This window comes from Phenylobacterium sp. GW821-FHT12F10 (assembly GCF_058806695.1).
In genome coordinates, this window is sequence record NZ_JBXAPY010000002.1 from 57,672 (window position 1) to 282,011 (window position 224,340).

The following is a 224,340-nucleotide window of genomic DNA, read 5'->3' on the forward strand; positions in this document are numbered from 1 at the left end:
CGCCGTCCTCACCGCCGCCCGTGGAGTTCCCCTGCCGTGACCCAAGCCCCCTGCGAAGTCTCCTGGTTCTCGGCCCTCTGCGACGACGACTACGAGTTCCTCGGCGTGCCCGATCCGGCCCTGGCCTCGAGCTGGGAGCACTGCCGCAACATCGCCCTGACGGCGGAAAAGGGCGGCTTCGACAACATCCTGCTGCCGTCGGGCTACGGCCTGGGGATCGACACCCTGGCCTTCGCCGCCGGGATCGCGCCCATGCTCAAGCGCATGCGCCTGCTGGCCGCCATCCGCTGCGGCGAGATGTGGCCGCCGCAACTGGCCCGCCAGCTGGCCACCATCGACCAGATGCTGAACGGCCGCCTGACCATCAACATCATCTCCAGCGACATGCCCGGCGAGACCCTGGCCAGCGCCCCGCGCTACGCCCGCACCGTCGAGACCATGCAGATCCTGCGGACCCTGCTGAACGGCGAGGCGCTCGATTTCGACGGCGAGTTCTACAAGCTGAAGGTGGAGCCGCCGCGCATCCGCACGGTGTCGGGCAAGGCCCCGCAGTTCTATTTCGGCGGCCTGTCGGAGGACGCCCGCGAGGCCGCCGCTAAGGGCTGCGACGTCTATCTGATGTGGCCCGACAAGCAGGAGGCGGTGAAGGAGATCCTCGCCGACATGACCGCGCGCGCGACGAAACACGGCCGCAAGCTGAAGTTCGGCTACCGCGTCCACGTGGTGGTCCGCGAGACCGAGGCCGAGGCCCGCGCCGCCGCCGAGCGCCTGCTCTCCCACCTCGACGCCCCGGCCGGCGACGCCATCCGCGCCAAGTCCCTGGACAGCCAGTCGGTGGGGGTCCGCCGCCAGGCCGAGCTGCGCGAGAGCGCGTCGGACGACGGCTATGCCGAGGCCAACCTCTGGACCGGCATCGGCCGGGCCCGCTCGGGCTGCGGCGCGGCCATCGTCGGCGATCCCGACCAGGTGCTGGCCAAGCTGCAGGCCTACCAGGCCATGGGCATCGACGCCTTCATCCTCTCGGGCTATCCGCACGCCGCCGAGGCCGACCTCTTCGCCCGCCACGTCCTGCCGAAGCTGAACCACGGGCCCCTGCTGCCGTGACCCCCCAGGGCGAGCCCGAGCAGCACGAGTTCGCCTTCGCCTCCTTCGACTCGCTGGAGGGGGTGCCGGTCCTCGCCCCGGCCCCGGCCGGGACGCCCGCCTATCAGCGGCTCTACCAGGCGGTCCGCCGCATCCTGCCCGGCGGGCTGATCGCCATCCTGGTGGCGCTCTCGGCCACCTGGCTGGCCGACCACTACGGCGCGCCGGTGATGCTGTTCGCCCTGCTCATCGGCATGGCGGTGAACTTCGTCGGCCAGGACCCCCGCTGCCGCCCGGGCATCGACTTCATGGCCCGCACGGTGCTGCGGCTCGGCGTCGCCCTGCTGGGCGCCCGCATCACCCTCGACCAGGTCAGCTCGCTCGGCGGCAAGGTGCTGGTGATCGCCGCCGGCGGCGTGATCCTCACCATCCTGGCCGGCTGGGCCCTGTCGCGGGCGCTGAAGCTGAAGTCCGACTTCGGCATCCTCACCGGCGGGGCCGTCGCCATCTGCGGCGCCTCGGCGGCGCTCGCCCTTTCCTCGGTCCTGCCCCAGACCCCGACGCGGGAGCGCGACACCACCCTGACGGTGGTGGGGGTCACCACCCTGTCGACCATCGCCATGGTCATCTATCCGGTGATCGCCGCGGCGCTGGGGCTCACCCACACCCAGACCGGGGTCTTCCTGGGCGCCACCATCCACGACGTGGCCCAGGTGGTGGGCGCCGGCTACGGGGTCTCCAAGGAGACCGGCGACACCGCCACCATCGTCAAGCTGTTCCGCGTGGCCCTGCTGCTGCCCACCATCCTGGTGGTGGCCCTGATGTTCCGCTCCAAGATGACCGCCGGCCCCTCCGGCAAGCGTCCGCCCCTGGTGCCGATGTTCCTGATCGGCTTCGCGATCCTGGTGGCGATCAATTCCTCCGGCGCGGTGGCCGCCGGGATCATGGAGCAGACCAGCGCCGCCTCCCGCTGGTGCCTGGTGACCGCCATCGCCGCCCTGGGCGCCAAGACCTCGCTCGGCGAGCTGGTCTATGTCGGCTGGAAGCCGGTCCTGCTGATCGTCGCCGAGACCGCCGTGGTGCTGGCCTGGGTGCTGGCGATGCTGCTCCTGGGGTAGGTGGGCGGTCCCCTACGTCCATCATGATCGTCATCCTCGGGCTTGTCCCGAGGATCCATGATCTCCGACTCTCCGCAATCGCGCGGCGCGCGCCACGGCAGCTTGCTGAACCCCGGAGATCATGGATGGTCGGGACAAGCCCGACCATGACGATCAGAGGATAGTGGCTTCCCCTAGGCGAAGTCCCGCGCCAGCTCCGCCCGCGTCGCCGGGCTCAGCAGGGCCAGGTGGCCGTAGCTCTCGTGGTCGCAGCCGATGGCCACGGTCACCGCGGGATCGCGGAACTGGGCCACGTGCTCGGGCTTCAGGGGAAAGCGCAGGAAGTGGACCGAGGAGGTCTTGCCGTCCTCCCGGGTGCGTTCCACGTCGCCCTCGGGAACCCCCATCATCCGGTCCTCGCCCACAGCCACGAAGAAGTGGTCCTCCACCCCGCCCAGCCGGGCCAGGGTCGCGGCGCGCCGCACCTCGTCCTCGATCTCGAACATCACCGTGGCCACCAGCTCCGACCCTTGCGGGATCAGGGGATTATAGGCCGCCAGCTCGTCGGCCAGCTGGGCCTCGCCCCCCTTCTCGATCAGCAGCATCTCCTGGACCTGGAACAGCATGGTGTCGAAGCACTCGAAATAGAATGAGCAGATGGGACCCAGGTCGATGCGGCGCAGGCGCTTGGTGGGCAGCAGGGCCTTGCGCCGTTCGGCGCGAACCTTGGCGAACTCGGCGTCCGGGAGCAGGTCGGCCTTGGTGATCTGGCGCAGGTTGGCGGGCATGGCGGCGGACTTTCAGAGGGCGTAGGCGCGGGCGAGGATCTCGATGGGGTGGGACTGGCGCGGCTGCGGGGAGCTCGCCTCCGTCTCGGCGACCAGCATCTGGCCGATGTGCTTGCAGGCCAGCGGGCAGTCGGAACAGAGCTCGGCGTTGGCCTTCTGCGCCACCTGCTTGGTGGTGGGCTTGCCCACCTTCAGGGCGGCGGGCCGGGTCTGCTTCATGATCCCGAAGGTGCCGCCATGGCCCGAGCAGCGCTCGATGACGTCCACCTGGGTGTCGGGGATCAGCCGCAGCATGTCGGCCGACTTCTGGCCCATGTTCTGGGCCCGGGCGTGGCAGGCGTGGTGCACGCTGACCCCGCCGGGCACGGGGGTCAGGCCGGGCGCCAGGCCCTCGGTGCGGGCGATGTCGACGACATATTCGCTGATGTCGCGGGTGGCGGCGGCCAGGCGGCCTACGGCGTGGTTCTCGGGCAGCATCAGCGGCCATTCGAACTTCATCATCAGGCCGCAGGAGGCGGTCAGCGCCACCACGTCGTAGCCGTCGGCGATCCAGGGCTCGAAGGCCTTGGCGATCCGCTCGGCCCGGCCGGCCACGTCCTTCAGGTCGCCGGACTCCAGCTGCGGCATGCCGCAGCATTCCGGATAGATCAGCTTGGTCTCCACCCCCTGCAGGGCCAGCACCTTGGCGGCGGCGACGGCGGTGTCGGGCTGGTTGTAGTCCACGAAGCAGGTGGCGTAGATCACCGCCTTGCGCAGGCCGAAGGCCGGCCCCTTCGGGTTGGCGGGGACGGGCGCCTTCAACAGGTCGGTGGCGGTCTTGGCGTGATATTTCGGTAGCTCGGCCTCGGCGTCGATCTCCGCGATGGCGTCCAGCAGCTTGCGCAGGGGGGTGTTCTTCCGCGCCGTGGCCCAGTTGGCCAGGCCGGCCACCGGCTTGGCCAGCTTGCCGTTGCGGTCGGTCTGGCCGAGCTGGTCGCGGATGAAGTCCTTTTCGCCCGCCCGCCGCTTGGCCGCCCGGTAGCGCAGGATCAGGTGGGGGATGTCGATGTCGAATTCGTGCGGCGGCACGTAGGGGCACTTGGTCAGGAAGCACATGTCGCAGAGCGTGCAGGCCTCATCGACCTTGGCGTAGTCGGCCTTGGGCACGCTATCGAGCTCGCCGGTGGGCGCCTCGTCGATCATGTCGAACAGCCGCGGGAAGCTGTCGCACAGGTTGAAGCAGCGCCGGCAGGTGTGACAGACGTCGAACTGCCGCTCCATCTCCTTCTCGACGGCGGCCAGGTCGTAATAGGCCTCGTCGCGCCAGGCGATGGGATGACGGAAGGGCGCGTCCAGGCTCCCCTCCCGCGCGGTCGTCTTCGGGCTCTCGTCCACCAGGGACCTCCGGCATTGGGGTCCTTCTTCCCTTGCGGGAGAAGGTGTCGGGCGAAGGCCCGACGGATGAGGGGGCACGCGCCGCTCTCAGCCCTTCACGTCATCCCGGCCGCAGCGAAGCGGAGAGCCGGGACCCGGGGGCGGCGCGTGTGGCCCCTGGGTCCCGGATCGGCCTGCCGGCCGTCCGGGATGACGCGAGGATGGGCGAGACCGCGCCCCAGTCCTGAGGGGTTAGCCCAGGGTTTCCAGCGCCCGCTGGAAGCGGCCGGCGTGGGACTTCTCGGCCTTGGCCAGGGTCTCGAACCAGTCGGCGATCTCGTCGAAGCCCTCGTCGCGGGCGGTCCGCGCCATGCCCGGATACATGTCGGTGTATTCGTGGGTCTCGCCGGCGATGGAGGCCTTGAGGTTCAGCTCGGTGCCGCCGATCGGCAGGCCGGTGGCGGGGTCGCCCACGCCTTCCATGAACTCGAGATGCCCGTGGGCGTGGCCGGTCTCGCCCTCGGCGGTGGAGCGGAACACCGCGGCCACGTCGTTATAGCCTTCGATGTCGGCCTTCTGGGCGAAATAGAGGTAGCGCCGGTTGGCCTGGCTTTCGCCGGCGAAGGCGTCCTTGAGGTTCTGCAGAGTCTTGCTGGTGGCGAGGGTCATCTGGTCATCTCCCGTGAGGCTAAGGATCCCCCGACGTCGAGGTCGGGTCTTGCTCAAGGTCAAGTATGGCCGCTTTTCCGCATAGAACTAATCGAATTAATCTATCCGCAGCATAGAGCGCGTCGATGGAATGCCCCTTGTCGCAGTGCGGGCTTCCATTTGTGATCAATGATAAGTTATCTTGATTCCGATCAAGGCGGCCCCCGCGCGGGGCGCGAACCTTGGCGACGAGGAAACAAACGGAACGCCCGCGGACGTCCCGATCAACAGCGACCCTTTTGCGCAACGAGAGCCGAGCCATGTCCGAAGCCGCCACCCTGACCCGCGCCACCCAGAAGACCGAGCATTTCGACGTCCTGATCGTCGGCGCCGGCATCTCCGGGGTCGGCGGCGCCTATCACCTGGCCAAGGAGCGGCCGGGGACCAGCTTCGTGGTGCTGGACAACCAGGACAAGTTCGGCGGCACCTGGACCACCCACACCTATCCCGGCATCCGCTCCGACAGCGACCTCTACACCTTCGGCTACCACTTCAAGCCCTGGGTCGGCGCCCCCATCGCCACGGCCGAGGAGATCCTCCGCTACATGGGCGAGGTGATCGACGAGAACGATCTGGCCCGCCACATCCGCTACAAGCACCGCATCCTCAGCGCCGTCTGGTCCAGCCAGGACAACCTCTGGACCCTGGAGGCCGAGCGCACCGACACCGGCGAGCGCCTGCGCTTCACCACCAACTTCCTGTGGATGTGCCAGGGCTATTTCCGCCATTCCAAGGGCTACACCCCCGAGTGGGAGGGCATGACCGACTACAAGGGCCAGATCGTCCATCCCCAGACCTGGCCGGAGACCCTCGACTACAAGGGCAAGAAGGTCCTGGTGATCGGCTCGGGCGCCACGGCGGCCACCCTGGTTCCGGCCATCGCCGGCGACTGCGAGCACGTCACCCTGCTGCAGCGCTCGCCCACCTATTTCATCCCCGGCCGCAACGCCAACGAGCTGGCCGACACCCTGCGCGAGCTGAAGATCGACGAGAAGTGGATCCACGAGATCGTCCGCCGCAAGATCGTCCATGACGGCGACGCCTTCGCCCGCCGGGCGGTGGAGGACACCGAGGCGGTCACCGCCGAGCTGCTGGGGGGCGTGCGCGCCTTCCTCGGCGAGGACTTCGACGTGGCCAAGCACTTCACCCCCCGCTACCGCCCCTGGCGCCAGCGCATCGCCTTCATCCCGGACGGCGACCTGTTCCAGGGCATCCGCTCGGGCAAGGCCTCCATCGTCACCGACGAGATCGACCGCTTCACCGAGAAGGGCATCCTGCTGAAGTCGGGCCAGGAGCTGGAGGCCGACATCATCGTCACCGCCACCGGCTTCGAGCTCTGCGTGCTCGGCGACATCGACTTCACCATCGACGGCAAGAAGCTGAACTTCGCCGACACCGTCACCTATCGCGGCATGATGTTCACCGGCGTCCCCAACATGGTCTGGGTGTTCGGCTACTTCCGCGCCTCCTGGACCCTGCGGGCCGACATGGTGGCCGAGTTCGTCCTGCGCCTGCTCAAGCACATGGACGAGAAGGGCGCCAAGAAGGTCGAGGTCGCCCTGCGTCCGGAAGACAAGGACATGCCGCTGCTGCCCTGGATCGACCCGGAGAACTTCAACCCCGGCTACCTGATGCGCGGCATGCACCTGCTGCCCAAGAGCGGCGACAAGCCCGAATGGCGCCACAGCCAGGACTACCTCACCGAAAAAGAGCAGTTCCCGGCCATCGACCTCGACGACAAGGCCTTCGTCTACAAGTAGGGCCTGAGCCAAGATCCTCCCCCAGCGCGCAGCGCGACCTGGGGGAGGTGGCGCGCGCAGATATGCGCGTGACGGAGGGGGCGGTTCGCAGGGCCCCTCCAAACAAGAGTCAAAGTCCCCCTCAGCCAGCCCTTCGGGCTGTCAGCTCCCCCAGAGGGGGAGCATCTTTTAACCCGAGTTGCGCAAGCCCGCCGCCACGCCATTGATCGTCAGGTGGATGCCCTCGCGCACCTCGGGCGTGTCCTCGCCCGACCGCCGCCGGCGGATCAGTTCGATCTGCAGGTGGTTGAGCGGGTCGATATAGGGCAGGCGCGAGCGGATGATGGCCGCCAGGTCCGGGTTGTTCTCCAGCAGGGACGACTGGCCGGTGATGGAGAGCAGGGCCGCCGTGGTGCGCTCCCACTCGGCGCCGATCTGGCCGAAGATGGCCTCGGCCAGGCCGCGGTCCTCCACCAGGCCGGAATAGCGCCGGGCGATGGCGATGTCGGCCTTGGCCAGCACCATCTCCATATTGGCCAGGGTCGTGGAGAAGAAGGGCCAGTTGCGGTGCAGCTCCTGAAGCTGCTCCGGCGGGATACCCGCGGCCGCCACCGCCGAGCCGAAACCGTACCAGCCGGGCAGCATCACCCGGGCCTGCGACCAGGAGAACACCCAGGGGATCGCCCGCAGCCCCTCGATGGTGCGGGTGGCCTGGCGCGAGGTGGGGCGGCTGCCGATGTTCAGGTCGGCGATCTCGGCGATCGGGGTGGCGGCGAAGAAGTAGTCGGCGAAGCCCGGGGTCTCGTAGACCAGGGCCCGGTAGGCATGGAAGCTCGCCTCGGATAGCCGCCCCATGATCGCGCCATAGGCCTCGCGGGTGGAGACATCGCGCTTGCGCATCGAGGCCAGCACCACCCCGGCGGTCAGGGTCTCCAGGCTTTGACGGGCCAGTTCCGGGTCGGCGTACTTGTTGGCCACCACCTCCCCCTGCTCGGTGATGCGGATGTGGCCGTTCACCGTGCCCGCCGGCTGGGCGAGGATGGCGTCGAAGCTGGAGCCGCCGCCGCGCCCCACCGTGCCGCCGCGGCCGTGGAACAGCTGCAGGGACAGGCCAGCGGCCTTGGTGGCCGCCACCAGGGCCGTCGAGGTCTGGTGCAGGGTCCAGGTGGAGGTGAGGTAGCTGCCGTCCTTGTTGCTGTCCGAATAGCCGATCATCACCTCCTGCCGGCCCTTGCCAGCCAGCAGGGCGCGCACCAGGGGCAGGGCGAGATAGCGGGTCATGGTGCCCGGCGCGTCGCGCAGGTCGGCGATGGTCTCGAACAGCGGCTCGGCGAAGATCCGCGTGCCGGCCGGATCGCTGGGCATGTAGAGCCCCACCTCCTTCAGCAGCAGATAGACCTCCAGCAGGTCGGAGACCGAGGTGGTGTTGGAGACGATATAGGCCTTGATCGCCTCGGGCCCGTAGAGCCGGACCGCCTCGGCGGCGGCCTGCAGCACGCCATACTCCTTGGCGGTCTCCTCGCTGTAGGCGGCGTAGGGCGAGTGCAGCAGCCGCCCGTGGGAAAGCTCGGCCACCAGCAGGTCGCAGCGCTCGGCCTCGGGCAGGGCCTCGTAGTCGGGGCAGACCCCGGCCACCTTCAAGAGCTCGGCGGCCACCCGGGCGTGGACCGCCGAGTTCTGGCGCATGTCGAGGGTCGCCAGGTGGAAACCGAAACAGTCCACCGCGCGGATCAGGTCGGGAAGGGCGCCCTCGGCGAACACCTCGCCGTGCTGGGCGATCAGGGCGTCCTGCAGGACCTGCAGGTCGGCCTTCAGTTCGTCGGGGCTCGTATAGGGCGGGCTGCGGAAGGGCGAGACCCGCACCGCGCCCCCGGTCAGCGCCGGATAGGCCGCCGCCAGCCGGGCGTAGACCCCGGTCAGGGCCCGCCGATACGGCTCGTCGGCCCGGTTGGGCGAGGTGTCGGGCGAGCGGTCGGCCAGGGCCTGCAGGTCCGGCGGGGTCTGGGCCAGGGTCGCGGAGATGGAGAGCTCGGCCCCAAGCGCGTTGATCCGCGTCAGGTGGGAGTCCAGCGCCGCGCGCGCCTGCCGGGCGAAGGCGTGCCGCATGATGTCGGCGGTGACGAAGGGGTTGCCGTCGCGGTCGCCCCCGACCCAGGACCCGACCCTCAGGAAGCTCGGGAGGTGGGTGTCGGGGGTCAGGTTCCGCCAGTGGGCGTAGAGCCTGGGCAGTTCGGTCAGGAAGCTGCGCTCGAAATAGGAGACCGCGTTCTCGATCTCGTCGGCCACCCCCAGCTTCACGCCGCGCAGCAGGCGGGTGCGCCAGATGATGGCGATCTGCCGGACCAGCTCCCGCTCGTGCGCCGCCCGAGCGTCGATGTCGGGCGTGTCGTGGGCCTCCAGCGCCTCCATGATGGCGCCGGCGCGGTCCAGCAGGCTCTTGCGGCGCACCTCGCTGGGGTGGGCGGTGATCACCGGGGCGATGACGGCGTCGGCCAGCAGCTCGGCCACCTGGTCCGGCCCGATCCCGGCCTCGGCCAGGCTGCGCAGGGCGCCGGCCAGGGTGTCGGGGCGGCCATCGCCCTCCCGGCCGCGACGCCGCTGGATCTGGTCCTCGGCGATATTGGTGATCTGCAGGAAGCAGGCGAAGGAGTGGGCGAAGCGCACCGCGTCGGGCAGGGACAGCTGGCTCAGCCGGGTCTCGACGCCCTGGGGGTCGGCGTCCGGGCCGTCGCGGTGCAGGGCCACCGAGGCCTGGCGGATCTGCTCGATCTCCTCGAACACCGCCAGCCCGTCCTCCGAGCGGATGACGTCCCCCAGGATGCGTCCCAGAAAACGCACCGTGGCGCGGAGCTGGACCGGCAGGGAGTGGGGCATGGGCGACCTCTCGACAAACGCTCTATGACACCGGTGTCAAATATCCGGCGTCTCCCTTGGGGTCCACTTCATCAAGCGCCCAGTCTCAACGCCCGGGCTGGTAGGTCCGCTCCGTGTGACCCACCAGCTGGTCGGGATAAAAATAGACCTCCCGCAGGTCGCCGGCGGCGTAGCGTCCGGCCTGGTCGTTGAAGTGCGGCGACCTCGGATCGCCGCTCTCGCCCCCGGCGGTCACCGCCCGGGCCGTCACCCGGTCGCCGAACTCCACCACGGCGACGAAGCTGTTGCCGCTGGTCCCGTAGTACTTCTTGGTCCCCGGCTTGCGCCCGGCGCCGAAGGAGGCCAGCGACCCCCACTGGGCCGAGGCGAAGGGAACGGGGATGCTGGGGGCCGCGTCGTTGAAGGGCTGGACCAGGTCGCCGGTCAGGCGCTGGAACCGGTTGATCTGGCCCCAGGGCGTCCGCCAGGCCCCGAAGTCGGCGGCCAGCCGGTCGGAGGCGGCGGCCAGGGCGATGAGCTTCTGCTGCGCCGTGGTGCGGCCGGCCATGTCCTCATAGACCGAACGCCCGGCGGCCCGGGCGGCGGCGGCCACCTCACCCCAGAGCTGCTCGCCCCAGAACACCGCCAGCGAGGTGGCTTCGGAGTCGGCCGACCAGCGGTGGTCCCAGCCCCGCAGCAGGGCGATCTGGTCGGCCAGCCGGGTCTTCAGCGGGTCGCCGGCGGGGGTCGCGTCATAGGCCGCCAGCAGGGGCGGGATCAGCTGGTCGAAGGCGGTCAGGCGCGGGTCGTAGGCGGCCGCGATCAGGGTCGGCAGGGTGAAGTCCTTGCGGTCCTTCAGCACCAGGTCGGCATGGATCCCGCGCGGGTTCTCGCCGGCTGAGTCCATGTAGCGCGGATAGTCGGCCTTATTCGGGCTGTAGGGGCCGGCGGCCGAATAGGGCCAGTTGTTGGTGTTGGCGATCCAGCCATTGGGCGGGTTCAACAGGTGCGGCGCCTCGTCCAGCGCGTGCAGCCCCTTCCAGTCGGTGGCGGGGTCGGAGCCGTCCACCGGCTTGGTGTAGTCGAACCGGTCGTCGCGTCTCGGAATGAACTGCGGGTGCAGATAGGCCACCTCGCCCTTGGCGTCGGCGAACAGCGTGTTGTTGGAGGAGTTGGCCTGCAGCTCCATGACCTTCATGTAGCTGGCGTAGTCGACGGCCTTGGTGCGCAGGAACGACTGGCTCAGCGCCGCCACCGGCCGGTGCATCAGGGCCACGCTGATCCACTTGCCGCCGGCCTCGCGGACGATGGGGCCGTGGCGGGTGCGGTAGACGGTGAAGGTCTTGCTCTTCATCGCCCCGCCGGCGGCGCGGTAGGGGACGCTGATGAGCGAGGTCGCCACCGGGCGGTCCTCGGCGCCATAGCGGTAGGTCAGCCGGTCGCCCGAGCCCGCGATGGTCTCGGCGAACTCGTCGATGACGTCGACCCCGCTGGAGGTGTGCATCCAGCCGGCCTTGGCGTTGAAGCCCTGGTAGATGAAGAACTGGCCCCAGGTCGCCGCGCCATAGACGTTCAGCCCCTCGTCGCTGCTCACCTGCTGCTCGGAGCGGAAGAAGAAGCTGGTGTGGGGATTGATCAGCAGGAGGGCGTGCTTGGCCGCCGTGTTGGAGGGGGCGATGGCGAAGCCATTGGAGCCCGAGGGCTCCTTGAACTGGGCCAGGGCGAACTGCTCGTCGGCCATCGAGGTCCGCCGACCGCCATAGAAGGCCTCGAGCTGGGGCAGGGAGATGCTCTCGATGTCGCCGCCGATGCTGCCCTCGGTGAAGGAGAGCGCCATCCACGGCTCGAAGCGCTTGATCACCCGCGGCGTCACGGCCGGATGGGTGGCCAGGTAATAGTTCAGCCCGTCGGCCCAGGCGGTCATCAGGGACTGTAGCCAGGCGGGGCTTTGCGCGTACTGGGCCTTAAGCTGGACGGGATCGATGAACAGCTTCATCCGCAGGTCCTGCCAGATGGCCGTCTCGCCCTCGGCCTCGGCCAGGCGGCCCATGGCGTTGATGTAGTTGGTCTCCACCCGGTTGAAGTCGTCCTCGGCCTGGGCGTAGACCATGCCGAACACCGCATCGGCGTCGGTCTTGCCGTGGACGTGGGCGATGCCCCAGTCGTCGCGGATGATGCTCACGTCCTGGGCCTGCCGGGCCCAGCGCGAGACCTCGGTCTCGGCGGCGGCGGCCGGGCTGGCCAGGGCGATCAGCACGGCGATCAGGGCGAAGGCGCGGGGAAGGACTTGCATCCCGCAACGCTAGGGTCAGGCCGCGGTCACCGCAACGACCCAGCCGGGGAATCCGGCCGCGGTCGTCACGGCGCTAGCCGATCAGGCGCCGCACGGCGGCGTCGAGCACGTCCTTCGCCTTCGCCGGGGCCAGGCCCTGCTCCCGGCGCAGCCGCGACCAGGCCTCGAAGCTCAACATCAGGTCCAGGGCCTCGAGGGTGAGGGGATCGACCTGCCCGTCCACCACCCGCTCGAGGATCTCCCGCAGGGCCTTCACCAGCCGGCTGGCGTCGTCCCCCAGGAACCGCGAGCGGTGGCGGAAGGTGTCGGAGGCGCGGCGGAAGGGGCCGATCTTCTCGAAGACCATGCTGCGGCGCTCCACCAGCTCCAGCACCCGGCCGCGCCAGTCTGGCGCCTTGAAGGGCTGGTCGGCGATGGCGCGGACCTCGGCCTCGATGACCTCGGACATCTCGCGATAGAGGCCGTCCATGTCGCTGAAGTGCCGGAATACGGTGCGCAGGCCGACGTCGGCCCGGGCCGCCACCTGCTCGGCGCTGGGCGCCACCTCGCCGGACTGGACGATCTCCAGCATGGCCGCGACGATGCGGGCGCGGTTGTCCTCGCCGCGCCGGCGACGGCCGTCAGAGGACGCGCCGGCCTCGGGTTCGACGAGGCTGAGCTTGGGTCGGGATGTCACGCGGCTACACACTCACCAGGGCATCGAAGGCCGCTGAATAGAGCCCGTCGCGGCCGCGCGCCAGGGGTCAGGCGAACAGGGCCATGCATCCGGTGGGCTGGAGGGCGGAATCGACCTTGCTCCGGGCGTCCGCCTCCAGGCCTGCCCGCGACTGGCGCAGCCACTGCAGGCACTTGGCCTGGTAGGGGAAGGGCTGCTGGCTCCAGGCCTGACCGTCCACCGTCGCGGCGACCTCGCTGGCGCCGTCCATCACCGCCCGGGCGTTGGCCAGCATGACCGGCGGATAGACCCGGCCGATCTCGGTCAGCAGGGTGGTCAGGGTCGGGGGCAGGGCGTCCATGGAGAGCCAGCCCTCGTCCCGGGCCTCGACGCCGGACTGATCCTCCATCATCCCGACCCAGGCCGTCACCCGCGGCGCGACCTTCAGGGTCAGGGCCATGGGGGTGGGGTCGAACTCGGCGAGCTGGGTGAGCTGGCCGAACACCGCGAAGTCGCAGGCCGCCGGCCGGTCGCCCAGCAGGTAGGGCTGGCGGGTCAGGTGGGCGTCGAAGGCCCGCAGGAACCGCTCATAGGCCGCCTCGATCACCGGTCCGGTGACGGGGTTGGAGCCGACATAGCGCAGGCGGCCGATCTGCCGCTCGGCGAACATCGCGCCGCGGGCCGCCAGCTCCTCGTCGGGGACGCAGTAGCCGCGCCAGCAGGGCAGGATGGCCGAGGCCTTGGCGATGTCAGCGTCATAGGCCCAGCGGTAGTGGAACATGGCCTTGGTGAGCCACTCGTCGGCATAGTCCTCGATCAGCTCGTCGAGGAAGGCCAGGGCGGGATCGGACGGGATCACGCTGCGGCCGTCGTGTTCGCGCTCCAGCCGCCGAATGATCGGGGTGGAGTCGGTGACCGCCTGCAGCGTCCCGCCCACGTCGGGCAGGTAGAAGGTGGGCAGCAGGGCCACCTTGGGCTGGGGCAGCCCCGCCAGGGCCGGGCCGCTGGCGGGCAGGAAGCGGTAGGGGATGCGCCGGTAGCGTAGCACCGCCAGCATCTTGCGGGTGTAAGGCGAGCCGGGCGCGCCGGAGAGGGCGACGAGGTCGGTCATGTCGGGTCTCCTTACCGGAAGGTCTTGAGCCGGTTGGAATAGCTGATCTCCGTCGAGCCGGCCGGCAGGCTCACCAGGTCGCCGTCGTGGCCGACGCGGATCTCGCCCTTGAAGATCTCCCGCGACTTGCCGAGGAACGGCGCCTCCAGGGCCCGCATGGGCAGGGGCGGAATGATGTGGGTGAAGAGCAGGGACTTCACCCCGGCCCGCTGGGCGACGCCCGCCGCCTGCTCCGGCGTCGTGTGATAGGTGAGGATGTCGTTGAAGATGGCCGCCAGGTTGCCGCGGTGGTTGGCCAGGGCCGCCTTGCGCTGCAGGGCCACAAGGTTCGGCGCCAGACCCTCGTGCACCAGCAGGTCGGCCCCCTTGGCGGCCGCCTCCAGACGCGGCGAGGCGGTGGTGTCGCCGCTGATCACCGCGCGGCGGCCCTTGTAGATGAACAGGTAGCCCACCGCCGGATCCACCGGATTGTGATGCACCGGGAAGGCGATGACCTTCAGGTCCGGCTCGTCGATCAGGGTGACGTTGGGCAGGTCCGCGCCGGCGGCGAAGGGATGGGGCGCGCCGCCGAAGCCGCTGGGCGGGATCACCTTGGTCCCGTGGTGGGCGATGCGGTAGCCGCTGTCGAGCTCGTAGGCCGACTGGAAGCCCGCCACCACCTGGTCGACCCCGGTGGGGCCGTAGATCGGCAGGGGGCTGGTGTTGGCGCCGCTGGCCCAGCGCTGCAGCATCAGCTCTCCCAGGCCGTCGATATGGTCGGAGTGGAAGTGGGTGATGAAGACGCCGTCCACCCGGGCGGGCGGCAGATTCATCAGGGAGAGGTTCTTGGTGCTGCCGGCGCCGGAATCGACCACGAACAGCTTCTTCCCCGCCAGCACCACCGTGCAGGGACCGGCCCGCGTCGGGTCGGGCATGGGGGAGCCGGAGCCGCAGAGCCCGACGTGCAGGCCGTCGGTCAGGCCCGCATAGGGATCGGCGCCCATGGCCTGCATATAGATCCGCGACATGGCCGCCGTGGCCAGCTTGCCTCGCGCCAGCCAGGCGCCCGCCAGGCCCAGGATGATCACGCCCACCAGCACCAGGACGACCGTCCGCAATCCGCGCATGCCTGTTCTTCCCTTGTCCCATGTCCCCGGCTTGACCCCGGGATATATTGGCACGCATATTGCCACTAGTTTCAGTCAAGGGCCAGGGGCAACTGGCGCCGGAGGATGCGATGCAGGTTCTGAGGACGCCGGACGAACGATTCACCGGCCTGGCCGACTGGCCTTTCGCCCCCCGCTACGCCCAGATCACCGACGCCGACGGCACCGATCTGCGTCTGCACTATGTGGACGAGGGGCCCCGCGACGGGGCCGTCGTCCTGCTGATGCACGGCGAGCCGTCCTGGGCCTATCTCTACCGCAAGATCATCGCCGCCCTCGTCGCCAAGGGGCGCCGGGTGATCGCGCCCGACCTGATCGGCTTTGGCCGCTCCGACAAGCCGGCCCTGCGCACCGACTACACCTATGAGCGCCACGTGGCCTGGATGAGCCAGTGGCTCCTGGGCCTGGACCTGAAGGACGTCACCCTGTTCTGCCAGGACTGGGGCGGCCTGATCGGTCTGCGCCTCGTGGCGGCCTTCCCCGAGCGCTTCGCCGGCCTGGTGATCGCCAACACCGGCCTGCCGGTGGGCTCGGGCATGACCGAGGGCTTCAAGGCCTGGCTGGAGTTCAGCCAGAACATCCCTGAGATGCCCATCGGCATGATCGTCAACATGGGGACCGGCCGCGACCTGACCCTGGCCGAGATCGCCGCCTATGACGCCCCCTTCCCGGACGAGACCTACAAGGAGGGCGCGCGCCAGTTCCCGACCCTGGTGCCGGTGACCCCCGAGCACGGCTCGGTGGCGGAGAACAAGGCCGCCTGGCAGGTGCTTGAGACCTTCGACAAGCCCGTGATCACCGCCTTCAGCGACGGCGACGCCGTCAGCCGCGGCGGCGACGTCGCCTTCCAGACCCGCATCCCCGGCGCCAAGGGCCAGCCCCACGTCACCACCCAGGGCGGCCACTTCCTGCAGGAAGACTGCCCCGAGGCGATCACCGCCATCCTCGACACTCTCATCCGCGCCCGGAGCTAGGCCCATGAACGTCGTCAACGCCGTCCTGCCGCCGATGGAGCAGGCCATGGAATTCTTCGGGGCGCCCGAGGACGGTCCCTTCGTCATGGTCAACCTGCTGAAGTTCAAGCCCAAGGCCGAGTACGCCGACGGCAGCGACGCCCATCTCACGGGCCGCGAGGCCTATGCCCGCTACGGGGTCGAGGTCACGAAGCTGGTGGAGGCCCTGGGCGGGGCCATGCGCTACAGCGGCGAGGTCACCGGCCTGATGATCGGCGAGGTCGAGGATCTCTGGGACATGGTGGCGCTCGCCGAATACCCGTCCCTGGCGGCCTTCCGCGAGATGGCGATGTCGCCGGCCATGCACGCCATCGAGCACCACCGCACGGCGGGCCTCGCCGGCCAGCTCAACATCAAGACCAGGCCGCTTGGGGGCTGAGGCCGCCGGCGCCTCAGTTGTCCCAGAGGATGTATTCGTCCCCCGGCTTCTGCGGCACGCCGCCCGGCTTGTCGACCATCACCGCCCCCTGCAGCAGGGAGGGCCACATGGGCTTGGCGTTCTGGGCGTCCTGGGCCTTGAGCAGGGCCAGCATCGCCTTCACCCGGTCCGGCTGGGCCTGGGCCAGGTCGTGCCGCTCGGTGGGGTCGGCGGCCAGGTCGTAGAGCCAGACCTTCTTGCGGGCCTCGTTGCTCTGCAGCTTCCAGTCGCCGTCCAGCACCACCTTGTACTGGCCCGAGCGCCAGAACATCGTCGGGTGCGGCCGGCCCGTGGACTGGCGCTTCAGATAGGGCAGCAGGTCGACCCCGTCGATCACCCGGTCCTTGGGCAGGGGCGCGCCGGCGGCGGCCGCGGCGGTGGCGAAGATGTCGATATGCCCCACCGGATAGGGATAGCGCGAGCCAGCCTGGATCGCGCCCGGCCAGCGCATGAAGAAGGGCGCGTGGATGCCGCCCTCGAAGAAGGTCGACTTGAAGCCGCGATAGGGGCGGTTGATGTCGGGCAGGCCGATATAGCCGGCGCCGCCGTTGTCGCTGGTGAAGATCACCAGGGTGTTCTGGTCCAGGCCCTCGTCCTTCAGGGTCTGCAGGATGCGCCCGACATTGCGGTCCAGGTTGCGCACCATGGCGCCATAGACCCGCAGGCGGTGGTCCTTGATCTGGGGCAGGGCGTCGTAGTCGGCCTTGGTGGCCTGCAACGGCGTGTGGATGGCGTTGGGGGCGAAGTACATGAAGAACGGCCGGTTCCTGTTGGCCTTGATCGACGCCACCGCCTCATCGGTGAGGTAGTCGGTCATGTAGCCCTTGGGGGCGAACATCGGCGAGCCGTTGAACTGCACCTGGTAGGGGAGGTTGGGCCAAAGGAAGCGGTCGATGGGATCCCAGGGCTGCTTGGAATTGACCACGTCGGGGGCCTTCTCCGGCAGGTACATCGAGCCGCCGGCGATGAAGCCCAGGCTCTCGTCGAAGCCCTGGGCCTCGGGGCGCGAACCGGCCGCCCCCCCCAGGTGCCACTTGCCGAAGTGCAGGGTGTGGTAGCCGCGGGTCTTCAGCACCTCGGCGATGGTGAGTTCGCCGGCGGGCACGCTCAGGGTGTTGACCGCGGTCGGGGTGGGATCGGCGCTGCCCGGAGGCATGTCCTTGACCCGGTCATGGAAGAACCTGGGCTTGAAGATCGCCCCGGGCTCGGCCTCGGTGCCCACCATCTTCTCGAAGGCGACGGGGGCTGGGGTGAACTCGAAGCCGAAGCGGGTGGGATAGCGGCCGGTCATGATCGCCGCCCGCGACGGGGCGCAGGTGGCGTTGCCGGCATAGCCGTTGGCGAAGGCCACCCCGTCGCGGCCGATGGAGTCGATATTGGGGGTCGGGACCTGACCGCCGGCCACGCCGCCGCCGTTGAAGGTGATGTCGTTGAAGCCCATGTCGTCGGCCAGGATGAAGACCACGTTGGGCGGCCGCGCCCCCGGGGCCGGGGCGGCCGGGCCCTGGGCCCAGGTCACCGGATGGTTGGGCTCGATGTGCGGCAGCCGCGAATGGGCGATCATGGCGAAGATGGTGGCCCGGTTCGTCGCCGCCAGCGCCACGGCGCCGGCCACCACGACGAGCGCCAGGCCGACCCAGATCCGGAGCTTCATGTCATCCCCCCGCGCCGCGCGATCGGCGGACATATATTGGCATCTAGAGTGTCATTAGATGCGCGGGCGGGCAAGCGTCCTCGCGTCAGCCCTCGCCGGCGGCCCGCTTCACGGTCCGGAATCCCAGGTGCGAGGAGCCGGTGTCGGGGGGTCCCGGCTGCCGGGCCGAGGGGCGGTAGCGGAAGCAGTAGTCGTCCGCGCAGAGATAGGAGCCCCCCTTGATGACATGTTTGGGCGCCGTGGCCCGGGGCTCGGCCGGGTCGTAGGCCATCTCCTGTCCGGGCCCGTGCGGATCGTGGCCGCTGTCCGTCAGGCCGGGCTTGTAGAAGTCCTTCGTCCACTCCCAGACATTGCCGGCCATATCGTGGAGCCCGTAGCCGTTGGCCGGGAAGCAGCCCACCGGGGCGGGCCTGGCCTGATAGCCATCGGCGCCGGTGTCGACGGCGGGGAAGACGCCCTGCCAGTAGTTGGCCCGGGGCTTGGTCTGGCTGGAGGGCGTGTCGCCCCACTCGTAGCGGGCGCCTTCCAAGCCGCCGCGGGCGGCGAACTCCCACTCGGCCTCGGTGGGCAGGTCCCGGCCGCGCCAGCGGGCGTAGGCGAGGGCGTCCTCATAGGCGATCTGCACGGCGGGCAGGCGGTCTTGGCCGGCGATGGCGCTCTTGGGGCCGGTGGGATGGCGCCACTGGGCGCCGTCGACGATCTGCCACCAGGCCGCCGGATTGGTCAGCTTGGGATCGGCCAGCGCCCCCTTGAAGACGATGGCCGAGGGCTTCAGCAGGGCCGGGTCGACGCCCGGATAGAACCGCGGATCGGGCTGGCGCTCGGCCAGGGTCACATAGCCGGTGGCCTTCACGAACGCCGCGAAGGCGCCGTTGGTGACCTCGGTGCGGTCGATGGAGAAGGGCCCCACGCTCACCGTGCGCGGCGGCCCCTCCTCCGGGCGCAGGGGATCCTCGCCCATGGTGAACCGGCCGCCGGCCAGGGCCACCTCGCCGGTGGGCTGGACCGCGCAGGGGGCCGGCTTCGGGCCGGTCGCTGCGATCCCATCGGGGGTGCAGGCGGCCAGGAGCAGCATCAGGGGGAGGGCGGGCGCGATCCGGATCATCGGCCGACACTCCCTCATTGCGACAATCTGCGCCAGCCGTCAGCCGCCACCGGACTTGATCCCGATCAAGGTGGCGGCCTCCGTCCAAGCTTAGCAAGGGGGCGCCGTGAAGGCCGATTCCAGCGACGGGACGTCCGCCCCCCGGGCCCCCTGCTGGACGGGCGCCCCGGAGAGAGATCTCCGGGGCGCTCTCTCCGTCCCCCCGGACCCGCAGAGGGCGAACACCATGCCGACGTCCCCCCAAGACCCCTCCCGCACCGCCGTCTGGCGCAGGCTTCGGATCGCGGCCCTGTCGCTTTCGGTGCTCACCGCCGGTTGCGCCACCTCGGCCCCGGACGGGGTCGCCCCCGGCTCTGCGGCGGAGCGGGGCCGCGACCTGGCCGAGCTACGCTGCGGCGGATGTCACGGCCTGGGCCTCTATGGCGAGAGCCCGCGGTCGCCCTCCACCCCCTTCCGCGACATGCGCCGCCGGATGACCGCGCTCACCTTCCAGCAGCGCATGACCGACATCGCCGAGGGGCGGCACTACGACATGCCGCGCATCGGTCTGAGCGCCAGCGAGACCGAGGACATCGCCGCCTATATCGAGAGCCTCGAGAAGCCCTGACCCTCGCCCCCGGGGGCGGAAGCCGCCGCGATAGGCGCCCATGACCGGCTCTGCCTAAGAGAAGGGCGCCTGGCCGCCTGCGCGCCCTCCCGACGTATTACGATTTGATCGGATCGTAATACCGCCGGCACATCGGGGCATGAACGTCGAAAGCCTTCCCCTGGCGCGATTGAGCCTGAGCATGCCCGCCGAACTGGTGGCGCAGCTCGACGCCATGGTCACGGAGCGCGGCCTGCCCAGCCGCTCCCAGATGATCGCCGAACTGATCCGTCACGAGCTGGCCGAGCACGGCGAGGAGCGCGTCGGGGTGGTCCTGGCCGGGACCATCACCCTCATCTACCGCACCGAGAGCGGCCGGGTCCGCCAGGCGCTGGCCCAGGCCCAGCAGGCCTATCTGGAGGAGGTGATCTCTTCCCAGCACGTCTTCCTGGAGGACGACCAGTCCCTGGAGGTGCTGCTGGTCCAGGGCCCCTCGGAGCACCTGCGCGACCTCTGCGACGAGCTGCGCAAGATCCGCGGCGTGCAGCAGATCAAGCTGGTGACCACCACCGCCCTGCTGCCGCCCCTGCACGCCCTGCTCGATCCGAAGGACGCGTCATGACCGACACCGCCAACCCCTATGCCGCCCAGGCCCACGCCCGGGCCATGGCCGGAACCCGGGTGGAGTCCATGCCGACCCTGCCGGCCTCGGCGGCTCCGGACCTACCGCCGGGCGTCCCTGCGGAGGCGATGATCTGGGAGGAGACGATCGCGCCGGGGGGTTACGCCGCCAAGCAGATCGGCCGCGGCGCACGCCTGAGACTGGTCGACCTGGCCGGCGACGCCTGCGCCTCCATGCTGGTGTTCAACGCCGAACGGCCCGTTGAGCGACTGAACGTGGCCGACACCCTCAAGGTCCAGTGGAACGCCTATCTGGGCGCGGGCAAGCTGGTGCTGTCGGACATGGGCAAGGTGATGTTGAGCGTCCTGGCCGACGAGGCCGGAACCCACGACGCCTTCTGCGGCGCCTCCAACCTGGCGACCAACGCCGCCAAATACGGGACCGGCGACAACTGGGGTCCCCACCCCAACGCCCGGGACCGCTTCAGCCTGGCGCTCGCCAAGTTCGGCCTGGGCCGCCGCGACATCCATCCCTGCATCAACTGGTTCAAGGGGGTGAAGGTGGAGGACGACGGGTCCCTGGCCCCCCAGCATGGCCCCTTCGCCCCCGGCCGCAGCCTGACCCTGCGGGCCGAGATGGACCTCATCGTGGTGCTCGCCAACTGTCCCCACGTGCTGGACGCGCGCCCCGGCTACAGCGTCACCCCGCTGCGGCTCAGCGCCTGGCGGGGGCCGGTGACGCCTGCCGAGGATCCCCTGCGCAACGCCACGCCGGAGGGTCTGCGGGCCTTCCTCAACGTCGAAGCCGAGTACAGCCGATGAGCGACCCCCTGAGCGGCCTGGCCGGACCCATCGTCCGCGACGACGTCGTGCCCGCCCGCGCCCCCTGGGACGCGGTGGTGCGCAAGGGCCAGACCCTGCGCATCGTCGACCTGGAGGGCAACCAGGCCGTGGACTTCCTGATGTATGCGCTCGCCGACGACGCCGAGCGCTATTCGGCCCAGGACACCATCGCCGCCCAGGGCAATATCTTCCTGCGGACGGGGTCGGTGCTGCGCTCCAACGAGGGGCGCCCCATGGCCACCGTCACCGGCACCTCGGTGGCCTATCACGACACCATCGGCGGGGCCTGCTCGTGTGAGAGCAACACCCTGCGCTACGGCCACCACACCAAGAGCCAGCACGCCTGCGTCGAGAACTTCCTGCAGGCCAACGCCAAGCACGGGCGCGGCAAGCGCGACATGGTCTCCAACATCAACTGGTTCATGAACGTGCCGGTGGAGGCCGACGGGGCGCTGGGCATCGTCGACGGGATCTCGGCGCCCGGCCTCTATGTGGACCTTCGGGCGGAGATGGACCTGGTGGCCATCGTCTCCAACTGTCCGCAGATCAACAATCCCTGCAACGGCTTCAATCCGACGCCCGTGCGCATGATCATCGCGGGGTAGGACCAGTGTTCACCAAGGTCCTCATCGCCAACCGGGGCGCCATCGCATGCCGGATCATCCGTACCCTGAAGACCATGGGGGTTGGCTCCGTCGCGGTGTTTTCCGACGCCGACGCGGGCAGTCTGCATGTGTCCCAGGCCGACGAGGCCGTGCGCATCGGGCCCGCGCCGGCCGCTCAGTCCTATCTCGACATCGACGCCATCCTGGCCGCGGCCAAGGCCACCGGCGCCCAGGCGATCCACCCTGGCTACGGCTTCCTGAGCGAGAACACCGTCTTTGCGGAGCGCTGCGAGGCCGCCGGCATCGCCTTCATCGGCCCGACCCCGGCCAACATCCTGGCCTTCGGTCTCAAGCACACGGCCCGCGACCTGGCCCAGGCCCAGGGCGTGCCCCTGGCGCCGGGCACCGACCTGCTGACCGACGCCGAGGCGGCGCGGATCGCCGCCGAGCGGATCGGCTTCCCGGTGATCCTCAAGGCCACCGCCGGTGGCGGCGGCATCGGCATGCGGGTCTGCGAGACCCCTGAGGCGGTGGCCGAGGCCTTCGCCGCCGTGGCCCGCCTGGCCGGCTCCAACTTCTCCGACGCCGGGGTCTTCCTGGAGCGCTATGTCCGCAAGGCGCGCCACATCGAGGTCCAGGTGTTCGGCGACGGGGCCGGCAAGGTCGTGGCGCTGGGCGAACGCGACTGCTCCCTGCAGCGCCGCAACCAGAAGGTCATCGAGGAGACGCCGGCGCTGCACCTGCCGGCGGCCACCCGCGCGGCCCTCATGGCGGCGGCCGTGCGGCTCTGCGAGGCCGCCGATTACCGCTCGGCCGGCACGGTGGAGTTCCTCTACGACGCCGAGCGCGACGACTTCTTCTTCCTCGAAGTGAACACCCGCCTACAGGTGGAGCACGGGGTCACCGAGCAGGTCACCGGCGTCGACCTGGTGGAATGGATGATCCGTGGCGCGGCCGGCGACTATGGCTTCCTGGGCGCCTTCGACGGGACCGCCAAGGGCGCCTCGATCCAGGCCCGGCTCTATGCCGAGGACCCGGGTCAGGACTATCGCCCCTCGTCCGGCGTGCTTACCCAGGCGAGCTTCCCGGAAGGCGTCCGCGTCGACACCTGGGTCACCGACGGCTCGGAGGTCAGCGCCCACTACGACCCCCTGCTGGCCAAGCTGATCGTCACCGCCCCCGACCGCCCCGCCGCCGTCCGGGCGCTTCAGGCGGCGCTGGACCGCACCGCCCTCTACGGCCTGGAGACCAATCTCGAATGGCTGCGCCAGGTGGCGCGCAGCGAGGCCTTCGTCAGCGGCCAGGTCTCCACCCGCGCCCTGGCCGAGTTCGCCTTCGCGCCCTGCACCATCCGGGTGCTCAGCGGCGGGCCGGCCACCACGGTCCAGGACTATCCCGGGCGCCTCGGCTACTGGGATGTCGGCGTGCCGCCCTCGGGTCCGATGGACGCGCTGGCCTTCCGGCTGGGCAATAGGCTGTTGGGCAATCCGGAGGGCGCGGCGGGCCTGGAGATCACCGCGCTGGGCCCCAGCCTGATCTTCAACCATGACGCCGTGGTCTGCCTCACCGGCGCCGAGCTGGAGGCCAGCCTCGACGGCGAGCCGGTGGCCACCTACGCGCCGATCGCCATCGCCGCGGGCCAGACCCTGAAGATCGCCCGGGTCAGGGGCGCGGGCCTGCGCGCCTACCTCCTGGTGCGCGGCGGGCTGGATATCCCGGCCTATCTCGGCAGCCGCTCGAGCTTCACCCTCGGCGGCTTCGGCGGCCATGCGGGACGCACCCTGGCGGCCGGCGACGTGCTGCACATCGGCCAGGCCGCCGCCGGCGAGGTCGCAGCCCCCCTGGCCCCGGCCCTGCGGCCGGAGCTCTCCAAGGTCTGGGTCCTGCGGGTCCTGGCCGGACCCCACGGCGCCCCGGACTTCTTCACGCCGGGCGACATCGCCATGGTCCGCGCCGCCGAGTGGAAGGTCCACTACAACTCCAACCGCACCGGCGTGCGCCTGATCGGGCCCAAGCCCCACTGGGCGCGGCGCGACGGCGGGGAGGCTGGCCTGCACCCCTCCAACATCCACGACAACGCCTACGCCATCGGCGCCATCGATTTCACCGGCGACATGCCGATCATCCTGGGGCCTGACGGGCCGTCGCTGGGGGGCTTCGTCTGCCCCTTCGTGGTGATCCAGGCCGACCTCTGGAAGGTGGGCCAACTCGCGCCCGGCGACACCGTCATGTTCGATGTGGTGGACGACGCCGCGGCCACCGCCGCCGAGCTGGACCAGGACCGCCTGGTGGCGCGCCTCGAACCCGCCCCGCCCCCCGTCGCGGCGGCGGTCCGCGACCTGGCGCAACTCACCGATCCGGTCCTCGGCGAGATCGAGGCCATCGATCACCGGCCCCGGGTGGTCTATCGCCGCCAGGGCGACCGCCATCTGCTGGTGGAATACGGCCCCATCGTCCTGGACTTGGAGCTGCGCCTGCGCATCCACGCCCTGATGCTGGAGCTGCAGGCCCAGGCCCTGGAGGGCGTCATCGACATCACCCCGGGCATCCGCTCCCTGCAGGTCCACTATGACAGCCGCGTCCTGCCCCAGGCGCGCCTGCTGGCCCTGCTGATGGAGATGGAGGAGCGCCTGGGCGGCCTCGACGACTTCGAGATCCCCAGCCGGGTGGTGCACCTGCCGTTGTCCTGGAAGGACCCGGCGATCTACCAGACCATCGACAAGTACATGGCCTCGGTGCGCGACGACGCCCCCTGGTGCCCCGACAACATCGAGTTCATCCGCCGCATCAACGGCCTGGAGAGCGAGGACGATGTCCACCGGATCGTCTTCGACGCCCGCTACCTGGTGATGGGCCTGGGCGACGTCTATCTGGGGGCGCCCGTCGCCACCCCGGTGGACCCGCGCCATCGCCTGGTGACCACCAAGTACAACCCCGCCCGCACCTGGACCCCGCCCAACGTCGTGGGCATCGGCGGGGCCTATATGTGCATCTACGGCATGGAGGGGCCGGGGGGTTACCAGCTGTTCGGCCGCACCATCCAGGTCTGGAACACCTACCGCCAGACCCAGGCCTTCACCGAGGGCAAGCCCTGGCTGCTGCGCTTCTTCGACCAGATCCGCTTCTTCCCGGTGACCCACGAGGAGCTGACCGAGTGGCGCCGTGACTTCCCCCTCGGCCGCCGCGAGATCCGCATCGATGAGGAGACCTTCAAGCTCTCCGACTACCGCAGGATGATGGCCGACGAGGCCGAGAGCATCGCCACCTTCCAGGCGACCCGCCAGGCCGCCTTCGAGGCCGAGCGGCATGACTGGGAGCTGAGGGGCGAGTTCGCCCGGGTCGAGGCGCTCTCCGGCGAGGCCATCGACGAGACCCCGGCCGCCGCCTTCGAGGCGCCCGGCGGCTCGGAATTCGTCGAGGCGCCCCTGGGGGGCAGCGTCTGGAAGATGCTCGTCGAGGTGGGCGACCGCGTGGAGAAGGGCGCGATCATCGCGGTGATCGAGGCCATGAAGACCGAGTGCGACGTGGCCAGCCCCAGCGCCGGCGTGGTCCGCCAGGTCTACGCCCAGGAGCGCCAACCCATCGCGCCCGGCGCCCCGATGATCGCCCTCGAACCGGCCTGAGGAGAGACCGCCATGCCCCGTCCCTCCGCCGCCGCCATCGCCGCCCAGGTCTCCGGCGGCCAGCGCTCCGCCGAGAGCGTCGTCGCCGAGGCCCTGGACGCCATCGCCGCCTATGACGAGGTCCAGGCCCATGCCTGGATCATGCGGCCCGATCCGCAGGCGGTCCTGGCCCAGGCCCGCGCCGTGGACGCCCGGGTCGCCGCGGGCGAACAGCTCCCGCTCGCCGGCGTCCCCTTTGCGGTGAAGGACAATATCGACGTGGCGGGCCTGCCCACCACGGCGGCCTGTCCGGCCTACGCCTACGCGCCCGAGGAAACCGCCACGGTGGTGGCCCGGCTGCTGGCGGCCGGCGCGATCCTGATGGGCAAGACCAACCTGGATCAGTTCGCCACCGGCCTGGTGGGCGCCCGCAGCCCCTACGGCGCGCCGGGCTGCGTCTACAACCGCACCTATGTCAGCGGCGGGTCGAGTTCGGGCTCCGCGGTGGCCGTCGCCGCCGGCCTGGTGGCCTTCGCGCTCGGCACCGACACCGCCGGGTCGGGCCGGGTGCCGGCGGCCTTCAACGGCCTGATCGGCTTCAAGCCCACCAAGGGTCGCTGGAGCAGCTCCGGGGTGGTCCCGGCCTGCCGCTCCCTGGACTGCGTGACCGTGCTGGCCAACGATGTCGCCGACGCCGCCCTGGTGGACTCGGTGGTCGCCGCCTTCGACCCCACCGACGCCTATTCGCGCCACGCCGCCCCCGCGCCCGCCCTGCTTGGGCCGCGTTTCCGCTTCGGCGTGCCCAAGGCCGACCAGCTGATCTTCATGGGCGACGACCAGGCCCAGGCCCTCTACGCCAAGGCCGTCGCCCGGCTCAGCGCCACCGGCGGCGTCCCCGTCGAGATCGACATCGAGCCCCTGCTGGAGGCGGCCAAGCTGCTCTACAGCGGCCCCTGGGTCGCCGAGCGCACCGCGGCCATCGAGCCTCTGCTGCGCCAGACCCCGGCGGCGGTCCATCCCGTGGTCCGCGCCATCCTGCAGGGCGGCTTCGGGGTGACCGGGGTCGAGACCTTCCGCGGCCTCTATGCCCTGGCCGACCACGCCCGCGCGGCGGAGGCGATCTGGCCCCAGGTCGACATCCTGCTGCTGCCCACCACGCCGACCATCTACCGTCTGCGCGAGGTCACCGCCGAGCCCTTCGCCCTCAACGGCGCGCTGGGCCTCTACACCAACTTCGTCAACCTGCTGGACATGAGCGCCATCGCCGTTCCGGCCGGGTTCCGCGACAACGACACCGGCTTCGGCGTCACCCTGATCGGCCAGGCCTGGGCGGACCATGTCCTCCTCGATCTCGCCCGCCGCTACGAGGAGATCTCCCCCATGCCCGACGCGCCTGCCCTCGACACCGCCGGCAAGCCCCAGACCGTGAAGCTGGCCGTGGTCGGCGCCCACCTGGCCGGCATGCCCCTGCACTGGCAGCTCACCTCCCGCGACGCCCGCCTGGTCGCCCGCACCAGGACCGCGCCCGCCTACAAGCTGTTCGCCATGACCAACACCACCCCCTTCAAGCCGGCCCTGATCCATGTGGGCGAGGGCGGCGGGGCCATCGAGGTGGAGGTCTATGAGCTGGGGGTCGAGGCCTTCGGCAGCTTCGTCGTCGAGGTGCCCGCGCCCCTGGCCATCGGCACAGTCACCCTGGAGGGCGGCGGCTCGGTGAAGGGCTTCGTCGCCGAACCCCGCGCCATGGTTGGCGCCCAGGACATCACCGCCCTCGGCGGCTGGCGGCCCTACATCGCCCAGTTGCCGGCCTAGCCGCCGGGCACGGAGGATTCTAGAAGGGAGTCGACGCTTCCTCTCTCCTCGACAAGGCCCGCATGCTGAGCTGGATCTATTCGACCCTGGGCCACGCCTGGGGGCCTTTGCGCCTCTTCGATTCGTTCTTCTTCCTGGCCGGCACGGGCTTCGCCGCCAGCGCCCTGGTCACCTGGGTGATCCTGCCGCGCCTGTGGTCGCGCCTGCCCACCGACCGAGGCCGGGCCTTCGCCGTCAACGCCGAGATGAGCGTCGGCAAGCCCATCAGCGCGGGCCTGATCTTCGTCAGTGTCTTCGTCGCGGCCTGCCTGATCTTCGTGCCGTTCGGGGCGCGCTGCCTGCTGACCCTGCCCCTGATGGCAGCCGCCATGCTGGTGGGCTATTTCGACGACCGGCGAGGCGGGTTCTCGGAGTACCAGCTGGCCCTCATGGACCTGGCCATCGCCGTCGGCGCGGCCATGGTGATCTGCGGCTTTGAGCCCACCACCATCTGGCTGCCGGGCTGGAAGGGCGTGCTGACCCTCGGCCCCTGGCTCTCCATCCCGCTGGCCACCGGCCTCATCTGGCTCTCCATCAACGCCACCAACTGCTCCGACGGGGTCGACGGGGTCTCGGGCAGCCTGACCGGCACCGCCATCCTGCTGCTGGGGGGGCTGCTCTATGCGGTGATCGGCAACGAGGTGGTGGCCGGCCACCTCAACATCCCCGTCAGCCGCGAGGGCGCGAACTGGGCGATCATGGCCTTCCTGATGGTGGGCTGCGTGGCGGGCTACCTCTGGTACAACGCCGCCCCCAGCCTGGTGCTGATGGGGGACGCCGGCTCCCGGCCGCTCGGCCTGCTGATCGGCATGCTGGTGGTGGCCACCAACAATCCGCTGTTCCTGCTGCTGGTGGGTTCGGTGATCCTGATGAACGGCGCCACCGGCCTGGTGAAGGTGGCCCTGCTGCGCTTCTTCGGCCTGAAGATCCTGGCCGGCGTCCGCTTCCCCCTGCACGACCACTGCCGCAAGGAGCTGGGCTGGTCCAACACCCAGGTGCTGGTGCGCTTCATGCTGGTGCACCTGGGCCTCTCGGCCCTGCTGGTCATTCTGGCCCTGAAGGTCCGCTGAGCCCCGCCAGCACCGGCGGCACGGCGCGGCTCTTCTTGTCGTCCAGCGGGAAGTCGTAGACCGCCGTCGAGCCGTAGCGGTGCGGCGCCTGGGGATCGTGCCGGCGCTTGTCGAAGGCCACCACCCGGGTGCCCAGCTTGAAGGCCTCCTTGATGTCGTGGGTGACCATCAGGATGGTGAGCTTGTGCTCGGCCCACAGCTCGGTGATGAGGCCGTGCATGTCCAGCCGCACCCCCGGATCCAGGGCCCCGAAGGGCTCGTCCAGCAGCAGGATCCGCGGCCGGGTGATGAGCGCCTGGGCCAGGGCCAGGCGCTGCTGCATGCCCCCCGACAGGGCGCGCGGATAGGTCTTGAGATTGTGCTCCAGCCCCACCCGCGCCAGCAGGGCCTTGGCCGCCTCGCGCGCCTGCTTCCGGGCCTTGCCCCCCAGCCGGCCGCGCAGGGGCGACCCCAGGCAGTCTAGGCCGAAGGTGACATTGTCCAGGGCGTTCATGTGCGGGAAGACCGAGTAGCGCTGGAACACCACCCCCCGGTCGGGGCCGGGCTCCGGCGACAGGGGCTCGCCGTCCAGCAGGATCGATCCCCGGGTCGGCGCCTCCTGGCCGAGCGCCAGGCGCAGGAAGGTGGACTTGCCCGCCCCCGAGGGCCCGATGATGGAGACGAAGGCGCCGTCGGCCACCTCCAGACTCACCTTCTCCAGGACGATCTTGGACCCGTACTCGACCCAGACATTGCGGAAGGCGAGCACGCTCATCGGACGTTCCGCGGCGGGTGGGCCCAGGCGAAGCTGGTGCGGCTCCAGGCCTGCAGGGCCAGGTCCATGATCACCGCCAGCAGCGAGATCCAGACCACGTAAGGCAGGATGATATCCATCGCCAGGTAGCGCCGGACCAGGAAGATCCGGTAGCCAAGGCCGACGTCCGAGGCGATGGCCTCGGCCGAGATCAGATAGACCCAGGCCGGGCACAGCGAGAGCCGCAGGGAATCGATCAGGCGGGGCAGGGCCTGGGGCAGGGCGACGCGGAGCAGGGTCAGCCAGGTCGAGGCGCCCAGGGTCTGGGCCTTGACGATCTGCTCCTCGGGGATGGCCGCCACGTGGCCGGCCAGGTCGCGGACCATGACCGGGGTGATGCCCACGAAGATCAGCACGATCTTCGAGGTCTCCCCCAGGCCGAAGACGATGAACAGGATGGGCAGGACCGCGATGGGCGGGATCACCGAGATGGTCGCCACCAGGGGGCCGAGGCTGGCGCGCACATAGGGCAGCAAGCCGATGGTCAGGCCCAGCACCAGGGTGGTCGCCGCCGCCAGGCCGACGGCGATCCCCAGCCGCCGGAGGCTGGCGCGAGTGTCCGACAGCAGGGGCACCTCGCCGGTGCGGGGGTCGGGCTCGAAGGCCATGGTCTGGATGCCGGCGGCCATGGCGGCGGGGATCGGGGTGATCTTGTCGCGGGGGTTCTCGGTGTGCCGCGCGGCGGCCACCACCAGGTAGAGCAGGACCAGGACCAGGATCGGCAGCAGGCCCAGGAGGAGGCGACCCCCGACACGCGGCCGCGCGTTCAGCAGACGGCGCATCGGAAATCGCCTCCTTGGGTAAGGGGTTACTGAGCGGGGCCTAGAGCTTGCCGTCGGCGGCGGCCTGCACCCAGGTCGGGTCGTAGCGCAGCTTCACGTTCTTCGGGTCGCCCAGGATCTTGCCGCCCGGGAACTCGATGCCGATGTCGTCCACCGACTTGGCGCCTTGGCCGAACAGGCCGTTCTCGAAGCTGAACTTGCGCACCTTGTCGTTGGCGGTGACCAGGTCGGGGCTGACCGTGGCCGCCAGGGCCGCCTTGGGATCGTAATAGAGGTAGGTGGTCTTCAGCTGGCTCTCATAGCCGGCCAGGTCGGTGCCGGAGATCTTTGCCATGGCCTCGCGGGCGGCCTTACCGGCGGCGTCCTGCTGGTTCATCAGCATGGTGGTCTCGTACCAGATGCCGGCCAGGGCCTTGGCCAGGTTCGGATTGGCCTTGGCCACCTCGGTGGAGATGATCATGCCGTCGAGGATTTCGCCGGGGATCTTGGAGCTATCGAACACCTCCTTGGCGCCCGGCAGCTTCTTGATTTCCGACAGCTGCGGGTTCCACGGCACCACCGCCTTGGTCTCCGGGGCCGAGAAGGCCGCCACGATGTCGGCGTCGGAGGTGTTGACCACCTTCACGTCGGTCATCTTCAGGCCGGCGCTCTCCAGCCCGCGGGCCAGCAGGTAGTGGGAGACCGAGTTCTCGACCAGGTTGACCGGCCGGCCCTTGAGGTCGGCCAGCGTCGCGCCGCCCTTCAGGATGATGCCGTCGTTACCGTTGGAATAGTCGCCGATCATGATGAAGGTGGTGTCCTTCCCGGCGGCGGCCGGGATGGTCAGGGCGTCCATATTGGTGGAGGTCACCGCGTCCAGCTTGCCGGCGGTGAACTGGTTGAGGCTTTCGACATAGTCGTTGATCTGCACCAGCTTGATCTTGACGCCGTACTTGTCGGACCACTTCTTCACGATCCCGGCCTGCTCGGCGTAGGGCCAGGGCATCCAGCCGGCATAGATGGTCCAGCCGACGGTGTACTCCTTGCCGGCCGGGGCGGCGGCCGCCTCGGTCTTGGTTTCCGTCTTCGGACTGCAGGCGGCGAGCGCCAGGCCGACAAGGGCCGCCGTTGCGGCGACTTTCACTCCGGTAAGCCACTTGGTCATATCGATCCCCTGTTCCGCAGACCGGCCCTCGCCCGTCTTTCGAGCGATATTACTGAGTGGGCAGATCGTAATAATCCACGGCTCCGGCGCGCCCGGCGCGGAGAGGGACGCAGGCGCCGCAAAACGAGGCAGAGAGGCGCCCGGATGAGCGTCCAGGCGTCAATCCGCGGGCCTGCCACAGGCCTTTGACCTCCGGCGTGGGTGAATGCGAACCGATCGATTGGTAATACGCGCGACGCCTGGGAGACGGCCCGTGACACGCAATTTCCAGACTGTGCCGGTGGTGGACATCGCCGGCCTCGGCTCCGCCCGGGCGGCGGACCGCCAGGCCGTGGCCGAGGCGCTCGGCCAGGCGGCGCGGGAGGCGGGCTTCCTCTATGTCACCGGCCACGGCTTCGATCCGGCCCTGATCGCCGACCTGCTGGCCGCCGCCCAGGCCTATTTCGCCCGGCCCCTGACCGACAAGATGGCCGCCTATATCGGCCGCTCCAGCAACCACTCCGGCTATGTGCCCGAGGGCGAGGAGGTGTTTCCGGGCGGCAAGATCGACCGCAAGGAGGCCTATGACATCGGCCTGGACCTCCCGGCCGGCGACGACCGCGCCCCGCTGATGGGCCCCAACCTGTGGCCCGACGATCCGGTCTTCAAGGCCGCGGCCACCGCCTACTATGCGGCCATCTCGGCCCTGGCGCGCAGGCTGTTCGGCGGCTTCGCCCTGGCGCTCGGCCTGCCCCAGGATCATTTCGAGCCCCACCTGACCTGTCCCCCCAGCCAGCTCCGCGTCATCCACTATCCCTTCGATCCCCAAGCCGAGCCCGACCAGCAGGGGATCGGCGCCCACACCGACTATGAGTTCTTCACCCTGCTGCACGGCGCCGCGCCCGGGCTGGAGGTGATGAACGGGGAGGGCGCCTGGATCGACTGCCCGCCGATCCCCGGCGCCTTCGTGGTCAATATCGGAGACATGCTGGAGGCCTGGACCAATGGCGAGTTCGTCGCCACCTCCCACCGGGTCCGCAAGGTCGGCGAGGAGCGCTACAGCTTCCCCTTCTTCGCCACCTGCGACTACTGGACCGTGGTGGAGCCCCACCCCGCCTTCGTCAGCGCCGATCGCCCGGCCCGCTATCCCCGCCTCATCTCCGGCGACCACCTGATGGCCCAGACCATCGCGACGTTCGGGTATCTGAAGGACCGCCGAGAGGGCGCCGTGGCGAGCCCGGCCTTCGGAAAGCAAGCGAAGGTCTAGCCGCCCCACCTCCGCTCCCCCTTGGGGGAGAGGGTAGGGTGAGGGGGCGCGCAGCAAGGCTGCGCGTCACGACGCCGGAGCAACAACGGAAGAGCAGAAGGGGCCCTCACCCGACCTCTCCCGCAAGGGAGAGGAGAAGAGCCTGGCGCCCGGCTTCGGCGCGTTGCGGCCATATCCTGCTCAGGCTTTAGGCAGGCGCCCGGAGGAAGGCCGCGCACCGGCGCCAAGCCATATCCACCATCCGTCCCAGGCCTACCCTCGAACCTCGTCCGGAGGTTGCCATGACTCCTCGAAAAGCCAACAGCCCCAAGATCCCCCAGCCCGCCGCGGCCGTCCCCTGGATCGTCCTGCTGCGCTCGGCCCTGTTCCAGGCCATGACCGTGCGGGCCGATCGGCTGGGCTAGCGCGCCCCGGCCCGGCGCCGTGCGGTCGCCGGCTCGGCCGTTCCGTGGGCGTGAAGGGGCGGCAGCAGGGAGCGGGTGGTCACCAGCTTGAGCTGCTGCACGGCGCGCACCCGCCGCAGCCTGTCGCAGAGCTGGTGCAGCCGTTCGGCCGAGCCCTGGACCAGCAGCACCTCCAGCGAGCGGTCCTCCTCCAGGAAGACGTGCTGGGAGGAGATCACCTCCGGCAGGTATTCGCTCTGCACGCGGGCCAGGGCGTGGCGCACCCGGCCGCTCTCGGCGCGATAGATCAGGGTGATGGTCCCGGCCAGGACCCCGTCGGCCAGGCCGCCGTCCGGATCGGCAAGCTCGTGGCGGATCAGCTCGGCGATCATCTGGGAGCGGCTGGGCAGGCCGCGCCGCGACACCAGGGCGTCCAGTTGCGCCAGCAGCTTGCTGGGCAGGCTGATGCCGATGCGGGCGAGCTGGGGAAGGAGATCGGAGTCCAAGGCGTAATCCAAACATGACAGGCGGCCCCCGACAGTCGCACGGGCGGTGCGCGGCGGGCAACGCGGCAGACCCGATTTCACGGACTCTCAGCGCTCCGCCTCAGGACGGAGCAGGCGCCGGGACGTCGCAGTCGATCAGGCTCCAGTCCGCCGGATCGACCCCGCCGATGTCCTGGCCTTCCAGCCAGGGATAGGAGGACAGGGTCACCCGCCGTCCGGCGCCCGCCATCTCGCCGTGGCAGATGCGCATGGAAAGCGCGGCGATGGCCGCCTCGCGCTGTCCCGCCGCCAGGGCCTCGGTGACGATGGCCGCCAGGGATTCGCCCTTCGGCAGCGGCGCCTCCCGGTCGAGGATCTCGGTGAAGTGGCCGCCGGCGATCACCAACAGCCCTGCCCCGCCGCGCGCCTTCCGATAGGCCGCCAGGGGCAAGGCGCTGCCCGGCTCGCGCCGCCAGATCTCCTGGTAGGCCGAATGGATGCCGTCCTCGATCATCACCTCGCCCCGCACGGCGAAGGTGGCCTCGTCCGGCGAGTCGCTGGGGGGCTGGTAGTCGAGATCGCGCCGCCACAGGCAGACGTTTCCCGTCGCGCTCAGCTCGCCGGCGAAGCCCTGCACGGCCGCCAACTGGATCAGCTCGGCGTCGGTATAGTCGGCGAACCCCGTCGCTCCGGGACGGCTGGGGCGGTCGGCCTTGACCCGGATATCGGCGTACCAGGAGCGGGCCTGCAGCCACAGCACGCGGGTGGTCTCGTCGCGGTAGCCCTTGGGCGTGGTGATCACCTCGCGGCGCCACAGGCCGGTGAGTTCGGGGGGGACGAAGGCGGTCATGGTCAGGCCTCCAGGGGCCGGTGGCGGCCCATCAGCTTGGGCAGGTCGCCGATGGCCGCCAGCAGGCTGAAGGCGGAAAAGCCCAGGGCCATGAAGATCACCGCCCCGACGCACATGGTGGGCTCATAGCCCGATCTCAGACTGGTGAAGATGCGGATCGGCAGGGTCTGCACCGAGAAGCCGGCCACCATGTAGGCGATCAGATACTCGTTCAGGCTCAGCACAAAGACATAGACCAGGGCGCAGAGGATGTAGGGGGTCATGGCCGGGCGGACCACCATGCGGAAGGCCTCGGCGTCCCCGGCGCCCATGGTCTGGGCCGCCTCGATCAGGGCGCGCTCGATGGACTGGAAGCCCACCGACAGCATGGCCACCGGAATCCCCAGCAGGATCACCGAGTGGCTCAGCACCACGTTCTCGATCCGCCCCACATGGCCCACCACGCCCCAGAAGGCCGAGAACATCAGGGCGGTCACCACGCCCGGCAGCAGGAACAGGCAGGAGCCCACCCCCGCCAGGGCCTTGGCGGCCTTGGAATTGTAGCGCCAGACCGCGTAGGCGATCGGCAGGGCCACGGCCACGGCGATGAAGGCCGCCAGCACGCTGATGGAGAGCGAGGTCTCCAGGGACTTCATCCAGGCCGTGTCGGCGAAGAAGGCCTTGTACCATTTCAGGGACAGCGCGGTGGGCGGGAAGCTCATCCGCCGGGTCTCGTTGAAGGAGACCCCGATCACCACCACCAGGGGGGCGGCGATGAAGGCCGCCACCAGGGTCAGGAATCCCCGCCGCAGCAGGGTGCTCAGCAGGCCGCCGTTCATGAGGCCGGGCTCCCGCCCCGGGTGAGCAGGCGCACCAGGCCCAGCAGGCCCGCCATCAGCGACACCAGGGCCACGGCCTGGGCGGCGGCCAGCGGCATGTTGCCGGTGGTCATGGCGGCGTTGGAGATGACGATCCCCACCGTCCACTGCTGCGGCCGACCGAGCACCAGCGGGGTCAGGTAGGAGCCGACGGTGAAGATCACCACCAGCAGGCCCGCCGAGAGCAGCGGCCCCTTCACCATCGGCGCCACCACCGTCAGGAAGGCCCGCGCCGGCGAGGCGCCCATGGTGGTGGCCGCCGCCGGGATGTCGTCGTCCAGCTGCGACATGGCCGGATAGAGGAACAGGATGATGTAGGGCAGGACCAGATAGACCAGGCAGACCATCACCGCGGCGAAGTTGGGATAGAGCGAGTGGGGGGAGGCCATCACCCCCAGGGCCACCAGGGCCTTCACCAGGCCGCCGCTGCCCGACAGCAGAACCTGGAAGGAAAAGACGATCAGCACCTCCGACAGCGACAGGGTCGAGAGCAGGCCCACCAGCCAGGCGATCTGGGCCCGGCGCTTCATGCGGCTGATGAAGTAGGCGACGGGGAAGGCCAGGGCCACGCTGATCACTGCGGTGGTCAGCGCCAGGCTGAAGGAGAATAGGGCCACCCTCAGGAACTGCGGCGTCATCAGCTGGGCGTACTGGGTCAACTCCAGGCCGGGCGACCACAGGCCGCCGGTTCCGCGATGGGCGAAGCTGAGCTGCAGCAGCAGGAACAGCGGGATCAGGCATAGGGTGATCAGGAACAGGGTCGGCAGGGACAGCAGGCCCGCCAGCACCAGCCGGTCGCGGTCGGCCGGCGCATCCTCGGCCTTCAGGGGCAGGGCCAGGTCGGTCATGCGGCCAGGACGCGGCACTGGTTCCGGGGCAGGCGCAGGTGGGCGACGTCCCCGGTCCCGGCGCCGATCCAGTCGCGCGGCTGCACCACGCTCAGCACGTCGCGGCCGTCGCAGTCGAGGTGGACCTCGACGCTGGAGCCCATGTCGCGGATGAAGGTGATGCGCCCCGACACGGTGTTGTCTCCGGCTGAGTTGGCGGCGGTGAGCTGGATGTCCTCGGGCCGGATCGACAGGGTCGCCTGGGTCGCGAGCGTCGGCGCCGGCATCGGCGCGACCTTCAGGATATTGGCCCCGAACCGGACGGTGTCGGCGTCCAGCACCTCCACCGGCAGCAGGTTGGACAGGCCCACGAAATTGGCCACGAAGCGGTTGGCCGGGGCGCGGTAGATCGACAGCGGGCTGCCGTACTGCTGGATCCTGCCGTCCCCCATGACGGCGATGGAGTCGGCCATGGACATGGCCTCGCGCTGGTCGTGGGTCACCAGGATGGTGGTGATCTTCAGGCGCTTCTGCAGGAGGCGCAGCTCGATCTGCATCTCCTCGCGCAGCTTGGCGTCCAGCGCCGAGAAGGGCTCGTCCAGCAGGAAGACCGGCGGCTCCTGGGCGAGCGCCCGGGCGATGGCCACCCGCTGGCGCTGGCCGCCGGAGAGCTGGCTCACCGCCCGCTTCTCCATGCCCGGCAGGCGAACCAGGGTCAGCAGCTCCTCGACCCGGGCCCGGCGCTGGCGGGCGTCCTGGCCCTGCAGGCGCAGGCTGAAGGCGATGTTCTCCCCCACCGACAGGTGTGGGAAGAGGGCCAGCGACTGGAAGACCATGCCGAACTTGCGGACATTGGCGGGCTGGCGGGTGATGTCGCGGCCGTTCAGGGCGATGGCGCCCTCGCCCGGGCTTTCCAGCCCCGCCACCATCCGCATCAGGGTGGTCTTGCCGCAGCCCGAGGGGCCGAGGAAGCAGACGAACTCCCCCTGGGGGATGGACATCGACACGTTGTCGACCGCGACGTGGGCCCCGAAGGCCTTGGTGACGTTGCTGATCTCAAGCCCGAACATGGGTGCGGCTCCTCAGCTCGAGATCATCTTGTTGAAGTTGGTGGCCATGAAATCGAGGTGGTCGGCGCGGGCCTGGGTGTTGATGTTGATCGGCGGGATGTCGCTGGAGACCCGGTTGAACTCCTCGGGCGTCAGATTCATCAGCTCGCGCTTGATCAGGGGCGGGGCGTTGACCTTCCTCGCGATCAGCTGCTGGGCCTCCGGCGAGCACATGAAGTTTATGAAGGCGTCGGCCTGGGCGACCTTGGTGGAGGCCATCGGCTGGCACCAGCAGCCGAAGTCGATCACCGCGCCCTCCTTGGGGAAGATGATGGAGAGCGGGGTGCCGCTGGACTTCAGGGTGGCGGCGACGTCGGCGTAATAGACCCCGCCCTTCACCTCGCCGTTCTCCAGGGCGGTCTGCATGGTGCCCTCGGAGTCCCACCACAGCTTGGTGTTGGGCTTCAGCTCGGCGATCTTGTCGATCACCTTCAGGATACCGGCCTCGGTGTTGAGGATCTCCCCGCCGCCGAAATAGGTGGCCGCGGCGATGTCGAAGATCGGGCTGGTGCCGGCTCCGGCCAGGCCCCAGGCGTCGCGGTAGATCGGGTCCCACAGGGTGGTCCAGCTGGTGGGGGTCGTCTTGATCTGGTCGGGGTTGATCACCAGGGCCAGGAACCAGCCCAGGGCGCCGACCCCGTCGATGCCCTTGGGACCGGTGGAGACGTACTGCGGCGGCAGGTTGCCGAGATTGGTCAGGGGCTTGGGGTCGCGGATGCGCCAGAGGTTGGCGTTGCGGCCGCGGTTGATGTCCACCGCCGTGGAGATGCAGAGGTCCATGGGGGCGATGCCGGCCTTGTTGGCCTCGATCAGCTGCAGCAGGAACTGCAGGCCCGCGGGCTGGGGGATCGACTCCACCTTGATGCCGGTGGCCTTCTCGAACACCGGATAGACGTGGGCGGACATCGCCTCCTCGAAGTTGCCGCCATAGCTGGACACCTTCAGGCTGTCGCCGCCGCCGCCAGAGGCCTTTGGGGAGCAGGCCGCCAGGCTGAGGCCCGCGGCGCCCATCAGCAGGCCTCGTCGGTTCAGGACACCCGATCGTCGGCCCGCGGCCCCGTCTTCGTCTCTGTCCATAGCCACGCTCCATCCGTACCCCCTGACAGTCGATCCGCGCCGGAGGGCTGGCAAAGCCTGCCGGACCTGACCGCCGGCCCCCGTCCCGATTGCCCTGAACCCGTGCAAGGAAGGGGCGCCTTGCGACTACGTTTCGAGCAATTCGTACTACTGAGCAGGCGCCGGGCCACAGACTCCCGTTCGATGGACAGGCGGGGGCGGCGCCTGTGCGGGAAGCGCGGAATGATGGCCTCGACACCTGTTCAGCCGAGGCCCGGACCCATGCCCTTCGACACCGAAATCGACGCCGCCGACCGGCCCCTGCTGATCGACAACACCTGGCGCGCCGGCGGGGACGGGGAGTGGCTGCCGATCCTCAACCCGGTGGACGAGGGCGTGCTCGGCCGCTTCGCCGTGGCCACCGCCGACGACCTCGACGCGGCCCTGGCCAGCGCCCAGCGCGCCTTCCTGTCCTGGCGCGATGTGGGCCCGCTCGCCCGCGCCAATGTGCTCCACGCCGCCGCCGCCCTGATCCTGGAGCGGGCCGACGCCCTGGCCCGGGCCCTGACCCGCGAGCAGGGCAAGCCGCTCGCCCAGGCCCGCGCCGAGATCGAGGGGTGCGCGCGCGCCTTCGACTGGGCCGCCGAGGAGGGGCGCCGCACCTATGGCCGGGTCATCCCCGCCAATACCCCGGGCCTGGTCTGGACCACGGGCCGCTTCCCGGTCGGCCCGGTGGCCGCCTTCACCCCCTGGAACTTCCCCGCCTCCCAGGCCGCCGCCAAGATCGGCAGCGCCATCGCCGCGGGCTGCTCCATCATCCTCAAGGGTCCCGAGGACGCCCCCAGCGGCTGCGTGGGCCTGGCCCAGGCCCTGGTGGACGCGGGCCTACCCCCGGGTGTCTTCAACCTGGTCTTCGGCCGCCCGCCGGAGATCTCACAACGCCTGATCATGTCGCCGATCATCCGCAAGATCTCCTTCACCGGCTCGGTCCCGGTGGGCAAGCACCTGGCGGGTCTGGCCGCGGCCCAGATGAAGCCCTGCACCATGGAGCTGGGCGGCCACGCCCCGGTGCTGGTGTTCGGCGACGTCGACCCCGTGGCCGCCGCCAGGACCCTCGTGGCCGGCAAGTTCCGCAACGCCGGTCAGGTCTGCATCTCCCCCACCCGCTTCATGATCCACGAGTCGATCTACGAGCCCTTCGTCGAGGCCTTCGTCGAGGGCGCCAAGGCCCTGGTGGTGGGGAACGGGCTGGACCCGGCCACCGAGATGGGGCCCCTGGCCAACGACCGCCGCCTGGCTTCGGTGGAGGCCCTGGTGGCCGACGCCGTGGCGGCCGGCGCCGTCCTGCGCACCGGCGGCGAGCGGATCGGGAACACCGGCTATTTCTACAGGCCCACCGTGCTCACCGACGTGCCGGAGACCGCCCGCATCCTGCACGACGAGCCCTTCGGGCCCCTGGCCGTCCTGGCGCCCTTCGCCGACCGGGAAGAGGCCATGGACCGCGCCAATTCCACCCCCTTCGGCCTGGCCGCCTACGCCTTCACCCACAGCCAGTCCGACGCCGCCTTCGTCGCCCGCCGGTTCGAGAGCGGCATGGTGGGGATCAACACCTTCATGATCGGCGGCGCCGAGGCGCCCTTCGGCGGGATCAAGGAAAGCGGCTACGGCCGCGAGGGCGGCATGGAGGGGATCGACGCCTATCTCACCACCAAGGTGGTGGCCCACATGCCGGCCTAGACGCGAGACAGATCGCCGACCGGCGGTTTATGAATGACCCCCAGGCCCGGGGGGCGCGCGTGGACCACGAGAGCATCAACACCGTCGATCTCGCCATGGAGACGGCCGGCGAGACGGACGCCGCCGCCGGCGCCCTGCTGGAGGTTCAGGCCCGGCTGACGCGGGCCCAGCTCCGCCAGATCGGCCTGCAGATCCACAACGACCGCCTGCTGCTGGCCATGCGCATCCTGATGGCCGCCGCCGCCGCCGCGGCCGCCTTGGCGGTCGGGGTCTGGCTGTGGCTGGCGGCCCACGACCACGGCCTGGTGGTCGAGGAGTTCTCGGCCCCCAGCGATCTCGCCGCGCAGGGCCTGAGCGGACGAACCGTCGCCGCCCGTGTCCTGGACCGGCTGATCACGCTCCAGGAGGCGACGGTCTCGCTGAGGGCCCCCGACAGCTATGCGACCAACTGGGGCAAGGACCTGTCGCTGCAGATCGGCGGCAGCGGCGTCTCCGTCGACCAACTGGACCGCGCGGTGCGGGACGCCCTGGGCGATCGCACCCACATCACCGGCGAGGTCTACCGTCCGGCGCCCGGCAAGGTGACGGTGGCGGTTCGCGCGGGATCCCGCGCCGCGGTCAGCCTCACTGGCCGCGCCGATGAGATCGAAAGCCTGATCACCCAGGCGGCCGAGGCGGTCTACGCCCAGACCCAGCCCTTCCGGTACGCCAATCACCTGAGGAACACCGGCCGCTACGACGCGGCCATCGCCCTCTTCCGGCACATGTCGAGTCGCGGGTCGGCCCACGACCGGGCCTGGGCCGAGGCGGGCCTGGCCTACACCTATCTGCTGGTGGGCGACGCGCGGGCGGCCACCGAGGCCGGGGAGAAGGCGACGCGGCTCGATCCCGACCTACCGGCGGCCTGGCTGAACCGGGCCGCCGCCGACTATGCCCGCGGCGACAGCGAGGCCTTCCTGGCCAACAATCGAAGGGCCCTGGCCGCCCTGCAGGGCAAGCCCAGGTCCATCGAGCCCTCGGTGGTGGCGGCCCTGCGCGCCTCCCTCGCCGAGAACATCGCCGCCGACCTCGGCGACTTCGCCGGCGCGGCCCGTCACGCCAAGGCGCTCGGCGAGCTGTCCGAGGGCCTGACCATCGTCGGCGGCGAGGCGCCCTTCCTGCGCGCGGGGGACCTGGCGGCGTCCGGCGACCTGGCCGGCGCGCGCGCCATCCTCGCCGACTATCCGGAGGCGGCCGACGCCTGGATCGTGGTGCAGCCCTATCTGTGGACCCCGCACCTGCCCGGCGTGATGATCGCCGAGGCGGGCGGCGACTGGGCCGCGGCCCTGCCGGGCCTGAAGGCGGCCGTGGCCGCGGCGGAGGCCGGCGGTCCGATGAGCCAGATGAAGGCGCGGGTCTATCTGCGGCCCTGGCTGGCCTACGCCCTGGCGAAGACCGGCGACCTGGCGGGCGCCCAGACCCTGGTGGCGCAGTTCCCGGCCGCCTGCGTGCTGTGCGCTCGGATGACCGGGCGGGTCGCCGATCTGGCGGGCGACCCCCGGGGCGCGGGGCAGGCCTTCGCGCGGGCCGCCAGTCTGGCGCCCTCCTCGCCCTTCGCCAATATCGATTGGGCGGCCATGCTGCTCCGCCGGGGGGACCCCGCGGGCGCGGCGGTGAAGGCCCGGGCGGCGGTGGCGGCGGGTCCGCGCGCCGCCGCGGCCCTATCCCTGCTGGCCCAGGCCCTGGACGCGCAGGGCCGTCCGGCCGAGGCCGCCGCCGCCCGGCGGCGCCTCAGCAGTCTCTAGTCCTCCGACTCGCCGCCCTCGTCCTCGTCCCCCTGTTCGCCAGCCTCGGCGTGGGCGGTGGGGGTGAAGGCGTTGGGGTCGATGCGGGTCGCGCCATAGGCGGCCGCGCCCATCATCACGGCGACGAGCGGAATGGCGAGGGGCAGGGGCGGCGCCGCATCCGTGGCGCCAGGGTGCCGGTCGGCCCGTTTCGATCCGGTGATGAAGGCGCCGATCAGATTCTCTCGGCTCAGCAGCGACATGATCAGGACGGAGGCCACGTGAACGCCCGCGAGGGCCAGCAGGCCGTAGCCCAGGGCGCCGTGCAGATCCTCGCCGGCCTCGCCCCCCATCGCCGCGCCCGTCATCACCGTCGCCGCGGCGAGTCCCAGCAGGCCCAGGATGGCGATCCCGCCCAGCGGATTGTGGCCAAGGGACGCCGTTGGCTTGCCCCTCATCAGCTCCCGCAGATGTCGCCCGATCTCGGAGGGACGAAGGAAGCTGGCGAACCGGGCATGTTGGCCGCCGACGAACCCCCAGACCAGGCGGAAGGCGATCAGCACCGCCGCGACCCGACCGGCGACGCTGTGCCAGGCGGAGAGAGGCCCTTCGTCCTCCGCGGAGATCAGGGCGACGGCGACCGCCGCCACCAGGGCCCAGTGGAACAGTCGCACCGGCAGGTCCCAGACGCGGACAGTGTTCGGGCGGGGCTCGGGGGGATGGGGCATGGGGTTCTCCTTGCCCAGCACCCTGCTCGCCGCGGCTGACGAGAACCTGACGGCCTGTCGCCTCAGTCCGGGGCGGACGCCGGATCATCTCGCGGCGGGAAGCTGCAGGCGAACAGGGCGCCGCCATCGGGCAGGCTGCGGGCCGAGATCGCGCCGCCATGGGCCTCGACGATGCTGCGGACGATCCCGAGCCCCAGGCCGGCGCCGCCTTCCCGCGCCCGATCCTGGCGCCAGAACCGCCCGAAGATCTTCTCCACATCGCCCGGGGGCAGCCCCTCGCCATGGTCGCGCACGGCGAACTGAGGACCGGGCCCGAGGATCACCTCGATGGGGCCCCGGGCATGATGGATCGCGTTCTCGATCAGATTCCTCAGCGCGCGGCCGATCGCCTCGGGATGTCCCTGGATCGGGGCGGCGCCCTCATCGACCAGGCGCAGGTCATGGCCGGCGGCGAAGGCCTGGGGCGCCAGCTGGGTCACCACCTCGCTCGCCACCCCGCGCAGATCGATCGCCTCGGCGTCATGGAGACTCAGGGCGTCGGCCTGGGCGAGGTCGAGCATCTGGTTCACCAGACGGGTCATCGCCTGGACCTCCTCGCCGAGCCGGGTCTTGGTCGCGTCGTCGGGCAGGGCGTCTATGCGGAGCCTGAGCACCGACAGGGGGGTGCGAAGCTCGTGCGCCGCGTCGGCGGTGAAGGTCTTCAACAGCGTCATGGCCTTCTGCAGCCGATCGAGGGCGCGATTGACGGCGCGAACCAGGGCTTCGACCTCGCGGGAGGCGGCCGGCGGGGTGAGCCGGGTCTCCATCCGGCTGGGGTCCAGGGCGTCGACCTCGGCCGCGGCCTGGGACAGGGGGGCGAGCATGCGCCGCACCACCTGGACGTTGAAGATCAACAACAGGAGCGACAGGGGGATGAGGGGCAGGGCCACGTGCTGCAGCAACTCCCGCCCGATCACGGGCCAGTAGAGCCTGCGCCCGACCGCGTCGGCCGAGATCAGGATCCAGTAGGTTCCCGCGCCCGATGTGAAGCGGCGCAGGCCGGTGACACGCACCCCGTCGCCGACGCTCTCGCGCCGTGTCCAGTCGAGGGTCGCCGGGGTCGGCCAGAACGCCGCGGAGACCGCGGGCGCGGCGTCATTGAGGCGGGCGACGGGCGCGAGGCTGTCGTCGATGACGACGACGCCCCATGCCGAGACGCCCACCGGGGCCGCGAGACGGGCGAGTTCCGACGCCGCCAGGGCGGAGCGCGGACTGGAGCTGATGGCCCGGTCGATGCGGTGGGCCTGCTGCTCGACGAAATCCTCGGCCAGGGCCTGGTCGTCCGTGGCGTAGATCGGGACGACGATGGCGATGTCGATGAGCGCGAAGGCCAGGGCCAGGACCACCAGGCGCGCGGCGATCTGGGCAAAGAGGCTGCGCTGGATCGGCGGCGCCTCAGCCACGGGCCCGCGCCTCCCGGACGGCCTCAAGCAGGGCGTATCCCACCCCGTGGGCTGTCCGCAGGATGACGTCGGCGCCGGCCGCGGCCAGGCGCTTGCGCAGCCGGGAGACGGCGACCTCCAGGGCGTTCGGCGTCACCTCGGCGTCCATGGCGTAGAGCTGGTCCTCCAGGCTGGACTTGGGGACGACCTGGCCGGCCCGGCGCAGCAGGTGCTCCAGCAGGCCCAGTTCCCGCGGCGAGATGACGACGGGCGCTCCCCCCACCGTCAGAGATCGGGTGGCGGTGTCCATGGCCACGTTTCCGGCTTGCAGCACCACGCCCAAGCAGGCGCCCGGCCGGCGCAACAGGGCCCGGCAGCGGGCGGCGAGTTCGGCCATCTCGAAGGGCTTCACCAGGTAGTCGTCGGCCCCGACGTCCAGGCCCGCGATCCGGTCGCCAAGCCCGCCCCGGGCCGTGATGATGAGGATGGGGGTTGCGTCCCGGGCGCGCCGCAGCCGCCTGACCAGATCGAGCCCGTCTCCGTCCGGCAGGCCCAGGTCCAGCAGGATCAGGTCGTAGGTGGTCAGTTCGCGCGCCTCGAAGGCGGCCTCCAGGGTCTCGCGCCAGTCCACCACGAACCCGTCGCGAACCAGACCCTCGACGATGAGGCTCCCCAGCCGCGCGTTGTCCTCAATCAGCAGCAGTCGCATGGCGGACGTCAGTTCCTTCGGGCGCTCGTTTGAAGCCGGTCACCATGGCCAGGACGAGGTTTTCCCGGTGACGCCAGCTCTCGACCAAGGCCGCCAGGACATGCAGGCTCGCCATGATCAGGATCACATTGGCCGCCGTTTCGTGGAGCGCCTCGACCCAGGGCTCGCCCCAGAAGGCGTCGAGGCCCATCATCCAGCCCGTCACGCCGCAGACGCTCACCAGGCCGATCAGGGCGATCATCACAAGGGCGCCGGCGGGATTGTGCCCGATATAGCGAGGCTCACGCCCCTGGGTGAGGGCTCGGAGATAGCCCAGCGCCCGGCGCGGGCCAGGCACGAAGTCGCCGAAGCGCGCGTGGCGCGACCCGATGAAGCCCCAGACCAGGCGCACCGCGACGGCGGCCAGCACCACGTAGCCCACATAGCGATGGACGGGCTTGATCTCCCTCAGGACGGTGAGGTTGGCGATGCACCCCAGGGCCACCGTCCAGTGGAAGAGCCGGACCACCGGATCCCAGACCTTGACGCGCCCGGGGCGCGCCGAGGCCGTGACGGGAGAGAGGGGTTGGCTTGGGGAGGTCATCGAGCCTAGTCGTCCTCGTTGTTCTGGACGACGGCGCCGGTGACGGGGTTGAAATAGACCTCGGCCTTCTTGCCGGCCTTGTTCACGGCGTAGATCTCGTAGCAGCTGCCGCTGACCTGGAAGACCTTGATCTTGGTGTAGCCCAGGGTCGCGATCTTGGCCTTCATCTGGGCCTCGGTGAGCCACTTGGCCTTGGGGGCCGTGGTGCAGGCCGGGCTGGCGGCCGCCGCGCCGGCGACGGACAGGGCGATCGCCGCGGCCGCGGCGGACATCAGGACTTTGCGCATGGTCATTTCCTTGGGGTTGGTCGGGCGAGGCCCAATGACGCCGACCCTAGGCGGCGGAGCTGACGGGAACCTGACGGCTGAGATTTCCGGCGGGCGGGGCGATCCGTCAGGTTCTCGTCAGCCGCGCGGACCAGGGTCGCGCCCGCGCATTCCGCGCCCCCTATCGGAGATGACCATGTCCCTCACCAAGGCCCTCGCGAGCGCGGCCCTGCTGTTCTCGATCTGCGCCGGATCGGCCTCCGCCGCCGACGCTCTCGCCCCCCAGACCCGGGCCAATCTCGAAACCGCCATGCAGGGCGAGGCCTTCGCCAACCTGAAGTATCTGCGCTATGCCGAGGTGGCGCGGGAGGCCGGCGACGAGGCCCTGGCCGCGCTGTTCACCCAGTCAGCCAATGTGGAGGCCAATGAGCACTTCGCCCGCGAGGCCGACGCCCTGCGCCTCGACGGCACCAACGCGGCCAATCTGGCCGACGCCATGGCGGGCGAGACCTACGAGAACAGCACCATGTACGTGACCTTCGCCAACCAGGCCGAGGCCGCCGGGGACCTGAAGACCGCGGCCCTGTTTCGGCAGATCGCCGTCGACGAGGGTGACCACTACGCCCGCTACAAGGCCGCCGCCGACCGGCTCCGCCAGAAGTAGGCGGAGCTAGCGGGCGGCCTCGGTCTTGGGCGGGCTCGGGAACTCGTTCACGGCCTTGCGCTTGAACGGGTTTTCCTTGTGGATCGGGAAGTCGATCTTCAGCTCCCCCAGGCAGATCTTCTTGCGCAGGTGCTTGGCGCCGTTGACGCTGAAGCCCGCCAGGTGGTCGCCCGCCACGATGCGGTTGTACTTGGCCGGGACCTCGTCGGTGACGAACTGGGGCAGGGGCTCGATCAACGTGTGATAGTCCACGGCGAAGAACAGCGGCATGGAGTAGCGCTCCTTTCCGGTGTTCACCACACGGTGCTGGGTGGCCTTGAAGCGGCCGTTGGTCCAGCCCTCGATCAGGTCGCCGATATTGACCGTGAAGGTGCCGGGGATCGGCGGGGCGGCCACCCATTCGTCGGCGGCGTTCATCACCTGCAGGCCGGGACCGGCGGTGTGCAGGATGGTGAAGCACTCAAAGTCGGAGTGGGCGCCGATGCCCAGGTTGTCGTTGTCCATCGGCCGATCGTTGGGCGGATAGTGCAGCAGGCGCAGCTGGGACGGGGCCTTGCGGGTCAGCTTCTCGAAGAAGTCCTCGGGCAGGTCCAGGGCGATGCTGAAGGCCTTGAACAGCTGGCGGCCGACCTCGGTCACCGCGTCGTAATAGGCCATCACCTCCTGCTCGAAGCCGGGGATCCAGTCGGGCCACTGGTTGGGCACCAGCATCAGGTTGCCGGCCACGAAGTCGGGGTCGTCCTGGGCGATCGGCAGGGCCACGTCGAAGGCCGCGTGCAGGCGCGGCTTGGTGAGGTAGTCGTGGTCGGGATTGGGCTCCACCAGGCGGTAGAGCTCGGGATCCCCGTCGTCGTCCTTGTCGCCGTCCGGCACCCAGCCGCGGGTGCCCGGCGAGTTGCTGATGTGGACGGTCTGCTTGAGGTCCTTGGGGGAGGCGTGGAACTGGCGCGACAGCTCGTAGGTGCGCGCGATCAGCGCCTCGGGGACGCCGTGGTTCTTGATGTAGAAGAAGCCGTCGGCCTCGCAGGCCCGGCGGATCTGCGCCACGCAGGCCTCCAGGGCGGCGCGATCGGTTCCGCGCAGGGGGGAGATATCGATCACCGGGATGTCGGTGACGGAGACCCGCTTGGCGCCCATCTCGGCGGTGTCGGGCTCCGGATCGCGGATCGCCGTCGTCGTCTGGGTCATGCCGAGCCTCCAGGTCACTCTGTCGAGGACACCCTGACGGGGGGCGGGTTCTCTGTAACCGGAAGACTGGCGCAAAGGCTGGCTGGTGCGCGAAAGTAACACGATTTGCTCAGGTCGTACTCAGCGGGCGCCATCGCCTTGCTCAGGAAATCCAAGCGTTACAAGCAGAAACCCCGACCCAGGCCTTGGCCTGAGTCGGGGCGGCAGAGCTTCGAGCCGGCTTGAGAGGGCCTAGAACGAGCGCTCGAAGCGGAGGCCGACCCGCCGGGGCGGCAGCACGGTGTAGAAGAAGCCGCGCTGATAGACGGCGGCGCCGGTGTCGTCGCTGACGACCTGGTTGTAGGCCGGGGTGTTGCGCACGCCCGTGCGGACGAAGGTGTCGAACAGGTTGTCGGCGTAGAGGGTCGCCTTCCACATGTCGGCCACGTACTCGATCGACAGGTTGTGCACGGCGTAGGCGGGCAGGGTGACGCCGCCGCCCTTGCCGCCGGCCCGGGTCAGGACGTCGCCGGCCGCGGTGACCCCGTAGCCGAAGGCGAGATCGCCGTCGAACATCGGGATCTCGTAGCGGGCATAGATGCTGCCCTGGTCCTTGGGCGACCCCGGCAGGCGGTCGCCCGCCTCGCCCGCGGCGTACCGAAGGGTGCCCTGGAAGCCGGGCGGGGTGATGTAGGGGATCAGGTTCGGGGTCCCCTCCACGAACTCCGTCTGGTTGTGCATGTAGCTGCCGCGCAGGGAGAAGCCCTCGAAGAGGTCGGCGGCGAAGTTGATCTCCACCCCCTTGGACTCCGCGTCCCCGCCATTGATGGTGATGGGCTGCAGGCCGTTCTGGGTGGCGGAGTCCACCTGCGGGCTCTTCCACTGGATGTAGTAGAGGGCCGCGTTCAGGGTCAGCCGCTTGTCGAACCACTGGCTGTGGACGCCGAGCTCATAGTTGACCGTCTTGTCGGGCTGGAACTCCATCTCGTTGGGCAGGGCGCAGACGATCTGGTTGACCGGCAGGGGATTGGGGCAGGCGCCCACCCCGTTGTCGCTGCCGATGCGATAGCCTTCGCTGACCGTCAGGTAGGTCATCACGTCATCGCTGAACTTGTACGAGGTGTTGAACTTGAAGAGCCAACCCTTGTCCTTCTGGCCGACGTCGGAATAGCTCACCACCAGGGCGTCGACAGGGGTCCGGCCGTTGACGGTGGTCTCCCACAGGGGCAGGTCGGTGCCGCTCTGAACCGCCAGGTCATAGGTGTAGTAGCGGGCGCCGCCGGTGATCTGCCAGGCCGGGGTGATCTGGTAGCTGAGCTCGCCGAAGCCGGCCGATTCCGTCAGCTTGCTCTTGGTGACGCTGTAGTACTCGACGGAGTCCGGGCGCAGCGGGCCGGTGGCGAACACCGACTTCAGATAGGCGTCATAGTGGGGCGTGAACTCCTTGGACGAGGAGTCGATGTCCTTCTTGTTGTAGAAGGCGCCGATGATCCAGCTCAGGGCGGAGTCGCCCTTGGAGACCAGGCGCAGCTCCTGGGTGAAGCCCTTGTCCTCGCGGTCCTCCTGGGTGAAGGCCGAGAAGGTCGGGAAGGCCTCGTAGCTGTATTCCAGGCTGATCAGCAGGTCGGTCTGGTCGCGATGGCCGAGCGCCTTGAACTTGGAGGCGCCGGTGGCCGAGGTCAGCTCGGCGAAGCCCAGGTCGAAGCTCGCCTCCAGGGCCAGCAGTTGGTTGGTCATCTCGTTGGGCTCTTCCACCCGGGTGAGGGAAGACCACTTGTCGATCTTGACCGGGAAGCTGGTGACGCCGCTGCCGCTGATCTGGCGGCCGCCCACCTTGGCGTTCTGGTAGTAGTAGGTGAGGTTCAGATCCACCGCGTCGGTGGGCTTCCAGCGGAAGCCCAGGCGGCCCGACAGGGTCTCCTCGGTGTTGACGTCCTTCTTGCGGTGCAGGTTGGCGCGGACCGCCGTCGGGTTGGTGAAGTCCGGATCAGGGTCGGAAACCCCCACCTCGTTCACCAGGAAGGGCTGGTCGATGAAGCCCTCATCGTTGAGCCAGTCCACCGAGGCGCGGATGGCGAAGGTGTCGCCGATCGGGGCGTTCACCGTGAAGCCGACGTCGGTGCTGGGGTTCTTGCCGTGGGTGTAGCCATAGGCGTCGCCGCGGACGCTGCCGTCCCAGGAGCCCAAGTGGGGCCGGGTCGGGATGTAGCGGATGGCGCCGCCCAGGGTGCCGGCGCCGTAGAGGGTGCCCTGCGGACCCAGCAGGAATTCGACCCGCTCGATGTCGTTGAGCTTCAGGTCCACGAACAGCGGGATGTCGCCGATATAGGTGGCGACGGTGCCGCCCCCGTCGTTGTTGCCGTCGTTGGACCCAAGCGCGGTGGCGTTCAGACCACGGACGATAATGGTGTTGCCCTGGCGGGCCCCCTGGTCGACGACGAAGATGCCCGGCACGAACCGGGTGACCTCGGCCAGGTTGTCGAAGCCCTGTTCCTTGATCTCCTCGCCCCCGACGGCGGCGATGTTGACGGGCGTGTCCTGGATCGTGGTGTCGCGGCGGGTGGCCGTGACGATGAGTTCCGAAACGCTGGGCGCATCAGCGGCGTCGGCGGCGAAGGCCATCTGCGGCGCCGCGACGGCGACCAGAGGCAGGGCGAGCGCGCTGATTGAGCTCAGCAGCGCCTTCCGGGATAGCGATCTTACGAACATATTCCCCTCCATCTACGGATTGAGGAGAGGCTCGGTTGACGGCGGCGATCGCCTCAAGTGCAATGTTGCGGTGCAGCGTCGTTATGTCCATTCTGGCCAAAACGTATGCGCTGGGCGCATGGAAAGAGGGCGTGAAACGTGGCTGAAACGCCCGGCCTGCTGGATCGCGCGGAAGCGCTGATGGCCGAGCGGGCCTATGAGCAGGCGCACAAACTTTGCCTGGACGCGCTGCGGCGGGATGCCGGCGAGGGGCGCGCCTGGTTCCTGCTGGGGGTGATCGCCGCCGATCACGACAACCCCCTGCGCGCCGCCGAACTGTTCGCCAAGGCCGTGGATCTCGCGCCCGGCGCGGCCCGTCACCATGCCTATCTGGCCCGCACCCAGATCGCCCTGAACCGCCGCCCCGAGGCCCTGGCCAGCGCGGAGCGAGCGGCCGCGCTCGCGCCCGCCGACGCGCTGACCCGGGACACCCTCGGCGTGGTCTTCACCCGGGCCGGCGACCATGTCCGGGCCCTGCCGTTCTTCGAGGCCGCGGTGGCGGCCGATCCCCACAATGCGAGCTTCCTCTACAACCTGGCCGCTTCCCGGCAGTTCGCCGGCGACTTCGCCGCGGCCGAGAGCGCCTACGAGCGGGCCCTGGCACTCGATCCCGGCCTCTACCGCGCCTGGTCCTCGCGGGTTCAGCTCGCCCGCCAGACGCCCGAGCGCAACTTCGCGCCCGAGCTGGAGGCCCTGTTCGATCCGGCCAGCCCCGATCCCGACCGCGCCCTGCACCTGGGCCATGCGCTCGCCAAGACCTACGAGGATCTGGGCGATCCGGCCCGGGCCCTGGACTGGCTGCTGAAGGCCAAGGCCGCCAAGCGCCAGGCCGTCGGCTACACCTCCGAGGGCGACGCCGCCCTGTTCGCCGCCGCCGCCGCGACCTTCCCGGCCGGGACGGTGGCGAAGGGGGATCCTAGCTCGGAGCCGATCTTCGTCGTCGGCCTGCCCCGTAGCGGCACCACCCTGGTGGACCGCATCCTCTCCAGCCATCCGGACGTCACCTCGGCTGGTGAGCTGAGCAACTTCGCCCTGCTGTTGAAGCGGGCGGCGGGGACGCCGTCGAACCTGGTGATGGACGTCGAAACCCTCCGCGCGGCGGGCGGCGTCGACCTGGCGCGGCTGGGCGCCGACTATGTCGCCAGCACCCGGCCGCTGACCGGCGCGACGCCGCGCTTCGTCGACAAGATGCCGCTGAACGTCCTCTATGCCGGCCTGATCCACCGGGCCTTGCCCAATGCGCGGATCGTCTGCCTGCGGCGCGATCCGATGGACGTCTGCCTGTCCAACTTCCGGCAGCTCTTCGCCACCACCTTCTCCTACTACAACTACGCCTTCGATCTGGAGGACGTGGCCCGCTACTACGCCGGCTTCGACCGTCTCGTGGCCCACTGGCGCGATGTCCTGCCGGCCGAGCGGTTCACCGAGATCGCCTATGAGGACATCGTCGCCGACCAGGAGGCCGCCACCCGGCGCCTGCTGGCCTTCTGCGACCTGACCTGGGACGCGCGCTGTCTGTCCTTCCACGAGAACGCCGCCCCGGTGGCCACCGCCAGCTCGGTGCAGGTGCGCCAGCCGCTCTACGCCTCCTCGGTGGGTCGCTGGCGGCGCTACGGCGAGGGTCTGGCGCCGATGCGGCGCGTGCTGGCCGCCGCCGGCCTGGTGGGAGACGCCTGATGAGCCTGCCGATCGCCGACCGCTGGTTCGAGCGCCGCGACATCGACGCCGATCTGACCCTGATCTGGGAGCCCCATGTCCACCCCCTGCTCCGCTGCAACATCTGGCGGCTGCGGGGCCGGGACGCCGACCTGCTGGTGGACACCGGCATGGGCATCGCCAGCCTGCGCGAGGCCGCCCGCGACCTGTTCGACAAGACCCTGCTGGCGGTGGCCACCCATGCCCACGCCGACCATGTGGGCGGCCTGCACGAGTTCGACTGCCGCCTCTGTCACGGCGCCGAGGCCGAGGCCCTGGCCCAGAGCCGGGACTCCTATTCCCTGGACCTGGCCGACTACAGCCTCGAGTCCCGGACCCGCCTGGCCAAGGCCGGGTACGACATTTCCGAGGGCCTGCTCACCGCCGCCCCCCGCGCCGGCTACCGCCCGGCCAGCCACGTGCTGCAGGGATGCGAGCCCACCCGGATCCTGGCGGACGGGGACGTGGTGGACCTTGGGGACCGGGCCTTCCAAGTGCTGCACCTGCCGGGCCATTCGCCGGGCAGCATCGGGCTGTGGGAGGCCGCCACCGGCACCTTGTTCTCCGGCGACGCCATCTATGACGGCCCGCTGCTGGATGAGATTCCGGGGGCGGACATCGCCGCCTATCGCGCCACCATGGAGCGGCTGCTCCGCCTGCCGGTCCAGGTGGTCCACGGCGGCCACGACGACAGCTTCGGAGCCGACCGCTTGGCCGAGATCGCCCTCGCCTATCTCCGGCGCACGGAACGCTAAGCCGTCGCCATATAGACGAAGCGGGCGACGAAGAGGGCGGCCAGGGCGAAGAGCAGCAGGTCGGCCTTCTCGAAGCGGCGGGCGGCCAGCTTCAGCACCGCATAGGCCACCACGCCGAAGGCCAGGCCGTTGGCGATGGAGAAGGTCAGCGGGATGGTGATCAGGGTCAGGAAGGCCGGGATGGCGATCACCGGGTCGCCCCAGTCCACCTCGGCCAGGGGCGCCATCATCATCGCCCCCACCAGGATCAGGGCCGGGGCGGTGGCCGCCGCCGGGATCGCCTGGGCCCAGGGGGCGACGAACAGGGCGGCCAGGAACAGCAGGCCGGTGACGACGGCGGTCAGCCCCGTGCGGCCGCCGGCCGAGACCCCCGAGGCGCTCTCGATATAGCTGACCACGGTCGACGTGCCGGCCAGCGACCCCACCACCGTGGCGGTGGCGTCGGCGAACAGGATGCGGTTGAGGCGCGGAATGGTCCCGTCCGGCGCCACCAGGCCCGCCTTCTTGGTGACCGCCACCAGGGTGCCGACATTGTCGAACAGGTCGACGAACAGGAAGACGAACAGGATCTCCAGCAGGGCCAGGCCGAACCCCTTGCCGCCGATCCCCAGGGCCGCGGGGATGTCGAGCTGCAGGGCCGTGGCGGTCATCTCTTCGACGCTGTAGGGGGCCGGCGTCCACTGGGCCAGGTGCAGGCCCCAGCCGGCCGCCGAGGTGAGCAGGATGCCGATCAGGATGCCGCCGCGCACCTTCAGCACCTCCAGCACCGCGATGATGGCCAGGCCCAGTAGGGCCAGCAGGACGGTGGGGCTGTGCAGGTCCCCCAGGCCCACCGTGGTGCCCGGATTGGCGGTGACCAGGCCCGCGCCCTTCAGGCCGATGAAGGCGATGAACAGGCCGATGCCCGCGGCGATGGCGGCGAACAGAGCGCGGGGGATGGCGCTGACGATCAGCTGGCGCACGCCGGCGAAGGTCAGCAGCAGGAAGAGGCAGCCGGAGATGAAGACCAGGCCCAGCGCGGTCTGCCAGGGGATGCCCATGGTCTGGACCACGGTGAAGGCGAAATAGGCGTTCAGCCCCATGCCGGGGGCCAGCGCGATGGGGTAGTTGGCCGCCAGGCCCATCAGGATGCAGCCGAAGCCCGCCGCCAGGCAGGTGGCCGCCGCCACCCCCTGGACCGGCATCCCCGCCTGGCCCAGGATCGAGGGATTGACCAGGACGATATAGGCCATGGTCAGGAAGGTGGTGGCGCCGGCCAGCACCTCGATCCGCACCGAGGTCCCGCGCTCGGTGAGGTGGAAGAAGCGATCCAGGCGCGTCATGGGGCAGCCTCTCCAGGCAGGGTCTTGGCGTAGCGGTCCCAGCCCGCGACCAGGGCCTTCACCACCGGCGAGCCGACACGGTAGGCGGCCTCGAAGCCGGCCAGGGCGCCGCCGTCGGCGAACTTCAGCACCGGATCTGCGCCGTCGGCCTCGCGGGAATAGTTGCTGGCGGTGCGCAGCACCAGGATCCGGCGCGCGTCCACCCGGCCCAGCCGGCCATACAGGGTGAGCACGTCGAGCACCCCCTGGTCCTCGCAGTCGGTCATGGCGAAGGCGCCCTGGCCGTCGGTCCACAGGCCGACCCAGTCGCGGGCCCACTGGGTGCGGCGCTCGCCGTGCCAGAACCGGGTGGTGCCCAGGGCCTCGCCAAGGAAGACGAAGGGCGGGCGCTGGGCGGCGGCCTCGCTGGGATAGCCGGCGCGCGCCTTTTGCAGGGCCGGTGAGTCGGGCAGCGGCGTGTCGCGGGTCAGGGCGAAGGCCCAGTCGGTGAGGCCGGGGTGAAGCTTCCAGACCATGCCGCTGGAGCCCGGCGCGGACCCCTTCACCCCCGGACGGTCGGTTCCCAGGGCGTAGAGTCCGTGGGGCCAGCCGGCGGGAATCTCCCGATCGTCCATCTCGAAGTTGGGATCGGCGTCGACCACGTAGCGGGCCCAGGCGGCGCTGCCGATGGAGCCGGCGCGGGGATCGACCCCGGCGATGCCGGCGACGATCCAATAGGCCTGGGAAAGATCGAACTGGGGGTCCAGCGCCAGGGCGGCCACGCTTTCCCGGGCCCGGCCCCGCATGCCGGTGACCACGCCCAGCACCCCGTCGTCGGAATATCGCACCGGCCGCTCGATGCCCGGGACGGCGGCCAGGTGGGTGAGGGGCAGGCGCTCGGCCCAGAACTGGAACTCGCCGGGCCGGTCCCCGGTGTCGGCCCCGGCCTCGAAGGTGGTCAGGACCACCACCTTGATGGGGATCGGCGCGGCCGCCGCCGCCAGGGGCGCGCCGCAGATCAGCAGGGCGAGAACGAAGACGAGGCGGCGCATCGGCCCTCCGGTGAAGCTTCCCGCAGTCAGCCTCAGCCGGACGTGTCGGACAAGCCCCCGGGCGGGATCAGCGGGTCTTCTTCGCCGGGGCGCCCGCGGGGGCGGCGGCCACCGCCTTGGGCGCGCCAGGGCCATAGTTCTTGGTGAGATAGGCCGCCACGTCGTCGAGCTGGCCGTCGGTGGCGATCAGGCCCTTGTCGATCATCCGGCCAAGGATGGCGTCCCACTCGTCGGCGGTGTGGGGGCGACGGGTGACGTTGTCGAGGGTGTGGCAGGTGGCGCAGAGCCGTTGCACCGTGGCTTGGCCGGCGCCGGGCTTCAGGGCGCCCTCGGCCTGGGCCGCGCCCCCCGCCGAGATGGCCACGACGGCCAGAAGGCCGCCCATCACAAACCTATGCATTCCGCACCCGCTCACGAACGTCCCGCGTCCACGCCATAGCACGGACGATAATATACGAACTAGTGAGTTTGTTGCGATGCCGCGCCTGGGCGTCGCGGGGAGGGCGGCCTGGAGGTGGCGTGCGGCGGTGTCGGCCTAGCTGGCGTCGAGGCGGTCGGTGATGGCCCAGAGTCCGTCGACCACCGACTTCAGCTGCTCGGCGTCCTTGTCGTCCTTGCTCCAGATCAGGCGCAGGGCGTTGACGTGCACGCCGATGGAGGTCCAGTCCTGGCGGTCCTTGGTGCGCAGGCGGTCGGTCAGCTCGCACAGGCTGTAGGAGGCGTCGCACAGGGTGCGCATGTCGAACATGCCGGCGATGTCGAGCACCACGGCGCTCTCGACATAGATGTCGTCGGGCGAGGCGGTCTTGTCGGCGCACATGGCCTCCAGACGCCCGATCGTGACGCCGAGGGATTTCTTGGCGTCGCCCGCCTGGGCGGCGAGCTCGCGCCGCGCCCTTTGGGTGGCGATGTCGGCGGTCATGCCGCCGGGCTTGGCCACCTGTTGGGACAGGCGGTGTTGGACCTTGATGAACTCGGTCTTGCTCAAATTTGCACCCGTGCAGGCTTCATAAGCATGTCGACCTCGTTTTGATCCATGTTGGGATCGACGGCGGCGCCGACGTGGGTGGACAGATCGTCCTTACGACGGCCCTTCACCCCGAGGGGCGGGCCGAGATTCTTGAATCGACGGTCAGGGCCGACATAGTTGGCGCTCTTGACCATCTGGCGTTCGTCCCGGGCCACCCAGAAGATCCGCTGCAGCAGGATCTCGGGGGTGAAGGGCCGGGTGAGGATGAAGTTGGCGCCGGAGTCACGGCTCTTCTCCACCATGCTGCGTGGGGCGTGGCCGGTGAGCATGATGACGGGGGTGAAGATCAGCTCCGGCGGGGCGTCGCGGCGCAGCCAGCGGACGAAGTCGTAGCCGTCCATGTCGGGCATCTGGGCGTCGGTGATGATCAGGTCGAGTTCCTGATTCTTCACATAGTGCATGGCCTCGGCGCCCGAGCCGCACTTGAACTGCTTGCGGACCCCGAACCCACGGACCATCGCGCTCAGCGCCTCGAGCGCCTGCGGATTGTCATCCACGAGCAGCACGACCGAGCGATCGAGGTTGATCCGGATGTTAGGGTCTAGGGCCATGGCGTTCGGGGGTTTCGCTGGGGGCTAGAAGAGGTCGAGGTCGCCGGACTCGGCGGCGGACAAGGCCTCGGCCTCGCGCGTCACCTGGGCCAGGCGCATGGCCAGGTCGCCCAGGGTGACGCCGGCGATGGCGTCGGACAGATCGTAGTCGCCGCCGTCCTGGGACTGGGTCGAGAGCTTGCGCGTGAAGGTGGCCAGGGCCGCCAGGTGCTGGGTCAGCACGTCGACGGTCTGGGCCTCGTGCAGGGCGATCTCCAGGGTCTCGCCGCGGCTGGCGCGGACCAGCTGGGTGACGAGCATCTCCAGGCGGTCGCAGAGCGCGCCGGCGTGTTCCAGCTCGTCGGCCAGGGAGGCGAGGACCTGAGGGGTCTGGTTGGGTTTGGACTGGGCGGAAGAACTCATCAGAACAGCTCCAGAGACCCTTCGTCCTCGACCACCGGCACGGGTTTGGGCGGCGCTTTCAGGCGCGCCACTTCGTTGGTGTCGGTGACGGTGCGCTGCTGCGCGCGGCCGGTGGTCGGCCAGTATTGGACCCGGCGCGCGCCGACGCCGCCGAGACTGCCGCCCACCACCGGAATGCCTTCGTCGCGAAGGAATTTCTCGGCGAAGGCCGCGTTGGAGGCGCCCACGTCGGACAGGCCGTCGAACATGCGGGCGCCGCCGAACAGCTTGGCCTCCATGCGTTCGCGCCGGGCGCCGTTGCGCAGGAGTTCGTTGATCAGAAGCTCCATGGCGTAGGCCCCGTAGCGGCGGCCCTCATCCAGGCCCTCGACCTTGCCCTCGGGCAGGAGGAAGTGATTCATGCCGCCGATGCCGGTTTCGGTGTCCCGCAGGCACACCGCGACGCAGGAGCCGAGAATCGTCGTCAACATGACGTCCGGATCGGAGGAGACGTGGTGCTCCCCCTGGACGACATGGACCCGTTTGCCGGGACGATTTGAGACGTTCTCAACGATCATGAAAGGGGTCCAAACACCGCTTCGATTTTTTCTTTTAGGGTCTGTGTCGTGAACGGTTTGACCAGATAATTATTGACGCCGAATTGAACCGCCCGCTGAACCAGCTCGCGGTCGGCGCGGCCGGTCAGCATGATCACGGCCACCTTCGAGGTCGGGCCATGGGCGCGGATGGCGCGCAACAGGCCCAGGCCGTCCAGCTTGGGCATGTTGAAATCGGTGATCACAAGGTTCACCGGCGTGCTCAGCATGGCCCGCAGGGCTTCCTCGCCGTCGGGCGCCTCGCGGGTCTGGGTGATCCCCAGGGCGTGCAGGCTCGTGCGGATGAGCGAGCGCATCGTCTGTTGATCGTCGACGATCAGGGTTTTCAGGGCGGACGCGGCAGGCATCACACGTTCCTTTGTGACTCGGCGGTCGCCGAGCAGGTGTTGAGAATGGCCGGGCCCATCCGTGACAGGCCGACCTGCTTTTCCACCGCCCCGATCTCGAAGGCGGCCTTGGGCATGCCGTAGACGACGCAGCTGGACTCGTCCTGGCCGAGCGTGCGGGCTCCGGCGCGACGCATCGCCGCGAGGCCTTCGGCGCCGTCGCGGCCCATGCCGGTCAGGATCACGCCCACGGACGGACGGTTCAGCTTCGCCACGGACTCAAACAGCACGTCGACCGAGGGGCGATGGCCGTTGACGGGCTCGGACTCCCGCAGGCGGCAGACCGGGTGGCTGGAGGAGACCACCTCCAGGTGCGCCGCGCCGCCGGGGGCGACATAGACGTGGCCCGGCAGCAGCCGCGCCCCGTCGCTGGCCTCGGCCACCGTCGCCCCGGAAATCCGGTTCAGGCGGTCGGCGAAGCTCTTGGTGAAGGTCGCCGGCATGTGCTGGGTGATGACCGTCGGCGGGCAGGTGTCGGGGAAGTTGGCCAGGATGGTCATCAGGGCCTCGACCCCGCCGGTGGAGGAGCCGATCGCCAGGATCAGATCGCCGGCGGCGGCGTAGTTCTTGTCGCGCTCCACCGGGGCGACCGGGCCGCTATAGGGGCGCACGCGGGCGCGGGCGGCGGCCTTCACCTTTTCCGGCAGGTCGGCGAAGGCTTCGTGCGGGGTCACGCCGCCGCCGGGGACCGGCTTGCCGACGCAGTCCACCGCCCCCAGCTCCAGGGCCTCGATGGTGATCTCGGCGCCCTTCTGGGTGAGGGTCGAGACCATCACCACCGGGGTGGGCCGCAGGCGCATGATCTTCTCGAGGAACTCGATGCCGTTCATGTGCGGCATCTCGACGTCCAGGGTGACGACGTCGGGATTGAGCTTCTTGATCTGCTCGCGGGCTTCCAGCGGATCGTTGGCGAAGCCCAGGACCTCGATGTCCGGGTCCCGCTTCAGGGCCGCCGCGATCAGACCGCGCATGGTCGCCGAATCGTCGACGATGAGGACTCCAACCGTCATCGGCCGCTCCTCAGGGAATAGGTGGTGAGACCCGTGGTCTCGAAGATCTGGGTCGCCGGACCCGTCACCCGTTCCGAGTGGCCGATGTACAGCGTACCGCCGGGGTTGAGCATGGGGGCGAAGCGGCTCCAGATGCGTTCCTGGGTGGGTTCGTCGAAATAGATCACGACGTTGCGGCAGAAGATGACGTCGAACTTGCCCTTCATCGGCCAGTCGCCGATCAGGTTCAGCTCGCGGAACGCCACCAGGGCGCGCAGCTCGTCGGCCACCTCCCAGCGGTCGCCGCCGCCCGAGGCGGGCTTCTTGAACCAGCGCCGGCGCAGGTCCACCGGCACCGGGGCGATGGCTTCCTCGCGATAGATGCCGGCGCGGCCCTCGGCGACCATGTTGGGATCGATGTCGGTGGCCAGGATCTTCACGTCGAGATTGGCGGCCTCCGGCAGGGCGGCCAGCACCGTGATCGCCATGGAATAGGGTTCCTGCCCGTTGGAGCAGGCGGCCGACCAGAGGCGGATCTTGCCGCCCTTGCGGGCCCGGTCCACCAGGGGCGGCAGGACCACGTCACGCAGGTGGTCGAAATGGTGCGGCTCGCGGAAATAGCGGGTCACGTTGGTGGTGAGCGCGGCCATCATGGCCTGGCGCTCGTCCACCTCGTTGGAGTCCTCCACCAAGGCGCAATATTCGCGGAAGGAGCGCAGGCCCAGCGAGCGCAGCCGCTTGGCCAGGCGCGAATAGACCAGGGCCGCCTTGCCCTCGGCCAGCGCGATGCCGGCGTGGGCGTGCAGGATCTGGGCGATCTGCTGGAAGTCCTCGTTGGTGAAGAGGAACTCGCCCTCGACGAGGCTGCCGTTCCTGCCGCGGGACTCGGGGAAGCTGCTCATGCGGCCTCCGCTTCGATTTCGGGCAGGACGCGCTCCAGCGAGATCAGGCTGACCATGCGGCCATCGATGGCGAACAGGCCCTTCACGAAGGTCTTCACCTGGTCGCAGGCCACGTCCGGGGTGGGTTGGACCATGTCCTCGGTGACGTTGATGATGTCGCTGACGGCTTCCACCAGCAGGCCGAGGGTCCGGTGACCCTGGTTCACCACCATGATGACGTGGCGAGCGCTGGGTTCGGCGGTGACCAGGCCCAGGCGCGCGCCCAGGTCGACGATCGGCAAGACCGCGCCGCGCAGGTTGATGACGCCCTTCATATAGGCCGGGGTGCGGGGCAGGGGCGTGGCCGTGGTCCAGCCTCGGATCTCGCGCACCTGCATGATGTCGACACAGAACTCCTGGTCACCGATCCGGAAGGCGATGAGTTCGCGGGAGGGCCCGGCGATGTGGGTGTTGATGGCGGTGGTCATGCTCAGCTGGCCATTCGCTTTTCGCTACGGGGCGCCGGCTTGCGGCGCTGGGTGGTGACAAGCGCGTCGACATCGAGGATCAGGGCGACCCGGCCATCGCCCAGGATGGTCGCGGCGGCCACGCCGTCGATCTGCTGGTAGTTGGCCTCCAGGCTCTTGATGACCACCTGGCGCTGGCCCTGGATGGCTTCCACCAGCAGGGCGGCCTTGCCGCCGCCTTCGCTCTCCACCAGCACCGCGACGCCGGAGGCCGGGTCGATGGCGGTCTCGCGGAAGCCCAGAGCGACGCCGACGTCGATCAGGGGCACGAAGATATCCCGGATACGGATCACCGCGTCCTTGCCGCCGATATAGTGCACGTCCTCGGTGCGCGGGGTCAGGCTCTCGACGATGGCCGAGAGCGGGGCCACCAGGGTCTGTTCGGCGGCGGTGACCACCATGCCGTCCAGGACCGCGAGGGTCAGGGGCAGGGACATGGTGAACTTGGAGCCCTTGCCGGGTTCCGAGGAGATGGAGATGCGGCCGCCCAGCCCCTGGATGGAGCGGCGGACCACGTCCATGCCGACGCCGCGGCCGGAGATGTCGGAAATGGTCTCGGCCGTGGAGAAGCCTGGCAGGAAGATCAGGTTGTCGATCTCCTCGTCCGACAGCACCTGGTCCTCGGTGATGAGGCCCTTGTCGATGGCGATGCCGCGGACGCGGGGACGATTGATGCCGCGGCCGTCGTCCTGAAGTTCGATGACGATGCGGCCGCCACGGTGCAGGGCGCGCAGGCGCACCACGCCCTCGGCCGGCTTGCCGGCGGCCGCCCGACCCTCGGGATCCTCCAGGCCGTGGTCGATGGCGTTGCGCAGCATGTGGGTGATCGGGTCGGTCAGGCGCTCGATCACGGTCTTGTCGACCTCGGTGCCTTCGCCCTCCATCACCAGCTTCACGCGCTTGCCGGTCATGTCGGCGACCTCGCGAGCCAGACGCGGCATCCGCTGGAAGACCGACTTCACGGGCTGGGCCCGGATGGCCATGACGCTGTCCTGGATCTCCCGGGTCAGCAGCTCCAGGTCCTCAAGACCGAGGGCGACGTTGGAGGACCGCGCCAGGCCGCTCTCCAGGACCCGCTGCGAGAGCATGGCCTGCTGGATGACCAGCTCGCCGACGGCGTTGATCAGACGGTCGACCCGATCCAGGTCGACGCGGATGGTGGCGGTGGGGGCGGCCGCGGGAGCGGCGGCGGCGTTGGCGGCGGGCGCGGCAGGGGTCGGAGCCGCAGCGGCGGGAGCCGGGCGGGCCTCGGCCTTGGGGGCCGGCGGCGTCGCGACGCTCTGGGCGCGGGCGATCAGGGCGGCGACGTCCTCGGCGGGGGCCTCGGCCGGCGCTTCCGCGGCGGGCTGAGCCATCGGTTCGGCTTCGACCTCGGCCGGGGCGGCCGCTTCGGCTCCGCCCACGCGGGCCAGGAGGGCGGCGATATCGAGGTCGGCGTTGGCCGACGCCGCGGCGGCGCGGTCGTCGTCGCTCAGGGCGTCGTCGGCGGCCGGCGGCGCGGCGGCCTCGGCGCCTTCGCGGGTGATGGTCAGGTGGCAGTCGTCCTCGACGAACTCGAAGACCTCGCGGATGGCGGCTTCGTCGGAGTCGGTGAACAGCTGGATGCGCCAGCTGACATAGGCCTGCTCGGCGGCGAGCTGGTCCAGGGGCGGCAGGGTCTCGTCCAACAGGGTGACCCGGGTCTCGCCCAGGCGGGCGAGTTCGCGCAGCACCAGGCCGGACTCGTTGGCCTTGGCGTACATCTCGGTCTTGGGCGAGAACTCGATGATCCAGGAGACCTGGCTGATCTCGTCCTCGATCGCCGGCGCGTCGAACTCGGCGGCCGAGTTCTGGGCGTCCAGGTCGATGAAGCCGCCGGGGGCGCCGTCGCCATCGACGCTGAGGGTGACCGGCACGAAGCCGAAGTCCTCGTCGGCGCCGTTGTCCATGTCGTCATCGGCGTCCTCGGCGCCGATCAGGCCCTTGAGTTCGCCGAGCGCGCCGAGCGAGCGCGTCTCCTCGACCGAGCCGCCGTCGCGGGCGGCGTGAACATGGTCGGCCAGGACATCGAAGGCCCGCAGCAGGACCTTGGCGACCTCGTCGGTCAGCTCCATCTTCTCGGAGCGGACCTCGTCCATCACCGTCTCGAAGACGTGGGCGAACCGGATGAGCTGTTCGAGGCCGAAGGCCCCGGCGCCGCCCTTGATGGAATGGACGGCGCGGAAGACGGCGTTGATCGTCTCGGAATCCGCGTCCCCCGACTCCATGGCCAACAGGCCCTGTTCGGCGTCGGTCAGGAGTTCATCGCACTCCTGGAAGAACGTCTGTTTGATGCTCTCGAACGGATCCAACGGAACGCTCCGAAACGGCTTCTAGAGGGTTAGGCGGCGACGCGACGGACGGCGTCGACCAGCTTCACCGGATTGAACGGCTTCACGATCCAGCCCGTGGCGCCGGCCGAACGGGCCCGCTCCTTCTTGGCCGCATCGCTTTCCGTGGTCAGGACCAGGATCGGCGTGGCGCGGTGCTCGGGATTGGCGCGAACGCCCTCGATCACGCCGAAGCCGTCGAGGCGGGGCATGTTGATGTCGGTGATCACCACATCCACCGTGCCGGCGTTGGCTTGGAGGACTTCCAGGCCGTCGATGCCGTCCACCGCCTGGATGACGCGGTAGCCCGCCTCCACCAGCGCGTGGTTCAGCATCTCCCGCATGGTGCGGCTATCGTCGATGGTCAGTACTGTCTTGCTCACGAAAGTTCCCCTTCCGGCTCGAAATGAAGCTCGGGTTCCCCGAACGCCGCCAATTGCTCTGAAAACGCCAAAGACGGTTGATCCACCGTTAAGTTGACGCCGTCTTCGGCCCAGATTTTGCGCGCCGACATCAAAACCTGCAGACACAGTCCGCCCATACGGGTGACCTGAGAGGCGTCGAGGTCCAGCGGGCGGCCGCGCAGCGACATCAGTTCGGCCCGCAGCGGCTCAGCCGCCTGCAGGTCCAGAACCGGGGCCAGGCTGACCGTCGCCCGGTCCGCCAAGGTTGCGGAGTCCATGGACATCAGAATTCTTCCCATTCATCGGCGCCGGACTGCGGCGCAGGTTTGCGGAGCGCCGAACCGTCGCGCGCCGAGGCGTGGACGGGGGCGGCGTGCCGGGCCGACGGGGGCGGCCGGCGGGCGGGGGTCGTGTTGTGTCGCGCCACCGCCGGAGGCGGCCGGTGCTGCTCGCCGATCTGGAACAGGCTCACCGAATTGGCGAGACCCTCGGCTTCCTGGGCGAGGTTGTGGCTGGCGGCGGTGGATTGCTCCACCATGGCCGCGTTCTGCTGGGTCACCTGGTCCATCTGGTTGACCGCGGTGTTGACCTGGGCCAGGCCCACCGACTGCTCCTGGGCGCTGGCGGCGATCTCGCTCACCAGGCCGTCGATCTCGGCCACCCGGCTGACGATGCGTTGCAGGGCCTCGCCGGTCTGGCCCACCAACTGGACGCCGGTGCTGACCTGGGCGCTGGAGGCGCTGATCAGAGCCTTGATTTCCTTGGCGGCCTCGGCCGAGCGCTGGGCGAGCGCCCGCACTTCGGAGGCGACGACGGCGAAGCCGCGGCCCGCTTCGCCGGCGCGGGCGGCCTCGACCCCGGCGTTCAGGGCCAGCAGGTTGGTCTGGAAGGCGATCTCGTCGATCACCCCGATGATCTGGCTGATCTGGGTGGAGGACTGCTCGATCTCGCTCATGGCCGAGACGGCCTGCTGAACGACATCGCCGCTGGTCTGGGCGTCGCCGCGGGCGGCCACCACCACATCGGCGCAGGCCTTGGCGCCGGAGGCGGTCTTGCGCACGGTGACGGTGATCTGGTCGAGGGCCGCGGCGGTTTCCTCGAGGGTGGCGGCCTGCTGCTCGGTGCGGTGCGACAGGTCGTCGGCGGCGCCGGAGATCTCGCCGGCCCCGGCGTGGATGCCCGAGACGTTGCCGGCGATGGCGCCCATCACCCCCTCGAGGTGGCTGACGGCCTTGTTGAAGTCGGCGGCGAGCTTGGCGTAGTCGCCGGTGAAGGTCAGGGCCATGCGGTGGCGCAGGTCGCCCTGGCTAAGCGCCTCCAGGGCGCCGGCCAGGCCATGGATGGCCTTGCGCTGTTCCCGGTCGGAGTCCTCGCGCAGGTGGGCGGCCTCGGCGTGGCGGTGTTCGGTGATCTCGGTCTGGGCCGACAGCAGCAGGTCCATGTCCAGCAGGGCGGCCTTGATCACCGCGCCGATGGCGTCGGCGGCCTTGTCGCGGGCGCCGGCCTTGGCGCCGAAGCCCTTGGGCCAATGGGCGGCCAGGATGGCGCGCACCAGCTCGTCGAGGATGCGGGCATAGCCGCCGATCGCCCAGTCAGCCTGGAAGCCGATATTGACGTGGGCCTCGCCGATGGCGCGGACGTCCTTCAGATAGGCCGCGTCGTATTGACCCGAGAGCACCGCGCCCCAGCGGCTGATCTGCCGCTGCTGGGCCTTGGCCATGTGCTCGGCGCCGCCGAAGACGCTGCGAGTCTCCTCATGGCGGGCGAGTTGTTCGTAGAAGGCGGCGATGGCGATCGGCAGGGCGCGCTCGACCACCGGACGCGCGGCGACCAGGTCGGCGCGCGCCCTGGCGTCCATGCCGATGAAGTCGAGACGCCGATCCAGTGCGATCGCCTTGGTATCAGCCATGCTAGGGCCTGACCTTGAGCGCGGCGGCCAGCGTTGTCCGGCGCGCATAGAGTCCGGGGCTCGAAGAACGTCGATCTTTCGTCAGCGTGAGACTCTGTGCCTCCCCGCCGATGTTCTCGAGGGGCTGCAAATACTTCGACATACTATTCGCGATCATCGATGAGCCCCCTGCTGATCTTTCCGCTCTGGCGGAATGTCTTGGCTGCGACGCACGCGCCAAGGCCAGTCCAACCGAACGTCTCAATTGGGTAAGGTGTTTGGCTTGAAGAAATGGTTACCGGAATCTTGGGCCGCACCGGGCGATTGGGGTGGTTTCCCAACGAAAGCCGTGGCTTGCGGGAAACCGCGACAATCTGGCACGGCGATGGTCACCAAGGCTTGAGCGGGTCAGGGGTTCCGCGAGGTCAGACTTGCGGGCGGCGCCAGACGGTGGTCGCCTGTGATCCAAGAACAGACGTTGCGCAGGAGGACGCCATGGACCTGAGGCTCACGCCCGAGATGGAGGCCTTTCGAGACGAGGTGCGCGCCTTCCTCGCCGCCCATAGGGACCGATACGCCGCTGACGCCGGCGCCGAGCGCCCGCGGGAGGCGGCCATGGCCTGGCAGGCCCTGCTGATCGACCATGGCTATGCGGCCCGGACCATCCCCAAGGCCTATGGCGGCTACGGCGCCGAGCCGGACATCCTGAAGTCCCGGATCATCGCCGAGGAGTTCACCGCCGCCGGCGCGCCGCGCGGCTTCGCCAACCAGGGCATCTCCATGCTGGTCCCGACCCTGCTGGAGGTGGGCTCGGAAGAGCAGAAGACCCGTTGGATCGCGCCGACCCTGCGTGGCGAGGTGGTCTGGTGCCAGGGTTACTCCGAACCGGGCGCGGGCTCGGACCTCGCCAACCTGCAGACCAAGGCGGTGGAGGACGGCGAGGACTTCCTGATCTCGGGCCAAAAGATTTGGACGAGCACGGCGGCCCAGGCCGACATGATCTTCTGCCTGGTGCGCACCGAGCCCCAGGCGCCCAAGCATGACGGGATTTCCTACATCCTGTTTCCCATGACCACGCCGGGGATCGAGGTGCGGCCGCTGAAGACCATGACCGGGTCGGCGGAGTTCAACGAGGTGTTCTTCACCGACGTGCGGGTTCCGCAGAGCGCGGTGGTGGGCGGGCGCGGGCGGGGCTGGTTCGTGGCCAATGCGACCCTGAAGCACGAGCGCGGCATGCTGGGGGACCCCAACGCCACCGAGGCGCGGTTCGCCGCCCTGATCGACCTGATGAAGAGCGAGACGGTGGACGGCCAGCGATTGATCGACAATCCGGTGATGGCCGACCGGCTGATGGCCCTGCAGGCCCGGGTGATGACCATGAAGTTCAATGGCCTGCGGACGATCACCGCGTCCATGACCGGCGAGGGCCCCGGCCTGGCCGGCATGGTGGTCAAGCTGCAGGGCTGCGAGCTGAACCATCAGATCGCCGCCCTCGCCATCGACGCGCTCGGGGAGCTGGGGGTGCTCTATGAGGACGGACCGCACCTGCGGGCCAAGGGCAATTGGCAGCGCAACTACATGTTCGACCTGGGCCTGATCATCGGCGGGGGCACCGCCCAGATCCAGAAGAACATTATCTCCGAACGCGGCCTGGGCATGCCGCGCGAACCCAAGCTGGCGGTGGCCTGATGGACTTCTCCCTGACCAACGACCAGCGGATGATGCAGGAGAGCCTCAGCCGCACCCTGGCCGAGGCCTCGTCCCTGGACCGGGTGCGCGCCTTCGCGGGCGATCCCGGCGACCGCGGCGCCGACATCTGGGCGGCCCTGACGGACTTCGGCCTGCCGGGCATCGTGATCCCGGAGGAATATGGCGGCCTGGGCCTGACCCTGCTGGACGCCGCCCTGATGGCCGAGGTCCTGGGGCGGGCGGTGGCGCCGGTTCCCTTCCTGGGGACGGTGCTGGCGCCCCTGGCCCTGCGGCTGGCGGGCTCGAGCGAGCAGCAGGCCCGGTGGCTGCCGAAGCTGGCCTCGGGCGAGGTGACGGCGGCCGTCGCCATCTCCGAGGCGGTGGCCGGGGCCCGCGACGGGGCCGGGGTCATGGCCTCCGGCGGCAAGCTGACGGGCAAGGCGCTGTTCGTTCCCGGCGGGCTCGGCGCCGACCTGCTGATCGTGGCCGACACTGGTGGCGGCCTGCATCTGGTCGACGGGGCGGCCAGCGGTCTTGGCCGGGAGGTCATGACCGGCATCGACCTCACCCGCCGCATGGCCGAACTGACCTTCGACGGCGTCGCGGCCGAGCCGCTGAGCGGCGGGTCGGGCGTGCTGGCGCGGCTGCGGGACGCCGGCTGGGTGCTGCTGGCGGCCGATACGCTCGGCGCCTGCGACGTGATGATCGAGAAGGCGGTGGCCTACGCCAAGGAGCGCAAGCAGTTCGGCCGGGTCATCGGCTCCTTCCAGGCGGTCAAGCACCTGTGCGCCGAGATGGCCGCCGAGCTGGAGCCCTGCCGGTCGCTGGTCTGGTACGCCGGCTACGCCTTTGACGCCGCGCCGGAGGAGAGCGCGCTCACCGCCGCCCACGCCAAGGCCCACCTCTCGGAGGTCTCCCGCTTCATCGCCCGGACCTCGACCGAGGTGCACGGCGGGATGGGGATCACCGACCTGCTGGGCCTGCACTTCTGGTTCAAGCGGGTGGGGCTGAGCCGCCAGCTGCTGGGCGGGCCCGAACGGGTCCGGGCGCTCGCCGCCCAGATGCAGGGTCTCACCGCCTAAGGGGTCTTGAGGCCCTCACGCATGTCGGGATGCACCAGCTCGTGCAGGTCTGGCCGCTTGGCGATGTAGGCGTGGAAGAAGGCGCAGGTGGGCTTCACCCACAGCCTGTGCTCGCGGGCGTAGGCCAGGCCCGCCTGCACCAGCTTGCCGCCGACGCCCTTGCCGCCGAAGGCCTCGGGCACGACGGTGTGCGGGAAGATGATGCTGTCGCCGGCCAGCCTGTACTCGGCGAAGGCGATGTCCGCGCCAAGCTTCACCTCGAACCGGGAGGTGTCGGTGTTCATGGTCACTGCGAGTTCGTCGTCGGCCATGGGGCTCTCCCGGAAGGGTTGTCGGGGACAAACAAGCACGGCGGCGCGGGCCAGGGCTAGAACCCGCCCGTTTCAATTCTGTTTCAATCGCGAGTTTATGACTGACATCAAGGCGCGCCCGGGCTGTGCGAGCTTGGCTGCAAGTCTCCAAGGGAGGAATTCCATGACCCGATACGCAGCCCTCGCCGCCATTGGCTTGTTTGTTCTCGCCGGCCCCGCCGCCGCCCAGCCTCCCGGTCCCCCGCCGCCCGGCGGCATGCACGGCATGATGCCCGGTATGGCGGGCATGCCCGATCCCGCCGCCATGAAGGCTCGCATGGCCGAGCACATGGCGCAGATGGACAAGGACATGCACACCATCCTGCGCCTGCGCCCCGACCAGGAGACCGCCTGGCGCGCCTTCCGCGACGCCATGCATCCCCAGGACATGCCGGCCATGAAGATGGCCGCGCCCATGACGCCCCAGACCACGCCCCAGCGCCTGGACGAGATGAACAGGATGGCCGCCGAGCGTCAGGCGCGCCACGCCAAGATGGAGGCCGCGACCCGGGCCTTCTACGCCGCGCTCTCCCCCGAGCAGCAGGCCGTGTTCGACGCCCTGCACCGGATGCATGGTCCCGGCATGATGATGCACGGTCCCGGCGGCGGCGGAATGATGGGCCAGCAGATGATGATGATGCACGGCGGGCCGGCCGACGGTCCGCACGACTGAGCTTGCATGGCCGGGGGAACCGGGGGCCAATTGTGGCGGGCGTGCGATAGAGCCGCCACTTTTGGCCTGCACTGACGCTTCCATGACCCCGGCCGCCAACGCCTTTCCCGTTCCCCAGATCCTGGTCGTCGACGACGACGGGGATTTGCGGGCGGGGATCGCCGACTATCTCTCCCAGCACGGCTACGAGGTCGCCCAGGCCGGCGACGCGCTCGCCATGGAGCAGGTCCTGGCCGCCGGGCCCATCGACCTGGTGGTTCTGGACCTGATGCTGCCGGGGGAGGACGGCCTGTCCATCTGTCGCCGACTGGCCGACGGGGGCGGCCCGGCGATCATCATGCTCTCGGCCATGGGCGAGGAGATCGACCGGATTCTCGGCCTGGAGCTGGGGGCCGACGACTACCTGGCCAAGCCCTGCAGTCCCCGCGAGCTGCTGGCCCGGGTCCGCGCCGTGCTGCGCCGGCGGGAGGACGCCAGGACGCCCGGACCGCCCAAGGGCAAGGCTTACCACTTCCTGGGCTTCACCCTGGACGGGGTGCGCCGCCAGCTCCGCGCCCCCAACGGCGTCAATATCCTGCTGACGGCGGGAGAGTTCTCCCTGCTCAGCGTCTTCCTCGACCATCCCCAGCGCATCCTGTCGCGGGACGAACTGATCGAGAAGGCGCGCGGGACCGACGCCGACGTCTTCGACCGCGCCATCGACGTCCAGATCAGCCGCCTGCGCCGCAAGCTGCATGACTGCGCGCCGGCGGAAATCATCAAGACCTATCGCGGCGCCGGCTACCTGTTCGACGCCAAGGTGACCCGCCCGTGACGCCCCTAGAGCACGATGCGATCAGGCGGAGACGCCTGAGCGCATCGTCCTCTAAATTCAAACTCGTAGAGCCGGATTCAGGCTTCGAGAGGAGCCATCCGGCTCAAGGGCGCACCCGCGCGCCCATCGCCCTGCAGCTGGTGGCCCTGCTGGTGGTCAGCCTGATCGCCGCCCAGGTGATGACCTTCGCCGTGGTGGTGCTGATGCCGCCGCCGCCGCGCCCGGTCTACCGGCTGGAGGACGTGGCCCAGGCCCTGAAGGGCGGCTCCCTCACGCCGCGCTTCGGCCGGCCCCTGCTGCGGGAGGTGCAGGCCGAGCCGCCCCCCGAGCCCGCCGATCCGCCCTTCCCCAGCGAGCATGCCCGCCATCAGCTGGCCTCCCTGCTGGGGGTCCGGGAGGCCGAGGTCCGCCTGGCCCAGCACATGACCTTCCCGGGCCGGCTGCATCGCACCCTGGGCATCGGCGGCGCGGCCATGGAGATGCGTCACCAGAGGATCATGGCCGACGAGTTCGGGCCCGACGGGCCACCGCCGCCGGGCGGACCGCCGGGCCAGCGCCGGTTCGACGTCTTCGTCGCCCGGCCGCCCGGCGCCGGGGGGCCGCCGCCGATGATGGCCTTCCGGGAGATGGGCCCGCCGATGTTCGGCGAGTTCAGCGCCGCGGTGCGCCAGAGCGACGGCCAGTGGCTGGTGGTGCGGCCCCAGCCCGAGCCCTTCCCCAACGACTGGCAGAGGCGCGTGCTGCTCTGGCTGGCCGGGTGCCTGCTGCTGGTGGCGCCGCTGGGCTACGTCTTCGCCCGCCGGATCACCGCGCCCCTGGACCAGTTCGCCCGCGCCGCCGAGACCCTGGGCCGCGACCCCACCGGCCCGCTGATGGCGCTGTCGGGCCCTGCCGAGATCGGGGCGGCGGCGCGGGCCTTCAACGACATGCAGGCCCGGCTGAAGCGCTTCATCGATGACCGCACCGCCATGGTGGGCGCCATCTCCCACGACCTGCGCACACCGCTGGCCCGCATCCGCTTCAAGCTGGAGGGCGCGCCGGCGCCGGTGAAGGCGAGCGTCCTGGCCGACGTCGCCCAGATGGAGGCCATGATCACCTCGGTCCTGGCCTTCATCCGCGACGCCAGCGCCTCGCGGCCCCGCGAGCGGCTGGACCTGCTGTCCCTGCTGGAATGCCTGGTGGACGACGCCGGCGACCAGGACCTGACCCTGGTGGAGGACAGCGCGCCGGTGACCGTGGAGGCCGACACGCTGGGCCTGCAGCGGCTGTTCGGCAACCTGCTGGACAATGCGGTGAAGTACGGCCGCCGCGGCCGGGTGCGGGTCTTCCAGGAGGACGGCCACGCGGTGGTGGAGATCGCCGACGACGGCCCGGGCCTGGCCGAGGGTGAGCTGGAGCGGGTGTTCCAGCCCTTCTACCGCGCCGAGGCCGCGCGGACCCTGGACGGCGGCGGGGTCGGGCTTGGCCTGGCCGTGGCGCGCTCGATCGCCCGAGCGCATGGCGGCGATGTGACCTTGCACTCAGGGCCCGGAGGCCTGGTGGCGCGGGTGCGGCTGCCGCTCTCGGCGGGATAGCTTCGCGGCGGAACGGGCCTGTTCGGACCGGCCGCCGCGCCACGGTGTCGGCCAGGGTTCGTCAAGTAGCCAGGCTCCGCCCACGGATCGGTCATGCCCGCGCGAAAATCTTATCTTCACGCGGCCGGGGGCAGGATCGCGAAGGTTAGTGGGGGCGTGCCGGGATGCAGGGATTTGACAGCGACCGGCTCATCGAGGCCCTCACCGCCGCCGAGACGCCCGCCGATCGCTTCGCCGCCTTGACCCAGGGCTTGGCCCAACTGGGTCTGGACACGATCAACTACGGCTTCTTCGACCTGCGCGCCGCCGAGCTGATGGAGGCGGACGTCCAGTTTCTCACCACCATGCGGGACGACTGGATGGACTACTACGCCGACCGCAACCTGCATGAGACCGATTCCCATGTCCTGCGCGCCCGGGCCGGGGGGATCCTGCCCTATGTCTGGGGCGAGAGCTCGATACCACTGGTCGCCCCGGAGGAGCGTGGGACGGCGAGCGAGGCCGTCGAGGCGGGCCTGAGATCGGCGCTGTGCGTGCCGTTGGCGAGCCCGCTCGATCCCTTCTCCCCGGTGGGCGCCATCACCTTCGGCTCGTCGATGCGGGAGCGCGAATTTCGCCAGGTCACCCAGGAACATGGCGCGACCCTGATCAGCCTGGCGCATCTGTTCCACAACGCCTCGATCCGCCAGATCTGGAGCGAGCGCTCAGGCCAGGCGCGGCTGTCGGCGCGGGAACGCGACTGCCTGCAATACCTGGCCGACGGCAAGCGGCACGACGCCATCGCCCACGCCCTTGGACTGGCCCGCGTGACCGTCGAGGTTCACCTGCGCGCCGCGCGGGTCAAGCTGAACGCGCGGACCCCGGGCGAGGCCATCGCCAAGGCTCTGCTGTTCGGGGAAATCCGCCACGGGTGAGCCCCCTATGGATTCCCACAATTGACCCCGGCGGGGCCAGCTTGGCCTATGGCCTCCCCCAATTAGGCGCGCCGTGACCGGCGGTCCCGCACCCCAACCGCCGAAGGCCGTCATGACGATATCGATACGATGGCTGGCGATCCTTCTGGCCCTGGTGGTCTGGACGCCGGCCCAAGCCGATCCGCTGATTCGGGTCCGGAACGGACAGGCCTTCCTGCCCCCCGCGCCCGGAACGCCGGTCTCGCGCTATGACCTGAACTATCCGGCCGACCGCCCCTGGAAGGGCGACAAGGCCGTCGCCGGCGACCTGGCGGCCCGCGCCTTCCCCGAGCCGCTGAAAATCCTGCGGATGGACGGCGCCGCGCGCACGGTGCGGATCGAGACCACCCGGACAGGCCGGGCAAGCCTCGACAACGCCGGCGCCGAGATCCGCGCCCTGGACGCCGCCAAGCCCGAGCCGGACTGCGTCTGGGTGGTCGCGCCCCTCACCCTGGGCAAGGGGCGTCCCGATCCCGCGGGCAAGATCGTCACCCGCGGCGGCGCGGTCTGCCCCTTCGCGGCGCGGGTCTATCCCCACCGCGAGCTTATCGTCGAAGGCCTGGACGCGCGGGGCCGGCGGCTGTTCGCGACGGTCACCGATGATCCGCGCTGGAGAATCATCGAGTCCCTCGACCCGGACGGCCGGCTGAAGCTGGAGGCCATGGGGCGTCGGGAAGAGGCCGCGTTCTCCGTGAAATTCCGCATGCCCATCACCGACCGGCTCGCCCGGCTGAGGGTCTGGCGGCTTGACGACAAGTCCAAGGCCAGCGCCTTGGGCGACATCCCCTGGACAGGCGTGACCGTAACCCCATGAAGCGTGAAACCCTTAGCCTGCTCGCCGCGGGCCTGATCTTCTGCCTGTCCGTCGAAGCCGCCGCCGCGCACCAGGGCCCGCGCCCGATCCGCGAGCACCTCGCCAGCGGGTTCATGACGGTGGACGGCGTCAATACGCGCAACGGCAATTTCGCCCTGACCTATCCGGCCTTCGAAGGCGCCAGCGGCGTGCCCTATCGGCGGACCTATAACAGCCTGTCGGCGAACCAGGGCCTGTTCGGCCGGGGCTGGGGCTCGACCTTCGAGACCCGGCTCGTCGCCCTGCCCGACGGCCGCCGGGTGGTGATCGAGAACGGCAACGGGGCCCTGACCCGCTATGGCGCGCCGGTGTCCGGCGAGAGCCGGGCCGATTTCGAGAGGGCGGTGGCGCTCGCCCTGGACCGCGCCGACGTCCCGGAGCGGCGCCGACCAAGGGTGGCGCGCCGTCCGGCGAACCTGGCCATCGATCCGGCGTCCACCTTTGCCGACGAGGTCTGTGTCGAGGCCCGGATCGAGGCGTCCGGCTCGGGTTGGCGTCGCAGGCAGTGCGACGGCCGGGTGCAAACCTTCGACGCCCACGGTCGCCTGGCGGCCTATGGCCCGGCCGAGTCCCCCCTGGCGGTGAGGTTGACGCGCACGGGGCGGCGTCTCCACAGCGTGCGTCAGGCCGAGGGCCGACGCCTGATCCTCACCCGCCGCGGGGCGTCGATGAAGGTGACCAGCGAGGCCGGCGACTGGATCGCCTACGCCTTCGATGCCGAGGGCCACAATGTCGGCGTGACCGGCGCCAAGGACGCGCCCCTGGTCTTTGGCTACGACGACCGCGCACGCCTCGTCGACATCGGCTTCGTCGACACCACGCACCGGCGGGTTGCATATGATCGCGACGGGCGGGTCGCCGAGGTGCTCGGCCGCAACGGCGAGAGCACCAGCTTCATCTATCGCACCGAGCCCGATGGGCGCCTCGAGACCGAGGTCAGCCGCGTGGCGACCTCGGGAGCGATCACCGAGACGATCTACGAAATGGAAGACTGAGGCCCGACGGTCTCGGGCCGGAGCTTCGGCTCCGGCCCTTGGACGGGTCAGGCGGTGACGCTGGTGGCGGTCTCGGCGGCCGACGACGCGTTTTGCGCCGTGGCGAGGATATTGGCGGCGGTGGAGGCGGCGGTCGCCTCGGCGTGATGGCGATGGCGCTTGGCCTGCATCGCCTCCAGGCCCTTGGTCAGTTCGTCGACATTGAGCTTGCCGTCGCCGTCGGTGTCCAGCTTGGCGAGCGCGCTGGTGAGGTCGTTGGCGGCGCTGGCGCCGGACTTGCCGCCCTTCAGGCTGGCCTCGATCTCCGACAGGCTCAGCGAACCGTCCCCGTCGGTGTCGACGTCGCCGATCAGCTTGTTGGCGATGTCGGTGGCGGTGGGCTTGTCCTCCTGGGCCTGGAGCAGGCTGGCCAGGGTGTTGGAGGAGAACTGGCTGGAGGCCTGGCTGTCGGCGCCCGGCGGCGGACCGGGCGGGCGGCCCGGCGGCGGCCCCGAGGAGCGTTCGGCCCCGCTGACGCCCGGCATATCCTGCCCGGCGCCCTTCTGCTGCGCCATCAGGGCGGCCAGCATGCGCTGGGCTCCACTGGCGGCGTAACTTGTTGCAATACTTGATATACTCATTCGTCCCTCGCGAATTTGGCCGGGGGATCCGGCCGCGGCGGCGTCCGAGGGGGCGCGGCCTGGGCCGATGCCCTGCAATTGCGGACGCACAGGGTCCGGCGGGGTTTGTTGCAGGCGAGAGGGCGCGATTGAAACAAACCCGCCGCGAAGCGGCTGATCGCCCGCCGAGCGGCCCGCCGATGACACGCGGGCGTCATAGTCCGCGCCGCGCGACTCACGACGGGAGGGGGCGATTTCGGACAGGCGGAAAATATCTCCGTCCGGGGCGTCCCTGGGCGCCTTGCCTCTCCGGCGAGCGCCCGACATGGTCCGCCTTCGCTCTGGAGGATTCCCCTATGAAGACCCGCGCCGCCGTCGCCTTCCAAGCCAAGCAGCCGCTCGAGATCGTCGAGGTGGACCTGGAGGGTCCCAAGGCCTTCGAGGTGCTGGTGGAGATCAAGGCCACGGGGATCTGCCACACCGACGCCTACACCCTGGACGGGCTGGATTCGGAGGGCATCTTCCCCTCGATCCTGGGCCATGAGGGGGCCGGCGTGGTGCTGGAGGTGGGGCCTGGCGTCACCAGCGTGAAGCCGGGCGACCACGTGATTCCGCTCTACACGCCCGAATGCCGCCAGTGCAAAAGCTGCCTGTCGCGCAAGACCAACCTCTGCACGGCGATCCGGGGCACCCAGGGCAAGGGCCTGATGCCGGACGGCACCAGCCGGTTCTCGTACAAGGGCCAGGCGATCGCCCACTATATGGGCTGCTCGACCTTCGCCAACCACATCGTCCTGCCCGAGATCGCGGTGGCCAAGATCCGCGACGACGCCCCCTTCGACAAGGCCTGCTACATCGGCTGCGGCGTGACCACGGGCGTGGGGGCGGTGGTCAATACGGCCGGGGTGGAGCCGGGCGCGAACGTGGTCGTCTTCGGCCTGGGGGGCATCGGGCTGAACGTGATCCAGGGCGCGCGGATGGTGGGCGCGGGCATGATCATCGGCGTCGACATCAATCCCGACCGCGAGGCCTGGGGCCGCAGGTTCGGCATGACCCACTTCGTCAATCCGAAGGCCATCGACGGCGACATCGTCGCCCACCTGGTGGCCCTGACCGACGGCGGCGCCGACTACACCTTCGACTGCACCGGCAACACCACGGTGATGCGCCAGGCCCTGGAGGCCTGCCATCGCGGTTGGGGCGAGAGCATCATCATCGGGGTGGCCGAGGCCGGCAAGGAGATCTCCACCCGGCCGTTCCAGCTGGTCACCGGCCGTGTCTGGAAGGGCACGGCCTTCGGCGGCGCCCGGGGCCGCACCGACGTGCCGAAGATCGTCGACTGGTACATGGACGGCAAGATCGAGATCGACCCGATGATCACCCATGTCATGCCCCTGGAGGACATCAACAAGGCCTTCGAACTGATGCATTCGGGCGAGAGCATCCGCTCGGTGGTGGTGTTCTAGGGGTGGAGATCCTCAAGTCGCACAGGGTCCACGGCGGGACGCTCAGCTACTGCCGGCACGCCAGCGAGGCCACCGGCACGCCGATGACCTTCTCGATCTTCACGCCCGCCGGCGAGGGACCGTTTCCCCTGCTGGTCTGGCTGTCGGGCCTGACCTGCACCGAGGACAACTTCACCACCAAGGCCGGCGCCTATGGCGCGGCGGCGGCGGCTGGCCTGGCCATCGTGGCGCCCGACACCAGCCCGCGGGGCGAAGGCGTGGCCGACGACCCGGCCTATGACCTGGGCCAGGGGGCGGGGTTCTATGTGGACGCCACCCAGGAGCCCTGGGCCAGCCACTTCCAGATGGAGACCTATGTCACCGTCGACCTGCTGGCGGTGGTGGGGAAGGGGTTCCCGGTGGACATGGGCCGCGTGGGGATCTCCGGCCACTCCATGGGCGGGCACGGGGCCCTGACTCTGGCGCTCCGCCATTCGAACCTGTTCAGGTCTGTCTCAGCCTTCGCGCCGATCTGTTCGCCCACCCGCTGCGACTGGGGGCGCAAGGCCTTCACGGCCTATCTGGGGGACCATGAAACCGCCTGGGCGCCCCACGACGCCTGCGTGCTGATCGAGGCTGGCGCGGCGCGGTTCGACGACATCCTGGTGGACCAGGGGACCGGCGACGACTTCCTGACGAACCAGTTGAAGCCCGAGCTGCTGGCGGCCGCCTGCAAGTCCGCGGGCCAGGCGCTGACCCTGCGGATGCAGGAGGGCTACGACCATTCCTACTTCTTCATGGCCAGCTTCATCGCCGACCACGTCGCCTGGCACGCCGCCCGCCTCTGAGGCGTGACACCGGTGTCATGACGGGTCTATCCTTCCGGCAGAAGCGGGAGGATCGAGATGCGAGACCTGTCTCGGCGCACACTGATCGCGGCCGGCGGCGCGCTGCTCCTGCCGACCGGCGTCCATGCGGCGGGCGCATCGCCTATCGCCAAGACCACCAACGGCCCCGTGCGGGGTTTCGTCGACCAGGGGATCAAGGTCTTCAAGGGCGTGCGCTACGGCGCCGACACCAGCCCGCGCCGGTTCCGCCCGCCGCGGGCGCCGACCCCCTGGACCGGGACCCTGGAGGCCACCGCCTACGGGCCGAGCGCGCCGCAAGGGTCGCGAGATGACGCCCCCCAGAGCGAGGACTGCCTGTTCCTGAACGTCTGGACGCCGGGGCTGCGGGACGGGGGCCGGCGCCCGGTGATGGTCTATCTGCACGGCGGCGCCTATTCCAACGGCTCGGGCTCCTCAGCCCTCTATGACGGGGTGCGGCTCTGCCGGCGCGGCGATGTGGTGGTGGTGACCATCAACCACCGGCTCAACGTCTTCGGCTACGGCTTCCTGGCCAGGCTGGCAGGGCCGGATTTCGCCGACAGCGGAAACGCCGGGATGCTGGACATCCTGCTGGCCCTGGCCTGGGTTCGGGACAACGCCGCCGAGTTCGGGGGCGATCCCGGCCGCGTCATGGTCTTCGGCCAGTCCGGCGGCGGCGCCAAGATCGCCACGATGATGGCCATGCCCGCCGCGGCGGGCCTGTTCCAGAGCGCCGCCACCATGAGCGGCCAGCAGGTGACGGCCTCGGGGCCCCTGCACGCCACCGAACGGATGGGCCTGTTCCTGGAGGCCATCGGCCTGGCCCCCGACCGCGCCGCCGAAGCAGCGACCCTGCCGGCCGCCAAGCTGCTGGAGGGGCTCGCCGTGCGTGATCCATTCACGCCGGGGAGCCTCTATTTCGGCCCCGTCCTGGACGAGCGGTCGCTGACTCGCCACCCCTTCTGGCCGGACGCCGCGCCCCAGGGGCTGAAGATCCCGATGATCATCGGCAACACCCACGACGAGGCCCGCGCCTTCGTGGCCCACTCCAAGCCCGATCCTTTCACCATGGGCTGGGACGAGGTGGCGGGCCGGATCGCGCCGGAGATGCGGGTGGACATCGACCCCGACCACGTGGTGGCCGAATACCGGAAACTGTACCCGGACTACTCCCCCAGCGAGGTCTTCTTCGCCGCCATCACGGCGGGCCGCTCCTGGCGTGGGGCGGTGATCGAGGCCGAGGAACGGGCGCGGGCCGGGGCGCCGGCCTTCGTCTATCAACTGGATCTGCCCAGCACCGTGGAGGGGGGCCGCCTGCGGGCCATGCACGCCACCGACATCCCGCTGGTGTTCGACAACCTGGCGGCCAAGGGGTCTCCCACCGCGCCGTCGCCCGCCGCCCAGTCGGTGGCCGACAAGATGAGCGAGGCCTTCATCGCCCTGGCGAAGACCGGAAACCCCAACCATCCGGGCCTGCGGGCCTGGACGCCCTATGACCTGACCCGCCGGGCGACGATGGTCTTCGACGCCGACACGCGGCTGGTGGACGACCCGCGCGGCGCCGAGCGGCGGCTGTTCGCCAAGGTCCCCTATATCCAGCCGGGGACCTAGACGGCCGCGCGCCGGCGGAAGGGGATGACGACCTCCGAGGTCTCGCGGACCTCGGGCCCGGAGGCCATGTCCGGGACCCGCAGGATCAGGCCGTTGAAGCCGAAGGCCTGGGCCACCAGGCAGGCGGCGGCGGCGAAGGGGGCGCGCGGCGTGTCGGCCAGCAGCCAGGCCAGGTGGGCCTCCAGCCGTGGATAGTCGTCGGCTTGCGCCGCGGCGAACAGGGCCAGGATCAGTTGTTCGTCGCGGCTGAGCGGGAGGGAGCCGGGGACGCCCAGGGTCACCTTGCGCCGCCCGTGGCGGGCCAGTTCGCGGACGAAGACCTCCAGGGCCTTGAGCGTCTCGCCGCCGGCCGCGCCGCAGGCCTGGTGGAAGGATCGCCGGACCAGGGGGCAGGCCCCCAGCTCGAAGGCGAGCGCCCGGAAGCCGAACAGCAGCAGGCGCTCGCCGTGGGTGAGGTCGGGGAGGGTGTCTTGCGCCATGGGCTGCTCCTTGCGGGCCTCCACGCTTATTGCTTTTGAGAATGACTCGCAACATCAGATCGCGAGCCGGCTTGACGGTCCCTGCGGCGCCCGCCGCTAATGGCGGAAAATCGGTCTGGGAAGGGACGCGCCATGATCAAGAACCGCATCACCGAGCTGCTGGGCGTGGAGTACCCCATCGTCCAGGCGCCCATGGGCTGGATCGCCCGCTCGCAGCTGGCCTCGGCGGTGTCCAACGCCGGCGGCCTCGGCGTCATCGAGACCTCGTCGGGCGAACTCGACGCCGTGCGCGAGGAGGTCAAGAAGATGCGCCAGCTCACCGACAAGCCGTTCGGGGTGAACATCGCCCAGGCCTATGTCCGCGACGCCGACATCGTCTCCTTCGTGGTGGACCAGGGGGTGAAGTTCGTCACCACCTCGGCCGGCGATCCCAACCGCTACTGCGCCGAGCTGAAGGAAGCCGGCCTCACCGTCTTCCACGTGGTGCCGTCCCTGGCCGCGGCGCTGAAGGCCATCGCCGCCGGAGTCGACGGCCTGGTGGTGGAGGGCGCCGAGGGGGGCGGCTTCAAGAACGCCCGCGACGTCTCCTCCATGGTCCTGCTGCCCCTGGTCTGCTCGAAGGTGGACGTGCCGGTGATCGCCGCCGGCGGCATGGTCGACGGCCGCACCATGGCCGCGGCCTTCTGCCTGGGGGCCGAGGGGATCCAGATGGGCACCCGCATGGTCTCGGCCGCCGAGAGCCCGGTGCACCAGAACTGGAAGGACGCCATCGTCGCGGCCAAGGAGACCGACACCGTCTTCCTCAACCGCTTCGGCCCCGGCGCGGCCCTGCGCGCCCTGCGCACCGAACGCACCTCGCGCCTGGAGGGCGACCCCGGCGAGCACGGGGTGATGTCGGAGTTCAAGAACACCCAGGCCCTCTATTTCGGCGGCGACATGGAGGCCTCCATCGCCCTCTCCGGCCAGGTCGCCGGCCGCATCGACGCGGTCAAGCCGGTGGCCCAGATCATCAGCGAGATCGTCGAGGAATTCGAGGCGACGATGGCGGAGATGAGCGGGAAGTACGTGGGGATGGGGGCTTAGGCGACCAGCTGCGGCCTCGGCCGCAACACTTTTGTTCTTCTTTTGTTCGACTCTAGGTGGCGCCTGTAGTAGGGTCCCCTGTCGCTCAAGGCCGCGCTTGCCGCAGCTTTGAGAAGTGCGGAACGGCGCGTGAAGCCGTCCGTCGGCGTGTTCATTCATCAGCCCTAAGGACGGCCCATGAGCGGATCGCTTGATCGTTATTATCGAAGGACGACAGCCGAGATAGACGAGGCGCGTCGGAGGCTCGAAGACCAGGGCCGGGCTCTGTGGAACGAGGCGACCCGATCGGGTCAGGCGGCCGTGGGCGACACGCTGAGCGCTCTGCGTAAACTGGGGTCTCCCGAGCAGGGGCCCGCGCCGAAGCGTCAGACGATCGCGCAACCTCAGACATCGAAGATGATGGGGCGAAGTTATTCGCAACCGGGTGGCGGGCCGGCCACCTCGTCAGGCTCGCCGACGGCGGCGCCGAAGCGTCAGAACCCAGCCCCGGCCCTGGCCTCCAAGCCTATGGGCCGCAGCTACTCGACGCCGGTGAGGCGCCCGGCGGCGGCCACGACACCGACCTCATTCGGAGAGCAAGCGGCCGCCGGCTGGCATGGCTTCAGTGATGGCGCGACCTTCGGTGCGGGGGACCAGGCGTCCGCTCTGGTCCACGCCGGCCTCCCCGGGGATGGCCACTGGTCGGATCGCTATCACCAGCAGATGGAGGTGCTGCGCGCCCAGGACGCCTATGATCAGGCGCACTATCCGATGACGCGGACGGCGGGGCAGGTCGCCGGAGCCGTCGCGACGGCGCTCACGCCGGTCGGGGTGGAGGCGGGCACCCTCAGGGCCGCCAGCTACGTCCCGAAAGCCGCCCGCTTCGTGAAGGGCGCCACGGCGACGAAGCGGATCACGCCCTTGGCCCGGGGCCTGGGCGATCACGCTCGATGGTCGGCGATCACGGCCGGCGCCGGCGGCGCCATGGGCGTCGGCGGGCAAGTCGCCTCGGATATGATCGCGGGTCGGCCGAGCAGCCCGGGATCCTACGCCGCCGCGGCGGTCGGGGGCGCGACCGACGGATTGGGGACCGTCTATTTCGGCCCGGCGCGTGGCGGCGCTATCGGCGGCGCGGTGGGGGCGGCGGCGGACGACGCCTTCAATGGGCGCAGGCTTTCCCTTGTCCGAATGTCGGAAGGCGCGGCGTCGGGTAGCGTCATGGGCAAGGGGCTTGGAGCCCTCGGGACCTTCCGCGCGCATGCGCTTCCGGGGCGCAACAGCGGCCTGAAGGGCCTCCGAAAGGGCCCTCTCGGAGAAAAAATGTCCGAGATGAGGAGTCGTCTTGAAGGCGAAGGTGTCCATCCCGCGAACCACACGGTGCGAGTGGGAAACCGAAACACTGTCCTTGACCACAGGACGCTGACGGGCAGGCCGGTCGAAGCCAAGTTTGGGTACAGCGCCACGCTCAGCACCCCACAAAAAATGCTGCGTGCGCAAGACTCTCGTTACCGCGTCGACCACTTCTTGCCGGAAGATATCGGAAAGCTGTTGACCCTCCCGTTCACCAGTTTCTCCAGCGGCTTTGAGGCCGAGCGGCGACGGCGATGAACGCTAGCGAGAAGCAAAGGGTGACGCGCGAGGCGGCCCATGAGCGCCTTTATCCAGTGTTCAAGGAACTCGGCTTCCGGCGCGGCGCAAACCTCCCGGTGAAACCTAGACGCGGCGAACTTGGGTGGCGGCGGATGAGGGAAGGGCACCTCGATCAGGTCGGGCTGTGCTGGTGGAAGTATTTCGGTGGGCGCTTTGTGATTGAGTGGATGACCACAGATCCGCGTGTGGTGGGTTCGCCGCCTGGGTATGTCAGTTGGATGAGCGGGCGAGTTTATCGCGGCCCACCCCGACTGTTCAGGCTGAGTGACAGCGGTGGGGATGGTTTCGATGGACTCGAGACCTTGCGAGGGAAATGGACGCGGCTGAGACGCGGGTGCGCGAACTGGATAGCTATCTGCGCTTAGGAACGCCCATGAAGTTCATCTCGCTACCTAGAGCCGGCGCCCTGACCCCGGCCGGAATTGAAGCTTGGGCCAAGGCCGATGAGGGCGACTGAGGCTTAAGCCGCCACCGACTGCCGCTCATCCGCAAACTCGTAGCTGGCTTCGTCCCACAGCGAGTCCCATTCGGCGAAGCGGGCGTTGGCGTCGCGCAGGCGGGCGTCGTCGCGGACGCTGACCACCTCGCCCTGGGCCTCGTCCCAGACCACGGTGAGGTCGGCCAGGCGGTGGTCGCCGGCGGCCAGGCGGCCCTGGATCTGCAGCCGCTCCACCATCTCAGGCGAAACCCGCAGCTTCATGCGGCCGCCCGCCTGGCGCACGGCGATGTCGGCGTGGGTGATGACCTTGGCGATCATGTCCGCGTTGGCCGGCTCCACCGGGCGGCGGACGTCGAACAGGAACAACGGTTCGGAGCGGACGGCGCGGGGGCGGCGGAGTTGAGCGACGTTGGGCATGTGTGGCTCCTTTCGTTTCGGCATCATCAAGGTAGGATGCCGGTGCGTCAGAAACGGACGTACAAAACTGGGGGCCGACTTTGCGGCACGAAAAGGCGACTCGATTACTCGAACTGGCGCGTCTCCTGGCGTCTTCCGCCGAGGGAATGACGCTCGACGAGATCGCGGGTTCCATGGGGGTGGGACGGCGCACCGCCGAGCGGATGCGCGACGCGGTCCGCGACGCCTTCCCGCAGATGGAGGAGGTGGAGGATCCCCCCACCCGCCGGTTCAAGATTCCCTCGGGCCTGGACGGCATCTTCCAGGCCCCCACCGCCGACGAGTTCGCCGCCCTGCACGCCGCGGCCGAGCAGTTCCGGGCCATGGGCGCAACCGGGCGGGCCGCGGCCTTGTTGAACCTGGAACAGAAGGTGCTCTCGGCCATGCGGGCCGGGGTGCGCCGCAAGCTCGCCCCGGACCTGGAGGCCCTGTTGGAAGCCGAGGCCATCTCCATCCACGCCGGCCCGCGCCCCTTCGAGGACGAGGCGGTGCTGGGCGCGATCCGCGAGGCCATCAAGTCCCTGCGCCGCCTGCGCTTCCGCTACCAGGGGGGCTCGACCCCGGGGCGGGTGCGGGAGGTGACGCCCTTCGGGGTGCTGTTCGGGCGCGCCAACTATCTGGTGGGGGCGGAGGGCAAGTCCACCGAGCCGCGCACCTGGCGCCTGGACCGCATCGCCGACCTGGAGGTCACCGACACCTTCGGCGCCAAGCCCGAGGACTTCACCCTGCAGGCCTTCGTCGAGCGCTCCTTCGGCATCTATCAGGACGTGGTGGAGGCGGTGCGCCTGCGCATCCTGCCGCATGGGGCCGAGGAGGCCATGGGCTGGCGCTTCCACCCGACCCAGAAGCTGGAGCCCCAGGCGGACGGCAGCGTGATCGCCAGTTTCCAGGCCGCCGGCATGCGCGAGCTGGCCTGGCACCTGTTCACCTGGGGCGACAAGGTGGAGATCCTGGCGCCCGAGCGTCTGAAGCAGATGATGCGTGACGAGCTGGCCGTGGCGGTGGCCGCCCACGGCGCGCCATGCTGACCCCCCGCCCCGACGGCCGGGTGGAGAGCCAGGCGCCCGTCACCCTGCCGATCATGGCCCCGCGCCTGCAGGGCGAGCTGCACGCCGACGGCCGGGTGGAGCTGGCCCTGTGGGGCGCCGGCGACCTGGGGCGGCTGCGGTTCTCCGCCCTGGCCGGCCCCTATGTCCATGCGCCGAACCTGGTGGCGACGCCGTCGGGCGGCGCCTGGGCGGCCCAGTCCGACCCGGTGCTGGTGCTGCGCGGCGTGGCCTATCGCGGCTTCACGCCGTCGCGCAAATGCGCCTCCTGGGACCGCACGGAGCATCCCAGGTCGAAGGTGACGCGCCGGGGCGACCGGCGGCGGATCGACCTGCCCTGGGCGGTGCTGCTCATCGAAACCCGGGGCGACGACCTGGTGGTCTCGGCCGGCGCCGACCTGGACGAGGCCGAGCGGGGCCTGGGCCTGGCCGTGGAGACCATCGTCACCGAGGCCGAGCACTACGCCGCCCATTGCGACCAGATGGCCGAGGCAGATCCGGTGCTGCGCTCCATGGTCATGCAGGGGACCCACGCGGCCCTGTCGTCGGTGCGCCGCGACGAGCGGGGACGGTTCGACGGCCTGGCGGCGGGCCTGGCCTACAGCGCCCCGGCCCGGACCTATTACCGCGACGGCTACTGGACCCTGCAGCTGCTACTCACCGCCGCGCCCGCCGTGGTCCACGCCCAGATCGACCTGCTGGCGGCCGGGGTCCAGCCCGACGGGGAAGCCCCGAGTGGTGTGATCGTCTCCGGGCCCGAGATGGCCCAGGCCTGGGAAACCCTGCGCACCACGGTGTTCGGCTATGACTGGATCCACAAGCGCCGCGCCGACTGGTGGAGCGACCACTTCGACTCACCCCTGTTCTTCGTCCTGGCGCTGGGGGACTATGTCCGCGTCACCGGCGACGTGGAGCCGGTGGACCGGAACTGGCCCTTCGTGAAGGCGATCTACGAGCGCTATGTCGAGCTGTCGCGGGACGGCCTGCCGGCCAAGCCGCGCCATGACCGGGACTGGGCCGACAACGTCTATCGGGCCGGCCATGTCAGCTACAATATCGGCCTGTGGATCGGGGCCCTGGACGCCATGGTCGAACTCGGCGCCCGCCAGGACCCAGATCTCGGCCTCCGGGCCCAGGCGACGGCCGAGGCGGCGCGGGCGGCGGTGGCCGCGCAGCTGAAGCGGCCGCACGGCGGCTATCCCGACTATCTCGACACCCTGGCGGACATCGCCGAGGACCACCTGACCCTCGACAGCCTGACCCTGCTGCGCCACGACGCCGTGCCGGGGGCGGAGGCCCTGGAGGTGCTGGAGTCCGTCCGCCGCCGCCTGGAGACCCGGCACAATCCCGGCCAGGGTTTCGGCGACTGGGGGATGATGTGCGCCCACCCGCCCTTCAGCCGGCGCGGCGACCTGAGGTCCAAGACCGCCTTTCCCTATCGCTATCACAACGGCTCCGACTGGCCCTGGCTGGACGGGCTCTATGCCGGCGAACGGCTGCGTCGGGGCCTGCCGGGCTGGCGCTATCCGCTGGTCCGCTGGTGGGAGTTCTGCCTGAGCCAGGGGTGGATGGGGGCGGTGGAATATTTCTCGCCCCCCTGGGGCCGCGGCTCCCTGCTGCAGGGCTGGTCCAGCCTGCCGGCGGCGGTGGCCCTGGCGCACCGGGCGACGGTGCTGGCGGGGGATCCGGATTGAGCAGCTAGATGCTCCCCCTCTGGGGGAGCTGGCGCGAAGCGCCTGAGGGGGACTTTGACTCTCGTTTGACGGCGGTTGCTGTCGACTACGTCGATCCCCCTCCGTCAGTCGGCTTCGCCGCCTGCCACCTCCCCCACATCGGCGCTGCGCGCCTGGGGGAGGATCTACTTGCTCACCGCCAGCGCGAAATACTCCCGGTCGAACAGGCGGTAGTAGAGCCAGGCGGGGACCCGGTCGTAGCCGGGCTGGACGTCGGCGATCACCTTGGCCTGGCTGGCGTGCACGTCCAGCAGGCGGCGCTTGACGGCGGCCTGGCGGGCGATGGGGATCGCGACGGTGGGGGGCGGGAGGCCGGCCTCGGGATCGGCCGGATAGTTGTCGCGGAAGGCGGCCACCAGCTTGAGGGCCAGCCGGATCATCGCCCGGGGCAGGGTGGCCTGGTAGAGGCGGCGGACGGAATTGTCCTCCTGCGCCAGCTCCCGGGCCCAGCGGCCGACGGCGATGTGGTCGGGGTGGCCGTAATAGCCCACGCGCTCATCGAAGCTGATCAGCAGGCCGGGCTTCCAGTGGGCGATCCGTTCACGGAGCACCGCCTTGACCGCCTCGCCGTCGGCGGTGGCGAGACCGCCGTCGGGCCAGTCGAGGACTTCCACCGCCCGGGCGCCCAGGGTCGCGCCGGCGGCCTGGGCCTCCTTGCGCCGCACCGTGGCCAGCTCTTCGCGGCTGTAGCCGGTGTCGCGGGCGGCCTCGCCGCGGGTGACATAGACCAGGACCACGGTCGCGCCCTCGCGGGCCAGCTCGGCGAGGGTTCCGGCGCTGGTGATCTCGTCGTCGGGATGGGCCCAGATCGCCATGACGGTCCCGGACTGGCCGGGGGTCAGCAGGGAGCGCGCCCTTGGGACCGCGCCGTCGTTCAACTGGCCGCGCGCGACCAGGAAGGCCCCGATCGCCAGGACCAGCAGGACGGCGACGAGGCTCACGGCCGGAAGCAGTCCACCAGCTCCGCCAGCCAGGCCTTGAGGTCGTCCTTCCGCTCGGTGGGCGTCTTGCCGTGGCGCACCACCACCAGGTCGAGCTCCGGGGCGATCAGCGTGAACTGGCCCTCATGGCCATTGGCCGAGAAGCTCCCCGGCCCCGCCATGCCCAGCCACCAGTGGGCGCCATAGGCCCCCTCGGTGACGCCGGGCTGCTGGAAGGTGGGGGTCCGCGCATAGTCGACCCAGCCCTCGGGCAGCAGGCGCTGGTTCTCCCAGACCCCGCCGCGCAGATAGAGCAGGCCGAAGCGGGCGAAGTCCTGGGCGGTGGCGAAGCAGAAGGAGGAACCGATGAAGGTCCCGGCCGGGTCGAACTTGGGGACCGGGCTCGCCATCCCCAGGGGCTCGAACAGCCGCCGCCGCATGAAGGCCTCGAAGTCGGGGCCGTAGGCGTCGAGCGTCCTGGCCAGGGTGCGACTGACGATGTTGGTGGTCCCGCTGGAATAGGACCAGTGGCGGTCGGGGGCGTAGTCCAGCGGCTTGTCGGCGGCGTAGTGGGCGACGTCGTCCTTCCCGGAGCCCCACATCATCTCGATGGTGTCCGACGGCTTGTCCGGCTCATAGACCTCGCTGAACCGGAGGCCCGAGGACATGCGCAGCAGGTGATCCAGGGTGATGGCGCCGCGCGGGTCGCCGGCGTCGCGCCACTCGGGCACGTCGGCCGGGGCGTGGATATCGAGCTTGCCGTCCCCCACCAGCAGGCCGGCGAGCGCATGGGTGATGCTCTTGGCCTTGGACCAGGACAGGCAGGTCTTGTCGGGGCCGTGATCGGGGCCATAGCGCTCGAAGATCAGCCGCCCGTCCTTGACGATCACCAGGGCGTGGGCCTCGCCGAAGGCGAGCTGATCGAACTGTTCGGTCATCAGGTCGTCGAGGCGCAGGCGGTCGAAGCCGGGCGGGAAGAGGCCGAGCGGCCATTCCTCCGTCGGCCAAGGGGTTCCGGCGGGCTGGGTGGGCAGGGACGGCAGGCTCATGGGGGGAGACTGGCCTGATGCCGCGCCCTTGTCATCCCGAGGTTAGAACTGCATGCGGAACTTGATCGCTCCGGTGTCGTCCCGGTAGCGGTCGCCCTGGCGGGTCTCGTACTCGACCCGGATCGCGCCCTTCTCGAAGTCGGCCTCCAGGCCGACGGCGGCGCGGGTGAGCTGCCGCGGCAGCTCCGTCCGCACCGTGAAGTCCGGGGCGGCGGCCGGCGCGCTCTCCAGCCGGGCCCTGATGTCCCAGCTCGCCTCCGAGAAGCGGGTGACGCCGACATTGGCGTAGGGCCGCAGCACCACCCCCTTGGTGGTGACGTGGGTGGCGCCGATCTCGAGATTGGCCGTGCCGGAGCTGAAGGACTGGTCCGAATCCCGGACGATCAGGTTCAGGCTCGGGGCGCCGCTCTCCCGATAGCCCTTGAGGCCCAGGTGATAGGCTTCCCCCTCGATCGAGGGGCGCAGGTAGAAGGTCCGGCCCTGGGCCAGGTAGGCCGCGCGCAGGCGTAGGGAGGCCAGGTCGGTCACCGGATGGCTGTTGGCGGCGACCTGGGGAATCGGGAAGTTCACCGACCGGGAGAGATCGGCGCGGCTGTACTGGTAGCTGGCGGCGGCGGCCAGCAGCAGGGGGCCCATCTCGCGCTTGATGACGCCGCCGGCCTGGACGCGGCGGGCGCGGGAATGGGCGGGCGCCCCGCTATCGAACTGGCTGTCCTCGAGGCCCAGGGACAGGCCGCCGAACCAGCCGGGTTGGGGCAGGGCGAACTGGCCGCCGGCCTGCAGGCGCATGGCGTGCTGCTGGTAGCCGGGCTCGGCGCCGGCCTCCATTCGGCTCGATCCGCCGCCGGCCTTGGCCCAGTAGCAGGTCCCCTCGTGCAGGACGTCGGCGGCCCCCTCCCCGCCGGGGCAGCTCATCAGTCCACCGACGAAGGTCAGGGACGACATCAGCGGCGTCACGCCCTGGGTCGGTCCCGCGCCGGGATCCAGGCTGTTCACCCGGGCGACATAGGCCGGCCGGCTCTTCTGGAAGGCGAGGTCGTCCAGCAGGGGCTCCTGGGCCGCCGCGCCGCCGGCCGCCCAACTGGCCTGCAGATGCTTGGTGATCGCCACCTGGTTGGGGCTGAGACCGGCCAGCACGAAGTCGACCCTGTTGGTCCCCACCTTCAGCTCGGTGGCCGTGGCGGTCAGGCCGTAGTCCACCACCAGGGTGTCGCTGGCGTCGGCGGCGATCCCGTTGTTGGTGAGGGCCGCGGCGCTCAGCACGGTCAGGTACCTCCCCGGGATCAGGTCCAGCACATGGTAGGGCTCGAGGATCACCTGGCCGGCCAGGGCCGCGGCGCCGGACACCTCGATGCGGTCGGCGGTTCCGGCGTGATAGCGGGCGTCGATCTTCAGGCCGCCGGTGGAGGATTGAGTCAGGTCGCCGAGGATGCGGGTGGTCCCCACGCTCCCCGCGCCATAGGGCGAGAGCAGGCCGGCGTTGGCGAAGGTCCCGCCGTTCAGGGCGATGACCCGGTAGCTCTCCACCAGGCCGGCGGCGCGGTTTGTGAAGGCGTTGGCGCCGCCCCCCAGGCCGATCTCGCCGGTGACGCGGCCGGCGTTGTCGACCGCGTCGTCGCCGTCGGAGCCGAGGATGGCCAGCAGCGACTTCGAGGTCACCGCCCCGCCGCCGATGGTGAGTTTGTTGTGCGCCCCCCCGGCCAGGAAGATCCCGGCCCCGCCGTTCGCCCCGCCCTGGATGATCCCGTTCACGGTGATGTCGATGTCGCCGCCGCGGCCGTTCGAACCCTGGCCGCCGACGCTCTGGGCCAGGATGCCGTGGGCCCCGTCGCCGAAGGCCTTGATGTCGCCGGCATGGACGATGGCGATCGCGCCCGCCGTCCCCTTGTCGCCGTTGGAGCCCGACAGCGCGATGGCCGCCGGGAAGGTGTTGGCGCCGGCGCCGCCGACGCCGCCGCCGCCGCCCACGCTCTGGGCGTAGATGCCGTGCGCCCCCTGGCCGGTGGTGGTGATGGCGCCGCTGGTGGTGACCTTGACCGCTCCGCCATTGCCGCCGGCCCCGCCGCCGCCGCCCATGCCCAGGCTGGCCACGGAATAGGGGATGCCGGTGTCGATCTTCACCAGGCCCAGGGGATCGACCCCGAACACCAGGGTGGCCGGGACCACCCCGCCCCCCAGGCCGCCGCCGCCCCCGACGCTTTGGGCGAGCACGCCGTACGCCGCCTTGCCGGAGGTGGCGATGGCGCCCTTCACCGAGACCTCGACGTCGCCGCCGTTCCCGCCGGACGTGCCTGAGCCGCCCAGGGCGACGTTCAGGTAGTTGGACGCATTGGCCGCGCCGCCGATGCCGCCGCCCCCGCCGATGGACTGGGCCAGCACGCCCGCGGAACTGGCGCCGAAGGTGACCACGTCACCCTCCTGGGCGACCTTGACCGCCCCGCCATTGTCCACCGAGCCGCCCTTGCCCCCGATGGACAACGAGAAGGAATAGCCGCCGCCGATCTCGCCGGCGCCGGTGCCGCCGACGCCGCCGCCGCCGCCGACGCTCTGGGCCAGGACGCCGTAGGAGAGATCCCCCAGGGTGGAGATCGCCCCCTTGTTGGCGACCGTGACCGCGCCGCCCGCCCCCGAGGCGCCGCCGGCTCCGCCCAGGCCGCCGCCGATGCTCATGTCGCCGGTGGCGCCGCCGTCCCCGCCACCGCCCGATCCGCCGCCGCCGCCCACGCTCTGGGCGAAGATGCCTGAGGACATGAAGCCGGCGGTGAGGATCTCGCCGCTGTTCTCCAAGGCCACGTCGCCGCCCTTGCCGGCCGCCCCGCCATAGCCGCCGACCCCGATGGAGACCGCGACGCTGTCGGGGGCCTTGCTGGTCTTCTTGGCCACGTCGCGGGCCAGGTTCTTCCCGAAGGCGCCGGGGTTGGAGACGATGCGGGAGAACTCGCGCTTGAAGCTGGCGTACTTCTCCGTCGCCCTCTGCTTGAGGCTGGTGTTGGCGTCCTCGCCCTTGCCGTCGGGCAGGACGGTGGGGATGTCGACCCCCTCCAGCAGGGAGCCCATCGCCCCCGCCCCGCCGGCCCCGCCGCCGCCGCCGACGCTCTGGGCGGTCACCCCGTTGGCGCCGGAGCCCAGGGTGACGATGGCGCCCGAATTCACCACATGGACCAGGGCGCCGTCGCCGGCCGCCCCGCCATGGCCGCCCACCGCCACCTTGATCTCGGCGCTGCGCACCTGGCCGCCGACATTGAAGGCCGCCGTGGTGGCCGAGGCGTCGCCGCCGGCCCCGCCGCCGCCGCCGACGCTCTGGGCGAAGATGCCGGTGGAGCCGTCGCCGTAGGTGGTGATCAGGCCGCCATTGTCCACATTGACGATGTCGCCGGCTCCGCCCTTGCCGCCGGAGCCGCCCACGGCGACGGCGACATTGACCTCGGTCCCCTTGCCGCCCGCCGCGGTGATGGCGGTGGCCGAGGCGTCGCCGCCGCGCCCGCCGCCGCCGCCGACGCTCTGGGCGAAGACGCCCATGGCGTTGAAGTCGTAGGTGGTGAGCTGGCCGGTGTTGGTGACGTCGACCCGCTTGCCGGCCCCGCCGTCGCCGCCGGAGCCACCCACCGCCACCGAGATGGCGACCGCCACCTTGTCGCCGCCGGCGATGGCCACCGAGGTCGCCTGGCCGCCCGCCCCGCCGCCGCCGCCGACGCTCTGGGCGAAGATGGCGTTGGCGAAGTCGCCGGCCGCCTCGATGGCGCCTGAGTTGCGGACATCCACCGTGGAGGCGTCGCCGCCCGACCCGCCGGAGCCGCCCACCGCCACCGAGGCCGAGACGAAGGCCCCGGCGCTGATGGCCGTGGCCGAGCCGCCCTTGCCGCCGCCGCCGCCGATGGACTGGGCGAAGATGGCGTCGGCGCCGAGACCCGAGCTCCTGATGACGCCGTCGTTGCGCACCGCCACCGCGCCGCCCTTGCCGCCGGCCCCGCCGGCCCCGCCCACGGCCACCGAGGCGAAGGCCCCAACCCCGAAGGCGTCGCCGCCATTGCCGCCCCCGCCGCCGACGCTCTGGGCGAAGATGGCCGAGGCGCCCTGGCCCGAGGCGGTGAGGGTCGCGCCCTTGGCGTTGACCGCGGTGACCAGGCCGCCATCGCCCGCGTCGCCGCCGGAGCCACCGGAGACGCTGATCCAGCCGCCGGCGGACCCGCCGTTGCCGCCACCGCCGCCAATGCTTTCCAGGAACAGGGCGTGGGCCCGGGCGCCCTCGGTGGTGACCGCGCCCATATTGCTGAGGGTCACCGCGCCGCCGTTGGGGCAGACGAAATAGACCCGGCAGCGGGCCGACTCCGCGGTGCCGCCGTTGCCGGCGTCGGAATAGAAGATGCCGTCCGAGGAGCCGCCGTCGCCGCCGACCCCGCCCAGGCTCTGGCCGAACATGCCGTAGGATTCCAGGCCCTTGGTGGCGATGGTCCCGGTGTTGGAGAGGATCACGGTCCCGCCGGGCGCCGAGGCCCCACCCTTGCCGCCCTGGCCCACGAAGATGGAGTCGCCGTCCCCACCGTCGCCGCCCTTGCCGGCCAGGGACTGGCCCAGCATGCCGTAGGCCCGGTCGCCGGAGGTCTTCAGCGTCCCGGCGTTGGTGAGGGTGACGTCGCCGGTGAGGCCGCCGTCACCGCCGGTGGCGCCGGCATAGGCGTTGTTGCCGCTTCCCCCCCGGCCGCCCTGGCCGCCCAGGCTGAACCCGGCCACGGCGTGCGCGCCCGCGCCGGAGGTGGTGATGGCGCCCCCCGAGGCGATGTCGACGCGGACCGCCCCGGAATCGCCGCCCCGCCCGCCCGCGTTGGAGCTGTCGCTGACGCCCGAGGCGCTGTCGCCGGCCGAGCCCTGGCCCCCCAGGCTGCGGGCCAGGACGCCATAGGCCTTGGTCCCGGTGGTGACGATGGCCGACTTGACCGTCACCAGGATCTTGCCGGCGAAGCCGCCGGTGACGCTGGGGCTGTCGTTCACCGATTGGCCGCCGAGGCTCTCGGCCAGGATGGCGTGGCCGCCGATCCCGGAGGTGGTGAGCGCCCCGGTGGTGGTCACGGTGACGTCGCCGCCCCGGCCGCCCTGGACCCCCAGGGCGCCAAGGCTCAGGGCCGCGATGGCCGGGCCGCTGACCCCGCTGGTGGTGACCGCGCCCCGGTTGTCGACGGTGACCGCGCCGCCGGCGCCGCCGTTGGTGTAGAGGTCGAGGCTGAACAGGCCGGTGTTGAAGCGGAACCGCCCGACGCCGCCCTGGGACCTGGCCAGCACGCCCGCGCCATAGCCGCCGCTGGCGCTCACGGTGGCGGTGTTGGTCAGGCTGACGGTCCCGCCGGGCTCGCCGTCCTGGAAGTTGGCCGCCGCGCCCCCGGCGCTGATCGCCGGCACGGCGCCGGTCAGGCTGTCGAGCACCTCCTCGGGCTGGGGCGGGGCGTCGAGGAAGGTGAGGGTATTGGTCTGGACGGCGATGTAGCCCAGCACATAGGGGGCGAGCTTGGCCTTGTCCGGGGTCCCGCCGAACAGGCAGCCGGGATTGATCGTGCAGTTGAAGAAGAACAGCGCGCTGGTGGCCGCCGGACTGGTGTCGCCATTGATGGCGGCCAGGGCGTTGGTCCCGAAGTCGAGGCGGGCCTGGGCGCTGTTGCGATCGCCCACCCGGTTGAAGGTCACCGCCCGGGACTGGGCCGTGGCGCCGCTGGCGTAGGTGGCCGGGGTCGTGTTGACGACGTCGAGATTGGGACCCGGCGCGGCGGCGGCGGCGAGCGGGCTGGCGGCCTCCACCGCCAGGGCCAGGGCGGCGGCGCGGCCGATCAGGCGCCGCGCTGCCTGGTCCAGCCTCCGGGCGCGCCGGTCGGCGGGGCGCGGGATCGGGACCCGGTTCGCCCGCGGCAGGGCCTGGACCGCAGCCTCCACGGCCTCCAACGCCAGGTAGAGTCGCTGGGTCGCCGCGGTGGCCGGACTGTCGCCCACCAGACGGCGCAGGGCGCCGAGTTCGGCGAGGGTTCCGGAGAACTGGCGGCGCAGGGCCGCGGCGGTGTGGGGATCGGCGGCGTCGGCCAGCAGCCGTGCGCGCAGGCTTTCAAGCGCCTGCGCCAGGCGCAGCAGCTTCTGCGTCCGTTCCGACATGAAGCAAACCCCCGACACACCGTCCCGGGGAGTTCCCAAGACGGCTAAATCTACCCGTGTTATTCAAGGGTCTGGCGTCGCAACCGGCAATTGGCGAATTTTGGGGAGGGATTCGCCCGCCGGCGTTGCGGGGGTTCGCCTGAGGGGCGAGCGGGGAGAGGGTGTGGATGCCGACGAGCCGTATTTTCGACGACCCCTTCGACCTGGGGGGATGGCCGCCGAGGCTGACGGTCGAGGAGATCGCCGACGTGCGGCGCCATCCCAATTTCCGCGCCGCGTTCCTGGACAGCGGCGAGCACGCCACCCGACCGGCCCTGACCCTGGGCCCGCTGCGCAGCCTGTTCAAGGACCGCGGCAGCCAGACCATCGGCACCCTGGCCCTGTGCCTCTACGACACCGAGGAGGGGCTGACGGCGGGCCGCCTGACCCGGATGTGCGTGGAGTCGGGGATCTGCAGCGCCGGCCGGGTGGAGAGCTACCTGGCCCTGATGCGCCAGCGCGGGGCGCTCATCCCGCTCGGCAAGGCCTCGGGCCTGCCCGTCCGCCACGGATTCAGCGAGGACTATCTGGCCTGGTTCCGGGACTATGTGCGCTCCGGCCTGCGCGCCCTGGCCCTGGTGGACCCGTCCGCCACCACGGTCCTGCCGCTGATGACGGGGTCGGACTTCTTCCACTACATGCGGCGCAGCATGGCCAGCGCCAGCGTCAATCCGCCCCTGACCCATCCTGGCGGGGGGCCCGAACTGCTGCTGTTCGCCCAGCGGGACGCGGGCCTGGCGATCCTGTCGGACCTGGTGGCCGGCCAGCTGGCCTCGCAGGCCGGGAGCGCGCCGATCTCGGTCGCCGATCTGGCGCGGCGTCACGGGGTCTCGCGGGCCCATGTCCTGAAGCTGCTGCGGGACGCCGACGAGGCCGGGGCCTTCGCCTGGAACCCGGACGCGCGCACCGTGACCCTTCCGGCCTGGATGCTGGAGCGGCTGGAGCAGGGGGTGGCCGTCACCCTGCTCAACCGGCGCTACGCCGCCCGCGCGGTCCTGGCCGCCCCGCGCGGCGCCCTGGCCATCCGGCCGGCGACCGCGGCGGACATGGGCGCCCTGCGGGCCCTGATGGAGCAGGCGATCCGCATCCACCTGGCGGCCTATCTGCCGCCGGAGGGGGTGAGCGCCTCCTTCGAGATCATGGGGCTGGACAGCCAGCTGATCGCCGACGGCACCTATTTCGTGGTGGAGGCCGACGGCCAGATCGCCGGCTGCGGCGGCTGGAGCCGGCGGGCCACCCTGTTCGGCGGCGACCACAGCGCCGGCCGCGACTCGGGCCTGGTGGATCCCGCCGTCGAGCCCGCCCGCATCCGGGCCATGTACACCCATCCCGACTTCGCCCGCCGCGGGGTGGGCAAGCTGATCCTGGACACCTGCGAGGCCGCCGCCGCCGCCGAGGGCTTCCGCCGGGCCGAGATGGCCGCCACCCTGTCGGGGGAGCCCCTCTATCGGGCCACCGGCTATCAGACGATCGAACCCTTCGAGGCCGAGACCTCCACCGGGTTCAGGGTGCCCCTGATCCGGATGGGCAAGGCGCTCGCCTGAGCCCAACGAAAAAGGGCGGCCCGTGAGGGCCGCCCTTCGCCGTGATCCTGGCCGTGAGGTCAGAAGGTGTAGGTGATCCGGCCGTAGTAGTAGCCGCCGTTGATGCCGAAGGGCGAGTAGCTGGGATACTGGCCCACGCAGCCGCTTCCGGAGGCGACGCAGGCGGCCTGGAACTGGGCCGACAGCTTGTCGGGGTACTTGTTGAACAGGTTGTTGGCGCCGACCGAGAGCGTCACGGCGTCGACGAACTTGTAGGAGACTTCCAGATCGGTGATGGCCGTCGTGCCGATCGAGGTCTGCAGCAGGGGGCCGGTGCCCGGATCGGACAGCGACGAGGACTTGCCGTAGACGGTCTCGGTCAGGTTCACGGTCAGGGCGCCGAAGGTGTAGAGCGCGTTCAGGCCGATCTTGTACTTGGGCGAGGCCTTTTCCAGCAGGTCCTTGGCGTTGCCGGCGAACAGGGTCTGTCCGCTCGGATAGGGGACGCTGGGGGTGGTCAGGGCCGCGGGCGGCGCCTTCACCTTGGTGACCTTGGTGGTGTTGTAGTTGCCGCTCAGGGTCCAGTCGATCCGGCCGTATTCGCCCAGGTCGGTCGGGTAGGAGATCACCAGGTCGACGCCGCGCGAACGGGTGTCGAGGCCGTTGGAGAAGATGTTGATCCCGGTGGTGGTGACGGTGGGGTCAAGCACGTTGCCGTTGGCGAGGATCGCCGCCAGCACCTGCGGCGAGGCCAGGACGCCGTTGCGGGTGCCGTAGAGCGAGCTGGAGCCGAAGATCCGGTCGGTCAGCTCGATCTGATAGGCGTCGAGGGTCAGCGTCATGGACGGCAGCGGGTGGGCTACGATGCCGACGCTGTAGTTGGTGGATTCTTCCGGCTTCAGGGTGTCGATGCCCAGCAGGCGGGCGGCCGGCGAATTGGGCGCCAGCTGCACGAAGGCCGAGGTCGGCGACACGTTGGTGGCCGAATAGTAGCTCTCCGCCAGGGTCGGGGCGCGGAAGCCGGTGCTGACCGTGCCGCGCAGGGCGATGGCGTCGTTGAAGTCGTAGCGGCCGGTCAGCTTGGCGACGGTGGTTTCGCCGAAGTCGCTGAAGTGCTCGTAGCGGACGGCGGCGTCCACTTGCAGGGCCTCGATGGGCGAGACCGCCAGGTCGGCGTAGATCGCCCAGCTGTCGCGGCTGTGTTTGCCGGCGTCGGTCAGGGCGAAGCCCGGATAGGACTGCGAGCCTTCCTTGTAGCGCGACGCGGCGTCGCCGGCGCCGATCTCGTAGGTCTCGTGACGGTTCTCGAAGCCGAAGGCCGCGGCCAGCGGCGTCGCCAGGCCGACCTCGAACTCCTTGGAGAGGTCGAGGTTGTTGGTCAGCTGGGTCGTGGTCCAGGTCCCGGCGTGGAAGCTGGTGGGCGAGGAGCCCTTGGTGGTCAGGGTGGAGGTGTCGGCGTAGAGGCTGGCGTTGATGGAGTCCTCGACGCGGACCTCGATGTCGTCGACGCCGTAGGTGGAGCTCAGGTCGAAGTTCCAGCCGGCGACGACGCCGGAGACGCCGAGGGTGCCGGCGTAGTCGTCCTCGATGATGCGCTCGCGCGGGCTGAAGCCCTGGGGATAGGGCCGGTCGGCCGCGCCCTGCTTGCCCTGGACGCGGTTGTAGCGGCGGTAGTTCTCGTAGGCCGAGGCGTCCTTGTGGCCGTAGGAGCCGAAGGAATAGACCTCGAGGTCGTCGGTGACCGAGACGCCGCCGTTGTAGCCCAGGTTGCTCAGCCGGTACTCGGCGTCGCCGGAGATCAGGTTGAGGTTGGGGAAGCCCTTGATGGTGCTCTCATAGGCGAAGTTGGCCGCCGAATAGGAGGGGCTCGCGGGGTTGAACACGCGCTGGTCGGGCAGGCCGCGGTTGCTGAAGCCGTGGTACTTGGTCTCGGCCGTCAGGTTCAGCCAGCTGTTCTCGGTGGGCGCGGTGCCGATGTTCATCGAGAGCGCGGCGGTCTTGCCGCCCTCGTCCATGTATTCGCCGCCGGTGGCGGAGATGGAGCCGCCCGCGTCGGCCTTCTTCAGGATGACGTTGATGACGCCGGCGATGGCGTCGGTGCCGTACTGGGCCGCGGCGCCGTCGGTCAGCACCTCGATGCGGCCGATGGAGGCCATGGGGATGAAGCTCAGGTCGGTGGCCGCCGCGCCCTGATAGGCGCCGGACAGGACCGCGAAGTTGGCGGTGGTGTGACGGCGCTTGCCGTTGATCAGCACCAGGGCGTGGTTGGGCGACAGGCCGCGCAGGCGCGCCGACAGGGTCAGGTTGGCGGTGTCGCCGCCGAAGGCCTGGGCGTTGAAGGAGGGCACCAGGTTGCTGAGGCCGACCCGCAGGTCGGTCTGGCCGGTGCGGGTCAGGGCGGCGGTGTCCACCACCTGCACAGGCGCGGCGCTGTCCTCGACCTTCAGGCCGGTCTGGCGGGTGCCGGTGACGATGACTTCATCGACATCGGTGACGGCCGCCGCCAGGGTCTGGGCCTGGGCGCCGGTGGCGCCGGCGATCAATACGGAGGCGAGCGAGACGCTCGCCAGCCATGCGTTTCGGGTCGTGGTCTTCATCTTGTAGGCCCCCTCATAATCGCGGCGCAGATTGGCCGCAGATCCCCCGGGCGCCGGATGTGCGCGGCGCCGAGGCGTTGACGGACGGTCCAGGACTGGGCTTTGGCCCTTAGTTCCTGGTAGTCGCCCAGAAATGTCGGTGATTTGGCTCAATATCCGCGTAGAGAACCGCGAGATGTTCGGCTGATATAGCCGCATCCAAGTTATAAGCTGAATTATCAACACTCATACCGAAGAGCTCACGCAGAAGTTGAGATCGCCCGGCCCGGTTGTTTCCTCAAATTTCTTATAGTTGTACTGACGTCAAAATCGTTTCCGTCCCGATTTCTTCAAGGACGTTCATCTGACAGTAAGAGGTCCACATGAATCCTTTTTCGTGTCAACGCGACGGGAGCCGCCTGCCGCAATGTCTCCAGATTTTGGAGTTCTGGCGCATTTTGTGCGCGATAAACGGGCATGACATCCGGCGGTTGCGCCAGATTTCCGAACACCCGTCGGGTCAAGACCTGGATGGACTCGAAGGACGTCCACGATAACTGCGCGATAACTGCGCTCCATCTGCCCGCGTTTTAATCGCGCAGGACATTTTGTGGGCGATCCGGGGCTTCCGAGCTCATCGGAGCGGGCGGGGGGAGGGCAGGCGTGGCTTGAACAACCCTGCTCGCCTGTCCGAAGGTGGGCCGCCCTCGCCGAACGCCGGCGCCGACATGAAGGAAGACCCCGATGCGCAGACTGATCCTGGCCGCCCTCCTGCCGGTGCTGGCCGCCGCCGCGGCGCCCGCCGCCGCCGCCGACGCCATCGTGCGGGTGGGTCCGCCCACCGCCGCCATCCTGCAGGCCGCCGTCGTGCCGGCGGGCTATGACACCATCTATGTGAGCGGACAGACGCCGCCGCCCCTGAACGCGGGGGCTCCGGCCGGCACGCCGGTGGAGTTCGGCGACACCAAGACCCAGACCATCGGCATCATGAAGAAGATCGCCGACGTCCTGAAGGGCCAGGGCTACACCATGGGCGACGTGGTGATGATGCGCGTCTACCTGGTGGGCGATCCGGCGAAGGGCGGAAAGATGGACTTCGCCGGGATGATGGAGGGCTACACCCAGTTCTTCGGGTCCGCCGACCAGCCCAACAAGCCGGCCCGGGTGACCATGCAGGTGGCCGCCCTGGTGGCGCCGGGCATGCTGGCCGAGATCGAGGTCCAGGCCGCCAAGAAGAAATAGCCGCCTGAGGAACTTGCAGCGCCGCCCGCCTCGCGCGGGCGGCGTCTTGCTGTGGGCTAGACCGCGCCGGCCGCCTTCAGGGCGGCGATGCGCGCGTCGTCATAGCCGAGGGTCCTGAGAATCTCGTCGGTGTGCTGACCGAGCGTCGGGGGCGGGGCGACGCGGTCGCCCTCCGGCCGGCCCAGATCGAAGCCGAGATTGAGGGTCGCCGCCTGGCGGTCCGTGCCCGGCAGGTCGAAGGCGGCCCGCAGGGACCGGCTGGCCACATGGGCGTTGTCGGCGATCTGCGGCACGGTGCGCACCGCCCCGGCCGGGACGTCGGCGGCGTTGAAGGCCAGCTCCCAGGCCTCGGCGGTCCGGCTGGCGAACAGGGGATGCAGGATCGCCAGCAGGGCCGCCTCGTTGTCGATCCGGGCGTTGGGGTCGGCGAAGCGGGGATCGGCGATCAGCTCGCCGCAGCCCAGGACCGCGCACATCTTCTCGAACTGCTTCTGGGTGTTGGCGCCCAGCAGCAGGGGGCCGTCGCTGGCCTGGAAGGTGGCGGCCGTGGGGCTGGGATTGAAGCCGCGATTGCCGACCCGGGCCGGCTCGTCCCCGGCGATCAGATAGGGCCCGATCATCGAGATCATCAGGATCAGGGAGGAGTCCAACATGGCCACGTCCAGGTGGCGGCCCCCGCCCCCGAACCGCAGCCGCTGCAGCACCGCGGCCAGGCAGGCGAAGGCGCCGGCGTAGCCGGTGAAGGTGTCGATCATCGGGAAGCCGACCTTGGCCACCTCGCCCTGCGGATCGCCGGTGAGGGACATGACCCCGCAGATGGCCTGGACGATGTGGTCATAGGCCGGGTTGTCGCGCATCGGCCCGGTCTGGCCATAGCCGGAGAGCGAGCAGTAGATCAGCTCGGGATTGACCGCCCTGGCCTGCTCGTAGCCCAGGCCCAGCTTGGCCAGGACGCCGGGGCGGTAGTTCTCCACCAGGATGTCGGCCTTGGCGATCAGGTCGAGGACCACCTGGACGGCGCCGGGATTCTTCAGGTCCAGGGTGATGGACTTCTTGCCGACGTTGACGGTCTGGAAGGCTGGCGCCATGCCGACGAACTCGGGGCGGCGGTCGTAGTGGCGGAAGACGTCGCCCTCGCCGGGGCGCTCGATCTTGATGATCTCCGCCCCCAGCAGGCCCAGCACGTGGGTGCAGAAGGGTCCGGCCATGACGTGGGTGAGGTCCACCACGGTCATTCCCGCCAAAGGCCCGGACATCCTGCTACGCTCCCTGTCTTGTCGTTATTGGTGATTAGACACGTATTGTTTAATTTGCAAACGATTGAGACCTGAACCAAATTGCGGCCGACGGACGCGGGCCAACCGCGCGCAGGGAGACCCAGGATGACGGGCAGGAAGCTGATCGGCGCGGTCGTGGCCCTGATGCTGCTCGCCGCCTGCGCGCCGGCCAAGCCCGCCGGTGGGGTCGAGGTGCTAAGATACGCCTCGCCCTATTCCCCCAACCACCCCTTCAGCCGCGCCGACATCACCTGGATGAAGCACGTGGAGAGGGCGTCGGGCGGCCGCATCAAGATCCAGCCCTTCTGGGGCGGGGCCCTGATCAGCTCCGACCAGAGTGTCATCGAGCTGCGCCATGGGGTGGCCGACATCGCCCTGATCACCCCCATCTACATGCGCTCGGGCATGCACGTGATGAAGACCCAGGCCGGCTTCTATGGCGGGGTGCGGACCATCGAGGACCAGGTGGCGGTCTATCGCTGCCTGGAGCAGGCCTTCCCGATCTTCGACCAGGAGATGGCGGGCGTGCACGTCCTGGCGGTGCAGGGGGGCAACCTGCCCAATGTGCTGACCCGCGACAAACCTGTCCGCGGCCTGGCCGACCTTCGGGGCCTGCGCCTGCGGGCGCCCGGCGAGCTGACGCCGGTGCTCCAGTCCCTGGGGGTCGACGTCGTCACCATGCCCATGGGGGAGGTCTATTCGGCCATCTCCAAGGGGGTGGTGGACGGGGTGGTTGCGCCGGCCGACGCCGTGAAGTCGCTGCACTTCAACGAGGTGGCCCGGCATCTCTCCCTGCTGCAGGTCAGCCGCGGCGCCTATCCGGCCCGGGCCATCTCCGACCTGCGTTGGCGCGCCCTCAGTCCGGACCTGCGCCAGGTGCTGATCGAGGCCACGCCGGTCTGGGAGGCCGCCCTGGCCCGGGAGATCAGCAAGGCGGAGGCCGAGGGCATGGCCATGGCCCGCACCGAGGGGATGTCCATCGTTCCCGTCGACCCGGCCGAGCAGGCCCGCTTCGACGCGGCCTATGACGCCGAGGCCCTGAGGAACGCCCGGCGCCTGGCGGAGTACGGCCTGCCGGGGGAAGCCATCTACCGCAAGGCCCGCGCGGTGATCGCCCAGGGGATGCCGGTCAAGGCTTGCTAGGCCCCGCGCCCTGGTGTTAGGCAGCAAGTGAAATCATTTGCCTAACTTACAATAAGCGACCCTGGGGAGCCCCTATGAGCAGCACCGTCAGTTTCGACGTCCGTGGCGACGTCGGCGTGATCCTCGTCGATCGTCCCCCGGTGAACGCCATCGACGTGACTGTGCGCGACGGGATCTGGAAGAGCCTGGACAAGGCCCTGGCCGATTCGGCCGTGAAGGTGATCCTGCTGGCCTGCGCCGGCCGCACCTTCCTTTCGGGCGCGGACCTCAACGAGCTGAACGGGACCATCGAGGCGCCCACCTATTACGACACCCTCGATCGGCTGGAGGCCTCGGCCAAGCCGGTGGTGGCCGTCCTGCACGGCACGGCCATGGGCGGCGGGCTGGAGACGGCGCTCGCCTGCCACTACCGCGTGGCGATCGCCGACGCCCGCATGGGCATGCCGGAGATCACCCTCGGCATCGTCCCCGGCGCCGGCGGAACCCAGCGCCTGCCGCGCCTGATCGGCGCCCGTCCCGCCCTGGAGATGATGATCGCCGGCGCGCCCATCGACGCGGCCAAGGCCAAGGCGCTGGGGATCATCGACGCCATCGTCGAGGGTTCGCCCCTGGAGGGCGGCCTCGCCTACGCCCAGAGGCTGGCCGACGAGGGCGCGCCCGTGCGGCGCACCGGCGACCGCGCGGTGGACACGACCGGCTTCTCCGAGCCTGAGATCGAGGCCTACCTGGCCAGCCAGGCCCGCGCCCTGAAGGGCCGCACCACCCAGTTCCGCACCCTGGAGGCCGTCAAGGCCTCGACGACCCTGCCCCTGGCGGAGGGCCTGAAGGCCGAGGATGTCATCTCCCGCGCCTCCCTGAAGGACCGCGAGGGCCTGGCCCTGCGCCACATCTTCTTCGCCGAGCGCGAGGTGGGAAAGATCCCGGGCCTGCCGGCCATGGACCCCGAACCGATCCGCGCCGCGGCCGTGGTCGGCGCCGGCACCATGGGCGGCGGCATCGCCATGAGCCTGGCCAATTCCGGCGTGCCCACCGTGCTGATCGACGTCAGCCAGGCGGCCCTGGACCGCGGCCTGGGCGTGGTGCGCGCCAACTATGAGGTCACCGTCCAGCGCGGCCGGATGACGCCTGACGAACTCGAACAGCGCATGGGCCTGATCACCGGCGCCGTGGGCCTGGAGAACGCCAGGAACGCCGACGTGGTCATCGAGGCGGTGTTCGAGGACATGGACCTCAAGAAGAAGATCCTGGCGGAGCTGGACAAGGTCTGCCCGCCCCACACCATCCTCGGCTCCAACACCTCGACCCTGTCGGTGACGGAGCTGGCCTCGGTCACCAACCGGCCGGAGAAGGTGGTAGGCCTGCACTTCTTCTCGCCCGCCCACGTCATGCGCCTGCTGGAGATCGTCCGCGGCGGGGCGACCTCCTCCCAGACCCTGGTCACCAGCCTGGAGATCGCCCGCAAGCTGAAGAAGATCGGCGTGGTCTCGGGCGACGCCTTCGGCTTCATCGGCAACCGGATGATGCAGGAGGGCTATTTCCGCGAGGCCGAGCAGCTGCTGCTGGAGGGCGCCGGCGCGGCCCAGATCGACTCGGCCGTCGAGGCCCTGGGCTTCGCCATGGGTCCCAACAAGGTCAACGACATGGCCGGGGTCGACGTGGGCTACAAGGTCCGCGAGGAGCTGTTCAAGCACCAGACCCGGCCCGACCCCTATTTCGCGGTCTCCGACGCGCTCGCCGCCCAGGGGAAGTTCGGCCAGAAGACCGGGGAGGGCGTGTTCCTCTATAAGGCCGGCGACCGCACCGCTCATCCGAACCCGGCCACCGAGGCCCTGATCGCCCAGCTCGCCGCCGACCGGAAGATCAGCCCCCGCCAGATCACCGACGCCGAGATCCAGGAGCGCTGCATGCTGCCCCTGGTGAATGTCGGCGCCCAGCTGCTGGACGAGGGGATCGCCTACCGGGCCAAGGACATCGATGTGGTCTGGACCTCGGGCTATGGCTTCCCCCGCCACCTGGGCGGGCCGATGTTCTACGGCGACACGCTCGGTCTGGCCCATGTGCTGGAGCGGGTGGAGCACTATCACAGGCTGCTCGGCCACTACTGGAAGCCGGCCGGCCTGCTGGTGAAGCTGGCCCGCGAGGGCGGCAGCTTCGAGGCCTACGACGCCCGCCGGAAGTAGGCGTCAGGCCGCCCGCGGCGCGGTCGTCATGGCGCCCCGTCGGATCGAGACGGTCATGCCCGGCCCGTTGCGGACATCCATCTTCGCCTCGAGCTGCTTGACCAGGGCCTCGACGATGACCGTGCCCAGGCCGCCCGCCTTCGTCCGCGCCGGACCGGCCGCCTTGCCGACGCCGTTGTCGGCGACGGTCAGGGTCCAGTCCTCCCCGTCGCTGGCGAAGGAGACCAGGATCTGGGCGTCGGCCTTGGCGTCGGGGAAGGCGTACTTGACGGCGTTGATCACCAGCTCGGTGACGATGAGGCCGATGCTGACGGCCTTGTCCGAGCCGATCAGGCCGTCGTCCGCGGTGACCTCGAGCTCGATCGGTTGCTCCTCGCCGATCATCGAGCCGGCCAGGCTGTTGCAGAGCTTGCTGAGGTAGGCCCCGACCTCGATCTTGTCGAGACCGCCGGAGGCGTGCAGGTGGGCCTGGACCTCGGCCACCGACATCACCCGCTGGTGGGCGTCCTTCAGGTGGTCGCGGGTCTCCTTGGAGGTCACCGCCCGGGCCTTGAGCATCAGGATGCTGGCGATGATCTGCAGGCTGTTGGCCACGCGGTGCTGCATCTCCTGCAGCAGCACCTGCTTCTGTCCCAGCAGGTCCTCGGTGCGCTCCAACAGTTCGGCCTTCTCACGCTCGATCAGCCGCCGGGCGGTGATGTCGGTGAAGGCCAGCAGGATCGTGGTGTCCGAACTGCGCCGGTAGATCACCTTGCGGGCGTTCAGCAGCATGGTGCGCAGACCCAGGCCGGGGAAGTCGTGCTCGACCTCGAACCCGTCCATGGCCGTGTGCTCGGGGATGATGGTCTCCAGCAGCAGCCGCAGGGCCGGGATGTTCCACTGGCCGTCTCCCAGGGAATAGAGGAGCCGCCCCATGGTGTGCTCGGGGTCGACCTGGAAGATCTCGTAGAAGGACCGGCTGGCCGCCAGCACGCGAAACTGGGCGTCGAGCACCAGCAGCGGCTCATGAATCGTGTCGACAATGGCCTGGGCCAGCGTCTGGGCGTCTTCGATTCCCTGGAGGGAAGGCTTCATAGGGCGGGGAATTTATCCGATCCTGATCGCCAGGATCTCCACGATCGGCCGCGCAGGCAGGCCAATTCGGAGACTGTAGGCCCTTTCTCTTTCAATGTCGTGATCTGGTTCTGTCTGTCGGGTGCGCTCCATAGTCACCAGTCCGCAAACAGCCGCCTGCGGCCCGCCGTCGCTGCACTGCAAACAATCGTTTGTGATGCGTCGCTTCCTCGGTATCCTTGATCCATGAGCGATATCGAACTTCTCGCCGGCGAACCGGGGCTGGCCAACACCGGCAAGCTGGACCTGGACGGCCTGCCAGACCTGCTGGGCTTCCATCTGCGTCTGGCCCATGTGGCGGTCTATCGGGACTTCACCACCGCCCTGGCCGCGCTGGACCTGACCCAGAAGCAGTGCGCCACCCTGCAGTTGATCGGCGCCAATCCCGCGGTCAGCCAGGTCGACCTGGCCGCCACCCTGGGCACAGACCGCGCCACCATGATGGCCATGATCGACCGCCTGGAGCAGCGGGGCTTCGTGATCCGCCGCCGCTCCACCGAGGATCGCCGACGGCAGGAGCTCTATCTCACCGACGCGGGCCAGACGATGCTGACCGACGCCAAGCGCGCCATCGAAGAGCATGAGCGAGGCTTCAAGGCCCGCTTCACGCCGGCCGAGCTGAAGACCCTGGTGGGCTTCCTGAGCCGCATTCACAACCAGGTCTGACGGCCGCCGCAGTCCCGGGACTGCCGCAAGCCCGCCGCCCCGCGCGGCGGGCTTTCGCATGTCTGCGTCAAGATGGTGTTGACGTGACACCATAGTGGTGTCTAACTGACGCCCATGGACATCAAGCCCTTTGTCGACGCCCTGCGTCAGGACCTGACCAACGCCGCCGAGGCCGGGGGCGAGGCGACCCGCGCCGCCGCCGAGCGCCTGGCCATGGCCCTGGAGCCGGCCGTGCGTCTCGCCCTGATGGAGGCGCTGAGCCAGGCCGCCGCCGACATCACCGCCGAGCTCGGCGGTCCGGTGGTGGACGTGCGCCTGCAGGGCCGAGAGCCGGTCTTCGTGGTCTCCGGCGCCGCCGTGGCCCACCCCGTCGTCGAGGCCGGCGACGAGGAGGGGGACGACGCCGTCACCCGCATCACCCTGCGCCTGCCCGAGACCCTGAAGGTCCGGGCCGAGGAACTGGCCGGCCAACGCGGCCAGTCGCTGAACACCTGGCTGGTCAACGCCGCCCGCGCCGCGGCCGGCGGATCGGCCCCCATCGGACCCGGAGCCCCGGGCCGCAACCGTTCGTCCAAGCGCATCCAGGGATGGGCGCGATGACCCGGGAGATTTCCATGCACAGCTTCCAGACCCCCGATCCCGTCAAGCTGCGGGTCGAGCTTTGGCAGGGACGGGTCACCGTCCTGGCCTCCGAGACCGGCGCCACGACGGTCGAGCTGACCGCCATGCTGGGCGACTCCCACGCCCAGGAGCTCATCGACCAGGCGACGGTGGAGCAGCGGGGCGACGAGATCGTCGTCCTGCTGCCCCGACCGCGGCGCCGGCTGTTCCAGATTCGCGGCGGGGTGCGGGCGGTGATCACCGTGCCTACCGGCAGCGACGCCCTGGTCCACACCGGCTCCGCCGACGTGGAGACCAAGGGCCGGCTTGGCCGGGTCTCCACCCACGGTGGCTCGGGCGACGTCGAGCTGGAACATGTGGCCCGCGCCCAGGTCCAGACCGGCTCAGGCGATATCGAGTTCGGGACCGTCGACGGCGACTGCGAGGCCAAGGGCGGCTCGGCCGACGTCAGCGCCAAGCGGATCGGCGGCGACGCCGAGATCATCACCGGTTCCGGCGACATCGTGGTCGGTGAGATCGAGGGCGCGCTCAAGGCCAAGACCGCGTCGGGCGACATCGAGGTGCGGCGGGCCGGCCATGCCGACCTCACCAGCATCTCCGGCGACATCGAGGCCGGCGAGATCACCGGCGACTTCAAGGCCGTGACCGGGTCGGGGGACGTCACGGTCCGCCAGGCGGGCGACACGGTGGACGCCTCGGCGGGGTCCGGGGACCTCTCCGTCACCCGCGTGGACCACGGCCGGGTGCGGGCCAAGACCGCCTCGGGCGACATCGTCGTGGGCGTGGCCCAGGGCTCCTCGGCCTATCTGGACGTCTCCACGGTCACCGGGGATGTGAAGTCGGCCCTCGACGCCAGCGACGCGCCCCGGGCCGGCGAGCCGCAGGTGGAGTTGTTCATCCAGGCGGTGACCGGCGACGTGGTGCTGCGCAGAGCCTGATCAGGCCGTCAGGGCCAGCAGGGCGAAGCTGGCCAGCCAGTGTTCGCCCATATAGTCGCCGGCCACGTGGGGCAGGCTGGCCGCGAGGTGGCGGTCGGCGGCCTCGTGGGCCACGGCGCGCAGGTGGTCGTCGGGGTCCAGGCCCTGGGCGATCGCGCGCCAGCACCAGGCGCGGCTGAGGTTCAGACCATCCAGATGAGCGATCTTGCCGTCGGTGCGGTCGCTCACCGTGGCTGGGGTGAACAGGCTGGCCGGCGCGCCCTGGGCCGCGTGGGGCAGGAAGGCGGCGAACCACGCCTGGAACTCCGTCGACGGCAGCAGGCGGCGCAGGGCCTCGGCCTCCATCATGGTCGGCGACAGGAAGTCGTCGCCGGACGGCTCCCAGGCCGCGGCGTCGCGGTCGGCGCCGTACCAGCCGCGCGCGGTGTCCCGCAGCAGGGTCTCGAAGGCCGCATCCCGGGTGGCCTTGGCGTAGTCGGCCGCCAGCGCCAGGGCGAAGGCCGTCGAATTGTGCACCCCGGTCCGCACCGGATATGTGGCCTTGGGCAGGAAGGCGCGGAAGCGGTCGGCGAAGGCCTCGGCCAGGGGCGCCAGGCGCCGCGCCCAGGTCTCGTCGCCGTGCCGCATCAGCTCGGCCTGCAGCATCAGCAGCCAGGCCCAGCCATAGGGCCGCTCGAAGCCCCGGCTGGAGGGGCGGTCCAGATAGGCCCGCTCGGCCTCCACCTTCTCCGGCGTGAAGGCGCCGGCGAACAGGTCGTCGATGGCCCTGGCCTCGGGGATCTCGGGATGCAGGCGGCGCAGGGTGGCCAGGGTCCAGTAGCCGTGGACGCAGGAATGCCAGTCGAAGCTGCCGAAGAAGATGGGGTGCAGGTCGCGGGGCCCGACGGCGTCCTGCGGTCCGTCCAGCACGTGATCCATCTTGTTGGGATATTCGCGCTCGACGTGGCCCAGCGCGATGGCGGCGAACCTGGAGGCGATCTCGGAGGTCAGGCTAGCGGAAGGCGAGGACATACATCAGCACCATGTTGGCGAGCAGCAGGGGGGCGGCCGTCGGGATCTGGGCGCGGATCACCGCGTGGCGATCCTTCAGCTCCAGCAGGGCCGCCGGGACGATGTTGAAGTTGGCGGCCAGCGGCGTCATCAGGGTGCCGCAGAACCCCGAGAGCATGCCGATGGCGCAGACCACCGCCGGGTCGCCGCCGAACTTCACGATTAGGAACGGCAGGCCGACGCCGGCCGTCATCACCGGAAAGGCGGCGAAAGCGTTGCCCATGATGATGGTGAAGAGCGCCATGCCCAGGCAGTAGACGGCGACCGCCGCCAGGTGGCCGTCCATGGGAATCGCGGTGGTCACCAGGTCGCCCACCACCTTGCCCACGCCGGCCAGGGCGAAGACCGCCCCCAGCGCCGCCAGCATCTGCGGCAGCAGGCCGGCCCAGCCGACGGTGTCCATCAGGCGGCGGCCCTCCTGCAGCGGGCTGAGGATCGGCTGGCGCAGCAGGACCAGGGCCGCGATCACCGCCAGCACCGCCCCCAGGGCGAGTGAAATCAGCGTGGCCTGCTTGGCCTGGAACAGCGGCGTCCCGCCGACCGAGACGTGCTGCAGGACGAGCGTCCCGATCAGCACCGTGGCCGGGATCACCAGGGCCGGGATGAAGAGCTTGTTCCCCCACCGCTCCGCCGAGAGCTTGCGGGCCTCGGGCGACCCGTCGGGCTCACCGCGCCCCAGGCCGCCGACGCCGGAGATCAGGGCCATGCACAGCACCAGCACCCCGTTGCCCAGGTCGCCGAGCCAATCGCCGGCCAGGAAGCTGACCGCGAACAGGCCCCAGAAGCCGGTGTTCATCCAGCGCTTGGGGTTGCTGGCGTCCCGCGCGCTCAACACCGCGAAGGCGGCGAAGACCAGGCCCGCCAGGACGTAGACGAAGCCGAGCTTGATCATGGCGCGACCCGCTTCAGCTTCCGCTCGAAGAGCACCAGCCGCGCCGAGTGGATCAGGAAGGCGACGATGGCCGTGGGGATGGCCCAGACCGACAGGTGCAGGGGCTCGATGACGATGCCGCTCTGGGCCAGGAAGCCCACCATCAGCAGGATCGAGCCGATGGCCAGGAAGATGTCCTCGCCGAAGAACAGGCCGATATTGTCGGTGGCCGCGGCCATGGCCCGCACCCTCTGGCGGGTCTCCTCGGGCAGGTCGCCGCCCTCGCCCTCCGCGGCCGCCTCGGCCATGGGGGCGACTATGGGCCGGATGGTCTGGGCCTGGCCGGCGATGGAGGTCAGGCCGAGCGCGGCGGTCAGCTGGCGGAACAGCAGGTAGCCGATCAGCAGCCTTCCCAGCGTCACCGACTTGAACCCCGCGATCAGGGTCCGGGCCCGCTCCTGCAGGCCCGCCCGCTCCAGCACCCCGATCACCGGCAGGACCAGCAGGGCGGCGCTGACATAGCGGTTCTCGTTGAAGGCCTTGCCGAAGGCGGCCAGCACCTCCAGAGGCGCCAGCCCCGCGGCCATGCCGGTGAGCACGGCCGAGACCATCACCACCAGCAGCGGATTGAAGCCGGCGGCGAAGCCCGCCACCACCACCGCCACCCCCAACAGGATCAGCATCCGCGCCGCCTCCGGTCCGACTCATCGCAAAGGACAAGTCGTAACCGAAAGGCCGAGCGGCGCTAGCGGCTGGAGACCTCCACCACCACGGCCATCGAACTGTCGCCGGCCGCGCAGCCCTGGAAGAGGCCGAGGCCGCCGCCCTTGATGGCCAGCTCCTCGATCAGCTCAACGATGGCCCGCAGGCCGGTGGGACCCTGGGGGTGGCCCCAGATTAGCGAGCAGCCGTAGTTGTTCATCCCCATGACATCGATCCCCATGGCCTTGGCGAAGGCCAGGTCGTTCACGGCGAAGGGGTTGTGCGACTTGATGGCGGCGATGTCGCCGATCTTCACGCCGGCATGGTCCAGGGCCCGCTGGCTGGCCTGGATCGGCGCCTCGGGCATGAACTTGAGGTCGGCCCGGGACTGGCCGAAGCCGCGCAGGGTGACCTTGATGGACGGGTCCTTGGAAAGCTCCTGGGCCCGGCCGGAGGTGGTGAGGATCAGGCCGACATTGCCGTCGGCCGGGTGGGTCTGGCTGCCGAAGGTGACGGTGCCGCCCTCCTGGGTGGGTTTCAGCCTGGCCAGCCCCTCGGCGGTGGTGGCGAACACCCCCTCGTCGCCCGTCATCACCCCGTCCTCGCCCTTGAAGTTATGTTTCGGGACCGAGAAGGGCAGGGTCATGTAGCGGCGCTGGAAGGCGTGGTCGTCGGCGAGCGCGTCCTGGTACTGGGCGTAGCGGCGCAGGGTGATCTCGTCCTGCTCCTCCTTGGTGATCTGGAACTTGCGCGCCACGTTCTCGGCGGTGTCCAGCATGGAGTGCCCGGCGATGGCGTCGTGCATCATGTTGTAGGTGACCTGGTCCTCGGACTGGCCATAGCCGCCGGGGCCCTTGGGCGCGGGATAGTAGATGTGCGGCCCGTTGGAGCAGCGGTCGGCCGCGATCAGCAGGGCCTGGTCGGCCAGCCCCAGCTGGACCTCCGAGGCGCCGGCGAACACCACCCGGGCGCCGGTGGCGCAGACCTGGCTGATCATGTGGCCCGGCGTATGGGTGGCGCCCAGCTCGTAGAGCGGCCAGGGGGCGCCATAGAAGGACTGGTACTGGGTGTTGGTCATGCCGAACACGCCGGTGTCGAAGCTCTTGGGGTCGATGTCCCGCTCGGCCAGCCAGCCCTTGGCCACATGGGCGGCGAACTTCATGGCGTGCAGGTGCTGCAGGCTTCCCTGCCACTTGGCGAAGGGGGTCGACCAGTAGGCGCCATAGGGGATTTCGACGCGATCAAAGCTCACGATGGGGACTCCGTTTGGGTCTCGGCGAAGGCCCGCCGAAGGATGTCTTTCTGGATCTTGCCGGACGCCGTGCGGGGCAGGGCGTCGAGGAACCGGACGTGGGCCGGGCGCTTGTAGCGGGCCAGCCGGCCGTCGCACCACGCCAGGACCGCGGCGATGTCACAGGCGTTTCCGGGGCGCAGCACCACATAGGCGCAGCCGGCCTCGCCCCAGCGGGGATCGGGCACGCCCACCACCGCGGCCTCGGCCACCAGGGGCATGTCGGCCAGCGCCGCCTCGACCTCGGCGGGATAAACGTTCTCGCCGCCGCTGATGTACATGTCCTTCCAGCGGTCGACGATGAAGTAGTAGCCGTCCTCGTCCTGACGGGCCGCGTCGGCGGTCCTGAACCATCCGCCGGGGGCGAAGCTCTTGGCCGTCGCCTCGGGCTGGTTCCAGTAGCCGGGCATGACCGAGGGGCCGCGCAGCCAGACTTCCCCCGCCTCGCCGGGCTTCACGTCGACGCCGTCGCGGCCCACCAGCCGCACCTCGATGGCCGGCGCCGCGACGCCGGCGGACCCCACCTTGGCCCGGGCGATCTCGGGGTCCAGGGGAACCCCCAGCACGGTGCCGTTCTCGCTCATGCCGTAGCCGTTGGAGGGCCGCACCCCGGCGTCCAGCAGGGCGAGCGTCAGCGGCGCGGGCATGGGGGCGCCGCCGGTGAACAGCCGCAGGCCCTCCAGATTGGCGCCGGCGAATCCGGGATCGTCCAGCAGGGCCTGGGCCATCTGCGGCACGCAGAAATAGTGGCTGACGCCGAGCCCGGGGTCCGAAAGCCGGCGCAGGGTCTCGGCCGGGATGAAGCGGTCGGCCAGATGCACCGTGCCGCCGGTGAAGAAGCTGCCGTGCAGGATGGCCAGCAGCCCCACCACGTGGAACAGGGGCACGTCGCAGAGCATGGCGTGGTCGGCGCAGAGCTCGCCCACCTGGCTGTAGTTCATGGCCGAATGGAAGGCGGTCTTCGGGGTGACGATCACCCCCTTGGGCCGGCCGGTGGTGCCCGAGGTGTAGAGCAGCATGGAGGGCGCGGCCGGGTCGATGCGGCCGGGCTCGCCGACCGGGGTCACGCCGGTCAGGGCCGCGGCGAAGGCGTCCTCGCCGGGCGCGAGGCGCAGGACGCGCGCCACCGGGACCTGGGCCAGGGCCGCCTGGGCCTCGGCCTCGAACTCGGCCTCATAGATCAGCAGCTCGGGCGCGGCGTCCTCCAGCAGGACCGCCAGCTCCGGACCCGCCAGCCGCCAGTTCAGGGGCTGGAACACCGCGCCGGCCCGCGGGCAGGCGTAGAAGAGGGTGATGTGGTGGATCGAGTTGCGGGCCAGGATCGCCACCCGTGCGCCGGGGCCGCTGAGGGTCCCCCGCAGGTAGGACTCGCAGGTCCGCAGCTCGGCCTCGAGGGCGCGATAGGTGAGGGCGCGGCCGCTGGCCAGGGCCTGGGCCGCCAGTTTGCCGGGCCGCACCTTGGCCTGGCGGAAGATGAAATCCCGAGACAGCCAGGCGTCTTGCGCGTCCATGTCCTCCCCCTTCCTCACCTCTTTCCACCTCTTTTTTGCGCCGCCTCTGGACGGGAGGCCACCGAACCGGCAAATTGTTTGCAACACATACTACTTGAGAAGGCCCGGCGCAAAGGGGTCTTCGGGGAAACGCCATGACTGACCGACCCTCCGACTTCGATCCGTTGGCTCCGGAGACGTTCGACAGCCCCTATCCGATCTATGCCGACCTGCGCGCCAGGTGCCCCGTCGCCCACACCGAGGCCTGGGGCGGCTTCTGGGCGCTCACCAAGTATGACGACGTCCGCAACGCGGCCTCCAGCTTCGACACCTTCATCACCTCTGTGCAGAACGTGGTGCCCAAGGTGGCCTTCACCGGGCGGCGTCCGCCCCTGCACCTGGACCCCCCCGAGCACACCCCCTACCGCAAGGCGCTGGACCCCCTGCTGACCAAGGCCAAGGCCGAGGCGCTCGAGCCCACCATCCGCCGCATCACCATCGACCTGCTGGATCCGCTGATCGCCCGGGGCTCGGCCGATATCTGCGCCGACTTCTCCAGCCACCTGCCGATCCGGGTGTTCGCCGAGTGGATGAACCTGTCGGAGGAGGGGATCGCCTCCCTGAGCGAGGTGGGCCGCGCCTATAATGTAGCCGTGCAGGCGGCCATCGACGACGTGGTCAAGGTCACCTCCCTGCAGCTCTACGACATGGCCCGCGACCTGATCGCCGAGCGCAAGGCCAACCCCCAGGACCCGAAGGTCGACCCCACCAGCGCCCTGCTGGCGGCCCGCGCCAACGGCGAGCCCCTCCCCGACGAGTTGATCATCGGCACGGTAAGACAAGTCCTGGTTGTGGGAATCATCGCCCCGACCGTGATGATCGGCTCCATCTGTGTCCACCTTTCGCGGAACCAGGACCTGCAGTCGCAACTGCGCGCCGACCCCTCCCTGATCCCGGCGGCGGTGGAGGAGTATCTGCGGCTCTACACCCCCTATCGGGGCTTCGCGCGGACCGCCAACAAGGAGGTCCAGATCCGCGGCCAGACCATCTGCCCCGGCGAACCCATCGCCCTGGTCTACGCCTCGGCCAACCGCGACGAGGAGGTCTTCGAGAACCCCGACCAGTTCATCCTCGACCGCCCCAACATCAACCGCCACCTGGCCTTCGGCATGGGCCCCCACGCCTGCGCCGGCTCGGCCCTGGCGCGGGTGGAACTGCGGGTGGCGCTGGAGGAACTGCTGGCGCGGACCAGGCGATTCGACCTGGCCGGCGAGATCAAGCCCACCCGCTTCCCTGAAATCGGCGCGTTGAACGCGCCCTTGAGGTTCGAGGTCTAATGCGCACCCAGGTCGCCATCATCGGAGGCGGTCCCGCCGGCCTGCTGCTGCAGCAATTGCTGCACGTCGCCGGGATCGAGAGCGTCGTGCTGGAGCAACGCAGCCGCGACTATGTCGAGGCCCGCATCCGGGCCGGGGTGCTGGAGATGGGCGCCGTGCGCCTGCTCGAGCAGGTGGGCGTGGATGCGCGGATGAAGCGCGAGGGCCTGATCCATGACGGCTTCGCCCTCGCCGTCGACGGCGAGGTCCACCGCATCGATCTGAAGGGCCTGACCGGCGGCTCGACGGTGATGGTCTATGGCCAGACCGAGGTGACCAAGGACCTCAACGACGCCGCCGCCGCGCGTGGAACCCCGGTGGTCTTCGAGGCCGAGGGCGTGGCCCTGCACGATCTCGATACCGACGCCCCCTTCGTCACCTACGTCAGGGACGGGAAGGACCAGCGGCTGGACTGCGATTTCGTGGCCGGCTGCGACGGCTATCACGGGGTCAGCCGGCCCTCGATTCCCGCCGAGGTGCTCAGGAGCTTCGAGCGAGTCTATCCCTTCGGCTGGCTGGGCATCCTGGGCGACGTGCCGCCCTGCGACCACGAGCTGATCTATTCGAACCACGAGCGGGGCTTCGCCCTGGCCTCCATGCGCTCGGCCGTCCGCAGCCGTTACTACATCCAGACCGCGGTGGACGCCGACTTGGCGGACTGGCCGGACGACAAGATCTGGGACGAGCTGGCCCTGCGCCTGGGTCCCAAGGCCGCGGCTTCGATGACCCGCGGGCCGTCCATCGAGAAGTCCATCGCCCCCCTGCGCAGCTTCGTGGCCGAGCCCATGCGCTGGGGCCGGCTGTTCCTGGCCGGCGACGCGGCCCACATCGTGCCCCCCACCGGCGCCAAGGGCCTGAACCTGGCGGCCTCGGACGTCCACTACCTTTCGGAGGCCCTGATCGCCTTCTACGCCAAGGGTTCCAGCGACGGGATCGAGGCCTATTCCGCCAAGGCGCTGGCGCGCGTGTGGAAGGCCGAGCGGTTCTCCTGGTGGTTCACCGGCCTGACCCACCGCTTCCCGGACACGGACGCCTTCGGCCGACGGATGCAGCGCGCGGAAATAGACTATATAGTCAGTTCGCACGCCGCTCAGGTGACCGTGGCTGAAAATTACGTGGGCTTGCCGTACTGATTGACGGGAATGTCCATAATGTACGAACTAGATAAAACATTACGAATTAGGTAGGACCCAGAGATGGCGCTCGTCGTTCGAAACATCCCGCGCGCGGACTCCGCCGCCATCGACGCGCTCGCCGATTACGGCGTCGCCACGGTCCACGAGGCCCAGGGCCGGATCGGCCTGCTGGCCTCCTACATACGGCCCATCTACCGGCCCGCCAAGATCGCCGGCTCCGCGGTGACCTGCGAGGTCGCCCCCGGCGACAACTGGATGATCCACGTGGCGGTGGAGCAGTGCAGACCCGGCGACATCCTGGTGGTCTCCCCCACCAGCCCCTGCGAGGACGGCTATTTCGGCGACCTGCTGGCCACCTCGCTCCAGGCCCACGGGGTGCGCGGCCTGATCATCGACGCCGGGGTCCGCGACATCGCGGTCCTGACCGAGATGGGCTTCCCGGTCTGGTCCAAGGCGGTGTTCGCGCAGGGGACGGTCAAGGAGACGATCGGCAATGTGAACACGCCGGTGGTTTGCGCCGGCGCCCTGATCCATCCGGGCGACGTGATCGTGGCCGACGATGACGGGGTCTGCGTGGTGCGCCGCGAGCTGGCGGCCTCGGTGGCCGAGAAGGCCCGCGTCCGCGAGGCCAACGAGATCGACAAGCGCGCGAGACTGGCGGCGGGCGAACTCGGGTTGGATATCTACAAAATGCGCGAACGCCTGGCGGAAAAGGGCCTTGTCTGGGTCGACGAGGCTTGAGGCGCATGCAGACCGCCATCCCATGCACGGTCATGCGGGGGGGCACCTCCAAGGGGCTCTATTTCCGCATCGAGGACCTGCCCGCCGACACCGCCACCCGCGACGCCGTGCTTCTGGCGGCCATGGGGTCGCCCGACCCCCGGGAGATCGACGGCATGGGCGGCGCCCATCCGCTGACCAGCAAGGTGGCGGTGGTGGGTCCGGCGACCCGGCCCGACGCCGACGTGGATTATCTCTTCCTCCAGGTGGTGGTGGACGAGCCCCGGGTCGATCCGGGCCAGAACTGCGGCAACCTGCTGGCCGGGGTCGGCCCCTTCGCCATCGAGACCGGCCTGTTTCCAGCCAGGGACGGGGTGACCGAGGTCCGCATCCACATGGTCAATACCGGCGCCATCGCCGTGGCCGCGATCCAGACCCCCGGCGGGGTGGTGCGTTATGACGGCGAGGCCCGCATCGACGGGGTGCCGGGGACGGCCGCGCCGATCCCCACCGACTTCCTCGACGTGGCGGGCTCCAGCTGTGGGGCCCTGCTGCCCACCGGCCATGCCCGCGACGTGATCGACGGGATCGAGCTGACCGCCATCGACAACGGCATGCCCGTCGTCGTCATGCGCGCCGCCGATTTCGGCAAGACCGGCTATGAGAGCCCAGAAGAGCTGGAGGCCGACCTCGATCTCAAGGCGCGGGTCGAGGCGATCCGGCTTCAGGTCGGGCCGATGATGAACCTGGGCGACGTGGCCAAGAAGACCGTGCCCAAGATGTGCCTGGTGGCGCCGCCCCAGCACGGTGGAATCATCTGCACCCGGAACTTCATCCCGCACCGGGTCCACGAGGCCATCGGCGTGTTCGGCGCGGTCAGCGTCGCGACCGCCTGCGTGGTCCCCGGATCGGTGGCCGCCGAGGTGGCCGGAATCGCCGATGTCGAGGCGGTCAAGGAGCTGGAGGTGGAGCACCCCACCGGCTTCTTCACGGTGGCCATGGACGTGGCCGTGGTGGACGGCGTGGTCAGCGTCAAGCGCTCGGCCCTGCTGCGCACCGCCCGCAGGCTGATGTCCGGCGAGGTCTATGTGCCGGCCAGCGTCTGGGGCGGCAAATGACCCGGATCTGCCTCATCGGGTTCGGCGAGGTCGGCCAGATCCTGGCGCAGGACCTGGCGGCGGGCGGCGCGGCCGAGCTGTCGGCCTATGACCTGCTGTTCGCCGATCCGGAAAGCCTGCCCAGCCGCGCCCTGCCGCGCCACGCCGTCCGCGACTGCGGGACGGCGGCGCAGGCCGTCGCCGGCGCCGAGTTGGTGATCAGCGCGGTGACCGCCGCCCAGGACGTCGAGGCGGCCCGCTCGGTGGCCGGAGCCCTCGCCGAGGGCTGCTTCTTCCTCGATCTCAACTCCGCCTCGCCGGGCATGAAACAGGCCTCGGCGGCGATCATCGACGGGGCCGGCGGCCGCTATGTCGAGGCCGCGGTCATGGCCCCGTTCCCGCCCAGGCGCCTGGGTTCCCCCATGCTGCTGGGCGGTCCGTACGCCCAGGCCTTCGCCGACCTCGCCCGGCCCCTGGGCTTTTCCGGGCTGGAGGTGTTTTCCGACCAGGTCGGCCAGGCCTCGGCCACCAAGATGTGCCGCAGCGTGATGATCAAGGGGATCGAGGCCCTGCTGACCGAGTCCATGCTGGCCGCCCGCCATTATGGGGTCGAGGCCACGGTGTTGGCCTCCCTCTCGGACCTGCTGCCGCTGCCCGACTGGGAGGCGACGGCCCGCTACATGATCAGCCGCTCCCTCGAGCACGGCGTGCGCCGGGCCGAGGAGATGCGCGAGGCCGCCCGCACGGTGGAGGAGGCCCACGTCTCCCCGCTGATGAGCCGCGCCATCGCAGAACGGCAGGACTGGGCCGCCGACTTCAAGGCCGCCCACACCGAAACCGACCTGGGCGCCATGCTCGACCACATCATCAGGAAGACGGCATGATCATCGACTGCCATGGCCACTACACGACGGCGCCGGCCTCCCTCCAGGAATTCCGCGAGCGGCAGATCGCCTGCAACTGCGACGCCCACCAGCTGGCCCGCCTGACCCTGCCCAACATCTCCGACGACGAGATCCGCGAGAGCCTGGAGGGCGCCCAGCTCAAGCTGCAGCGCGAACGCGGCACCGATCTCACGATCTTCTCGCCCCGCGCCTCGGCCATGGCCCACCACATCGGGGACGAGGCGGTCAGCCTCCAGTGGTCACGCCTGTGCAACGACCTGATCGGCCGGGTGGTGGAGCTCTATCCGGAGAACTTCGTGGGCGTCTGCCAGCTGCCCCAGTCGCCCGGCGTGCCGGCCGCCCATTCGGTGGCCGAGCTGGAGCGCTGCGTCACCGAGCTGGGCTTCATCGGCTGCAACCTGAACCCCGACCCCTCCGGCGGCCACTGGACGGCGCCGCCGCTCACCGATCGCCACTGGTATCCGCTCTATGAGAAGATGGTGGAGCTGGACGTTCCGGCCATGGTCCACGTCTCGGCCTCCTGCAATCCGGCCTTCCACGCCACCGGGGCCCACTACATCAACGCCGACACGACGGCCTTCATGCAGTTCATTCAGGGTGACCTGTTCAAGGACTTCCCGACCCTGCGGATGATCATCCCGCACGGCGGCGGGGCCGTGCCCTATCACTGGGGCCGCTACCGGGGCCTGGCTCAGGACATGAAGCGGCCGCCGCTCTCCGAGCTGGTGATGAACAACGTCTTCTTCGACACCTGCGTCTATCACCAGCCGGGGATCGACCTGCTGCTGAAGGTGATCCCGGCCAAGAACATCCTGTTCGGCTCGGAGATGGTGGGCGCGGTGCGCGGCGTCGATCCCGAGAGCGGCCAGTATTACGACGACACCAAGCGCTACATCGAGGCCAGCGCCATCCCCGACGCCGACAAGACGGCGATCTTCGAGGGCAACGCCAAGACCGTGTTCCCGCGTCTCGCCAAGCGGCTGGCCGCGGCGTGAAGTGGATCGGCCAGCTCTGGGTCCAGGTGCTGGCCGCCACCGTGGCCGGCGCCCTGCTGGGTCACCTCCACCCGGAGCTGGGGGCGGCCATGAAGCCCCTGGGCGACGCCTTCATCGCCCTGGTGAAGATGATCATCCCGCCGGTGATCTTCTGCACGGTGGTGCACGGCGTGGCCGGGATGGGCGACTTCGCCAAGGTGGGCCGGGTGGCCGGCAAGGCCCTGGCCTACTTCCTGGCCGTGACCCTGCTGGCCCTGGTCTTCGCCATGACCGCGGCCAATGTCTTCCAGCCGGGCGCGGGGATGAACATCGATCCGGCGGCGCTGGATACCGGCCTGGTGGCCGACTACGCCAGGCAGGCCGAGGCCCAGACCGTGCCGCCGTTCCTGGCCGGGATCATCCCCACCACCTTCGTCTCGGCCTTCACCCAGCCCAACGTGCTGCAGGTGCTGTTCGTGGCCCTGCTGTTCGCCTTCGCCCTGGCGCTGACCGGAGAGCGGGGCCGGCCGGTGCTGGACCTGATCGAGCGGGTCTCCGAGGTCTTCTTCAACATCGTCGGCTTCATCATGCGCGCCGCCCCTGTCGGGGCCTTCGGCGCCATGGCGTTTGCGGTGGGCAAGTTCGGGTCGGCGGCGCTGATGTCCCTGGGCGCGCTGATCCTGGAGTTCTGGGGGGTCTGCCTGGTCTTCGTCCTCCTGGTCATGGGGACCATCGCCTGGGCGGCGGGGGTCAACATCCTGCGGCTGCTGGTCCTGCTGAAGGAGGAGATCGCCATCGTGGCGGGCTCCGGCTCCACCGAGGCGGTGCTGCCCCGGGTGATGCAGAAGCTCAAGGGCCTCGGCTGCGACGAGGGCGTCGTCGGGCTGGTGGTGCCGACCGGCTATTCCTTCAACCTGGATGGCACCTGCCTCTATCTGGCGACGGCGGTGATCTTCCTGGCCCAGGCCACCAACACCCCCATGACGCTCGCCCAGCAGGCCGGGATGATCGGGGTGATGATGCTGACCTCCAAGGGCGCCGCCGCCGTGCCCGGCGCGGCCTTCGTGGCGCTGGCCGCCACCCTGGGCACGGTGGGCCATATCCCGGTGGCCGCCATCGCCCTGATCCTGGGGGTCCACAAGCTGCTGGCCGAGGCCCTGACCTTCGTGAACCTGGTGGGCAACACCCTCGCCAGCATCGTGGTCTGCCAGTGGGAGGGGGCCATCGACCGCTCGGTCATGGACCCACAGATCGGCTTTTCACCGCGCCTCGAAATTAGTAAGTAAGACGTACAATGGACCCTGACTGGCTGCCCTTCCACCCGAACCCGACCAAGCCCGCCTACCGGCCGCCGCCCGGCGCGGTGGACGCCCACTGCCATGTGTTCGGACCGGAGGCGCGGTTCCCCTTCGCGCCGGAGCGCAAGTACACCCCCTGCGACGCGGGCAAGGACCAACTGTTCGCCCTGCGCGACTTCCTGGGGTTCAGCCGCAACGTCGTCGTCCAGGCCACCTGCCACGGCAAGGACAACCGCGCCCTGGTGGACGCGCTCAAGGCCTCGAAGGGCCTGGCCCGCGGCGTCGCCACGGTGGGGGAGGAGATCACGCAGGCCGACCTCCAGGCCCTGCACGACGCCGGGGTCCGCGGCGTGCGGTTCAACTTCCTGCGCCGGCTGGCCGACTTCACCCCGCACGACGTCCTGCAGAGGATCGCGGCCAAGGTCGCCCCCTTCGGCTGGCACGTGGTGGTCTATTTCGAGGCCCCGGACCTCGCCGAGCTGCAACCCCTGTTCACCAGCCTGCCCACCAGGGTGGTGGTGGACCATATGGGCCGCCCCGACGTGGCGCTGGGCGTCGATCACCCGCAGTTCCAGCGCTTCATCCGGTGGATGGAGGACGACCCCGACGTCTGGTCCAAGGTCTCCTGCCCCGAGCGTTTGAGCCTGGCGGGCCCGCCCTATGACGATGTGGTCCCGTTCCAGCGGGCCATCGTCGACCGCTTTCCCGACCGGGTGCTGTGGGGCACCGACTGGCCCCATCCGAACCTCAAGGGCCACATGGCCGACGACGGCGTGCTCACCGACCAGATCCCCAAGTTCGCGACGACCGAAGAGGCCCGCCGCAAGCTGCTCGTCGACAATCCGATGGCCCTCTACTGGGGAGACGACCGTGGCTGAGAACCCCTTCAAGGACATCCCCGGCACCACCCTGTTCGACGCCGAGCAGTCGCGGAAGGGCTACCACCTCAACATGTTCTGCATGTCGCTGATGAAGGCGGCCAACCGCGAGGCCTTCAAAGCCGATGCAAGCGCTTACCTCGACCGCTATCCGATGACCCCGGAGCAGAAGGCGGCGGTCATCGCCCGCGACTGGAACGGCATGCTCGCGCTGGGCGGCAACATCTATTTCACCTCCAAGATCGCCGCCACCGACGGCCTCTCCTTCCAGCAGATCGCCGCGGTGATGTCCGGCGTCAGCCAGGCCGACTACGCGGCCATGATGCTGGCCGGGGGACGCTCCATCGAGGGCAATCGCAGCAAGGGAGACGCCTGATGGCCCGCATCACCGCCGGCGTCGCCACCAGCCACGTGCCCGCCATCGGCGCGGCCCTGGATAACGGCCGCTCGGGCGACGACTACTGGAAGCCGGTGTTCGCCGGCTACGAGGCCTCCAAGGCCTGGATCGCCGACGCCAAACCCGACGTGGTGATCCTGGTCTACAACGACCACGCCAGCGCCTTTTCCCTGGAGCTGATACCCACCTTCGCCATCGGCTGCGCTGAGAGCTTCGCGCCGGCCGATGAGGGCTGGGGGCCGCGCCCGGTGCCCACGGTCCAGGGCCATCCGGAGCTGGCCTGGCACCTGGCCCAGTCCCTGATCCTCGATGAGTTCGACATGACCATCGTCAATCGGATGGACGTCGACCATGGTCTGACCGTGCCGCTGTCGCTGATGTTCGGCCAGCCCGAGGCCTGGCCCTGCAAGGTCATCCCGCTGGCGGTCAATGTGGTCCAGTACCCCCCGCCGACGGGCAATCGCTGCTTCAACCTCGGCAAGGCCATCGCGCGCGCCGTGGCCAGCTTCCCCGATGACCTCAATGTCCAGGTCTGGGGCACCGGCGGCATGAGCCACCAGCTGCAGGGGCCGCGCGCCGGCCTGATCAACGAGGCCTTCGACACCGCCTTCCTCGACCGCCTGGTCAGCGACCCCGAGGGCCAGGCGAAGGTCCCCCACATCGACTATGTCCGCGAGGCCGGGTCGGAGGGGATCGAGCTGGTCATGTGGCTGATCATGCGTGGGGCCTTGCCCCCCAAGGTGCGCGAACGCCGCCGCTTCTATCACGTGCCCGCGTCGAACACGGCGGTGGGTCACCTCATCCTCGAACCCATTCCGGAGTAGCCCACAATGAAGATCGTCATGGCCGGCCAGGGCGCCTTCGGCATCAAGCACCTGGAGGCGATCGAGAAGATCGACGGCGTCGAGGTGGTCAGCCTGGCGGGCGGCAGCCCCGACAGCACCAAGGCTGTCGCCGAGCGCTTCAAGATCCCCCACTGGACCACCGACCTCGGCGAGGCGCTCGCCCAGCCCGGGGTCGAGGCCGCGATCCTGGCCACCCCCACCGGCCTGCACGCGGCCCAGTCGATCCAGTGCCTTGAGGCCGGCAAGCATGTGCAGGTCGAGATCCCCATGGCCGACAACCTGGCCGACGCGAGGGCCCTGGACGCCGCCCAGAAGAAGGCCGGCAAGATCGCCATGGCCGGCCACACCCGGCGCTTCAATCCGTCCCACCAGTGGATCCAAAAGAAGATCGTGGCCGGCGAGCTGAAGGTCCAGCAGATGGACGTCCAGACCTACTTCTTCCGCCGCACCAACATGAACGCCCTGGGCCAGCCCCGCAGCTGGACCGACCACCTGCTGTGGCACCACGCCTGCCATACGGTGGACCTGTTCCAGTACCAGACCGGCGAGACCGCCAGCCTCGCCCGCGGCGTCCAGGGGCCGCTGCATCCGGACCTTGGCATCGCCATGGACATGTCGATCCAGATGAAGGTCCCGGGCGGGGCGATCTGCACGCTCAGCCTGTCCTTCAACAACGACGGGCCGCTGGGCACCTTCTTCCGCTACATCTGCGACAACGGCACCTATATCGCCCGCTATGACGACCTGGTGGACGGCAAGGAGAACCCCATCGACGTCAGCCAGGTGGACGTCTCGATGAACGGCATCGAACTGCAGGACCGCGAATTCTTCGCCGCCATCCGCGAGGGCCGCGAACCCAACGCCAGCGTGGCCCAGTGCCTGCCGGCGATGGAGACCCTGGACCGGATCGAGAAGAGCCTGGCGTAGGGGCGACCTCGAGGGCGAGGGTCAGGTGCGGCGTGCGGGGGACGGCGTGATCGTCTTTCCCCGGAACGTGCACATCAGGTCGGGCCTGTAGGGACTGAAACAGCGGATCGGGCGGTAGCCGGCCCGGCTGTAGAGGGCGATGGCGGCGGGCTGGCGGCGGCCGACCTCCAGGCGCAGGCGCCAGAGGCCAAGCTGCGCGGCGCGGCGTTCGGCGGCGGCCAGCAGACGGGCGGCCAGGCCCAGGCGCCGTGCGCCGGGGCGGACATAGAAGCGCTTCAGCTCGCCCACCCGGCCCCGCGCGATCAGGGCCCCGCAGCCCATCAGCCGCCCCCCGACCCGCACGATGAGGAAGCTGACCTCCGGTCCCGCCAGGGAGGCCACCGGCAGCAGGGTCGTGTCTCGCTCCGGATAGAGGGCGGCGAAATGGGCGTCGCGCTCGGCCAGCAGGGCGGCGATCTCCGGGGTGTCGGGATCGGCGAGGGCGACCTTCACCCGGCCCAAGGATTCACCCCGCCTTGGCGGCGCGCACCGCGTCCACGAAGGCCGGGGCGTCGTCGGGATGCAGGCCGATGGTCAGGATGTCGGGCTTGCTTCGGAACAGGGTACGCACCGTCCGGGGGCGGACGAGCTCGATCAGGGTGTTGGGATGGGCCAGGGCCGACGCCTTGAGGAAGCCCGGGCGCTTGGGGTCTCCGCAATCCTGGACCAGGCGGACCTCCGCCATCTCTTCGAAGCCCACCCACTGGTCCACCAGCAGGCCAGCGCGGACCCGCACGCCCCTTGGCGTCACCAGCAGGGGTAGCTTGGCGAAGGCGTTGATCAGGCCCAGCAGATAGACCACGCCGATGGCGCTGAGGGCCGAGACGATCCCCCCGATCCGCGGGCTCATCAGGCGCAGGGCCACCAGGGTGACGCCGATCTCCAGGGCCGAGACCGCCAGCAGCATCCAGAGCAGGACCTGCATGTTGCGGTGATAGGAGAAGGCCTGAGCGCCCTGCGGCCTGTCCGGTCGCGCCCACCAGGCGGCCGCGAACCACAGAATCCGCAGTTCGGTGGTCGCCGTGCGCAGGACCGCGTCGATGAGGCGTCGTTTCCCGCCGTCCTCGCCAAGCCCCACCATCGGCCCGTCCCCTGCCCATCCGACCTGCGCGCACAATCGCAGCGTGCGCCTGATCGGTAAAGCCGAGCCATAGAGCCGCCCGCCGTGGCGCCGGTCGCGGGTGTGGGCCGGAGGCTTGAACGGCTTGGCGAGCGCCTCAGCCCGCCGGGATCACGTCGCAGCCGTAGAAGTACCAGTCGATCTTGGTCTCATAGGGCCAGAACACCACCTGGACCCGGGTCGTGTCGTCGGGCGAGCCGGGGGGCGCGGCGATCAGGACGTGGCCCTGGGCGATGGGCGCCATGCCCTGGATATAGGCCTGGCCGCCGGGGCCGGAGATTCCCGCGCCGTTGACATAGTACTTGGCCTGGGTGGCGCCGCCCTCCCGCGGGTCGACGGCGCAGTCGATGAGGTAGGTCTTCTGGCCGAGCGGCTTGAAGGAGACCTGCGCCCAGCCGATGGGCTTGATGAGGGCGCTGCCATGGCCGGGCTCCGCCGACACCGACGCCTCGCCAAGGGAGAGATAGGCCGAGGCCGTCGCCGGGGCGTCGGGGGTCAGCTGCACCTTCTGGCCCACGGTGGGCGGCAGGGCGCCGGGCGCGAGCTGGCCGAAAGCCTGGATGATCCGGGCCGGCGCCAAGGGCGGCGGCTTGGGCGGGGCGGGCAGGACGCGCAGCGCCGGCGGCAGGGCGCCGGGGGTGACGAGCGGCGCCGGGACCCGCGCCAGGCGCGGCTGACTGGCGGCGGGGGCGGCCGCGGCCAGCAAGGCGGCGGCGAGGGTGGCGAAGGCGGACAGGCGAGGGGTCATGGCCGTTCACTCCAGGGTGCGCGCCCCGGCCCAGCCGTGCGCGCCCGCCGCCACGCTCCGCCCGGAGAGGCGCCGCGGCCTTGATCCGGATCAATCCCGCCTCAGGCGCGGCGCGCCGGGGACCGCCGACTCGACCCGCCGTATTCACCTTGCTTGTCGCCGGAGCCGTAAGCCTGGCCGGCTATGAATGCCTCGCTTCCGATTTCTTTGAGGCGCTGCGCCGGTCGCGTCGTCCTGGATCGGAAGGTTGCGCAAAGCGCGATGTGACCCTGGAGGATTTCAATGCCCTACGACCCCGCCGACACAGACTTCGTGGCCGCCACCGCGTCCGGCGCCCATCTCTCGAGCCCGGATGAAACCGAGCCCCATGGCGACGACACGCTCGGCTCCGGCGCCGAGACCGAGACCGAGACCGGGGCGCACACCATCCACGGCGCCGACGGCGGCGACTCCCTCGACGGCACGGCCGGCGACGACCACATCCAGGGCGGCGAGGGCGAGAACCACCTGCGCGGCGGGGACGGCAACGACGACGTCCGGGGCGGCTCCGGGTTCGACGACATCAACGGCAATGTCGGGGCCGACACCCTGCACGGCGGCGACGGCGATGACTGGGTCGTCGGCGGCAAGGACGACGACGCGGTCTCCGGCGACGGCGGGGACGATATCGTCAACGGCAACCTCGGCAACGACACCACCGACGGCGGCCTGGGCGATGACCAGATCCGCGGCGGCCAGGGGGACGACAGCGTCGCCGGTGGGGACGGCAACGACTGGCTGTCCGGCGACCGCGGGAACGACACCCTCAGCGGCGGGGCGGGCGCCGACACCTTCCACTTCTTCGCCGGCGCGGGGATCGACCGGGTGACGGACTTCTCCGCCGCCCAGGGCGATCATGTGCTGCTGGATCACGGCACGTCGTTCACGGTCCACCAGGCCGGCGCCGATGTGGTGATCGAGACCTCGGGCGGCGACCAGATGATCCTGGCCAATGTTCAGCTGTCGAGCCTGCCGGAGGGTTGGATTTCCAGCTGATGACGCCTGGAGCGTCCGCCTGAACGGACAGGCTCTAGCGCATCAGACCCGCCGCGCGCAGGGCGTCCTCGATGACGGCCAGCAGCGGGTTGGCCTGCGCCGGCCCGGCGGCCTTGGCCTTGCGCGGTCGGGTCGGGGGCTTGTCCAGCAGATCCCAGGACCGGGCGATGGCGATCGTCGAGGCCAGGCCGACGTCCAGCATATAGGCGCCGCTGACACCGCCGCCGGGGGCGCCGTCGGGCTTGAGCGGCACGCCGTGGCCCATGCCGTCCACCAGCACGTGCTCCAGCACGGGCCGGCCCCGCGCGTCGCGCCAGGTGCGGTGGGTGTGGCCGACTTGCGTGTCGGTGTGGCTGGGGTCCTCGTCCAGGCGGTGGAGGCCGCGCCACTGGTGGAGCAGGGCCTCGCCGTTGGCGGGGCTGACCGTGTGGTCGGCGCCCCCGTGCCAGACCGACAGGGCCGGCCAGGGCCCCTTGTGGGCGCTGGCCTTGCGGACCAGGCCGGGCAGGGCGTCCGGCTCCGGGCCGCCCTGGCCGCGCATGCGGTCGAAGGCCTCCAGGGGCGAGCCCGCCACCCCGTAGGGCAGGCCGGCGATCACCGCCCCGCCGGCGAAGACCTCGGGATAGCTCGCCAGCAGGACGCTGGCCATGGCGCCGCCGGCCGACAGGCCGGTGACGAAGACGCGCCGGCGGTCCAGGCCGTGGGTGACGATCATCTTCTCGATCATCTGGCGGATGGAGGCGGCCTCGCCCCGGCCGCGGCGGGTGTCGCCGGGCTCGAACCAGTTGAAGCAGAGGTTGAAGTTGTTGGCCCGCGCCTGTTCCGGGAACAGCAGGGCGAACCCGGCCTCCTCGGCCAGGGCAGACCATCCCGAGCCGAGGTCGTACTCCGCCGCGCTCTGGGTGCAGCCGTGCAGCACCACCACCAGGGGCGCGTGGCGCGCCAGGGCGCCGGGGACATAGGCCAGGGCGCGCAGGGCGCCCGGATTGCCGCCGAAGCCCTTGAACTCGGTGAGCCGGTCAGATCCGGGGCGGCCGCCCATGGCGCTCGCGGCGTCGCGGAAGGCGGTCATCCGCATCAGGGTGTCGGAAAGGGGTCGCATGCCGGGGTCCTTTCAGCGGAGCCAAAGGGGCGCCGACCCTCTATAACGCAGGTGCAGCATCCTTCGTTGCTGCAATGCAGCAAAAGCGTCTTCGCGCGTCATCGCCGCGGCCCGGCCCTGGCCGCGGCGGAGTAAACCCCGCCTTAAGGCCTGCTTCACCCTGCGACCCTAGAATCAGCCGGGTGTTTAGCCAGGCCGCGCCATGAAGGTCGCACCGCTCACCTCGATCCCCTCCGCCGCCCTCGTGCCGGCGCTCACCCCCGTGCGCCCGGTCGCCCGGGTGGCGGGGGGCGAGCTGCTGCGGGAGATGCAGCGGGCGGTGGAGGCCGACGCGGTCGATCCGGCCCTGCCCGTCGAGGGTCCGGGCCAGGCCGCCCAGGTCAAGACCGCCCCGCGCCAGGCGCCGGCCCTTCCCCTGCCCCAGACCCCGGGTCAGGCTCTGGCCACCGCCATGCGCTCGGCCCTGACCCGCCAGAGTGGGCTGGCCCCCCTGCTGGCCGATCTCGGCCAGGCCCTGCAGGCCCAGGCCCTATCGCCGCCGGCCCGCGCCGCGGCGATGCAGATGCTGACCCAGCTGATCCCCCTCGACCCCAAGGTGGGCGCGGCCGACATCAAGCGGGCCCTGAAGGGCTCGGGCCTGTTCCTGGAGGCCAATCTCGCCGCCCATCCGGAGGCCTCGCCCCTGGGCGGTGACTTGAAAGCCGCCCTGCTGGTGCTGCGCCAGGCCCTGGGGCCGACCCCCAATCGCCGCGCGCCCGGCGCCACGCCACGCCCACCTTATGGCGGCGCCCCCACCTCGGCCCAGCCGGCCGCCCTGCCCAGCCTGCCCCTCGGGGCCGGCGCCGGCGCCATCGGCGAGACCCTGGCCGCCGAGACTCAAGGGGCGCTGGCCCACCTCGACCTGCTGCAGCTGGCCTCCCTGCCTGATCCCGAGCGGCCGGGCGAGCCCACCCGCTGGATGTTCGAGACCCCGTTGCAGACCCCCCAGGGTCCCAGCGTCGCCCAGTTCGAGATCAGCCGCGACGGCGGCGGCGGCCGGGGCCGCGAGGACGACCGCGAGCCCCTGTGGCGGGCCCGGTTCTCTGTGGACTTCGAACCGGTCGGGCCGGTGGACGCCCAGCTGGCCTTCGAGGGCGACCTGGCCCGGGTCAGCCTGTGGGTCGCCCGCGGCTCCATCGCCGACCGGCTGCGCGCCGCCCAGCCGGCCCTGGCCCAGGCGCTCGCCGGCGCCAACTTGCAGCTTGAGATGGCGGTCCATTCCGGCCCTCCGCCGCAGCCCGCCACCCCCTCCGGGCGCCTGCTGGATCAGTCGGCATGACCCCGGACCGCAAACGCCTGGCCGTGGCCCTGCAGTACGACGCGCCCAATGCGCCGCGCGTGGTGGCCTCCGGCCGCGGCTTCGTCGGTGAGCGGATCATCGCCGCGGCCCAGAGCCATGGGGTGCCCCTGGAGCACAACCCGCTGCTGGCCGAGGCCCTGTCCAAGGTCGAGCTGGACAGCGAGATTCCCGAGCGGCTGTTCCTGGCCGTCGCCGAGATCCTCGCCTTCCTGATGCGCGAGGGCGTGGAGCCCCAGAGCGAGGTCTAGCGGCAGGGCTGGGCCGTGGCCGTGCACTTGTAGACATAGGTGAAGGCGGGCTTGGAGGACTGGCAGTTGGTGGTCTTGTTGGCCGCCTTGCTCCAGGCCGCATAGGCGCCGCCGAAGGCGCTGGCCTTGGCGCTCCAGTCGCTCTGGGCGCCCATCTGGGCCTGCTGCTGCTGGCTGGACTGGGCGATCCCGGTGATCAGGGTCGGCGCCCCAGAGGCCTGGGTCTTGCAGTTGGCGTTCGGCGGCGGCTGGGCCAGGGCCGAGGTGGCCGACAGGGCCGCCGCGGCGGCCAGCCCGATGATGGTCTTCATGGATATCCCCCTGGGTTTCAGGACGGCCATGCCGTCCTGTCGATGTCCGGCGCGGCGACCTATCTGTTGCCCCAGCGGTCGAAGATGGTGAGCTTGACCCGCAGCTGCGCCCCGGCCCGACCGCCGCCCTGGACGCCCCGCGGGATCGCCACGCTGAGCTTCTGGCCGGACTTGTCCACGGCGTAGGCGCGGCCCTTTCCCGGTTCGATGGGCTCGGAGACGACCATGGCCCCGTCGGGCGCGCCGAAGCGGATCTGCACTGGCCCCTGCAGGCGCGAGGCGTCCATCCAGACGCTGTAGCGGGCCGGCGCCAGCATGCCGAACATCGCCTCGCCTCGGGCGTCGGTGACGCCAGACGCCTTCAGGCTGCCGGGTTCGCCCTCCAGGCCGATGGGGGTGCCCTGGATCGGCCCGCCCTCGGCGGCGAGCGCCAGGGGCGCGGCGAAGACGGCGGCCAAGGCCAGGCCGGCCAGGACGATTCGACGAGATCCCATGTTCCCTCCAGGGAACGCCGGGCGCCGGCGTCGAGGCGGCGCCGCGGATTTGGACCCGCTCGAGCGCAAGACCTTCACCATGGGACCAATCGCCGAACGGCGATACCTGAATTCGCGCGCCGGCAACGTCCGGCCCTCCCGCGCGTTGGGCCGCGCGGAGGGCTCCATGCGACTGTCGATCACCGCCGACCTGACCTACCGCTTCGAACAGCCGTGCGAGGTGCTGCTGCTGCTGGAGGCCGCCCGCGCCCCGGACCAGGCCATCCATTCCGAGCGCCTGACCATCACCCCGGCCGCGGAGATCGCCCGTCTGGACGACTCCGTCACCGGCGAGCGCCGCGCGGTGTTCACCGCCCATGGCGAGGTGGCCACCGCCTATGTCGCCCAGGTCGAGCTGCTGGCCCGCGACGCCAACCTCAAGGGAGCCGCCGCCACCGCCATCCGCGACCTGCCGGGCGAGGCCCTGCGCTACCTGCGCGCCAGCCGCTACTGCCCGTCGGACCGTTTCGAGGCCTTTGTCGACAAGGAGTTCGGCGATCTGCGGGGCGGCGACAAGGTGGCCGCGATCGTCGCCTGGATCGGCGGCCACCTGGCCTATGAGGCGGGTGTCAGCGACTCCGCCACCACGGCGCTGGACACCTTCGTCGACCGGGCCGGGGTCTGCCGCGACTTCACCCACCTGGCCATCAGCCTCTGCCGCGCCGCCGACATCCCCGCCCGCGCCGTCTCGGCCTATGCCTGGAAGCTGGAGCCGCCGGACCTGCACGCCGTGGCCGAGGTCTATCTGGGAGGGCGCTGGCGGCTGATCGACGCCACCGGTCTCGCGCCCATCGACGGCCTGGTGCGGGTCGCCACCGGCCTGGACGCCGCCGACATCGCCTTCATGACCATCTTCGGCAAGGCCGAGCTGGTGTCCCAGAGCTTCGCCATCACCCAGACCAAGGCTGAGCGCCGTGGATGAGCCCCTCGACGCCGTGGTGGTGGGCGCCGGCCCCGCCGGCCTGACCGCCGCCATCTACCTGGCGCGCTTCCGGCGCCGCGTCGTCGTCCTGCACGACGACTCGAGCCGCGCGGCCTGGATTCCCCGCAGCCACAACCATCCCGGCTTTCCCGGCGGGATCGCCGGCCTCGACCTGCTGGCCCGCATCCGGGCCCAGGCCGAGGAATTCGGCGCGGTCATCGAGGCCGCCGCCGTCACCGCCCTGGCCGTGGAGGATCACGGCTTCACCGTGGAGACGGAGGGCTCCGCCTATCGCGCCCGCGCCGTGATCCTGGCCACCGGGGTGGTGGACAAGGTCCCCGCCCTGCCGGGCGTGGAGGACGCCGTGCGCCGCGCCCTGCTGCGCATCTGCCCGATCTGCGACGGCTTCGAGGTCTCCGGTCAGGCCGTGGCGGTGATCGGCGAGGGCGCCCTGGGGGCGCGTGAGGCCCTGTTCCTGCAGACCTACAGCGACCGGGTCAGCCTGATCCATGTGGGTTCGGCCGAGGCCCTGCCCGGAGCCGAGCGCGCCCGCCTGGCCGCCCACGGCGTCCGCCTGATCGAGGGCCAGGTGGCTTCCGTCACCCTGGACAACGAACGGCTCACGGCGCTGGCCTTCACGGAGATCGGGCCGGTGGAGTTCGACGCCCTCTATTCGGCCCTGGGGGTGCGGCCCCGCTGCGGCCTGGCGGTTCAGGCCGGCGCCCGGTTGGGGGACGACGGCCGCCTCGTCGTCGACGAGCACCAGCAGACCACCGTGGCCGGCCTCTACGCCGCCGGCGACCTGGTGCGCGGTCTCAACCAGATCAGCACCGCCCAAGGGGAGGCCGCCATCGCCGCCACCGCGGTCCACAACCAGCTCCGCGAGGCCGAATAGCGCGCGGGAAGGGCGTGGCCCGCACCGCGGACGGCGCTCAGGTCCCGGGCGGGGCGCGGTAGGGCAGGTAGCCGCGCTCGACCATCCGGCGCATGGCCTCATAGGCCTCGGCCAACTCCTCATAGGCCGCCCGCAGGGCCGAGAGGCGGGCCACCTGGTCGGGCCGGGGATTGACGGTCTCGCTGAGCGCCAGGGCTTCCTTCACCCACTGGGCGCGGGCCATGGCCGCGGCCACCGCCATGCGCTGGAACTTGCCGCTGTCGGCGTATCCGAGGACCGCGCCGATCACCTCCTTGTTGGAGGCGAAGGCCGTATAGTCGATCTGCTCAAGCTGTCCGCGCATGCGGCGCTGGGCCTGAGGGTCGTCGGTCTCCTGCGGTTCGAAATGATCGACCGCGTGCCGATGGTAGCTGGACGTACGGGTCGCCATGACGGGCTCCCTTCCTTGTTCCGCGCCAGCCTAGCGTCGGGGACCTTCAAAGGCGTTAAGAGCCCGCGGCAGGGTCAATGGACCGTCAACCTTGATACATCTTATTCGTGCTTGGAAAGCTTTGCTTCAACCCAACCGAGCAAAGCTGCCCTTAGCGTCGCGGGCATGGGCCTGGCGGAGCTCCCAGAAAGGGGAAAGGTGCACATGTCCAAATTCCTGCGCAATTTCATCGCCGACGACTCTGGCGCCACCGCCATCGAGTATGGCCTGATCGCGGCCCTGATCGCCGTCGTGCTGATCGCATCGATCTCCGTTCTGGGGGAAAAGGTCGGCGGCACCTTCGACAAGGTCGGCACCGCGATGCCGCAATAGGCCGACCCCTCTTTCCAGGTTGGAGCGCGACCATCGCCTGAGCCGGCCTCGGCCTCAGGCGGACCGCGCTCCAGGCCGGAGCGGCATCCCCCCCCGCTTGCTCCGGCCACCTGAGGCCTGGCCGCCACACCTGACCGCAACGTGCACGGACTCCAATAGTTCGTCTCACGTACCATTGACGCGACAGATCATCTCTCCCACTCTCCGCCCCAATCGGGGCCGCGGACGAACCGTGGCCATTCCTGGGGAGGGAGCTGCGATGTGGGTTTCGAGGCATGAGTCGACGCGCGCCAAGGCGCTGATGGCCGGCGCCGCGCTGGGGGTGATGGTCGTCGGCTTCGCCGGCCAGGCCCTCGCCCAGACCGAGGTCGCCGAGGTGGTGGTCACCGCCGAGCGGCGGGAATCCAGGCTGCAGGACACCCCGGTCTCGGTGAGCGCCTTCTCCCAGGAGACCATGGCCGCCCGCGGGGCGACCAACCTGCAGGACCTGGGCAATTTCACCCCGAACCTCGAACTGCACCAGACCAACCGTCCGGCCGGCGGCGGCTCGGCCTATGCGGGCTATATCCGCGGGGTCGGCACCGGCGACTTCCAGTTCCCCACCGACCCCGGGGTCGGGGTCTATGTGGACGACGTCTATCTGGCCCGCGCCGTGGGCGGCCTGATGAACCTGGACGACATCGCCCGCGCCGAGGTGCTCAAGGGGCCGCAGGGCACGCTGTTTGGCCGCAACACCATCGGCGGCGCCATCAACATCGTCACCGAGAAGCCCAACCTGACGGAGCTGTCGGGGGTGCTGAAGGCCCGGGTGGGCTCCTATGGGCGGACCGACTTCGCCCTGGGCGTCAACGGCCCGATCGTCGAGGGCAGGCTGGCCGGCAAGCTCTCGGCCTCGTTCCTCAACGCCGACGGCTGGTCCACCGGCCTGGATCACCGGAACGGCAACAACGAGCACCGCATCGTCCTGCGCACGGCCCTGCGCTACGCCCCCAGCGACACCGTCGACGTCCAGGTCAACGCCGACTATTCGGAACAAAACAATGTGGGGCCGCAGGGCTATCTGGTGAAGTTCCTCACCAGCCCCGCCCCCTTCCCGCCGCCCAAGGCGGCGCGGTTCAACACCTATGCGGCGGCCGCCGAGAACCTTCGCCTGGGCCTGCCGGCGGGCTCACTCTACGACAACCGCTGGGCGACGACCGATCCCTATACGAACAACGCCCTGCAGGGCGGCTATGACGACTACCAGATCGGCGGCGCCTCGGTGGTGGCCACCTGGGACGTCAATGACATCCTGACCCTCAAGTCGGTGACCGCCTTCCGCGGGGTCTCGGCCAAGATCGGGGTGGACGGGGACCAGACCCCCTATTCCCTGCAGACCTCGCAGACCGAGCTTTACGATCACCAGTACAGCCAGGAGCTGCAGTTCTACGGCAGCGCCCTGGACGGCCGCCTCAAGTACCTGGTTGGGCTCTACGCCTTCCAGGAGAATGGCTCGTCCAAGCTCTACACCGAGAGCTTCCACGGCATCTGGGAGAACATCCCGCTGGCCCTGCGCACCAACGCCGACGCCGCCGACACCTTCACCTATTTCTACATGAAGGCGAAGAGCTACGCGGTCTTCACCCAGGAGAGCTTCGCCCTCACGCCGCAGATCGAGCTGACCCTTGGCGGACGCTATAACTGGGACGAGAAGGACTACGCCTTCGCGGTGAACTTCACCCAGCGGGGCGTGGCCCAGGTGCCCTTCAGCCGCGACAGCCAGAGCTGGGAAAGCTTCACCCCCAAGGCGGGGATCAACTGGCGTCCGGCCAGCAACATCCTGGTCTATGCGAGCTATCAGGAGGGCTTCAAGTCGGGCGGCTGGGGCGCCTCCAACAGCGCCCTGGCGCCCACCCCGCGTTATGAGCCCGAGACCATCGCCACCTGGGAGATCGGCGCCAAGACCGACTGGTTCGACCGCCGCCTGACCGCCAACGTCGCGGTCTTCCAGAGCGACTACAAGGACATCCAGTTCACCGTCCAGAAGGTCGATCCGGCCACCGGCGCCAACCTGCGCACCACCCAGAATTCCGGCGACGCCGACATCCAGGGCTTCGAGGCCGAGTTCGTCGCCGTGCCGACCGACGGTCTGACCCTGAACCTGGGGGTGGGCTATGTGGACGCCCAGTTCAGCCGGCTGTCGCCCCAGGCGCTGGCCATCCTCGATCCCTTCAACCGTCCGCGCGCCGTGAAGATCGGCGATCCCCTGCCGCAGGTGCCCGACTGGTCGGTGAACGCCGGCGCGCAGTACGTCTTCCACCTCGGGGCGGGCGACCTGACTCTGCGGGGCGACGCCTCCTACAAGGGCGATCAGTTCCTCACCCTGGGCGATCCCACCTCGTTTCAGGCGGCCTACACCCTCTACAACGCCGCCATCGTCTTCGCGCCGAACGCCGTCCCCGGCCTGGAGCTGTCCGTGAACGGAACAAACCTCAGCGACGAGGTCTACTACGCCTATCACGCCACCCTGCCGCCCACCGGCGAGGAGGTCGCCCTGCCGGTCCAGCCGCGGCTGGTCTACGCCACGGCCAAGTACAGGTTCTAGGAGAGCGGAGCGGGCGTCATGGAGGACATCGCCGCGGGCATCCGCCGCAAGCTGATCCCGCGCCTCCTGGCGCCCGTCGTCCTACTACACTTCTTCAACGCCCTGGACCGGTCGAACCTGTCCTTCGCCGCCCTGAGGATGAACCCCGACCTGGGGCTGGACCCCAAGGCCTACGGCTTCGGGGCCGGGCTGTTCTTCGTGGGCTACCTGGCCTTCCAGGCGCCCCATGTCTGGCTGCTGACGAAGATCGGCGCGCGCTGGTGGATCTTCGCCACGGTGCTGGTCTGGGGCGCCGTCGCCACCGGCATGAGCCTGGTGCAGGACGCGGCGAGCTTCAACCTGATGCGCCTGGCGCTGGGGGTCGCGGAGTCGGGCTGGGCGGCGGGGATCATCCTCTATCTCGGCCGCTGGATGCCCAGGCGCTATCGGGCCGGCGCCTTCTCGGCCCCCATGCTGGCCATCCCGCTCTCGGTGATCGTTGGCGGGCCGCTGTCGGGCTGGCTGCTCTCGATGGACAATCCCCTGGGGCTGGCCGACTGGCGCTGGATGTTCGTCGCCGAGGGCCTGCCCACCATGCTGCTCGCCTTCGTGGCCCTGGCCTGGTTCAAGGACGACCCCGCCCAGGCGTCCTGGCTCACCCAGGCCGAGAAAGACTATCTCGTCGCCGACGCCGCGGCGGCGGCACGCGAACCCCAGAGCCTGGACACCTGGCGCTCGCTGTTCGTCAGTCCCCGGGTCTGGGCCAGCGTCGGCCTGTGGTTCACCCTGCTCACCGGCGCCTATGGCCTGATCTTCTGGCTGCCCCAGGTGATCAAGGCCGCCGGCGGCGGCGACCCGCTGCGGGTGGGGATCCTCTCGGCCCTGCCCTGGGTCGGGGTGGGGATCGGCATGGCGCTGAACGCCTGGCATTCCGACCAGACCGGCGAGCGCTATTGGCACGTGTCCATCCCCGCCATGCTAGCGGCGGGGGGCTTCGCGGCGGCGGCCTATGTCGGGGCTGGAGGCTTGGCCCTGACGCTGCTGGTGATCGGCGGCCTGGGGCTGGGCGCGGCCCAGGGCGCCTTCTGGGGCGTGCCCTCGACCTTCCTGACCCCGGCCACGGCGGCGGTGGGCGTCACCCTGATCAACATCGCCGGCTCCACCGGGGGCTTGGCCGGACCCAACATGATCGGAACCATCCGCCAGGCCACGGGGTCCTTCGCCCTGCCGGTCTACGCCATGGCCGGCCTGCTGGCCGCCGGCGCCCTGCTCACCTGGGCGATCGCGGCGATGAACCGTCGGGCCGGAAACTGACCATGGATCACCTGAACATCACCACTGGCGCGCGGCGGCGCCTTGAGGCTTCCTGCCAACCGGGAATCTGCGAACGGGGGAATCGGTCATGACCGCAGCGGTCGCCAAGCGTCTCAGCCCAGGCTTCATCGTCGCCATCTGTTTTTGCATCGCGGCCCTGGAGGGCTACGACATCCAGGCCTTCGGGGTTTCGGCCCCGCACATGGCGCCGGAGCTCCACCTCAATCCCGGCCAGATGGGCTGGGCCGGCAGTGCGGCCATGATCGGCCTGGTGATGGGGGCGTTCACCGGCGGCTGGTTCGCCGACCGCGTGGGGCGCAAGCCGGTGCTGGCGATCTCGGTGGCGGCCTTCGGGGTGTTCTCCGTGGCCACAGCCTTCGCCCACAACTTCGAGGCCCTGACGATCTCCCGTTTGCTGACCGGGATCGGCTTCGGGGGCGCCATGCCCAACCTGATCGCCATCGCCACCGAGATCAGCACGCCGGCCAAGCGGGCGGCCACCACCACCAGCATGTTCTGCGGCCTGCCGGCCGGCGGCTCCCTGGTGGCCCTGCTGGCCAGCAACGGCGGCGAGGCCCTGGACTGGCGGACCATCTTCCTGATCGGCGGGGCCCTGCCCCTGCTGCTGACCCCGGTGGTGATCTTCCTGCTGCCGGAGACCCGGCCCGACCACGATCCCGCCGCCGACCGCGGTCTGGCCCGGGGTCTGTTCTCCGAGCGCCGGGCGCTCACCACCCTTCTGATCTGGCTGGTCTTCGGCCTGGACCTGCTGGTGACCTACCTGCTGCTCAACTGGCTGCCGACCCTGGTGGTGGCCAAGGGCTTCACGGCCGCCGACGGCGCGGTGGTCTCACTCTATTTCAACGTCTTCAGCGTGGTGGGCGCGCTGATCCTGGGTTGGCTGGCCGACCGGGTTGGTTTCCGCTGGCCCCTGCTGGGGGTGTTCCTGGTGCTGGCCGGCGCCATGTACGGCCTGGCCCAGTCGGCGGGCCTGCCGGCCATCAACGCCTTCGCCGCCCTGGCCGGCTTCACCGTGGTGGGGGGGCTCTACGTCCTCTACGCCCTGGCGCCCATCTACTATCCGGTCCAGGTGCGGGCCGCCGGCGCGGGCGCCGCCATCGCGGTGGGGCGGCTGGGCTCCATCGCCGGCCCCCTGATCGCCGGCGAGCTGCGCGGCTTGGGCTACAGCGCCGACCAGGTGTTCCTGTCCATGGTGCCGGTGGTCCTGGTGGGGGCCGTCGCGGTCTTCGCCCTGATGAGCGTCGGTAAGCCGGTCAAGGACTAGCCCCGGATCGCCGCCATCGCCGCGCGCTTGACCTCGTCGGGCAGGGTGGTGAACCAGGCCTGGGGGGAGAGCCGTTCGGCCACCTTTCGCCGTCCGGCCTCGGCCAGCCGCCGCCCCAGGTCCGGCTCGGCGCGCAGGCGCCTCAGGGCCGCGGCCGCGGCGTCCAGGTCGGGATCGGCCCAGGTCTGGCCCTTGTAGATGCCCTGACTGTCCTCCACCGGAATTTGGCGAGCTGGGATCAGCAGAGCGCTGGCGGCGTCCATGAAGTCCAGGTTGCCCGACCAGCCGGTGGCGATCACCGGGGTGCCCAGCGCCATGGCCTCGGCCGGGGTCAGGCCGAAGCCCTCGGCGCGGTGCAGGGAGACCAGGACATCGGCGGAGGCGATCAGGCTCTTGACCTGGGCGTAGGGCCAGACCGCGTCCTCCACCGTCGCGTTGACCGGCGCCAGGCGTCGCAGGCGCGCCAGGTGCTCAGGGAAGAGGTGGCCGTTCTGGGTTTTCATCACCAGGCGGGCGGTGGGGTCCTCGCCGAAGGCGCGGGCGAAGGCGGCGATCACCCCCTCGGGGTTCTTGCGGGCGGCGGCGGAGTTGAAGTCGAACAGGCTGACCGCCAGGAAGCCCGGCGCCCGGGGGGCGGGGACCACGCCGCTGTAGTCCTCCAGGAACAGGGGATGGGGCACGACCCGCACGGGGGCCGCGGCGCCGGCCAGGGCCTGGGCGGTATAGGCGCTGGGCGCCCAGATGCCGTCCACCAGGGCGCCGTCCTTCAGCCACAACTCGGGCGCCTTGGGCAGCTCCCAGGCCCAGTAGCCGTAGCGGGGTCCGCGGACCCGCTTGGGGCCCAGGAAGGCCAGGGCCGCCAGTAGTTCGGGCGGGTTGAGGTGGAAGATCCAGGGCCCCGCCGCCGGCGCCGGACCGGCCTTGCCCAGCCAGTCGAGCTGGGCGGCCGAGACGTCCACCTGCTCCACCGGCACGCCGAGGGCCTCGAAGGCGCGGACGGCCAGGCGGGCGGAGGCGGCGATGCCGTGGGAGCCCTCGAAGAACCCCACCACCCGGATTGGTCCGTCGGCGGACTCCGCTCCGTGCGGGGCGCGGGCCGAGGCCCGGACATAGGCCGCCAGCGCTCGGCTCAGCACCGGCTGGGCGGCGCGGCGCAGGGACTCCGGGACCAGGCCGCGCCAGGCCCGGCGGGCGGCGGCGACCGGGCTCATGCGCGGGCCGCGCGCCAGGCGACCCCGTGGGCCAGCAGGGCGATGGCGTCGGCGGGGATCAGACCCCGGTCGGTCTGGAAGACCACCTCGCCCACCTGGGCGGGGGGCAGGGCGGGGCCGCCGGCGGCGCTGCGGAACCGGGTCGTGGCGGCCTCGAAGACCGGGGCGCCGGCCCCCTGCGCCCAGCGCTCCATCACCACCAGGGTCGGGCAGGCGCCGACCGCCGGCGGCCGTCGCGGGACCTGGGGGGCATGGCGGACGGTGAGGCGGGCGAGGCGGAAGACGGGATGGTTGCGGACGCTCGCAGGCAGGGCCGCGATATCGATCCCCAGCTCGGCCAGGCCGCCGCCGATCAGCCAGCGCAGGAAGGCGAACCTCTGGCCGAAGCTCGCCAGCGGGAACAGCCGCTGCAGGTCGCCGCGATCCTCCCAGATGTCGAGGAACAGGCAGGGGAAGGGCAGGCCGCGGGCCAGGTGCGCCGCCGGCGCCTCCAGGCTGGGATCGGTCAGGCCGTGGGGCCAGCCGGCGCGGTCGGCCAGGCCGTAGGCGGCCACCTGCAGCCGCGCGTCGGGCGCCTCGCCGACCACGTAGCGGGCCGCGCGCGCCACCAGGCCGGGGTCGCGGACGTCGGTGGGCAGCAGGCGCGCGTCGAACCGGCCGGCCAGGGCCTCGGGGCCCAGCAGCCAGGCCCGCAGGCCCTTGTCGTCCATGGCGAAGCGGTCGCGCAGGTCCCGCCGCGCCGCCAGCATGGCCGCCAGGACCGAGGCCGGCGAGGTGTCCCTCAGCCAGCGGACCAGCTCCTCCGACGACCCGAGCCAGGGCCCGGGCGGCGGGGCTGCCGGTTGTCGGGCGCTCTCGCCGGAGGGGGCGTCGAGCCAGGCCTCCGCCGCCGCGGTCAGGCCGCCGCCGAAGGGGTCGCCGGCCCGCGCCGCCGCCAGCATCCGCCGCCGCTGCTCCGGCGTCACCAGCCGCCCCGAGGGGAAGGCGCGGTGGCCATAGGCGATGGTCCGGGTCTCGGCGTGACCGTTGCGCAGCATCGCCGCGGCGTAATCCTTCAGCAGCTCGGCGAGGGGCGAGCCCGGCGCCACCTTGATGCGGTCCTGGTGCTTGGAGAGCAGATCCGGCCGGGCCGGATCGAAGCCGGAGAAATGGAAGAAGCCCAACGGCTGGCCGTCCACCCGCCAGCCGTCGGCGGTCTTCTCCAGCCTCCGGCCCTCCAGGTTCCAGTAGGCCAGGTTGAGGGCCGGCGTGCGCAGGATGGCGAGATCGCTCACCAGGCCCGGCGCCAGGTCCATCCACTTCTGGTCGGTGAACAGGCCGGCGGCGAAGTCCACGCGGCAGTCGAATTCCAGCTTCTCCGCCCACCAGTCCAGCAGGGCCTCGATCTGCGGCTCGTTGCGCACCGCCATGAAGCCGAGATTGTAGGCGCCCGAGGTCAGGATGACGTGGTCGTTGGGATTGGCCTCGCCCCTCAACGGCCGGGTCATGTGCGGGGTGAGCGCCAGGGGCGCGCGGGCCAGGGCCTCGCGGACCTCGGTGAGCGGCCGGTAGACGCAGATGTCGGGGTCCAGATAGACCGCCGAGGTCACGCCGGGCTCGGCGAGCAGGGCGCGGAAGGCGTGCGGCTTGACCGCGGTGTTCAGCTCCAGGGCGTCGTAATAGGCGCACATGGCCGCGAATCCGGGAGTGAAGGTCCCCGCCTCGATCACCCGGATGGCGGGGTCGGAAAAGGCGATCGGCCCGTCGGTGGCGATCACCACGCGGGCCACGCCGGGCTCGGCCGCGGCCAGGCTCTGCATCAGGGTCGCCGCCTGGGCCGCGTAGTTGCGCGATACGATGGTGAAGACGACGTCCACGGGGTCTCGCGCCTGCCTCTGGGATCGTTGGTCTAGCAGTCCCGGGCCGCGCCGTCAGGCGTCGGCGAGCAGGTCGTCCAGGTTCTTGACGCTGGTGACCGCCGAGGCGACGCCGCCCTTCATCACCATCACCTTGTTGCAGTAGAGCCGGATCAGGTCGATGTCGTGGGAGGCCAGCACCAGGATGCCCGCCCGCTCCATCAGCGACAGCAGCCGCTTGTGGGCGATCTTCTGGAACTGGGCGTCGCCGACGGCGATCCACTCGTCCATCAGCAGCACGTCGGCGTCGACGGCGGTGGCCACGGCGAAGGCCAGGCGCGCCTGCATGCCGGCGGAATAGGTCTTCAGCGGCATGGCCAGGAAGGGCCCCAGGCCGGTGAAGTCGCCGATCTCCTCCAGCTTGTCCTCGATCTCGCGGGCGGTCAGGCCGGCGATGCGGCCGCGCAGGCGGATGTTGTCATAGCCGGTGGCCGAGGCGTCGATGCCCAGGTTGAGGTCCAGCAGGGAGGCGATCTGGCCGTGGATCTCGATCTGGCCCTCGTCGGGCTCATAGGCCCCCGACAGCGCCCGCAGCAGGGTGGTCTTGCCCGAGCCATTGTGGCCGATCAGGCCGAGGCGGTCGCCGGCCTTCAGCTTGATATTGACCTTGGAGAGCGCCGTGACCTCGGTGGCCCCGGTCAGGGACGAGCCCAGGCGGCCCCCCACCGTCACGGTGGCCAGGCTCTTCTTCAGCGACTTGGCGTCCACCCCATAGACGGGGAAGCGCATGGTCAGGTCGCTGACCGTGATGGAGACCTGCGGGCCCTTCATAGGTAGTGCACGATCCGGCGGCGGGTGAGGGTGAAGGCGGTGAAGGCGCCGGCCCAGCCCAGGACCGCCAGCAAGGCCAGGATCGGATAGGTGCCCGATCCCGACTGGCCGCCCATCAGCGGGGTGCGGATGCCGTCGATCATGTGGAAGAAGGGGTTCAGCACCAGCAGGGCGTGGGCCCGGCCGCCGCTCATGCGGCCCGGCTGCCAGAAGATCGGGGTCATGAACATCGCGAACTGCATGATCGAGCCGACGATCTGCGGCACGTCGCGGAAGCGGGCCGAGGCGATGCCGACCGCCATGCTGACCCAGGAGACGTTGAGCATCAGCAGCACCAGGCCCAGCAGGGCCATGGGCAGGTTGGCCACCTTCCAGTAGCCGAACCAGACCAGCACCACGACCACGATCACCAGGTGGTGGGCGAGGGTGATCAGGTTGCGCAGCACCGTGCGCCACACGAAGGTGAACATCGGCAGGGAGGTCTGGCTGAGCATGCCCGAGGCGTGGACGAAGGTGTCGCAGCCCTCGGTGATGACGCCCACGATGACGCCCCAGAAGACGATGCCGAGCGCCACGAAGGGCATGTATTCCTGGATCGGAACCTTGAAGATCTCGGCGTAGAGGAAGCCCATCCCCAGGACCATCAGGCCCATGGAGAGCGTGATCCAGAAGGGGCCCAGGATCGAGCCGCGATAGCGCGAGACGATGTCGTGCCAGGCCAGCGACCAGGCCAGGTCGATGCGTTTCGTCGAGGCCTTGAGGTCGGCGAACGCCATGCCGAATTCGTGCAGGGCGCCGTGACGGCCCGTGCGCAGCATGTGTTCCGAGGTTTGCATCAACTCTCCCGACCGGGGCCGCTGGTAACAGGTCGCATTTTGCGGCGCAAGCGTGGCGCGGGGCCGCAAATCCCCAGGAAATCCCCGAAATTCCGACGCTTTTCCTCGGGCCGCCCGACTACAGCTCGCCCTCGTCCTCGAAGGGCGGCGGGCTGGTCTTCATGTGGGCGTGGTCGGCCCGGTACTGGTTGAAGTGACGCCGGTCGGCCGGGGCCGGCTGGACGGTGTCGCGCACCAGGCCGCCATAGGCCAGTTCGCGGGCCGTGCGCTTGCGCACCACGAACTCGATGCCGCATTCGCCGATGGGGGTGAGCGTCTGGTCGAAGCGGGGCAGGTCGTAACGGAAGGTGGAATTCAGCAGGGCCAGCCGCTCGATGTCGGCCGCCTCCCCCAGGCCCGACAGCAGCTCCACCAGGTTGATGGACCGGTCGCTCCAGGAGCGGGCCTTCAGCACCGTGAAGGTCCACTTGTGGTCGCGGTTGTGGGTGGAGGGGAAGACCCCCTGCTCGTAGAGGTCCTCGTCCGGCACCGTCACCACCACGAAGCCGCCGGGCTTGATCACCCGGAACCAGGCGGCGAGCCCCTCGACCGGATCGACCAGGTGCTCCAGGCAGTGGCTGGAATGGACGAAGTCCAGGCTCTCGGCCGCCAGGCCCGCCAACTGCTGGGCGTCGCCGTCCTCCCAGTCCCAGACCCGCACCCCTTTGATGGAGGGGAAGAATGGGGCGTAGAGCGACAGGGGATCGGGCTTGCCGCCGATGTCGAGGCCCTCGCCCACGAACCAGCGCCGGGCGAAGTTGGGGTCGGCCATGCGCCGCACGATGGACTTGGAGAGCTCTTTCACGTCTCGGCTCTAGCCGTTTTCGCCGTTCACCGCACCACCCAGGATTCGGCGCCGACATCGGTGAAGCGCGCCGACTGGGCGGCGCCGCCGAAGCTGGCCAGCAGGCGCTTGAGGCCGTCGCGCTTGGTGGGGTCGATGAGGAACATCATGAAGCCGCCGCCACCGGCCCCGCTGACCTTGCCGCCGAAGGCGCCGAAGGCCTTGGCCGCCTCATAGACCTCGTCGATCTTGGCCGAGGAGATCTTGGCGGCGGTGAGCTTCTTGGCGGTCCAGCCGCTATCGAGCAGGGCGCCGAAGCGGGGCAGGTCGCCGGCCCGCAGGGCCTCGCGCATGGCGAAGGCCCCGGCCTTCAGCTCGTGCAGGCCCTCCAGGGACTTGGGCGCTTGGGCCTTCATGTTGGCGGTCTGCTCGTCGATGATCGAGGCCGACTCCCGGGAGACCCCGGTGAAATAGAGCACCAGGGAGGCCTCCAGCTCCTTCATCACGGCCGGATCGACATCGACAGGATCGACGTCCACCCGGTCGCCGGACTGGAAGTGCATCAGGTTCAGGCCGCCGAAGGCCGCGGCGTACTGGTCCTGGTGGCCGCCCGCCAGGCCCAGCTCGCGGCGCTCGATGTCGAAGGCCAGGGCCGCGACGGCCTGGGCGTCCATGGGGACCTCCAGGAACCGGCGGAAGGCCTCCACCATCGCCACCACCAGGGCCGAGGACGATCCCAGGCCCGAGCCCGGGGGGCAGTCGGCGTAGGTGGTGAGGGTGAGGGGAATGGCCGTCCCGCCCGCGTGGTCGGCCATGAAGCGGTTATAGACCCCCTTCAGCAGCCGCAGCGGCTCCTCGGTGGGGAGCGGCGCGCTCGCCGCGGCGTTCCAGTAGTGCTCGCGGTCGGCGGCCACCAGGCGGACCTGGCTGTCGTCGCGGCGTTCGAGGCTGACATGGGCGAAGAGATCGATGGCCGCGTTCAGCACCACCCCCCCATGCTCGTCGCAATAGGGGGAGACGTCGGTGCCGCCGCCGCCGAAGCCGAGCCGGAGCGGCGCGCGGGCGCGCACCAGGTGGTGGGGCATGGGTCTCGCCGCTTGAGGGACGTCAGGTCGGCTTCGGGGGTAGTCGCAGGCCGCGCGCTTTGCAACCGCCGGGAGCCATGCTAGCCGACCAGCATAGGGGAAAACGCCTGATGCCGCCGACGCCACCCGACGCCACCATGGTCCAGGCCCGCTCGGCCCGGCCCGTCGTCGCGCCGGTCCCCGGCCTGCCCAGCCTGGAGGGCTCGGGCACCTGGATCGTCATCCCCTGCTACCGCGTGCGCGACCATGTCCTGAAGGTGATCGCCAAGATCCCGGCCTGGGCCGACGGCATTGTCTGCGTCGACGACGGCTGCCCCGAGCGCTCCGGGGACTTCATCGAGTCCGCCGTCTCCGACCCCCGGGTGGTGGTGGTGCGGCTGTCCAAGAACCGCGGGGTCGGCGGCGCCGTCTTGGCCGGCTACGCCGAGGCCATCCGCCGGGGCGCCCGGGTGCTGGTCAAGGTGGACGGCGACGACCAGATGGACCTGGGCTACATCCCCCACCTGGTCGCCCCCATCCTGCTGGGGGAGGCCGACTACACCAAGGGCAACCGCTTCACCTCCATCAGCCACCTGAAGTCGATGCCGGGCGTCCGGGTGTTCGGCAACGCGGCGCTCAGCTTCGCGGCCAAGGTCTCCACCGGCTACTGGAACGTCTTCGACCCCACCAACGGCTTCACCGCCATCGAGGCCTGCGTCGCTGACCGGGTGATGGAGAAGCGCGTCTCCCAGCGGTTCTTCTTCGAGACCGACCTGCTCTACCACCTGGGCACCCTGCGGGCGGTGGTGCGCGACGTGCCGATCCCGGCCCGCTACGGCGAGGAGGTCAGCAACCTGCGCATCGGCGCCATCGTCGGTCCCTTCGCGCTCAAGCACTTCACCAACTTCTGCCAGAGGGTGATGGGGCAGTATTTCGTCCGCGACTTCCACGCCGCGACCCTGGAGCTGATCTTCGGGACCCTGTTCCTGGCGTTCGGAGGAACCTACGGCATCCACTGGCTGGCCACCCGGGCGCCGGGCCAGACGGCCTCGGCCGGCGTGGTCATGGCCGCCGCCCTGCCGGTGATCGTGGGCACCCAGATGCTGCTGCAGGCCATGAACTTCGACGTGCTCAACACCCCGTCGCGGCCCATCCACCCCTATCTGCGCACCATCGCCCAGATGGAAGCCGGCGAGCACGGGGCGTGAAGGCCCTGGACTACCTGCTCTGCGCGGGCTTCGCCGTCGCCCTGCCCATCGGCCAGCTGCTGTTCAAGTGGGCGGCCCTCTACCAGGCGCAGATCGCCGGGCCCATGCCCTGGAAGCTGCTGCGCAACTTCCCCCTGATGGGCGCCTTCGGCTGGTACGGGCTGACGGCGCTGGTCTGGTTCTACATCCTGACGCGGACGCCGCTGTCCACCGCCTACGCCTTCTCGATCCTCGGCTCGGCCCTGGTGCCTCTGATGGCCTGGGTGATCTTCAAGGAGCCGGCGAGCTGGAAGTTCGCCGTGGGCTACGGCCTCATGCTGGCGGGCTTCCTGGTGATCCTGCAGGCCAGGCCGTCCTGATCGCCTCGGCGACCTCGGCATAGGCCACGCCGTACATCCGCTCATAGAGCAGGGGCCCCGCGTGCGGGCGCTCGGTCACGCGGGCGGGGCGAAGCGATTGATAGCCGAAGCCCCGCGCCAGATAGGTGGCGAACATCACCGGCCACAGCCCCAGCCAGGTCCGCGCCTGGGACGGGAACCGCCGCACCCCGGCCGCGAAGGCCAGCCACTCGGGCAAGGACAGCCGGACGCGGGTCCGCGGGCCGTTCTCCGCCAGAGGCGCCCCGGCGCGGAACAGCCGGCCGGGCAGGCGCGGGCCGTTGTAGAGGCTGAACTGGTCCACCGGCGCGCCATCGCAGAGCGCGACGGCGAGGGCCGCGCAGGCGTCGTGATCCATGTGGCCGCCCTCCCAGGCGGTGATGATCAGGCGATGGACCTCGCCGATCCGGGCAAGCTCGGCGGCCAGCAGGTCCCGCAGCCGGGGCAGGTGGCGGTGGACGGCGCCGTCCAGGGCGCCGGAGCCCGCGCCCACATGGATCACGCTCTCCGGTGGGATCCCGAGGTCGGCCAGATAGGCCCGGGTCTCGGCCATCCGTCGCGCGGAGAGCGCCGGGCTGGCGTAGTCCGCCAGGTAGAGGAACTTCTGCTCGGCCTTCATGCCGACGAACCGCCGGATCAGCGGCGTGGCGAAGTACTCGTCGTCGAAATGGGCCAGGATGTAGACGATCGCCATCAGTAGGGATCGAAGTCGAGGAAGCCGATAGCGGTGCGGGCGGCGTCCAGGCTGGCCGGCGCCGGCGCGTTGAGGGGCCGGTAGATCAGGTTGAGCGGCGAGGGGCGCAACCGCTCCGGCAGCCGCACGAACCCCAGCGCCTTCAGGTCCAGCCGCGGCTCCAGGCCGATGAAGAGGCTGGCGCCAAGGGCCGGGCCGCGGGCCTCCACCAGTCCCTCGCTGACGAAGCCCACGCAGCGAACCAGGGGCAGGTGGGTGGGCGCCGAGATCACCGTCAGGCCGGCGCGGTCGCGCACGCCGTAGGTGGCGGCGGGATTGGCCAGCCGCCAGGCCAGGCGGCGCGGGGTCCAGTCGAGGCGGAACCCGGTGTCGTGGGTCTCGAACCGGCGGGGCCGGCGCAGCAGCAGGCCCGCCTCCAGGGGCGCCACCAGCTGGAAGCCCAGCTTGCGCAGGAAGCCCGGGGTGGAGTTGGCGTTGGCCACCCCCATGGCGAAGCCGAACCCCTCCCGCGCGGCCGCGGCGTAGGTGGCCTCGGCCAGGCGGGTGAACAGCCCCTGGCCGGCGTAGTCGGGGTCGGTGGCGGTGTTCAGGGACAGCAGGCCGCGCACCGATTCGGCGCCGATGCGCGCTGTGGTGGGGCAGGTGACATAGTGGGCGCAGAGCCGCTCTCCGTCCCAGGCGTCGAACCCCAGCACCGTCCCGTCGGGATTGTCGCGATAGCGCCAGGCCAGGGCTTGCGGAGAGAATTTCTCCGCGGCCCCGAACACCTTCTGCAGCAGGCCCGAATAGGCGGCGAGCTCGTGGGCGGCCGTGCCGGTCGGTCGGATCTGGAGGTTTGCCGGGGTCGTCATGCGGGGGGGATCATGGAAGCGTCGCTGCGTCGCGGCAACGGAGGCTTTTTGCACCTTCTCATCGTCCTCCGCGCGCCCTACCTCTCTGGCGGGACGGGGAGCTTGGCGCATGCCGCGACGGAGTCTGGATCTAACCGCCGACGACGTGGTTCGCGGCCTGCTGATCGCGGGGTTCCTGGTGATGCTGGCCGGCGCCATGCCGGGCCACCTGTCGCCGGATTCCATCTCCCAGCTCTTCGAGGGCCGGATGGGGACCCGCGAGACCTGGGGCCCGGCGGCCTATGCCTCGGTGCTGGCGATCTTCGATTCCATCGTGCCGGGGACCGGCCTCTACCTGGTGGCCAGCGGCTTCATCCTGTTCGCCAGCCTGCTCGGCCTGCGGGGCCTGCGCCCCCGGGCCTCCTGGGCGGCGGTTCCGGTGGCCCTGCTGATGGTGGCCTCGCCGGCCATCCTGGTCTTCCAGGGCATTGTCTGGAAGGACATCCTGTTCGCCAACCTCGGCATCGGCGGCTTCTTCCTGCTGGCCCGGGCCTCGGTGAGCTGGCCCGCGCGCCGGCCGCCCTGGATCGTCCTGGCCGGCGCCCTGCTGGCCCTGGCCCTGGCCGCCCAGGTCCGCCAGAACGGGATCATCCTCGCCCCCTTCGCGGCGCTCGCCATCGCCTGGACCGTACGCGGCGAGGGCTGGCGGCGCAGCCTGGCCTGGGGCCTGGGGTCGCTGCTGGCGATCGTCGTGGCCTCCCATCTGATCGGCCTGGCCTCGCAGCCGGCCAAGGCCGGGCCGGACAAGGCCTCGGGCGTCGGCGTCCGCATCCTGGAGCAGTACGACATCATCGGCGCCGTGGCCCACGATCCCACCCTGCAGCTGCGGGTCTTCAACGCGGCCGACCCGGAGGCCCAGATGGTGATTCGCGCCCGGGGCGCGCCGCTCTACACCCCGGTCCGCATCGACTATCTGGACGCCGACCCCGCCGTCGGCGCGGTGCTGTGGCGCCAGAGCGACCAGGTGGTGCGCGACCAGTGGCTGGACATCGTGCTGCACCACTCGCGCGCCTATCTGGCCCACCGTCTCGACGTGTTCCGCTGGGTGTTCCTGACGCCGAAGATCGATTCCTGCCTGCCGCTGTTCGTCGGGGTCGACGGGCCAGCCGACACCCTGAAGAAGCTTGAGATCGCCGGGGGCAAGGACGCCTCCGACCGCGCGATCTACAACTACGGGACCTGGTTCCTGGACGGACCGCTCTATTCACACCTCAGCTACGCCCTGACCGCCCTGCTGACGGCCGGCGTCCTGTTGCTGCGCCGCGACCGGGCCGATGTCGTCATGGTGGCGATGCTGGCCGCCAGCCTGGCCTTCGCCGGCAGCTTCCTGGCCATCTCCATCGCCTGCGACTACCGCTATCTCTACTTCCTGGACCTGGCGGCCCTGACCGGCCTGCTCTACCTGGCGCTCGATCCCCCCATCGCCCAGGTCCGCCGGCTGCTGAGGCGATGACCATGACCCGCCCGATCCTGCCGATCCTGGCCCTCGTCCTGGCGCTGTGCGCCTGCGACAAGCCGGCCCCGCGCACCCCCAAGCTGGCGCCGGTCCCCAGGCCCGCCCTGCCGGTGGACAAGGTCGTGGCGCCGTCGACCCGGGCGCAGCCGATCACGTGGGACCCCGCCGAGCAGACCTTCCGCCTGCGGGCTGCGCCCCTGAAGGCGGTGCGACTCTGGACCTTCGACGGCGCCAGCGACGGCTGGGTGCTCACCGGCGGCCTGACGGGCCTGGCCCAGAACGCCGGCCTGCGGCTCACCAACCAGGCGGCCGACCCGGCCCTGCGCTCCCCCAGCGGCCTGGAGCTCAACGGCGCCCGCGGCTCCCTGGTGCTGGTGCGTCTGACCCGCAAGCAGGCCAGCCCCGCCTGGGACGGCACCCTCTACTATTCGACCCTGGCCCACGGGGAATCCCAGGGCTTCTTCGCCAAGCCGGCGATGGGGGGAAATCCCGGCGTCAACGAGACCCTGATCCTGGCCTATGACATGGCCCATCCCCTGGGCGGCGGCGATGACTGGACCACCTCCCTCATCAGTCAGATTCGCCTGGACACCGACGATTCGCCCGGCGGCGCCTTCGTGATCCGGCAGATCGCGGTGACCGAGAATCCCGGCCGCGAGGCCCTCGGCCTGGCCCCGCCGCCCAAGCCGCCGGAACCCGCCAAGCCGAAGCCCGCCGAACCGGTCAAGCCGCCCGAGAAGGCGCCGGCCAAGCCCGCGCCGACGCCGGCCGCTAAGCCCTAGCCAGCTCGTCCAGCCGGGCGGCGTAGCGCAGGCCCACGGCCCGGGCGCTGAAGTGGGTGCGGATATGGCGGCTGGCGCGGCGGCCCAGCGCTCGGGCTTCCTCCGGATGGTCCAGCATGCGGGCCATCAGCGCGACCGCGTGATCGACATGGGCGTCGGCCCAGACCTGGCCCTCGGGGAAGAGATAGGCGTCGGCGGGCACCGGGATCAGGTCGCAGTCCACCAGCAGGCTGGTCTCCGGCGTCATGAAGTCCAGGTTGCCGGAATAGTTGGTGCCTATGGCCACTCGGCCCAGCGCCATGGCCTCGGCCGGGCCGCGCCCGAACCCCTCCGAGCGGTGCAGGGAGACGAAGGCGTCGGCGCAGCGGATCAGGTTCTTGTTCTCGTTGTCGGAGAGCTCGCGGGTGATGCCCTGGGCCCGGCCGCCGAGGGCCGAGAGCCGGGCCTCCAGGGCCTTGCGGGCCGGGTGATTGGCCTCGCCGCCCTTGTACTTGACGATGGCGTGCAGGGGCGCGGCCGGCCGCAGGGCGCAGAGGCGCTCGAAGGCGTCGAGCATGGCCAGCGGGTTCTTGCGCTCGGAGAAGGACGAGAAGTCGAAGGAGAACAGCACCACGAAGGCGTGCTCGGGAATGCCGAAGGCGCGCCGGCCCAGGAAGCTCGACAGGGTCAGGTCGACGGCCAGCGGCATGTGGACCACCGGCTTGCTCACCGCGGGCGCGATGGCCCGGCCGATGAAGTCCGAGGGCGCCCAGACCTCGTCGAACCGCTCCAGGATCCGCGCCCAGGGCTCGGGATACCTGGCCAGCTCCCAGGCCGGATAGATGATGTTGTAGGCGCTCTCGAAGGCGGGCTTGGAGCCGGTGGCCTCCAGCACCCCCATCGCCTGCTCCACCTCGTTGGCGTTGATGCAGAACAGGTTGGTGCGGGGGCTCAGCGTGGGGACCGTGTGGGGCCCGAACTCGCGCTCGAAGTCGGCGTCCCGGTTGCGGTCCAGGCCGTAGATGTCGATCAGCCCCGGCGAGATCCCCGCCGCCCGGAAGGCCCGCCAGGCCGAGCGGACGTGCTCGGCCATGCCGATGGCCGAGAAGGGGTGACCCACCAGGACGAGGTCGCCGCTCATGGCTTGTCCAGCAGGGCGGCGTCGGCGGCGTTCCGCACCGCCTCCAGCCAGCCGTGGCCATAGCGCTGGTCGGGCTCCAGGTGCGCGCCCTCGGCCCACTCGTTCCAGGCGTTGATGAAGACGATCCGCTCCTCGCCGAAGTTCTGCCGCCGGGTGTCGGCGAACATGGCCTCGAGCCAGGCCTGGAAGGCGCCCGGGGTCGCGTGGTGGTGGGACCAGCTGTTGTCCTGCCGGCGCGCGGTGTTGTCCCAGCTGGGCATGGCGCCCCGGAAGCGGGTGTGGGGCGGGACGGCCTCGGCCATGTAGCGCCGCACGATCTGGCGGTAGTCGTTCACGCGGCCTTCGAAGCGGGCGTTGTAGAGCGGCCCCGGCGGATGGATCAGGGCCTGGGACCCGGCCGGCGGGAACTCCACGCTGGCGTCGAAGCCCAGGCTGGCCGGATCGGTCGCCCCGCCGGCCATCTCGAAGCTCTCCACATAGGCCAGATAGATCTCGCCCACGCCGTTCTTCGCGCACCAGTCGCGCCAATGGGCCGCCCACAGCTTCGCATCGGGCAGCAGCCCCGGCCGGTAGAGCAGAACCAGGGGCTTGCCGTTGATCCGGATATAGTTGGGGCGCTTCAGGTACGGCCCCATCTCGGCGATCAGGGCCTCGGCGTCGCCCGCCTCATAGGTCTGGGCCAGCAGCACGTCGCCGGACTGGCCGTCCCAGGTCCGGGTCCAGTTCTCGTTGGCCCAGCACAGGCAGAAGGGGAAGTCGCCGGCCGCCCCGGTGAGCAGGTGCTCGAGCGGCTTCTCCAGCACCCGGCGGCCGCCGGAGAACCAGTAGAAATAGTGGCAGAAGCCGCCGATCCCGTAGCGGGCCGCCAGCTCCCCCTGGCGCTTCAGGGCCTGGGCGTCCGAGAGGTCGTAGAAGCCGAGGTCGGCGGGCAGGTGCGGCTGGTAGTGGCCGCGATAGTTGGGCAGGGCCCGGGTGACGTTGGTCCACTCGGTGAAGCCCGCCCCCCACCAGCGGTCGTTCTCGGGGATGGCGTGGAACTGCGGCAGGTGGAAGGCGATGGTGCGGATGGTGTTGAGCGCGTCCAGCCGCTCGCCCCAGCGCTCGACGAAGGCCTGCTGGTTCTTCGTCGCCAGCCGCATCTTGTAGCCGGCGTCGATGGAGTTGGCGGTCACCGACAGGTGGTGGACGATCTCCGAGGTCGGCTCGTAGAGGATCCTCAGGCCCCGTTCCCGTAGGCGGAAGCAGAGGTCGGCGTCCTCGCAATAGGCGGGCGCGAAGGCCAGGTCGAAGCCCCCCAGCTCGGCGAACACCGCCCGGCGCACCGCCAGGCAGGCGCCCGAGGCGTAGTCCACCTCGCGCCGCACGTTCCAGCGGGGCAGGTCGGGGTCCTCGAACAGGCCGATCATCTCGGCGGTTCCGTCCGGCGCGATCCGGGCGCCGGCCTCCTGCAGCCGGCCGTCGGGGAACAGCATCTTGGGCGCGACGGCCCCGACACCGGTCTCCTCGTCGAAGGGCGACAGCAGGGCCGAAAGCCAGCCCGGCCGCACCTGGACGTCGTTGTTCAGGAAGATCACCACCTCGCCCCGCGCCGCCTCCGCCGCCCGGTTGCAGGTGCGGATGAAGCCGAGGTTCTCGGGATTGGTCAGCAGGGTCAGGCCCGGAACCGTGGCCAGCGCCGCCGAGGTCCCGTCGGCCGAGGCGTCGTCGATGACGATCACCTCGGCGCGCTCCAGTCCCCCCGCGGCCTGCAGGGAGGCCAGGCATTCCAGGGTGAACTTCAGATTGTTGTAGGCCGGGATGACGATGGAGGCCGCCGGCTGGGCGCAGGTCTCGAAGGCCAGGCCCGCCGCGCCCTTCTCCAGGTCGGTGATCTTGATCAGCTTCAGCGGCTTGACCTTGAGGCCCGCCTTGCGCCCGTCCTCGATGCGCCGCCGCTCGGTGGTGAGGTCGCGATAGGCCTGGACGTCGTAGAGGCTGGCGTCGCGGTTGCGCGCGCCGCGCAGCTGCTCGAACAGGCCCACATCGGAGCCGCCGGCCCGGGCGTGGCCGGCGCCGGGGTCGGGCTTGGGCGCTCGGCTCAGCGCCCAGTGCTCCAGGGCCGAGATCGGGGCCTCGGCGGCCTGGGGATTGGCGGCCAGATAGGCCAGCTCGTCGAAGTCGGCGGCCGGGGAGGCGCCCTCGAAGGCGCCCGTGGCCATGTAGTGCAGCACCGGATGGACGCCGGCCGGCGCCTGGGGGTTCTGCTCCAGATAGAAGGCCGAATCGAAGTGGGCGCTGGGGTCGCGCCCGCCCTCGCGGCCGTGGGCCAGGAAGTCGGCCAGCGGGCTGGCGCCGAGCGCCGTGGCGTCCCGGTAGCGGTCGGCGTACCAGCCGGTGTCGAACAGGGGATGGGGCGGGCGGCCCTCGCCGGCCCCGCTGGTGACGTAGTGCAGCAGGGGCGGCACGCCGCGCTCGGCCACGTCGGGGTTCTGCTGCAGGTACCAGGCGCCGGAGAACAGCGGATGCGGCTCATAGCCCAGCCGCCAGCCCTCGCGGAGATAGTGGGCCAGCGGGTTCTCGCCGGACTTGGCCACCTCCTCGGCCTGGCCGACATAGTGGCGCAGGTCGAACAGCGGGTGGGGATCGAACCCTTCCCGGGCCCCGGTGAAGACGAAGTGCTGCAGGGCCGTCAGGCCGCTGGCGGCGATCTTCACCGCGTGGCGCGAGCGGTAGTCGGCCAGGTCGAACAGCGGGTGCGGATCGCGCCCCTCCCGGTCTCCGGCCACCAGGTAGTGGGCGAGCGGCGCCCAGGCGGTGCCGGCCAGGTCCGGGTTCTTCTCGATGTACCAGGTCTGGTCGAACAGGGCCTTGGGGTGGGCGTTGGAATCGGGCCCGGCGCGGACATAGCTGACGACCCCGCGGGTCGCTCCGCCCTCGCGCCCCAGGCCCTTGTCCAGGCCGAAGGTCCAGAGCCCGGAGCGCAGGATCAGGGCCACGCGCCCCGGCCACTTGCCGCGCGCCAGGGCCAGGTCGAACCGCTGCTCCAGGCGGCCGCGCTCGCGGTCCCACTGGCGCCTGGCGGCGGCGGCCTGGAATCGTTTCCAGCGGTCCTCGGCCAGGGCCACATGGGCCGCGCGCAGGGCGCGGCGGCGGTCCAGGAGCTCGGTGGCGACGGCGGAGATCTCCGTCTTTTTCCGGGTGGGGCGTTTGGTCAAGGCGGTCAGCGGGCGGCCAGCAGCTTGTCGACCTGGGCCTCGATCGCGGCGCGCTCGCGGCGCAGCAGGGCCAACTCGGTCTCCAGCTCACGGGTGTGGAAGGCGTCGCGCGCCCGATCCTGCAGGGCCTCGTCCAGCTCGGCGCGGGCCGCCGACAGGGCGCAGGTCACCGGGGAGACGAAGGGCCCCATCTTCGCCTTCAGCTCGGCGATCTGGGCGGCGGCGGCCTCGAGGGGCGCGAGCGGCGGGTGCGGCCCCACCGCGGCGGCGGCGAACCAGTCGAATACGGTCTTGGCCATCGGCCCCACGGTGGGCACGGCGGCCAGGTCGCCGGCCCCGGCGTTGTGGCGCAAGTCGCCGGTGAGGAAGGCGTCGATCTCCCGCTCGGCGTGGGGGCTCATGCGGGGCAGGGGAGCGCCGTGGGCGGCCTCGATGCGGACCACCTCGGCGCGCCAGTCGGCGATCAGGCCGTCATAGGAGATGAAGGCCCGGGGCAGGTCGCGCGAATAGAGCTCGGCGGCCAGCATATAGGCGCACCAGAGCAGCACCGACTTCTCCACCGGGAACCCGTCGCGGCGGGCCAGCGACCCGGCCACGGCCAGGGGGGAGCGGACGGGAATCACCACCCGGGCCGGCATGCCCACATCCTTCAGCACCGTCCGCCACAGGGGGGCCAGGACCGAGACGCGGGGGTCCTTCAGCAGGGGGAAGCGGGCCTCGCCGAACTCGTCGCGATAGAGGGCGGTGGCGCGCGCGATCCAGGCGGCCTCGTCGGCCTTGGCCAGCGGGGCGTAGGGCAGGGCGAAGACGTCGTCCCAGGCGCTGCCGCCGGCCCGCAGGCGTTCGTCGTTGAACAGCGCGATCTTCCAGGGCTCGAAATAGCCCCGCGCGTTGTGCTCGTCGCCGGGCATGACGTTCTGCGGCAGCTCGGCGCCGGCCAGCGCCAGCAACTGGGTCGCCGCCGAGGTGCCGGACCGGTGCATGCCCAGGACGAGATAGGCGCCATGCTTGGCCGGTCGGGTTGTCGTTCTCGCCATCGGGCCCCACTGGCGCGCCGCGAACGCGCGTGAACCCTTGCCTCTATGACCGCCGGCGCGCGCGGGCAAGGGCGCGGTTGATCGGGGCGGGTTTCTGCGGCACAGGTCGCAGCCTTGGAGAGAGTTCGTCCCATGGCCGCCGCCCTCGATCGCAGCCTGCTGGTGCTCGGTCCGGCCGTGGACGTGGCCTTCTATGGCGCGACCTATCCGGACCTGGCCGCCACCGGCGTCGACCTTCTGGCCCACTATGCCCAGGCCGGCTGGCGCGAGGGGCGCGATCCCGCGCCCTGGTTTTCCACCACCGGCTATCTGGAGCGCTATCCCGATGTCGCCGAGGGCGGCGCCAACCCCCTTTACCACTACCTGGCCATGGGCCGCCGGGAGGGCCGCGAGGCCACGCCCTCGGCCCAGGCCCTGGCCTATCTGGAGGCGCGCAAGCTGGCGCGGGACGGCAAGGCCGATATCCCCGTCACCGCCGCCGACCGGGCGCTGGCCGCCACCGAGTTCGATGCGGCCTTCTACCTGTTCAACAATCCCGACGTGGCCGCCGCCGGCCAGGATCCTCTGGACCACTTCCTGCAGCGCGGCTGGAAGGAGGGGCGCGATCCTTCTCGGGACTTCAGCCTGGCCGACTATCTGGAGCTCAATCCCGACGTCGCCGCCGCCGGGGTGCAGCCCTTCGTCCACTATCTGAGCCAGGGACGGCGCGAGGGCCGCGTCGCCATCCGCCGCCTGGGCTTCCGTCACGACGCCGTGGCCCGGCTGCGCCCTTTGCAGGAACGCCTGGCCGACTGCGAGGTTTGGGCGCGCGCCGTCAGCCTCAGCCCCGTGGAAGATCTCGCGGCGGGTCTCGCCGAGTCGCGCTCCGGGCGGCGGGCGCTGCACATCACCTTCAGCCACGACAACTACGCCGCCGTGGTGGGCGGGGTGCAGGCCAGCGTCCAGCGCGAGGCGCAGCGATTCGCCGAGCTGGGCCGCGACCACCTGCACATCTATCCCGCCTCCCCCTGGCCCATCGTCGCCACCGGCCTGTCGGGCCCGCCGCTCGGGGTGCTGTGGAACGGGGTGAAGCTGGGCGCCTTCGCCCCGCCGGCGCTGATCGAAGGGCTGCGGGCGGCCCTGGCCGACTGGACCGACGGCGAGCGCAGCTTCGCCATCCACTCCATGCTGGGCCATTCCAGCCGCGAGGTGATCGATGTGGTGCGGATCGCAGGCGCCGAGGCCGGCTGCTACTGGACCCACGACTTCACCAGCCTCTGCGCGGGAATCCATCTGCTGCGCAACGACATCGAGGATTGCGGCGCCCCGCCGCCCGGCAGTCCGGCCTGCGGCATCTGCCTCTATGGCCCCTATCGCGAGCTGCACATCGCCGAGCACACCCGGCTGTTCCGCCATCTGGACCTGACGGTGGTCTCCCCCTCCCAGGCGGCGATGGACACCTGGCGCGGCGGCTCGGACCTGGACGCCGTGGGCGCCCGCGTCCTGCCCCTGGCCCGCCTGGTCCCGAGCCGCGCGCGGCCGCGCCCGCCAACCCCCGGGCCCTTCCGCTTCGCCTTTCCGGGTACGCCGTCCCTGCACAAGGGCTGGCCGATCTTCCGCGACCTGGCGATCCGGTTCGAGAAGGATCCCCGCTACGCCTTCCTGCACCTGGGCAAGACCCCCATGCCGGGCCTACCCCTGGAGCATCACGCGGTGTCGGCCACCGCCCGCAAGCCCATGGCCATGCGCGACGCGCTGAAGCGCCTGGAGATCGACGCGGCGATGATCTGGTCCCTGTGCCGCGAGACCTTCTCGCTCACAGCCTATGAGGCGGCGGCGGCCGGTTCGGCCATCGTCACCGGCCCCGATTCGGGCAATATCGCCGCCTTCACGCGAGAGGGCGGCCATGGCCTGGTCCTGCCCGACGAGGCGGCCCTGTTTGCGATGTTCGAAAGCGGCGAGATCCTGCAGCTCGCCCGCGCCCGGCGCGCCCCGCCGCTCTATGACCTGGAGTTCAGCAACCTGACCGCCGACCTGATCGCGGAGACCGCAGCGTGAAGGTCGTCTGCTTCTCCAGCTTCACCTTCTCCTATCTGAACCGCGCCCGGGTGCTGTTCCAGACCCTCAAGGCCCACCAGCCGGACTGGGAACGGGTGGCCCTGATCACCGACGAGCCTCCGCCGGGCTTCCGCTTCGATCCGGCCAGCGAGCCCTTCGACCGGGTGGTCTACGCCCAGGACCTGGGCGTGCCGGACTTCAAGACCTGGCTGTTCAAGCACGACGTGGTGGAGGTCTGCACGGCGGTGAAGGGCCCCTTCCTGCACCAGGCCCTCGCCGGCGGCGCGGACGCGGTGGTCTATCTCGATCCCGACACCGCCCTGTTCAGCAGCCTCGCCCCGCTGGAGGAGATGCTGGCGGTCGACGACATCCTGCTCACCCCCCACCTCATCGACGCCAATGACGAGCTGGAGGCCATCCTGGACAACGACCTCTCGGCCTCGCGCACCGGCATCTTCAACCTGGGCTTCGTGGCGGTGAAGGCGGGCGGGGAGGGGCTGAGGTTCGGCAAGTGGTGGAACGACCGGCTGCTGAGCTTCTGCTACGACGACATCCCCAACGGCCTGTTCGTCGACCAGCGCTGGTGCGACCACGTCCCGGCCCTGTTCGAAGCCGTCAAGGTGGTCCGCGACCCCGGCTACAACGTCGCCAGCTGGAACCTCTCCAAGCGCACGGTGGCGGTGGGCAAGGACGGGGCGATCACCGTCAACGGCCGCCCCTTGCGCTTCTGGCACTTCACCAAGCTTGGCCCCACCGGCGACGCCATGACCAAGCGCTACGCCGGGGACAACCACGCGGTCTACGAGATCTGGCGCTGGTACAAGGACGAGGTGGCCAAGACCACCGACCCCATCATCCCCGAACGCTACTGGGCCTATGAGGCCTATAGCGACGGGACGAAGATCGCCAAGGCCCACCGGGTGCTCTATCGCGGCCGCCCCGACCTCCAGGCCGCCTATTGCGACCCCTTCGACGCCGACGGCTACCTGGCCTGGCTGGCCAACGAGGGGCTGGCCTAGCCCGGCTTGCGTGGGCGCGGGCGCTTCCCTACCGTGCCGCTCCCTTCCGCAAGCCGGCTGCTCGATGCGAATCCTCGTCACCATCGCCCACTATTTTTCCGCCGAGGCGAACCCGCGTCACGCGTCCACCCGCGAGTCGCGGCGCGAGGACCGCAAGCGGGCGATCGAGGAGGTGGTCTGCGCCTATCGCGGCCAGTTCGGGACCTCCACCACCATGGATGTCGGGACCAAGAGCTTCCAGCCGGGGGTGGGCTCCGACGACGACGTCGACATCGTCGCCGTCACCACCCACGAGAAGCATCTGCTGGAGCCGGACTTCTGCCGCAAGTACGGAGTCAAGGTCGCCAAGCTGGAGCTTGAGAACCCCCGCATGCTGGGGTTCAGCGCCCACCAGATCATGGCCCAGCGAGCCAATCAGTACGACCTCTTCGTCTTCAGCGAGGACGACCTGAGGATCAACGATCCCAGCTTCTTCTCCAAGCTGGCCTGGTTCAACCAGACCTATGGCCAGAAGCGGGTGCTGTTCCCCAACCGCATCGAGTGGAACCGCAAGGCCCCCACCCTCAAGACCTATATCGACGGGGATCTGAGCGCGCAGATCGCCGACCAGATGAACGCCTTCGTCCCCGATGACGACACCCTGTACGGCGCGCCCCTCGGCCGCCAGATGGTGATGCGCCGGGCCCGCAACCCCCACTCCGGCTTCTTCGCCCTGACCCGCGACCAGCTGAACTACTGGATGCGCCGTCCCCACTGGATGGACCGGGACGTCAGCTTCATCTCGCCCCTGGAGAGCGCGGCCACCCTCGGGATCGCCAAGACCTTCTCGATCTACAAGGCCTATGGCCGCTCGGCGGGCTTCCTCGAGATCGAGCATCTGGATTCGGGTTTCTCGAGCCTGAAGATGCCCGTCGTTCCGCCGCTCTAGCTGTGGCGACCTCCACCACCCCAGGCCAGGACGGCCCCGATCTCCTCGCCAAGGTCGAGACCCTGGCCCTGCGCCATGCCGCCCTGCGCGAGGAGACGCAGCGCGCCCAGACCGCCGAGGCCCTGACCCGTTCACGCCTCAGCCTGGCCCTGGCCGAGGCCCTGGTGGCCAACGCCCAGGCCCAGGCCCAGGCGCGGGCGGCGGCGGCGGCCTCCTATCGCGCGGCGGCGGCGCCGAAGATCCGGGCCGCGCGCCGCAACCGCGTGAAGCGCCGGCTCGACCGCGTCCTGGCCCGCCTGCGGTCGCCGGGTGGGGCGCTGGTGATCGCGCGTTCGGGCCTCTGGCGCGGCGGCGACCTGCGGGCCATGGCGGCCTATGCGCGGCGCGGCCCCGACGCCGGGGTGCAGCCCGCCGCCCTGCTGGACCAGGCCTGGTATCTCAGCGCCTATCCCGACGTGGCCGCCGGTCGACTGGCGCCCCTGGTCCACTACCTGTCCCAGGGCTGGATGGAGGGCCGCGCGCCCCATCCCCTGTTCGACCCCGCCTACTACGGGGGGCGCAACGCCGCCGACCTGGCCGCCACCGGCCTGTCGCCCCTGGAGCACTTCGTCCACATCGGCGCGGCGCTCGGCCTCGATCCCCATCCCCTGTTCAGCATCGCCCACTATGTCGCCCAGGCCCCGGAGCTGGCCCAGAGCGGCGAGAACCCCCTGGCCCACTATCTGCGCCAGGGCTGGAAGGACGACCTCGATCCCCACCCCCTGTTCCAGGCCGCCCGCTACCGCGCCCGCCTGCGGGGCGAGGCGGCCCAGGTTCCGGCGCTCGTCCACTATGTCACCGTGGGGTCGGCCCAGGGCCTGAAGCCGCACCGGCTGTTCGACCCGGCCTGGTATCGCACCGAGTATCCCGATGTGGCGGCCGGCGGTTTCGAGGCGCTCAGCCACTATGTGGCCGCCGGGGGCCGGGAGGGGCGCAATCCCGGGCCCTGGTTCGACGCCGGGCGCTACATGGCCCTGCGCGGCGACCAGCTTCGCGCCGACGTCGACCCGCTCACCGACTATCTGCAGGGCGGGGCCTGGACCGTGGCCGAGCCCCTGGTCTCAGAGGCCGGCGACCCGCGCCTGACCCCCCTGGAGCACTGGGCCTCCCTGTCCGACGAGGGCTAGAGTCCGAGGTCCCGCAGCTGGCGCCAGATGTCCCGGTAGTAGTCGGCGACATAGTGGAAGGGGCTCAGGCCCCAGCGGTGGCCGACGTCCCCCATCATCAGGCTCGGGTCGGCCTGGACCCGGGCCGCGCCGGTCAAGGCGGCGAATCGGTCCTGATAGCGGCTCAGCAGGGCGTTGTGGGCGTCCAGCCGGCCCAGGTTGCCGTCGAAGATCATCACCTCCGGGTCGAAGTCCTGCGGCTGGCCGGCGCGGTCCAGGAAGCGCTGCGCCCACTGGCTCTCGTGCAGGATGATCTTGGCGTCCCGCAGGGGGGTCTGGCGCAGGAAGGCGGCCAGTTCGACGCAGGCCTCGCGCCAGAGCTGGTCGCATTCGGACGAGGCCCGCGGCACGATCCGTGCATGGGAAAAGCCCGGTTGGGTCAGATAGCCGCTGACCTCGAGCTCCCAGCTGTGCGTTACCAGGGTGTCGCGCGCCGCCAGGAGGTCGAAACGTTCGTCGATGAAGTCGAAGATCACATGGGTGGGACGGTGAGCGATCAACGCGGCCAGGGACGATTTGCGCAGATCGGCCCTCACGGCGTTGTTCTGGTGCCGCGCCAGGCCGGGCGGCGGATCGGCGGCGACCTCGACCCCGGTCAGGGGCTGGGCGAACAGGCTCGGCAGGCTGGTGCGCGATATATAGAGCAGGTCCGGGGGCGCTTCGCCCAGGATCGGCCACAAATCGCGGGTTATGCAGCTGCCGACTATTGCGACCCTGGCCACGCGGGCACGTCTCCCATTCCAACTCTCTCGCCCGCTCCTTACCACAGCTCGCCCGCTCGCCAGCCCGCGACCGGCCGGGCTCCGCTCGCCGGGCGCGGGCGTGCGGCATTGACATCGCGAAGGGCCCCGATCATCTCTCGCGCGCTATCGCCGCCCGCTGTCGGATCAATTGGCGAACAAGATCTGCGCTGCGAACCTTCGCCCGCAAGTAACGAGACGGCCTGGCGCTCATGAAGATTTTCAAACTGCTGTCGGCGGACCAACCGGACAATCCGCTCACGCGGTCGATCCGCGAGGGCTATCCGTCCCTGGCCGTCGCCTTCGTCTTCACGATGGTCTCGAACCTGCTCTACATGGCCCTGCCGCTCTACACCTTCCAGATCTATGGGCGGGTGATGACCAGCGGCAGCATTCCCACCCTGCTGGTGATCACCTTCGGCGTCCTGGCCACCTTCGCGGTCTCCAGCGTCATCGACCACTACCGGTCCAAGGTGCTGATCAACTTCGGCGTGGTGATGGACCAGCGGGTCTCGGGCCACGTCTTCTCGGCCCTGTTCGACGGCGTGGTGCGGGGCAATCCCGCGATCCGCTCCCAGGCTCTGCGCGACCTCGACCAGTTCCGCCAGATGCTGACCGGTCCCACCTTCGGGGTGGTCTTCGACCTGCCCTGGATGCCGATTTTCATGATCGTGCTGTGGATCATCGATCCCATGGTGGGCATGGTGACCCTGCTGGGCGCCGTGGTCCTTGTGGCCATCACCCTGACCCAGGACCGCATGACGCGGCCCATGCTGGGGGAGGCCAACGAGGCGGCCCTGCGCAGCTACTCCTTCACCGACGCGGCCCTGCGCAACAGCGAGGTGGTCCGCGCCATGGGCATGGTGGAGCCGCTCGGCGGCCGCTGGACGGTGTTCCGCCAGGTGACCATGGACCGCAGCGCCCAGGCCAGCGCCCTGGCCAGCGGCCTCTCCAATGTCTCCAAGTTCTGGCGCCAGGGCATCCAGGTCCTGATCATCGCCATCGGCGCCTATCTGGTGGTCAAGGGCAAGATCCACTCGGGCCTGCTGTTCGCCAACATGATCCTGGCCGCCCGCGCCCTGCAGCCGATCGACCGGCTCGTGGGCTCCTGGGACGGCATGCTCCAGGGCACCCGGGCCTTCGACCGCCTGATGCTGATGTTCGGCGACTACAAGCCCGCCAAGCCCGTCACCGGCCTGCCCCGCGCCGCCGGCCGCCTCTCCGTCGAGGGCGTCAACTTCGCCCCCCCCGGCGCCCAGAAATTCGTGCTTCAGGGTGTCAATTTCAAGATCGAACCCGGCGAGATGCTGGGCATCATCGGTCCCTCAGGCGCCGGCAAGTCGACCCTGTCGCGCCTGATGATGGGGATCTGGCAGCCCAGCAGCGGCAGCATCCGTCTCGACGGCGCCGACGTCTTCACCTGGGACCGCCAGGACTTCGGCAAGAACGTCGGCTACCTGCCGCAGGACACCGAGCTGTTCGCCGGCACCATCCGCGACAACATCGCCCGCTTCCAGCCGGGCGTCGACGACAGCCGGGTGATCGCCGCGGCGCAGCTGGCCGGGGTGCATGAACTGGTCCTGCGCCTGCCCAAGGGCTACGACACCGATCTCGGCGAGAGCGTCCACGTGCTGTCGGCCGGACAGCGGCAGCGGATCGGCCTGGCGCGCGCCGTCATGGGCGAGCCGAGCTTCGTCGTCCTGGACGAACCCAACGCCAGCCTCGACTCCGAAGGCGAGGACGCCCTGATGTCGGCGCTCGACGCCCTGAAGGCGTCCGGCGTCACCATCGTGGTGGTCTCGCACAAGCCCAACCTGTTCCGCGCCGCCGACAAGATCCTGGTCCTGCGCGAGGGTCGTATGGAGCTGTTCGGCCCGCGCGATCAGGTCATGGCCCGCTTCACCCAGCCGGCCGCCGTACAAGCCATAGGCGCCGCGCGATGAACCGCGAAGTCACCCCGCTCAAGCCCTATGTGACGCCCGCCTTCAGCGGCGCCGACCAGACCCTCGATCCGGACCTGAAGCGCAAGCTGCGCCAGCCGATGATCGTCGGCGGGGCGGTGGTCGGGATTTTCGTGGTCGCCATGACCATCTGGGCCGCCGTCTCGCCGATCCGCAGCGCGATCATGGCGCCCGGCATCGTGCGCGTGGAAGCCAACCGCAAGGTCATCCGCCACCGTGAGGGCGGCACCGTCAAAGCCATTCCCGTCAAGGAAGGCCAGCACGTGATCCTGGGCCAGCCGCTGCTGGTGCTCGACGACGTGCAGCCGCGCGCCGCGGTGGACGTGTTCCAGAATCAGTACGACGCCCTGGCCGCTCAGAGCGCCCGCTTCGAGGCCGAGGCGACGGGCCGACGAGTGCTGAGCTTCCCGCCGGAGCTGACCAACCGCATGTCGGATCCGCGGGTGGCGGGCCTGATCCGCGATCAGCAACTTCTGTTCACCACGCGCCTGCAGTTCTTCGACAGCCAGGCCGATGTGCTCAATCAGCGGCAGAGCCAGATCGAGTCGCAGATCGCCGGCGTGCAGGCTCAGCTCGACGCCCTGGAGGAGTCGGTCCGGCTCACCAAGGAAGAACTGGCCGGTTACCAGACGCTCTACGAGAAGGGTTACGCGCCCAAGACCCTGATCCTGCGCTACGACCGCAGCCTGGCCGATCTGGCCGGCCGGCGCGGCGCGCTGAACGCCGAGATCACCCGTCTTCGCCAGCAGAAGGGCGAGACCCGCCTGCAGCTCAACACCCTGCGCGACCAACGGGTCAGTCAGGCGGCAGAGGGCCTGCGCCAGATGCAGTCGGGCATGTCCGACGCCTCGCCGCGCCTGACCGCCTCCCTGCAGACCCTGCAGCATTCGGTCGTGCGCTCGCCGGTCGATGGCTATGTGCTCGACCTCAGCCAGTCGACCATCGGCGGCGTGATCGGCCCCGGCGAGGTGCTGATGAACATCGTGCCCGCCAACGCCCCGCTGATCGTCTCGGCGCGAATCAAGCCGACCGACATCGACGACGTGAAGGTCGGAATGAAGGCTCAGGTGCGCCTCACGGCGTTCAACTATCGCAAGGTCTCCCCGGTGAAGGGCGACGTGATCGCCGTCTCCGCCGATCAGCTCAGCGACCCGAAGACCGGCGAGGGCTACTTCCGCGCCGACGTGCGCATCCCGCCGTCGGAGCTGGCGAGCCTGCCGAAGGGCGCCAAATTGAGCCCCGGAATGCCGGCGACGGTATCGATTGTGACCGGCACGCGCACCATCCTGTCCTATGTCGTCAGCCCGCTGACCGACACGATCCGCGACTCCTTGAAAGAGGACTGATCAGGGGGCGAACCGGCCTCGCCTGCGCCTGTGAAAGGGGCGGGTTGCCCGCCGTTTTTACTGTTGCGCATTTTCGACGGTTCCGATACGTCTTCCTCGGGCTCGTTTAACCTTCGCCACGACCATGTTATGGCGAACGGTAAGGACTTCCTGGGACCGCGCCATTCGGCAATGGTGGCCAGGCGTTTTCAGGCGGTCCGTGTGACACATGACTGGAGAGACTCATGGCTACGTATTATTTTGACGCAATGACGGCGGCTGATCAGGCGGCCATCTCGGACGCTGATACCCTCGTGTTCCCCTCGGCGGCGACGGCGACAGCCGTCAGCGTCGCCTATGTTCCTGCGGCGGGCGCCAGCCCGGCGCGCATCGACGTGACCTACGCCGGCACCACCCGATCCTTCGCCGACTCGAAGTTCGACGGCACGATGACCACCACCGTCTTCAACGACGGCACGACCTTGGTGATCGGCAATACCGGCGCAGGTACTCCGGACTCTGCCGCGACCGGAACTGGTGCTGACGCTCTGTACGGCGGCGGCGGCGCTGACACCCTCGACGGTGGTCAGGGCAAGAACTACCTGCAAGGCAATCAGGGCGCTGACAGCCTGATCGCTGGCACGGGCGCTGATACGATGCTCGGCGGCCAGGGCGACGACTCCATCCAAGGTAGCGATGGCGCCAACTACGTCCACGGCAACCTCGGCAACGACCTCCTCTCCGCCGGCGTTGGTGCTGACACCATGCTGGGCGGCCAAGGCGACGATACCATCAGCGCCAGCCAAGGCGCCAATCTGGTCTTCGGCGATCTGGGCAACGACGTCCTGGTTGCGGGTACCGGCGCTGACTCCCTCATGGGCGTCGACGGCAACGACAGCATCGTGGCTGACGCGGGCGCAAACTCCGTGGATGGCGGCGTCGGCAACGACACCATCACCTCCCTCGGCGGAAACGACGTGATCTTCGGCGGCGAAGGCGATGACTCTGTGGTGGCCGGTGACGGCGTCAACAGCGTCCAGGGCAACCAGGGCGCCGACAGCATCACGGGCGGCATCAACAACGACAGCCTGCTCGGCGGTCAAGGCGGCGACGTCATCGCCACGGGCGCCGGCTCCAACTACGCCCACGGCAACCTCGGTGATGACTCGATCCTCGGCGGCGCTGACACCGACACCATCCTCGGTGGTCAAGGTGCGGACACCATCGACGGCGCGGGCGGTTCGGACCTGATCTTCGGCGATCTGGGCTCCGACTCCCTGGTGACCGGCTCGGGTGCTGACACCGTCTACGGCGGCGACGGCGACGACGCCGTGTCCAACACGGGCGGCGGCAACGACGTGGCCGATCTGGGCGCTGGTAACGACCTCTACACCGGCGGCGCCAACAGTGACACTGTGACCGCGGGCGCCGGCAACGACGCCATCACCCTGGGCGCTGGCACCAACTACGCCACCGGCGATGCGGGTAACGACGCCATCACCGGCAACGCCGATCGCGATACGATGTTCGGCAACGACGGCGCCGACAGCCTCACCGCGGGCAACGGTACTGAGTATGCGGACGGCGGCACCGGCGCGGACACCATTCTCGGTGGTACGGGTCTCGACACCCTGCTGGGTGGCGACGACGCTGACTCCATCTCGGGCGGCGTTGGCGGCACGAACCTCGTCGATGGCGGCGCGGGCGCGGACAAGATCACTCTGCTCGGCGGTGCTGACACGGTGACCGGTGGCGCTGACGCCGACACCATCGACGGTGGCGCTGGCAACAACAACATCGCCGGCGGCGCGGGTAACGACTCGATCACGGTCGCTGCAGGTGCTCAGACGATCTCGGGCGATGATGGCAACGACACCATCAGCAGCACGGGCGCGGGTACGGGTTCGCTCTCCGGTGGGATCGGCAACGACTCCATCGTGGCGGGTTCCGGCGCCGAAACCATCACGGGCGGCGCTGGTGTTGACACCATCGCGGCTGGCGCTGGTGGCGATGCCGACCGCTTCGTCTTCGCGGCGGGGGACTCCTCCTCCTCCTCGATGGACTTGATCTCCGGCACCGTGGCCTTCTCGGGTGAAGACACCTTCGCCCTCGGCGTCACCGGCACGGCGACCAACTTCCTGATCGGCACGACGGCTACCAGCCTGTCGCAGGCGATCACGGATGCGAACTCGCTCATCACCGGCGGCTCGCGCGACATCGTGGTCATCACGGTCTCGGGCACCACCAGCGATGACGGCACCTACATCTTCTCCGACAGCGCCGGCACCAACGCCATCAGCAACGCGATCAAGCTGACGGGCGCCACCGGCACCATCGACTACACCGACTTCGTCGCCTAAGACCGCGACGACGACGGACCAAGGTTTGGGGCCGCCCTTCGGGACGGCCCCTTTCTTTTTGAGCGGATTTGTAGCGCCGCCGAATATCCGCTACGGCCTAGGCCGATGAGCAACGCGGCGATCTATTTCCATCCCGACGGCTATGACACGACCGGCGCCCAGTTGATGGGCCGGCACTCGGCGGGGGAGAGCTTCCTCCGTGGGTTCCTGCGGCACGCCGCGATCGACCGGCTGCATCTTTTCAACGCCGGAACGCGTCCGCCCGCGGCCCTGCAGCCCCTGCTGGACCGAATCGAGCCCAACCCTCACCCGGTGACCTGGCTGGGTCGGATGGGGCGCGGCCGTCTGGACGATCCGGGTTGCCTCTATCTTCCCCAGCCGACCCTTTCGGCGGAATCCTGGCTGCGCCGCCCCCTGGGCCGGACCCGCTACAGCCTCTGCGGCATCACCCACACCACCGCGACCCACCGGGCGACCGACATCCTGGCGGACATGATGACCTCGCCGGTCGAGCCCTGGGACGCGTTGATCTGCACCTCCGACGCCGTCCGCTCGGGCGTCGAGGCGCTGCTGGAGGTGACCCGGGAGGATCTCCGGTCACGACTGGGAGCCAATCGCTTCCCCACGCCGGAACTGGCCACCATCCCCCTGGGGGTCAACGCGCCCGACTTCGCCGCCTCCGACGCGGCCCGCGCGGCCTGGCGAGCGCGGCTCGACATTCCGGCCGACGCCGTGGTCGCCCTCTATCTCGGCCGCTTCCACGCCGCCGGGAAGATGAACCCCGCCACCATGGCCCTGGCCCTGGAGGCCGCGGCCCAGCAGACGGGGCAGCCGATCTACTGGATCGTCGCCGGCTGGTCGGCCACCGACGAGACGACCGCCATCTTCCATGAGCAGGTTCGGGCCTACTGCCCCAGCATCCACTACCGGCCGGTGGATGGCCGCCCAGCGGACACCCGGTTTTCCCTCTGGTCGGCGGCCGACTTCTTCATCTCCTTCTCGGAGAACGTGCAGGAGACCTTCGGCCTGACGCCGGTGGAGGCGATGGCGGCGGGACTCCCCTCGGTGGTCACCGACTGGGACGGCTATCGCGATACGGTCCGCCACGGCGTGGACGGGTTCCGGATTCCCACCACCGCGCCCAGGCCCGGCCTCGGGCGCGACCTCGCCTACCAGTACGCCAATGACTGGATCAGCTACGAGCTCTACCTGGCCACCGCCGCCCAGATGACCGGCGTCGACCATGGCGCGGCCACCGCGGCTGTGGTGGCCCTGGTGACCAATCCGCAGCTGCGGCGCACCATGGGGGCGGCCGCCGCGCGTCAGGCTCGGGATCACTTCGACTGGTCGGCGATCATTCCGCGCTATCAGGCGCTCTGGTCCGAGCTGGCGGTCCGGCGCAAGGCGGCCGCGGCTTCGGAGACCACGCAGCCGACCGTCACGGTCGACAATCCGCGGCGGCTCGATCCCTTCCTGCTGTTCGAAACCTATCCAACCCGCATCCTCGCCATCTCCGATCGCCTGCGGGTGGCGCCCGGCATGACCTGGGAGACCGGGCGGGAGCGATTGACCCACCCCCTCGGCGCGCTCGGCGCGGCCTGGGCCCTGCCAAGCCTGGCCGAGGCCGAGGCGGTCTTCAGCCTCCTATCGGCGCGATCCGAGGCCAGCGTGGGGGAGATTCTCGAAACCTGTGCTCCAGGCCGGCGGTCGTTCCTGGAACGGGGCCTGCTGTGGCTGGTGAAGTTCGGGATTCTGGAGCTCGTCGACCCCCCGATCGTCCAGACCGCCCTCACGACCTGAGACCGCAACACCTCGCGCCAGGCGCGATCTGAAGCTCACGATTTTCGGAGAGGCGAGAGGCCGGGCGGCTCACCCTGGGGCTGACCGCCCGGCCAAAGCGACACAGCCTTGGAGAGCTCGGCTGACAGAAAACTGTAATCCAATTCAAAGGCGGAAAAAAGAAAATCCCGCCGTGGGGGAAATCAACAGTTCGAGAGGAGGCCGATGGCACGGCGCTCCGCCGCCCGCCCTTGGGCGACCCTGAGGCCTAGAGCGTCAGGTGCTCGGGCCTGTCCACCACGACCGCGCCGGCCCGGGTGACAGTATAGTGCAAAGTATAACGGCCCGACGGCCAACCCGCGGCGGGCCGCTTCTTGCCCACATAGACGAGGTATTGGGCCTTGTCCCGGTCGAGCGGCGGCAGCTGGGAGCGGGCCAGGACCTGGCCGGCTGGATCGCTCAGGATCACGGTCTGGACATCCCCCTGCCTCAGGCGGATGGCGCGGGCATAGGCCACCAGCATCGGGCTGTCGGCCGTGGGCGCGGCGATCCCGCCGGCCTCGACCGCCTCTCCGGAAACCGGCGCGGCGGCGAAGCCGATGTTGAGCACGGCCCCCTGCTGATAGGCCAGTTTCCGCCCCGTGGCAGGGTCCCACAGGCTGGATCCCGGGTCGGCGCCCGGATCGCAGGCCGCGCCGGGGGTCGGCGCGAAGGGATCTATGGTCACCCCGTTTCGCCGCACGGTGAGGTGGAGGTGGGGATACTCGGTATTGCCCGACAGTCCGACCTTGGCGAGGGGATGACCCGCCTCCACCAGATCGCCCGTCTTCACGACGATGCTGCCTCGGGCCAGGTGGCAGTACTGGGTCTCCCAGCCGTTCCCATGGTCGACCACCACCCCGTTGCCGCACTCACGGTTGGCGACATCGACACCGGCGGCGCGCACCGAGATGTCCTCCACGCCATCCCGTAGACGGGCGACGCGGCCGGGGGCGGCGGCCAGCACCAGGACGCCGGCGCGCTGCGCGGCCATGTCGCGAATGCGGAAATCGATTCCGCCGTGGGCCTCGTAGGTCTGGCCGCCGCAGCGATAGTCCTGGACCCCGGGGCCGGGGTCGCGGTCGAGGTAGTTCTGCACCTCGCAGTCGACCCCGATGGCGCAGGCGATGGGCAGGGCCAGGCGCGGGGCGTCGGCCGGCGGCGGCACGACGGCCGACACGGACGCCGCTGGGGCTGGTGCGGGCTTGGGCGCTGTGGCCGCCGGCGTCCCGGGGCCGCAACCGGTGATCAGGACCACGGCGGCGAGGGCTGAGTAGCGGTTGACGGTCATTGGCCGGGCTCCTGGAGGCCGCGATCCTGAGGGTGGGCTGGGACGGAACTGTGACCGGTCAGAACGCGATCCCGGTCAGGGCCTTCAGCCGGGCGAGATCGGCGGCGTAGACCCCGCGCAGGTGCTGGATATCGGTGGGGTCCAGTCCCGCCATCTCCTGACCGACGTGGACGGCCCGCGGGCTGGTGGGCGGCGGCGGCGGCGCGCCCAGGAAGGCGCAGACCGCGCCCAGCACCCGGTTGGGATCGGTCCTCAGATCGTCGGCCTTCAGGGCCAGGATCTGGTCGCGGGGGAAGAGGCGGTAGAGGCGCTCGAACTGCTCGCCGTAGAAGCCCCGTTCCACATAGGAGAATTCCCGATGATGGCCCCAGGGTTGGCTGTCGAACAGGCGTTGGCGGCCCTGGCGGACACACCAGGCGAAGGGCGCGTGTTCGGCGCCGCGGGAGGTCTCCATCCGCCAGTGGGACCAGGCCCGCTCGACGGGGTCGCGCAGCATCACGATCAGCCGCATGGCGGGATTGTAGGCCGCGATCCGCTCCAGGCTCTGCGGCCAGTAGAGGTAGATGGGAGTCGCCTCGCCCATGACAGCGCCCGCCGCCGGCGCGAAGTGGGCGTGGTAGGCGCCGTAGTCGGGGCGGGACCAGTCCACGGTCTCGTCGTCGAAGAAGTGGACCTCCTTGGTGGTGGAGAGCGCGATGCCCGGGACATCGCCCAGATGGTCGAACAGGGCCGTGGTCCCGGCCTTCTGCACACCGGCGATGATGAAGTCGACGAGGGCCATGGTTCCTCTGGGCTCACCCTGGGCGCGAGACGGGGTGGCCCCGACCTACGCTTGGCGTGGATACGACTTCATGCGCGCGGCGACACGCGATAATAGGGAGGAGACCGCGCCGCGGGCCCTCGACGGGCGTAAGGCGGCGCCACGCTAGAACGGGTTTCAGAGCCTTGACCGCCAAGATCGACACCGCCGCGCACGCCGGCAAAGCCCCCGTGAGCGCCCGATGAAGGCGGTCATCCTGTGCGGCGGGCTGGGGACCCGCATCTCCGAGGAAAGCCATCTGAAGCCCAAGCCGATGATCGAGATCGGCGGCCGGCCGATCCTCTGGCACATCATGAAGCTGTTCTCCCACTACGGCTTCAACGAGTTCATCATTTGCCTTGGCTACAAGGGCTACGTGATCAAGGAGTACTTCTCCAACTACGTGCTCCACAACGCCGACTTCACCGTCGACCTGGCCAGCGGGTCGATGGAGTACCACGCCACCAACCACGAGCCCTGGAAGGTGACCCTGGTGGAGACCGGGCCCGACACCATGACCGGCGGGCGGCTGAAGCGGGTGGCCAAGTACCTGACGCCCGGGGAGTCCTTCTTCTTCACCTACGGCGACGGCGTGGCCGATGTGGATCTTGCGGCCCTGGCCGCCTTCCACAAGTCGCACGGCAAGCAGTCGACGGTGACGGCGGTCTCGCCCCCTGGCCGCTATGGCGCGCTCGACATCGTCAATGGCGCGGTGGAGCGGTTCATCGAGAAGCCGCCGGGTGACAATGGCCTGATCAATGGGGGCTTCTTCGTCCTGCAGCCCGAGGTGGTCGGCCGCATCGCCGGGGACGAAGTCCCGTTCGAATCCGCGCCGCTCGAGGGCCTGGCCGCCGACGGCGAGCTGATGGCTTACCGGCACGAGGGCTTCTGGGCGGCCATGGATACTCTGCGCGACAAGAACCAGCTGGAGGCGCTGTGGGCCTCAGGCAAGGCGCCGTGGCACGTCTGGAAATGAGCCGGCCCGATCCCGCCTTCTGGTCGGGCAAGCGCGTCCTGCTCACCGGCCACACCGGCTTCAAGGGCTCATGGGCGGCGATCTGGCTGACCGCGCTTGGGGCAAAGGTCACCGGCCTGGCGCTCGCCCCGGACCAGACTCCCGCCTTGTTCGACCAGGCCGGGGTCGGGAGCCTGATCGAGTCGAAGATCGCCGACCTGCGCGACCAGGCCGCCGTCGAGGCGGCGCTGAAGGGCTGCGACTTCGACCTGGTGCTGCACATGGCCGCCCAGCCGATCGTGCGGGCCTCCATCGAGGACCCCATCACCACCTTCGCCTCGAACGTCATGGGCGTCGCCCATCTGCTGCAGACCCTGCGCGGACAGGCCGCCCTGAAGGCCGTCCTGGTGATCACCTCCGACAAGGTCTACGCCAACGCCGAGACCGGGCGGGCGTTCACCGAGACCGACGCCCTGGGGGGCAAGGACCCCTATTCGGCCTCCAAGGCCGCTGCCGAGATCGTCACCCAGAGCTTCGCCCGCAGCTTCTTCGACAAGGCCGGCGTGCCCGTCGCCACGGCCCGGGGCGGCAACGTCATCGGCGGCGGCGACTATTCCCGTGACCGGATCGTCGCCGACATCGTCCGCGCCGGTCAGGCCCAGGGGGTGACGGTGCTGCGCCATCCTGAAGCGACCCGCCCCTGGCAGCACGTGCTGGACTGCGTGGCCGGCTACCTTGTCTATCTCGAGCGTCTGGCCACCGACCCCGCCGCCCCGCGCGCGTTGAACTTCGGCCCCCGCCCCGGCGGGCCGGAGGTGACGGTGGGCGAGCTGGCCACCACCGCGGTCAAGGCCCTGGGCGCCAAGCCCTGGCGCCACGAACCCGATCCCAACTCCCTGGAAGCCAGGTCCCTGGGCATCGACGCCAGTCTCGCCATGCGCGTGCTGGGCTTCGAGAGCCGCCTCGACGCGCCGGTGGCGGTCGAATGGACCATGGACTGGTATCGGCTACAGGCCGACGGCGGCGACGCGCTCACCCTGTGCCGGGACCAGATCTCGCGTTACGAAGGCCTTTGATGACTGTTCCCACCTGCCGCTTCTGCCGTGCGCCCCTGACCCAGGACTTCATCGACCTGGGGAGCCAGCCGCTGGCCAACAGCTATCTGACGCCGGCCCAGCTCGCCGCCGGAACTGAGAAGTCCTACCCGCTGCACACGCGGGTCTGCGGCAATTGCTTCCTGGTCCAGGCTGACGACCCCGTGGCGGCCGACGACATCTTCGACGAGGGCTACGCCTATTTCTCCGCCTATTCGGCGAGCTGGGTGGCCCACGCCAAGCGCTATGCCGAGGGCATGGCCCGGCGCTTCAACCTGGGGCCGCAGTCCCTGGTGGTGGAGGTGGCCTCCAACGACGGGTATTTGCTGCAGCATTTCAAGGCGATGGGCATCCCGGTGCTCGGGATCGAACCCACCGCCAACACCGCCGAGGTGGCGGTCCATGAGCGTGGCATCCCCACCGAGGTCTCGTTCTTCAACGCCGCCACCGGGCGCGCCCTGAAGGCCCGCGGCATCGCCGCCGACCTGATGGCGGGCAACAACGTGCTGGCCCACGTTCCCGACATCGGCGACTTCGTGGCCGGCTTCCAGTACGTGCTGAAGGCCGAAGGCGTGCTCACCTTCGAGTTCCCGCACCTGCTGAACCTGATCGAGCTGGTGCAGTTCGACACCATCTATCACGAGCACTATTCCTACCTGTCCCTGCTGGCGGTGGAGCGGGTGCTGCGGGCCAATGGCCTGCGGCCCTTCGACGTGGAGCTGCTGCCCACCCATGGCGGATCGCTGCGCCTATTCTGCGCCCATGAGGCCTCCAGCCACCAGGAGACCCAGGCCCTGAAGGACCTTCGCGCCCGCGAGCAGGCGGCGAACCTGGACAATTTGTCGGGCTATCAGGGCTTCACCGCCCGGGCCGAGGCCGTGCGCGCCGACTTCCTGGCCTTCCTGGCCAAGGCGAAGGCGCAGGGCAAGACGGTGGCGGCCTATGGGGCGGCGGCCAAGGGCAACACCTTCCTGAACTATGCCGGCGTGGGGACCGACGACATCGTGGCGGTGTTCGACGCCAACCCGCACAAGCAGGACCACGTCATGCCGGGCAGCCACATCCCGATCTACGCGCCGGCCAAGGTCGACGAGATCCGGCCGGACTACCTGCTGATCCTGCCCTGGAACCTGAAGGACGAGATCATGGGCCAGCTGGCCCACATCGCCGACTGGGGCGGCCGCTTCGTCACCGCCTCGCCGGAGACGAAGGTCATCAGCTGATGCGGTTCGCAGGGACAGCCATCGACGGGGTGACGGTGGTGGATCTCGATCCGTCCTCGGACGAGCGTGGATATTTTGCCCGCCTGCACTGCCCCGACGAGTTCGCCGCGGCCGGCCATCCCTTCGTTCCGGCCCAGACCAGCCTGTCGCGCAACACCGCCGCCTACACCCTGCGCGGCCTGCACTATGAGGCGCCGCCGCGGGCCGAGGTGAAGCTTGTGCGGGCGACGCGGGGGCGGATCTTCGACGTGGCGGTGGATCTGCGCCCCGACAGCCCCACCTATCTGAAATGGACCGGGGCCGAACTGTCGGCCGACAACGGCCGGGCCCTGCTGATCGGGGCGGGCATGGCCCACGGCTTCATCACCCTGGAGCCCGACACCGACGTCCTCTACCAGATCGATCGGATGTTCGAGCCCGGCCACGGCCGTGGGGTGCGCTGGAACGACCCGGCCTTTGGTGTCGACTGGCCAGCCCAGCCGGCGGTCATCTCCGAACGCGACGCCACCTATCCCGACCACGGAGCCTGAGGATGGCCAGGATCCTGCTCACCGGGGCGACATCCTTCACCGGCGTCTGGATCGCCCAGGCCCTGAGCGAGGCCGGGCACCAGGTCATCGCGCCGCTGAAACGGGGGGAGGGCGACTATGACGGCCTGCGCCTGGACCGGATCGCGCGGCTGAAGGCGGTGGCGGAGGTGAGCTTCGCCGCCCCCTTCGGGTCACCCGCCTTCCTCGACCTGTTGAAGGCCGCGGGTCCCCTGGACATCCTGGCCCACCACGCCGCCGACATCCCCGGCTACCGCAACGCCGACTATGACGTGGCCGCCGGCGTGACCCGCAACCTCGGCGGCGCGGGTCCGGTGTTCGAGGCCGCCGCCACGGCGGGCGTGCGCGGGATCATCGTCACGGGCACCGGCTTCGAGGACGCCGCGGGCGGCCTGGCGGTCTCGCCCTATGGCCTGTCGAAGAAGCTCACCAACGACGGCTTCCGCCACCTGGCCCTATGGCGGGGCCTCGCCTTCGGCCGCTTCATGATCAACGGCCCCTTCGGCCCGCTGGAGGAGGGGCGGCTGGTCTGGTCCCTGTTCCAGGCCTGGTTCGCGGGCCGGGCGGGGGTGGTCCGCACCCCGGACTATGTGCGCGACAACATCCCCGTGGTGCTCCTGGCGCGGGCCTATGCCGAGCTGGTGGCGGAGATGCTGCGGACGCCGAAGCTGGACCGGGTCTGCCGTCCGGCCGGCTATGTCGGCGCCCAGGGCGACTTCGCCCTGCGGGTGGCCAGCGAGGCCAGCGCTCGGCTCGGCCGCGAGTGCGCGGTGGAATGCCTGGCCCAGACCGACTTCCCCGAGCCCTATCTGGTGGCCAACACCGAACCGACACTGACCCGGCCCTGGGACGAGACCGGATTCTGGGACGCCTATGTCGACTACTACCGCGAGGTCGAGGCCCGGGGCCTGCTCAACGCGCCGGCCTAGGCCTTGCCGGTGACGGCCTTCTCGATGAGATCGAAGAAGTCGTGGGCGAACTGGGTGGTCTGGCCGATGGGGCTGTTGCGCATCCGCTCCCGCAGGCCGGCCCGCAGCTCGCTGATGCGGTTGGGATCTTCCGCCAGGCTCACCGCCGCGGCGATGTAGCCGTCCACGTCGCGGGCGCAGAGTTCGGGCATGTCGCCGTTCATCAGGCTGGAATAGCTGAGCCGCTCGAACAGGGTCTCCCCCACCAGGGTGACCACCGGCGTGCCCATCCACAGACTTTCGCAGGTGGTGGTGCCGCCGGTCTGGGGGAAGGTGTCCAGGGAGATGTCCATCTGGTTGTAGAAGGGCAGGTGGGCGCCGCGGACCGCCTCGAAGCGCACGCGGTCGGCGCTGACGCCCTCCTGCGCGAACAAGGCCAGCAGGTTGTTGCGGAAGCTGTCCGAGCCGCCCTCGGGGCGCACGAACATGAACTTCGAATTGGGGACCTTGGCGACGATCTTGGCCCAGGTGCGCACCAGGTCGCGGTTGTACTTGTAGGGATTGTTGGCCGTGCCGAAGGTGACATAGCCGTTGCGGGCCACGGGAGCGGGGTTCTCCACCGCCACCCGCTCGTTGAAGGCGCCGGCCGACAGGGCGAACCAACCGTGCGGCAGGACCAGAGGTTTCTCGATCAGCAGGCCGTCATGCTCGGGCAGCATGAAGGGATCGACGATCAGATAGTCGATGGCCTTCAGCCCCGCCGAGTGGGGATAGCCCAGCCAGCTCGCCTGCAGGGGCGCGGGCTTGTAGGCCATCACGGTGAGCTTGTTCATGTGGGTCGATCCGCCCAGCTCGATCAGCATGTCGAGCTGGTCGTCGGCGATCAGTTGGGCGGCGTCGCGGTCGCCGATGTCGGGGTTCCAGCGGAAGCCCTGCACCATGCCGGCGATCCGCTTCTGGGTCGGGTCCTCCTGGCCGGTATAGTAGGAGTAGCAATAGACCTCGAACCGCTCCCGGTCGTAGTGCTCGAAGAGCGGAAGCGAGAAATAGGCCACCGGATGGGACCGGAGGTCGGAGGACATGAAGCCGACGCGGATCTTGCCGTTGGGCTGGCGCGGGGCCGGATGGGTGATCGGCCGCCGGGCGGCGATCTTCTCCACCAGTTCGCCCCAGATGCGGTGCTGATGGACCAGTTCCTTGCGGTCCTCCGAGGTGCGGACCCGGGCCAGGTGCGAGAGCAGGGCGGTGTGGCGGCCGTTGGAGGCCCACAGGCGGCCCAGGTGCTGGAAATCCCCCAGGGCGTCGGCCGCGTCGTAGTCGGCGACGCGGACGAAGATGTCGCTGGCCACCTTCACCGGGCCCGCCCCATCGCCGACCTTGTCGATCACGGGCTTCAGCAGCTGGTAGGCGCGCTCGAGGTTCTGCGCCTCGTCGCCCTGCCGGGTCCTGGAATAGCTCTCGGCCAAGGCGAGCTGGAACTCGGCGTTGTCGGGCTCCAGCTCGTGAGCCTTCTCCAGGTGGGTGTTGGTCCGCACCCGGTCGAAATCGGCCAGGGTCATGCCCAGCTGGTAGTGGATCCAGCCCTGGTCCCCCAGTTCGGTCAGCAGGCTGAGCAGATAGTCCTCGGACTCCTTGTTGCGGCCCGCCCGCCGCAGCATCACCGCCTTGGCCTCACGCATCCTGTGGCTGTCGGCCAGGGCCGCCACGGCCCGGTCGAGCACCGGCAGGGTCTCGGCCGCGCCCTTCACGTCGGCGGTGAGCGAGGTCAGGTCCAGCCAGGCGTCGACATAGTCGGGCTTGAGCTTCACCGCGAGGTTGAAGCGCATCTCGGCCTTGTCGAGGTCGCCGGCGTTCCAGTAGGCGCGGCCCAGGGAGCGCTGGTGCTCGGCGTTGGTGGGTCCCTGGCGCAGGATGCGGGTGAAGACCTCGATCGCCGCCGGACCGTTCTTCATGTCGTTGAAGATGTTCCCACGGTTGATGTGGGCGGTCATGCTCTTGGGGTTGATCTTCACCGCCCGGTCCAGGACCTTCAGGGCCTCGGCGTGGCGGCCCAGGCGGCGCAGGGCGACGCCCAGGATGTTCCAGAGGTCGTAGTCGCGGGGATAGCGGCTGGTGGCGACCTCCGCCCAGTGCTGGGCCTGGTCGTACAGCTTCTGCCGGATCAGCATCGCCGTGAAGTTCTGGTAGACGCGCAGCGGGGCCTCGGGCTCGCGGGTCAGCTCCTCGGCGGTCAGGCGAATGCCTTCGTCCCGATTCCCAGCCTTGAGGGCGGCTTCGGCCGGGGCGAACCGTTCCATCGACATCGCGGCGTCCTGTCACGCGTGAGGGCTCGGGAATCCGAGGCGCCATCGGCCGCGATTGGGGGTTGTGGGGTGCGGGCTCGTCGTCGCGCCCGCGGTTGGCGGCAATCTAGAGTGCGACGGTCGCGGCGCCAACCGGTCAGCGGCTCAGCCGGGCTTTCCGCGGAACCGCCACTTCAGGGCCAGGATCGCCGCCGACAGGGCCAGGCAGACGGTGTTGGAGGCGGCCACCGGCCAGCTTCCGATCAGCACGCCATAGGCCGTCCATAGGATGAAGCCGGTGACGGTCACCACATACATCCGCAGCGAGACCGAGGCGGCGTCCTGCTCGCGCCAGATCTTGGCGATCTGGGGCACGAAGCTGGCCATCGAGCAGAGGGCCGCCAGGACGCCCACGAGATCGGTCAGCGACAGATGGAGAACGGTCATGCGCGGGCCCTCTTCAGCGCCGCAGAAAACGGACGCCCAAGGCGCGGGTTGCCTTTGGCCCACAAGAAAGGGCGCGGGAGGAAAGTCCCGCGCCCAGCAGCCTTCACGAGGGGGGACCTCAGCGGGGCTTGTAGATCTTGTCGAACACACCGCCGTCGGCGAAGTGCACGGCCTGGGCCTTCTTCCAGCCGCCGAAGGTGTCGTCGATGGTGGCGAAGGGGATCTTCGGGAAGTTGGCGGCGTACTTGGCCACCGCCTGCGGATTGCGGGGGCGGTAGAAGTTCTTGCCGATGATGTCCTGGGCCAGAGGGCTGTAGAGGAAGTTCAGATAGCCCTCGGCGACGGTCCGGGTCTTCTTGCGGTCCACCACCTTGTCGACGATGGCCACCGGCGGCTCGGCCAGGATCGAGCTGGATGGATAGACGATGTCGAACTTGTCGCCGAACTCCTCGCCGGCCAGGTGGGCCTCGTTCTCCCAGGACAGCAGGACATTGCCCAGGCCGCGCTGGGCGAAGGTCACGGTGGAGCCGCGGGCCCCGGTGTCGAGCACCGGCACGTTGCGGTAGATCTGCTCGACGAAGGCCTGGGCCTTGGCCGGGTTGCCGCCCGGCGCCCGCAGGGCCGCGGCCCAGGCGGCCAGATAGGCCCAGCGCGCGCCCCCCGAGGTCTTCGGGTTCGGCGTGATGACCTCGATCCCAGGCTTCACCAGGTCGGGCCAGTCGCGGATCTTCCAGGGGTTCCCCTTGCGGACCAGGAAGACGATCGTCGAGTAGTAGGGGCTGGAATTGTTGGGCAGGCGAGATTGCCAGTTGGCCGGCAGCAGCTTGGCCTTGGCGGCGATCTCGTCGATGTCGGAGGCGAGCGCCAGGGTGACGACATCGGCCTGCAGGCCGTCGATCACCGAGCGGGCCTGCTTGCCCGATCCACCGTGGCTCTGGTTGATCACCAGGTCCTGGCCGGTCTTGTCCTTCCAGTACTTGGCGTAGGCGGCGTTGATCTGCTTGTAGAGCTCCCGGGTGGGGTCATAGCTCACGTTCAGCAGGGTGATGGGCTTGGCGCCGGCGGCCAGGGCGGGGCCCGCCACCAGGGCCGGGGCGGCGCCGGCCGCGGACAAGGCGGCGCCGGTCGCCAACACGCCGCGGCGTGTTGGCGTGTTGAGATCACGCATGGATCGAAGTCCTTGGGGTTGGGGCTCGGGCTAGAAGGCCAGTTGCGAGCGCAAGTTGAGGGCGTGGTAGTCCTGGCCGATGGCGAGGCCCGCGGCGTTCTTCCGGTCCACGCTGACGTTGTAGTAGTCGAGCATGAACTTGACGGCGGGGTTGGGGAACCAGTTCACCCCCACCGTCCAGATGTCCTGCTGCCCGCCGCGCACGCGGTCGGCGGCGATGAGGCTGTTCTCCGAATAGTTGAGATCGATGGTGGAGTAGCGGGCGGCCAGCTCCCACGCGCCCCATTGGCCGTTGGCCGGGGCGAAGGGCTTGTCGACGCCGGGCGCGTCGAAGGCCGCGGTGGTGATGTTGTATTTGCGCCGTTCCCCGGTCAGCACCCAGCCGCCCTCGACGTACCAGCCCGTGAAGCTGGGATCCGACGCGCCGAGCGCCGGGTTGCGGCGATCGACGGAGATGTCGAAGTATTCGCCCTGGACGAACAGGTTCTGCTTCTGGGCGGCCAGCTCCAGACCATAGGCCTGGGCGCCCTTGGCGTCGATCTGGCCGGTGTCGATCAGCCGCGTGCCATCGACCCGCAGTTCGGGGCGTTCGCGAAGCTGCAGGGCGTAACGGGTGGCGGCCGCGGCGCCCAGGTCGGTGGGCTGGGCGACGATGCTGGCGTTGGCGCCCACATGCACCAGCCAGTCGAAGCCGTGGAGCGGCGTGCCGGCCAGGCGCAGGGCGTAGCCCTGCTGCTCGTCGAAGATCGGGGCGTTGAAGGCCGTGGCGCCGGAGTTCAGGCTCTGGACCAGGGGGCCGGTGGCGATGGCTGAGGCGAACCAGTGGTCGCCATTGCCGATCACGCCGGCGCCGATGCGGGTGTCGCCGCCGGCCAGGCCGCGGGCGATGTCGGCGGCGGCCGGACGTTCGGGGAACAGCGCCCCGTTGGTGGAGGCCGCGTCCTCCAGCCCGAGCGGCGGGGCGAAGGCGCCGACCCGGAACCGCAGGGGCTTGAGGCCCGAATACTGGACCCACATCTCCTGCACGCGGCCGGAGTCCTCGGCGCCGCTGCCGCCGAAGTCGAAGAGGATGTTGTAGTCGAAGGCGCCGAACACCTTGCCGTCGACCCCGATGCGGGCGCGGCGGAAGTTGGCGCCGCCCGACAGGTCGCGGGCGGTGACGGCGGCCGGCAGCCGGTCCTCCTGGTCGTACTTGGCGGTGTCGAGCTGCATCACCCCGTGCAGGGTGGCCGAGAAGCGGCCGTCGGAGGTGGCGATGGTCGGCTTGCCATTGGCGATGGTGGCCGAGGTGGTGGTGGCGTCGGTGCGCAGGGCCGCGATGCTGGCCCCCGTGGAGACCTTCAGGTCGGCGATCTGCGCCTGCAGCAGGGCGAGCTGTTCCTCCAGCGCCGCGATCTTGGCGTCCGTGGCCGGATCAGCAGCGGCCAGGCCGGGCCAGGCCAGGACGAGGCCCGCGGCCCCCACCAGCAGTTTCGATTTCCAAGCCATTTGGCCTCTAGCCCCTCGTTTGTTGGAGTTTTCCAAAACTCAGGTCCGTAAAGACCCGATAAATCCCATCGGATAAATAGAGATTGATTTGAAGCGACCACAGATTTCCTGACAGGGCCGCCAAGCTTGGGCGGCTGTCATGTCGGTGTCATAAGTCTGGAGCCTGCTCGGATATTGCAGTTTCGGAGATTCGCCTTGTCGCAGACGCCGCCGCGCCGATGGCTCCGGCTCTCGGGCCCGGCGCTGATCACCGGCGGCCTGGGCGTCCTGGCCTTGTTGGTGATCTCCGCCGGAAGAGGCGATCAGAGCGACGCCGCGGCCTGGATGGCCCTGGTGGTGGCGCTTCTGGTCCTGGCGGTCGCCTGGCGGGCCGGGCACCTCGCCCAGGAGGCGACCCAGGCGCCGCAGGTTCCGGCGCGGCCGCCGCACGAGAACGCGCCGCCCTATGTCAGCATCATCAACGCCCTGCCCGACCCGGTGCTGGTGATCGCAGCGCATGAACCCGATGACCTCACGGGGCGGCGCTTCGTGGTGGTCAACGAGGCCGCCCGCGACCTGCTGAGAATTCAGCACGACGCCGGTCTCCTGGTTACGGCGATTCGCGATCCTCAGGTGCTGGAGGCGGTGGACGAGGCCCTGTTCGGCGGCCTCGACAGCCAGGCGATCTACGCCCTGGGCGGGGCCCAGGCCCGGGTGCTGAGGGCCTTCGCCAAGCCGCTCGGCGAGGCGCCCGACGGCTCGCGCCTGGCCCTGCTGGTCCTGCGCGACGAGACCGACATCCGGCGGGCCGAACAGACCCGCGCCGATTTCCTGGCCAACGCCAGCCACGAGCTGCGCACGCCGCTCGCCTCCCTCAGCGGCTTCATCGAGACCCTGCGCGGCCATGCCCGCACCGACGAGGCGGCGCGGGAGCGGTTCCTGACCATCATGTCGACCCAGGCCGAGCGGATGGCGCGCCTGATCGACGACCTGCTCTCGCTCTCCCGGATCGAGCTCAACGAGCACATCGCCCCCCAGGGCGAGACCGACCTGAGCCTGGCGGTGATGGACGTGGTCGACGCCCTGGGGCCACTGGCCCGGGAGCGCGGAGTGACCCTGGCCCCCTGCCTGCCGCCGCGGGGCGAGGTGGTGGTGGCCGGTGACCGCGACCAGATCGTCCAGGTGGTGCAGAACCTGGTGGACAACGCCCTGAAGTACTCCCCCAAGGGCGGGGCGGTGACCATCGCCCTGCAGTCGGCCCTGACCGCCGAGGCCGCCGCGGCTCCCCTGCGGCCCCAGGCCGCGCGCCTGTCCCTGCTCACCCCGGATCATGGGCATGATCTCTATGCTGCTTTGCGGGTGTCCGACTCCGGGGTTGGGCTCAAGCGTGAGCATTTGCCGCGGCTGACGGAGCGGTTCTATCGGGTCGAGGGCCAGAAGAGCGGCGAGCGGTCCGGCACCGGCCTCGGTCTGGCCATCGTCAAGCACATCATGAACCGGCACCGGGGCGGGCTGGCGGTGGAGAGCGTGGAGGGGGAGGGCACGACCTTCAGCGCCTATTTCCCGCTTTCGGCGGCCGCCTTGGCCATGCCGGACCCGCCTATCGAGGGCGCTGTTACAAAACCGTCTTAGAAGTGTCGTAAGCCGACAGCATTGCGCAGGCAGGTTCCGCGCGGCGTCAGGCGGATCTCCGTCGGGCATGTTGTTTAGGCTTTGGAGCCCCGATGCTCACCTGGATCGCCCTGCTGGCGCTCTTCCTGTTCTCCGGCGCGACCTACGCCTTCGGCCGGCGCAAGGCCCAGGCCCTGGTCCGCGGACAGAAGGGCGCTCTCCACTCCCTGCCGGGCTATCATGGGAGCTATGTCGCCCTGTGGGCGGGCCTGCCGGCGGCGCTGGTGGTCCTGGCCGCGGCCATGTTCGGCGGCCGCATGGAGGCCGCCCTGCTGCGGGCCGACATTCCTCCCGCCGTCGCGGCCCTGCAGGGCCAGATGCAGGACGTGTTCTTCGACGACGCCCGCGCCCTGGCCCACGGCGGCCAGGCCAGCGAGACGGCCTATGACGGCGACCTGAAGGTCGCGCTGGAGGCCAAGGCCCAGCAGGCCAAGCGCCTGGAGCAGCTGATCCGTTACGGGGCCCTGGCGGCCGGGGCGGTCCTGGGCCTGGCGGGCCTGGCCCTGGCCTATCCGCGCATCAGCCCCACCTTCCGCGCCCGAAACCGGGTGGAGGGCTGGATCGCGGTGCTGTTCATCGCCTGCGCCGTCACCGCCATCCTGACGACGGTCGGCATTGTCGCCTCCCTGGTCTGGGAGAGCTGGCGCTTCTTCCAGTCGGTGTCGCCCATCGACTTCCTGCTGGGGACCGACTGGGACCCGCAGATCGCCATGCGCAGCGACCAGTACGCCACCAAGGGCGCCTTCGGGGCCGTGCCGCTGTTCGTGGGCACCTTCCTGATCATGCTGATCGCCATGATCGTCGCGGCCCCCATCGGCCTGTTCTCGGCGATCTACCTGTCGGAATACGCCCGGCCCCTGACCCGGGGCGTGGTCAAGCCGCTGCTGGAGATCCTGGCCGGGGTGCCCACCGTGGTCTACGGCTTCTTCGCCGCCCTGACCGTGGGGCCGATCTTCCGCGAGGGCTTCAACAGCCTGGGGCGCCTGATGATCGGCGGCCCCCTGGACGGCCTGGGCCTCTATCTCAGCCAGGTTCAGAACCAGATGGCCCTGGTGGCCGGCGCGGTGATGGGGATCATGCTGATCCCCTTCGTCTCCTCGCTCTCCGACGACATCATGAACGCCGTGCCCCAGTCCCTGCGCGACGGCAGCCTGGCCATGGGCGCCACCCGGTCGGAGACGGTGAAGAAGGTGGTCCTGCCCGCGGCCCTGCCCGGGATCATGGCCGCCATGCTGCTGGCCGTCTCGCGGGCCATCGGCGAGACCATGATCGTCACCATGGCGGCCGGCCTGCAGGCCAAGACCACCCTCAACCCCCTGGACACCGTGACCACGGTGACGGTGCAGATCGTCACCCTGCTGACCGGCGACCAGGAGTTCGACAGCCCCAAGACGCTCTCGGCCTTCGGCCTGGGCCTCACCCTCTTCGTGGTGACCTTCATCCTGAACGTGATCGCCCTGCGCATCGTCCAGAAGTACCGGGAACAGTATGACTGACGCCGCCCTCCCCATCGACAAGGCCGCCTTCCGCCAGGGGCTGGAGGCGCGTCTGAAGAAGCGCTACGCCCAGGAGCGGCGTTTCCGCCTCTATGGCCAACTGGCCATCACCCTGGCGCTGGGCTTCCTGATCCTGCTGGTGGGCCGCATCGCCCTGCAGGGCTATTCCACCTTCATCGACTACCAGATCACCCAGTCGATCTATGTCGATCCGGCCAAGGTCGATCGCAACGACATCGGCGGCGCCAATTTCGACCTGCTGGTGGCCGACCAGATGCTGGCCCGGCTGGGGGAGAAGGACGACGAGTTCGGCGAGACCTCGGGCAAGATGATGGACATCATCTCCAACGACTTCGGCTTCCAGCTGCTGAAGATGGTCAAGGCCGACCCGACCCTGATCGGCAAGACGGTCAAGGTGAGCGGCCCGGTCAAGGCCGACGCCGCCCTCTACTACAAGGGCGAGCTGAAGCGCTCGACGCCCGAGGAGGAGCGCAAGCTCGACAACCGGCAACTGACCTGGCTCGACCGGATGCAGGCCTCCGGGGCGGTGTCCAAGGGCTTCAACTTCGGCTTCCTCACCAAGTCCGACTCCACCGAGCCCGAGCAGGCCGGCGTCCTGGGCGCAGTGGTGGGCTCGGCCATGATGCTCCTGGTGACCGCGGTCCTGGCGGTGCCCATCGGGGTGCTGGCCGCCACCTATCTGGAGGAGTTCGCGCCGAAGACCCGGTGGACCGACCTCATCGAGGTCAACATCAACAACCTGGCCGCCGTGCCCTCCATCGTCTACGGCCTGCTGGGCCTGGCGGTGTTCATCAACTGGCTGCACGTGCCCAGGTCTTCGCCCCTGGTGGGCGGCCTGGTCCTGGCCCTGATGGCCCTGCCGACCGTGATCATCGCCACCCGCTCGGCCCTGAAGGCGGTGCCGCCCTCGATCCGCGAGGCGGCCCTCGGCGTCGGCGCCTCGCGCACCCAGACGGTGTTCCACCACGTCCTGCCGCTGGCCATGCCCGGCGTCATGACCGGCGCGATCCTGTCCCTGGCCCACGCGCTCGGCGAGACCGCGCCCCTGCTGATGATCGGCATGATCTCCTTCGTCCCCGGGGTGCCCGAGGGCTTCACCGGGGCCGCCACCACCCTGCCGGTCCAGGTCTTCATCTGGGAAAACGCCTCGGAGCGCGCCTTCCACGAGCGCACCGCCGCGGCGATCCTGGTCCTCCTCGCCTTCATGATCATCATGAACCTGGCCGCGATCCTGCTTCGCCGCCGCTTCGAACGCCGGTGGTAGTCCGATGATCCCGCGTCAAACCTCAAGGTCCCCCATGCCCAGCCAGCGCGACGACAGCCAGGCCCAAGGCGCCGCGCCGGTCCACATCGCCGTGGACCGCGCCCACGCCGACGGCGCCGCCACGGGCATCAAGATCCGCGCCCGCGACGTCAACGTCTTCTACGGCGACAAGCAGGCCCTGTTCGATGTCTCCCTGGACGTGCCCGAGAAGTCGGTGACCGCCCTGATCGGGCCCTCCGGCTGCGGCAAGTCCACCTTCCTGCGCTGCATCAACCGGATGAACGACACCATCCCCGGGGCCACGGTGCGGGGGCGGATCGAGCTGGACGGCGAGGACGTCAACGACCGCTCCATCGACCCGGTGATCCTGCGCGCCCGGGTCGGCATGGTGTTCCAGAAACCGAACCCCTTCCCCAAGACCATCTTCGAGAACGTCGCCTACGGCGCCCGCATCCACGGCCTGACCAGCAGCAAGGCGGAGTTGGAGGCCCTGGTGGAGACCTCCCTGAAGAAGGCGGGTCTCTGGGGGGAGGTGGCCGACCGGCTGCACCAGCCCGGCACCGGCCTTTCCGGGGGCCAGCAGCAGCGCTTGGTGATCGCCCGCGCCATCGCCGTCTCCCCGGAGGTGATCCTGATGGACGAGCCCTGCTCGGCCCTGGACCCCATCGCCACGGCGCGGATCGAGGAGCTGATCGACGAGCTGCGCAACCAGTACTGCATCGTCATCGTCACCCACTCCATGGCCCAGGCCGCGCGGGTGTCGCAGAAGACCGCCTTCTTCCACCTGGGCAAGCTGGTGGAGGCCGGTCCCACCGGCGAGATCTTCACCAACCCGCGGGACAGCCGCACCCAGGACTACATCACCGGCCGGTTCGGCTAGGGGCACGACATGAACGAGCACATCGTCAAATCCTACGAAGACGAACTGAACACGCTGACCGCCGAATGCGCGCGGATGGGCGGCCTCACCGAGGCCCAGGTGGGCGACAGCATCGAGGCGGTGGTCAAGCGCGACCAGGCCCTGGCCGAGGCCATCGTCGGCCGCGACGAGCGGCTGGACGTGCTGGAGGCCGACATCGAGCGCAAGGCCATCCGCCTGATCGCCCTGCGCCAGCCCATGGCCAACGACCTGCGCAAGACCGTGGCGGCGATGAAGATCGCCATGAACCTGGAGCGCTGCGGGGACCTGGCCAAGAACATCGCCAAGCGCACCCTGGTGCTCACCGAGGCCGAGCCGATGAGCCCGCTGACCCGCTCCATCGAGCGCATGGGCAAGCTGGTCCTGGGCCGGCTGAAGGACGTGCTGGACGCCTATACCGGCTCCGATCTCGATCGGGCCCTGGCCGTCTGGTCCCGCGACGACGAGGTGGACGAGCACTACAACAGCCTGTTCCGCGAGCTGCTGACCTACATGATGGGCGATCCGCGCACGATCACCGCCTGCGCCCACATGCTGTTCGTGGCCAAGAACCTCGAGCGGATCGGCGACCACGCCACCAACATCGCCGAGATCATCCACTACGAGATCACCGGCGCCGAGACCATCGGCTCGGCCCGGCCCAAGACCGACGACCTGCTGCGGGACGCCTGATCATGATTCCCAACATCCTGGTGGTCGAGGACGAGGACGCCCTGTCCACCCTGCTGCAATACAACCTCGAGAAGGAAGGCTACGACGTGGTCGTGGCCGCCGACGGCGAGGAGGCCCTGACCGTGGTCAGCGAGCGCCTGCCCGACCTGATCGTGCTGGACTGGATGCTGCCCAAGGTCTCCGGCATCGAGGTCTGTCGCCGCCTGCGCCAGCGCACCGAGAGCCGCAATGTGCCGATCATCATGCTGACGGCCCGCGGCGAGGAGAGCGACCGCATCCGCGGCCTCGACACCGGCGCCGACGACTATGTCATCAAGCCCTTCGCCATGAGCGAGCTGTCGGCCCGCATCCGTGCGGTGCTGCGCCGCATCCGGCCGGGCCTGGCCGAGGATCGGGTCCATATCGGCGACCTGGTGATCGACCGCGTCGCCCACCGGGTGAAGCGCGCCGGGTCCGAGGTCCACCTGGGCCCCACCGAGTTCCGGCTTCTGGACTACCTGATGCAGCACCCCGGCCGGGTCTTCTCCCGCGAGCAGTTGCTGGACGCCGTCTGGGGCTCCGACGTCTATGTCGAGGCCCGCACGGTGGACGTCCACATCGGCCGTCTGCGCAAGGCCCTGAACCGCCAGGAGAGCGAGGCCGATCCGATCCGCACCGTGCGCTCGGCGGGTTATTCCCTGGACATGGACGCCTAGTCCCGGGTCAGACGGGCGTCCTCAGACGCCCGTCGCCTCGGCGTGCAGTTCCATCAGGTGCTCCACCTCGGCCCGTGATCCCAGCATCACCGAGATGCGCTGGTGCAGGGAGGTGACCTCGGCGTCGAGGATGTGGCCCTGGCCGTCGAAGGCCGCGCCCCCGGCCTGCTCCACCAGCATGGACATGGGGTTGGCCTCGTACATCAGCCGCAGCTTGCCGGCGCGATCGGGCTCGCGAGCGTCCCACGGATAGAGGAACACCCCGCCGCGCACCATGATGCGGTGGACGTCGGCCACCATCGAGGCGATCCAGCGCATGTTGAAGTTCTTGCCTCGCGGCCCATCTTCGCCGGCCAGGCACGCCTCGACATAGCCGCGCACCGGCGGGGCCCAGTGGCGCAGGTTCGAGGCGTTGATGGCGTATTCCTTGGTCTCGTGCGGAATGGTGATCGCGTGCGCCGTGGGGACCCACTCGTCGTTGAGCGGATCCAGGGTGAAGGCGTGGACGCCGTTCCCCAGGCTCAGGACCAGGGTGGTCTGGGGCCCATAGACCACGTAGCCGGCGGCCACCTGGTTGCGGCCGCTCTGCATGAAGTCGGCGGTGGCCGCCGGCCTCGGGCTGTCGGCGCGCGGGGCCGGCAGGATCGAGAAGATGGTGCCGATGGAGACGTTGACGTCGATATTGCTCGACCCGTCCAGGGGATCGAACAGCAGCAGATAGCCCCCCTCGGAGCCGACCTCGCGCACCGGATAGATGTCGTCCATCTCCTCCGAGGCCATGGCCACGAGGCCGGGGGCCTCGGCGCAGCGCTGCAGCAGGATCTCGTTGGAGATGACGTCCAGCTTCTTCTGCACCTCGCCCTGGACGTTCTGGCTCTCCAGGGCGCCCAGGATCTCGCCGGCCGCGCCGCGGCGCACCAGGGCGCTGATCTGGCCGCAGGCCTCCACCACCGAGGCGATCAAGGCGGTCAGGCGCGGGTCGGCCGCGTCGCGGGCGAGAAAATCATCAAGCTTGATCAAGACCGATCATCCTCCGAATTCGCCCTGTCCGGGCTTGAGGCCCGTAAGACCACAAGGGCGGGAGGGACGACAACCCCATCCTCGCCCCTGGCGCCCATGGCAGGGACCGGCTGGTGGCTTGACCGACCGGGCCTGACGGGCGAAAGCGCGGTCCATGAACATCCTCCTCGTCGGTTCGGGCGGGCGCGAACACGCCCTGGCCTGGAAGATCGCGGCCTCGCCGCTGTGTTCGCGCCTGGTGATCGCTCCGGGCAATCCCGGCATGGCGTCCCTGGGTGAACTGCGGCCCCTCAAGGCGACGGATGTCGCGGGACTTGTGGCCCTCGCCCAGGAGATCGCCGCCGACCTGGTGGTGATCGGACCCGAAACCGCCGTCGAGGCGGGCTTGGCCGACGCCTTGGCCCGGCTCGCCATCCCCTGCTTCGGCCCCGTCGCCCAGGCCGGCCAGCTGGAGACTTCCAAGGCCTTCACCAAGGCCTTCACCGACCGCCACGGCCTGCCGACCTCGGCCTATGCCGTCTATGAGGACGCCGCCCAGGCCAAGGCCGGGCTGGCGGCCTTCAAGCCCCCTTACGTGATCAAGGCCGACGGCCTGGCGGCCGGCAAGGGCGTGGTGATCGCCCCGGACCTGGCCACCGCCGAGGCCGCCATCGATGACGCCATCGGCGGCCGGTTCGGCGCCGCCGGCGCCCGGGTGGTGATCGAGGAGTTCCTGGAGGGTGAGATCGGTTCGCTGTTCGCCCTGTGCGACGGCAAGACCGCCATGGTGTTCGGCCAGGCCCAGGACCACAAGCGCGCCTATGACGGCGAGCAGGGCCCCAATACCGGCGGCATGGGCACCTACTCGCCCGCCCCGGTCTTCACGCCCGACCTGATCGACGAGACCCGCGAGCGCCTGGCCGAGCGCGCCTTCGACGGCATCGCCGACGAGGGGGCGCCCTATCAGGGCGTGCTGTTCGTGGAGCTGATGGCCACCCGGGACGGTCCCAAGCTGGTGGAGTTCAACGTCCGCTTCGGTGACCCGGAATGCCAGGTGCTGATGCTGCGGCTGGAGAGCGACCTCGTCCCCTACCTGCTGGCCTGCGCCACCGGGACGCTGGCCCAGCTGCCGCCGCCGGTCTGGCGCGACGAGGCCGCCATCTGCGTGGTGATCGCCGCCGAGGGCTATCCCGACGCGCCCAAGACCGGGGCCGCGATCACCGGCGCCGAGCAGGACTTCGGTCCCGATGTCGTCGTCTTCCACGCCGGTACGAGCCGCGATTCCGACGGAACCCTGCGGGCCAGCGGCGGCCGGGTGCTCAATGTCTGCGCCCGCGCCCCCACCCTCAGAGAAGCCCGCGACAAGGCCTATGCGGCGGTGGCGAGGATCGATCTGCCCGGCGGCTTCCACCGCAGCGACATCGGCTGGCGGGTGCTCGGCAAGTCGGCCTAAGTTTTCGAAGTTCTGGTACGCAGATCGCCTCTTGCCTTGCCGTGAGGGCAGGGGGGTCGATATGGTGTTTTCAAACACGCGTAAGAGAACAAGGGGAACGCTCATGGCCGAAGCAGACGAGCAGGTTCGCGAGCAGCTCAACACCGGCACCAAGGAGGTGGCCGAGAGCCACCGGTTCGACGAGGCCGCCCTGGCCGCCTGGATGGAGGCCAATGTCGACGGCTATGCCGGTCCCTTGGAGGTGCGCCAGTTCAAGGGCGGCCAGTCCAACCCGACCTATCAGCTGGTCACCCCCAACAAGAAATATGTCCTGCGCCGCAAGCCGCCGGGCAAGCTGCTGCCCTCGGCCCACGCGGTGGACCGCGAGTACAAGGTGATCACCGCCCTGCACACCACCGGCTTCCCGGTGGCCAAGTCCTGGGGCCTCTGCACCGACGACAGCGTCATCGGCACCATGTTCTACGTGATGGACATGGTGGAGGGCCGCATCCTCTGGGACCAGAGCCTGCCGCAGTACGAGCCGGCCGAGCGCCACGCCATCTACATGGCCAAGCTCAAGACCCTGGCCGACCTGCACAACACCGACTACGAGGCCATCGGCCTGGGCGACTACGGCCGGCCCGGCAACTATATGGGCCGTCAGGTCGACCGCTGGACCAAGCAGTACAAGGCCAGCGAGACCGAGCACATCGAGGAGATGGAGCGGCTGATCACATGGCTGCCCCAGAGCCTGCCGGAGCAGGAGCGCACCTCCATCGTCCATGGCGACTACCGCCTCGACAACATGGTGCTGCACGCCACCGAGCCGCGGGTCGTCGCCGTGCTGGACTGGGAGCTCTCGACCCTGGGCGAGCCGCTCGCCGACTTCACCTACCTGCTGATGAACTGGGTCAATGGCGGCATCTCGGCCATCCCGGACCTCAAGGCGCACGGCATCCCGACCCTCGACGAGTACGTCGCCGAATACTGCCGACTGACCAACCGGGAGGCCCTGCACGACCTCAACTGGTTCTTCTCCTACAACATGTTCCGGCTGGCCGGGATCTGTCAGGGGATCGTGGGCCGCGCCCGCGACGGCACGGCCAACAGCCCGCAGGCCGCCGCCATGGCCCTGCGCGTGCCGCAGCTGGCCAAGGCCAGCTGGACCTACGCCCAGAAGGCCGGCGCTAAGGCCTGAGCGCCCGGTCGAGCAACGCCTCCAGCGCGGCCTCGTCCTCGAACACCGCCTGGACCGGCCAGGAGGTGATCCGCGTCCGCCAGTCGGCCGGCAGGCGGGCCCAGTCCTTCTCGGTGGTCACCAGACCCGCGCCGAAGGTCGCCGCCCGCTCGGCCAGGCGGCGCAGGGTGGCCTCGTCATAGGCCATGTGGTCGGGGAAGGGCGCGAAGTCCTTCAGGTCGCAGCCGGCGGCCTGCAGGGACCGCTCCACCTTCCAGGGCTTGCCGACCCCGGCGAACCCCACCTGCGGGCCTGACGGCGGCGGGGCGAGGGGCGCCAGGCGGGCGATCAGGACCGGCTTTCCGGGGAACATCGCCACCAGTTCGGGATCGGGCGCCTCCAGGTCGGACGGCAGCATCAGGATCACCGCGTCGGCCCGGGCCAGGCCCACGGCCAGGGGCTCGCGCAGGGGGCCGGCGGGAAAGACCGCCCCGTCCCCCAGGGGCCATTCGTTGTTGCGGGTCTCGCCGTCCACCACCACCAGGGACAGGGATTTCTTCACCGAGGGGTTCTGGTGGCCATCGTCCATCACCAGGGCCTGGGCGCCGGCCCAGGCGGCGGCCAGGGCCCCCTTGGCCCGATCGCGGGAGATCCAGATCGGCGCGTCGGCCGCCAGCATCAGCGGCTCGTCCCCCACCTCGGCGGCGCTGTGCGTGGCCGGGTCCACCTGGACCGGACCCTCCAGGGAGCCGCCATAGCCCCGCGACAGGCCCTGGGCCTCCACATGCCGCGCCCGCAGGCGCTTCAGCAGCTCGCGCACCACCGGGGTCTTGCCCGTCCCGCCCGCGGTGAGGTTGCCGACGCAGATCACCGGCACGCCGGGATCGAGGGGAACGGTCCGCGCGATCCGCCGCGCCGTCACCGCCGCCCAGATCCAGGCGGCGGGCTTGAGCAGGGTGCGGGCCACCGGCGCCGGGGCGCCGTCGCGGACGTACCACCATCGGGGCGTGGGCAGCTTCATGCGGGCAGCAGGGGTTCGAGCAGGGTCAGGGCCCGGTCCAGGGCGCCTTCCTGGCTCTCGGCATAGGCCAGGGCCGCCTCGCCCATGCGCCGGCCGATGTGGGGATGGTCGGCCAGGCCCCTCAGGTGACGGGCCAGGGTGGCGCTGTCCGGCGCCTCGATGGCCGCGGCCAGGGCCAGGAGATCGGCATAGAGGGCGGTGGCGTTGAAGGCGTGGGGGCCGGTGAGGATCGGCCGCGCCAGCCGCGCCGGTTCCAGGGGATTGTGCCCGCCGATCCCGGGCAGGAAGGCGCCGCCCATCACCACCACGTCGGCCAGGCTGTAGAGCAGGCCCATCTCGCCCAGGGTGTCGGCGACATAGGCGGTGGTCGCCGCCGTGGGCGCCTCGCCCACCGCCCGCCGGGCCACCTGGAAGCCGGCGCCCCGCAGCAGGGCCGCCACGGCCTCGCCCCTGGCGGGATGGCGCGGGGCGATCACCAACAGGCTGTCGGTCAGGGCCGCCTCGCGGACGGCGGCGATGACGATCTCGTCCTCGCCGGGATGGGTGTTGGCGGCGAGTACGATCCGGCGGCCGCCCGCCGAGGCCTTCAGCCGCGCCAGCTCGGCGGCGTCGCAGGGCAGGGGATCGCCCACCGTCTTCAGGTTCAGCAGCGGCCCGGTGCGGGCCCCCAGGACCTTGAGCCGCGCGGCCGTCTCCGCCTCCTGCGGCAGGATCAGGTCGAAGGCGCCCAGCAGGGCGGTGGCCGCGCCGCGCAGGCGGGCCCAGCCGTCGGCGCTGCCCTGGGTCATTCGCGCCGAGACCAGGGCCAGCTTCACCCCCCGGCCGCGGGCGCCGAGGATCAGGTTGGGCCAGAGCTCGCTCTCCACCAGGATCCCGAGGCTTGGCCGCCAGTGATCGAGGAAACGGGCCACGGCGCCGGGCGCGTCCACGGGCGCGTACTGGTGGATCACCCCCTTCGGCAGGCGTTTGGCCAGCAGCTCGGCCGAGGTCCGGGTTCCGGAGGTCACCAGCAGGGTCAGGCGCGGCCGCGCGGCCAGGGCCTCCACCAGGGGTAGGAGCGACATGGTCTCGCCGACGCTCACCCCATGGAGCCAGACCAGGGGACCGTCGGGGCGGGGAAGGCCGGAGCGCCCGAGCCGCTCCTCCAGGCGGGCCGCGTCCTCCTTGCCCGCCTTGACCCGCCGCCGCAGCAGGGGCCGGGCGCAGGGTTCCAGGAGGCCTAGGGCGGCGGCGTAGAGGGCGAGGGAGAGCGGGCGTCTCACACGGCTTCCGCGGGCGAGAGGCGGCAGACCTCCGCCCCGCCGGTCTCCACCTGCAGGGTGCAGTGGCCGATGTTGAACCGCTTGGCCAGGCCCTCGCAGGCGGTGTGCAGGAAGGCGTCGCAGTCGGGATTGGCCGGCCGGGTCAGGTGGGCCGTCATCGCCGTCTCGGTGGTGCTCATGGCCCAGACGTGCAGGTCGTGGACGTCGGTGACGCCGGGCAGGGCCGTCAGCCAGGACCGCACCTCGCCCACGTCGATCCCCTTGGGGGCGGCGTCGAGGGCCAGGTTCACCGAATCCTTCAGCAGGCCCCAGGTGCCCAGCACGATCACCACGGCGATGCCCAGGCTGAGCGCCGGGTCGATCCAGCCGAGGCCGGTCAGGGCCATGACGCCCGCGCCCACCACCACCGCCAGGCTGACGGCGGCGTCGCTGGCCATGTGCAGGAAGGCGCCGCGGACGTTCAGGTCGTCGTGGCCGCGCATGAACATCAGGGCCGTGGCGGTGTTGATCACCACCCCGATGGCCGCGACGATCATCACCGGCAGGGTGGCGACGTCGGCGGGTTCGGCGAAGCGGCGCACCGCCTCGGTCCCGATGACGCCTACCGCCACCAGCAGCAGGACGGCGTTGGCCAGGGAGGCCAGGATCGTGCCCTTGCGCAGGCCGTAGGTCCGCCGGACGCTGGGCGCCCGCCGGGCCAGGATGGTGGCGCCCCAGGCCAGCAGCAGGCTGAGCACGTCCGACAGGTTGTGGCCGGCGTCAGCCAGCAGGGCCAGGGATCCCGACCACAGGCCGGCCCCCACCTCCGCCAGGACGAAGCCGAAGTTCAGCGCCACCCCGACGGCGAAGGCGCGGCCGAAGTCCTTCGGCGCGTGGCTGTGGCCATGATCGTGCGCATGGCCGTGGGCGCCATGATCGTGGTGGTGATCATGGTCGTGGTGGGAGTGATCGTGGTGATCGTGGGCCATGCCCCTATGTCTCACCGAGCGGGCGGCGGATCAATCCGCCGCCACCCGGGACTCCGCCTGCCGGGTGGCCGCCGAGAGCTTCGAGGCCCAGTCGGCGGTCAGCGCCTCGATGGCCGCGTCGTCGGCGTCGGCGGGCACGTAGTAGGGCCCCTCCCAGATCGCCGAGCCCTTGCCGAAGGGGGCGGCCACCATGGCGGTGTCCCAGCTCCCGAGCCGCCTGGCCGGGGAAGCCGCCAGGCCCACCAGCAGCACCGGCGCGCCGGTGCGCTTGGCGATCTGCAGGGCGCCGGGCGCCATCACCTCGTTGGGACCGCGCGGGCCGTCGGGGGTGACGATCAGCACCCCGCCGCCCTTCACCCAGGCCATGGCCTCGCGGAAGGCGGCCACCACGGCGCGGGCCTTGGCGGAGTCGCCCTTCTTGGCCGAGGAGGCGCGGATGGAGGGAAAGCCGTTGTGGGCCATGGCCTGGGCGAAGAACTCGCCGTCGGCGGAGGGCGACACCAGGCAGTGGGCGAGCTTGGTCTGCTTGAGGATCGGGGCCACGGTGAGCGCCACCGGAATGCGTCCGTGCCAGAGCAGGGCGATGACCCCGGGTTCGGCGCGCAGGACTGCGCTGGCGGCCTCGAGGTTCTCGTGCCGCCAGCGGACGCTGTGGCGGATCAGGCTCATATAGCCGGCCAGCACCCAGCCGAGGAACGCCTGGACGGCGGGTCTGCGGATGAACTTCTTCACGCCGCGGTCTCGGCCTCGAGGTCCTGGCTGCGGGCCAGGCGGGCATAGAGGCCGCGCTTCTTGATCAGGGAGCCGTGGTCGCCGGTCTCCACCACCCGGCCCCTGTCGATCACATAGATGCGGTCGGCGCCGCGCACGGTGGAGAGGCGGTGGGCGATCAGGATGGTGGTGCGGCCGGCCATCAGGCGCGCCAGGGCCGCCTGGACCTGGGCCTCGCTCTCGGTGTCCAGGGCGCTGGTGGCCTCGTCCAGCAGCAGGATCGGGGCGTCCTTCAGGAAGGCGCGCGCGATGGCGATCCGCTGCCTCTGGCCCCCCGACAGGCGCGCCCCGGCCTCCCCCACCAGGGTGTCGTAGCCGCCCGGCAGGGAGAGGATGAACTCGTGGGCCGCCGCCGCCCGGGCCGCGACCTCGATCTCCTCCTGGCTGGCTTCGGGCCGCGCATAGGCGATATTGGCCCGGATCGTGTCGTCGAACAGGAAGGGCTCCTGGGTCACCAGGGCGATCTGGGCGCGCAGGGACGACAGGGTCACGTCGCGGATGTCGGTCCCGTCGATGGTCACCCGGCCGGCGGTGGCGTCGTAGAAGCGCGGGATCAGGTTGAGGATGGTGGTCTTGCCGCCCCCCGAGGGCCCCACCAGGGCGACCGTCTCGCCGCGATGCACCTCCAGGGTCACCTCCTGAAGGGTCGGGGGACCGTCGGCGTAGGAGAAGCCGACGTCCTGGAAGCGGATGGTGGTCTCGCCGCGGGGCAGGGGGGCGGCGCCGGCGTGCTCGCGCACCTCCGGCTCGACGTCGAGGGCGGCGAACAGGCGCCGCGCGGCGCTCAGACCCTCGGCCATCACCGTCTGCAGGTTGGAGAGCTGGCGCAGGGACTGGGAGGCCAGGCCGAGCGCCAGGATGAAGGCCATGAAGGCCCCGACGTTCATGGCGCCGGACTGCGAGCGCCAGCCGGCATAGGCGATGACCGCGGCGGTGATCAGGGTCATCACCAGCTCGGTGGCCGGGGCGGCGCGGGCGCGGGCATTGGCGCCCTTCACCAGGTGTTTCTGGCGGCGCTGCACCACCTCGGCGACCCGGGCCTCTTCATAGGCTTCGCGGTTCTCGATCTTCACCACCCGAACCCCGTCCAGGCTCTCCATGATCGCCGTGGACAGCGCCGAGGTCTCGGCCATGGCGCCCTTGGCGGCCTTCGAGGTGCGCTTGGAGAACCGGCGCATGATGAAGCCGGTGAGGGGGGCCGCCGCCACCAGGGTGAGCGACAGCAGCAGGTCGTTGGAGACCATCACCGTCACCGCCCCGATCACAGTCAGCAGGTGCTGGGTGTAGTTGATGACGCCGGAGGTCGCCGCCTCGCGGATCAGGCTGGCGTCGTAGAGCACCGAGGAGACATAGGCCCCGGAATGCTGGGTGCGCAGATGGGCCAGGTCGGCGCGGACCAGCTTGCCGAACAGCTGCACCTGGACGTCGCCCACCACGGCGTTGCCGATCTGGTTGACCAGGGAAGCCTGGATCACCTGGGCCAGCGCCCGGCCGATGGCCAGGGCGCCGATGGTCAGGGGCACCATCACCAGGGCGCCGGGCTTGTGGTTGACCAGCAGGTCGTTGATGGCCGGCTCGAAGATCTGCACCAGCTTGGCCGAGAGGAAGGCCACGGCGATGGCCGCGACCATGGCGGCCGTCCAGGCCTTCCACCGGGGCCGCATATAGACCCGGGCGATCCGCGCGATCAGGGTGCGGGCCGGAAGCTCGGCGGCGTCGGAGACAGGCGCAGTCATCGTCCTTGGGGTCGGCTGTCAGGGCGGCGAAGTCAAGCGGCGGGCTGTCGCGGCGGTCTTTCGCAAGGGCGCACAAACGCCTAGTTAGGGGGCAGTCTTCTGGAGCGCCCCTTGGCCGAATTCGATCTGAAATCCCCCGGCGGGCGGCTTTCCACCACGCTGAACTACCTGTGGAACGACCACGCCTATCTGCGGCTGGCCTTTTCCAACGCCCACTGGGTCAGCGACGAGCTGGTGCGCACCAACCAGCCCTGGCCCTTCCAGCTGGCCGAATGGAAGCGGCGGGGGATCAAGACCATCATCAACCTGCGCGGCGGGTTCGACGCCAGCTTCCACGCCCTCGAGAAGGACGCCTGCGAGCGCCTGGGACTGAAGATGGTGGACTTCACCATCACCAGCCGGGAGGTCCCCAGCCGCGCCCGGGTCCACGGGGCCAAGGAGCTGTTCGAGACGATCGAATATCCCGCCCTCATGCACTGCAAGTCCGGGGCGGACCGGGCCGGGATCATGAGCGTCTTCTACATGCACTTCCGGCAGGGCAAGCCGATCCGCGAGGCCCTGGAGCAGCTGTCGCTCAAGTACCTGCACGTCAAGCACGGCAAGACCGGGGTGCTGGACTACACCTTCGAGCGCTACCTGGCCGAGGGCGAGCCCAAGGGCCAGACCTTCCTGGAATGGGTCGACAGCCCCGCCTACGACGAGGCCGCAATAAAGGCCGATTTCCGCAGCGAGATGTGGGGCCGGCTGCTCACCGAGGGCCTGCTCAGACGGGAATAGGCCCATGCCGACACGCCGCGTCCTGCTTGGAGGCCTGCTGGCCGCTCCGGCCTGGCGCGCGCGGGCGGCGGTCTCCGGTCAGGCCCTGGCGCGGGCGGCCCGCGCCCAGGTGGGTGTCACCACCGGCTATGATCCCAGCTATGTGCGCCTGGCCTATCCCGGCGGCGATGTCGGCCGATCGACCGGCGTCTGCGCCGACGTCGTGATCCGCGCGGGCCGCGACGCCTGGGGGCTCGACCTTCAGAGGCTGGTGCACGAGGACATGCTGCACGCCTTCGCCGCCTATCCTTCCCGGCGCGCCTGGGGCCTGACCCGCCCGGACGCCAATATCGACCACCGGCGGGTGCTCAACCTTGAGACTTACTGGGCGCGGTCCGGGGCGCAGCTCTGGCGGGCCGCGAGTCCGGCGCTGGGCAAGGTTTCGCCCCATCCCCCGGCGGTGGGGGACATCCTGACCTGGCGGGTCGCCGGGACTCTGCCCCATGTCGGCGTGGTCACCGCGGTCGGCGACAGCCCGCGGGTGGCGCACAATATCGGCGCCGGAGCCCGCGAGGAGAGTCTGGCGATGTTCGCGGCCCACACGGCGGTCGGTCACTACCGCTGGCGGCCGCCGGGCGAGGCCTAATGCTCGTGCTCGTCCTTGTCGGGGTCGAGCAGCTTGTGGGCGTGGATGATGAAGTAGCGCATCAGGGCGTTGTCCACCGTCGACTGGGCCTTGGTGCGCCAGGCGGCGACCGCCTCGGCGTGACTGGCGTAGGCGCCCACCAGGTCGACCTTGGAGAGGTCGCGGAAGGTGTTGTGCTCGAGGTCTTCAAGTTCGCCGCCGATGACGAGGTGCAGGAGCTGCTTATCGGGCATGGCTGAGGTTTTCCGAGGTGAATCAATTCCTCAAGGCGATATGCGAGACCCGGTTAAGGATCAATGGCGCCAATCGCGGCGCCGCGCAGACAAGGCTCGGTTGCGAGGGATTGGCCTGGTTGTAGGCGAAGGGCTGTCCCAGGTGGTCGCCGCAATAGGCGCCGGCCTCGCGGGCGATCAGGTCGGCGGCGGCCAGGTCCCAGTCGCTCTTGCGCACGATGGCGATAGCGGCGTCGAAGGCGCCCGAGGCCACCAGGCACATGCGGTAGGCGGTGGAGTTGCGCGCCTCGATCCGCATCGCCGGCCAGGGCTCGGGCCAGGCGGGATGCTCGAACATCCGCTGGTCGCCGATCATGCCGCAGCCGTGCACCAGGTCGCAATTGCTGGCGCGGATGGGTTCGCCGTTCATGAAGGCGCCTTGCCCGGCGATGGCGGTGTAGGTCTCACCCACGTCGGGGGCGAAGACCACGCCGGCGATGGGCAGGCCGTCCTCCACCACGGCGACGGACACCGCCCACCAGGGCCGGTCGCGGATGAAGGCCCGGGTGCCGTCGATGGAGTCCACCACGAACAGGCGGCGGTTGGCCAGGCGATCGGCGTTGTCGGCGGTCTCTTCCGACAACCAGCCATAGTCGGGCCGGGCGCCGCGCAGGCGCTCGGTCAATAGGGCGTCGGTGGCGAGGTCGGCGTTGGTGACCTGGGTCTTGTCGGCCTTGATCTCCACCGACAGGCCCTCGCCGCGCAGGCGCAGGGCCAGGTCTCCGGCCTCGCGCGCCGCGGCGACGATCAGGTCGAGATCCGCGCCGGCTCGGCTCATTTCCCAGCTATGGCCAGGCCGTCGACGAGGATCGAGGGCGCGTTGGCTGAACCCCGGAACTCCAGGTCCGAGCCGGGGATCAGGCGGGCGTAGATGTCGATCAGGTTGCCGGCCACGGTGATCTCGGTCACCGGATAGGCCAGCTCGCCGCCTTCGAACCAGAAGCCAGCGCAGCCCACCGACCAGTCGCCGGTGTTGGCGTTCAGCGAGGGGCCGAACATCGAGGTGATCAGCACGCCCTTGCCGGCCTGCGCCATCAGGGCGGCCTGGTCCATGTCCCCGGGAAGCAGGGTCAGGTTGGTGGTGCTGACGCCCGGAGGACCGGCGAGGCCCCGGGAGGCGTGGCCGGTGGTCTCCAGGCCCAGTTGGCGGGCCGAGGACGAGTTCATCAGCCAGGTGGTGAGGACGCCGTCGTCGATCAGATTCCAGGCGCGGTTGGCCACCCCCTCGTCGTCGAAGGGGGAGGAGCCCAGGCCGCGGATCTTGTGCGGATCGTCGGTGACCGTGATTCCCTTGGCGAAGATCTGCTGGCCCAGCCTGTCCTTCAGGAAGGAGTTGCCGCGCGCGATGGAGGGCCCCGAGATGGCGCCGATCAACGGGCCGATCAGGGACATGGCCAGGCGGTTCTCGAAGATCACCGGGGCGGTGGTGGAGTCGATCTTGCGGGCGCCCAGCCGAGCGGCGGCCCGGCGGCCGGCCTCGGCGCCGATGCTCTCGGGGGTCGGCAGGTCGGACTGCCAGCGGGTGGAGCGGCCATCATAGCCCCCCTCCATCTCGTCGCCCTCGCTGGCGATCACCGAGACCCCGATGGAATAGCTCGAGGCGCGGTGCACGCCGGAGAAGCCGCCGGAGGTGACCAGCCGCCATTGGCCGGAGGAGGTGGAGGCCGATCCGCCGTCGGAATTGGTGACGCGGGGCATGGCGCGGCCGGCGTCCTCGGCGGCGCGGGCCCGGTCCTCCAGTTGTTCGGGGGTCGGCTCGGCGGCGTCATAGAGGTCGAGGTCGGGGAACGGGCCCCGGGCCAGGCGGCTGGGGTCGGCGAGACCGGAATAGGGATCCTCCGGCGCCAGGCGGGCCATGGCCACGGCGCGTTCCACCAGCTTGGCGCGGGCGTCCGCGGAGATATCGGAGCCCGACACGGTGGCCTGCTGCTTGCCGACGAAGACCCGCAGGCCCAGGTCGCGCGACTCTTCGCGCTCCACCTCCTCCAGCTTGCCGAGGCGGACATTGATCCCAAGGGCGGCGCGCTCGGCGCCCACGGCTTCGGCGCTATCGGCGCCGGCCTTCAGGGCGGCGGCGACGACATCGGCTAAGAGGCTCTCTTCCATGCGGTGGATATGGCCGGGCGAAGGCTCCGGGGCAAGCCCGGCGCCCTCTCGTGGGCGTGACGGACGGCGAAACCGCCTCCACTTTGCCTGTCACGCTCAGGCGATGGCGTAGAACAGCAGGGCCACGCCGATGAAGACATAGGCCAGCCAGGTCATCAGGACGCCGATCGCGCGCGGGAACGAGGTGCCGCCGCTGTTGGACAGGCCCACCGCGTGCAGGCCGCGGCCCACGAACATCACGAAGCCCGCCAGGTGGATGGCCAGGGTCGGCGCGTTCACCAGCGCCAGGACGGCGAGGCCGGCCATGGCGGCGGGGATGTATTCGGTGGCGTTGCCGAAGGCGCGGATGGCCTGGGCCAGCTCCGGAATGCCCTCGTCGCCGAGCGCCACCTTGTGCTTCTGGCGCTGGCGCACCACCAGCAGGGACAGGACCAGCAGCAGGAACATGTGCAGGCCGACCCAGAGGGCCGCGGCGTTGCCCGATGTCGATGTCACGGCGTCCATGGTGTCACTCCCCCACTAGGCCCCCCCGGGCAGGCGCGCAGTTGGGGTCGGAAATCGGCAAAGGGCAAGCCTCTGCACCCCTAGGTGACAGGCGCTCCGCCGCCGGGCAGGCCAAGCCTGGCCCACTTTTCGGTCACGAGTTTCACCGTCGCCTCGTCCATGCCGAGCTTCTCGCCCCACTCGCGATGGGTCTCCGGCGGCCACTTGTTGGTGGCGTCCAGGCCCACCTTCGACCCCAGCCCGCTCTCGGGGGAGGCGAAGTCCAGATAGTCGATGGGGGTGTTCTCGATCAGGGTGATGTCGCGGGCCGGATCCATGCGGGTCGACAGCGCCCACATGACGTCCTTCCAGTCGCGGGCGTCGATGTCGTCGTCCACGACGATCACCCACTTGGTGTACATGAACTGCCGCAGATAGCTCCAGACGCCCATCATCACGCGCTTGGCGTGGCCCGGATAGGCCTTCTTCATGGAGACCACGGCGATGCGGTAGGAGCAGCCCTCGGGCGGCAGCCAGAAGTCGACGATCTCCGGGAACTGCTGGCGCAGCAGGGGGATGAAGACCTCGTTCAGCGCTTCGCCCAACACCGACGGCTCGTCCGGCGGCCGGCCGGTGAAGGTGGTGAGATAGATGGGGTTCTTCCGCATGGTGATGGCGCTCACCTGGAAGACCGGGAACTGTTCGACGGAGTTGTAGTAGCCGGTGTGGTCGCCGTAGGGGCCCTCGTCGGCGTATTCGTCCAGCAGGACGTGGCCCTCGATGACGATCTCGGCCTCGGCCGGGACCATGAGGGGCACGGTCTTGGCCGCCACCAGCTCCACCTTGGCGCCGCGCATCAGACCGGCGAACTGGTATTCCGACAGAGTGTCGGGCACCGGGGTCACGGCGGCCAGGATGGTGCCGGGATCGGCCCCGATCACCACGCAGGCGGGCAGGGGCTCGCGCTTGCCGGCGCTCTTCCAGCGGCGGTGGTGCTGGGCGCCGCCGCGATGGGCCAGCCAGCGCATGATGGTGCGGTCCTTGGACAGCACCTGCATCCGGTAGATGCCGAGATTGTAGTCGTCCTCCCGGTCCTCCGACGGGCCCTTGGTCACCACCAGGGGCCAGGTGATCAGGGGCGCGGGCTCGCCGGGCCAGCAGGTCTGGATGGGCAGCTTGGAAAGGTCGATCTGGTCGCCGGTCCAGACGATCTCCTGCACCGGGGCCTTCTTCACCGTCGCCGGGCGCATGGCCATGATGGTCTTGGCCAGCGGCAGCATGTCCCAGGCGTCCTTCAGGCCGCGGGGCGGTTCGGGGCTGCGCAGGAAGGCCAGCAGCTCGCCCACCTCGCGCAGGTCGGCGGCGGTGGTGCGTTCGCGCCCCTCCAGGGTGACCCCCATGGCCACGCGCTTGACCGTGCCGAACAGGTTGACCAGGCAGGGCATTCCCGAGGGCTCGCCGTCGGCGCGGGTGACGTTCTCGAACAGCACGGCCGGACCGCCGGTGGCCAGCAGCCGACGTTGAATCTCGGTCATCTCAAGCACGGATGAAACGGGCTCCTTGACCCGCACCAGTTCGCCGGCGGCTTCCAGCTTGGCGATGAAGTCCCGCAAGGACCGATAGGCCATGAATGCTCCCAGAGATGCGCGGGCGGAAGCTAGGGCCGGGGCGCGCCTCTGTCACCCTTTGCGGCGGCGGAGCGGCGGGCTAAAATCCCAATCATGAAACGCCTCGACCTCGACGACCTGCCCCCCAAGCTCGCCCAACTGCTTACTGGCCTGGCCGAGGGTGAGGAACTGCTGCTGGTCCAGGACGGCATGGTGGCCGGCCACCTGACTGGCGGCGCCCCCGTCGTGGTCGCCACCGAGGAGCCCGAACCGCCGCCGGAGGAACAGGCCTCGGAGATCTTCGAGCAGTTCCGCGCGATGATGGAAGACGAGTTCTAGGCCCGAGCCGCGTCGAATTCCTTGACCCACTTCTTGGGCGCGATCTCCCGCCAGCGGCGATCCAGAAAGTTGCGGAACGAGCCGGGATGCAGGCTGTCGATCCGGGCCAGCACGGCGGGATAGTCCTTGTAGTGGGCGGTGATGTGGAAGGTGGCCGGCTCGGCCTCCATCAGCATCTCCCGCTCGTCGAAGCTGATCCCGGTCAGCACCATGCTCTGGTCGTCGCGGCGCAGGCGGGTGAAGAACTTGCCGTTCACCTTGAAGGCCGGCGAGCCGTAGGACATGCCCTCCTCGACGCCGGGAAACGACAGGACGATCTCGCGCATCTCGTCGGTGGTCATGGAGTCCTCCATCTTTTGGACGGGCCGAGCGGCGACCTTCCGCGGAGGCCTCGATCCGGATGGCCAGGGGCGTGGAAGGAAGGCCGGCGTCATCCCCAGCATAGTCCGGGGCCTCAGCCCTGGGCCAGCCTCGGCTCGCCGACATCGCTCAACACCATGGCGTAGGGCACGCTCTGGCCGTCGCGCTCGGCATAGCCGGAGACGATCTTGTGGTCGGGATCGACCAGGCCCAGGTCCACGTCTTCGTGCGGGAAGATGACGATCCGGCGGGTGTCGATGCAGACCACCAGTTCGAACCCCTCCAGCACCCGGCGCGACATGGCCTTGATGCGCGCATAGTAGGGCTCGCGCTTCCAGGCCATGGGGCTGGCCGGATCGACGATGACGTTCAGCCGGCGGCCGTCCTTCTCGGTGTACATCAGGAAGCGGGCGCGGTCGGGCCGCCAGGCCTCGTCCAGTTTCTCTGAGTCCAGCCACAGGCACAGGAAGCCGACGCAGGGCGGCGGCCGATCGGCATAGATCGAACAGCCCGCGCCGCGCTTGAAGTTGACGCACCAGTCGCCGGCCGCCTTGTCGAGGGGCGCGATGGCCAGCAGCTTGCAGCACATCCCGCACTCGCCGCAGCTCTTCATCGCAAGTCCTCAGCCGATGGTCGGCTCAAGGGACTACGACACTCCCGTGACGCTTTTGTCTCAGGGCGCTGTCTTGAGGTTCAGGAAGTCCAGGGCGTCGCCGATGGGGATGAAGAAGTTGAGGCTGACAGGCATGCCATCCTCCGTCCGACCCCAGTCGGTGATGCCCACCACGGCACCCTTCTCGTTCAGCAACGGACCCCCGCTGTTTCCGTGGGTCACCGCCACATCGCTCTGGATGAAGGTGAAGCCGTCATCAAGGCGGTTCGCCGAGACGATGCCCTTGGTCACGGTGCTCTGGAGCTTGATGTCCAAAGGGGCGCCCACCGCGTACACCGTTGCGCCGGGGACCGCCGCGCCGCGCTGGAGGTAGAGCGGCTGGCGTCCGTGCGGATTGGTGCGGATCAGGGCGACGTCGCGGGCCTTGTGGCTGCGGATGACCTCCCCGTCGCTCTCGAACCCATCGGACCAGCGGATACGAACCTTGGTCTCCTTTCCCACCACGTGCTCATTGGTGATGACATAGCCGTCGGACGAGACGAGGAAACCGCTACCGTGGCCGCCCCCGGCCAGGACGACGACCACCGCCCCGGAAGCGTCTGAGATCGGACGGGCACCGGGCGGAGGCCCGCTCAGTACGATGGGATCGTTCGATTGGGCTTTGCGCTCGGAGGCCGCCTGATCCGCGTCCAGGACGAAGACTTTCCGGAATTCGTCCGTGTCGATCAACGATCGGACCGACTGGCGAAATGCGCCGACGACGAGCGGGGTGACCACGGGGTCGCGCTGGAAGCTGTCGATGGAAAATTCACCGCTGGTGGAGACCGTGGCCACGACCCTCCGCTGAAGCCGCGAATAGATCTGCCACTCGACCGTGAGGGACATCGAGCCCTTCTCGCGTTCCGAGACATATTCGGACTTGGCGCGGCATACGCGGGCGGTAACCGACTTGATCCGCGCGCCAACCGTGAATTCTCCCGCGTCGGAGGCGTTCTCGAACAGACTGTCGCTACCGCTTTCGAAGCCCACGGCGCGGACCTCGCGGCGGAAGCTATCGGGGAAGATGTTGTCGTCGACATCCGTCCGACCATCCCGCCATTTCAGGCTGCCCCGGGGAATGCAAAGCAGGCCGCCGCTGAACTCACCCCACACCTGGCCTGGCGCCAGATCGAAAACCACCCGCGCCAGCGAGACCGGCAGGGTCTTTGCGCCTAGCGGGATCGTCTGGGCCGCAGCCGGCCCCGCCAGCAACCCCAGCGCCAACCCAACAACCACGCCACGCATACTTCGCCCCCCGCTATCTGTCTGGAACTACAGCACAGGCTCCGCGCCGGATTCAATCCTCGGTAAACACCGCCAGCTCGTTCCCGCTCGGGTCGCGGAGGTGGAACCTCCGGCCCCCGGGGAAGCTGAAGATCGGCTTGACGATCTCGCCGCCCGCCGCCGCCACCTTGGCCAGCATGGCCTCGATATCGCGGGTGAAGATCACCACCAGGGGCGCCTTTGGAAGCTCGGCGGGGTCGGCCTGGAAGCCGCCGTCTAGGCCGGCGTCGCCGAAGGCCGCATAGGTCGGGCCATAGTCGGTGAAGGTCCAGCCGAAGGCCTGGCCGTAGAAGCTCTTGGTGGCGGGCAGGTCCGTACCCGGCAGCTCCACATAGTCGATCTTGCCGTCTTCGCGCATTTCGGTCGCCGCTTTCAGTTCCGTGTTTGTTCTTTTCTAGGAGCTCATTCCGACAGAGTCCAGACGCAGGTTTTCTTCACCTCCCGGTCCTCCAGTTCGCGCGTAGTGGCCACCTGGTACTCGGCCAGCTTGGTGAGACCCGAGCGGGGGAAGTAGCTGCGGCCCGGGTCGCCAATCAGCACCGTGGCCCCGGCCGTCCGCGCGGCGATCAGCCAGGCCATGACCGCGTCGGTCATCGGCTTTTCGTAGCAGATGTCGCCGGCCAGGATGACATCGGCCGCCGGCGCCGGAGCGTCCAGCAGGTTGGCGTCGGTGAAGTCGACACTCACCCCGTTGGCTTGGGCGTTCAATGACAGGGCCGCGCCGCAGAAGCCGTCGATATCGGCGGCCAGGACGCTCGCCGCGCCGGCTTGCATGGCCGCGATCCCGACGATGCCGGAGCCGGAGGCGAAGTCGATCACCCGCTTGCCGGCCACGATCTCGGGCTTGTCGAGGATGTAGCGCGCCAGGGCCTGGCCGCCGGCCCAGGCGAAGGCCCAGAAGGGCGGCGGCAGGCCGATCTCGGCCAGGGCCTCCTCGGTTATCCGCCAGATCGGGGTGATCTCGTCGGCGAGATACAGCTCCAACTCCGGCGTATGGGGCGGTGTCTGCAGACGGGTGTTCTCGAGGATGAAGGCGCGGCGGCCCTCCAGGCTGGGATCGATCATCCCCCCGCTTAGCTGGCCGCCTTGCCCGCCGCCAGGGACAAGACCTTCAGATAGCCGCCGGGCTCGATCAGCATGCCCTCGGCGGCGCCCGACGCCACCAGGGCCCGGTGCGCCCGTGGCAGCTGATAGCAGGGCAGGTGCATGAACATGTGATGTTCGCAGTGGTAGTTCACATAGTAGGGGGCCAGCAGGGCCCTCTCGAGCAGGTTGGCCTTGGTGGTCCGGGCGTGGCGCAGGGGGTCGGGCTCGTCCTTGGCGATGCAGGCGTGCTCGGCGATGTTCCGCAGCCGGGTGATCATCGGATACCAGGTGGCCTGGGGCAGGACCCACAGCACCGGCCAGGCCCACCAGGCGCCGAAGGGGGCGCCGATGGCGGTGATGACCACGCCCCCCAGCAGCCAGCGGCGCTTGCGGCGAACCTCTTCGGCCAGGATCGGCAGCAGGGGTTGGCCGGGCTGGCGGGCCTTCAGCCGGGCCACCAGATCGCCGAACCGCTGCTTGAAGAAGGTCTGGCCGGTGAGGTCGCGCACCAGCTTGCGGCGCAGGGACAGCCGGGTGATCGGGAAGGGCGCCGAGAGGCCGAGGTCCGGATCCTCGGCCTGCTGGGCGAAGCGGTGGTGGGTGAGGTGATAGGGGCGGTAACGGGCCAGGCCGCCGCCGGTCAGCCACTCCCCGGCGAAGTCGTTGACCTTGAGGTTCTTGTGCAGGGCCCCGTGGGCGGCGTCGTGCATCAGGATGGCCAGGCCCAGCTGGCGGCCGCCGATGATCATGATGGCCAGCGGCAGGGTCAGGGGCCAGACCACCACCATGGCGCCGGCCGCCAGGATCACGATCCAGGCGTGGGCCACCAGGGCCAGGCCCCGCCAGTTGGAATGGGCGGCCAGGCGCGCGAAGTCGTCGGGCGCGAAATAGGTCTTGGGATCGACGCGTGCTGCGGCTGCCATACAGAAATTATCCCACAAGATCGGCCGCCGAAACAGCGTGACCCTGGGTCACGGACGTCCTTGGGCACGGGGATTTGAAGGGTTAGGGTTCGGGCGAACTTCGGAGAGACCCATGCGCCAGCGCCTCGCGATCCTCGTCCTCGCCGCCACCCTCACCGCCGGCGGCGCCCAGGCGGCCAGCTTCAACTGCGCCCGCGCCCGCCAGGCCGACGAGCGGGCCATCTGCGCCAACCTGGCCCTCAACGACCAGGACGTCCGCCTGGCCCAGCTCTACGAGATCACCCAGCACCTGGTGGCCATGGGCCAGCGCGGCGCGATCCAGGACGACCAGATCCAGTGGCTGCAGTCCCGGCACGCCTGCGGCGCCAACCGCGCCTGCCTGACCCGGGCCTATGCCCGCCGCATCGACCAGCTGAACCAGGTGCTGACCCACGTCTACAGCCAGGGGCCGTTCTAGATCGAGGACGCCGGTCCGGCCCACATCCCGGCGGCGAGCGCGATCGCTAGCATCAGGCCCGCAAGGCTGTTGGACTTGAAGAGGGCGAGCGCCGCGGCGCCGTCGCTGACGTCGAGCCGGGCGGCCTGGCGCGAAAGATGGGCGCCGAACAGGGCCGCCGGCGGCAGGAACAGGGGGCCGAGCCCGCCGACCCAGGCCGCGCCCAGGGCCAGGACGAAGGCCGCCACGTAGAAGCCGAGCACCGCCTTGGGCGCCGCCGACCCTAGCCGCAGGGCCGAGGACTTCACCCCGGCCAGGGCGTCGTCCTCCAGGTCCTGGACGGCGTAGATGGTGTCATAGCCCAGGGTCCAGAAGATCCCCGAGGCGTAGAGCAGGACCGCGGGCCACTCGATCCGCCCCGTCGCCGCCGCATAGCCCAGCAGGGCCCCCCAGTTGAAGGTCAGGCCCAGCCAGGCCTGCGGCCACCAGGTGATCCGCTTCATGAAGGGATAGGCCACCACCAGGCCCAGCGACGCCACGCCCAGGCCGATGGCCAGCGCCCCCATGGTCAGCAGGATGACGAGCGAGACCAGGGCGCAGGCGACCAGGAAGGCCCAGGCCTGCTTGACGCTGATCTGGCCGGACGGGATTGGCCGGCCCGCCGTGCGGGCCACCTTGGCGTCGAAGTCGCGGTCGACGATGTCGTTATAGGCGCAGCCCGCCGCCCGCATCAGGGCCGCGCCGACCAAGACCTTCAGCATCAGCAGGGCGTCCGGCCACTGCCGGTCCATGGCGCCGGCCAGGGCGATCCCCTGCCAGCCGGGCAGCATCAGCAGCCAGATCCCCGTCGGCCGGTCGAAGCGTCCGAGCTTCAGCCAGGGGCGCAGGGCCGGCGGCGCATGGCGGTCGACCCAGTTGGTGGGGGCGGCGTCGGGGAGGTGTGAGGCGGTGGTCATCTTAGCCCCTGCATACCAGACCGTGGCTTTCGCGCCGCAGTCACAATTTGGCGTAACGCCGTCGCTTGACGGGGGAATCTCACCCGCCTAGCTTCCCGGCTCCACAGACGACGTGACCGGAAAGGAGGGTCAGCAAAGATGAAAGTCATCCCAGCCACCGCCCTCACCGCACGCGCCGCCGGGTCTTTCTGCTGACCTGAGATTTCCCCGGGGCCGCGCACCCTTCGCGCCCGCCCAGGAATTCTCCCGTGTTCGCCGACCCGCGCTGGAAACCCCAGTCGCTCCCCATTTTCCATGACGTCGCCGATGCGCGGACTCTCGCCGCATCCCCCGCCGTCATCGCACTCCGACGGCTCAAATGACCGAGATCTTAGACGACGAGGACAATCGTCCCCGCACCCTGACCAACTCCCAGGTGATCGCCTTCATGGCGGGCCACTGGATGGGCGAGCCGCGCCGGTTCGCCCTGATCGCCCTCATGATGCTGGGCTCGACCGCCTGCGACCTGTCGATCCCCTGGGCCACCCGCGGCCTGATCGACGCGGTGGCGACCCCCACCTCGCCCACCGACAAGGCCTGGATCGCCTGGGCCAGTCTCTCGGCCCTGTACCTGGCCTTCTACAGCCTGCGCAGCGGCATGTTCCGCCTGTCCAACGGCTACTATTCGCGGATCATGGCGCGGATGGTGACGAGGGCCTTCGCCCGGGTGCAGGCCTTCTCCGCCGACTGGCACGCGTCGAATTTCGCCGGCGCCACGGTGCGGCGGGTGAGCCGCGCCATGTGGGGCTACGACAGCGCCTCGGACGCCCTGCTGTGGATGCTGACGCCCACCCTGGTCGTGCTGTCGGGCCTGGCCATCTCCATCGGTCTGAAGTGGCCGGCGGCCGGCGTGTTCGTGGCCCTGCTGGTGGTCGCCTTCGCCATCTTCAACATCGTGGTTTCGACCCACTACATCCGCCCGGCCAACCTGGCCTCCACGGCGCTGGACTCCCAGATCGGCGCCAACCTGGCCGACGCCATCGGCGGCAATCCGGTGGTGAAGGGCTTCGGCGCGGAGGCGCGGGAGGAGAAGCGGTTCAGCGACCACGTGTCCACCTGGCGCGCGGCCCAGCACAAGACCTGGAACCGCTTCAACACCGTCAGCTGGGGGCAGAACCTGTTCCTGGTGGTGCTGCAGGCGGGCCTGACGGGGCAACTCGTCCATGCCTGGAGCCGTGGCGACGCGACGCCGGGCGACGTGGCCTTCGGCATCACCTCCTTCATCGTGATCGCCGGCTACATGCGGAACTTCAGCGAGATCACCCGCATGCTGCAGAAGGGCCTCGACGACATGGTCGATGTCGCCACCTACATGCGCACCGAGCCGCAGCTGGCCGACCGCGCCGACGCCAAACCGTTCCGGGGCGAGCTGGGGGAGGTGGTCTTCGACCGCGTCACCTTCGGCTACCAGAACGCCGCCCGGCCGCTGTACCAGGACTTCACCCTGGTGGTGGCGCCTGGCGAACGCGTGGCCCTGGTGGGGCCGACGGGGGCCGGCAAGTCGACCTTCGTCAAGCTGCTGCAACGGCTCTACGACGTGCAGGCCGGCCGTATCCTCATCGACGGCCAGGACATCGCCCGGGTCACCCAGGGCTCCCTGCGCCGCGCCATCGCCGTGGTGCCGCAGGACCCGGCCCTGTTCCACCGCACCATCGGCGAGAACATCAGCTACGCCCGGCCCGAGGCCACCCAGGACGAGATCATCCTGGCCGCCAAGCGCGCCCGCGCCCACGAGTTCATCGCCGGCCTGCCCCGGGGCTACGATACCCTGGTGGGCGAACGCGGCGTGAAGCTGTCGGGCGGCGAGCGGCAGCGGGTGGCGATCGCCCGCGCCTTCCTGGCGGACGCGCCGATCCTGGTGCTGGACGAGGCCACCTCCTCCCTCGACGTCGAGACCGAGCGGCAGGTCCAGGCGGCCATGGAGGAGCTGATGATCGGCCGCACCACGGTGGTCATCGCCCACCGCCTTTCGACCATCCGGGGCGCCGATCGCATCCTGGTGTTCGAGGGTGGCCAGCTGGTGGAGGAGGGCCGCCACGCGGACCTGGTGGCGAGGGGCGGCGCCTATGCCCGCCTGCATGCTGTGACGGAGGCCGGCGCGTGACCGAGCACTATGAAGAGGCCGACGAGTCCGCCAACCGGGTGCTGAGCAACCGCCAGGTCCTGGGCTTCATCGTCGGCTACTGGCTGCGCCGGCCCTGGCTGCTGGCCGGCACCCTGGTGACGACGCTCGCCGCCATCGGCTTCGACCTGGCCATGCCCTGGGCCTCGGGGCGGCTGGTGGACGCCGTGGCGGCGGGACCGTCGAGCGCGGACCTGGCCTGGGTGGCCTGGGCGATGTTCGTCGGCGTCTATCTGGCCGCCTCGGTGATCCGCAACCTCTCGACCCGGTTCTGGATTCCACTGGCGGCCAAGAACATGCGGGAGATGACCGACGAGGGATTCGAGAAGGTGCAGTCCTTCTCCGCCGACTGGCACGGGGACAACTTCTCCGGCGCCACGGTGCGCAAGCTCAGCCGCGCCATGTGGGGCTATGACGTGGTCTCCGACGCCGTGGTCATGTGGCTGGGCCCGGCGCTGGCCGTCCTCGTCGGCCTGTCGGTGATGATGATCCTGCGCTGGCCGATGGTGGGGCTGTTCTCGCTCGGGACGGTGGTGCTCTACATCGCCTCCAACATCTTCCTCACGACTCGCTTCGCCCGGCCGCTGAATCTCAAGTCGGTGGGGCTCGACAGCCGGATCGGCGGGGCCCTGGCCGACTCCATCGCGTCGAACGCGACGGTCCGGGGCTTCGGCGCCGAGGACCGCGAGGCCGCGCGGATCGCCGGGGTCACCGAGCTGTGGCGCTTCAACATCATCCGCACCTGGAGCCGGTTCATGGACATCTGGCTGGTGCAGAACCTGGTGCTGGTCTTGCTGCAGGCGGGGCTCACCGGTCTCTTGCTGCGGCTGTGGGGCCGGGGCGAGGCGACGGCGGGCGACGTGGCCTTCGGGGTCACCTCCTTCATGTTGATGAGCGGCTATCTGCGCAACATCGGCGACAACATCCGCATGCTGCAGAAGGGCCTGGACGACGTCGAGGACGTGGCCCGCTATTCGACCCTGTCGGCCCAAGTGGCCGACGCCCCGGGCGCGCCGCCCTTCGCCGGCGAGCTGGGGCAGGTGGTCTTCGACCACGCCACCTTCGGCTACAAGTCGGCCGAGCAGCCGCTCTATCGCGACTTCTCCCTGACCATCGCGCCCGGCGAGCGGATCGCCCTGGTGGGGCCGACCGGCTCGGGCAAGTCGACCTTCGTCAAGCTGATCCAGCGGCTCTACGACCTGGACGCTGGCCGCATCCTGATCGACGGCCAGGACGTGTCGAAGGTGACGCAAGGGTCCCTGCGCCGCGCCATCGCGGTGGTGCCGCAGGACCCGGCCCTGTTCCACCGCACCATCGGCGAGAACATCAGCTACGCGCGGCCCGGAGCGACCTCAGACGAGATCGAGCTGGCCGCCAGGCGGGCCCGCGCCCATGACTTCATCACCCGCCTGCCCAAGGGCTACGACACCCTGGTGGGGGAGCGCGGCGTGAAGCTGTCGGGCGGTGAGCGCCAGCGGGTGGCCATCGCGCGCGCCTTCCTGGCGGATGCACCGATCCTGGTGCTGGACGAGGCGACCTCCTCCCTGGACGTGGAGACCGAGCGGGAGGTGCAGGCCGCGATGGAAGAGCTGATGGTGGGCCGCACCACCATCGTCATCGCCCACCGGCTGTCGACCATCCGCGGCGCCGACCGTATCCTGGTCTTCGAGAACGGCCAGGTGATCGAGGAAGGCCGCCACGCCGAGCTGGTGGACAAGGGCGGCGCCTATGCGCGGCTGCACGCGGTGACCATGGGGGCCGCGTAGGGAGAGATGCTCCCCCGCTGGGGGAGCTGGCGCGCAGCGCCTGAGGGGGACTTTGACTCTTGTTTTTGGGAGTCAGGGGTCGACTACGTCGATCTCCCTCCGTCTCGTGGCTGCGCCACGATCCACCTCCCCCACATCGGCGCTGCGCGCCTGGGGGAGGATCTTAGGTCAGCGCCGCCGCGAGACTGGCGGCCAGGTCGCCCTTGGGTTCGATGCGGACGCTGGCCAGGCCGAGCCAGCCGGCCATCAGCTTCAACTCCTCCGCCAGCAGTCCGGGCGTCTCCGCATCCGCCCAGGGCTCGGCATGGGCCGACTGCACCGCCAGGACGCCGGCCTTGCGGTCGGCCTTTAGGTCGACGCGGGCGGTGATGGCCTCGCCCTGCAGGAAGGGCAGGACGTAGTAGCCGTGCACCCGCTTGGGAGCCGGGGTGTAGATCTCCAGCCGGACGCGCACGCCGAACATCCGCTCGGTGCGCTCGCGGAACCAGATCAGGTTGTCGAAGGGGGAGAGCAGGGCCTTGGCGGCGATCTTTCGCGGCCGCCGCGCGGCGGGGTCGAGATAGGCCGGCTGGTCCCAGCCCTTTACGGTGACGGGGACCAGGTCGCCGGCCTCCGCCAGTTCGGCGATGCGGGCCTTGGTGTCGGCCACCGGCATGCGGAAATAGTCCCGCAGGTCGCGCTCGGTGGCCACGCCCTGGGCGCGGGCGGCGATGCGCAGGAGCTGGCGCTGGGCCTCGTCGCGGGGGGGAGTGGGAGCGTCGCGCACGGACTTGGGATGCACGTCCGCGGGCAGGCCATAGACCCGCTCGAAGGTGGTGCGCCGCGTGGCCGTGGTGATCTCGCCGGCCCAGAACAGGCACTCCATGGCCCGCTTGCCCTCGCTCCAGCCCCACCAGCCGCCGCGCCCCTTCTCGCCGATCTCCAGCTCCCCGGCCGAGATGGCGCCGCGGGCGTGGATTTCGGCCAGCGCCTTGTCGATGAAGGGACGGTTCTCTCGCAGGAAGCGGGCGACCCCCTTCCAGATCCCGACGCCTTCGCGCGCATCCTCCATCCGCCAGCGCATCAGGGGCTGCAGCGCGTGGGGCGCCAGGGAGGCCTCGTGCATCCAGTATTCGAACAGGGCGGGCTTCCGGCCCCAGGCGATCTCCTCCAGCAGCGGCCGCGGATAGGCGCCCAGCCGCGAGAACAGCGGCAGGTAGTGGGTGCGGCTGACCACATTGACCGAGTCGATCTGCAGCAGGCCCAGGCGCTCGATGGTCTTCAGCAGATGGCGTTTTCCGGCTTCGGCGGGCCGCGGCTCGGCGAAGCCCTGGGCGGCCAGGGCGATGCGCCGCGCCGCGGCGGCGGTCAGGGTCTCGGTCATGGGACGGTCAGGCCGAGGGCCCCGATGATGAGGGCGGCCGATTGCTCGGGTGAATTCACACCGGTGTCGACAGTCAGTTCCGAGGGGATCTCCGGATAGTCCCAGATGCCCCGGGCCCGGAGGTCGCGCAGCATCTCCAGATCCCGCAGCTTGCCGAACTCGGCCCGTGAGGCCGCATCAATGCGACGCTCCTGCGTTTCCAGGGGCGCTGTGAGCTGGACGAACCGCACCCGGCCGCCGTGGCGCTCCACCACGTCCCGGGTCTGGGCCGGGAAGGCCTCAGGGACCGTGTGCTCCGGCGCGAAGGTGAAGACCAGCGAACGGCCGATCTTCGCGGCGTCCTCGAAGACCGACAGCCACATCTGCTCGCGCAGGCGGATGAAGGGCTCGGTCCCGAACTCAAACACGGCGTAGACCGCATCCACCACGAGATGATTGTGGAACAGGGCGAACCCGGTGCGGGCGACGAGCGCGCGCGCCACCGTCAGTTTCCCGACCGCGGCCGGGCCGTGCAGAAAGACCAGGTCCATCGCGCGCCTACCGCTCCAGGCGTCCGTCGGTGAGGGCCTCGATCTCGAAGGGGAAGATGATGTCGGGATCGGGGTTCTTCACCTGCTTGGCGATATCCTTGGGCGCGATGGCGTTCACCAGGTGGCGCATGACGTTGAGCCGCCCGGCCTCCTTGTCGTCGTTGCGCACGCAGACCCAGGGGCTGCGCGGGGCGTGGGTGCGCTTGAGCATCTCGTCGCGGGCGCGGGTGTAGTCGTCCCACTTGCTCTGGGCGGCCTCGTCCAGGGGACTCGACTTCAGCACCTTCAGGGGATCGTCGTGGCGTTCGGCCAGGCGCTTGGCCTGCTCCTTCTTGGAGACGTCGAGCCACAGCTTGACGATCGAGACGCCGCTTTCCACGAGCATGGCCTCGAAGGTGGAGACGTCGCGCAGGAAGCCCTCATGCTCCTCGGGGGTGCAGAAGCCCATCACCGGCTCGACCCCGCCGCGGTTGTACCAGGAGCGGTTGAAGATCACGAGTTCGCCGGCCGCCGGCAGGTAGGGGACGTAGCGCTGGAAGTACCACTGGCTGCGCTCGCGGTCGGAGGGCTTGGGCAGGGCGATCACGCGGGTGGCGCGCACCGACAGGTGTTCGGTCAGGCGCTTGATCGTCCCGTCCTTCCCCGCCGCGTCGCGGCCCTCGAAGATGATCAGCACCTTGGCGCCGCTCTCCATCGCCTTCTGCTGGAAGCGCACCAGGGCCAGTTGGGCCTGCTCGAGGCTGTTGAGGTCGTTGCCGGATTTATCTTTGGACATGGGGTGAGCCTAGTCCGGGGAGCGGGCGCCGCGCCAGGGGGATGGCTCATCCCACCAGCGGCAGGGGCTCCATCCCCAGCGCTCGGCGGAAGGTGTTGTGGTAGTGGTGCAGGGGCGGCTCGTTGCGGCCGAACAGCAGCTGGTCCTGCAGGCCGGCGGCCAGGGCCTTCTGGGTGGTCTCGGCGGTGGCGTAGTCCTCGGCCGCCACCACGGCTGTGAAGCCCTCGGCGAACAGCATGGCCATGCCCGGATTCTCCGCCAGGACCTCGCGGTCGAAATAGTAGCTGATCTGCGAGATCGAGCGGCCGGAGTCCTCGGGGTCGGGATAGACCCGCACCACCGCGATGCGCTTATTGCCGACGTTCACCACCACATTGGGGAACAGGAAGTAGACCGGGAATCCCCCCTGCTCGATGGTCCAGTCGGCCTCGGGCTGGCCGCGCAGCTCGTCGATCCCCCTGAGGCAGAGCACCATGCGGTGGTTGCGCTGGTAGGACCGGTAGGACAGCACGTCGCCGTGGAAGTTGTTGGCCAGGGTGTCCTTGTGCAGGCGCTTGAAGTGGTAGGTCTCGCCGAAGGTGTCGGTGGCGAGCTTCCAGTTCAGCTTCATGTCCAGGGTCTGTTCGTGGGCCAGGACGTAGCGGCCCCAGCCCCAGTGCTCGAGATCCTCGGCGACACCCTGGAACAGGGTCTCGGTGTCGATCACGCCCTTCGGATCGGGGTGGACCAGCAGGAAGCCGAACCGCTCGGCGGCGGGCAGTTCGATCAGGCCCAGGCAAGCCTTGTCGATGACCCCGAACTGTTCCTCCTGCGGCACGCCGATCAGGGCGCCGGACGAATCATAGGTCCAGGCGTGGAAGGGGCAGGAGAAGCGCGACTTCTGGCCCCGGCGCGCCGTCTCCACCATCGGGCCGCGATGGCGGCAGGAATTGAGAAAGGCGCGGACCTGACCCGCCTTGTCCCGCGTCACCAGGATCGGGATGCCCAGGTCGTTGCAGGTGATGAAGCTGCCCGGCTCGGGAAGGTCGGCGGTCATGCCGACGATCTGTGGGTGGCCGCGGAAGAAGGTCGCCCATTCGCGGGCGGCCAGGTCGGGACAGGTGTAGGTGCTGGCGGGGCAGGACATGACGCCGCCGGCGTCGGCGTTCACGCCGGTGTCCAGTTGGGTCATCAGTTCGCGCAGGACTTCGATCTGGACGTCGGGTTTCATGTCGCGGGAGCCTCGGTGGGGATGGCGGCGCTGAGCACGCGGAAGGTGGTGGCGACCTGGTCGCGGCGGGCCTGGAGCGGCTGGGCGCGGCGGCTTGAGACCCGCAGGCCCTGGTTGACCAGCATCAGGAAGGCGGCGAGCTCGGCCGCCTGGGCCGCGGGCGACCCGGCGTCCCGGAGGCAGTCTTCGAATCCGGCCTGAACCTGGGCCAGCCGCGCGGCGGCGTGGGCGCTCAGGTCGTCATCGACATCGGCCATCTCCAGCACCGTGTTCACCAGCAGGCAGCCCCATTCCGCCTTGCCGCCGGGCGGGTCGACGACGCTGCGGTCGAAGAACTGGCGCAGGGCCTCCAGGGGCGGCAGGCCGGCGCGGGCGCGGGCCAGGATCTGCAGGGTCCGCTGGGCGAAGAGGTCGAGGCATTCCGACATCAGGCCGCGCTTGTCGCCGAAGGCGGCGTAGAGGCTGCTGCGGCTGATCCCCATGTCGGTGATCAGGTCGGGCAGGGAGGCGGCCTGGTAGCCCTGGCGCCAAAAGACCCGCATCGCCCGGTCGAGGGCGGCGTCACGGTCGAATTCGAGGGGCCGGGCCATGGCTATATTCTGGACTGATCAGTCCAGAACGCAAGAGAGCTTCGATGAGCCTCCGCGAAGGGTCGGCGTTTCCTCGCAAGCCCGGCCGCACTAGAAGCGTCGGATGATCCGCCTCTTCGTGCCCCAAGATCTCGCCGCCACCGCCGCCCTGCCGGTGGACGACGGGCAGAGCCGCTATCTCGCCGCGGTGATGCGCCAGGTCGTCGGCGACGAGGTTCTGGTGTTCAACGGCCGCGACGGGGAGTGGCGGGCGACGATCATCGAGACCGGCAAACGCCGGGTGATCCTGCGGGCCGACCGGCTGGAACGCCCCCAGGTGACAGGCCCCGACCTCGACCTGGTGGTCGCCGTGGTCAAGCGCGGCCGGCTGGAGACCATCGTCGAGAAGGCGGCCGAACTGGGCGCCCGCCGGGTCCAGCCGATCCTGACCGAGCGGACCAACGCCGACCGGGTGCGGGTGGACCGCCTGCAGGCCATCGCCGTGGAGGCCGCCGAGCAGACCGGCCGCCTGGACGTGCCGGAGATTCTCGAACCGGTGAAGCTGGACAGGCTGCTGAAGGGGTGGAGCGGCCGGCGCCTGCTGTTCTGCGACGAGGCCGGCGACGCCAAGCCGGTGCTCGACGCCCTGGCCGGCGCCGATTCCGGCCCCTGGGGCATCCTGATCGGACCGGAGGGGGGCTTCTCGCCCACCGAGCGCGAACGCCTGCGGAGCCTGGACTTCACGGTCCCGGCGACCCTCGGACCCCGCATCCTGCGGGCCGACACCGCGGCCATCAGCGCCATGACCCTCTGGCAGGCCGCCGTGGGCGACTGGCGGGCCCCTTGAGCTTTCGAGAATTGCGCCCACCTGTTTGAACGGCGTAAAGATCGCCGCCGTTTGGGAGCGAACGCGCCGTCGGCGTGTTGGTGATGGGTTGGGGAGAAACATATGGCCGACGTCCTGGGCGACGACCGACCCCTCACGTTCGAGGATATGGTCCACTGGTTCGAGGAGGGTGAGAAGCCCGCCGACCAATGGCGCGTGGGCGCCGAGCACGAGAAGTTCGTCTTCCGCCTGGGGACGCACGCCCCGGTTCCCTATGAGGGGCCCGACGGCATCAAGGCCCTGCTGAACGGCCTGACCCGGTTCGGCTGGAAGGGCGTCTACGAGGGCGAGCACATCATCGCCCTGGAGCGCGGCAAGGCCAATGTGAGCCTGGAGCCCGGCGGCCAGTTCGAGCTCTCCGGCGCGCCGCTGGAGACCATGCACGACATCTGCGAGGAGACCGGGGCCCACCTGCAGGAGGTCAAGGTCGTGGCCGACGAGCTGGGCCTGGGCTTCCTGGGCCTCGGTCACACGCCCGTCTGGCGTCGGGACGAGATCCCGGTCATGCCCAAGGGCCGCTACAAGATCATGCGGGAATACATGCCCAAGGTCGGCAAGCTCGGCCTGGACATGATGTTCCGCACCTGCACGGTGCAGGCCAATCTCGACTTCGGCTCCGAGGCCGACATGATCGCCAAGTTCCGGGTGAGCCTGGCGCTGCAGCCCATCGTCACGGCCCTGTTCGCCAATTCGCCCTTCGTGGAGGGCAAGCCGTCGGGCTGGCTGTCCAGCCGCGCGCGCATCTGGACCGACACCGATCCCGACCGCACCGGCATGCTGGGCTTCGTCTTCGAGGACGGGTTCACCTACGAGACCTACGCCCGCTACGCCATGAACGTGCCGATGTACTTCGCCAAGCGCGACGGCAAGTACATCGACCTGGCGGGCAAATCCTTCGTCAAGTTCATGGCCGGCGAGTTGCCGGAGATGCCGGGCCAGCGCCCGACCATCAAGGACTGGGCCGACCACACCACCACCCTGTTCCCGGAAGTGCGCCTGAAGCAGTATCTGGAGATGCGCGGCGCCGACGCCGGCCCGTGGAGCCGCCTCTGCGCCCTGCCGGCCCTGTGGACGGGGATCTTCTACGACGCCCCGGCCCTGGCCGCGGCCTGGGACCTCTGCAAGGACTGGTCGGTGGACGACCACGAGCGCCTGCGCGCCGACGTCGCCCGCATCGGGTTGAAGGCCCAGGTGAACGGCCGCAGCGTGCAGGACGTCGCCCGCGACATGGTGGCGATCGCCCGGACAGGCCTGAAGAACCGCAACCGCCTGAGCGGCGGCATGATCGACGAGACCGGCTACCTCACGGAGCTGGAGGAGATCGCCGACAGCGGGATCACCCCGGCCGAACGCCTGCTGGAACTCTACAACGGCCCCTGGGCCGGGGACGCCAGCAAGGTCTTCGAGGCCTTCGCGTACTAGGATTGCGCTTCCTTCTCCCCTTGGGGGAGAAGGATAGCTGTTGTCAGACCCCTTCAGGCCTAGGCGCCTCGTCGGTATTGGCCGGCCAGTGTTCCTTCTGGCTGGCGCCGGAGCCGCTATCGGTGTGCAGCACCGCCTCGTCGATCGCCTTGCGGTCGGTGTGGACGTGGGCCGGGTCGACGGTCTCGTCGGACACCTCGTAGATCTCGAACCGGTCTGGATAGAAGGCCAGGCGGCCGCGGATCTGCTCCATGGCCGGATAGGGCTCCTCGTAGGTCCAGACGCCGTTCTCGGCGAATTCGCCGTCCATCAGCACCGTGTAGTAGGACGCATCGCCCTTGTAGGGGCAGTGGGTGGAGCGCTCGGTGCGCGAGAGGTACTCCATGGAGACGTCCTGCCGCGGGAAGTAGACGGCCGGCTTGTAGCTGGCCTCCTTCAGAACCAGGGCGTCGGCCGAATCGGCGATGACGTGGCCTGCGAACTTCACCCGCCAGCGGCTGGCGCCGGGGGTGATGGTGATGGGGTGGTCGGGACCGGGGATTTTCATGGGACGCGCCTCCTAGGCCTAGCTAACGCCTGAGATGGGGCTGAGGCTCCCGGCTCGCCAGGCACGGGGTGGCCGCTTGCTTGTGCTGGCGACTTGCCCGTGATCTTCTCCCGCCAAACAAGCCCGGCGGGGGTGAAACAACCCCTGAAGCGCCGGCCTCCCAAGGATCGGAAGACCGTCTTCATGTTAAACCTCGTCGTCATGCTCGGGATCGTCATCACGCTGGTGACCGGCCTTCCCGTGCTGTTCCAGCTTTTGAAAAACCACCCGCGCGGGCTGATCATCCTGTTCTTCGCCGAGATGTGGGAGCGGTTTTCCTACTACGGGATGCGCGGCATCCTGATCTTCTACCTCACCCAGCACCTGCTGTTCGACCAGGCCACGGCCTCGGCCCAGTACGGCTCCTACACCGCCCTCGTCTACCTGCTGCCCCTGCTGGGCGGCCTGCTGGCCGACCGCTATCTGGGCACCCGCAAGGCCGTGGCCTTCGGCGCCCTGCTGCTGGTGGCCGGGCACTCGATGATGGCCTATGAGGGCCGTCCCGCGACCCAGACCCTGGAATATGCCGGCCAGAAGTACGAGGTGGCCGCCGAAGGCCGCGTCGACGCCCGCAAGGTGCACCTGATCGTCGGCGGCAAGCCCTATGAGTTCGGCCCCGCCGAGGGCGGCGGCCTGGAGATCAAGGGCCTGACGGGCGGTCCGCTTCCCTCGGTCCTCCCCAAGGACAGCTTCAAGATGGAGACCACCCAGGACAAGACCGGGGTGAACGCCTTCTACCTGGCCGTCTCCCTGATCATCATGGGGGTGGGCTTCCTGAAGCCCAACATCTCCACCATCGTCGGACAGCTCTATCCGCAGGGGGACCCGCGGCGCGATTCGGGCTTCACCCTCTACTATTACGGCATCAACCTCGGGGCCTTCTGGGCTTCGGTGCTGTGCGGCCTGCTGGGCCAGACCGTGGGCTGGTGGGCCGGCTTCGGCCTGGCCGGGGTCGGCATGGCGCTGGGCTTCGTGGTCTTCGTCCTGGGCAAGAAGCACCTGCTGGGCAAGGGCGAGCCGCCGAACCCGGAACTGCTGGCGCGCCCGGTCCTGGGCCCCATCAATCGCGAATGGCTGATCTATCTGGGCGGCGTCCTGGGCGTCGGCCTGGTCTGGCTGCTGGTGCCGCGCAACGACCTGGTGGGCCTGGCCTTGTCGGCCTCCATCGTCGTCTCGCTGCTGGTGATCGCCTACATCATCGTCGTGGGGTGCAAGACCTGGGTCGAGCGTCAGAGGATGATGCTGGCGGTGATCCTGATCTTCGGGGCGGTGGTGTTCTTCACCCTGTTCGAACAGGCCGGCACCTCGCTGAACCTGTTCGCGTCGACCAACGTCGACATGACCATCACCCAGCACGCGGTGACTTTCCTGGGGATCCCCATCGGCACCCCCGACCAGATCGCCGCCATCGGCCTGAACCCGTCCAGCGACTTCTTCGTCGACTCCAGCATCGGGGCCGCCCAGACCCAGTCCTTCAACGCCGGCTTCATCCTGATCTTCGCCCCGATCTTCGCGGCCATGTGGGCCTATCTGGCCACCCACAACCTCGACCTCAACCCGACCATGAAGTTCGGCCTCGGCCTGCTGCAGGTGGGTCTGGGCTTCCTGGTGGTGGTCTGGGGCGCGGGGCTGGCGGACGCCAGCTTCCGGGTGCCGCTGATGCTGCTCGGCGTGCTCTACCTGCTGCACACCACCGGCGAGCTCTTCCTGTCGCCCGTGGGTCTGTCGGAGATCACCAAGCTCTCCCTGCCCTCGGTGGTGAGCTTCATGATGGCGGTCTGGTTCCTGTCCTCCTCCATCGCCCAGTTCGTCGGCGGCAAGATCGCCGGCCTGATGGGATCGGAGAGCATCGGCGGTCAGGTCCTGGACCCGCAGGCCGCGCTCGCCACCTCCATCGACGGCTTCAGCAAGCTCGGCTGGGCCGGCATCGGCTGCGGGGTGTTCTTCATCCTCATCAGCTTCGTCGTCCGCGGCTGGGCCCACGGCGTGGAAGCCCCGGCGCACCCGGAACTGTAGCGACAGGCTTCCTCCCCCACCTCGCGGGGGAGGAAAGCTCCGGCCCTAGCCGAAGCTCTTGCGCACCCGGATGTAGAACATCCGGCCGACCTGGATGTCGCGATCGTCGACGAAGTTCAGGGGGCTGGTGTTGCGGGGGCCGGCATAGACCTGGCGGGTGTGGCGGAAGCCGCGCTCGGTCAGGTTCTGGATCTCCACCCGCACCAGCAGGTCCGCCCGAGGCTTCCACTCCCCGAACAGGGTGACATAGGTCTTCAGCTTGTCGGTGGAGATCTCGTCGAAGCGGTAATAGGTCCGCCGCCAGGCGCCGTAGGCGTCGAGTCCCCAGGTGGCCCGCCAGCGCGGCAGGTCCTGGGTGAAGTGGCCCTCCCATTCCAGCGGCCGCAGGCCCGAGATCTCGCGCTTGGCGCCGGTGGTGGGGTCGGTGACCTCCGAGCGGCGCCAGGTGGCGTCGCCGCGCAACTCGCCCCCCGGGATCAGGCGGTCCAGGGGCAGGGTGAGGGTGGCCTGAAGCTCGTCCTTGGTCCCGTCGCCGATATTGCTGGGCGCGTCGAAGGGGCCTGATGGGCCGTAGATCGGGGCGCGGTCCACCGCGTCGCTCAAGGCGAAGTGGCGCAGGGTGAGCACCGCGGCGCCCTTCTTCCAGAACCGCTGCTCGAAGGCCGCCTCGGTCACCCAGGCCTGTTCCGGCGCCAGGTCCGGATTGCCGGCGGTGAGCACCCCGGTCCCGAGCGAGGAGGTGGCCACGAAGTCGTCGAAGTTGAGCTGGCCCACCACGCGCTCGAAGCGCACCCGCACCTGGGTGTTGGCGCTGGGCGCCCAGGTCGCCGCGATCCGGGGCTTGGTGTAGTAGAGGGTCTTCTCCAGCGAGACGTCGCCGTCGGAGGAGATGGCCGAGCCCTCCTCGCGGACGCTGCCCTCGAGGGTCCAGGCCGGGATCGGCCGCCAGACGGTCTTGAGGAATACCTCGCCGCGATTCTCCTCCACCGTGACATTGGCCGCCGGCAGGGCGATGGGAACGCCGTTCTCGGCATAGGCGGTCTGGCTCTCGAGCCTGTTGAGCGCCGCCTCGGCCCCGGCCTCCCAGGACAAGGTTTCCGACTGGCGGAACTTCAGCACCCCGCGCCCGATGGTCTCGCTGATGTCCTTGCCCAGGGAGAAGGCCGCGGTGTCGGGCGGGGAGCGGAACCCGGCCTGGTAGCTGTAGTCCTCGGTCTGGCGCAGGGCCAGCAGCTCCAGGCTGGTGCGAGGGCCAAGCTCGCGCTTGTAGTTGGCGCCCAGCTCGACCTGGAAGCGGTCCTGGCGTTCGCCGGAGGATCGCAGGACCGGCGCCTGGAAGCGGCCCCAGTTCAGCTCGTTGCTGCGATAGTGGTCGTCCAGGAACCGGCCGTTGACCCGCAGCTTGCCGCCGAACGCCTTGGCCTCGTAGGCGCCCGATCCGATCCACTGATGAACGTCGCCGTGGGAGTCGATGTCCGAACGCTCCAGCACCGCGCCGGTGGGGCTCACCCGCACATGCGGGCCCGCGCCCCAGCCGTCATCGATACCCTCGCCGTAGCGCAGGCTGCCTTCCCAGGCGCCGGGGCCGGCGGGGCCGGAGCCCTCGACGCGGACCCCGAACTTGTAGCGGCCGTCATAGGCCAGGTTCTGGCCCACCTGGACCAGGCCCTGCAGGCCGCCGCCCTTGGCCTTGACCACATTGGCCAGGATCGACTTGCCCTGCATGTCGATCCCCGGCGCCCCGCCGCGGATCAGCTCGATGTGGTCCACCTGCCCGGCTGGGATGCGGCGCAGGATGTCCTCCAGGTTGTCGGTCTTGGAGGTGGGGCGGCCGCCGTCGATCAGGACGTTGCCGGCCGCGCCCTCGAAGCCGCGGACGCTGTCGTCGCCGGTGTCGATGCTGAAGCCGGGCAGGCGGGAGACCATGTCATAGGCCGTGACCGGCCGCTGCTCGGCGAAGAAGGCCGGGGGATAGCTGATGAGGCCCTGGGCGCCGGTGGTCTGGGCCAGGGCGGCGGCCGGCGCGGCGCTGACGAGCAGGGCGGCGGCGAGGGTGCGGAGAGGTAGCATGTGACAGGTCCCCAGTGGCGCCCGCAGGTGGCCTGGGGTCCGGGGGCGAGGCCAATTAAATGCCCGTAAGGTGGATTAAATCGCGGAAAGGTTTGCGGAAAACCCGCGGCTAGAAGGTCTTTCTCACCCGGATATAGAGGCCGCGGCCGAACTGGATGTCACTGTCGTCCACGTACTTCACGGGGGCGGTGTTGCGGGGGCCGGCATAGGCGGTGGTGGTGTGTCGGAAGCCGCGCTCGGTGGCGTTGTTCAACTCGGCGCGGACCGTGAGATCCGGCTTGGGTTTCCACTCGGCGAACAGGATCACGAAGGTCTTCAGCTTGTCGGTGTAGATGGCGTTGTACTTGTAGGAGGTCTCGCGCCAGGCCCCGAAAGCGTCCACGCCCCAGTTCATCCGCCACCGCGGCAGGTCGTGGGTGAAATGGGCCTCCCATTCCAGGGGCCGCAGGCCGGAGATCTCGCGCTTCTCGCCGGTGGTGGGGTCGGTGACCTCCGATCTGCGCCAGGTGGACTGGCCGCGCAGCTGCGCGCCCTTCAGCAGGGCGTCCAGGGGCAGGGTGGCGTTGAGGATCAGCTCGTCCTTGGTCCCGTCGCCGATATTGCTGGGGGCGTCGAACACCTGGCTTCCGGCGAAGATCGGGGCCCGGTCGATGACATCGGTGAGCTTGGAGTGGCGCAGGGTGAGCACCACCGCGCCCTTGGTCCAGAAGCGGCGCTCGACGGCCAATTCCGTCACCCAGGCCTGTTCCGGCGTCAGGTTCGGATTGCCGACGGCGAACCCACCGTTGTTGGGGGAAGAGTCGGCCACGAAGTCCTGGAAATCGAGCTGACCGACGACGCGCTCATAGCTGAAGCGGACCTGGCTCCTGGCGTCCGGCGCCCAGCTGCCCGCCACCCGCGGCTTGAGGAAGTAGAGGGTCTTTTCAAGAGCGACGTCGCCCTCGGAGGTGAGGGACGACCCCTCGTAGCGCAGGCCGCCTTCCAGGGTCAGGGCGCTGAAGGGCTTCCAGACCGCCTTGCCGAAGGCCTCGCCGCGGGTCTCGGTCACCTTCACGTCGCCGGCCGGCAGGGTGTCGGGGACCCCGTTGCTGAGCTGGTCGGTCTCGCTCTCCAGGATGTTCAGCGCGCCTTCGCCGCCCGCCTCGAAGGAGAGGCTGTCGCTCAGGCGAAACTTCAGCACCGCGCGGCCGATGGTCTCGCTGGTCTTCTGGTCGAGGTAGAAGTCGCCGTTGAAGCCCGCGGAGCGGAAGGGCGAGACGATGTCGTGCCCGGCCAGCTTCTGAAGGCCGATCAGTTCCAGATTGGTGCGCGCCCCCAGGGCTCGTTCGTAGCGGCCGCCGAACTCGGCCTGGTACTCATCGTCGCTGTAGGTGACCGACTCCAGGGCCGCGGCTGGGAATTTGATCCAGTCCAGCTGATTGAACTCGTACCAATTCCAGAAGCCGCGCGTGTTGAGCTTCAGCTTGCCGCCCGCGAAGGGCGTCTCGTAGGCGCCGGTGACGATCCACTGATAGGCGCGGCCGTGGCTGTCGATGTCCGACAGGACGAGCGGGGTCCCGTCGGGCTTGAGCTGGACGTGGCGGCCCGGCCCGGCGCCGTCGTCGATCCCCTGACCATAGCGCAGGCCGCCCTCCCAGGAGCCGGGACCGGCCTGGCCGGAGGCCTCCAGCCGGACGCCGGAGCTGTTGCGACCGTCGTCCATGACGTGATTGTTGGCGAGCGCGAT

General features: G+C 69.9%; 203 protein-coding genes and 1 pseudogene (2 of these 204 running past the window's edge). 97 read left to right on the plus strand and 107 right to left on the minus strand.

Annotated features, from left to right (window positions below; genetic code table 11):
• The 3 genes in view from AC1RN5_RS12705 to AC1RN5_RS12715 are tightly spaced (each overlapping or abutting the next) and all read left to right on the plus strand, a layout consistent with a single transcriptional unit that may run on beyond the window.
• Positions 1-40 carry the end of an aldo/keto reductase gene (locus tag AC1RN5_RS12705; protein ID WP_493041531.1) on the plus strand. The gene continues 854 nt to the left of window position 1, outside the view, so the window shows 40 of its 894 coding nt (coding positions 855-894); its start codon lies off the left edge, out of view; it ends in the stop codon at positions 38-40.
• On the plus strand, positions 37-1,104 hold the full coding sequence (locus AC1RN5_RS12710; RefSeq protein ID WP_493041532.1) for an LLM class flavin-dependent oxidoreductase: 1,068 nt from the start codon (positions 37-39) through the stop codon (positions 1,102-1,104). Before AC1RN5_RS12705 ends, AC1RN5_RS12710 begins: the two co-directional genes overlap by 4 nt.
• Entirely contained in the window at positions 1,101-2,201 is a 1,101-nt protein-coding gene (locus tag AC1RN5_RS12715; protein ID WP_493041533.1) for a YeiH family protein, read from the plus strand. Before AC1RN5_RS12710 ends, AC1RN5_RS12715 begins: the two co-directional genes overlap by 4 nt.
• Positions 2,202-2,374: 173 nt before the next feature.
• Here AC1RN5_RS12715 and AC1RN5_RS12720 read toward each other — a convergent pair whose 3' ends face one another.
• Together AC1RN5_RS12720 and AC1RN5_RS12725 are read right to left on the minus strand one after the other, a co-directional pair.
• On the minus strand, positions 2,375-2,968 hold the full coding sequence (locus AC1RN5_RS12720) for a DUF3501 family protein (RefSeq protein WP_493041534.1): 594 nt from the start codon (positions 2,966-2,968) through the stop codon (positions 2,375-2,377).
• Positions 2,969-2,980: 12 nt separating this feature from the next.
• The gene (locus tag AC1RN5_RS12725) at positions 2,981-4,342 is read right to left on the minus strand and encodes a heterodisulfide reductase-related iron-sulfur binding cluster (RefSeq protein WP_493041535.1); all 1,362 of its coding nucleotides are present in this window, start codon (positions 4,340-4,342) and stop codon (positions 2,981-2,983) included.
• A 101-nt stretch (positions 4,343-4,443) separates the two neighbouring features.
• On the opposite strand from AC1RN5_RS12725, the pseudogene AC1RN5_RS12730 reads away from it, so the two are divergent.
• Positions 4,444-4,569, plus strand: a pseudogene (locus AC1RN5_RS12730) (hypothetical protein); the annotation flags it as partial.
• Positions 4,570-4,573: 4 nt separating this feature from the next.
• Here the strand turns inward: AC1RN5_RS12730 and AC1RN5_RS12735 are convergent.
• Positions 4,574-4,990, minus strand: a complete 417-nt coding sequence (locus AC1RN5_RS12735; RefSeq protein WP_304698448.1) for a rubrerythrin family protein — start codon at positions 4,988-4,990, stop codon at positions 4,574-4,576.
• Positions 4,991-5,289: 299 nt separating this feature from the next.
• On the opposite strand from AC1RN5_RS12735, the gene AC1RN5_RS12740 reads away from it, so the two are divergent.
• Positions 5,290-6,789, plus strand: coding sequence for a flavin-containing monooxygenase (locus AC1RN5_RS12740; RefSeq protein ID WP_493041536.1), 1,500 nt, complete (start codon positions 5,290-5,292; stop codon positions 6,787-6,789).
• Positions 6,790-6,957: 168 nt separating this feature from the next.
• Here the strand turns inward: AC1RN5_RS12740 and ppc are convergent, their stop codons facing one another.
• The 5 genes from ppc to AC1RN5_RS12765 form a co-directional block, all read right to left on the minus strand.
• A complete protein-coding gene (gene ppc / locus AC1RN5_RS12745) occupies positions 6,958-9,642 on the minus strand; it encodes a phosphoenolpyruvate carboxylase (protein WP_493041537.1) in 2,685 nt (894 codons plus the stop codon).
• An 85-nt stretch (positions 9,643-9,727) separates the two neighbouring features.
• Complete coding sequence (locus tag AC1RN5_RS12750; RefSeq protein WP_493041538.1) at positions 9,728-11,914, minus strand: penicillin acylase family protein; 2,187 nt, start codon at positions 11,912-11,914, stop codon at positions 9,728-9,730.
• Positions 11,915-11,987: 73 nt separating this feature from the next.
• Complete coding sequence (locus AC1RN5_RS12755) at positions 11,988-12,590, minus strand: TetR/AcrR family transcriptional regulator (RefSeq protein ID WP_493041539.1); 603 nt, start codon at positions 12,588-12,590, stop codon at positions 11,988-11,990.
• Positions 12,591-12,657: 67 nt separating this feature from the next.
• Positions 12,658-13,680: a glutathione S-transferase family protein gene (locus AC1RN5_RS12760; protein ID WP_493041540.1), complete on the minus strand. Its 1,023-nt coding sequence runs from the start codon at positions 13,678-13,680 to the stop codon at positions 12,658-12,660.
• A gap of 11 nt (positions 13,681-13,691) precedes the next feature.
• Positions 13,692-14,786: a ribonuclease Z gene (locus tag AC1RN5_RS12765; RefSeq protein WP_493041541.1), complete on the minus strand. Its 1,095-nt coding sequence runs from the start codon at positions 14,784-14,786 to the stop codon at positions 13,692-13,694.
• 110 nt (positions 14,787-14,896) lie between these two features.
• Between AC1RN5_RS12765 and AC1RN5_RS12770 the strand changes: the two genes are divergently transcribed.
• On the plus strand, positions 14,897-15,799 hold the full coding sequence (locus tag AC1RN5_RS12770; protein WP_493041542.1) for a haloalkane dehalogenase: 903 nt from the start codon (positions 14,897-14,899) through the stop codon (positions 15,797-15,799).
• A 4-nt stretch (positions 15,800-15,803) separates the two neighbouring features.
• Positions 15,804-16,217, plus strand: a complete 414-nt coding sequence (locus AC1RN5_RS12775; RefSeq protein WP_493041543.1) for a DUF1330 domain-containing protein — start codon at positions 15,804-15,806, stop codon at positions 16,215-16,217.
• Positions 16,218-16,230: 13 nt separating this feature from the next.
• On the opposite strand, the gene AC1RN5_RS12780 is transcribed toward AC1RN5_RS12775, so the two are convergent.
• Both AC1RN5_RS12780 and AC1RN5_RS12785 read right to left on the minus strand, forming a co-directional pair.
• Positions 16,231-17,910 carry a sulfatase-like hydrolase/transferase gene (locus tag AC1RN5_RS12780; RefSeq protein ID WP_493041544.1) on the minus strand — a complete coding sequence of 560 codons (1,680 nt, stop codon included), beginning with the start codon at positions 17,908-17,910 and terminating at the stop codon, positions 16,231-16,233.
• Between the two features lie 85 nt (positions 17,911-17,995).
• Positions 17,996-19,015, minus strand: a complete 1,020-nt coding sequence (locus AC1RN5_RS12785) for a formylglycine-generating enzyme family protein (protein ID WP_493041545.1) — start codon at positions 19,013-19,015, stop codon at positions 17,996-17,998.
• Between the two features lie 226 nt (positions 19,016-19,241).
• On the opposite strand from AC1RN5_RS12785, the gene AC1RN5_RS12790 reads away from it, so the two are divergent.
• The 7 genes from AC1RN5_RS12790 (at position 19,242) to AC1RN5_RS12820 (ending at position 28,193) form a co-directional block, all read left to right on the plus strand.
• Positions 19,242-19,622 (plus strand): c-type cytochrome, encoded by a 381-nt coding sequence (locus AC1RN5_RS12790; protein ID WP_493041546.1) that lies wholly within the window; start codon positions 19,242-19,244, stop codon positions 19,620-19,622.
• 139 nt (positions 19,623-19,761) lie between these two features.
• Positions 19,762-20,223, plus strand: a complete 462-nt coding sequence (locus AC1RN5_RS12795) for a CopG family ribbon-helix-helix protein (RefSeq protein WP_493041547.1) — start codon at positions 19,762-19,764, stop codon at positions 20,221-20,223.
• Positions 20,220-21,044 (plus strand): urea amidolyase associated protein UAAP1, encoded by an 825-nt coding sequence (locus AC1RN5_RS12800; protein ID WP_493041548.1) that lies wholly within the window; start codon positions 20,220-20,222, stop codon positions 21,042-21,044. The genes AC1RN5_RS12795 and AC1RN5_RS12800 overlap by 4 nt, the downstream gene beginning before the upstream one ends.
• Entirely contained in the window at positions 21,041-21,670 is a 630-nt protein-coding gene (locus AC1RN5_RS12805) for an urea amidolyase associated protein UAAP2 (protein ID WP_493041549.1), read from the plus strand. The genes AC1RN5_RS12800 and AC1RN5_RS12805 overlap by 4 nt, the downstream gene beginning before the upstream one ends.
• A 5-nt stretch (positions 21,671-21,675) precedes the next feature.
• A complete protein-coding gene (gene uca / locus AC1RN5_RS12810) occupies positions 21,676-25,293 on the plus strand; it encodes an urea carboxylase (RefSeq protein ID WP_493041550.1) in 3,618 nt (1,205 codons plus the stop codon).
• A 12-nt stretch (positions 25,294-25,305) separates the two neighbouring features.
• Entirely contained in the window at positions 25,306-27,084 is a 1,779-nt protein-coding gene (gene atzF / locus AC1RN5_RS12815) for an allophanate hydrolase (RefSeq protein ID WP_493041551.1), read from the plus strand.
• 62 nt (positions 27,085-27,146) lie between these two features.
• Positions 27,147-28,193, plus strand: coding sequence for an MraY family glycosyltransferase (locus AC1RN5_RS12820; protein WP_493041552.1), 1,047 nt, complete (start codon positions 27,147-27,149; stop codon positions 28,191-28,193).
• Here the strand turns inward: AC1RN5_RS12820 and AC1RN5_RS12825 are convergent.
• The 3 genes from AC1RN5_RS12825 to AC1RN5_RS12835 are packed head-to-tail and all read right to left on the minus strand — an operon-like array spanning position 28,168 to position 30,912.
• Positions 28,168-28,947 carry an ABC transporter ATP-binding protein gene (locus AC1RN5_RS12825; RefSeq protein ID WP_493041553.1) on the minus strand — a complete coding sequence of 260 codons (780 nt, stop codon included), beginning with the start codon at positions 28,945-28,947 and terminating at the stop codon, positions 28,168-28,170. The two genes, AC1RN5_RS12820 and AC1RN5_RS12825, sit on opposite strands and share 26 nt — an antisense overlap.
• Positions 28,944-29,768 carry an ABC transporter permease gene (locus AC1RN5_RS12830; RefSeq protein WP_493041554.1) on the minus strand — a complete coding sequence of 275 codons (825 nt, stop codon included), beginning with the start codon at positions 29,766-29,768 and terminating at the stop codon, positions 28,944-28,946. Before AC1RN5_RS12830 ends, AC1RN5_RS12825 begins: the two co-directional genes overlap by 4 nt.
• 40 nt (positions 29,769-29,808) lie before the next feature.
• Positions 29,809-30,912: a putative urea ABC transporter substrate-binding protein gene (locus tag AC1RN5_RS12835; RefSeq protein ID WP_493041555.1), complete on the minus strand. Its 1,104-nt coding sequence runs from the start codon at positions 30,910-30,912 to the stop codon at positions 29,809-29,811.
• A 253-nt stretch (positions 30,913-31,165) separates the two neighbouring features.
• On the opposite strand from AC1RN5_RS12835, the gene AC1RN5_RS12840 reads away from it, so the two are divergent.
• Positions 31,166-32,158, plus strand: a complete 993-nt coding sequence (locus AC1RN5_RS12840; protein WP_493041556.1) for an isopenicillin N synthase family dioxygenase — start codon at positions 31,166-31,168, stop codon at positions 32,156-32,158.
• A gap of 281 nt (positions 32,159-32,439) precedes the next feature.
• Positions 32,440-32,562, plus strand: a complete 123-nt coding sequence (locus AC1RN5_RS12845; protein WP_493041557.1) for a hypothetical protein — start codon at positions 32,440-32,442, stop codon at positions 32,560-32,562.
• Here the strand turns inward: AC1RN5_RS12845 and AC1RN5_RS12850 are convergent.
• The 6 genes from AC1RN5_RS12850 to AC1RN5_RS12875 all read right to left on the minus strand — a co-directional run bounded on the left by AC1RN5_RS12850 (position 32,559) and on the right by AC1RN5_RS12875 (position 37,746).
• The gene (locus AC1RN5_RS12850; RefSeq protein ID WP_493041558.1) at positions 32,559-33,047 is read right to left on the minus strand and encodes a CopG family ribbon-helix-helix protein; all 489 of its coding nucleotides are present in this window, start codon (positions 33,045-33,047) and stop codon (positions 32,559-32,561) included. The two genes, AC1RN5_RS12845 and AC1RN5_RS12850, sit on opposite strands and share 4 nt — an antisense overlap.
• A 100-nt stretch (positions 33,048-33,147) precedes the next feature.
• Entirely contained in the window at positions 33,148-33,876 is a 729-nt protein-coding gene (locus tag AC1RN5_RS12855; protein ID WP_493041559.1) for a hypothetical protein, read from the minus strand.
• 2 nt (positions 33,877-33,878) lie between these two features.
• Positions 33,879-34,694, minus strand: coding sequence for an ABC transporter permease (locus AC1RN5_RS12860; protein ID WP_493041560.1), 816 nt, complete (start codon positions 34,692-34,694; stop codon positions 33,879-33,881).
• Positions 34,691-35,581: an ABC transporter permease gene (locus AC1RN5_RS12865; RefSeq protein ID WP_493041561.1), complete on the minus strand. Its 891-nt coding sequence runs from the start codon at positions 35,579-35,581 to the stop codon at positions 34,691-34,693. The genes AC1RN5_RS12860 and AC1RN5_RS12865 overlap by 4 nt, the downstream gene beginning before the upstream one ends.
• Complete coding sequence (locus AC1RN5_RS12870; protein WP_493041562.1) at positions 35,578-36,630, minus strand: ABC transporter ATP-binding protein; 1,053 nt, start codon at positions 36,628-36,630, stop codon at positions 35,578-35,580. Before AC1RN5_RS12870 ends, AC1RN5_RS12865 begins: the two co-directional genes overlap by 4 nt.
• Positions 36,631-36,642: 12 nt before the next feature.
• The gene (locus AC1RN5_RS12875) at positions 36,643-37,746 is read right to left on the minus strand and encodes an ABC transporter substrate-binding protein (RefSeq protein WP_493041563.1); all 1,104 of its coding nucleotides are present in this window, start codon (positions 37,744-37,746) and stop codon (positions 36,643-36,645) included.
• A 261-nt stretch (positions 37,747-38,007) separates the two neighbouring features.
• Here AC1RN5_RS12875 and AC1RN5_RS12880 point away from each other — a divergent pair, with 261 nt between their 5' ends.
• Positions 38,008-39,462, plus strand: coding sequence for an NAD-dependent succinate-semialdehyde dehydrogenase (locus AC1RN5_RS12880; protein ID WP_493041564.1), 1,455 nt, complete (start codon positions 38,008-38,010; stop codon positions 39,460-39,462).
• A gap of 59 nt (positions 39,463-39,521) precedes the next feature.
• The gene (locus AC1RN5_RS12885) at positions 39,522-41,246 is read left to right on the plus strand and encodes a hypothetical protein (protein WP_493041565.1); all 1,725 of its coding nucleotides are present in this window, start codon (positions 39,522-39,524) and stop codon (positions 41,244-41,246) included.
• On the opposite strand, the gene AC1RN5_RS12890 is transcribed toward AC1RN5_RS12885, so the two are convergent.
• The 5 genes from AC1RN5_RS12890 to AC1RN5_RS12910 all read right to left on the minus strand — a co-directional run bounded on the left by AC1RN5_RS12890 (position 41,243) and on the right by AC1RN5_RS12910 (position 44,953).
• Complete coding sequence (locus AC1RN5_RS12890; protein WP_493041566.1) at positions 41,243-41,953, minus strand: cytochrome b/b6 domain-containing protein; 711 nt, start codon at positions 41,951-41,953, stop codon at positions 41,243-41,245. The two genes, AC1RN5_RS12885 and AC1RN5_RS12890, sit on opposite strands and share 4 nt — an antisense overlap.
• Positions 41,954-42,015: 62 nt before the next feature.
• Positions 42,016-43,395, minus strand: a complete 1,380-nt coding sequence (locus AC1RN5_RS12895) for a sensor histidine kinase (RefSeq protein WP_493041567.1) — start codon at positions 43,393-43,395, stop codon at positions 42,016-42,018.
• On the minus strand, positions 43,388-44,083 hold the full coding sequence (locus AC1RN5_RS12900; protein WP_493041568.1) for a response regulator: 696 nt from the start codon (positions 44,081-44,083) through the stop codon (positions 43,388-43,390). The genes AC1RN5_RS12895 and AC1RN5_RS12900 overlap by 8 nt, the downstream gene beginning before the upstream one ends.
• Complete coding sequence (locus AC1RN5_RS12905; protein ID WP_493041569.1) at positions 44,064-44,666, minus strand: cytochrome b/b6 domain-containing protein; 603 nt, start codon at positions 44,664-44,666, stop codon at positions 44,064-44,066. The genes AC1RN5_RS12900 and AC1RN5_RS12905 overlap by 20 nt, the downstream gene beginning before the upstream one ends.
• Positions 44,667-44,671: 5 nt before the next feature.
• Positions 44,672-44,953, minus strand: coding sequence for a PepSY domain-containing protein (locus tag AC1RN5_RS12910; RefSeq protein WP_493041570.1), 282 nt, complete (start codon positions 44,951-44,953; stop codon positions 44,672-44,674).
• Positions 44,954-45,128: 175 nt separating this feature from the next.
• On the opposite strand from AC1RN5_RS12910, the gene AC1RN5_RS12915 reads away from it, so the two are divergent.
• Positions 45,129-45,596, plus strand: coding sequence for a ferritin family protein (locus AC1RN5_RS12915; RefSeq protein ID WP_493041571.1), 468 nt, complete (start codon positions 45,129-45,131; stop codon positions 45,594-45,596).
• Between the two features lie 6 nt (positions 45,597-45,602).
• Here AC1RN5_RS12915 and AC1RN5_RS12920 read toward each other — a convergent pair whose 3' ends face one another.
• A complete protein-coding gene (locus tag AC1RN5_RS12920) occupies positions 45,603-46,784 on the minus strand; it encodes an isopenicillin N synthase family dioxygenase (protein WP_493041572.1) in 1,182 nt (393 codons plus the stop codon).
• A gap of 231 nt (positions 46,785-47,015) precedes the next feature.
• Positions 47,016-49,472, minus strand: a complete 2,457-nt coding sequence (locus tag AC1RN5_RS12925) for a TonB-dependent receptor (protein WP_493041573.1) — start codon at positions 49,470-49,472, stop codon at positions 47,016-47,018.
• Positions 49,473-49,610: 138 nt separating this feature from the next.
• Between AC1RN5_RS12925 and AC1RN5_RS12930 the strand changes: the two genes are divergently transcribed.
• Both AC1RN5_RS12930 and AC1RN5_RS12935 read left to right on the plus strand, forming a co-directional pair.
• On the plus strand, positions 49,611-51,188 hold the full coding sequence (locus tag AC1RN5_RS12930) for a tetratricopeptide repeat-containing sulfotransferase family protein (protein ID WP_493041574.1): 1,578 nt from the start codon (positions 49,611-49,613) through the stop codon (positions 51,186-51,188).
• Positions 51,188-51,961, plus strand: a complete 774-nt coding sequence (locus AC1RN5_RS12935) for an MBL fold metallo-hydrolase (RefSeq protein WP_493041575.1) — start codon at positions 51,188-51,190, stop codon at positions 51,959-51,961. The genes AC1RN5_RS12930 and AC1RN5_RS12935 overlap by 1 nt, the downstream gene beginning before the upstream one ends.
• Here the strand turns inward: AC1RN5_RS12935 and AC1RN5_RS12940 are convergent.
• From AC1RN5_RS12940 to AC1RN5_RS13010, 15 genes are all read right to left on the minus strand, one after another.
• The gene (locus tag AC1RN5_RS12940; RefSeq protein WP_493041576.1) at positions 51,958-53,283 is read right to left on the minus strand and encodes an NCS2 family permease; all 1,326 of its coding nucleotides are present in this window, start codon (positions 53,281-53,283) and stop codon (positions 51,958-51,960) included. The two genes, AC1RN5_RS12935 and AC1RN5_RS12940, sit on opposite strands and share 4 nt — an antisense overlap.
• Complete coding sequence (locus AC1RN5_RS12945) at positions 53,280-54,314, minus strand: purine nucleoside permease (protein ID WP_493041577.1); 1,035 nt, start codon at positions 54,312-54,314, stop codon at positions 53,280-53,282. Before AC1RN5_RS12945 ends, AC1RN5_RS12940 begins: the two co-directional genes overlap by 4 nt.
• A gap of 67 nt (positions 54,315-54,381) precedes the next feature.
• Positions 54,382-54,699, minus strand: coding sequence for a c-type cytochrome (locus tag AC1RN5_RS12950; protein ID WP_493041578.1), 318 nt, complete (start codon positions 54,697-54,699; stop codon positions 54,382-54,384).
• A 150-nt stretch (positions 54,700-54,849) separates the two neighbouring features.
• Positions 54,850-55,302: a hypothetical protein gene (locus AC1RN5_RS12955; protein ID WP_493041579.1), complete on the minus strand. Its 453-nt coding sequence runs from the start codon at positions 55,300-55,302 to the stop codon at positions 54,850-54,852.
• Positions 55,299-55,895: a response regulator gene (locus tag AC1RN5_RS12960; protein WP_421934443.1), complete on the minus strand. Its 597-nt coding sequence runs from the start codon at positions 55,893-55,895 to the stop codon at positions 55,299-55,301. The genes AC1RN5_RS12955 and AC1RN5_RS12960 overlap by 4 nt, the downstream gene beginning before the upstream one ends.
• A 24-nt stretch (positions 55,896-55,919) precedes the next feature.
• Entirely contained in the window at positions 55,920-56,297 is a 378-nt protein-coding gene (locus tag AC1RN5_RS12965; RefSeq protein ID WP_421934444.1) for a DUF8776 family protein, read from the minus strand.
• On the minus strand, positions 56,297-56,854 hold the full coding sequence (locus AC1RN5_RS12970; RefSeq protein WP_421934445.1) for a chemotaxis protein CheD: 558 nt from the start codon (positions 56,852-56,854) through the stop codon (positions 56,297-56,299). Before AC1RN5_RS12970 ends, AC1RN5_RS12965 begins: the two co-directional genes overlap by 1 nt.
• On the minus strand, positions 56,851-57,240 hold the full coding sequence (locus tag AC1RN5_RS12975; protein ID WP_304698491.1) for a response regulator: 390 nt from the start codon (positions 57,238-57,240) through the stop codon (positions 56,851-56,853). Before AC1RN5_RS12975 ends, AC1RN5_RS12970 begins: the two co-directional genes overlap by 4 nt.
• On the minus strand, positions 57,240-58,289 hold the full coding sequence (locus AC1RN5_RS12980; protein ID WP_421934446.1) for a protein-glutamate methylesterase/protein-glutamine glutaminase: 1,050 nt from the start codon (positions 58,287-58,289) through the stop codon (positions 57,240-57,242). The genes AC1RN5_RS12975 and AC1RN5_RS12980 overlap by 1 nt, the downstream gene beginning before the upstream one ends.
• Entirely contained in the window at positions 58,286-59,170 is an 885-nt protein-coding gene (locus AC1RN5_RS12985) for a CheR family methyltransferase (RefSeq protein ID WP_421934447.1), read from the minus strand. The genes AC1RN5_RS12980 and AC1RN5_RS12985 overlap by 4 nt, the downstream gene beginning before the upstream one ends.
• Positions 59,167-59,637 carry a chemotaxis protein CheW gene (locus AC1RN5_RS12990; RefSeq protein ID WP_493041580.1) on the minus strand — a complete coding sequence of 157 codons (471 nt, stop codon included), beginning with the start codon at positions 59,635-59,637 and terminating at the stop codon, positions 59,167-59,169. The genes AC1RN5_RS12985 and AC1RN5_RS12990 overlap by 4 nt, the downstream gene beginning before the upstream one ends.
• Before the next feature lie 2 nt (positions 59,638-59,639).
• Positions 59,640-62,006: a chemotaxis protein CheA gene (locus AC1RN5_RS12995; RefSeq protein WP_493041581.1), complete on the minus strand. Its 2,367-nt coding sequence runs from the start codon at positions 62,004-62,006 to the stop codon at positions 59,640-59,642.
• A 29-nt stretch (positions 62,007-62,035) separates the two neighbouring features.
• A complete protein-coding gene (locus AC1RN5_RS13000; protein ID WP_421934450.1) occupies positions 62,036-62,407 on the minus strand; it encodes a response regulator in 372 nt (123 codons plus the stop codon).
• The gene (locus tag AC1RN5_RS13005) at positions 62,404-62,712 is read right to left on the minus strand and encodes an STAS domain-containing protein (protein WP_421934451.1); all 309 of its coding nucleotides are present in this window, start codon (positions 62,710-62,712) and stop codon (positions 62,404-62,406) included. The genes AC1RN5_RS13000 and AC1RN5_RS13005 overlap by 4 nt, the downstream gene beginning before the upstream one ends.
• Positions 62,712-64,337: a methyl-accepting chemotaxis protein gene (locus tag AC1RN5_RS13010; protein ID WP_493041582.1), complete on the minus strand. Its 1,626-nt coding sequence runs from the start codon at positions 64,335-64,337 to the stop codon at positions 62,712-62,714. Before AC1RN5_RS13010 ends, AC1RN5_RS13005 begins: the two co-directional genes overlap by 1 nt.
• Before the next feature lie 474 nt (positions 64,338-64,811).
• Between AC1RN5_RS13010 and AC1RN5_RS13015 the strand changes: the two genes are divergently transcribed.
• Positions 64,812-66,005, plus strand: coding sequence for an acyl-CoA dehydrogenase family protein (locus AC1RN5_RS13015; protein ID WP_493041583.1), 1,194 nt, complete (start codon positions 64,812-64,814; stop codon positions 66,003-66,005).
• Positions 66,005-67,087 (plus strand): acyl-CoA dehydrogenase family protein, encoded by a 1,083-nt coding sequence (locus AC1RN5_RS13020; RefSeq protein ID WP_493041584.1) that lies wholly within the window; start codon positions 66,005-66,007, stop codon positions 67,085-67,087. Before AC1RN5_RS13015 ends, AC1RN5_RS13020 begins: the two co-directional genes overlap by 1 nt.
• Here the strand turns inward: AC1RN5_RS13020 and AC1RN5_RS13025 are convergent.
• The gene (locus AC1RN5_RS13025; RefSeq protein WP_493041585.1) at positions 67,084-67,398 is read right to left on the minus strand and encodes a GNAT family N-acetyltransferase; all 315 of its coding nucleotides are present in this window, start codon (positions 67,396-67,398) and stop codon (positions 67,084-67,086) included. The two genes, AC1RN5_RS13020 and AC1RN5_RS13025, sit on opposite strands and share 4 nt — an antisense overlap.
• A 163-nt stretch (positions 67,399-67,561) precedes the next feature.
• On the opposite strand from AC1RN5_RS13025, the gene AC1RN5_RS13030 reads away from it, so the two are divergent.
• The 6 genes from AC1RN5_RS13030 to AC1RN5_RS13055 all read left to right on the plus strand — a co-directional run bounded on the left by AC1RN5_RS13030 (position 67,562) and on the right by AC1RN5_RS13055 (position 73,299).
• Positions 67,562-68,110 (plus strand): Spy/CpxP family protein refolding chaperone, encoded by a 549-nt coding sequence (locus AC1RN5_RS13030; RefSeq protein WP_493041586.1) that lies wholly within the window; start codon positions 67,562-67,564, stop codon positions 68,108-68,110.
• A gap of 82 nt (positions 68,111-68,192) precedes the next feature.
• On the plus strand, positions 68,193-68,924 hold the full coding sequence (locus tag AC1RN5_RS13035; protein ID WP_493041587.1) for a response regulator: 732 nt from the start codon (positions 68,193-68,195) through the stop codon (positions 68,922-68,924).
• Between the two features lie 140 nt (positions 68,925-69,064).
• Positions 69,065-70,498, plus strand: coding sequence for an ATP-binding protein (locus tag AC1RN5_RS13040; protein ID WP_493041588.1), 1,434 nt, complete (start codon positions 69,065-69,067; stop codon positions 70,496-70,498).
• 164 nt (positions 70,499-70,662) lie between these two features.
• Positions 70,663-71,412, plus strand: coding sequence for a helix-turn-helix transcriptional regulator (locus tag AC1RN5_RS13045; protein ID WP_493041589.1), 750 nt, complete (start codon positions 70,663-70,665; stop codon positions 71,410-71,412).
• 112 nt (positions 71,413-71,524) lie between these two features.
• Positions 71,525-72,265, plus strand: a complete 741-nt coding sequence (locus AC1RN5_RS13050) for a hypothetical protein (protein ID WP_493041590.1) — start codon at positions 71,525-71,527, stop codon at positions 72,263-72,265.
• Positions 72,262-73,299 carry a DUF6531 domain-containing protein gene (locus AC1RN5_RS13055; protein WP_493041591.1) on the plus strand — a complete coding sequence of 346 codons (1,038 nt, stop codon included), beginning with the start codon at positions 72,262-72,264 and terminating at the stop codon, positions 73,297-73,299. Before AC1RN5_RS13050 ends, AC1RN5_RS13055 begins: the two co-directional genes overlap by 4 nt.
• 47 nt (positions 73,300-73,346) lie before the next feature.
• Here AC1RN5_RS13055 and AC1RN5_RS13060 read toward each other — a convergent pair whose 3' ends face one another.
• Entirely contained in the window at positions 73,347-73,868 is a 522-nt protein-coding gene (locus AC1RN5_RS13060) for an EF-hand domain-containing protein (protein WP_493041592.1), read from the minus strand.
• A 386-nt stretch (positions 73,869-74,254) separates the two neighbouring features.
• Between AC1RN5_RS13060 and AC1RN5_RS13065 the strand changes: the two genes are divergently transcribed.
• Genes AC1RN5_RS13065 through AC1RN5_RS13075 form a run of 3 tightly spaced genes read left to right on the plus strand, consistent with a single transcriptional unit; the run spans position 74,255 to position 77,820 of the window.
• Entirely contained in the window at positions 74,255-75,364 is a 1,110-nt protein-coding gene (locus AC1RN5_RS13065) for an S-(hydroxymethyl)glutathione dehydrogenase/class III alcohol dehydrogenase (protein WP_493041593.1), read from the plus strand.
• Positions 75,365-75,366: 2 nt separating this feature from the next.
• Positions 75,367-76,191, plus strand: coding sequence for an S-formylglutathione hydrolase (gene fghA, locus AC1RN5_RS13070; protein ID WP_493041594.1), 825 nt, complete (start codon positions 75,367-75,369; stop codon positions 76,189-76,191).
• Between the two features lie 57 nt (positions 76,192-76,248).
• Positions 76,249-77,820 carry a carboxylesterase/lipase family protein gene (locus tag AC1RN5_RS13075; RefSeq protein WP_493041595.1) on the plus strand — a complete coding sequence of 524 codons (1,572 nt, stop codon included), beginning with the start codon at positions 76,249-76,251 and terminating at the stop codon, positions 77,818-77,820.
• Here the strand turns inward: AC1RN5_RS13075 and AC1RN5_RS13080 are convergent.
• Entirely contained in the window at positions 77,817-78,299 is a 483-nt protein-coding gene (locus tag AC1RN5_RS13080) for a hypothetical protein (RefSeq protein ID WP_493041596.1), read from the minus strand. The genes AC1RN5_RS13075 and AC1RN5_RS13080 overlap by 4 nt on opposite strands.
• A gap of 132 nt (positions 78,300-78,431) precedes the next feature.
• On the opposite strand from AC1RN5_RS13080, the gene AC1RN5_RS13085 reads away from it, so the two are divergent.
• Both AC1RN5_RS13085 and AC1RN5_RS13090 read left to right on the plus strand, forming a co-directional pair.
• On the plus strand, positions 78,432-79,382 hold the full coding sequence (locus tag AC1RN5_RS13085; RefSeq protein WP_493041597.1) for an NAD(P)H-dependent flavin oxidoreductase: 951 nt from the start codon (positions 78,432-78,434) through the stop codon (positions 79,380-79,382).
• Positions 79,383-79,559: 177 nt separating this feature from the next.
• A complete protein-coding gene (locus AC1RN5_RS13090) occupies positions 79,560-80,969 on the plus strand; it encodes a hypothetical protein (protein WP_493041598.1) in 1,410 nt (469 codons plus the stop codon).
• Between the two features lie 502 nt (positions 80,970-81,471).
• Here the strand turns inward: AC1RN5_RS13090 and AC1RN5_RS13095 are convergent.
• Entirely contained in the window at positions 81,472-81,867 is a 396-nt protein-coding gene (locus AC1RN5_RS13095; RefSeq protein WP_493041599.1) for a hypothetical protein, read from the minus strand.
• An 80-nt stretch (positions 81,868-81,947) separates the two neighbouring features.
• On the opposite strand from AC1RN5_RS13095, the gene AC1RN5_RS13100 reads away from it, so the two are divergent.
• The gene (locus AC1RN5_RS13100; RefSeq protein ID WP_493041600.1) at positions 81,948-82,934 is read left to right on the plus strand and encodes a helix-turn-helix transcriptional regulator; all 987 of its coding nucleotides are present in this window, start codon (positions 81,948-81,950) and stop codon (positions 82,932-82,934) included.
• Positions 82,928-84,646, plus strand: coding sequence for a glucosidase family protein (locus AC1RN5_RS13105; RefSeq protein ID WP_493041601.1), 1,719 nt, complete (start codon positions 82,928-82,930; stop codon positions 84,644-84,646). Before AC1RN5_RS13100 ends, AC1RN5_RS13105 begins: the two co-directional genes overlap by 7 nt.
• Positions 84,647-84,810: 164 nt before the next feature.
• Here AC1RN5_RS13105 and AC1RN5_RS13110 read toward each other — a convergent pair whose 3' ends face one another.
• The 3 genes from AC1RN5_RS13110 to AC1RN5_RS13120 are packed head-to-tail and all read right to left on the minus strand — an operon-like array spanning position 84,811 to position 92,786.
• Complete coding sequence (locus AC1RN5_RS13110; protein ID WP_493041602.1) at positions 84,811-85,626, minus strand: PIG-L deacetylase family protein; 816 nt, start codon at positions 85,624-85,626, stop codon at positions 84,811-84,813.
• Positions 85,623-86,654, minus strand: coding sequence for a serine hydrolase domain-containing protein (locus AC1RN5_RS13115; RefSeq protein WP_493041603.1), 1,032 nt, complete (start codon positions 86,652-86,654; stop codon positions 85,623-85,625). The genes AC1RN5_RS13110 and AC1RN5_RS13115 overlap by 4 nt, the downstream gene beginning before the upstream one ends.
• A 42-nt stretch (positions 86,655-86,696) precedes the next feature.
• On the minus strand, positions 86,697-92,786 hold the full coding sequence (locus tag AC1RN5_RS13120; protein WP_493041604.1) for a hypothetical protein: 6,090 nt from the start codon (positions 92,784-92,786) through the stop codon (positions 86,697-86,699).
• A gap of 1,085 nt (positions 92,787-93,871) precedes the next feature.
• On the opposite strand from AC1RN5_RS13120, the gene AC1RN5_RS13125 reads away from it, so the two are divergent.
• Positions 93,872-94,369, plus strand: a complete 498-nt coding sequence (locus AC1RN5_RS13125; RefSeq protein WP_493042137.1) for a GNAT family N-acetyltransferase — start codon at positions 93,872-93,874, stop codon at positions 94,367-94,369.
• 59 nt (positions 94,370-94,428) lie between these two features.
• Here the strand turns inward: AC1RN5_RS13125 and AC1RN5_RS13130 are convergent, their stop codons facing one another.
• A complete protein-coding gene (locus AC1RN5_RS13130) occupies positions 94,429-96,945 on the minus strand; it encodes a TonB-dependent receptor plug domain-containing protein (protein WP_493041605.1) in 2,517 nt (838 codons plus the stop codon).
• A gap of 723 nt (positions 96,946-97,668) precedes the next feature.
• On the opposite strand from AC1RN5_RS13130, the gene AC1RN5_RS13135 reads away from it, so the two are divergent.
• A complete protein-coding gene (locus AC1RN5_RS13135; RefSeq protein ID WP_493041606.1) occupies positions 97,669-98,166 on the plus strand; it encodes a RidA family protein in 498 nt (165 codons plus the stop codon).
• A 56-nt stretch (positions 98,167-98,222) separates the two neighbouring features.
• Here the strand turns inward: AC1RN5_RS13135 and AC1RN5_RS13140 are convergent, their stop codons facing one another.
• Positions 98,223-99,422, minus strand: coding sequence for a CaiB/BaiF CoA transferase family protein (locus tag AC1RN5_RS13140; protein ID WP_493041607.1), 1,200 nt, complete (start codon positions 99,420-99,422; stop codon positions 98,223-98,225).
• A 126-nt stretch (positions 99,423-99,548) separates the two neighbouring features.
• Here AC1RN5_RS13140 and dctP point away from each other — a divergent pair, with 126 nt between their 5' ends.
• Both dctP and AC1RN5_RS13150 read left to right on the plus strand, forming a co-directional pair.
• Positions 99,549-100,586, plus strand: a complete 1,038-nt coding sequence (gene dctP, locus AC1RN5_RS13145; protein ID WP_493041608.1) for a TRAP transporter substrate-binding protein DctP — start codon at positions 99,549-99,551, stop codon at positions 100,584-100,586.
• 74 nt (positions 100,587-100,660) lie between these two features.
• Positions 100,661-102,766: a 3-hydroxyacyl-CoA dehydrogenase NAD-binding domain-containing protein gene (locus AC1RN5_RS13150; RefSeq protein ID WP_493041609.1), complete on the plus strand. Its 2,106-nt coding sequence runs from the start codon at positions 100,661-100,663 to the stop codon at positions 102,764-102,766.
• Between the two features lie 3 nt (positions 102,767-102,769).
• Here AC1RN5_RS13150 and AC1RN5_RS13155 read toward each other — a convergent pair whose 3' ends face one another.
• Positions 102,770-103,840 (minus strand): sensor histidine kinase, encoded by a 1,071-nt coding sequence (locus AC1RN5_RS13155; protein WP_493041610.1) that lies wholly within the window; start codon positions 103,838-103,840, stop codon positions 102,770-102,772.
• 225 nt (positions 103,841-104,065) lie between these two features.
• Between AC1RN5_RS13155 and AC1RN5_RS13160 the strand changes: the two genes are divergently transcribed.
• The 3 genes from AC1RN5_RS13160 (at position 104,066) to AC1RN5_RS13170 (ending at position 106,104) form a co-directional block, all read left to right on the plus strand.
• Positions 104,066-104,545: a MarR family winged helix-turn-helix transcriptional regulator gene (locus AC1RN5_RS13160; protein WP_493041611.1), complete on the plus strand. Its 480-nt coding sequence runs from the start codon at positions 104,066-104,068 to the stop codon at positions 104,543-104,545.
• A 114-nt stretch (positions 104,546-104,659) separates the two neighbouring features.
• The gene (locus tag AC1RN5_RS13165) at positions 104,660-105,145 is read left to right on the plus strand and encodes a hypothetical protein (protein WP_493041612.1); all 486 of its coding nucleotides are present in this window, start codon (positions 104,660-104,662) and stop codon (positions 105,143-105,145) included.
• A complete protein-coding gene (locus tag AC1RN5_RS13170; protein ID WP_493041613.1) occupies positions 105,142-106,104 on the plus strand; it encodes a DUF4097 family beta strand repeat-containing protein in 963 nt (320 codons plus the stop codon). The genes AC1RN5_RS13165 and AC1RN5_RS13170 overlap by 4 nt, the downstream gene beginning before the upstream one ends.
• Here AC1RN5_RS13170 and AC1RN5_RS13175 read toward each other — a convergent pair whose 3' ends face one another.
• From AC1RN5_RS13175 to AC1RN5_RS13195, 5 genes are all read right to left on the minus strand, one after another.
• Entirely contained in the window at positions 106,105-107,115 is a 1,011-nt protein-coding gene (locus tag AC1RN5_RS13175) for a DUF2891 domain-containing protein (protein ID WP_493041614.1), read from the minus strand.
• A complete protein-coding gene (locus AC1RN5_RS13180; RefSeq protein ID WP_493041615.1) occupies positions 107,096-108,046 on the minus strand; it encodes a DUF979 domain-containing protein in 951 nt (316 codons plus the stop codon). Before AC1RN5_RS13180 ends, AC1RN5_RS13175 begins: the two co-directional genes overlap by 20 nt.
• Complete coding sequence (locus tag AC1RN5_RS13185) at positions 108,043-108,708, minus strand: DUF969 domain-containing protein (RefSeq protein ID WP_493041616.1); 666 nt, start codon at positions 108,706-108,708, stop codon at positions 108,043-108,045. The genes AC1RN5_RS13180 and AC1RN5_RS13185 overlap by 4 nt, the downstream gene beginning before the upstream one ends.
• 62 nt (positions 108,709-108,770) lie before the next feature.
• Positions 108,771-109,979 carry a thiolase family protein gene (locus AC1RN5_RS13190; protein ID WP_493041617.1) on the minus strand — a complete coding sequence of 403 codons (1,209 nt, stop codon included), beginning with the start codon at positions 109,977-109,979 and terminating at the stop codon, positions 108,771-108,773.
• The gene (locus AC1RN5_RS13195; protein ID WP_493041618.1) at positions 109,976-111,529 is read right to left on the minus strand and encodes an AMP-binding protein; all 1,554 of its coding nucleotides are present in this window, start codon (positions 111,527-111,529) and stop codon (positions 109,976-109,978) included. The genes AC1RN5_RS13190 and AC1RN5_RS13195 overlap by 4 nt, the downstream gene beginning before the upstream one ends.
• Before the next feature lie 134 nt (positions 111,530-111,663).
• Between AC1RN5_RS13195 and AC1RN5_RS13200 the strand changes: the two genes are divergently transcribed.
• The 11 genes from AC1RN5_RS13200 (at position 111,664) to AC1RN5_RS13250 (ending at position 122,061) form a co-directional block, all read left to right on the plus strand.
• A complete protein-coding gene (locus AC1RN5_RS13200; RefSeq protein WP_493041619.1) occupies positions 111,664-112,845 on the plus strand; it encodes a cytochrome P450 in 1,182 nt (393 codons plus the stop codon).
• Positions 112,845-114,017 carry a 4-hydroxybenzoate 3-monooxygenase gene (pobA, locus tag AC1RN5_RS13205; RefSeq protein ID WP_493041620.1) on the plus strand — a complete coding sequence of 391 codons (1,173 nt, stop codon included), beginning with the start codon at positions 112,845-112,847 and terminating at the stop codon, positions 114,015-114,017. The genes AC1RN5_RS13200 and pobA overlap by 1 nt, the downstream gene beginning before the upstream one ends.
• Positions 114,018-114,080: 63 nt before the next feature.
• Complete coding sequence (locus AC1RN5_RS13210; RefSeq protein ID WP_493041621.1) at positions 114,081-114,761, plus strand: 4-carboxy-4-hydroxy-2-oxoadipate aldolase/oxaloacetate decarboxylase; 681 nt, start codon at positions 114,081-114,083, stop codon at positions 114,759-114,761.
• A 5-nt stretch (positions 114,762-114,766) separates the two neighbouring features.
• Positions 114,767-115,858, plus strand: a complete 1,092-nt coding sequence (locus AC1RN5_RS13215) for a 4-oxalomesaconate tautomerase (RefSeq protein ID WP_493041622.1) — start codon at positions 114,767-114,769, stop codon at positions 115,856-115,858.
• Positions 115,855-116,721 (plus strand): DUF1932 domain-containing protein, encoded by an 867-nt coding sequence (locus tag AC1RN5_RS13220; protein WP_493041623.1) that lies wholly within the window; start codon positions 115,855-115,857, stop codon positions 116,719-116,721. Before AC1RN5_RS13215 ends, AC1RN5_RS13220 begins: the two co-directional genes overlap by 4 nt.
• Complete coding sequence (locus AC1RN5_RS13225) at positions 116,718-117,737, plus strand: amidohydrolase family protein (protein ID WP_493041624.1); 1,020 nt, start codon at positions 116,718-116,720, stop codon at positions 117,735-117,737. Before AC1RN5_RS13220 ends, AC1RN5_RS13225 begins: the two co-directional genes overlap by 4 nt.
• Positions 117,734-119,002, plus strand: coding sequence for a C4-dicarboxylate transporter DctA (gene dctA / locus AC1RN5_RS13230; RefSeq protein WP_493041625.1), 1,269 nt, complete (start codon positions 117,734-117,736; stop codon positions 119,000-119,002). Before AC1RN5_RS13225 ends, dctA begins: the two co-directional genes overlap by 4 nt.
• A gap of 8 nt (positions 119,003-119,010) precedes the next feature.
• A complete protein-coding gene (locus AC1RN5_RS13235) occupies positions 119,011-119,892 on the plus strand; it encodes an amidohydrolase family protein (RefSeq protein WP_493041626.1) in 882 nt (293 codons plus the stop codon).
• Positions 119,885-120,268 carry a protocatechuate 4,5-dioxygenase subunit alpha gene (gene ligA / locus AC1RN5_RS13240; protein WP_493041627.1) on the plus strand — a complete coding sequence of 128 codons (384 nt, stop codon included), beginning with the start codon at positions 119,885-119,887 and terminating at the stop codon, positions 120,266-120,268. Before AC1RN5_RS13235 ends, ligA begins: the two co-directional genes overlap by 8 nt.
• A complete protein-coding gene (locus AC1RN5_RS13245; protein ID WP_493041628.1) occupies positions 120,268-121,113 on the plus strand; it encodes a class III extradiol dioxygenase subunit beta in 846 nt (281 codons plus the stop codon). The genes ligA and AC1RN5_RS13245 overlap by 1 nt, the downstream gene beginning before the upstream one ends.
• 6 nt (positions 121,114-121,119) lie before the next feature.
• Positions 121,120-122,061 (plus strand): Gfo/Idh/MocA family oxidoreductase, encoded by a 942-nt coding sequence (locus AC1RN5_RS13250; RefSeq protein WP_493041629.1) that lies wholly within the window; start codon positions 121,120-121,122, stop codon positions 122,059-122,061.
• A 21-nt stretch (positions 122,062-122,082) separates the two neighbouring features.
• Here the strand turns inward: AC1RN5_RS13250 and AC1RN5_RS13255 are convergent, their stop codons facing one another.
• From AC1RN5_RS13255 to AC1RN5_RS13265, 3 genes are all read right to left on the minus strand, one after another.
• Positions 122,083-122,553, minus strand: coding sequence for a GNAT family N-acetyltransferase (locus AC1RN5_RS13255; RefSeq protein ID WP_493041630.1), 471 nt, complete (start codon positions 122,551-122,553; stop codon positions 122,083-122,085).
• Between the two features lie 13 nt (positions 122,554-122,566).
• Positions 122,567-123,181 carry a hypothetical protein gene (locus AC1RN5_RS13260; protein WP_493041631.1) on the minus strand — a complete coding sequence of 205 codons (615 nt, stop codon included), beginning with the start codon at positions 123,179-123,181 and terminating at the stop codon, positions 122,567-122,569.
• A gap of 136 nt (positions 123,182-123,317) precedes the next feature.
• Entirely contained in the window at positions 123,318-123,968 is a 651-nt protein-coding gene (locus tag AC1RN5_RS13265; RefSeq protein WP_493041632.1) for a hypothetical protein, read from the minus strand.
• A gap of 282 nt (positions 123,969-124,250) precedes the next feature.
• Between AC1RN5_RS13265 and AC1RN5_RS13270 the strand changes: the two genes are divergently transcribed.
• Entirely contained in the window at positions 124,251-125,003 is a 753-nt protein-coding gene (locus AC1RN5_RS13270; RefSeq protein WP_493041633.1) for a calcium-binding protein, read from the plus strand.
• Between the two features lie 34 nt (positions 125,004-125,037).
• On the opposite strand, the gene AC1RN5_RS13275 is transcribed toward AC1RN5_RS13270, so the two are convergent.
• Positions 125,038-126,105 (minus strand): extracellular catalytic domain type 1 short-chain-length polyhydroxyalkanoate depolymerase, encoded by a 1,068-nt coding sequence (locus AC1RN5_RS13275; protein WP_493041634.1) that lies wholly within the window; start codon positions 126,103-126,105, stop codon positions 125,038-125,040.
• A gap of 202 nt (positions 126,106-126,307) precedes the next feature.
• On the opposite strand from AC1RN5_RS13275, the gene fliK reads away from it, so the two are divergent.
• Both fliK and AC1RN5_RS13285 read left to right on the plus strand, forming a co-directional pair.
• Positions 126,308-127,423 carry a flagellar hook-length control protein FliK gene (gene fliK, locus AC1RN5_RS13280; protein WP_493041635.1) on the plus strand — a complete coding sequence of 372 codons (1,116 nt, stop codon included), beginning with the start codon at positions 126,308-126,310 and terminating at the stop codon, positions 127,421-127,423.
• Entirely contained in the window at positions 127,420-127,692 is a 273-nt protein-coding gene (locus AC1RN5_RS13285) for an EscU/YscU/HrcU family type III secretion system export apparatus switch protein (RefSeq protein ID WP_493041636.1), read from the plus strand. Before fliK ends, AC1RN5_RS13285 begins: the two co-directional genes overlap by 4 nt.
• Here the strand turns inward: AC1RN5_RS13285 and AC1RN5_RS13290 are convergent.
• Positions 127,689-128,003: a hypothetical protein gene (locus tag AC1RN5_RS13290; protein WP_493041637.1), complete on the minus strand. Its 315-nt coding sequence runs from the start codon at positions 128,001-128,003 to the stop codon at positions 127,689-127,691. The genes AC1RN5_RS13285 and AC1RN5_RS13290 overlap by 4 nt on opposite strands.
• Positions 128,004-128,062: 59 nt before the next feature.
• A complete protein-coding gene (locus tag AC1RN5_RS13295; protein WP_493041638.1) occupies positions 128,063-128,497 on the minus strand; it encodes a hypothetical protein in 435 nt (144 codons plus the stop codon).
• A gap of 166 nt (positions 128,498-128,663) precedes the next feature.
• On the opposite strand from AC1RN5_RS13295, the gene AC1RN5_RS13300 reads away from it, so the two are divergent.
• The gene (locus AC1RN5_RS13300) at positions 128,664-129,458 is read left to right on the plus strand and encodes a transglutaminase-like domain-containing protein (protein WP_493041639.1); all 795 of its coding nucleotides are present in this window, start codon (positions 128,664-128,666) and stop codon (positions 129,456-129,458) included.
• On the plus strand, positions 129,451-130,353 hold the full coding sequence (locus AC1RN5_RS13305) for an NAD(P)/FAD-dependent oxidoreductase (RefSeq protein ID WP_493041640.1): 903 nt from the start codon (positions 129,451-129,453) through the stop codon (positions 130,351-130,353). Before AC1RN5_RS13300 ends, AC1RN5_RS13305 begins: the two co-directional genes overlap by 8 nt.
• A 37-nt stretch (positions 130,354-130,390) precedes the next feature.
• Here the strand turns inward: AC1RN5_RS13305 and AC1RN5_RS13310 are convergent, their stop codons facing one another.
• The gene (locus AC1RN5_RS13310; protein ID WP_493041641.1) at positions 130,391-130,783 is read right to left on the minus strand and encodes a hypothetical protein; all 393 of its coding nucleotides are present in this window, start codon (positions 130,781-130,783) and stop codon (positions 130,391-130,393) included.
• Between the two features lie 204 nt (positions 130,784-130,987).
• On the opposite strand from AC1RN5_RS13310, the gene AC1RN5_RS13315 reads away from it, so the two are divergent.
• The 4 genes from AC1RN5_RS13315 to AC1RN5_RS13330 all read left to right on the plus strand — a co-directional run bounded on the left by AC1RN5_RS13315 (position 130,988) and on the right by AC1RN5_RS13330 (position 136,317).
• Positions 130,988-131,155, plus strand: a complete 168-nt coding sequence (locus tag AC1RN5_RS13315) for a Flp family type IVb pilin (RefSeq protein ID WP_493041642.1) — start codon at positions 130,988-130,990, stop codon at positions 131,153-131,155.
• A 259-nt stretch (positions 131,156-131,414) separates the two neighbouring features.
• A complete protein-coding gene (locus AC1RN5_RS13320) occupies positions 131,415-133,739 on the plus strand; it encodes a TonB-dependent receptor (RefSeq protein WP_493041643.1) in 2,325 nt (774 codons plus the stop codon).
• Positions 133,740-133,757: 18 nt separating this feature from the next.
• A complete protein-coding gene (locus tag AC1RN5_RS13325; RefSeq protein ID WP_493041644.1) occupies positions 133,758-135,032 on the plus strand; it encodes an MFS transporter in 1,275 nt (424 codons plus the stop codon).
• A gap of 88 nt (positions 135,033-135,120) precedes the next feature.
• Complete coding sequence (locus AC1RN5_RS13330; RefSeq protein ID WP_493041645.1) at positions 135,121-136,317, plus strand: MFS transporter; 1,197 nt, start codon at positions 135,121-135,123, stop codon at positions 136,315-136,317.
• Here the strand turns inward: AC1RN5_RS13330 and AC1RN5_RS13335 are convergent.
• The 6 genes from AC1RN5_RS13335 to AC1RN5_RS13360 form a co-directional block, all read right to left on the minus strand.
• Positions 136,314-137,528, minus strand: coding sequence for a glycosyltransferase (locus tag AC1RN5_RS13335; protein WP_493041646.1), 1,215 nt, complete (start codon positions 137,526-137,528; stop codon positions 136,314-136,316). The genes AC1RN5_RS13330 and AC1RN5_RS13335 overlap by 4 nt on opposite strands.
• Positions 137,525-139,384, minus strand: coding sequence for a hypothetical protein (locus tag AC1RN5_RS13340; protein ID WP_493041647.1), 1,860 nt, complete (start codon positions 139,382-139,384; stop codon positions 137,525-137,527). The genes AC1RN5_RS13335 and AC1RN5_RS13340 overlap by 4 nt, the downstream gene beginning before the upstream one ends.
• A 54-nt stretch (positions 139,385-139,438) precedes the next feature.
• Complete coding sequence (locus AC1RN5_RS13345; RefSeq protein WP_421934516.1) at positions 139,439-140,194, minus strand: ABC transporter ATP-binding protein; 756 nt, start codon at positions 140,192-140,194, stop codon at positions 139,439-139,441.
• Positions 140,191-141,030 (minus strand): ABC transporter permease, encoded by an 840-nt coding sequence (locus AC1RN5_RS13350; protein WP_493041648.1) that lies wholly within the window; start codon positions 141,028-141,030, stop codon positions 140,191-140,193. The genes AC1RN5_RS13345 and AC1RN5_RS13350 overlap by 4 nt, the downstream gene beginning before the upstream one ends.
• A 118-nt stretch (positions 141,031-141,148) precedes the next feature.
• Positions 141,149-141,874 carry a methyltransferase domain-containing protein gene (locus AC1RN5_RS13355; RefSeq protein ID WP_493041649.1) on the minus strand — a complete coding sequence of 242 codons (726 nt, stop codon included), beginning with the start codon at positions 141,872-141,874 and terminating at the stop codon, positions 141,149-141,151.
• Positions 141,875-141,900: 26 nt separating this feature from the next.
• The gene (locus AC1RN5_RS13360; protein ID WP_493041650.1) at positions 141,901-142,938 is read right to left on the minus strand and encodes a GHMP family kinase ATP-binding protein; all 1,038 of its coding nucleotides are present in this window, start codon (positions 142,936-142,938) and stop codon (positions 141,901-141,903) included.
• Positions 142,939-143,048: 110 nt separating this feature from the next.
• Between AC1RN5_RS13360 and AC1RN5_RS13365 the strand changes: the two genes are divergently transcribed.
• Positions 143,049-144,125, plus strand: coding sequence for a glycosyltransferase family 2 protein (locus AC1RN5_RS13365; RefSeq protein ID WP_493041651.1), 1,077 nt, complete (start codon positions 143,049-143,051; stop codon positions 144,123-144,125).
• A complete protein-coding gene (locus tag AC1RN5_RS13370; RefSeq protein ID WP_421934521.1) occupies positions 144,122-144,484 on the plus strand; it encodes a DMT family transporter in 363 nt (120 codons plus the stop codon). Before AC1RN5_RS13365 ends, AC1RN5_RS13370 begins: the two co-directional genes overlap by 4 nt.
• Here the strand turns inward: AC1RN5_RS13370 and AC1RN5_RS13375 are convergent.
• The gene (locus AC1RN5_RS13375; protein ID WP_493041652.1) at positions 144,438-145,196 is read right to left on the minus strand and encodes a PIG-L family deacetylase; all 759 of its coding nucleotides are present in this window, start codon (positions 145,194-145,196) and stop codon (positions 144,438-144,440) included. The genes AC1RN5_RS13370 and AC1RN5_RS13375 overlap by 47 nt on opposite strands.
• On the minus strand, positions 145,196-146,047 hold the full coding sequence (locus AC1RN5_RS13380) for a GNAT family N-acetyltransferase (protein ID WP_493041653.1): 852 nt from the start codon (positions 146,045-146,047) through the stop codon (positions 145,196-145,198). Before AC1RN5_RS13380 ends, AC1RN5_RS13375 begins: the two co-directional genes overlap by 1 nt.
• 109 nt (positions 146,048-146,156) lie before the next feature.
• Here AC1RN5_RS13380 and AC1RN5_RS13385 point away from each other — a divergent pair, with 109 nt between their 5' ends.
• Complete coding sequence (locus AC1RN5_RS13385) at positions 146,157-147,539, plus strand: hypothetical protein (RefSeq protein ID WP_493041654.1); 1,383 nt, start codon at positions 146,157-146,159, stop codon at positions 147,537-147,539.
• 2 nt (positions 147,540-147,541) lie between these two features.
• Positions 147,542-148,324 (plus strand): hypothetical protein, encoded by a 783-nt coding sequence (locus AC1RN5_RS13390; protein ID WP_493041655.1) that lies wholly within the window; start codon positions 147,542-147,544, stop codon positions 148,322-148,324.
• Here AC1RN5_RS13390 and AC1RN5_RS13395 read toward each other — a convergent pair.
• Genes AC1RN5_RS13395 through AC1RN5_RS13405 form a run of 3 tightly spaced genes read right to left on the minus strand, consistent with a single transcriptional unit; the run spans position 148,314 to position 153,675 of the window.
• Positions 148,314-149,444: a glycosyltransferase family 4 protein gene (locus AC1RN5_RS13395; RefSeq protein ID WP_493041656.1), complete on the minus strand. Its 1,131-nt coding sequence runs from the start codon at positions 149,442-149,444 to the stop codon at positions 148,314-148,316. The genes AC1RN5_RS13390 and AC1RN5_RS13395 overlap by 11 nt on opposite strands.
• On the minus strand, positions 149,441-152,638 hold the full coding sequence (locus tag AC1RN5_RS13400) for a glycoside hydrolase family 99-like domain-containing protein (RefSeq protein WP_493041657.1): 3,198 nt from the start codon (positions 152,636-152,638) through the stop codon (positions 149,441-149,443). Before AC1RN5_RS13400 ends, AC1RN5_RS13395 begins: the two co-directional genes overlap by 4 nt.
• A gap of 5 nt (positions 152,639-152,643) precedes the next feature.
• On the minus strand, positions 152,644-153,675 hold the full coding sequence (locus AC1RN5_RS13405; RefSeq protein WP_493041658.1) for a sulfotransferase family protein: 1,032 nt from the start codon (positions 153,673-153,675) through the stop codon (positions 152,644-152,646).
• A gap of 132 nt (positions 153,676-153,807) precedes the next feature.
• On the opposite strand from AC1RN5_RS13405, the gene AC1RN5_RS13410 reads away from it, so the two are divergent.
• The 4 genes from AC1RN5_RS13410 (at position 153,808) to AC1RN5_RS13425 (ending at position 158,825) form a co-directional block, all read left to right on the plus strand.
• A complete protein-coding gene (locus AC1RN5_RS13410) occupies positions 153,808-155,712 on the plus strand; it encodes a glycosyltransferase family protein (RefSeq protein WP_493041659.1) in 1,905 nt (634 codons plus the stop codon).
• The gene (locus AC1RN5_RS13415; protein ID WP_493041660.1) at positions 155,709-156,731 is read left to right on the plus strand and encodes a hypothetical protein; all 1,023 of its coding nucleotides are present in this window, start codon (positions 155,709-155,711) and stop codon (positions 156,729-156,731) included. The genes AC1RN5_RS13410 and AC1RN5_RS13415 overlap by 4 nt, the downstream gene beginning before the upstream one ends.
• 64 nt (positions 156,732-156,795) lie before the next feature.
• On the plus strand, positions 156,796-157,659 hold the full coding sequence (locus AC1RN5_RS13420; protein ID WP_493041661.1) for a hypothetical protein: 864 nt from the start codon (positions 156,796-156,798) through the stop codon (positions 157,657-157,659).
• A gap of 2 nt (positions 157,660-157,661) precedes the next feature.
• Positions 157,662-158,825, plus strand: a complete 1,164-nt coding sequence (locus AC1RN5_RS13425; RefSeq protein WP_493041662.1) for a hypothetical protein — start codon at positions 157,662-157,664, stop codon at positions 158,823-158,825.
• On the opposite strand, the gene AC1RN5_RS13430 is transcribed toward AC1RN5_RS13425, so the two are convergent.
• Positions 158,822-159,631 (minus strand): DUF6270 domain-containing protein, encoded by an 810-nt coding sequence (locus AC1RN5_RS13430; protein WP_493041663.1) that lies wholly within the window; start codon positions 159,629-159,631, stop codon positions 158,822-158,824. The two genes, AC1RN5_RS13425 and AC1RN5_RS13430, sit on opposite strands and share 4 nt — an antisense overlap.
• A 185-nt stretch (positions 159,632-159,816) precedes the next feature.
• Here AC1RN5_RS13430 and AC1RN5_RS13435 point away from each other — a divergent pair, with 185 nt between their 5' ends.
• The 4 genes from AC1RN5_RS13435 (at position 159,817) to AC1RN5_RS13450 (ending at position 167,050) form a co-directional block, all read left to right on the plus strand.
• Complete coding sequence (locus AC1RN5_RS13435; protein WP_493041664.1) at positions 159,817-161,547, plus strand: type I secretion system permease/ATPase; 1,731 nt, start codon at positions 159,817-159,819, stop codon at positions 161,545-161,547.
• Positions 161,544-162,911 carry an HlyD family type I secretion periplasmic adaptor subunit gene (locus AC1RN5_RS13440; RefSeq protein WP_493041665.1) on the plus strand — a complete coding sequence of 456 codons (1,368 nt, stop codon included), beginning with the start codon at positions 161,544-161,546 and terminating at the stop codon, positions 162,909-162,911. The genes AC1RN5_RS13435 and AC1RN5_RS13440 overlap by 4 nt, the downstream gene beginning before the upstream one ends.
• Before the next feature lie 224 nt (positions 162,912-163,135).
• Positions 163,136-165,250: a beta strand repeat-containing protein gene (locus AC1RN5_RS13445; RefSeq protein WP_493041666.1), complete on the plus strand. Its 2,115-nt coding sequence runs from the start codon at positions 163,136-163,138 to the stop codon at positions 165,248-165,250.
• Positions 165,251-165,355: 105 nt separating this feature from the next.
• Positions 165,356-167,050: a glycosyltransferase family 4 protein gene (locus tag AC1RN5_RS13450; protein WP_493041667.1), complete on the plus strand. Its 1,695-nt coding sequence runs from the start codon at positions 165,356-165,358 to the stop codon at positions 167,048-167,050.
• Positions 167,051-167,297: 247 nt separating this feature from the next.
• On the opposite strand, the gene AC1RN5_RS13455 is transcribed toward AC1RN5_RS13450, so the two are convergent.
• Together AC1RN5_RS13455 and AC1RN5_RS13460 are read right to left on the minus strand one after the other, a co-directional pair.
• Complete coding sequence (locus AC1RN5_RS13455; protein ID WP_493041668.1) at positions 167,298-168,359, minus strand: M23 family metallopeptidase; 1,062 nt, start codon at positions 168,357-168,359, stop codon at positions 167,298-167,300.
• Positions 168,360-168,417: 58 nt separating this feature from the next.
• Positions 168,418-169,140, minus strand: a complete 723-nt coding sequence (locus AC1RN5_RS13460; RefSeq protein ID WP_493041669.1) for a sulfotransferase domain-containing protein — start codon at positions 169,138-169,140, stop codon at positions 168,418-168,420.
• Between the two features lie 220 nt (positions 169,141-169,360).
• Between AC1RN5_RS13460 and rfbF the strand changes: the two genes are divergently transcribed.
• From rfbF to AC1RN5_RS13485, 5 genes are read left to right on the plus strand one after another with little or no spacing between them, the layout of a single operon-like run.
• Complete coding sequence (gene rfbF, locus AC1RN5_RS13465) at positions 169,361-170,134, plus strand: glucose-1-phosphate cytidylyltransferase (protein ID WP_493041670.1); 774 nt, start codon at positions 169,361-169,363, stop codon at positions 170,132-170,134.
• Positions 170,116-171,189 carry a CDP-glucose 4,6-dehydratase gene (gene rfbG / locus AC1RN5_RS13470; protein WP_493041671.1) on the plus strand — a complete coding sequence of 358 codons (1,074 nt, stop codon included), beginning with the start codon at positions 170,116-170,118 and terminating at the stop codon, positions 171,187-171,189. The genes rfbF and rfbG overlap by 19 nt, the downstream gene beginning before the upstream one ends.
• Positions 171,189-172,430, plus strand: coding sequence for a methyltransferase domain-containing protein (locus tag AC1RN5_RS13475; protein WP_493041672.1), 1,242 nt, complete (start codon positions 171,189-171,191; stop codon positions 172,428-172,430). The genes rfbG and AC1RN5_RS13475 overlap by 1 nt, the downstream gene beginning before the upstream one ends.
• A complete protein-coding gene (locus AC1RN5_RS13480; protein WP_493041673.1) occupies positions 172,430-172,960 on the plus strand; it encodes a dTDP-4-dehydrorhamnose 3,5-epimerase family protein in 531 nt (176 codons plus the stop codon). Before AC1RN5_RS13475 ends, AC1RN5_RS13480 begins: the two co-directional genes overlap by 1 nt.
• 2 nt (positions 172,961-172,962) lie before the next feature.
• Positions 172,963-173,907 (plus strand): NAD-dependent epimerase/dehydratase family protein, encoded by a 945-nt coding sequence (locus AC1RN5_RS13485; RefSeq protein ID WP_493041674.1) that lies wholly within the window; start codon positions 172,963-172,965, stop codon positions 173,905-173,907.
• Here the strand turns inward: AC1RN5_RS13485 and AC1RN5_RS13490 are convergent.
• The 4 genes from AC1RN5_RS13490 to AC1RN5_RS13505 all read right to left on the minus strand — a co-directional run bounded on the left by AC1RN5_RS13490 (position 173,904) and on the right by AC1RN5_RS13505 (position 179,271).
• Positions 173,904-176,189, minus strand: a complete 2,286-nt coding sequence (locus tag AC1RN5_RS13490) for an O-linked N-acetylglucosamine transferase, SPINDLY family protein (RefSeq protein ID WP_493041675.1) — start codon at positions 176,187-176,189, stop codon at positions 173,904-173,906. The two genes, AC1RN5_RS13485 and AC1RN5_RS13490, sit on opposite strands and share 4 nt — an antisense overlap.
• A 144-nt stretch (positions 176,190-176,333) precedes the next feature.
• Positions 176,334-176,615, minus strand: a complete 282-nt coding sequence (locus tag AC1RN5_RS13495) for a SemiSWEET family sugar transporter (protein WP_493041676.1) — start codon at positions 176,613-176,615, stop codon at positions 176,334-176,336.
• Between the two features lie 118 nt (positions 176,616-176,733).
• Positions 176,734-177,783, minus strand: coding sequence for a sulfate ABC transporter substrate-binding protein (locus AC1RN5_RS13500; protein ID WP_493041677.1), 1,050 nt, complete (start codon positions 177,781-177,783; stop codon positions 176,734-176,736).
• 30 nt (positions 177,784-177,813) lie between these two features.
• Positions 177,814-179,271 (minus strand): OprO/OprP family phosphate-selective porin, encoded by a 1,458-nt coding sequence (locus AC1RN5_RS13505; protein WP_493041678.1) that lies wholly within the window; start codon positions 179,269-179,271, stop codon positions 177,814-177,816.
• A 195-nt stretch (positions 179,272-179,466) separates the two neighbouring features.
• Between AC1RN5_RS13505 and AC1RN5_RS13510 the strand changes: the two genes are divergently transcribed.
• The 6 genes from AC1RN5_RS13510 to phoB all read left to right on the plus strand — a co-directional run bounded on the left by AC1RN5_RS13510 (position 179,467) and on the right by phoB (position 185,988).
• Positions 179,467-180,882 (plus strand): ATP-binding protein, encoded by a 1,416-nt coding sequence (locus AC1RN5_RS13510; protein WP_493041679.1) that lies wholly within the window; start codon positions 179,467-179,469, stop codon positions 180,880-180,882.
• A gap of 92 nt (positions 180,883-180,974) precedes the next feature.
• The gene (gene pstC / locus AC1RN5_RS13515; RefSeq protein ID WP_493041680.1) at positions 180,975-182,417 is read left to right on the plus strand and encodes a phosphate ABC transporter permease subunit PstC; all 1,443 of its coding nucleotides are present in this window, start codon (positions 180,975-180,977) and stop codon (positions 182,415-182,417) included.
• Complete coding sequence (pstA, locus tag AC1RN5_RS13520; RefSeq protein ID WP_493041681.1) at positions 182,410-183,702, plus strand: phosphate ABC transporter permease PstA; 1,293 nt, start codon at positions 182,410-182,412, stop codon at positions 183,700-183,702. The genes pstC and pstA overlap by 8 nt, the downstream gene beginning before the upstream one ends.
• A 34-nt stretch (positions 183,703-183,736) precedes the next feature.
• Positions 183,737-184,582 (plus strand): phosphate ABC transporter ATP-binding protein PstB, encoded by an 846-nt coding sequence (gene pstB / locus AC1RN5_RS13525; RefSeq protein ID WP_421934552.1) that lies wholly within the window; start codon positions 183,737-183,739, stop codon positions 184,580-184,582.
• Positions 184,583-184,591: 9 nt separating this feature from the next.
• Entirely contained in the window at positions 184,592-185,293 is a 702-nt protein-coding gene (gene phoU / locus AC1RN5_RS13530; RefSeq protein WP_304701434.1) for a phosphate signaling complex protein PhoU, read from the plus strand.
• 2 nt (positions 185,294-185,295) lie between these two features.
• On the plus strand, positions 185,296-185,988 hold the full coding sequence (gene phoB / locus AC1RN5_RS13535; RefSeq protein ID WP_493041682.1) for a phosphate regulon transcriptional regulator PhoB: 693 nt from the start codon (positions 185,296-185,298) through the stop codon (positions 185,986-185,988).
• Positions 185,989-186,009: 21 nt separating this feature from the next.
• Here the strand turns inward: phoB and AC1RN5_RS13540 are convergent, their stop codons facing one another.
• A complete protein-coding gene (locus AC1RN5_RS13540) occupies positions 186,010-187,008 on the minus strand; it encodes a class 1 fructose-bisphosphatase (protein WP_493041683.1) in 999 nt (332 codons plus the stop codon).
• 154 nt (positions 187,009-187,162) lie between these two features.
• Here AC1RN5_RS13540 and purD point away from each other — a divergent pair, with 154 nt between their 5' ends.
• Both purD and AC1RN5_RS13550 read left to right on the plus strand, forming a co-directional pair.
• Complete coding sequence (gene purD, locus AC1RN5_RS13545; protein WP_493041684.1) at positions 187,163-188,440, plus strand: phosphoribosylamine--glycine ligase; 1,278 nt, start codon at positions 187,163-187,165, stop codon at positions 188,438-188,440.
• 103 nt (positions 188,441-188,543) lie between these two features.
• Positions 188,544-189,617 carry a phosphotransferase gene (locus AC1RN5_RS13550; RefSeq protein WP_493041685.1) on the plus strand — a complete coding sequence of 358 codons (1,074 nt, stop codon included), beginning with the start codon at positions 188,544-188,546 and terminating at the stop codon, positions 189,615-189,617.
• On the opposite strand, the gene lpxK is transcribed toward AC1RN5_RS13550, so the two are convergent.
• Genes lpxK through AC1RN5_RS13575 form a run of 5 tightly spaced genes read right to left on the minus strand, consistent with a single transcriptional unit; the run spans position 189,607 to position 195,354 of the window.
• Positions 189,607-190,617, minus strand: coding sequence for a tetraacyldisaccharide 4'-kinase (lpxK, locus tag AC1RN5_RS13555; protein WP_493041686.1), 1,011 nt, complete (start codon positions 190,615-190,617; stop codon positions 189,607-189,609). The two genes, AC1RN5_RS13550 and lpxK, sit on opposite strands and share 11 nt — an antisense overlap.
• The gene (locus AC1RN5_RS13560) at positions 190,614-191,879 is read right to left on the minus strand and encodes a 3-deoxy-D-manno-octulosonic acid transferase (RefSeq protein ID WP_493041687.1); all 1,266 of its coding nucleotides are present in this window, start codon (positions 191,877-191,879) and stop codon (positions 190,614-190,616) included. The genes lpxK and AC1RN5_RS13560 overlap by 4 nt, the downstream gene beginning before the upstream one ends.
• Positions 191,876-192,847 (minus strand): cation diffusion facilitator family transporter, encoded by a 972-nt coding sequence (locus AC1RN5_RS13565; RefSeq protein WP_493041688.1) that lies wholly within the window; start codon positions 192,845-192,847, stop codon positions 191,876-191,878. The genes AC1RN5_RS13560 and AC1RN5_RS13565 overlap by 4 nt, the downstream gene beginning before the upstream one ends.
• A gap of 30 nt (positions 192,848-192,877) precedes the next feature.
• The gene (locus AC1RN5_RS13570; protein ID WP_493041689.1) at positions 192,878-193,579 is read right to left on the minus strand and encodes a lysophospholipid acyltransferase family protein; all 702 of its coding nucleotides are present in this window, start codon (positions 193,577-193,579) and stop codon (positions 192,878-192,880) included.
• Positions 193,576-195,354, minus strand: coding sequence for an ABC transporter ATP-binding protein (locus tag AC1RN5_RS13575; RefSeq protein WP_493041690.1), 1,779 nt, complete (start codon positions 195,352-195,354; stop codon positions 193,576-193,578). Before AC1RN5_RS13575 ends, AC1RN5_RS13570 begins: the two co-directional genes overlap by 4 nt.
• A 111-nt stretch (positions 195,355-195,465) precedes the next feature.
• On the opposite strand from AC1RN5_RS13575, the gene AC1RN5_RS13580 reads away from it, so the two are divergent.
• Both AC1RN5_RS13580 and AC1RN5_RS13585 read left to right on the plus strand, forming a co-directional pair.
• Positions 195,466-196,131, plus strand: coding sequence for a fused DSP-PTPase phosphatase/NAD kinase-like protein (locus AC1RN5_RS13580; RefSeq protein WP_493041691.1), 666 nt, complete (start codon positions 195,466-195,468; stop codon positions 196,129-196,131).
• Between the two features lie 4 nt (positions 196,132-196,135).
• Entirely contained in the window at positions 196,136-196,756 is a 621-nt protein-coding gene (locus AC1RN5_RS13585) for a DUF1287 domain-containing protein (protein WP_493041692.1), read from the plus strand.
• Here the strand turns inward: AC1RN5_RS13585 and AC1RN5_RS13590 are convergent.
• The 5 genes from AC1RN5_RS13590 to AC1RN5_RS13610 all read right to left on the minus strand — a co-directional run bounded on the left by AC1RN5_RS13590 (position 196,753) and on the right by AC1RN5_RS13610 (position 201,245).
• A complete protein-coding gene (locus AC1RN5_RS13590; protein ID WP_304701452.1) occupies positions 196,753-196,989 on the minus strand; it encodes a DUF4170 domain-containing protein in 237 nt (78 codons plus the stop codon). The genes AC1RN5_RS13585 and AC1RN5_RS13590 overlap by 4 nt on opposite strands.
• Before the next feature lie 22 nt (positions 196,990-197,011).
• Positions 197,012-197,806 carry a 3'(2'),5'-bisphosphate nucleotidase CysQ gene (locus AC1RN5_RS13595; RefSeq protein ID WP_493041693.1) on the minus strand — a complete coding sequence of 265 codons (795 nt, stop codon included), beginning with the start codon at positions 197,804-197,806 and terminating at the stop codon, positions 197,012-197,014.
• Positions 197,803-199,134, minus strand: a complete 1,332-nt coding sequence (locus tag AC1RN5_RS13600; RefSeq protein ID WP_493041694.1) for a TldD/PmbA family protein — start codon at positions 199,132-199,134, stop codon at positions 197,803-197,805. Before AC1RN5_RS13600 ends, AC1RN5_RS13595 begins: the two co-directional genes overlap by 4 nt.
• Positions 199,135-199,230: 96 nt before the next feature.
• Positions 199,231-199,638 carry an MAPEG family protein gene (locus AC1RN5_RS13605; RefSeq protein ID WP_493041695.1) on the minus strand — a complete coding sequence of 136 codons (408 nt, stop codon included), beginning with the start codon at positions 199,636-199,638 and terminating at the stop codon, positions 199,231-199,233.
• Between the two features lie 80 nt (positions 199,639-199,718).
• Entirely contained in the window at positions 199,719-201,245 is a 1,527-nt protein-coding gene (locus AC1RN5_RS13610; RefSeq protein WP_493041696.1) for a UbiD family decarboxylase, read from the minus strand.
• A gap of 93 nt (positions 201,246-201,338) precedes the next feature.
• Between AC1RN5_RS13610 and AC1RN5_RS13615 the strand changes: the two genes are divergently transcribed.
• On the plus strand, positions 201,339-201,563 hold the full coding sequence (locus tag AC1RN5_RS13615) for a hypothetical protein (RefSeq protein WP_493041697.1): 225 nt from the start codon (positions 201,339-201,341) through the stop codon (positions 201,561-201,563).
• Here AC1RN5_RS13615 and AC1RN5_RS13620 read toward each other — a convergent pair.
• The 6 genes from AC1RN5_RS13620 to AC1RN5_RS13645 form a co-directional block, all read right to left on the minus strand.
• The gene (locus AC1RN5_RS13620; protein ID WP_493041698.1) at positions 201,560-201,904 is read right to left on the minus strand and encodes an MmcQ/YjbR family DNA-binding protein; all 345 of its coding nucleotides are present in this window, start codon (positions 201,902-201,904) and stop codon (positions 201,560-201,562) included. The two genes, AC1RN5_RS13615 and AC1RN5_RS13620, sit on opposite strands and share 4 nt — an antisense overlap.
• Positions 201,905-202,017: 113 nt before the next feature.
• Entirely contained in the window at positions 202,018-202,536 is a 519-nt protein-coding gene (locus tag AC1RN5_RS13625; protein ID WP_493041699.1) for a CxxCxxCC domain-containing protein, read from the minus strand.
• 60 nt (positions 202,537-202,596) lie between these two features.
• Positions 202,597-203,820 carry a S1C family serine protease gene (locus tag AC1RN5_RS13630; RefSeq protein ID WP_493041700.1) on the minus strand — a complete coding sequence of 408 codons (1,224 nt, stop codon included), beginning with the start codon at positions 203,818-203,820 and terminating at the stop codon, positions 202,597-202,599.
• 52 nt (positions 203,821-203,872) lie between these two features.
• Positions 203,873-204,217, minus strand: a complete 345-nt coding sequence (locus AC1RN5_RS13635) for a VOC family protein (protein ID WP_493041701.1) — start codon at positions 204,215-204,217, stop codon at positions 203,873-203,875.
• 44 nt (positions 204,218-204,261) lie between these two features.
• Positions 204,262-204,924, minus strand: coding sequence for a class I SAM-dependent methyltransferase (locus AC1RN5_RS13640; RefSeq protein WP_493041702.1), 663 nt, complete (start codon positions 204,922-204,924; stop codon positions 204,262-204,264).
• An 8-nt stretch (positions 204,925-204,932) separates the two neighbouring features.
• On the minus strand, positions 204,933-205,868 hold the full coding sequence (locus tag AC1RN5_RS13645) for a fatty acid desaturase family protein (RefSeq protein WP_493041703.1): 936 nt from the start codon (positions 205,866-205,868) through the stop codon (positions 204,933-204,935).
• Positions 205,869-205,980: 112 nt separating this feature from the next.
• Between AC1RN5_RS13645 and AC1RN5_RS13650 the strand changes: the two genes are divergently transcribed.
• A complete protein-coding gene (locus AC1RN5_RS13650) occupies positions 205,981-206,325 on the plus strand; it encodes a lysozyme inhibitor LprI family protein (RefSeq protein ID WP_493041704.1) in 345 nt (114 codons plus the stop codon).
• Here AC1RN5_RS13650 and ubiA read toward each other — a convergent pair.
• Positions 206,322-207,260, minus strand: a complete 939-nt coding sequence (gene ubiA / locus AC1RN5_RS13655; protein WP_493041705.1) for a 4-hydroxybenzoate octaprenyltransferase — start codon at positions 207,258-207,260, stop codon at positions 206,322-206,324. The two genes, AC1RN5_RS13650 and ubiA, sit on opposite strands and share 4 nt — an antisense overlap.
• Positions 207,261-207,618: 358 nt before the next feature.
• Between ubiA and AC1RN5_RS13660 the strand changes: the two genes are divergently transcribed.
• Both AC1RN5_RS13660 and AC1RN5_RS13665 read left to right on the plus strand, forming a co-directional pair.
• Positions 207,619-209,403 carry an ABC transporter ATP-binding protein gene (locus AC1RN5_RS13660; protein WP_493041706.1) on the plus strand — a complete coding sequence of 595 codons (1,785 nt, stop codon included), beginning with the start codon at positions 207,619-207,621 and terminating at the stop codon, positions 209,401-209,403.
• Positions 209,400-211,187 (plus strand): ABC transporter ATP-binding protein, encoded by a 1,788-nt coding sequence (locus tag AC1RN5_RS13665; protein ID WP_493041707.1) that lies wholly within the window; start codon positions 209,400-209,402, stop codon positions 211,185-211,187. Before AC1RN5_RS13660 ends, AC1RN5_RS13665 begins: the two co-directional genes overlap by 4 nt.
• A 163-nt stretch (positions 211,188-211,350) precedes the next feature.
• Here the strand turns inward: AC1RN5_RS13665 and AC1RN5_RS13670 are convergent, their stop codons facing one another.
• The 5 genes from AC1RN5_RS13670 to AC1RN5_RS13690 are packed head-to-tail and all read right to left on the minus strand — an operon-like array spanning position 211,351 to position 215,655.
• Positions 211,351-212,550, minus strand: coding sequence for a winged helix-turn-helix domain-containing protein (locus tag AC1RN5_RS13670; RefSeq protein ID WP_493041708.1), 1,200 nt, complete (start codon positions 212,548-212,550; stop codon positions 211,351-211,353).
• Positions 212,547-213,080: a P-loop nucleotide/nucleoside kinase family protein gene (locus tag AC1RN5_RS13675; protein ID WP_493041709.1), complete on the minus strand. Its 534-nt coding sequence runs from the start codon at positions 213,078-213,080 to the stop codon at positions 212,547-212,549. Before AC1RN5_RS13675 ends, AC1RN5_RS13670 begins: the two co-directional genes overlap by 4 nt.
• Before the next feature lie 7 nt (positions 213,081-213,087).
• Positions 213,088-213,855, minus strand: coding sequence for a polyphosphate kinase 2 (gene ppk2 / locus AC1RN5_RS13680; RefSeq protein WP_493041710.1), 768 nt, complete (start codon positions 213,853-213,855; stop codon positions 213,088-213,090).
• Positions 213,856-213,901: 46 nt separating this feature from the next.
• Positions 213,902-215,065, minus strand: a complete 1,164-nt coding sequence (locus AC1RN5_RS13685; RefSeq protein ID WP_493041711.1) for an aromatic ring-hydroxylating oxygenase subunit alpha — start codon at positions 215,063-215,065, stop codon at positions 213,902-213,904.
• Complete coding sequence (locus tag AC1RN5_RS13690) at positions 215,062-215,655, minus strand: TetR/AcrR family transcriptional regulator (protein ID WP_493041712.1); 594 nt, start codon at positions 215,653-215,655, stop codon at positions 215,062-215,064. The genes AC1RN5_RS13685 and AC1RN5_RS13690 overlap by 4 nt, the downstream gene beginning before the upstream one ends.
• A 103-nt stretch (positions 215,656-215,758) precedes the next feature.
• Between AC1RN5_RS13690 and AC1RN5_RS13695 the strand changes: the two genes are divergently transcribed.
• Together AC1RN5_RS13695 and AC1RN5_RS13700 are read left to right on the plus strand one after the other, a co-directional pair.
• Complete coding sequence (locus AC1RN5_RS13695) at positions 215,759-216,481, plus strand: 16S rRNA (uracil(1498)-N(3))-methyltransferase (protein WP_493041713.1); 723 nt, start codon at positions 215,759-215,761, stop codon at positions 216,479-216,481.
• Between the two features lie 102 nt (positions 216,482-216,583).
• On the plus strand, positions 216,584-217,942 hold the full coding sequence (locus AC1RN5_RS13700) for a glutamate--cysteine ligase (protein ID WP_493041714.1): 1,359 nt from the start codon (positions 216,584-216,586) through the stop codon (positions 217,940-217,942).
• Between the two features lie 43 nt (positions 217,943-217,985).
• Here the strand turns inward: AC1RN5_RS13700 and AC1RN5_RS13705 are convergent, their stop codons facing one another.
• Positions 217,986-218,489 (minus strand): DUF427 domain-containing protein, encoded by a 504-nt coding sequence (locus tag AC1RN5_RS13705; protein ID WP_493041715.1) that lies wholly within the window; start codon positions 218,487-218,489, stop codon positions 217,986-217,988.
• A 183-nt stretch (positions 218,490-218,672) separates the two neighbouring features.
• Here AC1RN5_RS13705 and AC1RN5_RS13710 point away from each other — a divergent pair, with 183 nt between their 5' ends.
• Positions 218,673-220,544, plus strand: a complete 1,872-nt coding sequence (locus tag AC1RN5_RS13710) for a peptide MFS transporter (RefSeq protein ID WP_493041716.1) — start codon at positions 218,673-218,675, stop codon at positions 220,542-220,544.
• Between the two features lie 45 nt (positions 220,545-220,589).
• Here the strand turns inward: AC1RN5_RS13710 and AC1RN5_RS13715 are convergent, their stop codons facing one another.
• Together AC1RN5_RS13715 and AC1RN5_RS13720 are read right to left on the minus strand one after the other, a co-directional pair.
• On the minus strand, positions 220,590-222,614 hold the full coding sequence (locus AC1RN5_RS13715) for a TonB-dependent receptor plug domain-containing protein (protein ID WP_493041717.1): 2,025 nt from the start codon (positions 222,612-222,614) through the stop codon (positions 220,590-220,592).
• A 109-nt stretch (positions 222,615-222,723) separates the two neighbouring features.
• Positions 222,724-224,340, minus strand: the 3' portion of a protein-coding gene (locus AC1RN5_RS13720) for a TonB-dependent receptor plug domain-containing protein (protein ID WP_493041718.1). It continues 405 nt past the right edge of the window; the window shows 1,617 of its 2,022 coding nt (coding positions 406-2,022); its start codon lies beyond the right edge, outside the window; it ends in the stop codon at positions 222,724-222,726.

Bases quoted from the DNA above. Each gene is read 5' to 3' on its own strand.
- AC1RN5_RS12975 (WP_304698491.1), bottom strand. From the start codon at position 57,240: ATGCCTGCCGCGTCCGCCCTGAAAACCCTGATCGTCGACGATCAACAG.
- AC1RN5_RS13165 (WP_493041612.1), top strand. From the start codon at position 104,660: ATGGACATCAAGCCCTTTGTCGACGCCCTGCGTCAGGACCTGACCAAC.
- AC1RN5_RS13660 (WP_493041706.1), top strand. From the start codon at position 207,619: ATGACCGAGATCTTAGACGACGAGGACAATCGTCCCCGCACCCTGACC.
- AC1RN5_RS13710 (WP_493041716.1), top strand. From the start codon at position 218,673: ATGTTAAACCTCGTCGTCATGCTCGGGATCGTCATCACGCTGGTGACC.
- AC1RN5_RS13435 (WP_493041664.1), top strand. From the start codon at position 159,817: ATGAAGATTTTCAAACTGCTGTCGGCGGACCAACCGGACAATCCGCTC.
- AC1RN5_RS12855 (WP_493041559.1), bottom strand. From the start codon at position 33,876: ATGACCGCCTTCGTCCCCCCCGAACTCACCGGCCTGTGGCGCCGCGAG.
- AC1RN5_RS13395 (WP_493041656.1), bottom strand. From the start codon at position 149,444: ATGAGCGGCGACCTCGTCCTGGTGGGTCACCCCTTCTCGGCCATCGGC.
- AC1RN5_RS12910 (WP_493041570.1), bottom strand. From the start codon at position 44,953: ATGCGCAAAGTCCTGATGTCCGCCGCGGCCGCGGCGATCGCCCTGTCC.
- AC1RN5_RS12775 (WP_493041543.1), top strand. From the start codon at position 15,804: ATGAACGTCGTCAACGCCGTCCTGCCGCCGATGGAGCAGGCCATGGAA.
- AC1RN5_RS13320 (WP_493041643.1), top strand. From the start codon at position 131,415: ATGTGGGTTTCGAGGCATGAGTCGACGCGCGCCAAGGCGCTGATGGCC.
- AC1RN5_RS13055 (WP_493041591.1), top strand. From the start codon at position 72,262: ATGAAGCGTGAAACCCTTAGCCTGCTCGCCGCGGGCCTGATCTTCTGC.
- AC1RN5_RS12945 (WP_493041577.1), bottom strand. From the start codon at position 54,314: ATGCGCCGCCTCGTCTTCGTTCTCGCCCTGCTGATCTGCGGCGCGCCC.
- AC1RN5_RS12960 (WP_421934443.1), bottom strand. From the start codon at position 55,895: ATGGCCCTAGACCCTAACATCCGGATCAACCTCGATCGCTCGGTCGTG.
- AC1RN5_RS13090 (WP_493041598.1), top strand. From the start codon at position 79,560: ATGAGCGGATCGCTTGATCGTTATTATCGAAGGACGACAGCCGAGATA.
- AC1RN5_RS12870 (WP_493041562.1), bottom strand. From the start codon at position 36,630: ATGTTCGGGCTTGAGATCAGCAACGTCACCAAGGCCTTCGGGGCCCAC.
- AC1RN5_RS13615 (WP_493041697.1), top strand. From the start codon at position 201,339: ATGAAACGCCTCGACCTCGACGACCTGCCCCCCAAGCTCGCCCAACTG.
- AC1RN5_RS13360 (WP_493041650.1), bottom strand. From the start codon at position 142,938: ATGCCCCACCACCTGGTGCGCGCCCGCGCGCCGCTCCGGCTCGGCTTC.
- AC1RN5_RS12860 (WP_493041560.1), bottom strand. From the start codon at position 34,694: ATGAACGGCGGCCTGCTGAGCACCCTGCTGCGGCGGGGATTCCTGACC.
- AC1RN5_RS13640 (WP_493041702.1), bottom strand. From the start codon at position 204,924: ATGATCGATCCCAGCCTGGAGGGCCGCCGCGCCTTCATCCTCGAGAAC.
- AC1RN5_RS13450 (WP_493041667.1), top strand. From the start codon at position 165,356: ATGAGCAACGCGGCGATCTATTTCCATCCCGACGGCTATGACACGACC.
- AC1RN5_RS13035 (WP_493041587.1), top strand. From the start codon at position 68,193: ATGACCCCGGCCGCCAACGCCTTTCCCGTTCCCCAGATCCTGGTCGTC.
- AC1RN5_RS13325 (WP_493041644.1), top strand. From the start codon at position 133,758: ATGGAGGACATCGCCGCGGGCATCCGCCGCAAGCTGATCCCGCGCCTC.
- AC1RN5_RS12940 (WP_493041576.1), bottom strand. From the start codon at position 53,283: ATGACGCGCCTGGATCGCTTCTTCCACCTCACCGAGCGCGGGACCTCG.
- AC1RN5_RS13420 (WP_493041661.1), top strand. From the start codon at position 156,796: ATGCGAATCCTCGTCACCATCGCCCACTATTTTTCCGCCGAGGCGAAC.
- AC1RN5_RS13170 (WP_493041613.1), top strand. From the start codon at position 105,142: ATGACCCGGGAGATTTCCATGCACAGCTTCCAGACCCCCGATCCCGTC.
- AC1RN5_RS13105 (WP_493041601.1), top strand. From the start codon at position 82,928: ATGCTGACCCCCCGCCCCGACGGCCGGGTGGAGAGCCAGGCGCCCGTC.
- AC1RN5_RS12770 (WP_493041542.1), top strand. From the start codon at position 14,897: ATGCAGGTTCTGAGGACGCCGGACGAACGATTCACCGGCCTGGCCGAC.
- AC1RN5_RS13695 (WP_493041713.1), top strand. From the start codon at position 215,759: ATGATCCGCCTCTTCGTGCCCCAAGATCTCGCCGCCACCGCCGCCCTG.
- AC1RN5_RS13460 (WP_493041669.1), bottom strand. From the start codon at position 169,140: ATGGCCCTCGTCGACTTCATCATCGCCGGTGTGCAGAAGGCCGGGACC.
- AC1RN5_RS13495 (WP_493041676.1), bottom strand. From the start codon at position 176,615: ATGACCGTTCTCCATCTGTCGCTGACCGATCTCGTGGGCGTCCTGGCG.
- AC1RN5_RS13125 (WP_493042137.1), top strand. From the start codon at position 93,872: ATGGGCGCCCTGCGGGCCCTGATGGAGCAGGCGATCCGCATCCACCTG.
- AC1RN5_RS13140 (WP_493041607.1), bottom strand. From the start codon at position 99,422: ATGTCCGGGCCTTTGGCGGGAATGACCGTGGTGGACCTCACCCACGTC.
- fliK (WP_493041635.1), top strand. From the start codon at position 126,308: ATGAAGGTCGCACCGCTCACCTCGATCCCCTCCGCCGCCCTCGTGCCG.
- AC1RN5_RS12830 (WP_493041554.1), bottom strand. From the start codon at position 29,768: ATGCGCCGTCTGCTGAACGCGCGGCCGCGTGTCGGGGGTCGCCTCCTC.
- atzF (WP_493041551.1), top strand. From the start codon at position 25,306: ATGCCCCGTCCCTCCGCCGCCGCCATCGCCGCCCAGGTCTCCGGCGGC.
- AC1RN5_RS12900 (WP_493041568.1), bottom strand. From the start codon at position 44,083: ATGCGACTGCTGCTGATTGAGGACAACGCGCGGCTGGGGAGCCTCATC.
- AC1RN5_RS12785 (WP_493041545.1), bottom strand. From the start codon at position 19,015: ATGATCCGGATCGCGCCCGCCCTCCCCCTGATGCTGCTCCTGGCCGCC.
- AC1RN5_RS12765 (WP_493041541.1), bottom strand. From the start codon at position 14,786: ATGCGCGGATTGCGGACGGTCGTCCTGGTGCTGGTGGGCGTGATCATC.
- AC1RN5_RS13010 (WP_493041582.1), bottom strand. From the start codon at position 64,337: ATGGCTGATACCAAGGCGATCGCACTGGATCGGCGTCTCGACTTCATC.
- AC1RN5_RS13630 (WP_493041700.1), bottom strand. From the start codon at position 203,820: ATGCGTGGCGTGGTTGTTGGGTTGGCGCTGGGGTTGCTGGCGGGGCCG.
- rfbF (WP_493041670.1), top strand. From the start codon at position 169,361: ATGAAGGCGGTCATCCTGTGCGGCGGGCTGGGGACCCGCATCTCCGAG.
- AC1RN5_RS12925 (WP_493041573.1), bottom strand. From the start codon at position 49,472: ATGTTCGTAAGATCGCTATCCCGGAAGGCGCTGCTGAGCTCAATCAGC.
- AC1RN5_RS13610 (WP_493041696.1), bottom strand. From the start codon at position 201,245: ATGGCCTATCGGTCCTTGCGGGACTTCATCGCCAAGCTGGAAGCCGCC.
- AC1RN5_RS12790 (WP_493041546.1), top strand. From the start codon at position 19,242: ATGCCGACGTCCCCCCAAGACCCCTCCCGCACCGCCGTCTGGCGCAGG.
- AC1RN5_RS13215 (WP_493041622.1), top strand. From the start codon at position 114,767: ATGCAGACCGCCATCCCATGCACGGTCATGCGGGGGGGCACCTCCAAG.
- AC1RN5_RS13245 (WP_493041628.1), top strand. From the start codon at position 120,268: ATGGCCCGCATCACCGCCGGCGTCGCCACCAGCCACGTGCCCGCCATC.
- AC1RN5_RS12720 (WP_493041534.1), bottom strand. From the start codon at position 2,968: ATGCCCGCCAACCTGCGCCAGATCACCAAGGCCGACCTGCTCCCGGAC.
- AC1RN5_RS13285 (WP_493041636.1), top strand. From the start codon at position 127,420: ATGACCCCGGACCGCAAACGCCTGGCCGTGGCCCTGCAGTACGACGCG.
- AC1RN5_RS13265 (WP_493041632.1), bottom strand. From the start codon at position 123,968: ATGACCCCTCGCCTGTCCGCCTTCGCCACCCTCGCCGCCGCCTTGCTG.
- AC1RN5_RS12820 (WP_493041552.1), top strand. From the start codon at position 27,147: ATGCTGAGCTGGATCTATTCGACCCTGGGCCACGCCTGGGGGCCTTTG.
- AC1RN5_RS13505 (WP_493041678.1), bottom strand. From the start codon at position 179,271: ATGGCTTGGAAATCGAAACTGCTGGTGGGGGCCGCGGGCCTCGTCCTG.
- AC1RN5_RS13705 (WP_493041715.1), bottom strand. From the start codon at position 218,489: ATGAAAATCCCCGGTCCCGACCACCCCATCACCATCACCCCCGGCGCC.
- AC1RN5_RS13700 (WP_493041714.1), top strand. From the start codon at position 216,584: ATGGCCGACGTCCTGGGCGACGACCGACCCCTCACGTTCGAGGATATG.
- AC1RN5_RS13575 (WP_493041690.1), bottom strand. From the start codon at position 195,354: ATGACTGCGCCTGTCTCCGACGCCGCCGAGCTTCCGGCCCGCACCCTG.
- AC1RN5_RS13365 (WP_493041651.1), top strand. From the start codon at position 143,049: ATGCCGCCGACGCCACCCGACGCCACCATGGTCCAGGCCCGCTCGGCC.
- AC1RN5_RS13085 (WP_493041597.1), top strand. From the start codon at position 78,432: ATGATCAAGAACCGCATCACCGAGCTGCTGGGCGTGGAGTACCCCATC.
- AC1RN5_RS13490 (WP_493041675.1), bottom strand. From the start codon at position 176,189: ATGTCGATGGAACGGTTCGCCCCGGCCGAAGCCGCCCTCAAGGCTGGG.
- AC1RN5_RS12805 (WP_493041549.1), top strand. From the start codon at position 21,041: ATGAGCGACCCCCTGAGCGGCCTGGCCGGACCCATCGTCCGCGACGAC.
- AC1RN5_RS13605 (WP_493041695.1), bottom strand. From the start codon at position 199,638: ATGGACGCCGTGACATCGACATCGGGCAACGCCGCGGCCCTCTGGGTC.
- dctP (WP_493041608.1), top strand. From the start codon at position 99,549: ATGACGGGCAGGAAGCTGATCGGCGCGGTCGTGGCCCTGATGCTGCTC.
- AC1RN5_RS13015 (WP_493041583.1), top strand. From the start codon at position 64,812: ATGGACCTGAGGCTCACGCCCGAGATGGAGGCCTTTCGAGACGAGGTG.
- AC1RN5_RS13690 (WP_493041712.1), bottom strand. From the start codon at position 215,655: ATGGCCCGGCCCCTCGAATTCGACCGTGACGCCGCCCTCGACCGGGCG.
- AC1RN5_RS12795 (WP_493041547.1), top strand. From the start codon at position 19,762: ATGAACGTCGAAAGCCTTCCCCTGGCGCGATTGAGCCTGAGCATGCCC.
- AC1RN5_RS13625 (WP_493041699.1), bottom strand. From the start codon at position 202,536: ATGAAGAGCTGCGGCGAGTGCGGGATGTGCTGCAAGCTGCTGGCCATC.
- AC1RN5_RS13315 (WP_493041642.1), top strand. From the start codon at position 130,988: ATGTCCAAATTCCTGCGCAATTTCATCGCCGACGACTCTGGCGCCACC.
- AC1RN5_RS12825 (WP_493041553.1), bottom strand. From the start codon at position 28,947: ATGAGCGTGCTCGCCTTCCGCAATGTCTGGGTCGAGTACGGGTCCAAG.
- AC1RN5_RS13250 (WP_493041629.1), top strand. From the start codon at position 121,120: ATGAAGATCGTCATGGCCGGCCAGGGCGCCTTCGGCATCAAGCACCTG.
- pobA (WP_493041620.1), top strand. From the start codon at position 112,845: ATGCGCACCCAGGTCGCCATCATCGGAGGCGGTCCCGCCGGCCTGCTG.
- AC1RN5_RS13045 (WP_493041589.1), top strand. From the start codon at position 70,663: ATGCAGGGATTTGACAGCGACCGGCTCATCGAGGCCCTCACCGCCGCC.
- AC1RN5_RS13550 (WP_493041685.1), top strand. From the start codon at position 188,544: ATGGCCGAAGCAGACGAGCAGGTTCGCGAGCAGCTCAACACCGGCACC.
- AC1RN5_RS13500 (WP_493041677.1), bottom strand. From the start codon at position 177,783: ATGCGTGATCTCAACACGCCAACACGCCGCGGCGTGTTGGCGACCGGC.
- AC1RN5_RS12980 (WP_421934446.1), bottom strand. From the start codon at position 58,289: ATGACGGTTGGAGTCCTCATCGTCGACGATTCGGCGACCATGCGCGGT.
- AC1RN5_RS13210 (WP_493041621.1), top strand. From the start codon at position 114,081: ATGGCGCTCGTCGTTCGAAACATCCCGCGCGCGGACTCCGCCGCCATC.
- AC1RN5_RS13330 (WP_493041645.1), top strand. From the start codon at position 135,121: ATGACCGCAGCGGTCGCCAAGCGTCTCAGCCCAGGCTTCATCGTCGCC.
- AC1RN5_RS13025 (WP_493041585.1), bottom strand. From the start codon at position 67,398: ATGGCCGACGACGAACTCGCAGTGACCATGAACACCGACACCTCCCGG.
- AC1RN5_RS13060 (WP_493041592.1), bottom strand. From the start codon at position 73,868: ATGCTGGCCGCCCTGATGGCGCAGCAGAAGGGCGCCGGGCAGGATATG.
- AC1RN5_RS13260 (WP_493041631.1), bottom strand. From the start codon at position 123,181: ATGGTGGGGCTTGGCGAGGACGGCGGGAAACGACGCCTCATCGACGCG.
- AC1RN5_RS12750 (WP_493041538.1), bottom strand. From the start codon at position 11,914: ATGCAAGTCCTTCCCCGCGCCTTCGCCCTGATCGCCGTGCTGATCGCC.
- AC1RN5_RS13675 (WP_493041709.1), bottom strand. From the start codon at position 213,080: ATGGACCTGGTCTTTCTGCACGGCCCGGCCGCGGTCGGGAAACTGACG.
- AC1RN5_RS13645 (WP_493041703.1), bottom strand. From the start codon at position 205,868: ATGGCAGCCGCAGCACGCGTCGATCCCAAGACCTATTTCGCGCCCGAC.
- ppk2 (WP_493041710.1), bottom strand. From the start codon at position 213,855: ATGTCCAAAGATAAATCCGGCAACGACCTCAACAGCCTCGAGCAGGCC.
- AC1RN5_RS13670 (WP_493041708.1), bottom strand. From the start codon at position 212,550: ATGACCGAGACCCTGACCGCCGCCGCGGCGCGGCGCATCGCCCTGGCC.
- AC1RN5_RS13155 (WP_493041610.1), bottom strand. From the start codon at position 103,840: ATGAAGCCTTCCCTCCAGGGAATCGAAGACGCCCAGACGCTGGCCCAG.
- AC1RN5_RS13405 (WP_493041658.1), bottom strand. From the start codon at position 153,675: ATGGCGAGAACGACAACCCGACCGGCCAAGCATGGCGCCTATCTCGTC.
- AC1RN5_RS13335 (WP_493041646.1), bottom strand. From the start codon at position 137,528: ATGAGCCCGGTCGCCGCCGCCCGCCGGGCCTGGCGCGGCCTGGTCCCG.
- AC1RN5_RS13235 (WP_493041626.1), top strand. From the start codon at position 119,011: ATGGACCCTGACTGGCTGCCCTTCCACCCGAACCCGACCAAGCCCGCC.
- AC1RN5_RS13485 (WP_493041674.1), top strand. From the start codon at position 172,963: ATGGCCAGGATCCTGCTCACCGGGGCGACATCCTTCACCGGCGTCTGG.
- AC1RN5_RS13620 (WP_493041698.1), bottom strand. From the start codon at position 201,904: ATGACCACCGACGAGATGCGCGAGATCGTCCTGTCGTTTCCCGGCGTC.
- AC1RN5_RS12905 (WP_493041569.1), bottom strand. From the start codon at position 44,666: ATGACCTCCCCAAGCCAACCCCTCTCTCCCGTCACGGCCTCGGCGCGC.
- AC1RN5_RS12935 (WP_493041575.1), top strand. From the start codon at position 51,188: ATGAGCCTGCCGATCGCCGACCGCTGGTTCGAGCGCCGCGACATCGAC.
- pstC (WP_493041680.1), top strand. From the start codon at position 180,975: ATGCTCACCTGGATCGCCCTGCTGGCGCTCTTCCTGTTCTCCGGCGCG.
- AC1RN5_RS12740 (WP_493041536.1), top strand. From the start codon at position 5,290: ATGTCCGAAGCCGCCACCCTGACCCGCGCCACCCAGAAGACCGAGCAT.
- AC1RN5_RS12880 (WP_493041564.1), top strand. From the start codon at position 38,008: ATGCCCTTCGACACCGAAATCGACGCCGCCGACCGGCCCCTGCTGATC.
- pstA (WP_493041681.1), top strand. From the start codon at position 182,410: ATGACTGACGCCGCCCTCCCCATCGACAAGGCCGCCTTCCGCCAGGGG.
- AC1RN5_RS13150 (WP_493041609.1), top strand. From the start codon at position 100,661: ATGAGCAGCACCGTCAGTTTCGACGTCCGTGGCGACGTCGGCGTGATC.
- AC1RN5_RS13175 (WP_493041614.1), bottom strand. From the start codon at position 107,115: ATGTCCTCGCCTTCCGCTAGCCTGACCTCCGAGATCGCCTCCAGGTTC.
- ubiA (WP_493041705.1), bottom strand. From the start codon at position 207,260: ATGACCACCGCCTCACACCTCCCCGACGCCGCCCCCACCAACTGGGTC.
- AC1RN5_RS13095 (WP_493041599.1), bottom strand. From the start codon at position 81,867: ATGCCCAACGTCGCTCAACTCCGCCGCCCCCGCGCCGTCCGCTCCGAA.
- AC1RN5_RS13135 (WP_493041606.1), top strand. From the start codon at position 97,669: ATGCGCAGACTGATCCTGGCCGCCCTCCTGCCGGTGCTGGCCGCCGCC.
- AC1RN5_RS13270 (WP_493041633.1), top strand. From the start codon at position 124,251: ATGCCCTACGACCCCGCCGACACAGACTTCGTGGCCGCCACCGCGTCC.
- AC1RN5_RS12950 (WP_493041578.1), bottom strand. From the start codon at position 54,699: ATGGGCGGCCTTCTGGCCGTCGTGGCCATCTCGGCGGGGGGCGCGGCC.
- AC1RN5_RS13445 (WP_493041666.1), top strand. From the start codon at position 163,136: ATGGCTACGTATTATTTTGACGCAATGACGGCGGCTGATCAGGCGGCC.
- AC1RN5_RS12970 (WP_421934445.1), bottom strand. From the start codon at position 56,854: ATGATCGTTGAGAACGTCTCAAATCGTCCCGGCAAACGGGTCCATGTC.
- AC1RN5_RS12835 (WP_493041555.1), bottom strand. From the start codon at position 30,912: ATGACCAAGTGGCTTACCGGAGTGAAAGTCGCCGCAACGGCGGCCCTT.
- AC1RN5_RS13005 (WP_421934451.1), bottom strand. From the start codon at position 62,712: ATGTCCATGGACTCCGCAACCTTGGCGGACCGGGCGACGGTCAGCCTG.
- AC1RN5_RS13065 (WP_493041593.1), top strand. From the start codon at position 74,255: ATGAAGACCCGCGCCGCCGTCGCCTTCCAAGCCAAGCAGCCGCTCGAG.
- AC1RN5_RS13565 (WP_493041688.1), bottom strand. From the start codon at position 192,847: ATGGCCCACGATCACCACGATCACTCCCACCACGACCATGATCACCAC.
- AC1RN5_RS13220 (WP_493041623.1), top strand. From the start codon at position 115,855: ATGACCCGGATCTGCCTCATCGGGTTCGGCGAGGTCGGCCAGATCCTG.
- AC1RN5_RS12985 (WP_421934447.1), bottom strand. From the start codon at position 59,170: ATGAGCAGCTTCCCCGAGTCCCGCGGCAGGAACGGCAGCCTCGTCGAG.
- AC1RN5_RS13075 (WP_493041595.1), top strand. From the start codon at position 76,249: ATGCGAGACCTGTCTCGGCGCACACTGATCGCGGCCGGCGGCGCGCTG.
- AC1RN5_RS13115 (WP_493041603.1), bottom strand. From the start codon at position 86,654: ATGAGCCTGCCGTCCCTGCCCACCCAGCCCGCCGGAACCCCTTGGCCG.
- AC1RN5_RS13225 (WP_493041624.1), top strand. From the start codon at position 116,718: ATGATCATCGACTGCCATGGCCACTACACGACGGCGCCGGCCTCCCTC.
- phoU (WP_304701434.1), top strand. From the start codon at position 184,592: ATGAACGAGCACATCGTCAAATCCTACGAAGACGAACTGAACACGCTG.
- AC1RN5_RS13295 (WP_493041638.1), bottom strand. From the start codon at position 128,497: ATGGGATCTCGTCGAATCGTCCTGGCCGGCCTGGCCTTGGCCGCCGTC.
- AC1RN5_RS13635 (WP_493041701.1), bottom strand. From the start codon at position 204,217: ATGCGCGAAGACGGCAAGATCGACTATGTGGAGCTGCCGGGTACGGAC.
- AC1RN5_RS12735 (WP_304698448.1), bottom strand. From the start codon at position 4,990: ATGACCCTCGCCACCAGCAAGACTCTGCAGAACCTCAAGGACGCCTTC.
- AC1RN5_RS13180 (WP_493041615.1), bottom strand. From the start codon at position 108,046: ATGATCAAGCTCGGCTTCGTCTACGTCCTGGCGGGCCTGGTCTTCGCC.
- AC1RN5_RS13020 (WP_493041584.1), top strand. From the start codon at position 66,005: ATGGACTTCTCCCTGACCAACGACCAGCGGATGATGCAGGAGAGCCTC.
- AC1RN5_RS12920 (WP_493041572.1), bottom strand. From the start codon at position 46,784: ATGACCCAGACGACGACGGCGATCCGCGATCCGGAGCCCGACACCGCC.
- AC1RN5_RS13200 (WP_493041619.1), top strand. From the start codon at position 111,664: ATGACTGACCGACCCTCCGACTTCGATCCGTTGGCTCCGGAGACGTTC.
- AC1RN5_RS13585 (WP_493041692.1), top strand. From the start codon at position 196,136: ATGCCGACACGCCGCGTCCTGCTTGGAGGCCTGCTGGCCGCTCCGGCC.
- AC1RN5_RS13310 (WP_493041641.1), bottom strand. From the start codon at position 130,783: ATGGCGACCCGTACGTCCAGCTACCATCGGCACGCGGTCGATCATTTC.
- AC1RN5_RS13160 (WP_493041611.1), top strand. From the start codon at position 104,066: ATGAGCGATATCGAACTTCTCGCCGGCGAACCGGGGCTGGCCAACACC.
- AC1RN5_RS13455 (WP_493041668.1), bottom strand. From the start codon at position 168,359: ATGACCGTCAACCGCTACTCAGCCCTCGCCGCCGTGGTCCTGATCACC.
- AC1RN5_RS13375 (WP_493041652.1), bottom strand. From the start codon at position 145,196: ATGGCGATCGTCTACATCCTGGCCCATTTCGACGACGAGTACTTCGCC.
- AC1RN5_RS13030 (WP_493041586.1), top strand. From the start codon at position 67,562: ATGACCCGATACGCAGCCCTCGCCGCCATTGGCTTGTTTGTTCTCGCC.
- lpxK (WP_493041686.1), bottom strand. From the start codon at position 190,617: ATGAAGCTGCCCACGCCCCGATGGTGGTACGTCCGCGACGGCGCCCCG.
- AC1RN5_RS13195 (WP_493041618.1), bottom strand. From the start codon at position 111,529: ATGGACGCGCAAGACGCCTGGCTGTCTCGGGATTTCATCTTCCGCCAG.
- AC1RN5_RS13120 (WP_493041604.1), bottom strand. From the start codon at position 92,786: ATGTCGGAACGGACGCAGAAGCTGCTGCGCCTGGCGCAGGCGCTTGAA.
- AC1RN5_RS12845 (WP_493041557.1), top strand. From the start codon at position 32,440: ATGACTCCTCGAAAAGCCAACAGCCCCAAGATCCCCCAGCCCGCCGCG.
- AC1RN5_RS12875 (WP_493041563.1), bottom strand. From the start codon at position 37,746: ATGGACAGAGACGAAGACGGGGCCGCGGGCCGACGATCGGGTGTCCTG.
- AC1RN5_RS12800 (WP_493041548.1), top strand. From the start codon at position 20,220: ATGACCGACACCGCCAACCCCTATGCCGCCCAGGCCCACGCCCGGGCC.
- ppc (WP_493041537.1), bottom strand. From the start codon at position 9,642: ATGCCCCACTCCCTGCCGGTCCAGCTCCGCGCCACGGTGCGTTTTCTG.
- AC1RN5_RS13050 (WP_493041590.1), top strand. From the start codon at position 71,525: ATGACGATATCGATACGATGGCTGGCGATCCTTCTGGCCCTGGTGGTC.
- AC1RN5_RS13715 (WP_493041717.1), bottom strand. From the start codon at position 222,614: ATGCTACCTCTCCGCACCCTCGCCGCCGCCCTGCTCGTCAGCGCCGCG.
- AC1RN5_RS13385 (WP_493041654.1), top strand. From the start codon at position 146,157: ATGCCGCGACGGAGTCTGGATCTAACCGCCGACGACGTGGTTCGCGGC.
- AC1RN5_RS12760 (WP_493041540.1), bottom strand. From the start codon at position 13,680: ATGACCGACCTCGTCGCCCTCTCCGGCGCGCCCGGCTCGCCTTACACC.
- AC1RN5_RS13480 (WP_493041673.1), top strand. From the start codon at position 172,430: ATGCGGTTCGCAGGGACAGCCATCGACGGGGTGACGGTGGTGGATCTC.
- AC1RN5_RS12865 (WP_493041561.1), bottom strand. From the start codon at position 35,581: ATGACCGACCTGGCCCTGCCCCTGAAGGCCGAGGATGCGCCGGCCGAC.
- AC1RN5_RS13595 (WP_493041693.1), bottom strand. From the start codon at position 197,806: ATGAGCCGAGCCGGCGCGGATCTCGACCTGATCGTCGCCGCGGCGCGC.
- AC1RN5_RS13345 (WP_421934516.1), bottom strand. From the start codon at position 140,194: ATGAAGGGCCCGCAGGTCTCCATCACGGTCAGCGACCTGACCATGCGC.
- AC1RN5_RS13350 (WP_493041648.1), bottom strand. From the start codon at position 141,030: ATGCAAACCTCGGAACACATGCTGCGCACGGGCCGTCACGGCGCCCTG.
- AC1RN5_RS12890 (WP_493041566.1), bottom strand. From the start codon at position 41,953: ATGCCCCATCCCCCCGAGCCCCGCCCGAACACTGTCCGCGTCTGGGAC.
- AC1RN5_RS13600 (WP_493041694.1), bottom strand. From the start codon at position 199,134: ATGGAAGAGAGCCTCTTAGCCGATGTCGTCGCCGCCGCCCTGAAGGCC.
- AC1RN5_RS13475 (WP_493041672.1), top strand. From the start codon at position 171,189: ATGACTGTTCCCACCTGCCGCTTCTGCCGTGCGCCCCTGACCCAGGAC.
- purD (WP_493041684.1), top strand. From the start codon at position 187,163: ATGAACATCCTCCTCGTCGGTTCGGGCGGGCGCGAACACGCCCTGGCC.
- pstB (WP_421934552.1), top strand. From the start codon at position 183,737: ATGCCCAGCCAGCGCGACGACAGCCAGGCCCAAGGCGCCGCGCCGGTC.
- AC1RN5_RS13185 (WP_493041616.1), bottom strand. From the start codon at position 108,708: ATGCTGATCCTGTTGGGGGTGGCGGTGGTGGTGGCGGGCTTCGCCGCC.
- AC1RN5_RS13410 (WP_493041659.1), top strand. From the start codon at position 153,808: ATGGCCGCCGCCCTCGATCGCAGCCTGCTGGTGCTCGGTCCGGCCGTG.
- AC1RN5_RS13390 (WP_493041655.1), top strand. From the start codon at position 147,542: ATGACCCGCCCGATCCTGCCGATCCTGGCCCTCGTCCTGGCGCTGTGC.
- AC1RN5_RS13300 (WP_493041639.1), top strand. From the start codon at position 128,664: ATGCGACTGTCGATCACCGCCGACCTGACCTACCGCTTCGAACAGCCG.
- AC1RN5_RS12965 (WP_421934444.1), bottom strand. From the start codon at position 56,297: ATGAGTTCTTCCGCCCAGTCCAAACCCAACCAGACCCCTCAGGTCCTC.
- AC1RN5_RS12780 (WP_493041544.1), bottom strand. From the start codon at position 17,910: ATGAAGCTCCGGATCTGGGTCGGCCTGGCGCTCGTCGTGGTGGCCGGC.
- AC1RN5_RS13080 (WP_493041596.1), bottom strand. From the start codon at position 78,299: ATGGCGCAAGACACCCTCCCCGACCTCACCCACGGCGAGCGCCTGCTG.
- AC1RN5_RS13440 (WP_493041665.1), top strand. From the start codon at position 161,544: ATGAACCGCGAAGTCACCCCGCTCAAGCCCTATGTGACGCCCGCCTTC.
- AC1RN5_RS13685 (WP_493041711.1), bottom strand. From the start codon at position 215,065: ATGAAACCCGACGTCCAGATCGAAGTCCTGCGCGAACTGATGACCCAA.
- AC1RN5_RS13130 (WP_493041605.1), bottom strand. From the start codon at position 96,945: ATGAAGACCACGACCCGAAACGCATGGCTGGCGAGCGTCTCGCTCGCC.
- AC1RN5_RS13590 (WP_304701452.1), bottom strand. From the start codon at position 196,989: ATGCCCGATAAGCAGCTCCTGCACCTCGTCATCGGCGGCGAACTTGAA.
- AC1RN5_RS13650 (WP_493041704.1), top strand. From the start codon at position 205,981: ATGCGCCAGCGCCTCGCGATCCTCGTCCTCGCCGCCACCCTCACCGCC.
- phoB (WP_493041682.1), top strand. From the start codon at position 185,296: ATGATTCCCAACATCCTGGTGGTCGAGGACGAGGACGCCCTGTCCACC.
- AC1RN5_RS13380 (WP_493041653.1), bottom strand. From the start codon at position 146,047: ATGACGACCCCGGCAAACCTCCAGATCCGACCGACCGGCACGGCCGCC.
- AC1RN5_RS12915 (WP_493041571.1), top strand. From the start codon at position 45,129: ATGTCCCTCACCAAGGCCCTCGCGAGCGCGGCCCTGCTGTTCTCGATC.
- AC1RN5_RS13290 (WP_493041637.1), bottom strand. From the start codon at position 128,003: ATGAAGACCATCATCGGGCTGGCCGCCGCGGCGGCCCTGTCGGCCACC.
- AC1RN5_RS12990 (WP_493041580.1), bottom strand. From the start codon at position 59,637: ATGACCACCGCCATCAACACCCACATCGCCGGGCCCTCCCGCGAACTC.
- AC1RN5_RS13275 (WP_493041634.1), bottom strand. From the start codon at position 126,105: ATGCGACCCCTTTCCGACACCCTGATGCGGATGACCGCCTTCCGCGAC.